Raw genomic sequence first — 230,686 nt, forward strand, 5'->3', positions numbered from 1 at the left:
CCGTAGAACTCCACCGGGTTGCGCCACAGCACCCGGTCCACGTCGTCCTCGCTGAACCCGGCCGCGAGCATCGCCTCCCCGGTCCGCACGGTGAGCAGCGGATCCGACTTCCCCCAGTCGGCCGCCGAGTTGACCAGCACCCGGTCCAGGCCGTGCTCGCGCAGGATCTCCACCATCCGCGGCGGCGACATCTTGGTGTCCGGGTAGATCGAGAACCCCATCCAGCAGCCCGACTCGTGCACCGCCGCGACGGTCACCTCGTTGAGGTGGTCGACGACCACCCGGCCCGGGTCGATGCCGCTCTCCCGCACCACGTCGAGGGTCCGTTTCACCCCGTGCGCCTTGTCCCGGTGCGGGGTGTGCACCAGCGCCGGCAGCTCGTGCTCGACGGCCAGGGCCAGCTGCCGGGTGAACGCGTCGTCCTCCTCCGGCGTCATCGAGTCGTAGCCGATCTCGCCGACCGCCACCACCGAGTCCTTGTCCAGATACCGCGGCACCAGGTCGAGCACCGGCCGGCAGCGCGGATCGTTCGCCTCCTTCGGGTTGAGCGCGATGGTGGCGTGGTGGCGGATGCCGAACTGGGCGGCCCGGAACGGCTCCCAGCCGACCAGCGAGTCGAAGTAGTCGGCGAACGAACCCGGATTGGTCCGCGGCTGCCCCAGCCAGAAGGCCGGTTCGACGACGGCGCGGACACCGGCCGCGGCCATCCGCTCGTAGTCGTCGGTGGTGCGTGAGGTCATGTGGATATGCGGGTCGAGGATGCGCACGGGACCTCCAGGGCGATCAGGGGATAGGGTCGAGCAGGCGGAGCGCGTCCGGGGGCAGCCGCCGCCCGGCCGCCTCGCGCTCCGCGCGGAGAGCGGCGAGCATCTCCGTCAACTCACGGTCGGCGCGGTCGTCCAGGTCGGCGACCTCGCTCAGGGGTACGGCCAGAAAGACGCACTTGAGCACGGCGTGCCGCCACGCGTGCTGGTCGAGGCGCCGGGCGTACGGGCCGAGCGCCGCCGCGAGCAGCCGGGTGTCGTTGGTGCGGATCGCGTCGTGCAGCAGCGGGACGGCCTCGTCGCCGATCGGCAGCTCGGGCAGCGCGGTGAGCACGGCCAGTTTCTCGCCCGCGTCGCCGTGCCGGTACAGGTCGTCGAGCCAGTGCGGCAGGACCTCGGCCGGCAGCGCGAGCAGCAGCTTCGTCCGGGCCGCGACCGGATCGTCGCAGTGCCGGCCGGCCGAGGCGAACGACCGCACGATGGTGGATGGGTCGGTGCCGGCTCGCCCGACGGCGTCGGTGAGCCACACGTTCTGTTCCATGACGCCTCCGGTTATTTCTGGGCGGCTCGCAGGAACTCCAGGGACTGCGCCGCCACGGCCGGGGCGGCGTGCGAGTGGCGGGGCAGCTCGACGGCGACGAGCCCGGTGTATCCGGCGGCGGACAGGGCGGCCAGCACCGGCGGGAAGTCGATCTCCCCGGTGCCGAACTCGAGGTGCTCGTGCGTACCCCGCCGCATGTCGTCGATCTGCACGTTGACCAGGTGCCCGGCGACCGCGGTGACGCAGTCGGGCACCGGATCGGGCTCCAGGCAGCGGCAGTGCCCGATGTCCAGGGTGATGCCGAACCCGGCCGGCGCGCCGAGGGCGGCGTGCAGTCTGCGCCAGGCGGCGATGTCGGGGACGAGCATGCCCGGCTCCGGCTCGAAGCCCAGCGTGACGCCCCTCTGCCCGGCCTTCTCCACGGTCCGGGCACAGCCGTCGACGAGCCGGTCCCAGGCGGTGGTGTCGTCGACGTCGGCGGGCCGGACGCCGGCCCAGAACGACACCGCCTCGGCGCCCAGGTCGGCGCCGATGTCGACGGCTCGCCGCAGGAAGTCGAGCCGCAGTTCACGGCCCTCCTCGAGGAGGGTCGGCGAGTGTTTGCGCCACGGGTCGAGCAGGTAGCGGGCCCCGGTCTCGATCACCACGCCGAGTCCCAGCCGCTGCAGCCGGTCCGCCACCGCGGCCACCCGGCGGGGCAGCTCCGGCGCGAACGGGTCGAGATGGTCGGTGTCGAGGGTGAGCGCCACCCCCTGGTAGCCGAGGTCGGCGATCACCGCGAGCGCGTCGTCGAGCCGATGGTTGGCGAACCCGTTGGTGCCGTAGCCGAACCGCAGCCCGGTGATCCCGGGCTCGACCGGGACCGGCTCGGGCGCCCGGTCCGGCTCTCCCACCGGGATCATGTCGGACTCACCACCCTGGCCAGACGTTTGGCGACGACCGCGGCCCCCGCCACCGCGACGCCCGCCGCGGGGGACCCGGCCCGGGCGGTCAGAGCGCCCTGCAGGGCCGGGAACGCGGTGATCCCGGCGGCCACCGCGTTCTGCAGCGCGGCCGCGTCCGGGCGCTCCCGGGCCAGGTGCTGGGCGGCGCCGAAGCGGGCGGCGTACCAGGCGGAGAGCAGCCCGGCCGCCGGAACCCGCCGGGACGCGGCGACACCGGCGACGACCGCGGTGCCGGCGAGGGTCACCGAGGGCAGCGCGGCATCGGCGCCGGTCGTCTCCCGGCGGGACAACACCGTGAGGAGGTACGTGTGAGCCGCCACCGTGAGAGCCGCGGGCACCGCCGCCCGATGCCGCCCGTGACCGACGCCGAGCAGCACGTCGAGGCCACGGCAGGCCGCCATCACGGCCGGTCCCGCCACGGTGTTCTTGGCTGCCAGGTCGTAGGCCCAGACCGCCCCGGCCAGTGGCGCCGCCACGGCGAGCGCCCGCCTGCCACCGGCCGCCGCCGCCAGGGCGAGCCCCGCGCCGGTCAGGCCCGCGGCGATGCCCAGGGCGGTGCCGGGCCGCACCCTCCCGGACGGGATGGGCCGTCCCGGGCGCTCGACGGCGTCGATGTGCCGGTCGGCCCAGTCGTTGGCGGCCATCCCGGCCCAGTAGAGGCAGACCGACGCCCCGGCCAGGCCCAGCGTCCGTGGCCGCAGCGTGCCGGCGGCCGCTGCCCCGGCGACGACGTCACCGGGGACGGACAGGGCGGCCGGCGCACGCACCAGCCGGGCGATGTCCCGCCAGCTCGTCATGCCGCGGCTTCCGGCTTCTCGGCCGACGTTTCCGGCTTCCCGGCCGCCGCCCCCGGACTCCCGGCCGCCGCCCCCGGACTCCCGGCCGCCGCCCCCGGACTCCCGGCCGCCGCCCCCGGACTCCCGGCCACCGCCCCCGGACTCCCGGCCACCGCCCCCGGACTCCCGGCCGCCGCCTCCGGAGCGAGGCCGGCGGCGAAGTCGACCAGCAACCGCCACTGGTCGGCGAGGCCGTGCGGGACGTCGCCGAGCGGGTCCTTGAAGAAGAACGCCAGCTCGGTCAGCGGCCCCGACCGTCCGGCGGCGTGCGCGGCGGCGGTCAGTCGCGCGAGGTCGAGCACGAGCGGCGCGGCGAGCGCGGAGTCGCAGCCGTGCCAGGTGAACTCCAGGCGCATCCGGGTGCCGAGGAACCCGGCGAACGTGACCAGGTCCCAGGCGGTCTTGAAGTTGCCGATGTCCTCGACGTACTCGATCCGTACCGTGCCCTGCGGCTGCCCGCCGAGGGTCTCCTGCAGCACCCGCTGTTTGCTGGCGCTCTTGGCGCTGTTGGCGGCCGGGTCGGCCAGGTTCGCGCCGTCGCCACCGCCGAGCAGGTTGAACCCGGACCAGGTGCGCACGTCCAGGTGCCGCTGGGCGAACATCGGCGCGAGCACCGACTTGAGCAGGGTCTCGCCGGTCTTGCCGTCACGTCCGGCATACGGCAGGCGCTGCCGTTCGGCGAGTTCGGCCAGGGCCGGCAGCCGGGCGCCGGTGGACGGGGTGAAGTCGACGTAGGGGCAGCCCGCGCGCAGGGCGGCGTAGGCGTGCAGGGCGCTGGACGGCAGCACCGGCCGGTCCTGCTGCAGGGCTGCCTCCAGCAGGGCGAGGCTCGCGTGGGCCGGATCGTCGCCGGGGACCGGCTCGGTGGAGGCGACGTTGATCACCACGACCCGGTCGAGGTGGTGGCGTTCCCGGAACTCCACCAGGTCGGCGACGATCAGCCCGGCGGTCGCCGCCTGGGTGGCGGCGTGCGGCAGCGGCCGGATGTCGGCGTCCACTGCGGCCAGCTCGGCGTGCACGGCGGCCACCAGCGACGCCGGGACCACCCCGGCGTCGGCGAGGGCCTCGGCCTTCTTGGCCAGCGGCACCGCCGACGGGTCGTGCCCGCCGAAGACGAGGTCGCCGAGCCCGGGCAGGGCGTCGTTGCGCAGCTCGGGCAGTTCGGTGACGCAGCCGGTCGGCGCGGCCAGACCGGCGCGCAGGGCGAGAGCTCCGACGATGCTGGTGACCGCGACACTGCCGCGGCCCCCGACCAGCCAGACACCCAGGGACATGACTCCTCCGATTCGTTGGCGGCACTGGCGGGCAGGCGGAGCCGGTGCGGCGTTCCGGCTCCGCCTGCCGGTCATCGGGCCACCCGGGCGGGGTACGGGAATCCCGTCCGCACCTCGCCGGGTGGCGGTCCCCTCCGCGCCGCCCGTCCGGACACGGGGCGCACCGTGGCCGGACCCTCGCGGGCGGCGGGGAGGTCATGCGGCAGTGGTCAGGCGGCCACCTCCGCGAGGATCGGCTCCACGTCGGTCCAGCCGGAGCCGTGCTCGGCGGAGCGGATGACCGCGTCGAGCACCAGCTGCACCTGCAGGGCGTCGGTGAACGACGGGGTCGGCGCGCCGCCGGTGGCAATCGCTTCGACGAGGTCGCGGGCCTGGTGGGTGAAGGCGTGCTCGTAGCCGATCCCGTGTCCCGGCGGCCACCACGCCGACAGGTACGGGTGGTCCGGCTCGGTCACCAGGATGCGGGTGAAACCCTGCTCGTCGGAGGGTTCGGTGGCGTCGTAGAACTCCAGCTCGTTCATCCGCTCGAAGTCGAACGCCACCGACCCGCGCGAGCCGTTGATCTCCACCCGCAGCCCGTTCTTGCGGCCGGTGGCGAACCGGGTGGCCTCGTAGGTGGCGATGGCCCCGCCGTCCAGCCGGGCCAGGAACAGCGCGGCGTCGTCGACGGTGACCGGGCCGGTGGGGGCGGTACCCCCGTTGTCGTCCCCCGCGGCGGCGCTGAGCCCGCTGGAGGTCTGCGGCAGCGGCCGTTCCTTGACGAACGTCTCGGTCAGCGCGGTCACCCCGGCGATGTGCTGGCCGGTGACGAACTGGGTGAGGTCGATGATGTGCGCGCCGATGTCGCCGAGCGCGCCGGAGCCCGCCTTGTCCTTCTGCAGGCGCCAGACCAGCGGGAACTGCGGATCGGTGATCCAGTCCTGCAGGTAGACGGCCCGGATGTGCCGGATCTCGCCGATCCGCCCGTCGGCGACCATCCGCCGCATCAGGGTGACCGCGGGAACCCGGCGGTAGTTGAACCCGCACATCGACCGGACCCCGTTCGCCTCGGCGCGGACGGCCGCGGCGGCCATCTCCCGGGCCTCGGCGATCGTGTTCGCCAGTGGCTTCTCGCAGAGGACGTGCTTGCCGGCTGCGAGAGCCGCGATCGCGATCTCGGCATGGCTGTCACCGGGGGTGCAGACGTCGATCAGGTCGATGTCGTCCCGGGTCACCAGTGATCGCCAGTCGGTGGTGTGCTCCTGCCAGCCGAGGCGGGCCGCCGCTGCGGCGACGTTCGCCTCGTCACGGCCGCAGACCGCCGTCATCCGGACGTGCAGCGGCAGGTCGAAGACGCGGTTCACGGTGCGCCACGCCTGGGAGTGCGCGGCGCCCATGAACGCGTAGCCGACCATGCCGACCCGCAGGTGTGATTGCGTGGACAAGTTGGGTCTCCCCCCGTACGCGGTCAGAACCCGAGCTGGATGTAGCTGCTCGCGTTCTCCTTGGTGATCGTCTCCGAGGCCAGCACGATCTCCTTGGGAACCTGGAGTTCCACCAGGTCGGCCAGGCCCTTCTTCTGGCCGATCAGGCGGGCCAGCGAGATCGCCGAGGAGGCCATCGACGGGCTGTAGGTGACCGTCGCCTTGAGCACCGAGTTGTCGGCCTGGATCGTCTCGATCGCCTGCTTCGAGCCGGCGCCGCCGACCATGATGAACTCCTTGCGGCTCGCCTGGTTGATCGCGGCGAGCACGCCGACGCCCTGGTCGTCGTCGTGGTTCCAGATGGCGTCGATCTTCGGCAGTGCCTGCAGCAGCTGGGACGCCTCCTGCTGGCCGGAGTCGACGGTGAACCGGGCGGCCCGCCGGTTGGCGACCTTGAACCCGGCCGCGGCCAGCGTGTCGGAGAAGCCCTTGGACCGGGTCTGGGTCAGCTCCAGCTCGTCCATGCCGGCGATCTCGCCGATCACCGGGCTGGCCACGCCCTTCGCCTTCATCTGGGCGATGATGTAGTCGGCGGCGGCCACGCCCATGCCGTAGTTGTCGCCCATGATCTGGGTGCGGTAGGCGCGGGCGTCCGGGAAGGCGCGGTCCAGGTTGACCACCGGGATCCCGGCGGCCATCGCCTCCAGGCCGAACGAGTTGAGCTCCTTGCCGTCGTGCGGCAGCAGCACGATGACGGTCGGCTTCTGGCCGATCAGCGTGGACAGGGCGGCCCGCTGGGCGGCGGCGTCCGCGCCGGCCTCGACCGACTTGAACTCCACGTCGCTGAAGGTGGCGGCCTGGGCCTTGGCGTTGTTGGTGATGGCGGCGATCCAGCCGTGGTCGGCGGCCGGCGCGGAGAACCCGATGGTCACCTTCGTGCCGGGGGCCGCGTTGCCGCCGCCGCTGGTGTCGGCGGCCTTGGTCTGCGCCGGGGTCGGCGCCGCCTCGTTGCTGGTGCAGGCGGTGAGCAGGGCTCCCGCGCCGACCGCCGCGCCGCCGAAGAGCAGCCGGCGTCGTGACAGGTCGGAATTGATCTTGGACATGACCATCTCCTATGTCTGATGAGAACGGGGCGAATCAGGGTGTACGGATCCCGGCGGCCGTCGACGCGGACGGCCACCTCGTGGAGACATGTCGCTCTAGGTGCGCGAGAACAATCGTGTGACGGACTGGAAACGGAACTGCTGGACCAGCACTGCGGCGACGATGATGCCGCCCTTCACCATGTTCTGGGCCTCGGTGGAGAGGCCGTTGATGGCGAACAGATTCGTGATCGTCGCAAAGATCAGGACGCCCAGGATGGAGCCGACGATCGTGCCCCGTCCGCCGCTGAGCAGGGTGCCCCCGATGATCGCGGCGGCGATGGCGTCCAGTTCGTACAGGTTGCCCATGGCCGCCTGGGCGGAGGTCGCCTGCGAGGTGAGCATGATCGCCGCGATGCCGCAGCAGAGACCGGACAGCCCGTACAGCAGCATGGTGTGCCGTTTGACGTCGATGCCGGCCAGCCGGGCGGCCTCCGGGTTGCCGCCGACCGCGACCGTGCGGCGGCCGAAGGTGGTGCGGTTGAGCAGGATCCAGCCGGCCACCGCCACCGCGGCGAGGATGTAGACCAGCACCGGGATGCCGAGGATCTTGGTGCTGGCGATGCCGTTGATGAAGGTGTTCGCCGAGATCTGCGTCTGCTTGCCGGAGATCGCCGCGGCCAGGCCCCGGGCCGCGACCAGCATCGCCAGGGTGGCGATGAAGGGCACGAGACGGCCGTACGAGATGAGCAGCCCGTTGACGAGCCCGACCGCCACACCGACCACGAGAGCGGTGAAGATCATGCCGCCGGCGCCGTACGACTGGGTGGCGAGCGTCGTGCACCACACCCCGGCCAGGGCCACGATCGCGCCGACCGACAGGTCGATGCCGCCACCGATGATGACGAAGGTCATCCCCACCGTGACGACGCCGACCACCGACGCCAGCTGCAGGATGGACAGGATGTTCGTCCACACCCAGGTCGAGTTGCCGTAGAGCTCCGGCTGGGTGATCGCGCCGATCACGATCAGCGCGACCAGCACACCGACCAGGACCAGGTTGCGGGTGACCGACTCGCCGGCCTCCCCCGCCCACGGGCGCTTACGACCGCCGGGCGGGGCCGGCTCCGGTCCGGGCTTCGCCGGCGTCTGCAGCCCGGTGCCTTCACTGAGGGTCACGCCGGCGCTCCTTCCATGAGCGACCCCGCCATGACGAGGTCGAGGACGGTGTCTTCGTCGAGTTCGGTGGAGGGCGCCTGGTGGACGACCCGGCCCTCGCGCATCACCAGCACGCGGTCGGACAGGCCGAGCACCTCGGGCACCTCACTGGAGACCAGCAGCACGCCGACACCCTCGGCGGCGAGCCTGCGGATCACCCGGTACAGCTCGGCGCGGGCGCCCACGTCGACGCCGCGGGTTGGCTCGTCGAGCAGCAGCAGCCGGGTGTCGCCGAGCAGCCACCGGCCGACGACGACCTTCTGCTGGTTGCCGCCGGACAGGGTGCCGACCGGGCGGCGTACGTCGAGCGGGCGCAGATCGAGCGAGCCGGCGATCCGGTCGGACTCGGCCCGTTCCCGGCGGGCGTTGGTGAACCCGAGCCGGGCCAGCCCGGTGAAGGTGGCCAGCGTCATGTTGCGGTAGATCGGCTCGCCCAGCAGCAGTGCCTGGCTCTTGCGCTCCTCCGGGGCCATGCCCATGCCGGCCCGGACCGCGGAGCCGACACTGCCCGGACGCAGGGCCTTTCCGGCCAGCTCGACGGTACCGGTGTCCGGGCGGCGGGCGCCGTAGATGGTCTCCAGCAGCTCGGAGCGGCCGGAGCCGACCAGGCCGGCGATGCCGACGATCTCCCCGGCGGCGACACTCAGCGACACGTCGCGGAACTCGCCGGCACGGCTCAGGTCCCGGACGCGCAGCAGCTCCTCGCGGGCGGGCGGCTCGTCGGGGCGGGGCGGGAAGACGTACTCGATGGTCCGCCCGGTCATCCGGCTGACCAGCTCGCTGGTCGGCGTCTGCGCGGCGGACAGGTTGGCCGCGGTGGTACGGCCGTCCTTGAGGACCGTGACCCGGTCGCCGATCTCGCGGATCTCCTCCAGGCGGTGCGAGATGTAGATGACCGCGATGCCCCGCGCCGTCAGCCGCCGGATGATCCGGAACAGGTTCTCCACCTCGTCGTGGGCGAGCACCGCGCTGGGCTCGTCCATGATCAGCAGGCGGGCCTCCTGGGACAGCGCCCGCGCCATGCTGACCACCTGTTTCCCGGCCGCCTGCAGGGCGTGCACCATGCGGCGGGCCGGGATCTCCTCGTGGCCGAGGGAGCCGAGGATGCCGCGGGTGCGCTCGGCCATCGCGCCGCGGCGCACGAAACCGAGGCGGCGCGGCTCGTGGCCGAGGAACACGTTCTCCGCCACGGACAGGTCGTCGACGAGGTCGAGTTCCTGGTAGATGGTGGCGATCCCGGCCTTCATGGCGGCCTGCGGGTTGCTGAACGACACCGGCTGGCCGAGCCACTCGACGGTGCCGGAGTCGGGGCGGTGCACCCCGGACAACACCTTGATCAGCGTCGACTTGCCGGCGCCATTCTGCCCGAGCAGGCAGTGCACCTCACCGGCCCGTACCTCCAGTTGCACGCCGTCGAGAGCACGTACCCCGGGAAAGGTCTTGACCAGATCGGTGAGCCGCAGCACCACCTCGTGATCGTTGTCGGCGGTCATGTCGCCTCCCCCCTGCTCGGCTCCGGTCATGACGCCTGCTCGAAGGCGACGTCGCTGGCCAGCACCGCCGCGCCGGTGACCCCGGCGCGCGAGCCCAGCTCGGAGAGGACGATCGGCAGGTTGCCGGTGGCCAGCGGCAGCGACCGGCGGTAGACGGCGCTGCGGATCTCGGCGAGCAGGATGTGGCCCAGCTGCGCGAGCCCTCCCCCGATCACGATCATCGACGGGTTGACGAAGCTGACCAGCGACGCCAGCACCGAGCCGATCCGGTGCCCGCCCTCGCGGATCAGCTTGATGCAGGCGACGTCGCCCTCGGCCGCGCTCACGGCGACGTCCCGGGCGGTGAGAGTGCCGTTGGCGGCGAGCCGGTCGGCGAGCGCCTGCGACGCGCCGGAGCGGGCCGCGACCAGCGCCTCCCGGGCCAGCGCGGTCCCGCTGAACAGGGCCTCCAGGCAGCCGACGTTGCCGCACGAACACATCGGGCCGTGCGGGTCGACCTGGATGTGGCCGATGTCGCCGGCGCATCCGTCGGTGCCGCGGTAGACCTCGTCGTTGAGGTAGATCCCGCACCCTATGCCGGTGCCGACCTTGACGAACAGGAAGTCCTGCACGCTGTGCGCTACCCCGCCGTGCTGCTCGCCGACGGCCATGATGTTGACGTCGTTGTCGACCACCGCGGGGCAGCCGTGCTCGCGGGTCAGCAGCTCCCGCACCCCGAACCGGTCCCAGCCCGGCATGATCGGCGGCGAGACCGGCACCCCGTCGCGGAAGCTGACCGGCCCCGGGACGCCGATGCCGATCGCGTCGAGCCGGTCGTAGGCGCCGTCGACGCGGGCCTTGGCGAGCAGCTCGTTGACCCGGTGCAGGGTGGCCTTCGGGCCGGAGCGGATGTCGGCCTCCTCGGTGTAGGCGGCGACCGGTTCCAGGCGGCCGTTGGTGACCTCCACGTCGATGGAGCTGGCCCCGAGATCGACGGCCGCGAACCGGAGCCGGGGGTGCAGCTCGACGAGGGTGGAACGCCGGCCGCCCCGGGAGGCGGCCATCCCGGCCTCGACGACGAAGCCCTGAGCGACCAGGCGCTCGACCTCGGCGAGCAGCCGGGGCCGGGGAAGTTGCAGGCGATCGGCCAGCTCAGCCCGCGAGATGGCGCCCTCGTTGCGCAGCAGGCGCAGCAGCTGCAGGTAGGGGGGATCGATCGTCATACGCACGGTTGACCTCATATCCGCACGCCGGGGCGTGCCCGAGCCCGTCGGGTGTGACATCTATGTTTCGTCGATGTGTTACATGCGCCACAGTAGAAGCCATTGCTGCCACTGTCCACAGCTTCTTCATGATCTACATCAAACTTTCGACAGATCATGCAAAAGCCTTTAGTCTCACGGCATGCCGGACTCCGCAGCTCTCCCGTACGACGCCGTGCTCTTCGACTGCGACGGGGTGCTCGTCGACTCCGAGGCCATCACCAACGCCGTGCTCCGGACGATGCTGCACGAGCTGGGCTGGCCGATCTCCGAGGCCGACTGCTTCCGCCTCTTCGTCGGGCGGGCGCTGCGCGACGAGGCACCGGTCATCGAGGCGCACACCGGTGTCACCGTGACCGAGCAGTGGCTGGGCGAGTTCCGCAAGCGCCGCAACGACGCCCTCACCCTCGACCTGCTGCCGATCCCCGGCGCGGTCGCGGCGGCCCGCGAGATCGACCGGATCTACCGTGGCAGCCTGGCCTGCGCCAGCGGCGCCGACCGGCACAAGGTCGAGCTGCAGCTCACCAAGGTCGGCCTGGACACGGTCTTCGCCGGCCGGATCTTCAGCGGGATGGAGACGCCACGCAGCAAGCCCGCGCCCGACGTCTACCTGGCCGCCGCGGCCGACCTCGGCGTCGACCCGGCCCGCGCCGCCGTCATCGAGGACACCCCGACCGGCGTCCGCGCCGGCGTGGCCGCCGGCGCCACCGTCTACGGCTACTGCCCGCCGGACAGCCCCTCCCACAACACCCCGGACACCCTGCTCGACGCCGGCGCGACCCACATCTTCACCGACATGTCCGCCCTGCCGGCCCTGCTCTCCTGAGCCGACTCGCCCTCCCCCGGCCCGCCTCGCCCTCCCGGCCCACCTCGCCCTCCCGGCCCGCCCCGGCCTTTCGTGGCCGGGCGGCCGCCATGTGCTGTCGAGCCGTGCGGCCGGCGTCGCCCCGCTGAGCCGCCGGCTCAGGAGGGTGAGGCGTCGCGGGACTGCTCGATCAGGGCCTCCACGTGCTCGGCCGGCATCGGCCGGCCCAGCAGGTCGCCCTGACCGAGACGGCAGCCGGTGGCGTAGACGGTCTCCAGGTCGTCGTCGGTGGACAGACCGTCGGCGATCACGTCCAGCCCGAGCCGGCGGCCCAGCATCACCGCCACGTCCATGACGGCCGCGGCCGGGGCGTCCTCCGGCCGGGTGAACACCGCCCGGTCCACCTTCAGCACGTCGACCGGGAGGACCCGTAGCCGGCTCAGCGAGGTGGGCCCGGCGCCGAAGTGGCCCACCGCGGTACGCACGTCGCTGCGCCGCAGCCGCCGCAGATGGTCGGCGAGCCGTTCACCGGCTTCCGGCCCGTGGTGCAGGTCGTCCTCGCTGATCTCCACGACCAGCGACGACCGGGGCAGCCGATGCGCCTCCAGAGCCTCGTCGAGCCCGGAGTGGAACAGCTCGTCCCCGAGCTCCGCGGGCCGTACGCCGAACGAGAACCAGAGCGGACGGTACCGCTGCCGCCACGCCGCGATCTGACGGCACGTGCGGCGCAGCGCCCACCGGCGCAGGTCGCCGAGCACGCCGAGGTCCTCGGCCAGCGCCAGCAGCTCGTCGGAGGGCAGCCGGCCCAGCACCGGATGCCGCCAGCTGAGCACCGCCTCGACACCGACCGGGTGCCGGCCGGAGAGTTCGAAGACCGGCTGGAAGAGCAGCTCCACCTCGTTGCGGTCGACGGCGGTCGGCAGATCCTGTTCGAGGGTCGACCGGCGCACCAGCCGTTCCTCGATCACCTCGTCGTACCACTCGACGCCACCGGGCGGCTGGGACCGGGCCACGCGCAGGCCCAGTTCGGCGCGGCGCAGCACCTCGTCGATGTCGGCGTCCGGGCACACGTCGGCGAGCCCGGCCCAGACCTGCAGGTGTGCGCTCGCGCCGTCCAGCTCGTACGCCGCGGTCAGCACCGTGACCAGCTGGTTGGCGAGCAGATGCGCCCGGATCGCGCCGTTGCGGGTGAGCACCGCGAGCCGAGCGTCACCGACCCGGGCGGCGACGTCGGTGTCACCGATCCGGGTACGGACCCGGCGGGCCGCCTCGACCAGGACCGCCTCCGAGCGTTCCGGGCCGTGCACGTCGGTGATCGCGGTGAGACCGCTGAGCTCCAGCAGGACGAGGGCACCGCCGTCGCCCTCGGGTGGCCCGGCCCGCCGCAGCCCGCGGGTGGTGGCCAGGCCGGTCAGCGGGTCCAGGTGCGACGCCTGCTGCAGCGCCTCCTCGAGCTCGCGCCGGTCGGTGACGTCGCGGATGTGCAGCACGAGGCTGCGGCCGGGCATCGCCGGGTCGGCGCCGCCGGCGGTCCACTCGGTGTCGCGCCAGCGGCCGAAGCCGTCGCGGAACCGCGCCGAGATCGAGCGCGCGTCGGCGAGGTCGGTCCGGTCCTGGTGGAGCCGTTCGGTGAGGAACGCGCCGACCGGGCCGGCCTGCTCGGCGAGCAGGTGCGAGGTGATCGGGCGGCCGAGCACGTCCTGGTCGGAGAGGCCGAAGAGCCGGGCCGCGGCCGGGGACTGCCAGCAGACGGCCAGGCCGGTGTCGAGGACCATGGCCACGTCGGACGAGCCGAACATCAGGCTGCGCAGCCGGTTGCCGTGGTGGGTCAGCAGGTCGGCGTGCCGCCGCAGGGCGATGGCCGAGACGAACTCGCGGGCGGCCACCGCCAGCAGGGCGATCGCCCCCAGGACGATCGCGGTGGAGTCGATGTCGCCGCCGTGCACGAGGCGGGCCACGACGGCCACGGCCGAACCCAGGACCGGCAGGGCGAACAGCGGGAACCCGGCCGCCGGCTCGCTTCCGGCGGGGACCGGCGGGCCGGAGTCGGGCTGCACCCGGACGCTGCCCCACCACATCGTCCAGGCCGCGAGGTTGACCGCGACGCCCGCCGCCATCGCGGCGAGCGGCGAGTCGCCGTTGGCGGGATTGGCCACCGCGATGATCAACGCGGTGTGGCAGATCAGAGCCAGGGCGACGCCGGGTCCGGTCCAGCGCAGGGCGGCCCGGTGACGGACCGCGTGGACTCCGGCGGCCGCGGCGATCGCCGTCGAGGTCGCCCCGAGGAAGACGGCGAGCGGGGTGGGTCCGGGCGGGAAGCCGTCACTCAACATCAGCAGCCAGCACGGCAGGATGAGGCACGCGGACACGCCGATGGCGTCCAGCCAGACACGCAGCCGGCCGATGGGGTCGCGATGCTGATGCGGGCGCAGCAGCGCGGGCAGCATCACCAGGACGACGAGCACGAGGACGACCAGGCAGAACCGCGCGGCGACGGGGACTCCCGCGTCGGTGGTGGCGTGCGGCGCGACGGTCGCGATGATCGCCCCGGCCAGCCAGGAGGCGCCGATGAGGAGCAGTCCGGCGCCGAGGGCCACGGCCCGGAAACGTGGACCGGCGGCGGTGCCCCGGCCTCCCGCGCGCACCATCATCGCGCCCGGGATCAGCACACCCGCGGCAAGCAACGGACCGGCCACGAGCAGCGGCAGCAGCAGTACCGCGACCGGCAGCGCGCAGACCGCGACGAGGACGGCGAACCCGGGCGCACGCACCGCCCGCAGGGCATTCATGGCGCACATCCTACGGATCCGAACCCGATCTATTAACCGCCCGTGACCGATCGATGACTCCATCGACCGATTCGCTCTCCGCGAATTGCCGGGAGCAGACAGTTAAGAACCTGCCCTGGGCGGCCGATTCTCGGTGCTGGGACCGGATCGGTCCGACCTCACGACCACGGGGAGAATCGGTGCTGGCACGACGGTGGGTGGCATGTACGGCTGTGGCGGCGGTGCTGATCACCACGAGCGGCTGTGACGACGGCGCCGAGCCGGCCGCGGCCCCGGCCACGGAACGGGGCACGGTCGGCCTGGCCCTGCCGACGACGACCTCGGAGCGCTGGATCGCCGACGGCGAGAACATGGTGCGCCAGTTCGAGCTGCTGGGCTACCGGACCGAGATGCAGTACGGCGAGGACGACGTGCAGAAGCAGATCGACCAGATCGAGCAGATGGTCGACCACAAGGTGCGCGCGCTCGTCATCGGCGCGATCGACGGAACCGCGCTCAAGGGTGTGCTGGCCAAGGCGGCCGCCGCGGACATCCCGGTGATCGCCTACGACCGGCTGATCCGCGACAGCGGCGACGTCGACTACTACGCCACCTTCGACAACTTCAAGGTGGGCGTCCAGCAGGCCGGGGCGATCGTGGACGCGCTGAAGCTCAGGAGCGGCGGTGGCTCGTACAACCTGGAGCTCTTCGCCGGCTCTCCGGACGACAACAACGCCACGTTCTTCTTCAACGGGGCGATGAGCGTGCTGAAGCCGTACATCTCCTCGGGTCGCCTGAAGGTTCGCAGCGGCGAGACCGGGTTCGAGCAGGTGGCCACGATGCGGTGGGACGGCGCCGTGGCGCAGAAGCGGATGGAGCGCCTGCTGAGCGGCACCTACGGGTCGGCCCGGGTGGACGCCGTCCTGTCGCCCTACGACGGCCTCAGCCGCGGCATCCTGACCGCGCTGGAAAACGCCGGGTACGGGTCGAAGAGCAAGCGGCTGCCGGTGATCACCGGTCAGGACGCCGAACTCGACTCGGTGAAGCTGATCTCCGCCGGCAAGCAGACCGAGACCGTCTACAAGGACACCCGTGAGCTGGCCAAGGTCGCGGTGCAGATGACCAACGCGCTGCTGGTCGACGAGAAGCCGATGGTCAACGACACCGAGCAGTACCACAACGGTGTCGAGGTCGTGCCGACCTTCCTGCTGCAGCCGGTGAACGTGGACCGGTCCAACCTCGAACGCGTCCTCGTCGACGGTGGTTACTACACCGCCGCCCAGGTCGCCTCCTGACGCCCGGCCGAGACGAAGAGGACCCCGACATGTCCTACCGCACCATGCTCAGCGACGCCTCGGTCAGCACCAAACTGACCGCCCTGGTCGCCTCCGGCCTGCTCGCCGTCGGCACCTGTGTCGGCGTGACGCTCTACAACAACCGGCTCGCCGACCGTACCGCCGACGAACTTGCCGTCCTGAACCTGGCCAGCGCCAAGGTGCTCCGGCTGGACCAGACGGCCAGCGCCCTCAAGGTGGACGGCCTGCAGTCGATCACCCGGGACACCCCGGCGGACCAGACGGCGCTGCTCAAGACCCGGCTGGGCGAGGCGCAGAAGCTGCTGAAGGAACTCGAGGGCATGGCGCTGCCCGGCGAGCTGACCGCCTCGGTGGGGCGGATCCGGGCCGTCTACGACGACTACGGCAAGGTGATCGAGCGATTCGTCGCCGGGGCGGTGGCCGAACAGGGCCAGGCCCGCCTGGCGTGGGAGCAGATCGACGTCGACAACTACCTGACCAGCGCGGTGCTGGAGAACGAGCGCACGCTGTTCGCCGCCACCATCACCAAGGCCAGCGCGGACGCGACGGCCAGCCGTGACCAGGCGCAGATGATCCTGCTCGCCACGGCGCTCGCCGCGATCATCGTGCTGTGCCTGCTGGCCCGGATCATCGTCACCTCGATCACCCGGCCGCTGCAGCGGGTGCGCACCGCGCTCAAGGCGATGGCCGAGGGCGACCTGACGGTCAGCACCGACGTCACCTCCCGCGACGAGATGGGCCAGATGGCGCGGGCCCTGGACGAGGCGCAGGGCAACATGCGTACGGTCGTCGCGCAGGCCGCGGCGTCGGCGAAGGCGCTGTCGACCGCCGCCGACGACATGACCGCCACCGCCGGCAGCATCGCCGACGCGGCGCTCGGCTCGTCGCAGCAGGCCCGGACCGTCTCCGGCACCGCCGAGTCGGTGTCCACGAACGTCAGCGCGGTGGCGGCCGGCGCGGCCGAGATGGCCGAGTCGATCCGGGAGATCGCGCACAGCACCGCCCGGGCCGCCGAGGTGGCCGGCCAGGCCGTCGAGGTCGCCCGCTCGACCAGCACGCACATCGACAAGCTGGGCACCTCGTCGGCCGAGATCGCCGCCGTGGTCGGCGCGATCACCAGCATCGCCGAGCAGACCAACCTGCTCGCCCTCAACGCCACCATCGAGGCCGCCCGCGCCGGCGAGTCCGGCAAGGGCTTCGCCGTCGTCGCCTCCGAGGTCAAGGACCTGGCCCAGGAGACCGCGCGGGCCACCGAGGACATCACCCGGCGGGTCGCGGCCATCCAGCAGGACACGGCCGGCGCGGTCGAGGCGATCAGCCAGATCACCTCGGTCATCGAGCAGATCAACGACTTCCAGGCGACGATCGCGACGGCCGTGGAGGAGCAGACCGCCACGACCGCCGAGATGAACCGGGGCATCACCGCGGTCGCCGGTGGCGCGGGCGACATCGCGGCCGGGGTCGCCGGGCTCGCCTCCTCGTCGGAGATCACCACGGCCGGCGCGGCCCAGTCGAAGCAGGCGATCACCGAACTCAGCTCGATGGCCCGCGAGCTCCAGGGCCTGGTGGCGCGCTTCCGGGCATAGCACGAGGGCCGTACCGCCGTACCACATACCGGGAAGTTCGAGGTCACCCGGCCGGCTCTACGCTGGCCGGGTGGAACTTCTCGACGTCATCGGATGGGTGGGCTCGGCCCTGCTCGTCTGGTCCCTGCTGCAGAGCCGGCTGCTGCGGCTGCGCGCCCTGAACCTGGTCGGCTGCCTGGTGCTGATCGGCTTCAACGCGGCGGTCGGCGTCTGGCCGATGGTGGGGCTCAACGTGGTCCTCGCCGTGATCAACGTCTGGTACCTGTGGCGGATGCTGGCGACCCGGCACGACGACAAGGTCTACCAGGTGGTCGAGGTCCGCACCGACGACGCGTTCCTGCTCCACGTGCTGCGCGCCCACCACGAGGACATCAGGCGATTCAACCCCGGATTCGGTACGGACCACCTGGCCCGCCCCGGCGCCGCGGCCTTCCTGATCGTCCACGTCGACGAGGTGGCCGGGGTGGTCGTGTTCCACACCGCCGGCGACGGGGTCGCGCAGGTCGACCTGGACTACGTGGTCGAGCGGTACCGGGACCTCACCCCCGGCGAGTTCGTGTTCCGGCGCAGCGGCTACTTCACCGACCGCGGCTGCCGGGTGGTGCTCACCCCGCCCGGCATGCGCGCCCCCTACTACGGGCGGCTCGGCTTCCACCGCAGCGGCGACTCGTACCGCCTCGAACTGGCCTGATCCAGCTTGTCGCCCCGCCGCGCGCTACGCCGCCGCCGGGGCGTGGCGGAAGGTACGCCGGTAGCTGTGCGGCCCGACCCCGGTGACCGTGCGCAGATGCATCCGGAACGAGGCGGCCGTGCCGAAGCCGGCCCGCTCGGCGACCCGCTCCACCGGCAGGTCGGTGGTCTCCAGCAGGTGCCGGGCCAGGTCGACGCGCTGGCTGATCAGCCACGACCCGGGCGTGACACCGGTCTCCTGCCGGAACCGCCGGGTGAACGTGCGGATGCTCATCCGGGCGTGCCCGGCCAGCGCCGCCAGGTTCAGCGGCTCGTCCAGCCGCTGCAGCGCCCACTCCCGGGTCGGCGCCGTCGACGTCTCGGTGTGCTCCGGGACCGGCTGCTCGATGTACTGCGCCTGCCCACCGTCACGCCACGGCGGCACCACGCAGCGCCGGGCGACCGCGTTGGCGATCTCGCTGCCGTGGTCGCGGCGCACGATGTGCAGGCACAGGTCGACGCCCGCGGCTGCGCCGGCCGAGGTCAGCACGTCGCCGTCGTCGACGAACAGCACCGTCGGGTCGACCGCGATCCGCGGGAACAGGCGCTGGAAGTGCTCGGCGCAATACCAGTGGTTGGTGGCCGGCCGGCCGTCGAGGAGCCCGGCCGCAGCCAGCACATACGCCCCCGTGCAGATCGACACCAGGCGGGTGCCCGGCCGGAGGTGCGCGAGCGCGGCCCGGAGCTCGTCGCTGACGGCGCCGTCGGTGAACATCGGCGCCAGCGGCTCCAGCGCGGGCACCACGACGGTGCCGGCGGTGGCCAGGATCTCCGGCCCGTGCTCGACGGTGACGGCGAAGTCGGCGGCGGTGGGCACCGGCCCGGCGCCGAGACCCGCGGTGACCACCTCGTAGAGCGGTGCGCCGGCGCTGTCCACCACGCTGCCGAAGACCCGCTTGGGGATCCCCATCTCGAACGGGTAGACGCCGGGCAGGGCGAGGACGACGACACGATGCATGGCCAGATCTTTGCACATCCCGTCATTCAGGCCACTGTTTCGGTACGCCCGTGCCCGCGACGCTGTTCCCCATGCGCGTCATCACTCAAGATCAGCTGGGCGGTCCCGAGGTTCTCCACGAGAGCACGGCGGACCGTCCGTCCCCCGGTCCCACCGAGATCCTCGTACGGGTCCACGCGGCCGGCCTCAACCCGGTCGACGCCAAGACCCGGGCGCACGGCGGGTTCCTCGGACAGCCGCCGTTCGTCCTCGGCTGGGACGTCTCCGGCGTCGTCGAGCAGGCCGGCGCCGGTGTGACACTGTTCGAACCCGGCGACGAGGTGTTCGGCATGCCGTGGTTCCCGCGTCCGGCCGGCGCCTACGCCGACTATGTCACCGGGCCGGCCCGCCACTTCGCCGCCAAACCCGCCGGCCTCGACCACGTGCGCGCGGCCGGGCTGCCGCTCACCGGCCTCACCGCCTGGCAGGCGCTGGTGGACCGGGCCGAGGTGCGGCCCGGTCAGCGGGTCCTGATCCATGCGGCGGCCGGCGGGGTCGGTCATCTCGCGGTGCAGATCGCCAAGGCCCGGGGAGCGTACGTGATCGGCACCGCCCGGGCGTCCAAGCACGACCTGCTGCGCGACCTCGGCGCGGACGAGGTGATCGACTACACGGCGGTCGACTTCACCGGCGCGATCGACCCGGTCGACGTGGTGATCGACCCGATCGGCGGCGCGGACGGCCCACGCTGCCTGCGGGTCCTGAAGCCCGGCGGCATCCTGGTGTCGCTGAACTCCCCCGCCGAACAGCACCTCGTGGCCCCCGCCGCGGAACTCGGCGTCCGCGCCGGCTTCCTGCTCGTCGAACCGGACCGGGCCGGCCTGCTCGCCCTGGCCGACCTGGTGCGGACCGGCCGGCTGCGGGTCCTCGTCGAGGCGTCGCTGCCGCTGGCGGAGGCCGCGAAGGCCCACGAGCTGAGCGAGACCGGCCGCGTAACCGGCAAGATCGTCCTCACCACCGACGCGGCCTGACCCCCTCCGCCGGGTTGCGGTCACCGCGCCGCTTCCGGCACCGGCCGGGATTCCGGCGACCATCGCGCTGCGGTCACCGCGCCGCTTCCGGCGCCGGCCGGGATTTCGGTGACCATCGCGCTGCGGTCAGCGCGTGGGTTCCGGCGCCGGCGGCCACGAAGACGCCGCCGAGCAGGAGCCAGCCCGGCAGGCCGAAGGCGACGGCGGTCGACGTGACCACCACCGGGGCGACGGCCCGGCCGATGGCGACACCGGCCTGGCTGACGCCCTGGTAGGCGCCGGACGCGGCCGGGTCGGCCCACTCGAACGCCAGCTCCCAGCCGCCGGTCTCGGTGACGATCTCGCCGAGGCTGTGCGCCACGACCGCCGCCACCAGCAGCGCCATCGCGAACCCGGCGCCGCCCGGATATCCGGCCGCCGCGTAGCCCAGGCAGGCCAGCAGGAGCAGGACCGTGCCGAGCAGGACCGCCCGGCCCGCCGACGGCACGCCGGTGACCAGCCGGGTCGACCAGACCTGCAGGGACGACACCAGCGCGGTGTTGAGCAACAGCAGCAGCGCCACTGTCACGTCCGGCGCCGGCGTATGACCGGTCACCCATAGCGGCATCCCCACGGTGAGCAGCAGGAACTGCATGCTCACCACGGCGTGCAGCGCGGTCGCCGTCAGATAGCGACGATCACCGAGCGGCGCCCGGCCGCCCCCCACCGGCCGGTCACCGCCCTCCCCGGCGAGCACGGGCAGAGCCCGCAGGGGCACCAGAGCGACCAGGATGAGTACGGCCGCGAACAGTACCGCTGTCACGTACGCGGGCCGGCTCCCCACCGCCAGCGCCACTGCCGCCACCCCGGAGCCGGCCGCGATGGACACGTTGTCCACCACGCGCAGCCACGCCCGTACGCCGACCCGGTCCGGCCCGGTGAACGCGCGGGCCAGCAGCGCGACGTGAGCGGTCCGCTGCACACTCTCGGCGCCGACCGCCACGCACGCGACCAGCACGAACGTGGCAGCGTCGCGGGTCAGGCAGTACGCCGCGAGCGCCGCGCCCTGTGCCGTGGCCGCGAGCAGCAGCACCCGCCGCGGCCCGAACCGGTCGCAGAGACGCCCGGCCGCGAACGCGGTCACCACTCCCCCGCCCCCGGCGATGGTCAGCCCCACCCCCACGGTCGCCGGACTGATCCCGGCCACGGTGGTGAAGAACAGCGCGCTGACGCTGAACATCACCCCCTTGGCCGTCGAGGTGGCCACGGTGGCCCAGGTCAGAACTCGTTTCACAGGCACGCGCACCAGTTGACCGGGGCGGGCCGTACCCCGCGATTGATGTAGCGTTCTGCTTCATGCCGGTGCGATACAGGCTGGTCGGCCCCGACCTGGCGAGCGTCCGGTTCGCCGTGTCGCCGCTCAACGAGCTGGTGCTGTCCCTGCGCAGCTGGCGTGACCCGGGCCGGTTCCCGGTCCACCTGCCGTGGATCCGCCGTATGCAGCAGGCCCGGCCGGCCCTCGACACCGAGATGCTGCTGGCGCTGATCGACGAGCGGCTGTCCACACCGGATTTCCTGACCCCGCCGCCGCGGTCCCCGCTGACCCGCCTCGACGACGAGCTGGCCGCGATCGCCGCCACCCCACCCGACGTCGTCCACCGCAACCTGCGGCTGCTCTACCACGCCGACGAGCGCATCCCGCCGCCGTGGCGCGAGCCCGGCGCGCTGCCCCGGATGGTCGCCGCCCTGGCCGGATACTGGGACCTCTGCTTCGCCGCCCACTGGCCGCGGATGCGTGCCCTGCTGGAGGCCGACGTCACCTTCCGCGGCCGGGAGATCGCCCAGCACGGCCTGGCCAGGATGTTCGCCGGCCTGTCCGAGCGGGTGACGATGACCGGCGACACCGTCGAGGTCCGCCTGCACTCGGACGTCCACTACACCCGCCCGACCCTGGGTGGCCTGACCCTGGTCCCGACGATGTGGACCCCCGCGGTGGCCGCCCCGATCTCCGCCGGCGAGCCCCCGATGATCATCTACCTGGCGCGTGGCTCGGCGACCCTGTGGGAGCCGGAGCCGCTGCCCGCCCCCGGCGCGCTGGCGGCCCTGCTCGGCGCCCACCGGGCGGGCCTGCTGACCCGCCTGGGCACCCCCGCCTCCTCGACCGAGCTGGCCACCCGTCTGGGCGTCACCACCACCGCGGTGAACCAGCACCTCCGCGCCCTCCGAGCGGCTGGCCTGCTGGTCTCGGCGAGACACGGCCGCTCGGTCCTCTACCGCCGCTCCGAGCTGGGCGACCGCCTCCTGGCCGGGTCCGCACCCGCCTGAGGTCCGGCCCGCCCGAGGTCCGGCCCGCCTGAAGTCCGGCCCGCCTGAAGTCCGGCCCGCCTGAAGTCCGGCCCGCCTGAAGTCCGGCCCGCCTGAAGTCCGGCCCGCCCGAGGTCCGGCCCGCCTGAAGTCCGGCCCGCCTGAAGTCCGGCCCGCCCGAGGTCAGGCCCGCACCGCCGGACAGGCTCCTGACCTGCCTGACGGACGGCCGGACACGGAACCGGCTTCGACCTGCCTGGCGTCCGGCCGGCCGGACGTCAGGCAGGTCACGACGCATCAGGATCCCGTCACGGCAGGGTCCAGCGCTGGTTGTCCCCGGCGAAGCAGTCCCAGATCTGCAGCTTCGTGCCGTCGGCCGAGGACGGCCCGGTGGCGTCCAGGCATTTGCCGAGGGAACGCAGCGTGCCGTCGGTACCCGAGGTCCACTGCTGGGCCGCGGTGCCGTTGCAGTCGTAGATCTGGACCTTCGTGCCGTTGACGCCGGCCGCGGCGTTGACGTCGAGGCACTTGCCGAGGGCGCGGATCGTGCCGTCCGAGCCGACGGTCCAGGTCTGGGCGGTCGAGCCGTTGCATGTCCAGAGCTGCACCTGGGTGCCGTTGGCCGAGGACGCCCCGGGCACGTCGACGCACTTGCCCCCGAAGCCGGTGATCGGGCCCGAGCGGGCCGGGCCGGCGCCCGCGTCGCCCGCGCCGGCCCACACGTAGGTGGCGGTGGTCTTGGCCGGCAGGGTGCTGGTGAACTGCCGGGCGCCGGCGCGCAGCGTGACGGCCTGGTTCGACGCGGTCTGGTTGACGACCACGGTGACCAGGGAGTTGTCGGGGTTCACGAAGGCAACGTTGGTGACCGTGCCGGCCGAGCCGTAACCGGTGGCGACGCGTTTCGCGCCGGCCTGCACGAACTTGGAGAACTGGGCGACCATGTTGAAGTCGGGGGTCTTCCAGAACGTGTCGGGGTTCGACGTGCTCTGCACCAGCATCGTCGGGTCGGGTGAGCCGCTCCAGCGTTCCGGGGAGCGGTTCTGGTCGAGCATCGAGACCCAGCCCTGGTAGAGGGTGGACTGGTTGCGGAAGTACTGGACGATCCGGTCGGCGCCCGCGGTGCCCCAGACGGAGCGTTCGGTCATCAGCACGTCCTTGTCGGGGTACTGCGCCTTGACGGCCGCCATCTCCGACGGGTCGCCGGCGTAGTCGTGGAAGGCGATCCCGTCGACCGAGGAGCGCGCGTCGGCGGTGAGGACCCCTTGGGCGTACGCGAGACCCTCGCTGAAGTTGTGGTCGAACGCCCAGATCTTCGTCGCGCCCAGCCCGTTGGCGGTGAGTTCGGCACGCAGCGCGATCGCGAGCCGCCGTTCCTGGTCGGCGGTGACCCGCATGCCCGGGTAGTCGGCGGGCTCGAACAGCGGCTCGTTCTGCAGGGTCAGGCCGTGGATCGGGATGCCCTGTGCGGCGTACGCCTGGATCGATCGGCGGTAGTAGGCGGCCAGGGTGGGGATGTGCTGGTCGAGCAGGCTGCCGGTGATGAGCGAGTTGCTGCTCTTCATCCAGGCCGGGGCCGACCACGCGCTCGCGAAGATCTTCAGGTTCGGGTTGATCGTCAACGCCTCGCGCAGCGTGGAGATGATCCGGTGGTCGATGTCGCGCTGGATGGAGAAGCGCGACAGCGACGGATCGGCGGCGCCGTCGTCGTAGGTGTAGAAGTCGTGCGAGGTGAAGTCGCTGGTGCCGAAGGTGATCCGGGCGACGTTGAAGCCGGCGCCGGCGCCCGGGTCGACGAGGGTGCGCAGCGCGCTGGTACGGCCGGCCGCGCTCATCCGGGCCAGGTTGAAGATCGTCGACTCCTCCAGGGAGGAGCCGACGCCGAGCACGGTCTGGAACCTCTGATCGGTGTCGACGGTGATGGTGGCGGCGCCGGCGGCAGCGGTGGTGGCGAGGTCGGCCTGCCGGCTGAGCTGGTACGGCGTGCCGGCCAGCCCGGTGGCGGGGCTGGTGTACCAGTTGGCGTTCTTCGGCTCGTAGCCCGCGGTGCGTGACTCGGAGCTGAACCACACCTGCACGCTCGCGGCGGGGGCGGCCTGCGCGGCCTGGGGGACGGCGAGCCCGGCGGTGGCGAGCAGGCCCGCTACCAGGGCGGTGAAACGGGGACGGGTCATGCGGCGGTGGCCTCTCCGCTCAGTCGAAATCGTAAAGAAACTGAACGGAAATCTTTCCCACGCCATCGGGACGAGTCAATGACGCGGGCTCCCCCGGCCGTTGCGGAACCACGGAAACCTGTGAAACACCGCATCGGCCGCGGGCGCCCGGAGCCGGCGGACGCTACACCGGGGCGGACAGGGCGGCGCGCAGGATCGGCTCGGCGCCGGGGGCGGCGTCCAGGGTGTCGAGGGCCAGCAGCGCGGCGCCGGTCACCGGCGGGGTGTCCAGCACGGTGACGTCGGCGAGCGGCGCCTGGGCGCGCAGCCCGCCGACGACCGCGTCGTGCAGTTGCGGGATGCGGGCCTGCAGGACCCCGCCGCCGAGCACCACGGCGTGCGGGGCGGCCAGCAGCCCCAGCCGGGTGGCGGCGGCCCGGTGCTGCGCCAGGATCTCCGACGCCTGACGGCCGACCAGCGCCGACGCCACCTCGTCACCGGCCGCGGCCGCCTCGAACAGCAGCGTGGTGAGTTCCGGGATCCGGTCGCGGGACAGGTCGCCCAGGTGCAGGGCGATGCTCACCTCCTCGACGGTGGGCAGCCCGAAGTGGGCGGCGACCGCTGCCGACAGGGTGGTGGGCCGGCCCCGGCCGTCCTCGCCGCGAGCGGCCTCGCGCAGCGCGTGCTCGGCCAGGTCGTGGCCGCCGCCCCAGTCACCGGAGATCGGGCCGAGGGCGACGAACCGGGCGGTACGGCCGTCGGCGGCCCGCCCCACGCAGTTGGTGCCCGCGCCGCAGACCACCGCGACCGCGTCCGGCGCCGGCGTGCCGGCCCGGAGCAGGGCGAAGCAGTCGTTGTCGACGAGCGCGCGGCGGGCCCAGCGCTGCGCGGTGACCGCCTCGTGCAGACGGGTCACCTCGATCGGCAGGTCGGCCCCGGCCAGGTAGACCGCGACGGCCTCGATCGGCGTGTCGGCGGCCGGCCCCGCCTGGGCCCGGGCCGCGGCGATCAGCCCCCCGAGCACCTCGATCGTGCCGTCCAGGCCGATGTTGTGCGGTGACGACGTGCCGCCGCGGACGGTGGCCAGCACCTTGCCGTCGGTGTCGCCGAGGACCACGTCGGTCTTCGAGTTGCCGCCGTCGACCGCCAGGTACAGGGCGGTCATCGGGCCCACGCGAGGTGGGTACGGCCGGCCGCGATGAGCTTGTCGGTGAGAGCGTCGGCCTGCTCGTGCTGCCCGATCAGCGGGTGGGCGAGCAGCGCCCGGTAGACCCGGTCACGTCCACCTCGCAGGGCCGCGTCGAGCGCCAGTTCCTCGTACCCCCAGGTGTGGGTGATCAACGCGGCCAGATCGGGCGGCAACGCGGTGACCGGAAGCGGCGCCGGCCCGTCGAGGCCCGCCCGGGCCGAGACCTCGATGACGGCGTCGGCCGGCAGGAACGGGAGGGTGCCGTTGTTGCGGATGTTGACCGAGTGCACCGAGGTGTCGTCGAGTCCGGCGAGGGAGGCGAGGAGCCCGACCGCGGCTTCGGAGTAGTAGGCGCCGCCGCGTTCGCCGAGCAGGGCGGGTTTCTCGGTGAGGGTGACGTCCCGGTACATGTCGAGCAGGGTCGCCTCGATCTCGGCGACACGCCGGCCGCGGGTCTTCGCGCCGCGCGATTCACGCACGTGCTTGTCGTGCTGGTAGAAGTAGGACAGGTAGTAGGACGGCACGGCGCCCAGCATCGCCACCACCGCGGCCGGGATGTCCACTTCATCAGCGATCTCGGGCAGGTGATCCGCGAGCAGGCCGGGCAGCCGGTCGACGCCGTCCACCAGCGCCGCCCGCTCCCAGGTCAGATGGTTCAGGCCGATGTGGTCGAGGACCACCGCGGACGGGTCGACGCCCAGGTGACCGGCGAAGCGCCGCTGGAACCCGATCGCCACGTTGCAGAGACCGACCGCCCGGTGCCCGGCGTCCAGCAGCGCCCTGGTGACGATGCCGACCGGGTTGGTGAAGTCGACGATCCACGCGCCCGGCCTGGCCCGGCGGCGGACGCGGTCGGCGACGTCGAGGATCACCGGGACGGTGCGCAGCGCCTTGGCCAGCCCGCCGGCCCCGGTGGTTTCCTGCCCGACGCAGCCGCAGTCGAGCGGGAACGTCTCGTCGGTGATGCGTGCCTGCTGGCCGCCGACGCGCAGCTGGATGACGACGGCGTCGGCGTCGGTGACCCCGGCGTCCAGATCGGACGTCCAGGTGACCCGGCCATGGTGCCCGTAGTGCCGGAGGATCCGGGCGGCGAACGCCCCGACGATCTCCAGCCGGTCGGCGGCCGGGTCGATCAGCACCAGTTCGGAGACGGTCGAGCCGAGCCGGGCGAACCCGTCGACCAGCTCGGGCGTGTAGGTCGATCCGCCTCCGACGACTGCGATTTTCACCCTTTGAATCCCGTCAGCGTGATGCCCTGCACGAACGAGCGCTGGGCGAAGAAGAAGATGATGATCAGTGGGGCCATGGCCAGCACGGTCGCCGCGGTGACCAGGTTCCAGTCGACGTGGTGGACGGTCCGGAACGACGCCAGGCCGAGCGAGAGCGTCCACGACTGTTCGTTCTCGCTGGTGTAGAGCAGCGGGCCGTAGTAGTCGTTCCAGCAGTAGAAGAACTGGAACAGCCCGGCCGCCGCGATGCCGGGGCGGGCCATCGGCAGCACCACCCGCAGCAGGGTCCGCCACTCGCCGCAGCCGTCGACCCGGGCCGCGTCGAGGTACTCGCCCGGGATGGTCAGCAGGAACTGCCGGAGCAGGAAGATGCAGAACGCGTCACCGAACAGCGCCGGGATGATCAGCGGGGCGAGCGAGCCGGTCAGGCCGTAGCGCGCCCACATCAGGTACAGCGGGACGGTCACCACCTGCGGCGGCAGCATCATCACGCAGATCACCACGAGGAACATCAGGTTGCGGCCACGGAACCGCAACTTCGCGAGGGCGTACGCCGCGGGCACGCTCGACACGAGGGTGAGGACGGTGGCGGTCACCGCGTACAGCACGGTGTTGAGCAGGTAGTGCGGCAGCGGGGTGGCCCGGAAGACCCGGAGGTAGTTCTCCGGGTGCCAGGTGTTGGGCCAGTAGTCGCTGGTGAGCGCCTGATCGCTGGTCATCAGCGAGAGCAGGACGAGATAGACGACCGGCGTGACGAACATGATCGCCAGCGCGATGGCGATGCTGTGCCGCGCGATCCAGGCGAGCCGGTTCTGCCGTTTGACGGCCCGGGTGGCGGGCGCCGACGCCACCGGCCGTTCGAGCGTGACCGTCACGATTCCTCCCCGGAGAAGGCCTTGGCACGGCGCAGCAGGATCACCGTGACCGCGAGCGCCACCACGAAGAGCACGATGGCGAGGGCGTTGGCGTAGCCGAGCGCGCTGTACCGGAAGCCGACCGTGTAGAGCCACAGCGGATACGTGAACGTGGAGCCCTCCGGGTAGCCGAAGGACTGGGAGATCCCGGCGCCGACGGTGGCCTGGCCGCCGGCGATCGAGCCGGCCACCGCGGCCTGGTCGAAGTACTGCAGCGTGTAGATGACGCCGGTGACCGCGGCGAAGAGGATCACCGGGCGGATCGTCGGCAGGGTGATCGACCGGAACCTGTGCCAGGCGTTCGCGCCGTCCAGCGACGCGGCCTCGTACAGGCTCTCCGGGACGCCGAGCACCGCCGCCAGGAAGATGATCATCAGGTCGCCGATCGCCCACAGCCCGAGCAGCACCAGCGACGGTTTGGCCCAGGCCGGCGAGTTGAACCAGAGCGGCCCGTCGATGCCGATCATCTCGAGGACGTGGTTGACCGGTCCGGTGCCCGGCTTGAGCAGGTAGACGAACGCGATGGTGGCGGCCACCGGCGGCACCAGGGCGGGCAGGTAGAAGATCGTCCGGAAGAACCCGGCGCCCCGCTTGAGCTGCACGAGCAGCATCGACAGGCCGATCGCGCCGAGGATGCGGACCGGCACGAAGACCACCACCATCCACAGCGTGTTGCGCACCGCCTGGAGCAGGAAGGGGTCCTCGGCCATCCGCCGATAATTCTCCGGACCCACCCATCGGGGTACGGAGAGCAGGTCGAACTCGGTGAACGAGAAGTAGATCGCCGAGATCAGTGGGTAGACGAAGAAGATCGCGATGCCGAGGAGCGCGGGCGCGACGAACGAGAACGTCGTCGCGCCCCGGCGCAGGGAGGTGCCGGTCACCTGGTCAGCCGCCCAGCGACATGACGCTGTTGATCTGCTTGTCCGCCTCGGCCAGCCCCTGGTTCAGGTCGGCCACCTTGCCCGACTGGTAGCCGGTCAGGAACTGCCCGAAGGTCTCCTGGTAGGCCGGACCGGACTTCGACGGCGGCGAGGTCATCGAGTTCGGGTTGTTGAAGATGTCGATGAAAGCCTTGAAGTTCTGGTCGGCGTTGAGCCCCGGGTCGGCGATCGCGGTGGTCGTGGTCGGCACGTTCTTCAGCAGGCCGGCCAGTTTGACGACCGCCTTGTCGTCGGTGGTCAGGTACTTGATCAGCTCCCAGGCGGCCTCGGGGTTCCTGGCGTTCTTGCTGATGCCGACGATGTTGCCGGTCACGTAGCCGCCGCCGTAGCGGGCCGGGTCGGTGGTCGGGATCGGCGCCACCCCGTACTTCAGATCGGGGCTCTGGTCGGAGAGGAACGCGAGACGGTACTCGGCGTCGATGTTGATCGCGACCTGGCCCTTCTGGAAGGCGTTGTCGGCGCTGAACTCGTCACCGAGACTCGCCTTGAACTTGGTCAGCGCGTCGTAGCCGTACCAGTCGACGAGGTTCTTCTGCCAGGTCAGCAGGGTCTTCCAGCCGGGGTCGGCGCCGACCGCGCTCTTTCCGTCGGCGGTCAGCCACTTGGCGCCGGTGGCCGGGGCGAGGTGGGCCGCCGCGTTCTCGTAGAAGTCGTAGAGCGGCAGGAACCCGACGGTCTTCAGCGAGCCGTCCGGGTTGCGGACGGTGAGCTTCTTGGCGTACTCGGTCAGCTCGTCGAGGGTCTTCGGCGGTGTGGTCAGGCCGGCTTTCGCGAACAGGTCCTTGTTGTAGTACATGCCGTACGCGTCGGCGAGGAACGGCATGGCGCACCGCTTGCCGCCGAACTCGGTGTACGACCGGGTGGTCGCGTTGAGCTTGTCGAGGTCCAGCTTGTCGCGGGCGATGTACGGGTTGAGGTCCACCCACGCGCCCGACGAACAGAACTTGCCGACGATGTCGGTCGAGTAGGACAGCCCGATGTCCGGCCCGTTCCCGGCCCCGATCGCCTGGGTGACCTTGGAGTCGTCCTGTCCCGGCTTGACGGTGACCTTGATGTTCGGGTGGCCGGCCGAGAAGTCCTTGAGCACGTCGTCGATGGCCGCGGCCTCGCGCTCGGTGAAGAAGTGCCAGAGTTCGACTGTTCCGGAGACGGCGGTCCCGGGGTCGGCGATCTTGTTCTCCTTCGGTGCGGGCGTGCAACCCGCGACCAGTAGACCAGCACTTACCAGGGCAAAAAGGGCACGGGGTATCCGTTTGTTCACTGTTCCGGCCTTTCACATGGGGACTAGCTGTCCCGAACGGCGGTGATCAAGGCTTGCCGGACCGCGGCGAGACCGGCGTCGAGAGCGCCGACCAGCACCGCGTCGTCTTCGATGGTGGTGACGGCGAACGAACTCTCCAGCGGGGCGGCCCGCCGGAACGCGTGGTTCACCGCGGTGAGCAGGGTGTCGCCGCCGGCCTGGGCGATCGGGCCGGCGAGCACCACGAGGTAGGGGTCGAGAATGGCGGTGACCGCGGCCAGGCCGACCACGATCCGGTCGGCGAGGGTGTCGACGAAGTCCTCGGCTCCGGACGCGGCAGCCGCGGCGACCACCTCGGCCGGGGTGCCTCCGGTGACGCCGTTGTCCCGGGCCAGCTCCATGATCGCGGCGCCGCCGAAGAGGTCCTGGAGGTCGAGCTTGCGGTGCGGGGAGTCGGGTGAGTAGAGCGGCACGTACCCGATCTCGCCGGCGCCCCCGCGGGTGCCGCGCAGCAGCGTGCCGTTGATGTCGATGGCCAGACCGAGGCCGTCCTGGCCGATCCAGAGCAGCGCGAAGTTCTCCGCGTCCCGGCCCGCGCCGCGCCGCCGCTCGGCCACCGCGGCCAGGTTCACGTCGTTGTCCACGCCGACCTCGGTGCCGAGCGCGGCGGCGATCGCGGACCGCAGGCCGGGCCGGTCGAAGCCGGGCACGTCGACCAGGCGGATCGTGTCGGTGCGCGGGTCGTAGGAGCCCGGCACTCCGAGCTGCACGTGCCGGATCAGCCCGGCCTCCACGCCGGCCTGCTCGCGCAGCCGGCCGGCCAGCTCGGCGATCACGGCCACCGGGTCGGCGCCGAGGAAGTCGACACGCGACTCGAACCGGGACCGGACCGCACCGGTGAGATCGCAGAGCGCGGCCACCACCGACGGGGTGCCGCTGGTCCCGACGTCACGCACCGAGACGGCGACGGCGTAGGCCGCGTCCGGGTTGGCCGCATAGATCTCGGCGTTCGGTCCCGGCCGGCCGCTGGCGTGCCCGACGACGTCGACCAGCCCGGCCTCGGTCAGGCGGCGCAGCACCTCGGAGATCGTCGGCGTGGACAGCGCGGTGAGCTTGCGGAGGTCGGCCCGGGTGAGGTTGCCCGGTTCGAGAAGCAGCTCCAGGGCCGCGCTCTCGTTCATGGCCCGCAGCAGTTTGGACGAGCCGGCCAGCCGCGCCATCGGACCTCCGGTAATAGGCAAAGTGTTTAACAGTTGCCTCATCCTGTGCCACGGCATTGTCTGCGTCAAGCCCCATCAGCAAACATTGATAAAGCTACTTAACAGTCGTAGAGTCCGTCCCCAACGCGCGCGCCACCCCTCGTTCCCCCTCTCACAGGAGCGCCATGATTCGCGTAAGGACAGTCGCCTACGCCGCATCGGGCCTGGTCATCGCCGGTACGGCGATCATCGTCGGGCTGCTTCCGGCCAGTGCCGCGACAGCCGGTCCGATCAAGGGCCTCGGCGGCAAGTGCATCGACGTCGCCGGTGCGGCGACCGCCAACGGCACCGCCGTCCAGCTCTACGACTGCAACAACAGCGCCGCACAGCAGTGGACCGTCGGCAACTCCGACCAAACACTGCGGGCGCTCGGCAAATGCCTCGACGTCACGGCCGCGTCGACCGCCGACGGCGCCAAGATCCAGCTGTACGACTGCAACGCCACCGGCGCCCAGAAGTGGACCGCCAGCAACGGCACCCTGGTGAACACCGGCTCCGGCAAGTGCCTCGACGCGACCGGCAACAGCAGCGCCAACGGCACCCGGCTGCAGATCTGGACCTGTTCCACCACGGCCAACCAGCAGTGGACCCTGCCCGGCGGCACGACCACCCCCACCACCACGCCCCCGGCCGGCGGCAAGAACCTCGACGATCCGGCGAAGAAGGACGTCGCCATGCAGATCGTCTCGGCGGCCGAGAACTCGTCGCTGAACTGGCGGGCCCAGTTCTCCTACATCGAGGACATCAACGACGGGCGCGGCTACACCGCCGGCATCATCGGGTTCTGCTCGGGCACCGGCGACATGCTGGAGCTGGTCGAGGCGTACACCGCCACCAAACCGTCGAACGTGCTGGCCAAGTACCTTCCGGCGCTACGCAGCGTCAACGGCACCTCCTCGCACTCCGGCCTCGACCCCAACTTCACCAAGGACTGGAAGACCGCGGCCGCCGACCCGGTGTTCCAGGCCGCGCAGGAGTCCGAGCGCGACCGGGTCTACTTCAACCCGTCGGTCCGCGACGGCAAATCCGACGGGGTACGGGCACTCGGGCAGTTCGCCTACTACGACGCGTCGGTGGTGCACGGCTACGAGGGCATGCGCTCCATCCGTACCCGGGCGCTGAAGAAGGCGAAGCCGCCCGCGCAGGGCGGTGACGAGCGCACCTGGCTCAACGCGTTCCTGGACGAGCGGGTCGTCGAGATGAAGAAGGAGGAGGCCCACTCCGACGTCACCCGGATCGACACGGCCCAGCGCGTCTTCCTCAACAACGGCAACTTCGATCTGAACACGCCGCTGGACTTCAGCGTCTACGGCGACCCGTTCCACATCGGCTGAGCCCGCGCCGGGGCCCTGACCCCCTCGGGGCCCCGGCGTGTCCCGTACCCCCTCCGTTCCTGAAAGGCCCCCATGCGTCGACTCGCCCGAGCCGGAACCGCCTCCGGTCTCGCCGTGCTGCTCCTCGCGGCCACGGCCGCCCCGGCCTTCGCCGACCCGCCCCACAACCTCCCGCAGAACGCCGGCGGGTACGAGCAGTCGTTCTCCCCCGCGTTCGACTACGACGGCGACGGCTGCTACGCCACGGCCGCCATCGGCCCGGACGGCACCCTCGCGCCCGGCCTGAAGACCACCGGCGCGGTCAACGGCAGTTGCCGGGACCAGTCCGATCTCGACAACTCCCAGACGTACGCCCGATCGAAGTGCAACAACGGCTGGTGCGCGATCGTCTACGCCGGCTACTTCGAGAAGGACCAGGCCGTCGCCGGCAGCGGGCTCGGCGGCCACCGGCACGACTGGGAACACGTCATCTCGTGGGTGAACCAGGCTGGCAACCAGGTCGAATACGTCAGCACCACCCAGCACAGCTCGCAGAAGACGTACCCCCGCTCGCAGGTCCGCTTCGACGGCAGCCACCCGAAGGTCGTCTACCACAAGGACGGCCTGTCCACGCACTTCTTCCGGCTCGCCAACGGCAACGACGAGCCGCCGGAGAACCACTACCACGACTGGCGCTACCCGCCGCTCGTCGACTGGAACGGCTGGCCCAGCACCGGCCTGCGCGACCGCCTGATGACAGCCGACTTCGGCGCGGCCACCATCAAGATCAAGGACGGGTCGTTCGAGTACCTGCTGAACGCCGCCAAGCCCGCCGGCATCCCGTTCGACCCGTACGCCTGACGCTTCTCAGCCGTGCCCACCGGGCGGGCCCGTCTCGGCGGAGCGCCGCCCGGTGTAGCGCCGGTAGATCCACTTCCCGAGCCGGAAGACGAGGTAGGCGGGCACGGCCACGACCGCCAGCGCCACGTCGAGCAGCTTCTTCAGGATCGGGTCGACGACCCGGTCCACGGCCCGGCTGATCCGGTCCTCGATCGCGCTGAAGAGCAGCACGAACGGCAGGAGGACCAGGTAGAGCCCGCAGGTCACCGCACCCGCGATGAGGTGGACGTAGAGGGGGACGCCGGCGATCTCCTGCTCGAGGAACGAGGGCTCCGGCTCACGCGGCTGAAAGGGATGCACAGCATCACGGTAAAGACCCCTGCCAATATCCGGGCTCACGTGCCGGAACGTAGAGCCGTGGCCAGCCAGCGAAGCTCCGCGGTGGCGTCCGGCGCGCTGCGCTGCCCGCGCACCCGCGCGACGAGCAGGCGATACCGCTCCGCGCCCGCGTCGATCCCGGCCTCCAGTGATCGCAGCACCGCCGCCCGGTCGGCGTCGCCGAACATCTCGGCGACCAGCGCGTGCGCGGCCGGGCTCCCGGGATCGACCCCGTCGCGCCGGGCGCCCGCCACGGTCCCGACGATCTGCCGGGCCCACCAGATGCGCGCGCCCGGCGGCACGGCACCTCCCGGTCCCGGCATGGTCCCTTCCAGGAAGACACGCATCCCGGTACGGAACTCCGGGTCCCGCACCAGCTCGGCCAGCTCCACCCAGGCGTCCACCTGGTCCGGCGACGGATCGTCGGGCAACTCGATGCGCAGCTCCCGCAGCCGCTCCCGCTGACTCTCCTCGATGTCGAGACCCCCGAACACCTCCGCCTTGAACTCGTCGATGATCTGCGCCCGCTCAGCGGCGGAGAGCCGCGCCAACCGGTTCATGAAAGCTGTCTCCTCCACGCTCGAACCCCGTTTCGCCACGGTGGACAACACGGCCCGGCTGACCTTGAGCGACCGGATCCGCGCGTCGAGCGCCACCACGTGCGCCGCGGCGACCTCGGCCACCGTCGCCGACCCGTCGAGCACCCGCCCCACGTCGCCGAGCGTCAGCCCCAGCTCCCGCAGCGTCCGAACCAGCTCGACCCGCGCCACCCCGGCCGCGTCGTAGAGCCGATACCCGCCCGCCGACCGTCCCGCCGCCGGCACCACCCCCTCGTCCGCCCAGAAACGCAGGGTGCGCACCGACATCCCGGTACGCCCCGCAAGCTGACCGATGGTGATCAGGTCGCTCTCGCCGTCCATGACAGAGATCCTCGACCTTCCAGCCACTGGAGGGTCAAGCCCGCCCGCGAGGGTGTTCCGGGCGAGGCCGATCCGGCGCCGGCAGGCTCGTCGACGACCAGCGCGAGCAACCGCCCGAGCCGGCCGCCTCGGTCGTCGGGTACCCGAGCTGGTCCAGCAGAATCGCCAGCCGCGCCCCGTCCGTACGCCGGATCGGCCGAAGTCGTAGATCCATGCGGGCAGTCTGCCAGCAGCGGGGTAGGTTGCCGGGCATGGAGAACGGCACGCTGGTCCGGTTGCGGCCCGCCACCCCGGAGGACGTCGCGGCACTGGCCGTGATCCGGTCGGCGCCCGAGGTGTACCGGCGGTGGGGCGGTGGTGACGACCTGGCCGCCGACGTCGCGGAGAGCCTCGCCGACCCGGACACCGAGGTGTACGTGATCGTCTACGAGGAACGGGTCGTCGGCGCCGTCCAGTGGAGTGAGGAGGCCGACCCCGGCTACCGGCACGCCGGGATCGACATCTACCTCTCCCCCACGGTGCACGGCCGCGGCCTGGGCGCCGACACGGTTCGCACGGTGGCCCGCCACCTGATCCACGACCTCGGCCACCACCGCCTGGTCATCGATCCGGCCGCCGACAACGAGGCCGCGATCCGCTGCTACGCCAAGGTCGGCTTCCGCCCGGTCGGCGTCATGCGCCGCTACGAGCGCGGCCCGGACGGCTCCTGGCACGACGGCCTGCTGATGGACCTGCTCGCCGAGGACCTGACGTGACTCCCCGGCGGGCTACCATGGAGAGTGGAGCTGACACCTGAGCAGATTTTCCAGCGGTATCTGTATGCCGGCGCGATCACCCGCGACCCTGATGCGATCGCCGCGATGTTCACCGAGGACGGCGTGCTCGAAGCGCCGCTGACTCCGGCCGGCCATCCCCTGCACCACCTCGCCGGGCGCGACGCCATCCGGGCCGGGACCGCGGCGTATCACCGGCTGCCGGGCCCCCCGGGCGCGGTCGACCTGGAACGCACCGGCTACCTCGTGCACGAGGCCACCGAGCCGGGCCTCTTCGTCGCCGAGATCGACGTCGTCCTGAATCAGCCCGACGGCAGCCGGACGACGATGTCCCTGGTCCAGATCTTCCGGGTCCGAGACGGCCGCATCGTCCGGCTGCGCGACTACTTCGCCGATCCCGCTTGACCGGCGGCCTATCCTTGACCGGACGCCTGTCACTCGTCGATGGCCCACGTGCGCCGCGAAGCACGTCTCGCATGACTCTCGATCTCTGGAGCGCCGCAGCTCCCGCACGATGAGGCCGGCCATCCGGGTCCGGACCCCGCAGGAGATCCGGACGGCCCGGCGACCCCGGCGGCACCGCTGCTGGGGTCACCTCGTCGCGGCGGCGCTGTGGCCGATGCACGACGCGAACCTGGGCACGCTCCTGCGTACCTGTGATGCCGTCGGCGCCTGTCTCGCGGTGCCACCGTTCCGCTGGGTCGACGACGCCCTGGCCCGCGGCAACACGCTGCGGCAGCCGGCCTGTGTGCACCGCGTCGGCAGCCCGCTCCCGTGGCTCGCCGACGAACGCCGGGCGGGGGCGGCGATCCTCGGCGTGGAGCTGGCCGACGAGGCGGTGCGGCTCGCCGATCTGCCCGCCGCCCGGCGCCGGACCGTGATGGTTCTCGGACACGAGGCCACCGGCATCCCACCGGAGGCGCTCGACCTGCTCGACGGCGCGGTGGAGATCCCGATGATCGGCACCGGGTCGAGCCTCAACGTCGCCGTCGCCGGATCGCTGGTGCTCTACCGGCTCGCCGGCCTGCTATAGCTCGATCTCCACCAGAGGGCTTCCGGTGATCCAGCTCTCCAGGTCGCCGCCCCGGCCCAGGGTGGGGACGATCTCGCCGAACACGCGGGCCCGCTCGTCCGGATCGGTCACCGGGCGTCCTCGTACCGCGAGATCCCGGTCTTCACTACCGCTCCAGCGCCCGCCGCGCCTCCTCGGAAACCGTCATGGAGCCATGCTGCGACCTGAAGCGGGCTTCAGGTCAAGCCGGTCACGGCTCGACGATGTCGCCGTCGACGACACGGTGGCCCGGTTGCGACAACTCCAAACCGGCGAGGTGATTCTTCAGCCTTCTGGCCATCGGCAGATAGGTCGCCAGGGTGAATCCGCCGGACACCACCGCGCCGATGATCGGGATCGCTTTGGAAACTGTCCGCGCGAATGTCTGTTTCGTCATGTGAACGCCGAGATATCCGGCGACCTTCTTCACCGCCGGATACACGACGCCTTTGGTGAGCGCCTGCTGCGGCAATTTCTTGACGGCCTGCTCCGAGAGCATGCCCGCGACCTTTCCGACAGCGGCGTTCGCCGATTGGGTGCCGACCATGACACCGACGAAGAGGGTGAGCACACCCTTGGTCGCGTCGTCCACGTCGTCACTGTCGTTGTCGAACAGATCGGGCCAACTGTAGAGGTAGGCCAGCTTCTGGGCGATACGCAGCATGTGCCCGAAATACTGGGCCACGTCGGCGGGGATCGTCGCCGGCAGGAAGAGCAGACCCGGGATCCCGGCCGCGGCGGAGAGGGCGCTCGCCTTCGCCGCCTCGTAGTTGATGGACTCGTTGGCCGCCTTGTCGAGGATCGCCAGAGGAATGCCCGCCGCCGCGGGACTCTCCGCGATCGCACGGCTGATCTCACCCTCGGAACAGTATTTCTTCAGAGCCGTCCGGAGATAGGCATTTCGTTCGATTCGCACACCCGGAAGCTTTGCCGCGCCCACCAGTAATGCGGTGAACGTCGAATCCGGGTTGTCCATGGCGTTGCTCGCGGTCACCACAGAAATGTACCGCCCCTCATCGCAGTGACGGATGGCGATAGGATCCGCCGCGAAGGGGGCCTCGTGAAACGCACGCTGTTACTTCTGCTGGTTCTCGTGGCCGGTGGCGCCTGGCTGATCGCCGGAGCCGACGGGGGTCTGCGCCGGGAGCACGTCACCGCCGCCGGGACACCGCTCGACGTGGTGCACCCGTCCGGGAGCGGCCGCCACCCCGGTGTGGTCGTCGCGCACGGCTTCTCCGGGTCCGCGAAGCTGATGGCCCCGTTCGGCGACACCCTGGCGGCCCGCGGCTATGTGGTCGTGCTGCTCGACTTCGCCGGCCACGGCGCCGAGACACGCCCGCTGCCGGACCAGACCGCGAGCACCGACAGCTCCACCGACGCACTGCAGGCCGGTCTCGCCACCGCGGTCGCCCACCTGCGGTCCCTGCCGGACGTCGACCCGGCCCGGATCGCGCTGGCCGGCCACTCGATGGGCGCGGGCGCCGTGACCCGCTATGCGGCCGCCCACCCCGACGTGACCGCCACCGTGGCGATCTCCCTGCCGAGCGCCGTCGTCGCCTCCGCCGAACGCCCCGCCCGCCTGCTCACCGTGGTCGGCGGCCTCGAGTTCCCCGGTTTCCGGGAGACCGCCGAAACCGTGGCCGCCCAGCGCGACGACCGTGCGATCCGCGTCGTCCCCGGCGTCGAGCACATCACCGTGCTCTATGCGCCGGACACCCACCGCGCCACCGCCGACTGGCTCGACCAGGCCTTCGGCAGCCCGAGCCCGGACGGCGCGATCCCCTTCCCGGGCCGCCGGGCGGCCGGCGGCGCCCTGCTCGGCCTGGCCGCCCTCCTCGGCCTCCACCCGCTGGCCGCCCGGCTCGGCGGGCGTCGCACCACACCCTCCCGGCCGGCGCCGCGCCTCACGATCACGGCGGTCGCGGCGGGAGCGGCGATCATCGGGGCCATCGCGGCCCGGCTCCTGCCGACCACGACCCTGCCCCTCGCGATAGGCGGTTACGTCGCCGCCTATGCGACCGTCACCGGGGCACTGCTCTGGGGGTACGCAGCCACGCGCACCCCGGCACACCTGAGGCACGAGGACCGTCCCGTGGTCCACCGGGCCGGCCGCTACCTGCTGGTCCCGGCCTACGCGGCGATCGCGATCGCCGTACCCGTGCATCTCGGAATGACCCACGCCCTCCCCGTCGGCGACCGCTGGTGGCTGCTCCCGATCATCTGGGCGGCGTTCGCCGTGCTCGCCTACGCCACCGAACGCGTCACCGGCGGCGACCCGGTCGCCGTCCTGGCCACGGCAGCGGTCTTCGTAGTGGTCCTGGCCGGCGCGGCGGTGTCCGGCCTGACCCACGGTTTCGTGATCCTGGTGCTGTTCCCCTTGATCGGCCTGCTGCTGTGGCAGGCGTTCTGGAGCTTCCTCCTGCACCGCTTCGCCGCCCCGGTCTGGGCGATCGCCCTGGCCGGTTCCCTGGTCGTCGCCTGGCCCCTGGCCGTAACCCTCCCACTGGTCGCCTGAACAACCCGCTGGCCCCTGGCCGTAACCCTCCCACCGGCCAGCTGAACAACCCGGTGGTCCCTCGCCGTAACCCTCCCACCGGCCAGCTGAACAACCCGGCCGAGCGCCGCTGCCCGGTCGCCGTGATCAGCCGAGGCGGCCACCCTCGCCGGCCCGGCAGCCTGCCGGACCGCACCCCCGCCGGATCCCGGCCCCGGCCCGGCGGCGACCACCACCAGTCCCCGTCTCACCGGCCGGCGCTACGGGCGGGCGGGGTGAAACCATTCAGCGCTATCGTCGTTCCATGATGGATCAACGGCCCACGCTCGCCGACGTGGCCCGGGCCGCCGGGGTGTCCCGGGCTGCCGCCTCCCGGGCGATGAACGGCGCCTACGGCGTCTCGGCGACCGTTCGTGATCGGGTTCGCGCGGTCGCCGCCGAGCTCGGTTTCGAGCCGCACGCGGTCGCCCGTGCCCTGGCGACCGGCCGGGCCAGCGCGGGCCGCCGGGACCGCATCGAGGTGCTGATCGTCGATCCGGATCCGGAGGCGATGAGCAACAAACCGTTCTACAGCCGGGTGCTGACCGGCGCGATGCGTGCCCTCGGCGATCACGACATCGCCCTCGAGGTGCGCCGGGTCGCCACCCTGCCTGCCGAGGACACCGATCCGCCGTTCGGCCGGTTGCTGATCAACGTGCCCGGCGCAGCCGGCGCCGCCTACGCCCGCCGGGGCCGCACGGTCGCGCTGGGGCGCTCGGCGCCGGGCGTCCGTTTCGTCGCCCCGGACAACGACGGCGGCGGCTATCAGGCGGCCGCCCATCTGGTGACCAGCGGACGCCGGCACATCGGCGCGGTCTTCGGCCCGCCCACCCCGTGCGCCGACGAGCGAAGGGCCGGCTTCATGCGGGTGCTGGCCGGCGCCGCCCGCCCCGCGACCACCGCCGACGGCGACTTCACGCGGTCTCGCGGCTACACCGCCACCAGGGAGTTGCTGGCCCGCGAACCACGTCTCGACGCCGTCTTCGCCTCCTGCGACGTCACCGCGATGGGGGTGCTCCAGGCGCTCCGCGAGGCGGGCCGCCGGGTGGCCGACGATGTCGCGGTGGTCGGTTTCGACGGCAGCACCCTGGCCGAGGCTGCCGACCTGTCCTCGGTCTACATGCCGGTCGAGGACGAGGCGACATCCGCGGTCCACCACCTGCTGGATCCGGCGCTGCCGTCCCCACCCCGCCTGCCCACCACACTGACCGTCCGAAGCTCCAGCTAGGAGGTTCGGGACCACCGCGCGGCTCGCAGCGCCGCGGCGACCTGCGCGACATCCCGATCGACGACGGCCTCCTCGCCGTCCACACACCGCGCTCCTTGTCGGCCACCCACGCCCCGAGGCTGCCGAGAGCCCGGGACCGGCGGGAGTCACCGGGGCGGCCGGCCGCGATGTGGTCCGCGAGACGTGGGGAGTCAGGGGGTGGACTCCTCGAAGAGCAGGAGTGTCCGGGTGCTCACCACGCCCGCCATGCCCTGGATCTCGTCGAGGACCAGGTGGCGCAACTCGGTGTTGTCGGCGACCCGGACCAGCAGGATCACGTCGAAGTCGCCGCCGACCAGGCCGATGTGCACCACTCCCGGGAGGGCGCGCAGCCGGCCGAGGACCTCGCGCCAGTTCGCCTGCTGCAGGTTGAGGGTCACGTACGCGGCGGTGGTCAGGCCGGCCGCGACCGGGTCGACGTCGGCGTGGAAGCCGCGGATCACGCCGGTCTGCTGCAGGCGGGCGACCCGGGCGTACGCGTTGGCGCGGGAGATGTGCAGCGTCTCGGCGAGGGTGCGCATGGACATCCGGCCGTCCCGGCCTAGTTCGGCGAGGATGCGCCGATCAGTCTCGTCGAGCACGTGACCACCTGTCTTCCCGGCCGGCCCCGCGACCGCCCGCCGAAAGACGATCGGCCCTCGAACCGGGGCCAAGACGAAACAATATCTCGTCTTTCTCCCACCTATGGTGATCGTTTGGCAAGCGTTCCAGAATCCGTGCATGACACGTGACGCAGCTCTCCTGCTGCCGTCCACGGAGCCGGTGACGCTCATCGACCCGGACGGCCACCCCGTTCCGCACGTCGGCCACGATCTGCCCGACCCTCAGGCACTGGTGGGCGCGTACGCTGCCCTGATCTCCGCCCGCCGTTTCAACGACCAGGCGAACGCTCTGGTCCGCCAGGGCAGGCTGGCCGTCTATCCCTCCTCGCACGGGCAGGAGGCCTGCCAGGTCACCTGCGTCCAGGTCCTCGACGACGGCGACTGGCTGTTCCCCACGTACCGCGACAGCGCGGCGATCGTGGCCCGCGGTGTGGACCCGGTGCAGGCGCTGACGCTGCTGCGCGGCGACTGGCACAGCGGCTACGACCCGCATGCCACCCGGGTCGCGCCGCAGGCGACGCCGCTGGCCACGCATCTGCTGCACGCGGTCGGGGTGGCGCACGCGGCCCGGTTGCGGGGCGAGCCGACGGTGGTGATGGCGCTCTGCGGGGACGGCGCGACCAGCGAGGGCGACTTCCACGAGGCGCTCAACTTCGCCGCTGTCTTCCGTACCCCCGTGATCTTCTTCATCCAGAACAACGAATACGCCATCTCGGTGCCGCTGGCTCGCCAGACGGCCGCGCCGTCGCTGGCGCACAAGGGCATCGGGTATGGCGTGCCCGGCGAACGCGTCGACGGCAACGACGTCGCCGCCCTGCTCACGGTGCTCGGCGCCGCCGTGGCCCGGGCGCGTGCCGGTGAGGGTCCGCAGCTGGTGGAGGCGCACACCTACCGGGTGCAGGCGCACACGAACGCCGACGATCCGGGCCGTTACCGCTCCGCCGACGAGGTCACCCCGTGGCTGGCCCGCGATCCGATCCTGCGGTTGGAGACCCATCTGCGGGGGCGCGGGCTTCTCGATGACCAGACCTCGAGCGGGTACGCCGAGCAGGCCGATCAGCTGGCCGCACGGATGCGCGCCGGACTGGGCGAGGACACGCCCTCCGACTACCGGGACCTGTTCGCCCACGTCTACGCCGAGCCCACCCCCCAACTGCGCGAACAGCAGGCTCTCGTCGCCGACGAGCTGTCCCGTGAGGAGGCCCGATGATGCCCGCCGAGAAACTCACCATGGCCGCCGCGCTCAACCGGGCGATGCGCGACGCCCTGCGCGCCGACCCGGCGGTGGTCGTCTTCGGGGAGGACGTCGGCCCGCTCGGCGGTGTCTTCCGGGTCACCGACGGTCTGACCGCCGAGTTCGGTGACCAGCGCTGCTTCGACACGCCGCTGGCCGAGTCGGGGATCCTCGGCATGGCCATCGGGATGGCGATGAACGGCATGCGCCCGGTCGTGGAGATGCAGTTCGACGCGTTCGCGTATCCGGCGTTCGAGCAGCTGGTCAGCCATGCGGCGAAGATGCGCAACCGGACCCGGGGCCGGCTGGAGGTGCCGCTGGTGATCCGGGTGCCGTACGCGGGCGGGATCGGCGGGGTCGAGCACCACTGCGACTCGTCGGAGGCCTACTACGCGCACACCCCGGGCCTGCACGTGGTGGCGCCCTCGGATCCGGCCGACGCGTACGGCCTGCTCCGCAAGGCCATCGAGTCCGCCGACCCGGTCGTCTTCCTGGAGCCGAAGAAGCTCTACTTCTCGAAGGCGGAGGCGGATCTGACCGCCCCGGTGCCGCCGATCGGCAAGGCGGTGATCCGCCGGCCGGGCACCGACGCCACGCTGATCGCCTACGGCCCGGCGGTGCCGATCGCCCTGGAGGCCGCCGAGGCCGCCGCCCAGGAGGGCCGCAGCCTGCAGGTGGTCGACCTGCGTTCGATCGTGCCGTTCGACGACGAGACCGTCTGCGCGGCGGTCCGCTCCACCGGGCGGGCCGTGGTGGTGGCCGAGGCCGCCGGGTTCGCGAGTGTGTCGTCCGAGGTGGTGGCCCGGGTGACCGAGCGCTGCTTCCACTCGCTGCACGCCCCGATCCGGCGGGTCACCGGGTTCGACATCCCCTACCCGCCGCCGAAACTGGAGCACGTCCACCTGCCGTCGGTCGACCGGATCCTGGACACCGTCGATGAGCTGCAATGGGAGTACGCGTGAGCGCCCCGGCCACCACCGCCCGCACCTTCGTGCTGCCCGACCTCGGCGAAGGGCTCACCGAGGCGGAGATCGTGCGCTGGTTCGTCGCCGAGGGTGACGTGATCGAGGTCGACCAGCCGGTGGCCGAGGTGGAGACCGCGAAGGCCGTGGTCGAGGTGCCGTCGCCCTATGCCGGCCGGGTCGCGACCCGGCACGCCGCCGAGGGCACGACCCTCGACGTCGGCTCGCCGCTGATCACGGTCGCGGCGCTGGAGCCGGCCGCCGAGACCTACCGTGCGGAGGAGCGGGCCGGATCGGGCAACGTCCTGATCGGGTACGGGACCAAACCCGGCCCGGCGACGACGGCCCGGCACCGCCGCCCGCGCAACCCACGACCGGCCGCCCCCGAGCCGCCGGCCCGTCCGTCCGCGCCGAAGGTGGCGTCACCGCTGGTCCGGCGGCTGGCCCGGGAGAACGGCGTCGACCTGGCCACCCTGCGCGGCACCGGCCCGGACGGCGTGATCACCCGCCAGGACGTGGAGTCGGCGGCCCGCCACGACGTGCCGCCCGCGCCGGCGGCTCCGCTGCCCGTGACCGGCGAGCGGCGGGTTCCGCTGAACGGTTTCCGGAAGCAGGTGGCGGCCGTCCTGAGCCGCAGCCGGGCGGAGATCCCCGAGGCCACGGTCTGGGTGGACGTCGACGCGACGGCCCTGTGGGAGCTGCGCGAACGGGGCCGCGGCCGGCCCGGGTCGCCGGGGCTGCTGGCCTACGTGGCGAGGTTCACGGTGGCGGCGCTGCGCGAGTATCCGGTGTTCAACGCGCGGCTCGACACCGAACGGCAGGAGGTCGTCGAACTCGACCGGATCAACCTGGGCATCGCCGTGCAGAGTCCCCGCGGGCTGGTGGTGCCGGCCGTGACCGACGCGCAGACGATGACGGCGACCACTCTGGACGTCGCCATCCGGGACGTGACGGCGCGGGCGCTGCGCGGCGAGTCGACACCGGCGGAGTTGTCGGCGGGGACGTTCACGCTGAACAACTACGGCGCGTTCCGGGTCGACGGCAGCGCGGCGATCATCAACCATCCGCAGGTGGCCATGCTCGGGCTCGGCCGGATCATCGACCGGCCCTGGGTGGTGGACGGCGCTCTGGCCGTACGAAAGATCGCGCAGTTGTCCTTTGTTTTTGATCATCGGGTGTGTGACGGCGGTGCGGCGGCCGGCTTTCTGCGCGCGGTGGCCGACGGAATGGAGGATCCGTCGTCGGCGCTGGCCCGCCTCTGATCCGGCGCAGATCCTCGTATCGGAGCGCGCGGCGCCGATGGTCCGGGAGACTTGATTCCTCCTCGGCGGTGTCGTACCCGCGCGAAAGGTTGTTCGGCCATGAGTTGGATGCACCGTGTCGCCCCACGGCTGGTTGCCGCGTTCGCCGTCCCGCTGGTGGTGCTGAGCGTCGTCGGTGCGGTGGCCTACCGGAACACCAGCACGCTGCAGATGAACAGTCGTCAGGTGGTCCACACCTACCAGGTGCTGGAGGGGCTGGAGAAGATCACCGGGGCGCTCAAGGACGCGGAGACCGGTCAGCGCGGCTACCTGATCACCGGCAGCGACGCGTACCTCGCGCCGTACACCGCCGCGTCCCAGGCGGTGACCGGGCTGATCGACGACGTCGCGGAGCTCACCGCCGACAACCCGGCGCAGCAGGACCGTATCGCCGAGCTCCGGCCGCTGGTGAAGGCCAAGTTCGACGAGCTGGGTCAGACGATCGAACTGCGCCACACCGACGGGTTCGAGGCGGCGCGGGCCGTGGTGCAGACCGACAAGGGCAAATCGGTCATGGACCAGATCCGGACGGTTCTGACCGACATGGGCGAGGCGGAGTCCGGCCTGCTCGCGACGCGTGCCGCCTCGACGAAGGACACCGCCGACAATTCCCGGACGGCCATCCTCGCCGGTGTCGCGCTGGCCGTGTTCCTCGTGGTGCTCCTCGCCTGGCTGCTGGCCCGCAGCATCGTACGGCCGCTCGCCGGGCTGACCTCGCGCCTGACGGAGATCGCCGACGGCGAGGGCGACCTCACGAACCGGGTCGACGAGACCCGGCGAGACGAGTTCGGCGCCCTCGGCACGGCGTTCAACCGGTTCGTGGCGAAGCTGGCCGGCATCATCGGGCAGATCGGCGAGCAGGCGACCTCTCTCGCCGCGGCCAGCGAACAGCTCTCGAGCGGAACCCGGCACATCGCCGGCTCCGCCGAGCAGACCTCCCGTGAGGTCGGCGGCGTCGCCGGGTCGACCGAGGCGATGAGCAACGCGCTGGCCACGGTGGCCGCCGGCGCCGAGGAGATGGGCGCCTCCATCCGCGAGATCGCCACCAGCACGTCCGACGCCAGCCAGGCCGGTGTCGAGGCGGTACGCGTCGCGGAGGAAGCGAGCCGCACCGTCACCACGCTGGGCCAGTCGTCGGCCGAGATCACCGACGTGGTCAACCTGATCACCGCCATCGCCGAGCAGACCAACCTGCTGGCGCTCAACGCGACCATCGAGGCGGCCCGCGCCGGGGAGTCCGGCAAGGGCTTCGCCGTGGTCGCCAGCGAGGTCAAGGATCTCGCCCAGGAGACCGCGCGGGCCACCGAGGACATCAGCAGGCGGGTCCAGGACATCCAGCGCAGCGCCTCCGCCACGAGCGAGGCGATCAGCCGGGTGACCGAGATCGTGGCCCGGGTCAACGACTACCAGACCACCATCGCCTCGGCGGTCGAGGAGCAGACCGCGACCACCTCCGAGATGTCCCGCAACGTCACCGAGGCGTCCTCCAGCAGCCGTGACGTCTCGAACAGCCTGGCCACCGTCTCCACAGCGGTGTCCGAGACCTCCACGGCCATCGTCGCCTCGGAACAGGCGGTCGCCGAGCTGGCCCGGATGAGCGGCACCCTGCACGGCCTGGTGGGGCAGTTCAAGTACTAGTCAGCTGACGCCCTCGGCGGCACGCAGCTGGTCCAGGACGAGCGGATCGATGGCGCCGGCCACGATCCGCTCCTCCAGGTTCTCGACTCCGGCCCAGCTCGCCAGCGCCTCGTCCAGGTCGGGACCGGTGTGGCCGGCCGCCGCCAGCCGGGCACGGACCTCGCCGGCGATCTCGCCGGTCAGCGGGATCAGGGTGGCCGGGTCGGGGCGTTCGAAGTAGAGGGTGTGCAGGTCGAGCAGGCGGACCAGCTCGGTGACCGGGTCCGGGTGGTCGTCGACCCGTAGGTCGGCCAGGACGTCGCTCGTGCCCCCATACCCCATCCCCTTGGCGACCACCAGCAACGCCGCGCTCTGCCGCCCCCGCCGGTCACCGCCGGCCAGGTCACCGGCGCGCAGCGCGCCGAGCAGCCGATACGGCAACCGGGGCTGGTCCGCCCCGGCCAGCCACGCGGCCTCCATGTCGGCGACCACCCGCGGGCCGGCCAGCATGTTGCCCTGGATCGCGTAGCCGTCGCCGGCCGCACCGCCCGCCCACGGATGGCACTCGTCGCCGGTGAACGTGGCGCCCGGGCCGGTCGCGCCCACCACGCCGACCTGCCGGTGCGCGACCGGGCCCGCGTCGCCCGCGATCAGCGCCCGCACGGTGCTCGCCGCGGTCGCCCCGGTGCCCAGCAGGGCGAGGCCCTGCGGACGGTAGGCGAGGTTCGCATACGACTGGGTGGCCACCGCGCCGACGTCGGCCAGGGCGGCCGGAACCGCCGCCCCGACACCGAGGAACTTGCTGGCCACCGCGACGCCGAGCACGGCGCCGTCGGCGGAGCGGGCAACGATCGAGAAGGTCATGGCGAGACGGTACGCCGTTCGTGGATCACCCGTACCGAGGGGAGGATCCGCCACTCGGCCGAATCACCGACCGCCGGGGGCGTACCCCGGAGCAATCCGATCTCGCCCGTCGTCCCCGGGTGGGACCGTCGGCGAAAGCCGGCGGATCGGAGGCCCGACGTGACAGTGGTGGACGATGCGCGCGGATCCGTCCGGCGCACGGTGGCGTTCGCCGTCGCCATGACGGTTCTGCTGGGGTCCGCCCGGGCGGGGGCCTCCGAGGTCACCGTGTGGGTGGTGTTCGGGGTGTTCATCAGCGTCTCGACGATCTGGATCCGCGGCCAGTACGTGGACAGCATGGACGGCCGGCAGTGGGTGATGCCCTGGCGGGTGGGCGCGGTGCTCGCCGTCGTCGCGGCCGTCCTGTTCGCGCTGCCCGGGGCGTCGTGGTTCGGCGCCGGGTTCTGCAGCGTCGGCGCGCTGGTCCTGCTCTACCTGCTCGCCGGCTCGGTGCTCACCCATCTGCGGCAGAGCCCGTCGGTCACGGTGGGGCGGTGGCGGGTGACGACCGGCCGGTTCGGTGTGTGGCTCACCGGCGTCGCTGTGCTGACCGTCCTGGCCGGCGCGCTGCTCCTGGGTTCCGGTCTGCCGATCCTCGTGGGCGCGGCCGTCCTCGGGCTGGGCGCGTTGCTGCTGCTTCCGGCCGGGCTGGCCCTCACGGCCGAGGGTGCGCTGCGCCGGTTGTGCCGGCGGGACCGGGCCACCGGGCTGCTGTGGGGACTCGGCGTGGGCGGGGTGGCGGTCTTCGCCGGGGCCACCCGTCTCGCCGTGATGGTGAGTGGCTCGCGGTGGCTGACCGTCGTGCTGGTGGTCCTCGGGCTGCTGGTGATCGTCCTGGTGTCGACGACCCGGGCCGACATCGTCGCCGCGCTCGCGCTGGTCGCGCTGATGGGGGTGACGCCGTCCCAGGAGCCTCAGCGGGAGACCCCGGATCCCGCCGGGCGCCGCAACGTGCTGGTGGCCATCGGCGACTCGTACATGTCCGGTGAGGGCGCGCGGGTCTACTACCACGGCACCGACAATGGCGGTGTCAACGAGTGCCGCCGGGCGCCGACCGCGTGGGCGGCGATGGCCGCTCAGGCCCACTTCTACGGCATCCAGTTCCTGGCCTGCTCCGGCGCCCGGACGCGGCACATCCTCACCGCGACCCCGCCGGACACCGGCTCGCCGGACACCGAGGCGTCCGAGGAGAAGGTCCGGGTCGGCATGGACCCCGGCCCGGAGCCGCAGTACCCGTCGGAGCGGTACACCCAGCTCGACGCGTACCTCGCGGCGAAGGCGGACCCGGCCGCCGACTTCCAGCCGTCGATGGTGGTGCTGAGCATCGGCGGCAACGACGCGGGCTTCTCGTCGATCGGGGAGATGTGTGTGGCGCCCGGCGACTGCACCGAACGGCGGGAGCTGTGGGAGCGGACGGTTCCGCAGTTGCGGGCACAGCTGCGGGTCGCCTACTACGAGGTGGACCGGATCTTCCGGAACATCCCGGTGGTGGTGGTCCCCTACCCGGACCCGATCGCGGTCCGCGGCGACGAGTGCACCGACGTCGCGCTCTCCGCCCGGGAGCAGGCCTTCATCCACGAGTACGTGACACAGACGCTGAACCCGGCGATCCGCGCCACCGCCCGGGAGTACGGGTTCCACTACCTCCAGGAGATGGAGGACGCGCTGGCGGTCGCGAACCTGCAGCTCTGCGACCGCAACAACGACAACCGGCCCGGCATCAACTTCATCGGCCTGCGCTCGGTGGACGGCTTCGCGCAGCATCGCTTCAACCCGGCCAAGTGGATGCACGGCAGTCTGCACCCCAACGAGCGCGGGCATGCCGCGATGCTGCGGGCCTTCGAGCGATGGCGGGAGAAGCAGGACCCGTACATCGCAGCCCGGGAGCGGATCAACTTCGCCGCCTCGGTACGCAGCCGCAGCGAACTGCACAAACTGGATCTGGCCAGCCCGAGCGAGGTGGAACGCACGGCGGAGGCGGGCCGGCCGCCGTGCGACCTGCTCGCCGCCGCCGAGGACGGATGCCGCCGGCAGGCACAGACCTGGGCCTACCGGAAGATCGGCCAGCGGCTCACCGAGGACGGGCTCTGCCTGTGGATCACCGCGGCCGTCGGCGGCGCCTGGTGCGTCGGCGTCGCGTTCTTCGGCCATCGCCGCCGGGTGTGGGCACGCCGCCGTCCGGTACGAAGGGACGGACCGCCGTCCGGACCTGGCGGCCGCCGAGGGCCCCAACCACGGCAGGGAACCGCGGACGGGCCGGCTGTCGATGCTGCGGGCGTGGCACGAGCGGGACCCGGTGGACGCCGGTGAACGAGGCCGCAACGAGATCATTTCGGGCGGACCAGCACAACCGGAGCCCGTTCATCGAGCACCCGGAGTGGGTCGACGAGGTCTTCCGAGCACAAACCCCCGGTGCGCGAACCGCTGCACCGGGGGTTTGGCGTAGGGCCGGGCCAGGGGACGGTCCGGGCCGGCCGAGGGGAGGTCAGGCGTTGTGCATGGCCGTGGTGTAGCGGCGGGCGGCGTCCTGGCGGCTGAGGATGGTGTCGATCTCGGCGGTCTCGGCGGCGGTGTGCCGGCCGAGCATGAGGTCGAGCTCGCTGCGTTCCGCGGCGGTGCGGAAGGCCGCGAGCTCGTCGCTCAGGCGGCGGTGGGCGCGGCGTTCGGCGAGACGGTGGGACAGGGTGGTGCGGGCGTTGCGGATGAACTTCACGGCGAGACTCCTCGACGGATAGTGACGGGGACTCTGACGTGTTCAACGATCTCCCAGTCCGGCGTCATCCCCAAATCCACCAGGTAAAACTCTCGTGCGGAAAGTGACCGCCACCACCGGATTCGGGTAACCCAGGTCACTGTGCGTTGTGGAGTGGCTGGTCAGGACGGGCTGGTGATCTCGCCCACCGGAAGGGCCGACAGCAGTTGCGTACGGGACCGGACGCCCAGTTTGCGGTAGACCCGGGTGAGCGTCGCCTCGACCGTCTTGACGCTCAGATACAGCCGGGTGGCGATCTCCCGGTTGCTCGCGCCGTCCCGGACCATCCCGGCGATCCGCAGCTCGGTGGAGGTCAGCCCCTGATCGGGAGTCCCCTCGGTGCGGGCCATCGCCCGTTCCGCCTCGAGCAGCCACGGCCGGGCCTCGGCAAGACGGAACAGCGCCGACGCCTCACCGATCGCCTGGCGCGCGGCGGCATACCGTCGCCGCCGCCGTTCCGCCCCGGCCACCACGAGCAGGGCGTGCGCCTGCTCGACCGGCTGGCGCAGCAGCTCGAAGTGCTTGGCGGCCGCGGTGGCCAGGTCGGCGGCGGTGTCGGCCTGTCCGGACTCCGAGTTGACGATCGCCGCGGCCCGGTGCAGGTATCCCCTGAGGGCGGGGGTGCTGCCGAGCCGTTCGGCGGCCGCCTTGGCCAGCGCCAGGGTGGTCGCCGCCTCACCGTGCTCGCCCAGCGACGCGAGCGCCGCGGCCAGGTCGGCGCGCCACCGCACGATCATCGGGTCCGAGCTGCCCGCCTCCGCCTCCTGGTCACGCAACATGCGCAGGGTGGCCACCCCGGCCCGGCCGTCGCCGGCGCGGACCTGCGCCTGCCCGAGAGCGTGCAGCAGCCGGCGCAGGTAGAGGCTGTCGCCCTCCTGCTGGGAGGAGCGGATGCCCCGCCGGGCGAAGCCGGCCGCCGCCTCCAGACTGCCGCCGGCCAGCTCCGCGACAGCGGCGGTGTACCAGGTGGGGCCGGGGCTCAGGCCCGCCTCCTGTGCGGCCCGGACGGCGCGGTGGGCGTACCGCAGAGCCTCCTGGCACCGGCCCGCCCTGGTGGCCACCTCGGAGAGGCTGCGCAGCACCTCGACCCGCGCCTCGCCGACCCGGTCGTGCTCGGCGACCGCGAGCAGCCGCAGCAGTTCGGCGCGGGCCTCGTCGAGCCGGTCGTCGAAGAGCGCGAACCGCGCCGCCATGTAGTGCGGGCCGTAGTGCAGCCAGTCCGGCGCGGGCGCGGCGGGCAGCGCCATCGCCCGCTCCAGGGTGTCCTGCCAGCGGTCCTCACCCTGCACCCGCTGAATCTGCGCCTGCATGGTCAGCGCCATCGCCTCGATGGTCAGGTCGCCGCTGAGCCGGGCCGCCTCCTCGGCGCGCCGGGCCTCGTCGGCGCCCGCGTCCAGGTCGCCGACCAGGAACGCCGCCCAGGTCAGCCGCAACCGCACCGGCGCGGCCAGCGCCGGGTCGTCACCGGCCTCGGCGAGGGCGGCGGCGAACGTCTCGCCCATCTCGGCGAGCGCCTGCCCGGCCAGGTCGAGCAGCACCAGCCGGGCCCGGACCCGGTGGCCGGCCGGGGCGTCGGCGGCCAGCACGGCCTCCGCGGCGCGGCCGGCCAGCGCGGGCGAGCCGCCGGTGATCGCCGTGCGGGCCGCGGTGACCAGCCAGTCGAGACGGTCGGCGGACCGGTCCGGGGTGCACCGCTCGGCGGCGAGAAGATACAGCTCGGCGGCGGTGCGCTCGGCGCCGCGCTGCGCGCATCGGCCGGCCGCGGCGGCCAGACCGGCGGCGACGGCGGCGTCCGGGCGGGCGGTGCGCAGCGCCTGCTGGCGAAGAGCCTCGACCGGGTCGTACGCCGCCGCGGCGAGCTCGGCGTGGACCTGGCTGCGCCGCGCTGCCGGAGTCTCCTCGGCGAGCACCTGGGCCAGCAGCGGCGGCGTGAACCGGATCCGCTCCCCGGACACCTCGATCACCCCGGCGGCGACCGCGGCCCGCAGCTCCCGGGCGGCGTCGTCACGGCCGGCGCGCAGCATCAGCCCGAGCGTCGGCTCGGTGGCCAGCGCGGCGGTGAGCAGGGTGTCGAGGGCCTCGGCCGGGAGCAGCGCGAGCCGCTCGCGGGCCATTTCCCGGACCGGCTCGGGCAGCGGGGCGGGCCGCCACGACGGGCCGCGGGCGACGGCGCCGCCGAGGGCGAGAGCGAGGAACGGGTTGCCGGCGCTGGCCCGGTGCAGCTGGCTCGCCGTACGGCAGGGAAGCCCGTGTGATTCGAGCAGGGCGGTCAGGTCGTCCGGGGACAGCGGCGGCACGGCCAGCTCGACGGCGGGCGCCGGGCAGAGCCGGACGGCACGCGACGGACCCGGCCGGCGTTCGGCGGCGAGCATCCGGACCCGGGCGCCGGGCCGGCGGCGCATCGCGAAGGAGATCAGCTCGGCCGACTCGGGGTCGAGCCACTGGGCGTCGTCGAGGACGATCAGGACCGGCCCGGTGCGGGCGCAGTGGGCCAGCAGCTCGGGCAGGACCAGGCGCCGGGCCAGGGCCGGGACGCCGGTGCGGGAGGGACGGCCCTGGCGCAGCGCGGCCAGCGAGTGCCGTGGCGCGGGCGCGAGGGCGGCGACCGCCTCGGCCGGCACCTGGCGCAGCAGGTCGGCGACCCCGGCGTAGGCCAGGACGCGCTCGCCGCGGGCCGGGCGCAGGCGGAGAACCGTCTCCCCCCGTGCCGCGGCCTGGTCGGCGACGGTGTCGAGCAGTGCGGTGCGGCCGATGCCGGGCGGGCCCTGCAGAGCGACCCCGCCCCCGGCGGCGAGCCGGGCGTCGATGGCCGCGAGCAGGGCCTCCCGGCCCAACAGAGAGGGCATTGAGCTCCCACCCCCCTAGGACTGAAGCCGTCAGCCTAGGAACACAGACGCACGCCCATCAATAAGTTCGCGGGTATGTCACATCGCGGTCATTTGGACGCGGTCACGGTCTTCGCTGTCACCGAGCCGTCGTCGCCGGTCGCGCCCTCGACGGTGATCGATTGACCGGCCTTGACGTCGCTGAGCTCGCCCCTGGTCGCGGTGTTGACGGTGGTCGATCCATCGGTCTTGACGGTGACGACCGTGCCGTCCTCGGTCTCCACGTAGATGGTCTTCCCGTTGACCAGCTTGACCTTCCCGGCGGTGCCGTTGCTCGCCGCGGTCGTGCCCGTGCCGGTGGCGGTGCCCGCGCCGGGAAAGGCGCCGCCCGGGGCGCCGCTGGCCCCGGTCCGGGGGAACCCGCCGCCCGCGCCGCGCGTGCCGCCGCCGGGGAACCCGCTGGTCGCGCTGGTGGCACTGGTCCCCCACTGCTTCTGCGCCTGCACCCCGCCGAGGAAACCGCCCATCAGCAACGCCGCCACCCCGAGGCCGACGGTGCCCTTGTTCCACCACTTCTTCGGCGCGGCGGCCGCCAGCTCGGCGGAGAGGCCGTCGCGGTCCGGTTCCTCGACCGTCGAGATGATCGCGGTCTCGTCGTTCATCGTTGTCACAGCAGGGTCCTCACTCGTAGCGCAGCGCGTCGATGGGACGCAGGCGGGCGGCGCGGGCGGCGGGCAGGCCGCCGAAGAACAGGCCGATCGCGATGGACACGCCGACGGCGTACCCGATCGAACTGGGCACGATCACCGGTTTCACCCCGACGATCTCGAACTGGCTCCCGATCAGGGCGGCGGCCACCCCGAGGGCGCCGCCCAGCACACTCAACAGGCTCGCCTCGATCAGGAACTGGGTCAGGATGACCCGGCGGGGCGCGCCGAGGGCCTTGCGGATGCCGATCTCGCGGGTCCGCTCGGTGACCGTGACGAGCATGATGTTGGTGATGCCGATGCCGCCGACGAGCAGGCTGATCGCGGCGACCGCGCCGAGCAGGGTGGTGAACGTGTCGGCGGTCTCGGTCTGGGTCTCCAGCAGCGACGACGCGTTCTGGATCCGGTACGGCGTGCTGGCCGACGACGCGGCGACGTCCAGTTTCTGGTTGAGGATCGTCGACACCTCGGACTGGGCGGCGTCGACCTTGTCCGGGTCGGCGGCCTCCACGATGATCGAGGTCAGGGCGCCGTATCCGGTGAGCACCTGCTGCACCGCGGTGAGCGGGGCGACCGCCGTGTCGTTGGCGTCGTTGAAGCCGGTGGAACTTTTCTCCTGCAGCACCCCGACGATGGTGAACAGCGCGCCGCCGACGGTGACCTGCTTGTCGATCGGGTCGACGCCGGGGAACAGCTCCTCGGCGACGGTCTGCCCGATCACCACGACCCGCCGGCCCTGGTCGACGTCGTCCGCGCTGAAGGCGGTGCCCTTGCCGACCGGGGTGGTGGAGGCCGCGAACCAGCTGGGTGTGGTGCCCACGAACGTGGCGACCGAGTGGTCGCTGCCCTCGTAGGTCATCGTCGCCGACGACGAGCTGACCACCGGCGACACCGACTTGACGTCCGGCGCCAGCTCGGCGTCGACCAGCGCGTCGGCCATCTCCTTGGTGAGGGCGGTGCTGCTGGAACCGCCACGGCCGGTGCTCATCACGGTGATCGTGTTGGTGCCGAGCGCCTCGATCCGGTCGCTGATCGCCTTGGCCGAGCCGTTGCCGACCGCGACGAGCAGGATGACCGCGGCGACACCGATGAGGATGCCGAGCATGGTCAGGGCGGAACGCAGCTTGTTGGCCGACAGGCCGCGCAACGAGAAGCGGACTACCTCGAAGAAATTCACAGTGTGTGACGTCCTCCCACAGTCGCCCGGCCCTGTGCCTTGTGCTGGGCCCCGACCGGGGGCAGGTGGATCGGCGACTGGCGTACGTCGGTGACGATCGAGCCGTCGACCAGGCGGATCAGCCGTTTGGCGCGGGCGCCGACCTCGTCCTCGTGCGTGATGATCACGATGGTGCGGCCGGCGGTGCTGAGGTCGTCGAAGACCTGCAGCACGTCGTCGGTGGACTTGGAGTCCAGGTTGCCGGTGGGTTCGTCGGCGAGCAGCAGGGCCGGCTCGGTGACCAGGGCCCGGGCCACCGCGACACGCTGCTGCTGGCCGCCGGAGAGCTGGTTGGGCTCGTGGTCGGCCCGGCCCGCGAGACCGACGACGTCCAGGGCCTCCATGGCGCGCCGGCGGCGCTCCTTCGGTTTGACCCCGGCGTACGCCAGCGGCAGCTCCACGTTGGCCAGTGCGGTCGTCCGTGGGATGAGGTTGAACGACTGGAAGATGAACCCGATGAGCCGGTTCCGGGCGAGCGCGAGCTGCCCGTCGGACAGCTTGCTGACGTCCACGCCGTCCAGCAGGTACCGCCCGGAGGTGGGGATGTCGAGCGCGCCGAGGATGTTCATCAGGGTCGACTTGCCGGAGCCGGACGAGCCCATGATCGCCACGTAGTCGCCGCGGTGCACGGTGGCGGACACCCCGCGCAGCGCGTGCACCGTGGCCTCGCCCTGACCGTAGATCTTCGTCAGGTCGGTGACCTGCAGGACGGGTTTGCTCACCGGGTCCTCCCGCCGCCGCCACCGGGCGCGCCGCCGCCACCGGTGAAGCCACCGCCACCGAACCCGGCGCCGCCGCCGGGGAACCCACCGCCCTGCTGGGTGCCGCTGCCCGTACTCGTCGAGGTGGTCTTGACGACGACCTGCTCGCCCGCGGTGAGCCCGGAGGTGATCTCGGTGGCGCTGTCGCCGGCCAGGCCGATCTCCACCGACCGGTTCTCCTGGACGCCGTTGGCGACGACGGTGACCGTGTGCCGGTTGCCTACGGTGGTGATCGCGGCCGCGTTGACCAGCACGACGTTCTCCTTGGAGCCGGTGGTGACCGACACCGAGACGGTCTGGCCGACCTTGGCGCCGGTCGGCACCTTGTCCAGGGTGAGGGTGACGCCGTAGGTGACCACGCTGTTGGAGGTGGTCGCGGACGGGTCGATGGCGGCGACCTTGGCGCTCTGCGAGGTGCCACTGAGCGCGTTCCAGGTGACCGTGGCGACCTGGCCGTCCTTGAGGCTGGTGGCGTCGGCCTCGGCGAAGCTCGCCGACACCTGCATCCTGGTCAGGTCGGCGATCTCGATGAAGCCGCTGCTGCTGCTGCTCGACGACGAGCTGGAGGAGCCGCCGCCCTGCGAGCCGCCGCCGGACGAGCCGGAGCTGGAGGAGCCGCTTCCGGAGGCCGAGCCGCCGAGGGTGCCGTTGACGGCGGTGACGGTGCCGGCCATCGGGGCGGTCAGCGTGGCGCCCTCGACCGCCGCCTCGGCCTCGTCGACGGCCAGGTTCGCCTCGGTGACCTGGTTCTCGGCGTCGGAGGTGTCCGAGCCGGCGTCCTCGGCGCGGTCCAGGGCGTCCTGGGCGGCGTCGAGATCGGCCTCGGCGGCGTCCAGCGAGCGCTGGGCGGCGGCCGGGTCGACCTTGGCCAGGACCTGGCCCTTCTTTACCTTGTCACCGACCTTGACGCTGATCGAGGTGACCGTGCCGCTGGTCTCGAAGGTCGCGCTGGCGGTGCTCGCACTCTCCAGGGTCCCGTCGGCGGTGGCGGTCTTGGTGACCGTGCCCTGCTGGACGGTGACCGTTCGCTCGGAGGCCGTCGCGGCCGTCGCCCCGTCGTCGGTTCCGGAAAATGTCTCGTACACCGTATAGGCCCCGGCGACGAGCACGGCGCCGATCACGGCGTTGACCACCAGAGACGGGTGGCGGCTCAGACGTACCTTCATGGCGCACACTCTGGGGCTACGGGCTATGAGGAGCTTCGGCGCAACCTGGGAGCCACCTCAAAACCTCACGCGGAGTCACCGACCGCAGGCAGCGCCACACGGAACGTGGCCCCGCCGCCCGGCGTCTCGCGCAACTCCACCCGGCCGCCGTGCTGCTGCACGATCGCCGCCACGATCGCCAGGCCGAGCCCGGAGCCGCCCCCGTGAGCCCGGGAACGGCTCGAATCGGCCCGGTAGAGCCGCTCGAAGACCCGGTCCGCGTGCTCGGGCGGCACACCCGGCCCGTCGTCACAGACCGCGAGCACCGCCTCGTCGCCGTCCAGGCCCACCCGCACCGTCACGGTCGTCCCCGGCGGGGTGTGGCTCAGCGCGTTGGCCACCAGGTTCGTCACCACCTGACGCAGCCCGTGGTCGTCGCCGAGCACGGTCGCCGGCTCGAAGGTGTCCTCGGCGTCGCTGAGCCCGGCGAGCAGCACCTGCCGGCCCGGCGCGCGGGCGTGCGCGTCCCGGATGGTGTCGGCCGCGATCTCCAGCAGGTCGATACGGCGCAGGTCGAGGGTACGGTGCTGATCCATCCGGGCCAGCCGCAGCAGGTCCTCGACGAGCACCGCCATCCGCGCCGACTCGGCCTCGATACGGCCCATCGTCTCGTCCAGTTGCGGGCCGGGCGGGGAGCCGCCACGCCGGTACAGCTCGGCCCAGCCGCGGATCGAGGTGAGCGGGGTGCGCAGCTCGTGCGAGGCGTCCGCGACGAACTGCCGCAGCCGCTGCTCCGACGCGGTCCGCGCGTCGACCTCGCCCTCGATCCGGGTGAGCATCGCGTTCAGCGCCAGGCCGAGACGGCCCGGCTCGGTGTGCGGGTCGGTGCCGGGCACCCGGCCGGACAGGTTGCCGCCGGAGATGTCCGCGGCCACCGCCTCCATCTCGGTGAGGGGCCGCAGCCCGATCCGCACCACGAACGCCGCCCCGAACGCCAGGGCGGTCAGCACCAGCAGGAGCACGCCGGAGTCGATGAGGATCAGCTGCTGGGTGGTCTGCTCGACCTCGTCCAGCGACGTCCCGACCACCGCGTACGCGCCGCTGTCACCGCGCTCGACGGCGATCATCCGCCAGTCCGCGCCGTCGACGGTGGCGACCGTGTACGGCGTACGGGTGACGGCACGCGCGGCGATCTCCTCCAGCGACGGCACCGGCGGGCGCACCGCGCCGGCCGTGTCGCTGCGGGTGGTGTCCAGCGCCCCGTCCGCGCCGATGAAATACATGACCTGGTCCGGGCCGATGCCACGGCCGCGACCGCCGCGCGGGACGAAACCGTTGGGGTTCGGCGCGAACTCCGCCAGTGGCCGGCTGATGCCGATCAGCTGCTCGTCGATGCGGTCTTCCAGGTAGCGCTGGATCAGCAGCACGCCGACGACGTTCGCCACGATCAGCGCGACGCCCGAGAGCACACCCACGACCAGGGCGAGCCGGGACTTGAGAGTCCAGTACCGCCAGGGAACCACGCCCATCCGACCGCCCCGCCCCGCGCCCGACGACGGAAGCGAACTCAGTCTTCCCGGGGCAGCCGCAGAGCGTACCCCACCCCGCGCACCGTGTGGATCAGCGGCGGATCGGTCCGGTCGATCTTGCGACGCAGGTAGTAGACGTAGGACTCCACGATGCGCCCGTCGCCGCCGAAGTCGTACTTCCACACCCGGTCCAGGATCTGCGCCTTGCTGACCACCCGGCCCGCGTTGATCATCAGGTACCGCAGCAGGTTGAACTCGGTCGGGGACAGCTCGATCAGCCGGCCCGCCCGCCGTACCTCGTGGGCGTCCTCGTCCAACTCCAGGTCCGCGTACCGCAGCACGCCGGTGTCCTCTTGCGGCTCCTCCGGCTGGCTGCGGCGCAGGATCGCGCGTATCCGTAGCACGACCTCCTCGAGACTGAACGGCTTGGTGACGTAGTCGTCCGCGCCGGCTGACAGCCCCAGGATGCGATCCTCCACCGCGTCGCGGGCGGTCAGGAACAGGACCGGGACCCGGTGGCCGGCGGCTCGCAACCGCCGGGCCACCTCGATCCCGTCGACGTCCGGGAGCATCACGTCCAGGACGATCAGATCCGGCTCGAACTCCTGCACCGCCACGAGCGCGCCGTGCCCCGTCTCCGCCACCCGCACGTCGAAGGCGACCAGCCGCAACGTCGCGCTGAGCAGCGCGGAGATGTTCGGCTCGTCGTCGACGACCAGCACCCGGAAGGGCCGGGACGCGGCGTCACTGAGGGTCACGGGACCTCGGGTTTCGGAAAGCACCGTAAAGAACTATCAGCGTTTTCTTTGAATGACCTATGAACGGGTGGGGAGGACGCTGCCCGCCTACCAGGACTTCGCCACCGGGTCGCCCTCGGCGATCCCGGAGACGATCTCGGTGTACCGGTCGCCCCGCAGCCCCAGCTTGACCGGGACCTCGGCGCCGTCCCGCAGGACGGTTCCGCTGTCCCCGGACACATCGTGCACCGCCGTGCTCGGCACCCGCAGCACCTCCTTCTTGCTGCCGGTGGTCACCCGGACGTTGGCGCTCTGCCCGACGAGCAGTTCGTCGGGCGCGTCGGTGAAGGACAGCACCACACCGAACCGGGTGAGCGTGCCGTCGCTGGTGCCGACCGGGTCGACCTGCACCACCGTCGCGTCGAAGGTCTCGCCGGGCCGGTCGGCGAGGGTGATCACCGCCTTCTGGGTGACCTCCAGGTGATCGGCGTCCGCCTCCGGGAAGTCGGCGCTGATCTGCATGTCGTAGATGTCGGCGAGGGTGATGAACGCCGACCCGGACTTGGCGGTGCTGCCCACCTTGCCGCCCACCGAGATGATCTTCCCGGCGATCGGCGCCTTGATCGTGGCGCCGGCCAGGTTCTCCTCGGCCTCCTCCAGCGCCACCTCGGCCGCGTTGACCCGCTGCTGGGCGCTGAGGATCGCGTCCCCGCCGGAACCGCCACCCCGGGTGGAGGAACCACCGCCGGTGGAAGCGGCACAGGTCTTCGTGGCGGTGGCGCGCGGTTTGCCGGTCTTCGTGACCGTGGGCGAGGCGGTGGCCGACGCCCGCGCCGAGGGGGACGGCGACGGCGACACCGACGGGGACGCCGAGGCCGGCTCGGTGTAGGCGGCGGCCACGTCGCAGCCCGGCGTAGTGGTGGTGGCCGGCGCCGACTGTGCCGTCTCCAGCGCGTCATAGGCGTCCGACAGGGTCGCGGTGGCGTCGTCGACCTTCTCCGCGGCGTCGGTGTCGTCGACGGTGGCGAGCACCTGGCCCGCGGTCACCGTGTTGCCGGCCCGGACCTTCACCGACTCGACCTCGGCCGACACCGCGAACGACAGGCTGCGGGTCTGCGCCGGCTGCAGCGTGCCGGTGGTGGCGACCTCGGTGGTGACCGCCCCCTTGTCGGCCTTGACGATCTCGGCCGCCTTCGACTCCTCCTGCGCCGCGCCGGCCGTCAGCGCACGCACCACGCCGAAGGCGATCAACGCGAGCACGACGACCGCCACGGCGAGCCAGATCAAACGCCGGCGACCGGCCAGTGCAACACCCATGGTCGCCGAGTGTGCCGAGCGGTCCTCGCCGCGGGCTCGGTCCTACCTGGGAGTTCGCTCGGAGCGCCGCGGGGCGTTCTTAGGTAACTCCTAGGGTCGTCCGACCTTGTGCACAGGTGCGGCCGCTTTCCTTCACACGTCCCGCACCAGTGCCGACTTAAGGAGAATCCCCGTGCCGGTGATCAGTTGGAAGGCGCCGCGCCGCGCCGTAGCCGTCGCCGCGGTCTCGGTCGCCATGCTCTTCACTGCGGCGTGCGGCGGCTCGGACGACGCTGCCACGGACACCAGCGGCACCAACGGCCAGAACGGCGGCGGCAACAACGCGTTCGCGGCGTACATCAGCTGTCTCAACCAGAACGGCGTCACCATCACCATGCCGTCCGGCGGTCCCGGTGGCGGCGGATTCGGCAACGGCGGCGCCCGCCCGTCCGGCGCTCCCGACGGCGTCCGGCCCTCCGGTGGCGCCCGCCCGTCCGGCCAGCCCCGCCCGGAGGGCAGCGCCGGCCAGCGCGGGGGTGGCGGCTTCCCCGGAGGCGGCGGGTTCGGCAAGCCCGAGGGCGTCGACGACGCGACCTGGCAGAAGGCCCAGGAGGCGTGCGCCTCGGTACGCCCGAGCATGGGCGCCGGCCGCGGCGGCAACGGCAACGGTGGTGGTGGCCGCGGCGCGAACGCCGCCTACCAGAACTGCCTGAAGGAGAACGGCGTCACCGACACCGCCAACCCGGACACCTCCGACGCGACGGTGAAGAAGGCCGTCGAGACCTGCGCGGTCCTCAAGCCCACCGCCTCCGCGGCGTCCTGAGGCTCCGCCACCCACAGACCCCGTGCCGGCATCGCCGTCCCCCCGTCGATGCGATGCCGGCACGGCGTCCGGCACAGCCCGTGTCTCTCTCCGCCGAGAGACGCGGGCTGTTGTCTTTCGCTCAATGCGCGTGGTGTGCAGAAACGGACAACGAAGCGTCGCCCGTCCGATGTGGACACGGCCTTAACATTGGGCATCCAACGGGGAAGGCATGTAAATGCTCAGATCGCTTCTAGCTGCCCTGTCCACCGTCACCGTTCTCGCTGTCGTCGCCGTGCAGACCCCGGCCTACGCCACTCACGAAGTCGACAGCATGGTTCCCACGACGACCTACCACCCGATCTGCCTGGGCACCACCGACCTGCTCAGCGGGATGGTCTGCCAGACCGACAACGCCAACGTCTACTGGTACGCCGACAGCAACGATCCCGGTGAGCTGGAGGACAACGACGTCGCGTCGCTGGAGAACATGCTCTCCACCCAGTACGCGCCGACCGACCTGGCCATCTACTACGACGGCAGCCCGGTCTTCTCCGGCACGGCGCAGACCGACATCGTCTACCAGGAGTCCGAGGACGCGCTCCCGCTGCCCTCCGGCTACCGCGGCTGGACCTGGTGCAACGACGACGTCTCCACCGAGGCCTACGCGTGCGACCAGCAATACGTGCGGATTCAGTCGCCGGACGGGTATCGCATCTTCGGCGGCGGCCTCGCCTGCCACGAGACCGGGCACGCCGTCGGCCTGCTGCACGGCGCCCAGGCCTACCCGGTGCTCCCGTCCACCGACGGACGGTTCGGCTGCATGATGAACGAGATCTACGAACTTCCCTATTACCTGGGATCCGACCAGGTCCACCAGATCAACAACACCTACTGACGGAGGCGCAGGATGAAGCTTTCCCGAATGGGGACCCTGATGCTGGTGGCCGGCGGGGCGCTGACCGTCACCGCCGCCTGCTCGGCCCAGGACCCGCAACCGACGCAGCCGGACGCGCCGCGGGCCGCCCAGCAGGCCGCCGCCCAGCAGGGACCGGCCGTGCAGCGGGTGGTCCTGAGCGAGGGCTCGGACCGTACCGCCAGCCGGTCGGCCGGCAACTGGGCCACCTACGCTGACCACGTCCTCGTCGTCACCGTCGTCGGCGAGACCCGGCACCCCGTGCTCAAGAAGGAGGCCGAACGCGGTGAGGGGCTGATCGCCCGGACCGTGAGCCTGCGCGTCGACAACGTGCTCTGGTCCGCCCCCGACGCGCCGCAACCCGCTCCCACCGAGGTCAAGCTGGCGGCCGCCGGGTGGCTCTTCAACAACCACAGCGGCCCCGTCGAGACCAAGATCGCCATCCGTGACTCGGCCCGGCTGGAGGTCGGCCACACCTACATCAAGGCCCTGGAGTGGATCGACGACCCGTGCTCCGGCGATCCGGAGAAGGGATCGTGGGAGGGCCTCGGATCCGGTGACACCATCCCGTACGACACGGGTGTCCCGGGTGCGGGCGAGTTCGAGGGGCAGGTGCGGACCGCCGATCAGTCCAAGGCCCGCACCAGGCTCGACACCGACGAGGCGCGTACCCTGCGGGGCCAGGTGATCTCCGGGACGCCGGTGTCCGCACTGGTGTCCGGGCTGCGGGTGGCCCGGCCGGCCGCCGAGGGCTACCTGCCCCAGGAGTGCGACCCGGCCGACAACTGACCGCACCCGGCGAACGACCCCCGCCCGGTCCTCCCGGAGCGGGGGCCGTTCGCCGTCAGCGCGGCGCCGGTGGCCGGGCCGTGCCGAGCAGGTCCTCGACCAGGTCGCGATCGGGGCCGATGGCGTACACCGCGAGGTCGCCCGCGAACACGTACCCCGCCCAGTCGCCGTTCCTGTTCTGCCGCACGCCGGGCCCGTGCGCCGGGTCGAACGTCGCCGCCCCGTAGAACACCACGCCGGTCGTCATCGTGCACCGCGGCGAGCCGGCCGGCGCCCATTTCTCGTACTCCACCTCACAGCCGCCGGTGTCGGGGTGCACCCAGTCGGCGGGGATGTCGACCCGCACGTCCCGGTGCTCGATGGTCTTCCAGCCGGCCCGCGGCTGGGCCGACCCGGAGACGGCGGGCTTCGGGGAGCCGGCGGAGGCACTCGCGGGGGCGGCGGCGGGGGTCGCGGCCACATCGGACCGGTCCTTTCCCGCCGACGTGCACCCGGCGACGGCGGCAACGAACACAGCGACGGAAGCGGCCGACGAGACGAGCCGGGCACGACGCGAACCGGTCATGGCAGTCATGGTCCTCTGACGACGGCCGGGGCTGCCGCGTTCCGCTCAGCCGGCCGTGGGCGGCGCCCCGGTCGTGGACCGGACCACCAGCCGGGGCGGGATGACGACGGCACGCGGGCCGGACGGGGCGCCCTCGATGCGCTCGACCGCCCGCTCGATGGCCCGCGCCGCCAGCGCGTCGATGTCCTGACCGATGGTGGTCAGATCGATGTGGGCCAGGCGGCTGAGGCTGGTGTCGTCGTAACCGACGACGCTGATGTCGCCGGGCACCCGCAGCCCGTGGTGGCGCAGCACGTCGAGCAGGCCGGTCGCGCTCAGGTCGTTGAAGACGGTCACCGCGGTCGGCGGGTCGGCCAGCAGACGCTCCGCGGCCCGGGCGCCGTCCTCCTCGCCGGCGCCGCCCGGCACCACCCGGATGTGCTCGCCCAGGCCGTGGCGGCGCATCGCCTCCTGGTAACCGGCGCGCCGCTCGGCCGAGCCGTGCACGGTCCCGCCGTCGACGTGCGCGATCCGCCGGTGCCCCAGCGACACCAGGTGGTCGACGGCCTGGTGGGAGCCGAGCGCGTCGTCGTTGTGCACCACGTCGACGTCGCGGCGGCGGGCGCTGCGCATCATCGCCACCACGGGCAGGCGCGACGCGATCGACGCCAGCTCGGCCGAGCGCATCGTGCCGCCGAACAGGACGATCGCCTCGCAGCGGTCCTGCAGCAGGTCGCCGACGGCGGTCCGCTCGCCGCGCCGCGGTGTCACCGCGCTGAGCGTGAGCTGGTAACCGGCCGCGCCGGCCGCGTCGTACAGTCCGGTGAGCAGATCGTGGTGGAACGGGTGCCGCACGTCGAAGACCACGCCGAGCAGCCGGCTGCGGCCACTGCGCAGCAGCCGGGCCCGGCTGTCGGGCTGATAGCCGAGCTCCGTCGCGACCTTGAGCACCCGCTCGCGGGTGGCCTCCCCGGCGCCCGGCGCGCCCCGCATCACGATCGACACACACGCCACCGACACCCCGGCCTCGGCCGCGACGTCGGCGAGCGTGATCCGCCGCTCCCCTGCACGCATGCCGCGATGGTACGGGGTGTGACAACTAGAACGTTCTACCGACACAGCAACTAGAACGTTCTAGGATGCCAGGAGTGGACACCCTGACCCGCGGCCGCCGATGGGCCGCCCTGCTCGCGCTCTCCCTCGGCGGTTTCGGGCTCGGCCTCACCGAGTTCTCCGCCATGGGCCTGCTGCCCGAGATGGCCCGCGACATGCTCCCCGTCGAGTACGCCGCCTCCCCGCCCGACGCCGTCGCCCGGGCCGGCTGGATGATCACGATCTACGCCCTCGGCGTGGTCGCGGGCGCGCCGACCATCGCCGCCCTCACCGCCCGGCTCCCCCGCAAGCGCCTGGTCCTCGGGCTGCTCGGGCTCTTCCTGACCGGCACGGTGCTGTCCGTCGTGGCGCCCACGTTCGAGCTGGTGCTGGCCGCACGGTTCGTCGGAGCGCTGGCCCACGGCGCCTACTTCGGCGCGGCGGCGATCCTGGCCGGGCGCATCCTCGGCCCCGGCAACCAGGGCAAGGGCTTCGCGATCGTGCTCGGCGGGCTGACCGCGTCCAACCTGCTCGGGGTGCCACTGGTCACCGGCCTCGGGCAGAGCCACGGATGGCGTACGGCGTACCTCCTCGTGGGTTTGATCTTCGCTCTCAGCTTCCTGGCCGTGCTCGCGACGGTGCCTGCCGTCGCGGCCGCACCGGGCGGCTCGCCCCGCGCCGAGCTGCGTGCCTTCCGCTCGCCGCGGGTGTGGCTGGCCTCCGCCGTGGTCGCCGTCGGCACCGCCGGGTTCTTCGCTGTCAACAGCTACATCGCGCCGCTCACCACCCAGGTCGCCGGCCTGCCGGACAGCGCCGTGCCCTACGTGATGGCGCTCATGGGCCTCGGCATGACGGTCGGCATCGCCGCGGGCGGGGCCGCCGCCGACCGCGACATCGGCAACACCCTCCGGTACGGGTTCGCCGCCGTGGTCGCCGCGGTCGTCGTCTTCGGTGTCGCGGCCGGGCATCCGGTGGCGCTGTTCCCGGCCGCCTTCCTGGTCGGGGCGGCGAGCGCGTTCATCGGCCCGGCCCTGCAGTCGCACCTGATCGGGAGCGCGCCGGGCACCCAGCTGATGGGCGCGGCGGTCAACCAGTCCGCGGCCAACGTCGCGAACGGACTGGGCGCCGCGCTCGGCGGGGCCGCGATCGCCGCCGGCTGGGGCTACCTGTCGTCGGTGTGGATCGGCGCCGTGCTCGCCGCGGCCGGGCTGCTGCTCGCGCTGCGCAGCCTGCGGCCCGCACCGGCGCCGGCCGTCGACCACGAGCCGGTGGCCGCGCTGTGATTACTAGAACGTTCTATTCCCACCGCCACTAGAACGTTCTAGGGTCGCCGGGTGGACACACTGAACCCGGGGCGGCGCCTCGCGGCCCTCATCGCGCTGGCGCTCGGCGGCTTCGGACTCGGGCTCACCGAGTTCGTCGCCATGGGGCTGCTCCCGGAGATCGCCCGCGATCTGCTGCCCGGGGCGTATGCGGCGTCGGTCCCGGACGCTCTGGCCACGGCCGGCTGGATGATCACCGTCTACGCGCTCGGCGTGGTCGTGGGCGCACCGACCATCGCGGTGCTGACCACCCGGGCGCCCCGGCGGCGGCTCGTCGTCGGGCTGCTCCTGCTCTTCGTCGCCGGCACCGCCGCGTCGGCGATCGCGCCCACCTTCGAGCTGGTGCTGGCCGCGCGGTTCGTCGCCGCCCTCGGCCACGGGGCGTATTTCGGGGCGGCCGGGATCCTCGCGGCCACCATCCTCGGGCCGGGCAACCACGGCAAAGGCGTGTCGATCGTCATCGGCGGGCTGACCGCGGCGAACCTGGCCGGGGTTCCGCTGATCACGGTGCTCGGGCAGGCGCACGGGTGGGAGGTGGCCTACCTGGCGGTGGCGGGCGTCTTCGCGCTCAGCCTGATCGCGGTGCTCACGACCGTACCGTCGATCGCCGCCCCGGCCACCGGATCACCTCGCGCCGAACTACGGGCCTTCCGCTCGCCGCAGGTCTGGCTCGTCGCCCTGGCCGTCGCCGTCGGCACCAGCGGGTTCTTCGCGGTGAACAGCTACGTCGCGCCGATCACCACCGAGGTGGCCGGGCTCGACGAGTCGACGATCCCGTGGGTCCTCGCGTCGATGGGCCTCGGCATGACCGTCGGGATCGCCCTCGGTGGCATCGCCGCCGACCGTGACCTGCGACGCAGTGTGCTCGGCGGGTTCGGTGGCCTGATCGGGTCGGTCGCGTTCTTCGCGCTGGCCGCCGGGCATCCGGCCGGGCTGGTGGTCGGCGCGTTCCTGGTCGGGGCGGCCAGCCTGTTCATCGTGCCGGCCCTGCAGTCGCGTCTGATCGCGGTGGCCCCTGGCGCGCAGCTGATGGGCGCGGCCGTCAACCAGTCGTCGCTGAACATCGCCAACAGCATCGGCGCGGCCCTCGGCGGAGCGGTCATCGCGGCGGGCTGGGGATACCTCGCGTCCGCGTGGCTCGGCATCGGCCTGTCCGTCGCCGGGCTGCTGGTGGCGCTGCTCAGTTTCCGCCTCCCAGTTGAGCCCAATCCTGTCAATTCTGAGGAGAAGTTGCTGGTCAACAGCGCGTGACTTGCACTCGGCAGGCTAGAGTGCTAACACAGAAGGAGCTACCGAGGCTTTGGTGAGGGAGCACCGAAGGAGGAGATCACCATGCTTCTGCGCACCGACCCGTTCCGTGACCTCGACCGCCTGTTCGAGCAGTTCACCGGCACCAGCAGCCGCCCGGCGGTGATGCACGTCGACGCCGAGCGTGACGGCGACACCTTCTATGTGTATTTCGATCTTCCCGGCGTCGACCCGGACTCCATCGACGTGACCGTCGAGCGCAACGTCCTGCAGGTCCGCGCCGAGCGGCGACGCCGGCCGAAGGACAGCGCCGAGACAGTGATCAGCGAGCGGCCGATGGGCGTGTTCAGCCGGCAGCTGTTCCTCGGTGACACGCTCGACACCGACAGCCTGCAGGCCACCTACGACAACGGGGTGCTGACCCTGCAGATCCCGGTGTCCGAGCGGGCCAAGCCGCGCCGGATCACCATCGGGTCCGGCGGCTCCGGCCGGCGGCAGATCAAGGGCTGACCCCGCGCGGAGGAGATCCGCGCTCCGGCCGGCGGCAGATCAAGGGCGGACCCACCCCGGGGCCGCCGGCTCAGGCCGGCGGCAGGGCAACGGTCGACCCGCGCGGGGAGCTCCGGGCTCCCGCGGTGAACCCCGCCAGCCGGGAACGGTCGGCGACGACGACCCCGCCGGGCGTCAGACGAACGGCCGCCGCGCGGCTCAGCCTGTTCAGCGCACGGTTGACGGTCACCCGGCTCAGGCCGAGCGCGCGGGCCAGCTCGTCCTGCGAGCCCGGCCAGGCCGTCCGGCGGGGGTCCTCGTCGAGCAGGCGGGCCGCGACCCGGGCCACGGCGGGCAGCGTCACCGAGTGGACCAGGTCCCGTCGGCCGGCCACCGCGTCCCGGGCGAGAGCCGCGAGCACGTGGTCACGGACCGCCGGCTCGTCGTGCAGCAGGCAGCGGAAATCGGCGGCCGGCAGGAGCCGCGTGGTCGACACCGTGGTCGCGCGCAGCCCGGTCGGGGACGGCTCACCGCTCAGGACGGCCGGCTTGTCGGCGATCGCGGGGCCGGTCCACCGGGCGGGCCACACCTCGGCGCCACCCGCGCTGTCGTGGGTGGCGACGACCGTACCGCTGAGGAGGAAGACCACGTCGGACGCGCACGTGCCGGCCGGGCGCAGCAGGTCGCCGGCCGCGAAGCGCGTGGCCCGTGACCGCCGGTCGAGGTCGGCGAGACGGTCCGGCGGAAGGTCGCGCAGCGCCGGTACGGCACTCAGAGAAGTCACGTATCAACTGATACATCGCCGGCCCCGGTGGCCGCCGTAGCGTCGGGCGCATGTGGATCGTCGAACTCGCCTTCACCGCGGCGCCGGAACGTCTCGCCGCCCGGCCCGCCCATCGGGAGCGGCTGACCGAACTGCACGCCGCCGGCATCGTCCGGACGGCGGGTCCGCTCGCCGACGACAGCGGCGCCGTGATCGTCCTGGACGTGCCCGGCCGGGCGGCGGTGGACGAGTTCCTGGCCGCCGACCCCTACTTCCGGGTGCCCGGCGTCGAGGTGTGCGGCGTCCGGGAGTGGCGGCCGTTCCTGGGCTGAGCCCGGTCAGCGGCGGCGGGTGGCGACGGTGAGCCCGGTGCCGGCCGGGAGGCGGACGGTGTGCAGGCGCGGGTCGGTGGCCAGGGTGTCCTCGACGCGCTGGACCGCCTCGCGATGCTCCGGCTCGGTGTAGCGGGACAGGTCCATGTCGTCGACGATCAGGACGCCGCCCGGGGCCAGGGCGTCCAGGGTCAGGTCGAGGCCGGTCCATTTGCCCGCCACCGCGTCGGCGAAGATCAGGGCGAAGTGGCCGAGGGACGGGAGCAGGGCGGCGGCGTCGCCTTCGAGGATCTCCACCCAGGCCGGCCAGTCGCTCTCGCGGACGGCGGCGGCCAGGCCCGGGTCGAGTTCCACGGTGGTGAGCGTGGCGTCGTCCCGGCCGGCCAGGCCGGTGGCCAGCCAGGCCGTCCCCGTGCCGGCGCCGGTGCCCAGCTCCAGGACCCGGCCACCGGGCGGGACGGCCGCGGCCAGGACCGCGAGCAGCGGGCCCACCGGGTCCTCGCAGGACATGCCGAAACCCCGGAGCTCGGCCCGCTGCTGCGCCTGTCTCACCGACTCGGGAACGCTCATCGGCCGATGGTTGCCGGATCGCTACCGGCGGGCAACCGATTTGAGCGCGGCCCGGGCGAAGAACCGGCCGATCATGCGGGCCGCCGTCCGGGTCGGCAGGAGGCGGCTGAAGACGAACACCTGCGCCCGGTAGAGACGCCCGTCGACCACCGCCGGAGCGCCCCCGCGCAGCGCCGCGGCCACGGTGTCGGCCACCTGCCCGGGGTGGCGTTTGCCGCGGAAGTGGCCGGGGTTCATCGGGGTCTCGACGGCTCCGGGGCTGACCGCGACCACCCGTACGCCGGTGCCCTCGGTCTCGATCGCGAGCGCCCGGGTGTAGGAGAGCACGAAGGCCTTCGAGGCCGCGTACACGGCATTCCAGGGCGCCGGGGTGTACGCGGCGGTGCTGGCGATGTTCACCACGGCGCCCCGGCCGCGGGCGAGCATGGCGGGCAGGAACCGGGCGGTGATCTCGGCGACGGCGCCCGCGTTCAGGTCGACGGTCGCGCGGATCCGGTCCGGTCCGACGTCGGCGACCGTGCCGACGTGGGCGACGGCGGCGTTGTTGATCAACACGTCGATGTCCGTCCCGGCGAGTTGTCTCTCCAGGTCGGCGGGCCCGTCCGGGAGGGACAGATCCAGGGGTACGGTACGCACCTCGACCCCGTGGGCGGCGCGCAGCCGCCGGGCCGTGTCGTCGAGGCGGGCGCCGTCGCGGGCGACCAGGATCAGGTTCGTGCCGTCGGCGGCCAGGCGGTCGGCGATCGCCGCTCCGATGCCGGTGCCCGCGCCGGTGATCAAGCCGTGGTTCGTCATGCCGGGAACGCTAAACTTTCACGTTGACGTCAATGTCAAGCCGACGACGGGCGGGGTGCGATGCGGATCGGGGAGCTGGCGAGAGCGGCCGGGGTCAGCACCAGGGCGTTGCGCTACTACGAGGAGCAGGGTCTGCTCGTCTCGCAGCGGCGCGGCAACGGCTATCGGGAGTATGGCGAGCACGCGGTCCGGCAGGTCGCGTTCATCCAGGATCTGTACAGCGCGGGCCTGCCGTCGGAGGTGATCCGGGAGATCCTGCCGTGCACCGGGCCGGCCGGGGTCACCGGTGACTGCTCGGCGCTGCAGGCGAAGGTGCAGGAGGTGCGGGACCGGCTGGCCCGCCAGGAGCGGCAGATCGCGGGCCGCCGGGAGATGCTGGAGCGCTATCTCTCCGGCGCCGACGCGCCGGCCGAGTTCACCGGACTCCCTGGGCTCTCAGCAGGCGGGTGATCACCGGCGCGGGTAGGGCCGGGTTGGCGGCGGCCGCCTCCGCGGTTCGCTCGTCGGCGAGCAGTTCGAGCAGGCGGGGCCGCGGCAGGCGCGGGTCGGCGGCCATCGCGGACCGGACCCGGCCGGACGGGTCGTGGCTGAGCCGCTCGATCAGCGCGGGCGAGGCGTCCGGGTCGAGCGCGACCAGAGCGCGCGGCGGCGGCGCCGGATCGTCGGCGAGGCGGGCCAGACCGGTGCGCGGGAAGGCCGGATGCCGCAGCAGGTCCTCGTCGCCGGTCGCGAGATACGACTCCAGCACCAGCTCGCCGGGGGCGTGCGCCTGGTGGGCGCAGAGCAGCGCCCGGACCGCGGGATCGGGGTCGGCGGTGAGCACGGCGAGCAGGTCGGCGGGCAGGTCCGGATGGCAGGCGGCGCTGCGCCGCAACAGGGGATGCGCCGAGCGTACGCACCGGTCCAGCTCGGCCGGACCGGAGGCGAGCACCCACTCCAGGGGCGGCACGGCGTCGGCCGGGGTGACCGGGTGGTCGATGGCGGCTCGCTGCGCCTCGGTCAGCTCGGGGCGGGCCGAGACGGCCAGGCGGACCCGGGGCGACGGGTCGGCGGCGAGCACGGCGATCCACTCGGTGGGGAGCGCGGGGTCGGCGGCGGCCCGTTCCCGGTTCCAGTCGGCGGGGTCGGCGGCGAACCGGACGGCCTCGTCACGGCCGAGGGTGGGCGGCTCGTACGACTTGCGGTCGAGCAGTGCCCGGGCCGCGTCGGCGATGCCGGGCTGCTCGTCGCGGGCGAGCCGGGCCACCACGTCGCGGGGTGTGCCGGGCAGAAAGGTGAGCAGGTCCCGGACCAGCGGCTCGGGATGCCCGGCGAGACGGTGGTACACCCAGTCGGGAAGCGGCCCGGCCCAGCGCGTCGGCGGGCCCTCGAGAACGGCCTGCACGACCCGGATGCTGAGATCGTCGGCCAGCCGGGCGCGCTGGTCACCGGTGGCGCCGGGACTCTGGGCCAGCGCTTCCCGTACCTCCGGATCGGGGTGTGCCGCGAGAGCGTCGAAGGCCTCGTCGGTCCATGCGCGCCGGGCGGCGAGGTCCCACCGGCTGACCCGGTCGTCGCCGGCGAGCCGCAGCAGGGCGGCCGGCGGGAGGGCCGGGTTGCGAGCCAGGCCGCGCAGGGGGTTGGACACGAGGTGGAACATTACGGCCCTTCGCACCGCGTATCCACGTGCTGTCCGGGTGGTGACCGAAATCGATGAGGCCGGGCCGGTCCGACCGGCCCGGCCTCGCCGTCGCGGGGTCAGCTCAGCGGGCAGCTGCTGCGGTAGTCCGAGATCGCGAGCCCGCCCGGTCCGGGGCAGATGAACTGGTCGTAGCGGGTGTCGTTGTCGACGAACCGCTTCAGCCAGGACACCGCCTGCACCGCGGTCGGCGTGTTGACGCTCTGCGGGAAGAAGTGGCTGGCGTTGTTCAACTCCAGGTACGCCTTCTCCGCCGACGCCGGAATGGTGTTGTAGAACGGGATCGAGTGCGAGGAGACGGGCGCGATGCTGTCGCTCTCGCCGCCGACGATCAGGGTCGGCACCCGCAGCTCGGTCCACGACTTGTCGGTGTTCCACGGGGCCAGCGGGACGGCGGCCTGCAGGGACGGCCGGTCGCTGGCGGCTTCGAGGCTGCCGCCGCCACCCATCGAGTGGCCGGCGACCGCGAGCCGGGTGGCGTCGATCCGGGTCCGCACCGAGCTGCGCTGGGTGAGGTAATCGAGAGCGGCCAGCAACTGGTCGCCGCGGGAGCCGGGCTGGTCGGCGGTGGTCAGGGTCTCGATGCCGATGACGACGAAACCGTGCGAGGCCAGCCGCGGGCCGAGCCAGTCGATGCTCGACCAGTAGGCGGTGAAGCCGGGCGAGATCGCGATCGCGCCGAACGTGCCGTCACTGGTGGTGGTCGGGTAGTAGATCTCGCCGCCGCCGAAACCGACGGCGGCCAGGCGGGACACCGAGGTGGTGCTCACGGCGTAGGGTCCGCGGGAGGCCTGCAGGGCGGCGAGGGTCGGTGCGGGGCCTCGCTCGTACGGGTTGGCGGCGGCCGCCGCCGGGGTGACGCCGGCGCCGGTGACGAGGGTGATCGCGGTGGCCGCGACGACCAGCCAGCGGCGGGCCCGGGTGGGAACGGAGGTCACGTCGATGTCTCCTAACCGTGGGGGAACCGATCGACGGACGTCAGTTTTGGCGGTGTGACAACAGGCGCGCATCGGCGAAATCGCCTGCGTCATGTCATCAGGCGGCAACATCCCGGAAATTTCATTTGCCGCAACGGTGTTCCGTTCCGGCCGGGCACACGGCACACTCGCCGCATGATTGATGCACCGGCAGTGCATAAACTTGGGCCGGTCGGGCGCGCGGACGCCCTGGTCGACATCAGCCGTCTGACCTCGGCGGCCACGGCCGGACACGGCGGCCTCCTGGTGATCTCCGCGGGGCCCGGCGAGGGCCGGACCGCACTGCTGCACGCCGTCGCCCAGCACGCCGTCGCCCAGCACGCCGGCGGCTTCACGGTGCTCACCGTCTCCGGCTTCGCCGACGAGCGCGATCTGCCGTACGCCGGCTTGCGCACCCTGCTCGCTCCCCTCGCCACGCCGTCCGGCCTCGACGCCGGCGATCCCCTCGCGGCCGGCATCGCCGCTCTGTCCCTCCTGGGTACGGCCGCCCGCACCCGCCCGGTGCTGTGCCTGATCGACGACGCCCACCTGCTGGACGACCACTCGTGGCGCGCCGTCGCGTTCGCCGCCCGCCGCATCGGCGCGTCCCGCGTCGCGATCGTCGTCTCCGTCCCGGCCGGCGCCGAACCGCCCGGCTTCCCGGTGCACCGGCTCGCCCCGCTCGGCCCGGCCGCCGCCCGCCGGCTGCTCGCCGCGCACGCCCCCGACCTGGCCGACGACGTCGCCGGCACCCTCACCGAGATCGCCGCCGGGCACCCGGGCGCCCTGATCGACCTGGTCCGCGGCCTCAGCCCGGAACAGCGCCGCGGCTACGCCCCCGCCCCGGAGACACTGCCGCCGGACAGTCCGCTGCGCCGCCGCCTCGCCGCCGAGCTGCACACCCTGCCGCCCCGCACCCGGCAGTTGCTGCTGCTCGCGGCCGCCGCCCCGGACGCCTCCCCCGACACCCTGCTCAGCGCGGCCACCCTGATCGAATCCGGCGCCACGACCCACGACAGCGGGTCGGCGCAGCAGGGACGCGCGGCCCGGGACGGGGGAATGACCTCAGACAGCGAGCCGACGACGACCGGCGGGGCCGCGGAGCCGTTCGGGCTCGGGGACTTCACGGCGGCCGAGCGGCGGGGCCTGGTCACGGTCACGGCCGCGGGGGTGCGCTTTCGCGGGCCACTGATGCGCGGGGTCGCGTACCACGAGATGCCTGTCGCTCGCCGGCGGAGTGCCCACGCCGCGCTCGCCGCCGTGCTGGCGGAACGCGGCGCCCGCCTGCCCGCGCTGCTGCAGCGCGCCGCCGCGACCACCGGCCCCGACGCGGCCCTCGCGGATGATCTGGCGGCGGCCGCGCGGGAGGCGGATCCGGTGGTCGCCGCCGAGGCCGGACGGTACGCCGCCGCCCTGTGCCCGTCACCCACGGAGAAGGCGGGCCTGCTGCTGGCGGCGGCCCGGTCGGCCTGGCTGGCGGGCCGGCCGCACCGGGCCGGCCAGCTGATCCGCCGGATTCCCGCCGCGGGTGGCGCCGCCCGGGTCCGGGCCCGCGCGCTGACCGCCGAGATGAGCCTGCCGGAGGGCCGTCCCGGCGCCCGTGACGTGCTCCTCGACGTGGCCGCCGAACTCGCCGAATCCGACCCGGGCACGGCGTTGGAGGCGCTGGCGCTGGCCGGCGAGTCGGCGTGCCGGTCCGGGGAGCAGACCCGGTACGCGGCCCTCGCCCGCCGGGTCGCGGCCGCGCAACGCGGTGACGAGGCGCCCGCGGTGACGCTGACGTTCCACCATGTCGCCGGGCTGGCGTGTATCGCCGACGGTGACGAACCGGCGTCGTTCGCCCGGTTGCGGCAGGCGGTGGCACTGGCCGACCGGGTCGCCGAACCGGGCCCCCTGCTGCGCGCCGCGACCGCCGGCATCCTGATCGGCGACGGCCGCCGGTCCGCCGCGCTGGCCGGGCGAGCCGCGGTCCTGGCCCGGGAGGCGGGGGCGTCGGTGCTGGTCCCGCAGGCTCTGGAGCTGGCCGCGCTGGCCGGGATGGCGTCCGGTGACTATCCGGCCGCGAACGAGGCCGCGATGGACGGCGCCGCGATCGCCGGCGGCAGCGGGCAGCCGATCCTGGCCGGCGCCCATCTGGCGGTGCTCGCGGTGCTGGCCGCCCTGGTCGGCGACCGGGACACCGCGCTGACCCGGATCGCGTCGGTTCCGGACGGCCCGTCCCGGCCGATGTGCGAATGGGCGCTGGCACTGCTCGACATGGTCGACGGCCGTTGCCCGGCCGCCGCCGAACGCCTGCTCGCGGTGGTGTCCGCGCCGCCGGGCCCGGGGTCGGCGCTGCTGCGGGTGGCCGTCGTGCCGCACCTGCTGGAGACGGCCGCGCAGGCCGGCATGCGGGAGGCTCTGGAGCCGGTGGCGGCGGCGTTCGACAGATGGGCGGGACACACCGGGCAGCCCGGCTGGCTGGCGTTGCGGGACCGCTGCCGGGCGCTGCGCGCCGGCGACGGAGAGGCCGCGGCCGATCATTTCGAGACGGCGCTGGGGCACGAGGGCGAGGCGGGATTCCCGCGGGCACACACCGAGCTGTTGTACGGCCGATCGCTGCGCCGCCGTCGCCGGAACCTGGAGGCCCGCACCCACCTGCGGCGGGCGGCCGAGACGTTCCAGCTGCTGGACGCCGCCCCGTGGGCCGAGCAGAGCATCCGGGAACTCCGCGCCGCCGGCGAGCGGGTGGAGACACCACCACCGTCCGGCCCGGCGCTGACCGCCCAGCAGGAACGCATCGCCGCCCTGGTGGCCGGCGGCGCGACCAACCGTGAGGTGGCGCAGGAGCTGCACCTGAGCCCGCGAACTGTCGACCATCACCTGCGCAACGTCTTCGCCCGGCTCGGGGTGCGCTCACGGACCGAGATGGCCCGTCAGCTGACCACCCGGTGATTCCCCGCTGATCGCCGGCCGGGTCCGGCGCCGGGTCAGGCCTCGGTCAGGTGGACGTTCGACCAGCGGTCGGCGAGCTGGCGGCGGCGGCAGGCGACCAGGTGGCCGGCCAGCACGCCGGGGTGGCCGCCGCGCACGCAGACGTCGGCGCCGGCGGTCAGCACGCCGGACACCAGTTCGGCGGGTGCCCAGTCGTCGATCAGGGCGATCACCCGGGTGTCCGGCGGGAGGACGGCCCGGGCCAGCCGCACGTCGTGGACGGTGGCGCCGCTGAGCACCACGAGTTCCCCGGGGTGCACCGCGTCGAGGCCGCCGGCCATCCGCATCCGCCAGCCGTGCGGCAGGTGCTGCGGGAGGGCCGCGACCCGGCTGGGCTGCCCGACGACCGCGACGGCCGGCTGCGGGGCGGGGGCGGGGGCGATGTCGTGATCGGTCTGCACAAGCATGGTGTCTCTCCTGGCCGGGTTCCCTCGTGTGCCCTCCACGATTCGCCTCGTGCCTGTGCGTCACCATGTGCGGATCCTGTGTGTTGACTGTCCACCACGGCCGCCCTGACCTGGCCTTTTCAGCCGGACACGCCGCCGTCCCGGCTCAGGCCGGGGCGTTCCAGGTGAGCAGCACCGGATCGGTCTCGTGCTCGAAGCCGAGCGCCGAATAGGTCGCCGTGTCCAGCCGCAGCAGCGCGCCACCGGCCGGGGGCAGGCCGATCCAGCGCGCGCCGGTCACCCGCAGGCAGTGTCCGTGCCCGATCAGCGCCACGTCACCGCCGGAGGTCAGCTCCCGGGCGCGGGCCAGCACCCGGTCGAGGCGCTCGCCGACCTGCTCCGGCGACTCCCCGCCGGGACAGCCGTCGGTCCACAGCGACCAGCCCGGCCGACCGGCACGGATGTCGTGGGTGGTGATCCCCTCGTACTCGCCGTAGTTCCACTCGGCCAGGTCCTCGGTCACCTCGGTCACGGTGAGCCCGGCCAGCTCGGCGGTGTGCAACGCCCGCCGCCGCGGGCTGGCGATCACGGCGGCGAAGGCACGCCCGGCGATCCGCTCACCGGCGGCGCGCGCCTGGCGTTCCCCCTCGGAGGTCAACGGCAGGTCGGTGTACGACGTATGCCGCCCGTTGGCACTCCACTCCGTCTGCCCGTGCCGGATCAGCACGATCTCCGCCATCGACGCCTCCTCATCCCGCCCTTCATCCTGCCAGCACCGGACGGACGGCCGGTCCGGGCGGTCCGGGCCGGCGGTCAGGGGTGGGCCGGCGGTCAGGGATGAGCGTCGCGGGGCACGGCCATCGGGTGGCGCTCCTCGTCGCGGGCCGCGATCTTCTCCTGGGCGCGCACGTACTGCGACCGGGTGATCTCCCCGGCGATCAGCTGGGCGGTGAGGACGCCCTCCAGGCTGCTCGGCGCGGCCGGTTCGGGGTGCCCGGACTCCGCTGCCACGGCCGCGTCCGTCTCGGCCGGCTCGTCGCGGGACGGCCAGAAGGCCAGCGCGGCAGCGGCGATCAGGCCCAGCGTCGCCACCAGCAGGACCACCATCCGGCACCACCACCCTTCCTGTGACATCTTCGTCACTCCCCGCAATGATCGGCAGGCAAAGCGCGAAAGATCCCGTTCGACACACCCGGCCGGGCGCTCGGGAAATGACTACCGGCCCCGGCTGTGCCGTGGCTGTCGATTCACCGTGGATATCGGAGGCGCCTGATGACCCGGCCGGCCCGGCGTGACCTGACTCCGGGGCGGCGGAAAGCGATCGCGTGGCTCGTACCACTGAAGATCGTCCGCACCGCGATGGCCGCCACCGGCCTCGCCCGGCGTCCGTGGCTGTGCGGCGGCCTGGTGGCCGGCCCGGGTGGTGCAGCCGGCAGGGCCGATCGCCCGCCTGGTGCGGGGCCGGTCGGGGTGACGTCGGTCCCGGCGTGAGGGGACCAAGCGCTCTGCCCGCGTCGCATCGAAAGGCGTGGAATCGAGGTGACAGCGGACCGAGGAGGAGCCATGCGGACCGGAACCATCGTCGTCGCCACCGACGGCACCGAATCGAGCAGGGCGGCCGTCCGGTGGGCGGCCCGGGAAGCGGACCGGCGCGGGGCCGCGCTGCGGGTCACCCACGTCCTGGACTGGGAGTGGGCCGAGACCCGGTACGAGTTCGGCACCGGCCGTTTCAGCGAGGCCCGCAAGGCCGCCGAGGGGGTCGCACGGGGCGGGGTGGCGCTGGCCCACGAGACCGTTCCGGGCCTGCCGGCCGAGATCGACGTGCTGGTCGGGAACCCGGCGGCCCGCCTGCTGGCCGAAGCCGACGACGCGGGCCTGCTGGTGCTCGGCAGCCGGGGGCGGGGCGGGTTCGCCAGCCTGCTGCTCGGCTCGGTCAGCCAGCGTGTCGCCGTGCACGCCACGTCCCCGGTCGTGGTGGTCCGTGGCCGCGGGGACGTCACCGAGGGTCCGGTCGCCGTCGGGTTCGACGAGTCACCCACCGCCGAACGGGTGCTGCAGACCGCGTTCGAGCAGGCCGCCGCCCGGCGGACCGGGCTCGCCGTGATCCGCACCTACCTGCCGGCGATCCCGGTGTACGTGGCCGGGTTCACCGCCGTCGACGTCACCACCCCGGAACAGGACGCCGCCGAGCGCCGGCGGCTGGAGGAGCAGCTCGCCCCGTGGCGCGAGAAGTACCCGGACGTGGCCGTCGACGCCCTGCTCTCACACGACAGCGCGGCGGCCGTGCTCTCCGGCGTCTCACACGGCGCGCAGCTGGTCGTGGTCGGCAGTCACGGCCACTCCACACTGGCCGGCACCCTGCTCGGCTCGACCGGACTGCAGCTGCTGCACCACGCCGACTGCCCGGTCCTGCTGGACCGCTGATCCCGGCCCGCCGCCCCTCGGGCCTGCCGCTCCCTCCGCAGGCCCGCCCCTCTGGCCTGCCGCCCTTCCGCGGGCTCGCCCCCTCGGGCCTGCCGCCTCTCCGCAAGCCTGCCGGCCCCTCCGCAGGCCCACCCCTCGGGCCTGCCGCCCCTCCGCAAGCCTGCCGCCCGCCCTTCGGCCCGCCCGGGGTCCCGGGGCGTCAGTCGATCCCCAGACCGCCGCCTGCCGCGTCCGCTCCCCCGGCCCGGCAGGCGGCGAATCGGCATATAATTCACAAAAGACACATGATCCTGAGGAGGCAGTGATGAGCACCGGTCATCTGATCGTGGTGGGCGTCGACGGCTCCGAAGGCGGCCGCCGCGCCTTGGACTGGGCGGCCACCGAGGCCACCGCCCGTGGAGGCGCGGTCCGGGCGGTCATCGCCTGGTCGTGGAACGGGCTCGACTACGGCCCGGTCGCGGCGGTCACCCCGACCGAGGAGGATGCGCTGGCCGCCCAGGTGGTGGCGGCCGAGGTCGACGCGCTGGCCCAGCGGCACGGTTCACGCCTCGCGGTCACCGGCGAGGCGATCGAGGGCAGCCCCGCCGACGTCCTCACCGCCGTGGCCCACGACGCGGATCTGCTGGTCCTGGGCAGTCACGGCCACAGTCGGGTCCGGCACACCGTGCTCGGCTCGGTCAGCGAGTCCTGCATCCGCAAGGCCACCTGCCCGGTCGTGGTCATCCCGGCCCCGGTCCGCGAGCCGGCCGCCGTCTGACCGGGACATGCCGATGGGGCGCGCTCGATCGGGCGCGCCCCATCCGCCGTACCCATGCGGGCTCCCGGCGGGCCGTTCGGGGGCATCGGGCCGCTCGAAGACACCGGGCCGCTCGAAGGCACCGGGCTTTTCGGGGGCATCAGGCCGCTCGAAGGCACCGGGCCTTTCGGGGGCATCAGGCCGCTGGAAGACACCGGGCCTTTCGAGGGCATCAGGCCGCTCGAAGACACCGGGCCTTTCGAGGGCATCGGGCCGGTGGAGTCCGACGATCGTCATGGACCGGCGGGCGACGGCCGGGGGACGACCCGGCGGCCGCGTGGTCACCGGCGGGCGGGCCCGTGCGGGCGACGGCCGGCCGGCCAGAACCGGTCGAGGATGCTCTCCAGCACCGGCCCGGCCACGATGAGCAGCAGGAACAGCAGCAGGACAAGTGTCAGGACGACGGCCATGGCGGCACCTCCGGGGGACGGTTCGTCCGTTCCATCGTCATCCGGGGCAAGCGCAGCCCGTCACGGCCATTGGTCCCGGATCGGCCACCCGGGGCCACCGGGGGCCGTTGGTCCCGAACCGGGCGGGACCTTGGCGGGCCGAGGACGGGGTTTTCGGCACCGGCGTCGATGCGGCCACCGGCGGAGAGTCATAGGTGAAAGACATCGCCTGGAGGAGGACCAGATGGCCACCACCGCTCGTCACCACGTCGCTCAACTGGAACAGGTCGAGGCTCCCGGCTCGATGATCACCCACGCCGCCGCCCGGGTGCTCGCGGTGCTGCGGATCGCCACCGGGTTCGTCTTTCTCTGGGCGTTTCTCGACAAGACCTTCGGATTCGGGTACGCCACTCCCGCGGCCAAGGCCTGGATCAACGGCGGATCGCCGACCAAGGGATTCCTCTCGGGTGTCGCGGTCGGACCGTTCGAGGACGTCTTCCACAGCATCGCCGGAGCCGCCTGGGCCGACTGGCTGTTCATGCTGGGCATGCTCGGCATCGGCGTCGCGCTGATCCTCGGCATCGGCCTGCGGATCGCCGCGGTCGCCGCCGGCCTGATGATGGCCTTCATGTGGGCCGCCGAGTGGCCGCTCGCCCAGCAGGACAGCGCCGGCGAGGCCACCCGCTCGAGCAACCCGCTCGTCGACTACCACGTCGTCTACGGCATCACCGCCGCCGTCCTGGCGCTGACCTACGCCGGACACACCTGGGGCCTCGGCCGCTGGTGGGCGAAGCTGCCGCTGGTGCAGAAGAACCGCTGGCTCATCTGATCGTCGCCACCCTCATCGGTGGCGCCCACCAAGCCCGGCCGGGGTGTCCCGGCCGGGCTTTCGCGCGACCGGCCGACGCCGGCATCGCCCCGGGCCGCGGTGACCTCGCCGGTGACGGCGGCAGCCCCATCCGAGCGTCCCGTTCGTGGCAGCATGGCGCGAATGACACCGGAGGATCTGGTCGCCCTGGCCCTGGAGGCCGCCGAGGAGGGCCTGCGGGCCGGTGAGATGCCGATCGGCGCGGTCGTGGCGCTCGGCGACGAGGTGATCGGGCGGGGCTTCACCTCGGAGCGGACCCGGGGCCGCCGCCTGGTCCACGCCGATCTACTCGCCATGATCGAGGCCGACGAGCGTCTCGGCTGGTCACGCCGGGAGCAGCCGCTGCGTCTCGGCATCACGACGGAGCCGTGCCTGATGTGTTTCGGCACCGCCCTGACCCTGGGTGTCGGAGATCTACTACGGCCTGGCGGCCCCCGACGACGGCGCCGCGGGCGTCCCCGCCGTGTGGCGGCCGGGCGCCACCGACGGCATCTTCTTCCCGTTGCCCGCCCTGACCGGCGGCTTCCTGCTGCCCGAGTGCCGTGACCAGTTCCGCCGCTACGCCGCCATGACCACCAAGCCGCACCTGCGCCGCTACGCCGAGGCGATGGCCGGTCTGACGCCGGATAGCCGCGTCGAACCGGGCGGGGGTGGCGGGTGTACATCGGGGCATGTCCGGTGATGGTGTGCATCTGCGCGGCAGCGGTCACTTCGACGGTGGGAGCTGGGACGCCGAGCGTCTCGACCCGTGGGCCGGGGACCGGCCGCGGGTGCCGAGGCGGGCGATTCCCGGTCTCGTCCTGATCGGCCTGTTCACGCCGCTGTTCCTGGTCGGCGCCGTGCTCGCGGCGGTTCGTGGGGAGTGGACCATGGTGGCCGGGTTCGCCGCGTGGGGTGGGCTCTTCGGGCACGTCGCGGGGGTCTTCGTCTTCCTCCGGTGGCGTCCGCGCCGGCCGGGGGTGCTGCCGGCGACGGCGGTCACGCCGGACGGGGCACCGGGGCTCTGTTTCCGCTACTCGGGCTGGGCGTATTTCTGGCTGCTCGGGATGCTCTGCTGGGGCGCCCTGGTGCCGCTGGCGATCGCGGCCGTCTGGTTCGTGACCGGCGGGGTGGCGGTGATCGGGGCGATCGCCCTCGTCGGTGTCGCGCTGCTGGTGTGCGGCCAGATCGCCGCGACGCTGAGCCTGGCGCCGGGGCGGCTGATCCTCACCCCGGACGGGCTCTACCACCGCGGTCAGCTGATCACCCAGTATTCGCCGTGGTCCGGGGTGACCGCGGTGGACGCGGGGCGGGCCGGGCAGGTGCGAATCATCCGGGTGTGGGTGGCGCCGTCGAGCGGCGACCGGCTGCGGATCCGGTTGCGGCCGTGGTTCCTGCCGGCGGAGGAACGGGTGGCGCTGCCCGGCATCGTGCTGCGCGACCCGTGGCTGGCCGTCGACCCGCGAACCGTTCACCGGGCGCTGCGCCACTATCTGCTCAACCCCTCGCACCGTGGGGAGCTCGGCGGGCCGGCCGCGGTCGAACGGATCGAGCAGGGCCGCCTCTTCCTCTACTGACAGTCGTGAACAAATTTCGGTGCGTGGTTGAACCCGTCCCGTTCCGCACGTGTACACCCGGGCGTCCGTCCTGGGAGGAGTGAGCAGCAATGACCGATCGACTGCACGTCGACCCGCTGTCGCTGGAAGGGATCGCCGATCAGCTGCGGCGCTCCGGCGACACTCTGCGGGCCGCCGCCGGTGGCGGGCCCGGCACGCCGGACGCCGGCACCGACACACCGATCTTCGAGGATCTGATCACCCGGCTGGTGCAGGACGCCACCGCGCTGGCCGGCGGGCTCGACGAGGCCGCGTCGCGGGTCCTTCAGGCTTCCCGGACGTACGCCGACGAGGATCTCGCCAACGCCCGCGACATCTCCGGGAGCCGATGATGCCGATCGACACCCGTCTCGACGGCAGTCCCGCCACCCTGTACGCCGGCTCCCGGTACCTGCGCGACCGGCTCGGATTCGAGGTGGACGCCGCCGCCACCACACTGCGTACCGCCGCCGACGAGGCCCGGCACGGGTGGGTGGGCTCGGCCGGCGCCACCTTCAGCGACCGGATGACCGGCGCCGCGGGCCGGTCCGACGCGCTACGGGCCGAGGTGGACGCGACAGCGCAGACCATGTCGCAGTACGCCGACGTGCTCACCAGCGCGCAGGGCACGATGCTGATGGCCCGGCAGATGGCGTCGGCCCAGGGCCTGATCGTGGCCGGCACGATGATCCTCGACCCGTACTCCCCCGATCCGGTCGTCCATCAGCAGCAGCAGGTGGCGTACGCGACGGCGTTGCAGCAGGTCTTCCAGGCCCGCGGGCTGATGACCACCGCCCGGATGATCGCGCAGGGCCGCCAGTCGGTGGCCCGCTCCCAGCCGCCGATCCGGCCGGGCGACGTGGTCGGCGGCACGGCGGGCGGCGGCACGGCGGGCGGCGGCACGGCGGGCGGTGCGGCGAAACCGGCGGATCCCGGCCGGGAGGCGACCCGCGGCGAGGCACAGAAGCCACCGGCCGAGCCCAAGAACGAGAACAACGACGTACAGAGGCCGCCGGCCGAGCCCAGGAACGAGGACAACGGCGTGCAGAAGCCGCCGGCCGAGTCCGGCAAGACAGCGCCGGAGGACACTGTCGCGCACGAGCAGGCCCATGTGGCGCAGCAGCGCAGCGCGCCGCCCACCCCCGCGGTGACGGAGTAGCCCGGCTCAGAGACCGAGGTTGTCGGCGATCCATTCGCGGACGCCGTCGCCGGGGCGCCGCGACTTCACCTCGACACTGCTGAACCAGGCGTTCACCCGTACCCGCACGATGGGTGTGCCCGGAAGGCGCGGGACCGCGGCGAGCCGCAGCTCCTCGGAGCTGAGCGCGCTGGTGCCGGAGAGCTCGACCTCGACGCCCTCCGGCACGATGACCTTGAGCTCGCCGAAGAGGCAGGTGCCCTCGATCTCGATCTCGTCCTCGCCGGTGATCACCTCACGCAGGTCGAGGTGGGTGCCACCGAGGAGGGTGAAGGTGCTCAGCCGGCCCGACCGCAGCCGCCATCGGCCACGGCGTTTGCGCTGGCTGAGGACGGTAACAACCTTCTCGACGGTACGCGCGGAGCCGACCACCGGGGTGGGCGCGAGCCCCTCGGTGACCCGGGCCAGCTCGACATCGGTGGAGGCGGCCCAGACGGCGCCGACGCGGACGCTGAACTCCTCGAGGGTGATCCGCCCGTCGCCGCACGCCTGCTGCAGCAGCTCGGCCACCCGTTCACGGTCGCCGTCGGAGATCGGCGCCGGCACTGGAAGCACCACCCCGGTGACGCTACAACCCGGCGGCAACCGTCCTCGCAACCGTGACCGGGCAGAGTGCGCCTCATGCGAAAATTGGGAGCAACAGTCGCCGTGGTCGCGTCGATCCTGGGTGTGGCCGGGAGTATCGCCGGTCCCCTGTACGCCGCGTTCGGGGCGAGCTGACACACTTGACCGATCATGACGCTGACCGATCGCCTCCCCGGCACCAACGAGCCTGACGCAGTCTTCGACGCCTTTCAATCGTGGGTGCAGGAGCAGGGACTGACCCTGTATCCGCATCAGGAGGAGGCGCTGATCGAGATCGCGACCGGGGCGAACGTCATCCTCAACACCCCCACCGGCTCGGGCAAGAGCCTGGTCGCGACCGGCGCGCACTTCGCGGCGCTGGCCGACGACCGCACCACCTTCTACACCGCCCCGATCAAGGCGCTGGTGAGTGAGAAGTTCTTCGCCCTGTGCGCGATCTTCGGCGCGCAGAACGTGGGCATGCTGACCGGTGACGCGAGTGTGAACGCGGACGCCCCGATCATCTGCTGCACCGCGGAGATCCTGGCGAACCTGGCGTTGCGTGAGGGCGCGGACGCCGACGTCGGCCAGGTGGTGATGGACGAGTTCCACTTCTACGCCGAGCCGGACCGGGGCTGGGCGTGGCAGGTGCCGCTGATCGAGCTGCCGCAGGCCCAGTTCATCCTGATGTCGGCGACGCTCGGCGACACGACCCGGTTCAAGGACGATCTGACCCGCCGGACCGGGCGCGAGACGGCCGTCGTGGCGAACGCGGAGCGGCCGGTGCCGCTGATCTTCGAGTATGCGATGACGCCGCTGCACGAGACGATCGAGGAGCTGCTGTCGACGAAGCAGTCACCGGTCTACATCGTGCACTTCACCCAGATGGCGGCGCTGGAGCGGGCGCAGTCGCTGATGAGCATCAACATGTGCACCCGCGAGGAGAAGGACCGGATCGCCGCGGCGATCGGCAACTTCCGGTTCACGGCCGGCTTCGGGCGGACGTTGTCGCGGCTGGTCCGGCACGGCATCGGGGTGCACCACGCGGGCATGCTGCCGAAGTACCGCCGCCTGGTGGAGACGCTCGCCCAGGCCGGGCTTCTCAAGGTCATCTGCGGTACGGACACGCTGGGTGTCGGCATCAACGTGCCGATCCGCACGGTGCTGTTCACCGGCCTGTCGAAGTACGACGGGGTGAAGACCCGGCTGCTCAAGGCGCGTGAGTTCCACCAGATCGCGGGCCGCGCGGGCCGGGCCGGCTACGACACCATCGGCACCGTGATCATCCAGGCGCCGGAGCACGTGATCGACAACGAGCGGGCCCTGGCGAAAGCCGGTGACGACCCGAAGAAACGGCGCAAGGTGGTGCGCAAGAAGCCGCCGGAGGGGCAGATCGGCTGGGGCCGGCCGACGTTCGACCGGCTGGTCGAGGCCGAGCCGGAGCCGTTGACGTCGTCGTTCCAGGTGTCGCACGCGATGCTGCTCAACGTGATGAACCGGGGCGGTGACCCGTACCCCGCCTTGAAGCACCTGCTGACCGAGAACCACGAGGACCGGCCCGCTCAGCGCCGGCACATCCGCCGGGCGGTCGGGATCGCGCGGGCGCTCATCGCGGGTGGCGTCATCGAGCGTACCGATGACGGGGTCTACAAGCTCGTCGAGGATCTGCAGCTGGACTTCGCGCTCAACCAGGCGCTGTCACCGTTCGCCCTGGCCTGCCTGGAGCTGCTCGACAAGGAGTCGCCGGAGTATCCGCTGGACGTCGTCTCGGTGATCGAGTCGACCCTGGAGGACCCCCGGCAGATCGTCTCCGAGCAGCGCAAGAAGGCCCGCGGCGAGGCGGTCAACGCGATGAAGGCCGAGGGCATCGAGTACGAGGAGCGCATGCAGCTCCTGGAGGACGTGACCTGGCCGCAGCCGTTGAAGGAACTGCTCGAGGCGGCGTACGAGACGTACCGTCGCGGGCATCCGTGGGTCGCCGACTACGAGCTGAAACCCAAGTCGGTGGTCCGCGACATGTACGAGCGGGCCATGACCTTCACCGAGTACGTGTCGTTCTACGGCCTGTCCCGCTCGGAGGGCCTGGTGCTGCGGTATCTCGCCGACGCGTACCGGGCGCTGCGCCAGACGGTGCCGGAGGACGCGCGTACCGAGGAGCTGACCGACCTGATCGAGTGGCTCGGCGAACTGGTCCGGCAGGTCGACTCCAGCCTGCTCGACGAGTGGTCGCGCCTGCAGAACCCGGGCGCCGAGGTCGACGAGGTCCGCATCGACGACAAGCCGCCCGCGGTCACCCGTAACGCGCGGGCGTTCCGGGTGCTGGTTCGCAACGCCATGTTCCGGCGGGTGGAGCTGGCCGCGCTGCGCCGCTGGGACCTGCTCGGTGAGATGGACGCCGAGTCCGGCTGGACCTCCGAGCGCTGGCAGAAAGCGATCCAGGACTACTTCGAGGAGTACGACACGCTGGGCACCGGCCCGGCCGCGCGCGGTCCGGCGTTCCTGCACATCGAGCAGGGCGCCACCCAGTGGATCGTCCGGCAGGTCTTCGAGGACCCGGAGGGCGACCATGACTGGGGCATCGACGCCACCGTCGACCTGGCCGCGTCCGACGAAGCCGGCACCGCCGCGATCACGGTCACCGCCGTTGGCCCTCACTGAGAGCACCGTCCTCGCCGTCCTGGCCGAGCTGGCGCCGACCGGCGCCGACCGGATCCTGGACGTCACCCACGGGTCACAGCCACTGGTGTGGCTGACCGACCCGGAACGCGCCACCCGCCGGGAGGGCGATCGGCTCGCCGCGGTCGACGCCCTGCACCGGGAGGAACGGATCCTGCACCGCGGCTGGGGTTTCCTGGCCGGCCGCGCCGACGTCGACGGGAAACCGCGCAAGGTCCGGGTGCCGCTGCTCAGCCAGCCGGTGCGGCTGGAACGCTCGCTCACCGGCTACCGGGTGACGGTCGCCGGCGACACCGAGGTGACGCCGCTGATCGCCGACCGGGAGCTGGCCGCGTCCCTGGAGAACGCGCCCGGCCTCGGCCTGCCCGGCTGGCTGGACGTGACCGGCGCCCGCGCCTGGCTGACCGCGGCGGCCGAGGCCACCGGCCTGGATTTCGACGCGATCACCGAGCCGGGCCGCCGGTTGCCCGGCGACCGTCTGGTGGTGGTCGCGGGCGCCGCGCTGTATGTGGCCCGCGACGTGTTCGGCGCCGCCCCCCGCGACAGTCTGCGCAGCTGGGCGGGCCGCGACCTGTCCGGCACGGCGCTGGCCGCCGTCTACGGCACCGCCGCTGCCTCACCCGAGCCGGATTCGCCCCAGGATCCGGTCGTCTCGCCGCTGCCGTTGAGCGAGGCGCAGGCCAGGGTGGTGGCGCGGGCCCGGACCGCGCCGGTCACGGTGGTCTCCGGCCCGCCCGGCAACGGCAAGAGCCACACCGTCGTCGCGGCCGCGCTCGAGGTCGTGCACCGTGGCGGTTCGGTGCTGATCGCCACCCAGTCGCCGCACGCGGCGGAGGTGCTGGCGGCCCTGCTGACCCGCTATCCGGGCCCGGCGCCGGTGCTGTTCGGCGACACCACGAGCCGCGACGAGCTGGCCACCTGGCTGACGGCGGGCGCCGACGAGGGCGTCGACTCGCGGCAGCTGCGCGCCGACCGGCAGGCGGTCGATAAAACCCACGATATGGTACGAACAACGCGAACCGAACTGTGCGGGATCCTGCGGGCCGAACAGGCTGCCGCCACGCTGCCCGCGTTCGAACCGTCCCTGGCCGCCCTCACCGCCGACGTCCCGGGCGCCTTCGACGACACCGTCGACCTCCCCACCGCCATCCGCCTCCTCGGCCGTCCCCCGTCCACGGCCCACCACCCCCGGCCCCCTTTCCCCGACGCCTCACCGGCGCACGGCAGCCCCCATCCCACGCGCCCTCTCCCCGGCGCCCCACCGGCCCACGGCAGCCCCCATCCCACGCACCCTCTCCCCGGCGCCCCACCGGCCCACGGCAGCCCCCATCCCACGCACCCTCTCCCCGACGCCCCACCGGCCCACGGCAGCACCCATCCCCCGCGCCCTTTCCCCGGCGGCGTCGTTCCCCGAGGGGAGCCCGCCGGGCACGGTGGGTGGTGGGGGCGGTGGCGGGCCGGCTCGGCGATGAGACGGGGCCGGCGGATGGTGAGGGCTCGTCCGGGCGTACCGCTGGATCGGGTCTGGGAAGCCGTTGCCGCGGCGAGCGCGCAGCGGGCCGCCGCACGTCTCGCCGTGACCGGCGGGGGTGATCTCGCGCGGTGGTGGGAGGCGCTGCACGAGGCCGAGGCGGCACTGCGGACGGCGGCCGGGACCGCGATGCGGCACGCGAGCCGCAGCGCGAAACGCTGGGATGCCGACGGACGGCGGGCCGCGTCGGCACTGGCCACCGCGTTGCGGGCGGGTCGGGGCAAGCGCCGGGAGATGCTCGCGCGGATGGATGCGGCGCCGCTGGTGCGGGCGCTGCCACTGTGGATAGGCACGGTCACCGACGTGGAGGACCTGCTGCCCGCCGCGCCCGGGCTGTTCGATCTGGTGGTGATCGACGAGGCGTCGCACGTCGACCAGATCCGGGCCGCTCCGGTGCTGGCGCGGGCCCGGCGGGCGCTGATCGTCGGGGATCCGCGGCAGTTGCGGTTCGTGTCGTTCGTCAGTGATGCCGGGGTGAGCGAGGTCCTGAACCGGCACGGCGCCGACGACCGGCTCGACGTGCGGCGGGTCAGCACGTTCGACCTGGCCGCCGCGGCCGCGCCGACGACCTGGCTGACCGAACATTTCCGCAGCGTCCCGCACCTGATCGGGTTTTCGGCGCGGCGGTTCTACGGCGGCCGGATCGCGACGATGACCCGTACCCCCGCCGCCGACGCCACCGACGCCATCGACGTCGTCCCGGTGACCGGCGCGCGGGTCACCGACGGTGTCAACAGCGCCGAGGTGGCCGCCGCGATCGCCGAGGTGGAGAGGCTGGCGAGTGCCGGGTTCCGCAGCATCGGGGTGATCACGCCGTTCCGCGCACAGGCCGAAGCCCTCGAATCCGCCCTGGTCACCGCCTTCCCGGTGGACCGCATCGAGGAACTGGGCCTGCGCGTCGGCACGGTCCACTCCTTCCAGGGCAGCGAGGCCGACGCGGTCGTGGTCTCCCTGGGCCTGGTCGACGGCGACGCGGCCGGCCGGCGGCGGTTCGTCACCGATCCGCAGCTGTTCAACGTGATGATCACCCGAGCCCGGCGCCGTCTGGTCCTGCTCACCTCCCTGACCGCCCCGCATGCCACCGCTCCGCCTGCCACCGCCCCGCCTACCGCCGCCCCGCCTACCACCGCCCCACCTGCCACCGCCCCACCTACCACCGCCCCACCTACCACCGCCCCACCTACCACCGCCCCGCCTACCGCCGCCCCGCCTACCGCCGCCTCCCATGCCGCCGCCCGGCATGCCACCGCTCCGCGTGCCGCTGCGGAGGACCTGGTCAGCGCGTACCTGGCCTACGCTGACGCGCCGGACCGGGCGCTCCCGGCCGATGTCGCGCCCATCGGCTAGGCGGCACGGCTCGCGACCGAACTCGAACGCCTGGACGTCCCGGTTCGCCCCGGCTATGCCGTCGGCTCGTGGCGGCTCGACCTGTGCGCGGGCCCGGCCGACAACGCGATCGGTGTCCTGTGCGGCGTCCACCCGGACGGCCCCGAGGCGCACCTGGCCCGCCAGTCGGCCCTGCACCGTGCCGGTTGGCGGCTGGTCGACGCCTTCCCGAGCCGCTGGGGCGGCGACCCTCGCCGGGCCGCCCTGGAGATCGCCGCGCTGGTCACCCCGAAACCAGCCGCCTGACCCGGCACCGGCCCCAGGCGCCTGACCCGGCCCGGCGCCGGCTCCGGCCCCAAGCGCCTGACCCTGCACCGACACCGACACGCCCGCACGAAACCGGCCTGCCCGTTCCCGCATCAACCATGCGAAGCGAACCAAACCGTCTCTTGCGCACGTCGGCTGCCCGAAGCCTTGCCCACCAGCCATTCGAAGGCCGGACCATCCGGCGCACGAGAGCAGCAAGGGGAAGTGCCAGCCAAGACGGCGGCACAGAAAAATCCGGCAGGGCGAGCAGAGCGGAACGCCGGACCGGACGGCAGGCGAAGTTCCGCATGTGACGCCCTAACCTGCATGCACCGCCGGGCGCAGCGGCAGCACAGAGCGTTAGGCGAGGCGGCGGCCACAAGGGCAGCCGCCGTAAAGGGCGCGGGAGTGGGCCGCGGCGGTAGGCGGGTGCGCGGCGCGGCGCGGCGCTTAAGCGGGTGCGCGGCGCGGCGCGGCGAGGCGCGGCGACGGATGGTCACGGTGAAGGCGCGGGAGGGGACCGCGGCGGGACGGCCGGTCCGCGGCCGCGACGGCGCGGCGGCGGGTGGTCAGCGCGGGGATGGTCGGTGGTTGAGGATGCTGGCGATGTCGGTGACGGCCGGCAGGCGGACGGTGAACATGGTGCCGAGGCCCGGCGTGCTGGTGGCGGTGACGTCGCCGCCCTGGTCGGCGACGATGCGGCGGACGATGGTCAGGCCCAGGCCGGAGCCGCCGGTGGCGCGCTGGCGGGCCGGATCGGCTCGCCAGAACCTGTCGAAGACGCGGGCCACCTCGTCGGCGTTCATGCCGACGCCGGTGTCGCGGACGGTGAGGACCGCGTCCGGGCCGTCGCGGCTGACCTGCAGTTCGACGCGGCCGCCCGCGTCGGTGTAGCGGATCGCGTTGCTCATCAGGTTGCCGACGACCTGCCGCATCCGGTCGGGGTCGGCGCACACCTCGACCGGGTCGGGCGCGTCCACCACCACCTCGATGCCGGCGTGCCCGGCGACCACGCGGTGTGCGGTGGCGGCCATCTCGGTCAGCTCGGACAGGTCGAACGGCACCGGGTCGTACCCCAGCTCGCCGGCCTCGGCCAGGGCCAGAACCTGCAGGTCGTCGAGGATGCGCCGCTGGAGCAGGGTCTCCTCGTGCAGGGACGCGAACAGCTCCGGCGACGGCTCGATCACCCCGTCGGCCAGGCCCTCCAGGTAGCCGCGCAGGTTCGACAACGGCGTACGCAATTCGTGGGCGACGTCGGCGATCAGCCTGCGCTGACGTTCCTCGCTGCGCTGCAGGGCCTCGGCCATCGCGTTGAACGCCCCGGACAGGCGGGCCAGCTCGTCCTGGCCGTGGGCCGGCACGCGCACGTCGAGCCGGCCGGCGGCCAGTTGCAGCGACGCGCCGGTGAGCAGCCGCACCGGGCGGCTCACCCGCCGGGCGATGCCGGCGGTGCCGAGGGCGGCGAGCAGGAGCAGCGCGACGGCGCCGAGCAGCGCGGGTTGCTGGAGCACATCCAGGTCCTGGTCCTGCCGGGCGCCGAAGAAGATCTCCACGGGTACGACCGAAGGGCTCGCCACCGCCTGCTGGAATCCGAGGATCAGGCACTTGTCCCACCCGGAGCCGGTCAGCTCGCAGTCGCCCATCCGGGCCCATGCCTCGTCGCGCCAGGTCGTGTCCTGGCGGACCGCGGCGATGCCGTCGGAGACACATCGTGGCTCGGCTTTGAGGCGCTCGTCGTCGAGATACGGTGGCCGGTCCGTGGTGAGCGCCGGCGACCAGTCACCGACCTCGGCCATGCAGCGGACCGAGATCAGCGCCGCACGATACTGCGCGGCCTGGATCATGGCCCGCATCGACGGGTCGCCGCCGGCCGGCACCGTGGTGAACAGGTCGGCCGGCAGGTCGGGGCGGCGCAGCACGGCGATCGGGCGGGTCGCGCGCGGGTCCGCGCCGGGGGCGGCCAGTTTCGCCTCGATCGCCTTCCCGGCTTTCTGCGCGGCGATCTGGATGGTCTCGTCCAGCGCCGGGACCGGGTCGACGTTGCTGGGCAGCAGCTGCACCGGGCCGGCCGACTGTTGCTCCAGGTTGTCGGAGTCGGTGAGCACGTCGCCGTCGCGGGTCTCCACCCGGATGTGCAGGCCGGTCTGCTCGGACAGTCCGGCGACCACGTCGTCGATGCCGAGCCACCGGCCGTGGAGCACGCCGTACAGCCGGATCGCGTCGACGATCTCGGCCTCGTGACGGTCGCGGGCCTCGGCCACCCGGGTCGCCTCGCGGGACGCCAGGCTCAGCGTCAGCCAGGCCGTCGCGCCGATCGCCGAGCCGGCGACGACCAGCACGAGCAGGAAGATCCGCAGGCGGAAACTCACGGCTCGGCCATCCGGTAGCCACGCCCGTAGACGGTCTGCACGTACCGCGGCTCGGCGGGGTTGACCTCGATCTTGCGGCGTAGGTTGACGACGTGGGCGTCGACGGTGCGCTCGGACACCTCGTTCTCGAAGCCGAACGTCTTGTCGAGGATCTGGCCGCGGGTGAACACCCGGCCGGGCTCGCGGGCCAGCAGTTCCAGGATGCCGAACTCCTTGGCCGTCAGGCGCACGGGGGCGCCGTTCACCCGTACCTCGAATCGGGGTGCGTCGACCTCGAGCTCGCCCACCCGGAGGATCTCGGAGGCCTCGTTGCCGCGCGTGCGGCGCAGCAGCGCGCGGATCCGCGCGGTGAGCTCGCGCGGGCTGACCGGTTTGCTCAGGTAGTCGTCGGCGCCGATGTCGAGGCCGAGGAGCATGTCATTTTCCGCGGACCGGGCCGTGACCAGCAGGATCGCGATGTTGGCGAGGGTGGCGTCGGAGTCGGCGCGCAGGATCCGGCAGACGTCGAGGCCGTCGACCTCCGGCATCATCCAGTCCAGGACGACCAGGTCCGGGCGGCGGGCCCGGGTCTGCTCCAGAGCCGCCCGGCCGTCACCCACCGTCAGCACCTGATGCCCCTCCCGCTCCAGGTAGAGGCGGATCAGCTGGGCGTGCTTGGGGTCGTCGTCGGCTACGAGGATGCGGGCGGTCACGGCACGAATTCTGACCCAGCCTGTCCAGGCCGACCAACAATGCGAGAAACCTATGAAGATCAGGTCCCGGATTCGTGCCGCGCATATTCTCCTTAGCTTCCGCACAGGTTCTTCACAGGTCGCGGCCTACGGTCGCTTCCTTGAATCGTTGAGGAGGATCTTTCGATGTGTGGCCTGAGCGCTTTTGTCAGCAGCCGCCCCGACCCGGGGCCGCTGGACGCCACGTTCCGCGAGGCCTTCGCCGCCGCTCTGGCGACTCTGCACCACCGTGGGCCGGATGACACCCAGATCGAGTTCGGTGACGGTTTCGCGTTCGGCTTCAAGCGCCTCGCGATCATCGACCGGGAGCACTCGGTTCAGCCGCTGCACTACGCCGACCGGTGGACCGTCGTCTTCAACGGTGAGATCTACAACTACCGGGAGCTGCGTACCGAGCTGATCCAGCAGCACAACGCGGTGTTCGCCACCGAGGGCGACAGCGAGGTGCTGGCCGCGGCGTTCCACTACTGGGGCACCCTGCACGCGGCCCGTGACGCCTTCGGCATCAAGCCGCTCTACATGCTGGAGACCGCCGACGGGCTGTATCTGGGCAGCGAGCGCAAGGCTCTCGACCCGTTCGCGGCGCCGGCCGGGGCGGCGCTGGAGACCGAGTCGCTGGCCCACTACCTGACGTTCCAGTTCGTGCCCGACCCGATGAGCCTGCACCGGCACATCCGCCGGCTGCCGCCGGGCCACCGGATCATCTGGACGCCGGGTGGCGGCATCCGCATGCACCGCTGGTTCCGGCCGTCGCTGCGTCCGCTGCGGGTCGAGCCCGAGGACGCGTTCTCGAAGATCCGGGAGGCGCTGACCGACAGTGTCCGCGCCCACATGCACGCCCACGTGCCGGTCGGGACGTTCCTGTCCAGCGGCGTCGACTCGTCGGCGATCGCGGCGCTGGCCGTCCGGGAGAAGCCGGACATCCACGCCTTCACCGCCGGGTTCTCCGCCCAGGGCTACTCGGAGATCGAGATCGCCCAGGACACCGCCAACCAGCTCGGCATCCGGCTGACCCCGACGGTCGTCTCCGACGAGGACGTGCTGACCCACCTGCCGCGGATCATCCAGCTGCTCGACGACCCGATCGCCGACCCGTCGCTGATCCCGCTGTTCTTCCTGGCCCGCACCGCGTCGCAGTTCGTCACCGTGGTGCTCTCCGGTGAGGGCTCCGACGAGCTGTTCGGCGGCTACACCATCTACCGCGAGCCGCTGTCGCTGGGCCGCGTCGACCGGCTGCCGCCCGGCATGAAGCGGGGCCTGAAGCACCTGGCCGAGGTGCTGCCCGAGGGGGTGCGGGGCCGCTCGTTCCTGGAGCGCGGCACCACCCCGATCGAGCAGCGCTACTACGGCAACGCGCGGATCTTCGACCCGGAGGAGAAGGCCCGGGTCATGCGGTTCACGTCGCAACCGCACACGGCGATCACCGCACCTCTGTACGCCGAGACCGCCGACGTCGACGACGTGGCCTCCATGCAGTATGTGGACCTGCACACCTGGCTGCCCGGCGACATCCTGGTCAAGGCCGACCGCATGTCGATGGCGCACAGCCTGGAGCTGCGGGTGCCGTTCCTGGACCAGCGGGTGTATGCGGCCGCCGCCGGCCTGCCCACCGACCTGAAGCTGCCGCCCGGCGTCACCACCACCAAGTACGCGCTGCGCGAGGCGATGAAGGGCATCGTGCCCGAGTCGGTGCGTGAGGCCAAGAAGCTGGGCTTCCCGACGCCGACCCGGCTGTGGCTGCGCGGCCAGATCGGCGACTGGGTGGACCACCTGCTCTCCACCTCGCAGGCCGGCGACCTGATCGACCTGGAGTATGTGCGGGGCCTGCTCGCCGAGCACCGCGCCGGCGGCCCCGACCGGTCCCGCAAGGTGTGGACCGTGGCGATGTTCTGCCTGTGGCACGCCATCGCGGTGGAGAAGTCGATCGTCGTCGACAACCCGCTGCTGCCGGCCCGGGTGCCCGCGCCGCGGCAGGAGCCGGGTCTGTCGCACATCTACAACTGACCGCCGCAACGAGTCCCGCGCCGGGACACGGCCCGGTGCGGCACCATCCGTCCGGGCCGCCACCCGGCGGTGTCGCACCGGGCTGAGGCGCGGTGCGAGGTCCGGCCATGGGACGGGCCACCGTGGGGATGGGCCATCGGGGGGGTCCGGCATCCGTGGGGGGATCGGCCATCGTGGGGATGGGCCGATGCACGGACCGCCCGGCAGTGGGGAATTTCAGGCCGCGCAGCCTCCCCCTGCCGGGCCGCCGTCTTTGCCGGGCCGCCGTCTTTGCCGGGCCGCGGCCCTCATTGGTCCGCCGTCTTCGCCGGGCCGTGGTCCTTGCCGGGCCGCGGTCTTTGCCGGCCGGTGCTCGGCCGGGCGCAGTCTTTGCTGGGCCGGTTGCAGCCGGGTCGCGGTCTTCGCCGAGCCGGGGTGCACTGCCCGGCTGATGTCTTTGCTGGGCCGCCGTCGGTGCCGGGCCTTCGCTGCCCGGGCGCCTGCGGTGCCGGGTCCGCCGCCGCTACCTCGGCACTCCCCCGTCACGGGTGGTGGCGGCGGATCCGGGATGATCGCGGGGTGACCGTTCTTGAACAGGCTCTGGTCGAGGCGGCCGCTGATGCGCGGTCGGCCGCCTGGGACATCGTCTGGCACGAGTCGATCGATCAGGGCAGCGCGGTCGCGGGCAGTGAGGCGTTGCTGCCGTGGCTGGCGTCGGTCTGTGGCCGGTTCGCTGCCGGTGAGCGGGAGAAAGCGCTCGTGCTGGCCGGGCTCATCGCTGTCGACACCGTCGACGGAGAGCGAGAGCGGCATGCGGGTGCGATCGCCGCGCTGCGGGCGCTGACCCTGGAGAACCTGGCGGCCGGGGCTTCCGACGAGCGGATCTTCGTCTATCTGCAGCAGGCTGTTCTCGGGTTCGACGGGGACGACCTCTGGGGGCGGCGGCTCGACCTGATCAACGACGGTGAAGCCGACGTGGAGTGCCCGTCGTGTGAGGCTGATCTGGTGGTTTCGCTGGACCCCGACGACTCCGAGATCGAACCGGACCTGTCGGCGGAGCTTGCCGGCCGTCTGCACGCGGAAGCGGTGAAGGCCGGGTTTCCCGAGGTGGCGGCCGCTGTCGGGCTGCTGTTCGGACGTGGCGTCTGCCCGGAGTGCGGCACCTCGTTCTCGGTCGCCGAACAGCTTGCCGCATGAACGGCGCCGACCACGCCGGACCGAGCGCCCGCAGCAACGACGGCGACCACGCCGAAGGCTCGACCGTGCCGGTGGGTCCGGAGTCCGCGTTGAGACCGACGGCGGCGGAACCAGCGGCGGAGGGAACGACAACGGTGGGACCGGCGCCGGAGAGCCCGCCGGCTGTTACGACGGCAGCAACTGCGGCGGGAACGACGGCGGTAAGGGCAGCGGCAGCGACGGCGGGACCGTCAGTGGCGGAGACGGGAACGGCGGGACAGTGGTGGCAGGGGCTGCGGCGGTCGAGGTCGGCGCGGAAGCCGACACACTCCTGGCTTCGGCCGCGATCGGCGCTCGGGTGGGAGGCCGTCGAGGGGCCGGTCAGGGAGCCGGTGGCGAAGCTCGGCGGGCAGCCGTACTGGTTGGATGAGCCGTTCTGGCCGGTGTCGGCGACGTTCCGGAGGCCGATGGTGTTCGTCGGGCAGTTTCCGCTTCCGGGGCCTCCGGTGCGGATGGGGTATCTGTTCATCGCCGACGATCCGAACGGGCGCGGGCTGACGATGGAACCCGAGGAAGGCGACAACGCGCTGCTCGTGCAGCCGGGTGGCCGGGTGCCGGGGTTCGTGCGAGGGCTGCCGCGGGCGACCGGGCCGTCGCTGTGGCGGCGGGGCGCGCGGCGGACGGATCGGGTGCCGGTCGAGTTGCGGGTCACGGCGGCGGGACCGGTGGGTTCGGGTGCCGGTCGAGTTGCGGTCACGGCGGCCGGACCGGTGGGTGCGGACCGGTTCGGCTGGGTCGGTGGGCGGCCCCGCGGGTGGCGGTCGGATTTCGTCGAGTTGCTCGACGACTCGTGGCGATTCTTCTTCCAGATCGACGGCGCCGAGGGGATCGACGGGGACGCCTATGCCCTGAACTTCGGGGGCGGCACCGGGTATGCGTTTCTCAGTCGTGACGAGCGCGAAGGCCGTTTCTTCTGGGATTGCGCCTGACCGGAAAGGATCGGGGCCGTGGGGCGACGGTGAGCGTGATAGAACGGGGACGGCCGGGCAGGATCCGTGACGGGCCTCGTGGTCCGCCGCTGGGTGGACTGTCCTGGTCTCCGCCCCGGTGCAACACCGACGTCGTGATGGGTGACATCCCGCCGGATCTGCGGAGTCCTGCCCGGCCGGCCGGTCGCCCTGGGAGCGATGAGTTCGGCGGCCGGCGGCGGTCCTCATCAGCATGGGGGATTCTGCGGTTCGGTTCGTGGTCGGCGCGGCGATCACACGCACCGACATCCCGGCGCTCTGTACGCGTCTGGCTGATCTTCTGCGCGGGCGGGCCGGTGAACTGGTGGAATGTGACGTCGCCGGGCTGACCGAGCCGGATGTGGTGGTGGTCGAGGCGGTGGCCCGGCTGCGGTTGACCGCACGTCGTCACGGCTGGCGTCTGATCGTCACGGGGGCCGGCCCCGATCTGCTGTCCCTGTTCGGCCTTCTCGGCCTCGCCGAACTCCTGGCCCCGACGAGCCCTGAACGCGACCCGAGGCCTCCCGCACGGAACGAACGTCCCGGCCCTGCCACGCCCTGAGCCCGGCACCAGCGATTCGGGACAAACGTGATCGGCCCCACCGGTCAGGGCGGAGCCGGTCACGGCAGCCGAGCCAGGAGACCGCAGTCGGGGCACGCCGCTCAGGGCAACGCGCGGCTCAGCGGAGGCCGGGGCGAACGCGCAGAGAAGAGCAGCGCTCAGGAAAGGCCGGGACGGGGCTAAGAAGGGTCGGGCGCAAGAAGGGTCGGGCGGGGCCAAGAAGGGTCGGGCGCAAGAAGGGTCGGGCGGGGCCAAGGAGGGTCGGGCGGGGCTGAGGAGGGTCGGGGCGGCGATCAGGGGAGGTCGAGCGGGGGCAGGTGGGGTGGGAGGCCGAACAGCGGGAACAGGCGGGCGGTGTCGAGGAAGTTGTTGACGGCGACGATGCGGCCGCCGGCGATCTCCAGGACGATCAGGGCCCACGGGTCGTGGCCGGCGCCGGTGGGGCTCGCACGGTACTGGCCGAAGGCGGGCAGCCCGTTGGCGACGACAGGGACGAGGCGGGAGCCCTCGCAGCCGCTGCCGGTGCCGGACATCCACGCGCTGATGTCGTCGTGGCCGCGGAGCCACAGCGCCAGCGGCGGCATCGACAGGGTGGCGTCCTCGTGCAGGAGGGTGGTGAGCGCCTGCAGGTCGTACGCCTCGAAGGCTTTGACGTAGCGGGCCAGAAGCTCGCGCTGCTCGGCATCGAGGGGCCGGTAGGTGTCGCCCGCCGAAGGCGTGGCGGCGGCGAGGGTGGCCCGGGCGCGCTGCAGGGCGCTGTTGACGCTGGCGACCGACGTGTCGAGCAGGTCGGCGACCTCTTGCGCCGACCAGGCGAGGACCTCGCGCAGGATCAGCACGGCGCGCTGCCGGGACGGCAGGTGTTGCAGGGCGGCGACGAACGCGAGGCGGATCGATTCGCGTTCGGCGATGAGGTTGGCCGGGTCGGAGCCTTCGGGCAGGATCCGCTCGTCGGGGACCGGGCCGACCCAGATCTTCTCGGGGTGGATGGCGCCGGGGTCGGTGGCGTGGCCGGAGCCGGCCGGGCCGAGGTCCATCGGCCGGACCCGCCGCTGGGCGCTGTCGACCATGGTGAGGCACACGTTCGTGGCGATCCGGTAGATCCAGGAACGCAGGGACGAGCGGCCCTCGAAACCGTCGTGGGCACGCCACGCCCGGATCATGGTCTCCTGCACGGCGTCCTCGGCTTCGAACGCCGAGCCGAGCATCCGGTAGCAGTAGCCGGTCAGCTCGGGCCGGAAGCGTTCCAGCTGTGCCTCGATGGGCGTGTCTGTCACCGCGTCACTCACGCGCCCGAACCTACCCCGGATTTTTTCGCACGGCAGCGATGAGTTCGCGGTACGGGCGGGGTCTACCCGAGGTAAGCAACGATGAGGACCATCTGAGGGAGTGACGATGAGCTACGCCGAGGTCAACGGGGTCAACCTGTACTTCGAGACGCACGGGACCGGCCGCCCGCTGATTCTGCTGCACGGCGGTCTCGGCTCGGGTGAGATGTTCGGCGCGTCACTGGCCGCGTTCGCCGAGGGCCACCAGGTCATCCTGCCGGACCTGCAGGGCCACGGCCGGACCGCGGACGTGGACCGGCCGGTGGACTACGCCCTGATGGCCGACGACATCGCGGCGCTGATCGACCACCTGGGCCTGGACCGGCCGGATGTCGTCGGGTTCTCCCTCGGCGGCGGGGTCGGCCTGCAACTGGCGATCCGTCACCCGGAGAAGGTCGGCAAGCTGGTGGCGGCGTCGGCGGGGATCCGGCGGGACGCCTTCTTCCCGGACCTGCTGGAGCAGCAGGCCCAGGTGAACGCGGCAGCCGCCGCGTTCATGAAGGACACCCCGATGTACGAGTTGTACGCGCGGGTGGCGCCGCGCCCGGAGGACTTCCCGCGCCTGCTCGACAAGATCGGCGAGACGATGCGGCGCGACTTCGACCACACCGAGCAGGTCCGGGGTCTGCGCGTGCCGACGCTGATCATGGGCGCCGACGCGGACATGGTGCCGCCGAGCCACTTCGTGGAGATCTTCGCCCTGCTCGACGGCGGCCGGCGTGACGGCGGCTGGATGGGCGACGGCCGGCCCAAGGGTGGTCACGCGCTCGCGATCCTGCCCGGCACCACCCACTACAACATCATCGACTCGCCGCTGTTCGCCACGACGGCCCTGGCCTTCCTGGATCAGAAGGCCTGACCCTCGATCAGCCGGACGACGGCCCGCGCGAACACGGCGGGCCGGTCCGGATGCAGGGCGAAGAACTTGACCGGCGCCACCGCCTCGACCTCCAGCAGCAGGAACCCCGGGTCGGAGGCCGGGTCGACCAGGAAGTCGAGACGCACCGAGTACGGCGGGGCGTCGCCCTCCCGCAGCGCCAGGAACGCCCGGTGGGCCCGTTGCACGGCGTCGATCTGGGCGGCGGTGAGCGTGACCGGCCGCGGGTCGGGATGAAACGCCCGCTGGTCGCTGCCGGGCCGCAGGATCGCCGCCTTGGTGATCGCGTGGGAGACCTCGTCGCCGAGGGTGACCACCCCGTACTCGCGGTGCGTGTCGATCGTCTCCATATAGGGCTGGACCAGCGCCGCACCGCCCGTGGCGATCAGTTCCGCGGCGTGGGCCCGGGCCGCCTCGACCGCCTCCGGCCCGAACTCGCGGATGCCGAGGGCCCCGCCGGAGGCGACCGGTTTGACGACGATGCTGCGCCGGGCCGCGGACCGGCGGGGGTAGGCCGCCCGCAGCCGGTCCTCCAGGTCGTCGTCACCGTCCAGCAGGCTGGTCGCGACGGTCGGCACACCGGCCGCCGCCAGCCTCGGCAGATACCGTTTGTCGGCGGCCAGGCGCACGATGTCGGCCGGGTTGAGCAGGCGCAGCCCGTCGGCGACGCGGGCGTCCAGCCACCGGTGGAAGGCGGCGCGTCGCGGCCACATGCTCCACGGTGACTGGAGGATCACGCCGTCGAATCCGGTCCATCGGGTGTCGCCCGGCCCGTCCCACGGCACGAGCTCGGCGGTGACGCCGGCGCGGGCCAGCTCGGCGGCGAGCGGCGCCGCGTCGCTGTCGTGCCAGTGGGCCTCGGGCAGGGTGTGCGAGGTGACCAGCGCGATTCTCATGCCGGAATCATGCCGCAGAGGTACGTCAGGACAGGTACTCCCGCAGGTGCCGGGCGGTCAGGGTGGCCGGCTCGGCGACCAGCTCGCCGGGGGTGCCGGTGAAGACGACGCGGCCGCCGTCGTGGCCGGCGCCCGGGCCGAGGTCGATGATCCAGTCGGCATGGGCCATGACGGCCAGGTGGTGCTCGATGACGATCACCGTGTTGCCGGCGTCGACAAGCCGGTCCAGCAGGGCCAGCAGCTGGTCGACGTCGGCCAGGTGCAGGCCGCTGGTCGGCTCGTCGAGCAGGTAGGTGGCGACGCCGCTGCCCATGTGGACGGCCAGTTTGAGGCGCTGCCGCTCACCGCCGGACAGGGTGTTGAGGGGCTGGCCGAGGGTGATGTAGCCGAGGCCGACCGCGTTGAGGCGTTCCAGTATGGCCCGGGCCGCCTTCTCGGTGACGAAGTCGAGAGCCTCGCTGACCGGCATGGCCAGCACCTCGCTGATGTCGCGGCCGCGCAGCTTGTACTCCAGCACCTGGGCGGTGAAGCGTTTGCCCTCGCACTCCTCGCAGACCCCGGCGACACCGGCCATCATCGCCAGGTCGACGTAGACCAGGCCGATGCCTTTGCAGTTCGGGCAGGCGCCCTCGGAGTTCGCGCTGAACAGGGCGGCCTTGACGCCGTTGGCCTTGGCGAAGGCGGTACGGACCGCGTCGAGCAGCCCCGTGTAGGTGGCCGGGTTGCTGCGCCGGGACCCGCGGATGGCCGACTGGTCGACGACGATGACGCCGTCACGCTGTGGCAGCGACCCGTAGATCAGCGAACTCTTGCCGGACCCGGCGACCCCGGTGACCACGGTCAGCACCCCGGTCGGGATGTCCACCGACACGTCCCGCAGGTTGTGGGTGGACGCGTCGCGGATCGCGATCTGCCCGGTGTGCGGCCTCGTCGACGCCTTCAGCGCCACCCGGTGCCCCAGGTAGCGGCCGGTCAGCGTGGCCGACGCCCGCAGTTGGGGCACGCTGCCCTCGAACTGGATGCGGCCGCCGGCCGGACCCGCGCCGGGCCCGATGTCCACCACGTGGTCGGCGATCGCGATCGTCTCCGGTTTGTGCTCGACGACCAGGACCGTGTTGCCCTTGTCACGCAGCCGCAGCAGCAGCCCGTTCATCCGCTGGATGTCGTGCGGGTGCAGCCCGACGGTGGGCTCGTCGAACACGTACGTGATGTCGGTGAGGCTGGACCCGAGGTGCCGGACCATCTTGACCCGCTGCGCCTCCCCACCGGACAGTGTGGCCGACTCCCGGTCCAGCGACAGGTATCCCAGCCCGATCTCCACCAGCGAGTCCAGCGTCTGCCGCAGGTTCGCCACGACCGGCCCGACCTGCGGCGCGGTGACTCCGGCCAGGAACTCGGCCAGGTCGCTGACCTGCATGGCCGAGCAGTCCGCGATGTTACGGCCGTCGATCCGCGACGCGAGCACCGACGGTTTCAGGCGGGCGCCGTGACAGTCCGGGCAGGCCGCGAAGGTGGCCGCCCGGTCGATGAACGCGCGGATGTGGGGCTGCACCGACTCACGTTCCTTCGTCAGGTACATCCGCTGCACCTTGACCACGAGTCCCTCGTACGTCGTGTTGATGCCGTTGACCTTGATCTTCATCGACGGTCTGTGGAGGAAGTCGTCGAGCTCCGCCGCGGTGAAGTCCTTGACCGGCTTGTCCGGGTCGAACAGGCCCGACTCGGCGAACCCGCGCACATACCAGCCGTCGACGCTGAAGTTCGGGACGGTGATCGCACCCTCGTTGATCGACTTCGACCTGTCGACGAGCTGATCCAGGTCGAGGCTCGACACCTTGCCGAGGCCCTCGCAGTTCGGGCACATCCCCTCGGCGTTGAACGAGTACGCCAGCGCGCTGCCGGCGCCCGGCGACCCGAGACGGCTGAAGATGATCCGGAGCATGGTGTACGCGTCGGTGGCCGTCCCGAGGGTGGACCGGGCATTCGCCCCCATCCGCTCCTGGTCGACGACGATCGCCGCACTCAGATTGTGCAGCGCGTCCACATCCGGGCGCGCCGGACTTCCCATGAACGACTGCAGGAACGCCGAATATGTCTCGTTGATCATCCGCTGCGACTCGGCGGCGATCGTCCCGAACACCAGCGACGACTTGCCGGAGCCGGAGACCCCGGTGAAAACGGTCAGGCGCCGCTTCGGGATGTCGAGCGAGACGTCACGGAGATTGTTCTCCCGCGCCCCGCGGACCTGAATGACATCGTGGCTGTCTGCGATGTGGGTCACGCAGAGACAGTAGCCACGAATCCGGTCAGTAGCTGTCCGTTATCCCGCACGGCGCCGGGCCCGGCGCGCCGCCAACTCGTCGTTCTCATCCGGGGCAGCGGCGGCGCCGACCGGCTGCGGACCCGACACGGGCTCCGCCGGCAGGTGCGACAGCGAACCCTGGATCTCCTTGAACGCCCCGCCGATCGCGATGCCGAACACACCCTGGCCGCCCTGCAACAGGTCGACGACCTCCTCCGGGGAACGGCACTCGTACACCGTCGTCCCGTCCGAGATCAGCGTGATCTCGGCCAGATCGTCCACCCCGCGCGAGCGCAGCGTGTCGATCGCCCGGCGAATGTTCTGCAACGACACCCCGGCGTCCAGCAGACGCTTGACCACCTTGAGAACGACCAGGTCGCGGAACGAGTAGAGCCGCTGGGTGCCGGAGCCGGAAGCGTCCCGCACACTCGGGACCACCAGCGTGGTCCGCGCCCAGTAGTCGAGCTGCCGATAGCTGATCCCGACCGCCTGACAGGCGGTCACCCCGCGATATCCGACCTCGCCGTCCTCGCCGACGAGTGGGCCTTCAAGAGGTTGCTCGTGCACGCGACTACCTCCCCGCGCCCATGATCAAAATCTAGGCGGTGTGCCGGTTCACCTGGACTTCACGAGCGTATATCTCAATCACAGCCGAAACATGGAGGTAACCGCTCGACACGCCGCGCACGGACGAACGGTGCCCGTCGATGTCACCCTGCGAAATCCTCGGGCCTCACCTGGTCGAGGAACTCGCGGAATTTCTCCACCTCGTCCTCCTGCTCGTCAGGGATCACGATCCCCGCCTCGGTGAGCACCTGATCGGCACACCGGATCGGCGCGCCCACCCGCAACGCCAGCGCGATCGAGTCACTCGGCCGCGCCGACACCCGCAGATTGTCACCGATCAGCAGATCGGCGTAGAAGACATTGTCCTTCAACTCGGTGATCTCGACCGCCTTCAACGGCGCCTTCAACGCCGCCAGGATGTCCCGCAGGAGATCATGGGTCAACGGCCGGGCCGGCTTGACACCCTGCTGCTCATAGGCGATCGCGGTGGCCTCCACCGCACCGATCCAGATGGGGAGGTAACGGTCACCGTCGACCTCCCGCAGCAACACGATCGGCTGGTTGCTGGGCAGCTCCACCCGGACCCCGACCACGCTCAGCTCACGCACCGCCGCCTCCGTGTCGTTATTGTCTCGGCTGCAGCGCAGCCGCCCTAACCTGCACGGTACACGCACAACACGGGTACCTGATCCGCACGGCGGCGGGTTCAGCGGCCCAACTCACCCCGGAGACCCGACCGGACCAGAGCCGCATGCAACCGCTGCGAGAGCGCCTGCAGCTCACGCGCGGTCTCGGCCGCCCGAGCCCGCGCCGCCGGGTCCTGCTGACGCGCCATCGGCGCCAGCAACTGTGTGAACAGGCCCACCTCACGGTCCGCGGCATTGCGGAACGCACGCAGGTGCCGAACCTCCAGCCCGTAATGGGTGAGACCCACCACGGCCTCCACGATGATCACCTGATCGGCGTCATACCAGCCCGGCGGACGCGCCGTCACCAGGCCGATCTGCTCCAGCTCCGCCAGCAGCGCCTCATCGACGCCGGTCCGCTCGACCAGATCCGCCTTCGGCACACGGGAATCCGCCGGATCCTTGGCCTGCTGCGTCCCCACCGCCACCAGCGTGGGCCGCTGCGGAACCACCGGCTCCTTCTCCATCCGGTCCAGCTGCTCCCGGATCACCCGCAAGGGAAGATACTGGTCACGCTGCGCGGTCAGCACGAACCGCAGCCGCGCCACATCGTTCCACGAATACTTCCGGTACCCGGAGGCGGTGCGTTGCGGGTCGACCAGACCCTCCGCCTCCAGGAACCGCAACTTCGAGATCGTGGTGTCGGGGAACTCGGTGCGCAGATGGGCCAGCACCTCCCCGATGCTCATCAGCGCACCCTCACGCCCGTCCTGAGGGCGCGAGGCCCCCGGATCACGCGCAGCCGCCCCCGACGCCGTCACGCCCGGCCCTCGCCCTCCGGCCGCGGACCGGCGATGAACACCAGACGGAACTTGCCGATCTGGACCTCGTCGCCATTGCTCAGCGTCGCGGCCTCAACCCTCTCCCGGTTCACATACGTACCGTTCAGGGAGCCGACGTCACGAACCGTGAAGGTCCCGCCGTCACGGTGGAACTCGGCGTGGCGACGCGACACCGTCACGTCGTCGAGGAAGATGTCACTGTCCGGGTGTCGGCCGCTGGTCGTCACATCGTGATCGAGGAGGAAGCGGGCGCCGGCGTTGGGCCCACGGCGCACCACCAGCAGAGCCATCCCCGGGGGGAGCGAGCCGGCCATCCGGCTCGGAACCACGTCCGTCTCGGGTCCCTCCAGCACCTCGTCAAGGGCGCCAAGGTTCAGCGTGGACGTGACGTCGAGCGGGGGGAACTCGTCGTCTGGGCGCGTCATCGGACCACCTCACGGATCAGTTGGTCGTCGCCTCCCAGCGAAGCCAGCGACGTTGCGGCCCCGCCGGGGCCATTTCGGCCCGACGCACGACTATCGGTTTCAAAGGAATAACAGTTATCGGTGTGCTCCGCGAGCCTAGTCAGCACCAATATCGCGGGCAACCGGACTCGCGGAAGAACGAATGGACGGGCATGAAATGCCCGCGGCGTCAGCTTTCGGTGAGAGCCCGGTACGCCGCGGCATCCAGCAGCGCCGCCACCGACCCCGGATCGTCCGGCGCGATCTCCACCAGCCAACCCGCCGCATACGGCTCGCCGTTGATGATCTCCGGCTCATCGGTGAGCGTCGCGTTCTTCGCCACCACCGTGCCCGAGATCGGCGCGTAGATCTCCGAGACGCTCTTGGTCGACTCGATCTCACCGAGCGAGTCGCCCGCCTGCACCACCGTGCCCTCATCGGGCAACTGCACATACACGATGTCACCCAGCGCGTCCTGCGCGAAATGGGTGATACCCACCCGCACGGGCCCACTGCCGTCACCGGCGACCCACTCGTGCTCCGCGGTATACCGCAGATCCTCAGGAATCAACGCTTCCTCCGTTAATCACGACACCGGACGCGCGTATCGCAAGGCTGCCGCCTTCCGCACCGCGGTCACCTCGACCAGCGAACGCGAGTCCATGGTCACGCTACCGCCGTCACTCTTCGCCGACGCCACCACCCCGCCCGGGATCTGCAGCGCCGTACTCATCGTGCTCGCCGGCCCGATCACCAGAAGATGGAACGGACCGACCAGCTCCTCACCGTCGGCGATGATGCCACCACCCGAGGCGTCCACGAAGAAACTCGACGCTACCAACCGCACCGACGTCCCGTTCGCCCCGTTGAGCTGCATCACCTCACCACCGGCGCCCCGCAGCTCCTGCACCGTGTTCAGCACGTCCGACGCCCGCACATCACTCAACGTGATGTCCAGACCCGGCCCGCGACCCGCCACCGTGCCGGCCAGCAACCCCAGGTCCTGACTGCGCCGCTGCGCCTCCGCGACCGCCGCCTCACGGCCTCCGACCTCGGAGTTCAGCTGCTGTTTACTCTGCTCCAGCCCCGCGATCTGAGCCAGCAGACGGCTGTCCTCCGACTCCAGATCACTCAGGATCCGAACCAGGTCCTCCTGCCGCGTCGCGGCCAGCCCGTCATCCGCGTCGTTGCTGCGCAACTGCACCACGAGCGTGAACCCGAGCAACGCCAGCAGCACCCAGATCAACGTCCCGGCCGGCGCCGGCCGCCGGATCCGCGGGCGATCAAGATCACCTTCGGCGGCCCCGGAAATCGACGGATCGGGTGACGTGTCCGACGTCTCCCCCGGCTCACCCGTCCGAGGCTCCGCCACCGACTCCCCGAGATCAAGATCACCAGGGGGTACGGCCGAAGCACTCCCCTTCCCCCCGGCTCCCTCCGGACCGCCGGCCGGCACACGATCAGCCCCCGCAGCCGTCAGCCCCTCCGCGGCTCCGGCGCCGTCCCGCTCGGCCACCACCGGGTCATCCGCCGGACCACGGCCGGTCAGCGACACCGTCCGCTCGTCCCCCGCCGCGGATCCGTCCGCACCTGCCAGGGCATGACCGGCGGGTGGGGCCGTCCGCCCATGCCCCGCCGCGGATTCGTCCGGACCTGCCAGGACACGGCCGGCGGGTGGCGCCGTCCGCCCCTCGTCTGCCATGGGCCCGTCCGGGGCTGCCAGAGCACGGCCGGTCAGGTTCACCGTCGGGCCGTCCGGGTCCGGGAACACGGGCAGCACACGGCCGGCCGCCAGCGGGACGGTCGGCTCCTCCTCCACATACGGCGCGACGCCTGCTGGCGTACCACCCGGAAGATCGTCGTCATGGGGCCGGGAGGCGCCCGGTGTGCCGTCAGGATCGGTCATCTCGCGTCCTATGCCCGGAAGAGGTGCCGTCGGATCGCCGCGACGTTACCGAAGATCCGCACGCCGAGCACCACCACGACACCCGTCGACAACTGGCCACCCACACCCAGCTGGTCACCGACGTAGACGATCAGACCCGACACCAGCACGTTCGAGATGAACGACACCACGAACTGCTTGTCGTCGAAAATGCCGTCCAACTTGGCCCGCACCCCGCCGAACACCGCGTCCAGCGCCGCCACCACCGCGATCGGCAGATACGGCACCAGCTCCGGCGGAACCGACGGTTCGAACAGGATGCCCAGCAGGACACCGACGAGCAGGGCGAGTACGGCGATCATCGGCCGCCTTCCGTCACTGACGAACCCGGCACGGGCGACCCCGCACCGGACGACACCTTCGCGGAACCCGACGGAGCGGGCGCGATGCTGGGCTCGGCCGAACGCAACTTCAACTCGGTCGCCGCCTCCAGCGTCACGTCGTCGGCCTCGGCCGTCTCGAACGAGATCCCGAACCGCGCCGACAACGTCTCGAAGAACTGGCCCGCATACCCCTTGCGGAAATCGTCGGCCAGATCGTCCGGCCCGATCGCCACGATCTCGTACGGCGAACCCACCGGCCGGATGTCCACCAGAATCGCCTCACCGGCCTGCCGGATCCGCGACGTCGCCGTCAGCCGCTGCCCGTTGATCATGATGGCCTCGGCCCCGGCCTCCCACAACGCGTTCGCCGCCAGCTGCAGATCGGTGTCCTTGACCTGCGCCTCGGTCCGCCGCTCCCCGGTCACCGCGTCCACCGACGTCGGACCGTCCACCACCGTCACCCGCGCCCCGGAACCACGCACCCGCGCCATCCCGGTGACCGCCTCCAGATCCCGCAGCCGCGCCGCCGTCTCACCGCTCAGCTCCCGGTCGCGCAGCGCCGCCACCTCATCGGCCAACGCGTCCGCCCGGCGCTGCAACCGCTCGGTCTCCGCACGCCGGTTCTGCACCTGGCCGATCAGGTCGGCCCGCGCCTGCGTCCGCGCCGGCTCCTCCGCCATCGTCTGCCGATAGGCCACCACCAGCAGGAACCCGATCACCGCCAGGGTCAGCGCCGCCGACACCGCCGCCACACGACGACGAGCCCCCGTCCGGGGGCCCTCCTTCGCCCGCCGCGCCGCCGCGTCCGCGTAACCCGGGTCCAGGGGGTTCTGGAACAACTCGGTCAAGAAGTCCGGGCCCCACCGCCGCTTGCCCGAACCACCGTCCGGATCCGGCGGCCCGCCGATGCTGCCGAGCCCCTCCCAGGCGCCACTCGGCTCCCGCAGCGCGGCCCTGGCCGGCGAGGCGTCGCCGAGCGGACGGCTCACGAGGAACCCTCACGGTCGGCGCGCAGCACACGCACCGCCTGAACCACGTAGAGGGCCGCCGCACACCAGTACAGCCCGAGCGCCCACCAGGACAGGCCCCAGCCCACCGGCCCGACCCACCACTCGATCGACGGCACCGCCTTCGCCAGCAGGATCAGCGGGAACGACGCCAGCAGCAGGAACGTCCCGGTCTTGCCGACGTAGTGCACCGGCGGCGGACCATACCCGTGCCGGCGCAGGATCAGCAGCACCACGCCGAGGACCGCCTCACGCAGCAGCAACGCCCCGGTCAGCCACAGCGGGATCACCTCGCGCACGGTGAAGCCGATCAGCGTCGCCACGATGTAGAGCCGGTCCGCGAACGGGTCCAGCAGCTCACCCAGACGACTCACCGAATTCATCCGGCGGGCGATGTAGCCGTCCACCCAGTCGGTCGAGCCGCCAATCATCAGCACGATCACAGCGGCGACATCGTTCTCGACGCCGAGCAGCAGATACAGGAAGAGCGGCACGCCCAGCAGCCGGATGAAGCTGATCGCGTTGGGCAGGGTCCAGATCCGATCGGAGGACTCGATGGACGGCGCAGGTTGCTGCGACATCGCGACTTCCTCTCCCCCTCGGCCGAGGCCCCCGCCCGGCTCAATGCGCGAGCCCGGGCCGCTCACCGCCGACCTGCCTGGCGACGGTGTGTACGTGCTCCGGTCGCTCGCCGAGCAACTATAACCAGCCGCGTCCTACAGCCTGACGCGCAGTCACACGGGCCACACCCGCCAGAGCATCCTAGGAGGCTAGCCTCCCGACTGGATCGATGTCTCCTCCTGGACCGCAGCCGCCCCGGCGACGAATCGTCAGCGGCACGCGCTGAGGCCGGCGGGACGGCTGGCGACGCCGGGATCAGTGGGTGTTGCGGCCCCGGCGGGCGCGGACGTAGTCGTCGATCACGTAGCGCCCCAGGTCTGCCGGGTCGGGACTGAAGACCCGGCCGCCGTTGCGGTGCGCCACGGCGGAGACGAAACGCCGCAGGCCGGGGTCCTCGCCGAGCATGAAGACGTTCAGGGTGGCGCCGAAGCGGGTCAGCAGGTCCACCTCGTGAATCGTGGCCTGGACCGTCTCCGGCAGCGGTGGCCACCAGAAGACCGCCTCACCGTCCGGTTCGAGGTGGGAGGTGGGCTCGCCGTCGGTCACGACCAGGATCACCGGCTCCGCTCCGGGATGGCGGCGCACGTGCCGGGCGGCGAGCTTGAGGGCGTGCTGGAGGTTCGTGCCCTTCTCGATGGTCGGCTCGATGGCGGCCAGCTCCCCCTGCGACAGCGTCTGCGCATACCGGCCGAAACCGATGATCTGCAGGGCGTCCTGTGGGTACTTGGTCGCCACCAGGTGCGACAGGGCCAGGGCGGTCTGTTTCATCGGGCCCCAGCGGCCGTCGGCATACATCGAATAGGACAGGTCCACACACAGCGCCACCGCCGCCGACACGCGACGCTCGGTTTCGGCCACCTCGAAGTCGTCGGGCTCCAGGCGTACCGGAAGAGTGGCGGCGCCACCCGCGGCCCGGCGGCGGACCGCGTTGCCGATCGTGCGGACCACGTCCAGCGGTTGATCGTCGCCGAACTCCCATCGGCGCGACGAGCCGATCAGGTCGCCGGCGGCCCCGGCGTCACGCATGTCGTGCTGGCCGCGTTTGCCGGCGACGTCGCGGAAGATCGCCGACAGGGCGGTCCGGCCGAGGCGGCGCAGCGCCTTCGGTGACAGGGTGAGGCCGTCGGCGTCGCGTTGCACCCAGCCCTGGCGGCGCAGCTCACGCTCGAGCTCGCGGAGGCGGCGCAGGTCGTCGGCGGCGGATCGGCCGAGCTGGCGTTCGACGGCCTCGACGTCGACGTCGTCGAGGGTCGCGCCGGGATGCTCCTGACCGAGCTGGTCGATCAGCTCGTCGAGATCGGCGATCTCCCCGAGCGCGGCGGTGGCGTCGCCGTAGCCGAGGTCGGCGGGGCCGCGCATGCGTTCGCCGCGGCCCCAGTTCAGGCCGGGGCGCAGGGCTCGCAGGTTGTCGGTCAGCTCGGCCATCCGGTCGCGGAGCGGGCCGTCGCCGAGAGCCTGGGCCATCAGCTGTTCCAGCTCCTCGCGCTGCTGTGGGCTCAGCGAGCGCATCAGGCGTTCCGCGGCGGCGGCCTGGCGGGCCAGGGAGTCGATCAGCTCGTCGACGTTCTGCGGGTTGTCGGGGAAGAATCGGCCGTGCCGGTCCATGAAGTCGCGGAAGGCGTCGCCGGTGTCCTCGCCGCGGGCGTGGCGGGCCAGGAGGTCGTTCAGATCCTGGAGCATGTCCGATACCTCGGTCATGTCGCCCTGCTGGAGGGCCTGTTTCATGCCGGCGAAGCGCTGGGAGATCACCTCCTCACGGAGGCCGGCCAGGATCTGCTGGTAGATCTCCCGCGCCTCCGCGGAGGACCAGTCGTAATCCGACAGGTCGGAGACCGCCTGGGAAACCGATCGTGGGAGGTTGTCGAGGACCGCCTCGTTGAACCGGGCCCCGTCGTCGTCCCGGGCGGCCAGCGAGTCACGCTCGGTCGCCAGCGCCTGGTCGAGCATCTGCCGCGCCCGGGTCACCGCCCCGTCCAGGTTGCCGCGGCGCAGCGCGTCACGCCGCAGCCGACGGGCCCGCTCACGCAGCGAGTCGAGGCCACGACCGTCCCGCGGACCGCGCCGGATCAGGTCACGCAGCGCGTCCCGGAGGCTGTCACCCGCGAGGACCCGCTCCCCCATCTCGTCGACGGCGGCCCGGACGTCGTAGGGCGGAGCGAGCGGATCGGGTCCGTCCCGCCAGGCCCCGTACCGAAAGACATTGCCGCTCACCGCGAAACCCCAGACGCGAGAGAAGGGAGGGAGGGGGTGGCCGGAACGGCGCCGGCCGAGGCCGGGGTGGCCCCGGCCCGCCAAACGCCGGTCCCGGCCCGCCAAACGGCGGGGAATGCGGGCTCGGCACCGGCCCGGAAAGCGGCCGAGGCCGCCACCGGTGTGGCCGGCCGAGGGGGAACCACGGTGGGCATCAGCGGATCAGCTCCCGTAGATGGTGCGGCCGTCGTCGGTCAGCTCCTTTGCCAAGCGCCGCGTCAGATGCAACCCCTCCAGCGCGAACTCGATGCCCGAGGCCGCCTGCCCCGCGCTGGGGGCGTCGCCGAGGCCGAGCCGGTCGAGGACCTTGGCCAGGCCGGGGACCGTGCCGATCTGGGCGAGCAGCTCGTCGGCGCTGACCAGGTCGCCGGTCTGGATGATGGCGCCCTCGGCGACCAGGTCGGTGAAGCCGGACAGGTCGAGGCCGGCGAGGCGGGCCCGGAACGTCTCGGCGGTCGCGACGCGCAGCAGGTGGCCGAGGATCTCGGTCTCCCGCCCCTCCTCGCCGCTCTCGAACTCGACCTTGCCGCGCAGCGTGGAGGTCACCGAGACGGTGTCGCAGATCCGGGCGACGGCCTCACGCTCGCCGCGCAGACCGGCCCGGCGCAGCGCGGACGCGGCGACGGTCTCGGCGGCGGCGATCGCGAACCGGGCGGACACGCCGGAGCGGGCGTCGACCGACGGCGACTCGCGGACGCCTCGCGTATACCGCGCCAGCACCTCCACCAGGAAGTCCGGCAGCTGCGCGACGAGCGCCGCCTCCTGCTGGATGAGCGCGGTCTCCAGGGACAGGTCGATCGGGTAGTGGGTGCGGATCTCGGCGCCGAACCGGTCTTTCAACGGCGTGATGATCCGGCCGCGGTTCGTGTAGTCCTCCGGGTTGGCGGACGCGACGAGCAGCAGGTCGAGCGGCAGCCGCAGCTGGTAGCCGCGGACCTGGATGTCACGCTCCTCCAGCACGTTGAGCAGCGACACCTGGATGCGCTCGGCGAGGTCGGGCAGCTCGTTGACGGCGAAGATGCCCCGGTTGGTGCGCGGCACGAGGCCGAAGTGGATGGTCTCCGGGTCGCCGAGCGCGCGGCCCTCGGCCACCTTGATCGGGTCGACGTCGCCGATCAGGTCGCCGACGCTGGTGTCGGGGGTGGCGAGCTTCTCGCCATACCGCTCGGAGCGGTGCAGCCAGGCGATCGGCAGCAGGTCACCGGCCTCGGCGGCACGGCGGCGGGCGGCCGGGGTGAGCGGATGATACGGATGCTCGTGCAGCTCGGAGCCCTCGATGTAGGGCGTCCACTCGTCGAGCAGGCCGACGAGCGCGCGGATGAGCCGGGTCTTGCCCTGGCCGCGCTCGCCGAGCAGCACCATGTCGTGGCCGGCGAGCAGCGCGCGCTCGACCTCGGGCAGCACGGTGTCGTCATAACCGACGATGCCGGGGAAGCGTGGGCCGCCGGAGCCGAGCCGGGCCAGCAGGTTGTCGCGCAGCTCCTGCTTGACCGTGCGGAACTCGTGGCCGGTGGCACGCAGCTCACCCAGCGTGCGGGGCAGGTCGGCGGGCGGAACGGGTGTGATCGCGATGGGCGCCTCTGTCACCGCACGAACGCTACCCCTCCCCTGTGACAAACAACGACTGTGCGGGCGGACACATCCAGGGCCGCGGGATTGGCTCTGGTTGCGGTCGGCGGCCGCGCGGCACGCTTCCCGGCATGACGACCGACATTCAGAGGTACGCCGCATTCGCCCACGATCCGGAAGGAGGTAATCCGGCCGGTGTGGTGCTCGACGCGAGCGCCCTGGACGACGCGGCCATGCAGGCGATCGCGGCCGACATCGGCTATTCCGAGACGGCGTTCGTGACAGCCCGTGACGGCGACCGTTTCCGGGTGCGTTACTTCAGCCCGCTCGCCGAGGTGCCGTTCTGCGGGCACGCGACGGTGGCGACGGCGGTGGCGCTGGGGCCGGGCGAGCACCTGTTCGAGACCAACGCCGGTGACGTGCCGGTGGTCGTCGGCGAGGACGGGACGGCGACGCTGACCAGCGTGGACCCGCACGTCGCCGACCTGGCGGCGGACGATCTGACGGCCCTGCTGGCGGCGCTCGGGTGGGACGCCGGTGACCTTGACCCGCTTCTTGCGCCGAAGGTGGGGTTCGGTGGGGCGTACCATCCGATTCTCGCCGTGCGCAGCCGTGCGAGGCTCGCCGGCCTGGACTACGACGTGCCCGCCCTGAAGGCGCTGATGACCGAGCGCGGCTGGACCACGGTGCAGCTGGTGTTCCGGGCCGGGGCGGACGAGTTCGACGTGCGCAACCCGTTCCCGGTCGGCGGCGTCTACGAGGATCCGGCGACCGGCGCGGCCGCGGCGGCGTTCGGCGGCTACCTGCGGGAGCTGGGCCTCGCCGCCGACGATGCGACGATCACGCTGCGTCAGGGTGACGACATGGGGCGGCCGAGCCGCATCACCGTCCGTCTCGATCCGGAGATCAAGGGGGTACGGGTCAGCGGCGCGGCCGTCCCGATCGTCAGCTGAGACGCGCCGTCAGGTACGACGAGCCGGGCCGGACGCCGACCACCGTGCCGGCCGGGTACCGCAGCGTGTGGTCACGGTCGGTGGAGATCAGCACCACGCCGATCCGGTGCCCGGCCGCGAACACGTGGTCGGTGCTCTGCAACGGGAACCGGAACGTGTACGCCTTGCCGGCGGTGATCGGCGTGGTCCGCGCCGGTGACAGCCGGTTGCGCACGTCGATCCAGCCGCGGGTGACGATCTCGTAGCCGGACGGCTCCGTCACGTACTCGCGCCGGGCGAAACAGCCGGGGTCGCCGTCGATGCCGGGCCCGACGCAGTCCTGCTCGGCGAGGGTACGCACCCGGACGAACCGGTCGGCCGTCCCGTAGTCGACGAGCAGCGCCGTCAGATACGGCGAGTCACCGGTGAGGTCGGCACGGACGGTGACCTCCGGTGTCCCGGAGAGCCGGACGTCCCTGCTCAGCGGCGTGGTCAGGTGCACGAACCGGTTCGGGTCGGCGGCGTCCGGGGCGGCGGCCAGCGACTCGGCGGTGCGGGCGGTGTCGTCGACGAAGGCCTGCCGCGGCCCGGACCCGAGGCGCAGGCTGGTCTGCCGGCCCGGGAGCGGCCAGGACCGCGAGGTCACCCACCGGTGCGGCGCGACCTCGACGTCGGCGACCGGCTCGCGCATGATGCCGGTGTCGATCCGGTACAGCCACTGGTCGAACCACCGGTGCAGGGTGTCCAGCCACTCGGCGCGGCGGACGTTGAACGGGTCGGTGTGCCCGGCCTGGTGCAGCCAGATCTTGCGGGGCACGTGGTTGCGGCCGAGGGCGTCCCACCACTGCCCGGCGTGCAGGGTGCGCACGTTGAAGTCGTGCAGCCCGTGCACCAGCAGCACGCTGGCCCGCACCTTGTCCGCGTCGCGCAGGTAGTTGCGCTCGTCCCAGTAGCGGCTGTAGTCGCCGGTCGCCCGGTCCTGGTCCCGTTCGAGCGCTTCCATGACCGGCGCGCAGACCGACGGGTCCGCGCGGGTGAGGACGGCCTTGGCCAGGATGTCGGTGTCCTCGCCCTGGAAGCCGCCGGGCGCCACCACCCCGCCGTTGGCGCGGTAGTAGTCGTACCAGCTGGAGATCGCGGCGATCGGCACGATCGTCTCCAGGCCGCGCACCCCGGTCGCGGCGACCGCGTTGGGCAGGGTGCCGTTGTAGGAGACGCCGATCATGCCGGTCCGCCCGGTCGTCCAGCCGGCCCGCACCGGAGCGCCGCCGGCGTCGAAGCCGGGCGCGCGCCCGTTCAGCCAGTCGATCACGGCCTTCATGCCGAGGGTCTCGTTGCGCCCACCGGAGGTGGGGCAGCCGTCCGAGCCGCCGCTGCCGAGGCTGTCGGCGAAGATCACCGCGTACCCGCGGGGCACGAAGTAGTTGTCCAGATAGCCGGCGAAGGTGATGGTCTCGGCCCGGTCGGCGGTCGCGGCGGCGGTGAGGCCGGCGGCGCCGCGGTCGATGTCGTCGTGGTTCGGGACGTCGTTGAGGCCCGCGTAGTACGGGCTGGCCTGGAAGATCACCGGCACCTTGGCCGTGGTGTCGGGCCGGATGATCCGGACGGCGACCCGGTCGGGCCGGCCGTCGGCGTCGCTGTCCACCGGGGTCTGCACCCAGACCCGCTCCCGGATGGCGGCGGCGTAGTCGTGGACCGGCTGGGTCCCGGTCGCGGCGTGGGCCGGGGTCGCGGCGGTGACCGCCGACCCGGCGAGGACCATGAGGACACAGAGGCCTCTGGCGAGCAGTCGCATCGCCACACCATATCGTCATGTATGAATGTCAGAGGATGGGCGGATGAGCGCCACACTGATCGCCCGGCAACTCGCCGCGGGACACGGGGACCGCACCCTCTTCACCGGACTCGACCTGGTCGTGGCTCCCGGCGACGTGATCGGGCTGGTCGGGGTGAACGGCGCGGGCAAGACGACGCTGCTGCGTACCCTCGCCGGGTCGATCCCCCTGGAGAGCGGGAGCGTCGCGCTGAGCCCGCCCACCGCCAACGTCGGATATCTCCCGCAGGAGCGGGAGCGCCGCCCCGGCGAGAGCGTGCGCGGCTTCCTGGGCCGGCGCACCGGCGTCACCGCCGCCCAGGAGGCGATGGACGCGGCGGCCCTCGCCCTCGCCGACGGCGAGCCCGGCGCCGACGACCGGTATGCGGCCGCGCTGGACCGCTGGCTCGACCTGGGCGGCGCCGACCTGGAGGAACGGATCGCCGAGTCCGACCTCGGCTTCGATCTGGAGCTGCCGATGACCGCGCTCTCCGGTGGCCAGGCGGCCCGCGCCGGGATGGCGTCGCTGCTGCTCAGCCGCTACGACATCTACCTGCTCGACGAGCCGACGAACGACCTGGACCTGGACGGGCTGGCCCGGCTGGAGGCGTTCGTGTCCGGGCTGCGCGCGGGCGCGGTGCTGGTCAGCCACGACCGCGAGTTCCTCACCCGGACCGTGACCAAGGTGCTCGAGCTCGACCTGGCCCAGAGCCAGGTCAACCTGTTCGGCGGCGGCTACGCCTCCTATCTGGAGGAACGCGACCGGGCACGCCGGCACGCCCGCGAGGAGTACGAGGAGTACGCCGACAAGAAGGAGGACCTGCTCGAACGCGCCCGCATGCAGCGCGCCTGGATGGACAAGGGCGTCCGCAACGCCCGCCGCAAGGCCCCCGACAACGACAAGATCGCCAAGGCGATGCGCGGGGAGAGCAGCGAGAAGCAGGCGGCCAAGGCCCGGCAGACCGAGCGGATGATCGAGCGCCTGGAGGTGGTCGAGGAGCCGCGCAAGGAGTGGGAGCTGCGGATGGAGATCGCCGCGGCGCCCCGGGCCGGCGCGGTGGTGGCCACCCTGCGCGACGCCGTGGTCCACCGTGGCGACTTCACCCTCGGCCCGGTGACGCTGCAGATCGACTGGGCCGACCGGGTGGCGATCACCGGCGCCAACGGGTCCGGCAAGTCCACCCTGCTGGCCGCGCTGCTCGGCCGGCTGCCCCTCGACGCGGGCGCCCAGCACCTCGGGCCCGGCGTCGTGGTCGGCGAGGTCGACCAGGCCCGCGGCCTGTTCCTCGGCGGCGAGCCGCTGGCCCGGGCGTTCGGCGCCGCGGTGCCCGACTGGCCGGACGCCGACGTGCGCACGCTGCTGGCGAAATTCGGCCTGCGGTCGGCGCACGTGCTGCGCCCGGCCGTCACCCTCTCCCCCGGCGAACGGACCCGGGCGGCGCTCGCCCTGCTCCAGGCTCGCGGGGTGAACCTGCTGGTCCTCGACGAGCCGACCAACCACCTGGACCTGCCGGCCATCGAGCAGCTGGAGTCGGCGCTGGCCTCCTACACCGGCACGCTGCTGCTGGTCACCCACGACCGGCGGATGCTGGAGGCGGTCGCCACCGACCGCCGCCTCGAGGTCGCCGGAGGGCGGGTGACCGGCTAGGGTCCGTTTCGGAATGCGGCCGAGTGCGAGGCGAGGTCGCATGCCGACACGGACCCTAGGCCACCTTGGCGACCGCGGCGCGGGCGGCGGCCTCCAGGTCGGCGACCTTCGGGTCGGCCTCGGACATCAGCATGACGGTGACGTAGGTCTTCCCGGCGGCGGCCGCCAGGAGGCGGCCCTTCACCGTCAGTTTCAGCGTGGGCACGGTCATCACGAAACTCACGGCCGCCGAGGCGTCACCGATCGCCGGAGCCAGGGGGTACGCACTGAGCGCGAACCCCATGTCCGCCGGCACCTCGCCCGCGGCCCTGGTGAACGACGTGCAGGCGGGCAGCACCCCGGCGAGCTTCGTCACCGCCGCCCGCGCCGCGTCGGCCCCCGGCTCGGCCAGGGTCTCGACCAGCAGCTCCTCCTCACCGGCGCCACGCACGTACTCCCGGTACACCGTCCCGGCGGGCACCCGGGCGCCGGTGCCGCACGCCGCGATCTCGGCCGGGATCCGCGCGAACAGGTCGTCGACGGCGTCCGTCTGCGGCGTGAACCCGGCCGGCGCCTCCCCGGCCGCCAGCAGCGCGGCGGTGAGGCGCTCGGCGACCGGGTCGTCCGGCGGCGGCACACTCGCGGCCGTCGCCGAGCTGACCCCGGCGGCAGCGGGAGCCGTTCGCACGCCGGCCGGGGCGGCCTGCACACCGGCCGAGGCGGTACTCACGCGGGCCGGGGCGGCATTCACGCCGGCCGGGGCGGCCTGCACACCGGCCGAGGCGGTACTCACGCGGGCCGGGGCGGCATTCACGCCGGCCGGGGCGGCATTCACGCCGGCCGGGGCGGCATTCACGCCGGCCGGGGCGACGGGCGCGGTGATCGGGGCGAAGGTTCCGCTGTCCGGTTCGCCGGGCGGGCCCGCGTGGGCGGCCGACGGGGTGACGGCGGTGGCCAGCGCGGCGGCGGTCATGAGCGCGATGATTCGGGGCACAAAATCACGCTAAAGCCGCAAACAGGGCGCTACGGAACGAAATGCTGGATTTACGCCACCGGTGCCGTGTGACCGTCAGCCGGCGATCGTGAACGGGCTGCTCAGCGGCCCCTCGTTGGCGGAACGGTCGAGGCCGCTGACGCAGTAGGTGGCGGGGCCGGCCGGTGGCTTCGGGTCGGCCACGGGGCTGCCGGCCCGGCCTGTTGCGACGAGGGCGGCCGCGCCTTTCTGCGTACGATAAAGGGCCCAGCTCGTGCCACCGCCGCCGGCGACCGTCAGGGTGACCGCGCCCCCGTCGGACCTGTTCGCCGCGGTGATCCGGGGCGCCGCCGGCGGCGCTGCCGGAAGCCGCGCGATCCGCGGGACGAACGCCGGCGTCGCGTAGTGTTTCGCCCGGTAGCGGCTGGCCGCGCCGAGCTTGTCGCCGCGGACCGACGCGGCGCTGTAGTGGATCTGGCCCTGCACGCCGAACTTGTCGTTGAGGACCATCTGCCGGTCGAGCTCGGCCGGGTCGCTCCAGTCCCCCTTCTCACCGACCCGGTAGTCGGCCATCCCGATGTAGAGCTGCACGCCGGTGCCCTTGACCGTTTTCGCCCACCAGGGCAGCACCTTGGCGTAGTCGGCCTTGTCGAACCCGATGGTCCAGTAGAGCTGCGGGACGATGTAGTCGAGCCAGCCCTCGCGCACCCAGGTGCGGGTGTCGGCGTAGATGGCGCTGTAGCTCTCCAGACCGCTGGTGTCCGAGCCCTCGCCGCCGTTGCGCCAGATCCCGAACGGGCTGATCCCGAACTTGACCCACGGCTTGACCTCGGCGATCCGCTGTTTCATCTCGCGGACCAGGGTGTTCACGTTGTCCCGGCGCCAGTCGGCCCGGCTCTTCCCGCCGCCGTACTTCGCGAACGACGCGTCGTCGGGAAAGTCCTGACCCTTGCCGTCGCCGGGGTAGGGGTAGAAGAAGTCGTCGAAGTGGACGCCGTCGACGTCGTATCTCGCGACCGCCTCCAGCATCGCGTCCTCGACGAACTTGCGGGCCTCCGGGTTGCCCGGGTCGTAGTAGTAGCGGCCCTTCGGCCCGGACGGGTGCGCGATCCGCCACTCCGGGTGCACCACCAGCGGATGGTTCGCGGGGAGCTTGGTGAGGTCGGTGCCGGCGCCGTCCGGCGCGAACTGGGTGCCCCGGTACGGGTTGAACCAGGCGTGGAACTCCAGGTTGCGCTGGTGGGCCTCGTCGACCATGAACGCCATCGGGTCCCAGCCCGGATCGGCGCCGTCCAGCCGGCCGGTCAGCCAGTTCGACCACGGGGCGTAGTCGGATTTCCAGAACGCGTCGCCGCTCGGGCGCACGTGCACGAAGATCGCGTTGTGGTTCTGCGCGACGGCCAGGTCCAGCCACCGGAGATACTCGGCGCGGACCTGCTCCGGCGGCAGCCCCGGCCTGCTGGGCCAGTCGATGTTGTAGACCGTGGTGAGCCACATGCCACGCAGCTCCCGCGGCGCCGACACCGGCACGGTGCCGCACAGCCCGGTCACGGTCGGGGTGGGTGCGTCGGCCACCGCCACGGTGTCGGCGGTCCGGGCCGGCGGCTCGTAGAAGGCGGCCCGCAACAGGCCGATCCCGAGCACCGCCACCGCGAACAGGACCGCCGACAGCAGCATCGCCACCCGTACCGGTGGCCGGCGCAACAGACTCACAGCACCGACCGGTAGATCTCGAGGGTGTCCTCGGCGATCCGCGACCAGCTGAACTTCTCCACGGCGCGGCGACGGCCGGCCCGGCCCATCCGCTCGGCCAGCTGCGGGTCGTTGAGGACCCGGGTCAGGGTGGCGGCCAGGTCGGCGACGAAACGCTCCGGGTCGACGGGCGTTCCCGTACCGTCCTGAAGCTGCTCGATGCCGACGAGCAGGCCGGTCTCGCCGTCGGCGACCACCTCGGGGATGCCGCCGGTCGCGGTGGCGACCACCGCGGTCTCGCAGGCCATCGCCTCCAGGTTGACGATGCCCATCGGCTCGTAGATCGACGGGCAGACGAAGACCGTGGCGTGCGTGAGGACCTGGATGACCTCCTGCTTCGGCAGCATCTCCTGCACCCAGATCACGCCCTGCGGGTCACGCTTGGCCCGCAGCTCGGCGGCGAGCGCCTCGACCTCGGCGGCGATCTCCGGGGTGTCGGGCGCGCCGGCCAGCAGGATGATCTGCGCCTCGGCGGGCAGCTCCTGGCAGGCCCGCATCAGGTAGGGCAGGCCTTTCTGCCGGGTGATCCGGCCGACGAAGACGACGCTCGGCCGGTTGCGGTCGATGCCGAGCCGGTCGACCACCTCGGTGCCGCGGTCCGGCTGGTAGAGCTCGGTGTCGATGCCGTTGTAGACGACGTGGATCCGGTCCGGGTCGACCGACGGGTACGCCCGGAGCACGTCACGCCGCATCCCGCCGGACACCGCGATGATCGCGTCCGCGTTCTCGATGGCGGTCCGCTCGCAGAACGACGAGAGCGCGTAGCCGCCGCCGAGCTGTTCCGCCTTCCACGGGCGCAGCGGCTCGAGGCTGTGCGTGGTCACCACGTGCGGGACGCCGTGCAGCAGTTTCGCCGTGTGGCCGGCGAAGTTCGCATACCAGGTGTGGCTGTGCACCACGTCGGCGCCGGCGCAGCCCTCGGCGATCGCCAGGTTGACACCCATGGTGCGCAGCGCGGCGTTGGCCCGCGCCAGCTCGGCGGGTTCGGGGTACGCCGTGACGCCGGCCTCGTCCCGCGGGGCGCCGAAGCAGTGCACCCGCACGTCGGCGAGCCCGCGCAGGTCACGGGCCAGATACTCGAGGTGGACCCCGGCGCCGCCGTAGACCTCCGGCGGGTACTCACGGGTGATCAGGTCGGCGCGCAGTCGGGAGTCCGTCACGACTCGCAGCTTAGCCGCCGTTCCTGCAGCCGCCGCCCGGGTGCACACTCCGGAAAGCAACCGCCGCCGCAACCCGGCCGCAACCGGGGTCGGATGACATGGCCACGTGCCCATCCACCGCATCCCGGCCTGGCAGCTCGCCCTCGCGGGTGGCGTCGCCGCCGTGCTCGCCCTGCACGCGCTGGGGAGCCCGTACGCCTGGCCGATCCTCCAGGCGGCCGGCACCGCGGTGTTGTTGCGGGCGGCCCGGTCGCACCGGTGCGGCTGGTGGCTGTTCTCCGCTGCGGGCGCGGCCGGCACCGCGGCGTCGCTCTGGTGGGCGCTGCACCCCGGCGAGCCGCCGAACACGCCGATGGGACTGTCGCTGGCCGTCCAGTACGCCCTGCACGCGGCCGCCGCCGTCCAGTTCAGCCGCCGCCGCAAGCCGGGCGGCGCGGTGGAGGCCGCGGCCGTGGTCCTGACCGTGGCCATGCTGGCCTGGTCGTTCGTCGTCCTGCCGTACCTGGGGCGCCCCGGCTACGGGATGGTCGACGACGCTCTGGCCGGTCTCTACGCGCTGCTCGACCTGGCGATCCTGGGCACCGTGCTGCGGACCGCGGCCGACGCCCGCCGGACGCCCGGCGTCCTGGTCGCCGCGAGCGGGACGATGCTGCTCGCCGCGCACCTGTACTACGCCGGGACCGCCGCCGAGGGCGCCCGCCCGTTCCTGCCCGGCGGCGGCCCGCACCTGCTCATGCAGCTGTGGTGGGTGCTGATCGTGGCGGCCGCCCTGCACCCGCGGGCCGCCCAGCCGGCCGCCGCCGACGTGGCGCCGAGCCGGACCACCCTGGCCGTCATGTACGTCGCCGCGGTGGCCAGCCCGCTGCTGCCGGCGATCGCCCGGCCGTCCGTGACCGTGGTCGTCCCGGCGCTGCTCACCGCCGGGCTGTGCGGGCTCCTGCTGCTGCGGATCGTGGTCCTGGCCCGGCTCGCCGAGCGCCGGGCACGCCAGGCCCGCGAGGCGCTGCAGGAGCAGCAGGTGCTCCAGCAACAGCTGGCCCATCGGGCCGGGCACGACGCGCTGACCGGGCTGGCCAACCGGGACCTGCTGCTGGAGCACCTGGGCCGGGCCGTCGCCGGGGACCGGCCGTACGCGCTGATCCTGTGCGCGCTCGACGGGTTCAAGGAGATCAACGACACGTACGGCCACCACGTCGGCGACACCGTGCTGCGCCAGGTGGCCGAACGCCTGCTGCGCTACGAGCGCGAGGTGGAGCTGGTGGCGCGGCTGGGCGGGGACGAGTTCGGGTTCCTGATCACCTCCCGCGCCGACGCCGCCGACCTGGCGGAACGCGTGGTGACGGCGGTGTCGGCCGCCCCGTACGCCGCCGACGAGCGCCGCATCCACCTGACCGCCCGGGCCGGGCTCGCCGACGGCGTCCCCGGCAACGACGCCGTCCTCGGCGACGCCGACCTGGCCCTGCGCGCGGCCAAGCAGGCCGGTGGCGCCCGGACCGCCCGGTTCGACGAGTCGCTGCGCGCCGAGCAGTCGGAGCGGGCCCGGACCGCCGCGGGGCTGCGGCAGGCGCTCACCGACGGCAGCCTGTTCATGCACTACCAGCCGGTCGTCGACACGGCCTCCGGCCGGGCCACCGGGGTGGAGGCGCTGATGCGCTGGCGCCGTGGCGGCGAACTGGTGCCGCCCGGGGTGTTCATCCCGATCGCCGAGCAGACCGGGCTGATCGGGGCGCTCGGCACCCGCGCGCTGCGGCTGGCGTGCGCGCAGGCCGCCACCTGGCACCGGGAGCACGGGCTCTACCTGACCGTGAACGTCTCCACCCACCAGCTGCGCGATCCCGGTTTCACCGCGGCGGTGCTGGAGATCCTCGCCGACACCGGGCTGCCCGCCGCGGCCCTGGTGCTGGAGATCACCGAATCGGTGCTCATCGACGCCGCGGACACGCCGGTGCTGGGCTCGCTGCGGGCGCACGGCATCCGGATCGCGATCGACGACTTCGGCACCGGCTACTCGTCGCTGGCGTACCTGCACGCCCTGCCGGTCGACATCCTGAAGATCGACCAGTCGTTCATCCGCCGGCACGAGGACCCGCCAAGGCCCCAGGACGTCAGCCTGACCAGGGCGATCCTGGAGCTGGCCCGTAGCCAGGACCTGCTGGCGGTGGCCGAGGGTGTGGAGACCGCCGGTCAGGCCGAGCTGCTGCGCGACCTGGGGTGCCCGCTGGTGCAGGGTTACCACTACGGGCGTCCGGTCGATGCCGCGGCGATCGACACGCTGATGCGCGAGGATGCTTTCCAGCCCGCCGCCTGACCGGTAAGAAGACGGCAGCGTCAGCAAGATATTTCGAACCGCCCTTTCGGGTGGCGCGGGGGCGGCGGGAATATTAGCGTCCTCCCCATGGCAGTCAAGGTGCTTGCGATCGTTCTGGCTGGTGGAGAAGGCAAGCGCCTGATGCCCTTGACGGCTGACCGGGCCAAACCCGGTGTGCCGTTCGGCGGCATCTATCGCATGATCGACTTCGTGCTGTCGAACCTCGCGAACGCGGGGTATCTCAAGATCGTCGTGCTGACGCAGTACAAGTCGCACTCCCTCGACCGGCACATCTCCAAGACGTGGCGGATGTCGACGCTGCTCGGCAACTACGTCACGCCGGTCCCCGCCCAGCAGCGGCTCGGGCCCCGCTGGTTCGCCGGCTCCGCCGACGCGATCTACCAGAGCCTCAACCTGATCAACGACGAGTCGCCCGACTACGTGATCGTCTTCGGCGCCGACCACATCTACCGCATGGACCCGAAGCAGATGGTCAACGACCACATCGCGTCGGGCGCGGCGGTCACCGTCGCCGGCATCCGCCAGCCGCTGTCGCTGGCCGACCAGTTCGGGGTCATCGACGTCGCCGAGGACGGCAAGAAGATCAAGGCGTTCCGGGAGAAGCCGAAGGACGCGGTCGGCCTGCCCGACTCCCCCGACGAGGTGTATGCGTCGATGGGCAACTACGTCTTCACCACGCGGGCCCTGTGCGAGGCGGTCTCGGCCGACGCGCAAAATCCGGACAGCAAGCACGACATGGGCGGCAACATCATCCCGATGCTGGTGGAGAAGGGCGAGGCGAACGTCTACGACTTCCGCGACAACGACGTGCCCGGCGCCACCGACCGGGACCGCGGCTACTGGCGCGACGTGGGCACGCTCGACTCCTTCTACGAGGCCCACCTCGACCTGATCGCCACCCTGCCGATCTTCAACCTCTACAACCACGACTGGCCCATCTTCACCAACTACGGCTCGTGGCCGCCCGCGAAATTCGTGCACGGCTACGACGACCGGCAGGGCCGCGCCATCGACTCGATGATCTCCCCCGGCGTGGTCGTCTCCGGCGCCCTGGTGGAACGCTCGGTCATCTCGCCGAACGTACGGGTCAACTCGTGGGCGCACGTCGACGGCGCGGTCATCATGGAGGGCGTCTCGGTCGGCCGGCGCGCGGTCATCCGCAACGCCATCATCGACAAGAACGTGGTGATCCCCGAGGGCGCCCAGATCGGCGTCGACCTCGATCGCGACCGCAAGCTCTACACGGTCAGCGACAACGGCGTGGTCGTGATCGGCAAGGGCCAGCGCGTCGAACTGTGACCTGCCGCCCGGCGTTCCGGGACGGCCCTCTGCCGGGCGACGGTCCCGCACGGCGGAGGTCTTTCCTCAGAGCAGCGTCACGGTACGCAGAATCGCCGGCTCGCTCCACATGACACGAAGACGCACGTCCGGGGCCGAGCAGGTGCAGCCGGTCTCCGGCGCGGGCGGCCCGGCCCCGGGGCGCATGCCAGCACGTGCGACCGATCTCAGACGCGTGCAGCGGCCCCCGGCGCGTGCCAAGCATGCGCGACCGACAACCAGTTCGGGCAGCCAGCCCCGGCGCGTGCCAAGCATGGGCAGCCGACAACGGCGCGGGCCGAGCATGCGCAGCCGACAACCGGCGCGTGCAACCGGCCCCAGCGCATGCCAAGCATGCGCAGCCGACAACGGCGCGGGCCGAGCATGCGCGGCCGACAACTGACGCGGGCAGCCGGCCCCGGCGCCTGCCAAGCAGGCGCGGCCGACAACCGGCGCGTTCAACCGGCCCCAGCGCGTGCCAGCACGTGCAGCGGACCCCGGCGCTTTCCAGCAGGTTGCCTTCGGCGTTCGGCCGGATTTGCACCAGCGCACCGCCGACCTCTTGAGGCAGCTCCAGAGCGCGGTCGGCTTTGGTGTCGACGACGCGGTAGCCGGCACGAACCCGGCCGAGATCGCCGATCCGCAGCATCCCGTCCCCGCCCGGAACGCCACAAAAGAATGCGTCCCGCGCACGAGAACGGGAATCGGACTCGGTGTCGCCGACCCGCTGCCCTCGTCGGGTAGTGAGCTTCTCGAAAGCGCGGTAGCGCCCTCCGAATCCCGAGTACGTCGATGGTCCTGAAATATTTCGCTCATGAGAACGCAAAAGGCACCAGCAGCCCACAGCGTCGCACCCAAGACGCAAACCAGGCCGCAGATGACTGCCCCTCAAAAGGCACAAACCACGTGGGCACCTCACCCACCTCAGGGCAAGAACAGAACTAGAAATCCGCAACAAGACAAAAAAGAACCGAGCCCTGACAACCAGTACCCGAACAACAAACCCCATAGAGCAGCAATAAACGCCGACCAGAGCCGGGCGACCCAAACGAACCTGCCCCACCACGGAAACAATGAGTGAAACCTCAGCCCCCACCCTGCAAGGACCACACAAATTCATGAAAATCCCACGCCGCGCCGAAAAGCCTCCCCGCACACACGGCGATCGAGCGAATGCAACACACGCCGACCGCACCCGCGACGACGAACGCCCCGAGGTAATCTCCGGTGTCTGATCAACGGCCGCTTCCGCCGGGCCTGTAACGCGAACGGTGACAGCCGACACCGAAGAAGACAATTCGAGCGCAGACTGCGGTGACGCCGAGAGCGCTCGGCACGATGCAGCCACGGGACCAGGCGATGACGCAACTGGTGGTGCGCCCAACGGAGCAACTGATGGCCCATGCGATGACGCACTCAACGGAGCAACTGACGGCCCATGCGATGACGCACTCAACGGAGCAACTGACGGCCCATGCGATAGCGCACTCAACGGAGCAGACGAGGGCGTAGTCGGCGGCGCACTCAACGGGGCGTGTGATGACGTAGCCGATGGTGCGCTCAACAGAGCCGGTAATGACGCACGTAATGGTGCACTCTGCGGGGGAGGCGATGACGCCGTCGATGGTGCGCTCAACAGAGCCGGCAATGACGCACGTGATGGTGGGCTCAGCGGAGCCGGCAATGACGCACGTGATGGTGGGCTCAGCGGAGAAGGCGACGGCCCTTTCTGTGTTTCCGCAGCTTCGGGCGCGGCTCTGCTCTGGCGCAGGCGCCGGAGCTTCTCACCGTGACGCTGCCGCAAGCCCCACTCACGATGGCGCTCGTGCTCACGGCGGAATTCGTCACGCGCGGCCGAGTAATTGCGCGACCTGGTCCGGTCGCGCATCGCAGAAATCTCAGACCGACTGAACAACGACGCCTGCCCCATGAATAAATTCTCCCCCTCCCCCGTCTCCAATTGTCAGCAGTCGATCATGCCAATTTCCGACTTTTCTCCATGAGCGGGAGAAGGGAGGGAGGCACGCGAAGAGGGGAAGACGAAAGAGAGGAGCGCTGCATATCGCCAAGCGACCGCGCTCGGTACCGGGGACGGTTGGCGTGGACTTCAGAGGGCTGGCGAGAGGACAGCGGCAACACCGGAGACAACAACGAGCCCGCGGCGACGAGCGGCGACGGCGCGGCAGGTCTCAGCGAAGCAGGCGGCGACGGAGAGGCGACGGCGCAGCAGGCGCACAGAGCAGCAGGCGCACAGAGCAGCAGGCGGCGACGGAGAGGCAGGGTGACGTTCAGATGGGCGAGCACGATGACGGTTACGTGATCGCCGGCGAGGCGGCGGCTCGGTCAAGGTGCTGCATGACCCGCGGGAGGCGGCCGACGGCGGACGGCGCGACACACGGCGAGGAACTGGACGCGGCACGCATGAGGCCAATGGCGGTGAGCCAGAGTAGGGCGGGCGGCGAGGGCGAAGGTCGAGCAGACGGTGGAAGCCACCTTGAGGTAGGCGCCCGTGCCCAGGGTGAGGTAGGCGGGCGCGTCGAGGGTCAGGTGGCCGGGGCGGGGCCTCGCTGAGCAGCGGAGACGAGGCTCAGGTAGGACGGCGGTGAAGTCGGCGCGGTGGGGGCCGACACAACGAGAGCCGGCGCGACGAGAACCAGCACGACGAGGACCAACACGGCAGGACCGACACGACGTGGACCAGCGCGGCGAGGGCCAACACGGCAGGACCAGCGCGACGAGAACCAACACGACGAGGACCGACACGACGAGGACCAGCGCGGCGAGGACCGGCGCGGCGAGGGTGGGGAGGGCTTTGGCCGTACCAGAGAAGGGGTTTCAGGCTCTGTCTCGGAGAGTCTCGGAAGGGGAGACGCCGAAGCGAGCGCGATAAGCGCCCGCGAATCGGCCCAGGTGGGTGAAACCCCAGCGGTAGGCGACCTCGGTGACGCTGGCCTGGCCCGGGTCGGCGCGGGTGAGTTCGGCGTGGGCGCCGTCCAGGCGCAGGCGGCGCAGGTAGGTGAGGGGTGGCTGGCCGACGTGCTGGCGGAACGACTCCTGGAGGACGCGGACGCCGACGCCGGTGAGGGCGGCCAGGTCGTGGATGGTCCAGGGGCGCCACGGTTCGGTGTGCATGGCGTCGAGGGCGCGTTTCACGGTTCGGGGGCGGTGGGGGCCCTGCAGGCCGGCCGGTTCCTCGCCGTAGGGGTGTTCGACGGTCAGGGCCAGGCCGCTGACCACCATGTCGCGCCAGCGGGCGGCCATCCGGGGGCGGCTGGCGAGGGCGTCGGGGCACCGTAGCTCGTGCAGGAGCAGGCGGGCGAGGGCGGCCCAGGTGCGGCCGGGGCCGTCGACGAGGTCGAAGGTGGCGCCGAGCGGCAGCGGGGAGACGACGCGGTGGTCGAGGGCGGCGTCGACCTCGCGTTCGAGGGCGGCGCGGTCGACCTTGACGCTGAGGAGGCGGCAGCTGCCGGGCCAGTCGAGCTCGATGTCGCCGGTGGGACGGTAGACGACGGCGCGGGTGGCGTCGGCGAGGGTGACGGCGCCGCGGTGCCGGGAGCGGACCGCGCCGCTGAGCGGGACGAGCACGTGGTACGCCGTTTCGAGCGCCTCGATGGTGATGCGGATGTCGGTGCCGTACCGCACTTCGCCGAGGGTGATCGGGCCGATGGTGACCACGTCGGCGGCGAACCGCATCCGGCCGGGGTCACCGACCGGATCGATCCGCAGTGGTCCGTAGTACAGCTTGCGGCAGAACTCCCGGGCCTCGTCCATGTCGGAGGTGCGCAGGCCGACATGGACCGGGACGTCCGCGCCCGGCGATGCCGGGCCCGGGAGCCGACCGCCTGCCATGGTGTCCAGACTAGACCGCCACGGGCGTCTTTCCGGGGACCAGATGGGCGGGCCAGGTGACCTCGGCGACCGCACCGCCACGCACTTCGACCTGCGTGAGCGGGGTGTCGTCGTCCTGCCAGACCACGTAGGCGCCTTCGGCGAGGCTGTCGATGACCACGCAGAAGGTGACACCCGATCGGACGTATCGGGCGCGAACCGCCGCGTGGGTCCGGTGGCCGGTGTCGCCGACCGGGGACACCTCGATCTCGTGGCCGTGCAGGGTGGCCGGCGTGTGGATGATCAGCGCGCCGATGGTGCCGCCGATGTTCAGCATCACCGTGCCCTGCCCGGAGGGGGCGTAGGTGTGGTGGTGATGGTGGTGGTCGCCGTGTCCGAGGCTCATGGCCGTGCTCCCTGGGGGTGGTCTCGTCAGGACGGGTTGTTGAAGCCGTCGAACGGGGTGGGCAGGAAGGGGAACTTCTTGAGCAGCGAGGCGCTGACGTTCTTGATGCTCAGGCCCTGCTCGACCAGGCCGGCGGCGGCGTCGGCCTTGAAGTCCTTCTTGACCAGCGGCAGGGTGGCGCCGGCGACGGCCTTGATGGAGATGGAGACGACGTCGTCGGCGATCCGGCGGCCGTTGGGGAAGCCGGCGAGGTCGCCGCCGACGACGCCGAGGGCGTTCTCCTTCGCGGCCGGTGGGATGGCGGTGTTGAGCCGCAGCATGTCGGCCTGGAGGGCACCGGTGTTGTTCTGGAAGCCCTCGATGATGCCGTCCGGGATGCCGGTCAGCAGGATCGCCAGGAGGTCGGCGCGGGCTTCCTTGGTCTTGTTGAACTTCGCCAGGTTGTCGAAGAGGCCGGGGTAGAGCACCGGTAGGAGCGCTCCCAGCTCGGGCGTGGCGACGAACTCGGCGAACCGCTTGTCCTCGCTCGGCGGGAGGCTGTTCCACTTGTCCTTCTGCGCCATCGGCACGATGACCTCGTTGAACAGCGGGTTGCCGAGACGCGACACCTGCACCTGCGGGCCGACCACCACGTCGTTGCCGCCCTTGTCGCCGCGCACCTCGACCTGGCGGCGGCTGGCGGAGGTCCACACGCCGATGACGGCGCCGGCGTCCTTGGCGCGGACGCGCTTCTTGCCGTCGCGGCGGACCATGTCCAGCGGGATCTGGATGGCGATGCTGTGCACGTTGGTCTTGTCGGTGGCGTTGACGGCCTTGCCGGCGTAGTTGAACAGCTGCTGGCCGACCAGGTGCTTGTCCTGGAAGGGGCGCAGGGTGCCGAGGTCGAAGATCGAGCCGAGGTCGACGAAGAAGGCGTCGGCGCGCTGGCCGGCGAAGACCTTCTCACGGCTCTTCAGCTTGTGGACGGCGTCCTCGGCGAGCTTGGCGTAGTTCGGGATGGAGATCTTGCCGACGTTGCACGGCGGGCACGGCAGCTTGCTGGCCAGGACGGTGCTCTTGCCGTGGCTGTCGACCTTGGTCACCGAGTAGAACTGCCGCCGGTTCCAGTTCTCGTCGTCGAGCGACTTGATCTGGCCGGTGTTGTACAGGAACGTCTTGTCGTTGCGCAGCTCGGTGCGGAACCGGAACTGGTAGGTGACGTCCGGGCGGGCGTCGCCGTTGGCGTCGATGTGGATCTCGTAGAGCACGTCGTCGCCGAACTCGAAGAAGTTCGGGCCGCTGGACGGCAGCTGCAGCGGCACGTAGTTGGCGATGATGGTGACCGTGTCCGGGTCGTCGGGGCTGACGAACGCGTACAGGTCGGAGCTGTCGGCGACCGGGTCCTTGCTGATCTCCGGCGCTTCGCGGTGGGAAGACATGTTCGGGGGGTTCTCCTGTCGGGAACGTTAGGTCGAAACGTCGGAAGTCAGCGGCCGGCGGCTTTGAGCAGGCTGGCCACGAGCTTCTTGTCGGTGATCGTCTTGACCTTCTCACCGGAGAAGACGTCGATCGTGCCCTTCTTCACATCGCGCAGCGAGATCACGAGCGGCGCACCGTCGTCCTTGCTCTCGGAAGTGCCGGCGAGGCTCAGCCCGGCGACACCGGCGGCGGAGACGCCCACACCTGTCGCGGCGAGGGCCAGCACGCGGCGGCGGGACAGCCACGAGGTGCGGCCCGGTGCGCGGTAACGAACACGACTCATGCTTGGCCTTTCGTCGTTGGGGGGCCTGACAGGCAATGCATCGTCGACGCCGATCAGTACGAGATCGAGAAGCCGGCGGTTCAACAAAAAATTCAGGGAACTCTCAACGAGTTTCGCGGCGGCGTAGCCGGGAGAGGCCCGCACCGGCCGCCACCAGCGCGGCGACGCCCAGCGCGCCTCCGATGAGCCAGTGACCGAGACCGATCATTCCGTCGTCCGCGGTCGTCACACCGGCGGCGAGTTCCGGATCGATCGACGGGTCGGGCGTCTCGCCGGGCGCGGGCGGCTCCACGGGGGCCGCGGTGGTCTTCTTGACCGCCGGCGCGGTGCTCTTCACGGTCGACGGCGACGGCGGCGGTGGGGCGACGGTGGCGGCGGCCGGGAAGACCAGATCGGAGCAGGAGTAGTAGGTGTCCGGGGTGCTGGACGTCTCCCACACCGTGTAGAGGATGTGCCGTCCGGTCCGTTTCGGGAGCTTCACCGACATCCGGTACGCCCCGTCGGTCAGCGGCGGGTCCTTGATCTCGGTGAGCGGGTCGCCGAGGTCGTCCCAGGCCAGCTTCTTCGCGGGGTCGTAGCCCGTACCGGTGATGAAGATCCGGAAGGAGCCCTGGTGCGGGATCGTCCCGCGATAGATGATCTTGAGGTTCTGACCGGATTTCACCGCCGTCGACGGGAAGTCGTCGCGCGCCAGGTCGAGCCCGCGGTAGAGGTCGATGCCGGCGCTGCACAGCTTCCCGTCGGGCACCCGCGTGCGATCGTCCTTCACGTCGGCGAGGCGCAGGTTGTCGTAGGCGCCGAGGAACCCGTCGGTCGCCTTGAGGGCGGCTTTGCAGGCGGCGGCGCCACGCTGGACGCCGTTGCCGGCGCAGGCGGCGCTGCGGCTGATCGGCGTCATCGGCGCCCCGTGCGCCTGCGCGGGCGACGGCGCGACGGGAACGGCGGCCGCGGTGACCAGGGCGGCGGCGGCTATGCGACGGACAAACATGAGATCTCCCGGGTACGGCAGTGCGAAGCCACCCGGGGGTACGGACTTCAGGCACCGCTCGTTCACCGGCCATCGCGCTGTGATTGCATGGCCGAGTCAGGTAAGAAACCAGGAGGATTCATGCACAAGCCCGATGTCGGCCCCATTCCCGATGCTCCGGCCAGCGAGCTGCTGATCGAGGACATCGTCCAGGGCGAGGGTCAGGAGGCGAAGGCGGGCGACTTCGTCAGCGTCCACTACGTGGGTGTCGCCCAGTCCACGGGCAAGGAGTTCGACGCCTCCTACAACCGCGGCGAGCCGTTCGGGTTCCGGGTGGCCGGCCAGCAGGTCATCGCCGGCTGGGACCAGGGCGTCGCCGGGATGAAGGTGGGCGGCCGCCGCAAGCTGGTCATCCCGCCGCACCTGGGTTACGGCTCGCGCGGCGCGGCCGGCGCGATCAAGCCGAACGAGACCCTCGTCTTCGTGGTGGACCTGCTCCAGGTCCACTGAGCCACCGCCGGTTCTCAGGGCTGCCGCAGTGATGCCGGGACAGCCCTGAGAACCAGCCGGGTCAGCCCAGCGGGGCCGCGCCCCGGTCCTCACCGGCGGGCCGTGGCCGGGCCGCGGGGCCCGGCCAGGTCACGTCAGCGGGGTCGTCACTCCGGTCCTGCCCCGGATCGGCGTCGTCGCGCCGGTGTGCCCGCTGCGCGCCGGCGTGGTGCACGCTCTCCTCGAGGGGTTCGCCGATCGGGTTCACGCCTGCCTCCGCAGGTCCGCGCACTGCTTCTCGTCCGGCAGCAGCGGGCGGAACCGGATCTGCCACTTCTTGCCGGCCGACTCCCACGGCGTACGCTCGCTGGCCTGTTTCGCCAGGGCCAGCACCTTGTCCTTCGCGGCGCCCTCGACCGTCAGGCAGTTGATCCGCAGGTCCTGGTTGAGGAAGGCGCCGGGCAGCTCGGCGGCCGGCCACGTGACCGGGTCGCCGCCCGCGCCGTCACCGGTGTCCTGGTAGGGCGAGGCCAGCACGGCGACCTTCTCCGCCTGGTACGGCTGGGCCGCCGGGCTCGCCGCGTCGGCGAACAGGTCGTGCAGCGACTTCACGAACTCGCTGAGCTTCTTGCGCGCGGCCTGCTGCGCCGGGCTGAGCGAGGCGTCGTCGGGGCGTGCCTCGCTGAGGGCCATCACCTCGACGGACTGCTCGCCGCCGGCGGTGACGACGCTGATCCTCGTGCTGGGGATGTCGGCGACTCCGGGCGTACCGAAATCGGATCCGGATCGGACGCCCGCCGCGACCGCCGCGTCGGTCAGCTCCCGGACCTGGGCCGCGCTGAGTTTGATCTCCTGCAGGTTGGGCAGGGCCGGACCGGGATAGATCAGCGTGACCGGGCCCTCGGTGATCGCGCGGCCGTCGGTGTAGACGGTGAACAGCGGGATCCGGGAGGGGATGGTCTCGGCCGGGACGAATCCCCCGCGGTATTCGACACGCAGGGCGATCGTGGGTGTGGTGGTGGTGCTCTCGGTGACCGGAGCGGCGGAGCCCGGCGAGCCGGCCTCACCGGCGACGCCGGGCCGGGCGCAGGCGCCCAGCAGCAGCAGGGGGACGGCGACGGCGGTCATCAGACCGCGGTTGGTGGTCATGCCCGGTACGACGAGACGGGCCCCGCCGAGGTTCCGGCCGCCGTCAGGAAACCACCCTCGCCCGGCGGCCGAGCACCTCGACCACGTCGCCGGGGTGCAGCTGCCGGCCGCGGCGCACGTCGACCTCGCCGTTGACGGTCACATCCCCGGAGGCGATGAGGATCTTGCCCTCGCCGCCGGTGTCGATGAGATCGGCCAGCTTGAGGAACTGGCCGAGCCGGATCATGTCGCCGTCGATGGGCACGTCACGCATGGGCTCATCATCCGTCACGAGATCTCCTCGAAATCTTCCGGGTTCGCCTTTGAACCATCGGGGCCGGTGATCCGAACTACATGTCGTGAGGCATCTCGGGCTGGCCCGCCGTGCGGGCGCGATGACCGCTGTGACCGCCGTCGGCGTGCTGTTCGCCGCCGGCCCCGCCATGGCGGACGTGACGGTGAATCCGGCGACCGCGCCGCAGGGCAGTGGAGCGAATCTGAGCTTCCACGTGACCAACGACTGCGCGTCGCCGATCAACGAGGTGACACTGCGGATCCCGGCGGACACGCCGGTGGCCGAGGTGTACCCGCTGTCGGTGGACCAGTGGGCGCCGAAGATCACCTATCAGAAGCTGCAGGAGCCGCTGAACACCATCCACGGTGGCACCCCGGCGACCGAGGCGGCGTCGGCGATCACCTGGATCGCGGTGGGCACCACCATCGCGCCGGGCGGCGCGGCCGACCTGACCGTGGCGATCGGCCCCATGCCGACGCTGAGCACGATGCGTTTCATGCTCGAGCCGAAGACCGTCGACGGGAAGACCTGCCCGGCCATGCCCGCGACGATGGCGCTGACCCCGTCCAACGGCGGCATCCCGGTGTCGCACCACGGCGGCGGCGTCACCACCGCCTCGGACACCAGCGCGGCCGAGGAGGCGCTGTTCGCCGAGCTCGTGTCCGACGTCGACGAGGGCCCGTCCTGGCTGTCGATCTCCGGCTGGATCGTGGCGGCGCTGGCGCTGCTCGGCGCCGGCTGGACGATGCTGCGCGGCCGGCACCGGGCCGTCGAGGACGAGAAGGAGCCGGTGGAGGACGAGAAGGAGCAGCCGGGCGAGGACGAGAAGGAGCCCGTCGGCGCCGGCAAGTGGAGCTACAAGGGCTGAGACTCCCCATGCAGGCCGGGCCTGCAGATTGTGGGAAAACCTCACGCGGGTGGGCGTGAGGGAACCGTCGTGGCGAGCGCGTGGGGCGCGGAACCACGACCGGCGGGTGGGGCCCGGGCAAGGCCCGTGATCCGCGCGCCGTGCGGGCGGGACCCTGGTGGTCCCGCCCGCACGGTCATACGGTGACCACGCGTTCCGTGCGCAGCGCGTCGATGATCTCGCGTTCCACCCGGTCGGACTCGTCGTGCGGGACCTGGCAGGTGCCGGCCGCGAGGTGCCCGCCGCCGCCGTAGCGCAGCATCACCTCGCCGACATCCACCGGCGAGGTGCGGTCCAGGATCGACTTGCCGCAGGCGAAGACCGTGTTGAGCTTCTGCCGGCCCCAGATGATGTGCACCGACACCCGCGACTCGGGGAACAGCGCGTACACCATGAACCGGTTGCCCGCCTCGATCACCTCCTCGTCACGGAGGTCGACCACCACCACGTCGCCCTCCATGTGGCACACCCGGTGCAACTGGTCGACGAACCGCTGCGTGCACTCGTGGAACAGCTCGGACCGCTCCACCACGTCCGGCAGGGCGAGGATCTCGTTGACGTCGTTGTGCTCGATGCAGGCGTCGATGAGCTGCATCATCAGCTGGTAGTTGGAGATCCGGAAGTTGCGGAAGCGGCCCAGGCCGGTGCGGCTGTCCATCAGGAAGTTCAGCAGCGTCCAGCCGGTCGGGCTGAGGATGTCGGTGAGCGTGTAGTCGGCCGAGTCGGCCTGGTCCACGGCCCGCATCAGGTCGTCGGTGACCTTCGGGAACCGCTCCTTGCCGCCGAAGTGCTCGTAGATGACCCGGGCCGCGGACGGCGCCTCCGCGTCGATCACGTGGTTGCCCAGCCCGCCGGTGTTGCGCAGGGTCTCCGAGTGGTGGTGGTCGAAGACCATGTTGGCGCGCGCGTCGTACGGCAGGTTCGTCAGGATGTCCCGGTCGGAGATGTCCACGACGCCGTCCTGCACGTCCTTGGGGTGCACGAAGAGGATGTCGTCGATCATGTCGAGATGGCGCAGCAGTACGGCACACACGAGACCGTCGAAGTCGCTACGGGTCACGAGCCGGTACTTCACAGGGTCCCCCTCGGTTGCCAGACCTTTGACCCCAGTTTGCCACTTTTTTCGCTATGGTCCGGCCCGCATCGACGTACCGACGTGTTCACCGACACGTTGTCCCGCTTTGCAGGAAGCGGATGAACCCTCGGAGGGTCACCGGCCGTAAGGTTCAAACGGACGGTTACGACCCGGTCGGAGGACTCGCAGACCATGGACCACGCACCTCAGCTCATCCAGGAGCGCAGCGCCCCGCCAGCCACGCTGGTGATCTTCGGCGCGTCCGGCGACCTGACCCGCCGCAAGCTGCTGCCCGCGGTGGAGAACCTCGCCCGCCACGGCCGCCTGCCCGACCAGTTCGCGCTGGTGGGCGTCGCGCGTACACCGATGAGCGACGACCAGTTCGCCGAGAGCGCGCTCGGCGGCCGCAGCCTCGCCGAGAAACGGCAGCTGAGCGGTGGCATCCGCTACGTGGCCGGCGGCTACGACGACCCGGAGACCTACAAGCGCCTCGCCGAGACCCTCGACGAGCTGGACGCGGTCCGCGGCACCTCCGGCAACCGGCTCTTCTACCTGTCCACCCCGGCCGGCGCGTTCGAGCCGGTGATCAACGGGCTGGCCGGCGCGGGGCTCAACCAGGCGCGGGAGGGCTCCTTCTCCCGGCTGGTCATCGAGAAGCCGTACGGGCGGGATCTGGCCACCGCCCGCGAGCTCGACGGGATCGTGCACGGCGCGTTCGAGGAGCACCAGGTCTTCCGGATCGACCACTACCTGGGCAAGGACACCGTGCAGAACGTGTTGGCGCTGCGTTTCGCCAACTCGATCTTCCAGCCCATCTGGGACCGGTCGTGGGTCGACCACGTGCAGATCACGGTGGCCGAGACCCTGGGCGTCGGCACCCGCGGCGGCTTCTACGAGAACGCCGGCGCGATGCGTGACATCGTACAGAACCACGTGCTCCAGGTCCTCGCGCTCGCCCTCATGGAGCCGCCCGCGTCGTTCGAGGCCGAGGGCCTGCGCAACGAGAAGGTGAAACTGCTCCAGGCGATCCGGCTGCCCACCGACCGGGACGTCTCCGAGGCCGCGGTCCGCGGGCAGTACACCCGGGGCGGCACCCGCGAGGAGCTGATGGCCGGTTACCGCGAGGAGGTCGGCGTCGACCCGCTCTCGCGTACCGAGACGTATGCGGCAATGCGGCTCAACGTCGACAACTGGCGCTGGGCGGGCGTGCCGTTCTACGTGCGGACCGGCAAGCGCCTCCCGGCCCGGCTCACCGAGGTGGCGCTGCAGTTCCAGCGGCCGCCGCACCTGCCGATCCCGACCGACCAGCTCACCGGCCTGGAGGCCGACGCGCTGATCCTGCGGATCCAGCCCAACGAGGGCATCTCGCTGCGCTTCGGCGCCAAGGTGCCCGGTCACTCGTTCCGGGTGCGGACGGCGAGCATGGACTTCTCGTACGATCAGACGTTCGTCGAGGAGTCCCCGGAGGCGTACGAGCGGCTCCTGCTGGACGCGCTGATCGGTGACGCGTCGCTCTTCATCCGCAGCGACGAGGTGCAGCAGTGCTGGCGCATCGTCGACCCGATCATCGAGAACTGGGAGAAGGACAACTCCCCCATCCCCACCTACGAGGCCGCGTCCTGGGGTCCGACCGACGCCGACCGGCTCATCGGCCGTAACGGCCGCAAGTGGCGCAACGCGTCCTGAGTGGCGCAACCTGCGTGTGGTGACGGGCTCGCATAGGGTATTCATCGATCCCCGGCGAGCCCGTTCCACGCAAAGGACACACCGACATGCAGGTCTCGGTCGCGCACCATCCACCGAACACGGCAGTGCTGGTCCTGCGCGGGTCACTCGACATCGACACCGCCCCGGCCCTGAAGGCGAATCTGACGAGGCTCGTCGAGCGGCCCGCCCCGCGCGTGGTCGTGGACGTCTCCGGCCTCGACTTCTGCGACTCGATGGGTGTCGGTGTGCTGGTCACCGCGCACGGCCGGGCCGCCGAGCGGGGCGGCTGGGTCCGTCTCGCCGCCCCGTCGGGCTTCCTGCGCCGGCTCTTCGACACGCTGGGGCTCAGCGACTACCTGCCGATGTTCCCCGACGTCGCGGCGGCCCTCAAAGAGGAGTGACCGGCGCTCTCACAGCGGGGTGACCGACGCGAGAGCGGCCACCGCCGCACCGCGGGCCCCGGCCATGTCCCGGTCGGGCACCAGGGCGAAGGTGGCGACCGCCTTCTGCTCGTCACGCAGGTCGGTGTTCTCCCGGACGGTGTTGAGGAACCACTGCCGGAAGTGCGGCGCCGCCTCGACCACGCCGCCGCCCAGGAAGTACGCCGACGGGTCGGTGAAGTTCGCCGCGATGGTGAAGAGTTTGCCGATCGCCTTGGCCTGCTGGCCGAAGACGGCGAGCGCGAGCGGATCCTCCTTCTCCCCGTAACCGCGCAGCGCCTTGGCGGCCGTCGCGATCGGCTCCGAGGCGAGCGGGTGATCCGGGAAGCGGGTCAGCCAGTACGGCAGCAGGTTGTTCTTGATGCCGGTCAGCGAGGCGATGCTCTCCACGTCGCCGGAGAACCCGCAGTTGCAGCGCGGCACGGGCTGGCCGTCCTCGAGGACGCCGTGCAGCGGGATCTGCACGTGGCCCAGCTCGCCGGCCATCCCGGCCGCGCCGCGGACCACCTGGCCGGCCTCGACGACACCGCCGCCCAGGCCGGTGCCGACGATCGCGGAGACCGACGAGTGCGCCGCCGCGTCGGCGCCGAAGTGCTGGTGGTGCGCGTAGAGGGCGGCCGCGTTGCCGTCGTTGTTGTAGACCACCGGCATGGCCAGCCGGGCCTCCAGGGCGCCGCGGATGTCGAACCCGTGCCAGGAGACCTGGTTGAAGTTGGTCGCGCCCTTCGACGAGATCACCCCGTGCGCGCTGGCCGGGCCGGGCGTGTCCAGGCCGACCGCACGGACCAGGGACAGCGGTGTCCTGGTCAGCTCCAGAATGTTGGTGAAGGCCTCGGCGAGGGCCTCGACGGCGGACTCCGGCCCGTCGAGCACCCGGCTCGGGTTCTCCACGAGGTTGTTGACGAGGAACTGTCCCGTCGCGTCGAGAACGGTGGCGTTGTTGCAGGTGCCGCCGTTGTCGAGCCCGACGACGACCCAGGAGGACGGGGTGCGTACGGTTTCAGCCTGATCCACGGTCTTGAGACTAGGTCAGTACCTGGTGCCCGGTCACGGGTGCGTCCGGATTGCGGGTGCGTTAGTCACGGTTGCAGCGGCGACTCGACACCGGATCCGGGCCGAACCGTCTGGCATGACAAAGCCGACCCGCCGTACCGTGCTCGCCGGTTCCGTCGCCACCGCCGCTCTCACCGTCACCGGCCTGGCCGTCGAGACTCCCGCCGCCGCTCTGGCCGCGCCCGTCTCCGACCTGGCCCGGGCGATGGGCGACGACCCGATCGCCCACCTGCTGCGCCGCGCCACCTTCGGCGCCACGCCCGAGTCGCTGGCCGAGGGCCGGCGGCTGGGAGTGAACGGCTGGCTGGACCGGCAGCTCGACCCGGCGCGGATCAGCGACACCCGGTGCGACGGTGTCCTCAAGCGGCTGCCGATGGCCGGCGCCGACCCGGTCACCGTGCGGGCCACGCTGCCGAAGGACTCGTACGACGCGTTCAAGCAGCTGGGCCGGGCCGCGATCGCCCGCGCCGCGTGGAGCGAGCGGCAGCTGTTCGAGCAGGCCGTCGCGTTCTGGGCGAACCACCTGCACGTGGCGGCCCCGTCCAGCGGCGTCTGGGACACCCGTGCCGACTACGACACCACGGTCATCCGCAAGCACGCGTTCGGGAAGTTCGCCGACATGCTCAGGGCCAGCGCCCGGCACCCGGCCATGCTGACCTACCTGGACCAGCGGTCGTCGACGAAGGCGCACCCCAACGAGAACTACGCCCGCGAGCTGATGGAGCTGCACACCGTCGGCGTCGGCCACTACTCCGAGGCGGACGTGCTGGCCGCGGCCCGGCTGCTCACCGGCATGACGGTCGGCAAGTCGTCGCGGGCGTACGTCTACGACGCCTCGCTGCACGCCACCGGCGCCGTCGACGTCCAGGGCTTCCGGCACGCCAACACCGCGGCGGACGGTGAGGCCGCCGCGTTCGCCTTCATCGACCACCTGGCCCGCCGCCCGGAGACCGCCGAGCGGATCGCCCGCAAGCTGTGTGTCCGGTTCGTCGCCGACAGCGCCCCCGAGTCGCTGGTCGCCAAGCTCAAGAAGATCTACCTCGACAACGACACCGCGATCGTGCCGCTGCTGCGGGCGCTGTTCCTGTCGCCCGAGTTCGCCGGGTCGGCGGGGCAGAAGGCGCGCACCCCGTTCGAGGACGCGGTCGCCACCATCCGGGCGCTCGGCCTGGGACCGGACGCCTCCGGCGTGAAGTCGCTCGATGCCCTCTACAACCACCTGGTGCAGGCCGGGAACGCCCCGTTCCGCTGGAGCCCGCCGAACGGCTACCCGGACGTGGCCGCCGCGTGGGCGTCGCCGTCGGCGTTCCTGCTGCGCTGCAACCTGCACCTGAACCTGGCCGCCGGCTGGTACCCCAAGCAGCTGGCCCGCCCGGCGGATCTGCTGAAGTCGCTGGTTCCGGTGCTGCCGGGGACGTACGGGGCGCTCGTCGACGCGCTCGCCGTACGCCTGATCGGGGTGAAGCTCCCGGCCGCGCACACCGCCGCCGTGCTCAGTGTCGCCGGGAAGCTGCCGACCAGTCCTCTGACCGCCAAGGACAAGTCGCTGGCCGGCGCCGCGCCGTACCTCATCGCTCTTGTTCTTGACTCGCCGTCCTTCCAGCTGAGGTGACCGATGACCGCACCACTGCTCTGCTGTGACGAGAACGAGAAACTGCAGCTCACCCGCCGGGGAGTGCTCGGCCGCGGGCTGGCCGTCGGCGCCGGGGCCGCGCTGACCGGCCTGGCCGGGGAGGCGCTGAGCACCAACCTGGCGTTCGCCGCCGGGGCGTACACCGGGGACACCCTGGTCGTGGTGTCGCTGCGCGGCGGATTCGACGGACTGTCGGCGTTCGCGCCGATCGGGGACGCCGACTACTACCGGGCGCGACCCGGGATCGCGGTGCCGAAGGCGAAGGTGATCGGCGGCGACGGCGGCATGTTCGGCCTGCACCCGGCGCTGGCGCCGCTGCTGCCGCAGTGGACCGCCGGGAAGTTGGCCGCGGTGCACGCGATCGGCCAGCCCGACCCGACCCGCTCGCACTTCGCCGCCATGGAGGCGATGGAGAACGCCGCGCCCGGCACCTCGATCCGCAGCGGCTGGCTCGACCGGATGCTCGGTGTGACCGGCGCGTCCGGGCCGCTGGCCGCGGTGTCGCTGGGTGACGCCATGCCGGCCCGGCTGCTGGCCGGACCGGCGGCGGACGTGTCGATGAAGGGCCTGGACGACTTCACGCTCTCCGCCGACGGCAAGAAGCCGATGGCGGCGGCGTTGCGGGCGATGTACGCCGACGCGCCGCCCGTCCTGGCCGGGCCCGCCCTGGCGGCTGACCGGGCGCTGGCCGCCACCACGACGGCCAAGGCCGCCTACACCCCGGCCAACGGCGCGGTCTACCCCGACTCCGACCTCGGTGGCGCTCTGCGCGACGTGGCCCGGCTGATCAAGGCGAAGGCCGGGCTGGTCACGGCCGCGGTCGACTGCGGCGACTGGGACATGCACCAGGGGCTCGGCCCGGCCGTCGCCGGCCAGCGGATGTACGACAACCTGCACGACCTCTCCACCGCGCTGGCCGCCTTCGTCACCGACCTCGGCGAGCAGGCCATGAAGAGCGTGACCGTGCTGACGATCAGCGAGTTCGGCCGCCGGGTCGCCGAGAACGGCTCCCGCGGCGTCGACCACGGCCACGGCAACGCGATGATGCTGCTGGGCGGCGGGATCCGCGGCGGCCGGGTGTACGGCGACTGGCCCGGCCTGGCCCCGCAGGCGCTCGTGGCGGGCGACCTGGCGGCGACCACCGACTACCGGTCGGTGATCGGCGAGGTGCTGCAGAAGCGGTGCGGCGTCGGCGCCCTGGACAGTGTCTTCCCGGCGGTGAAACCGTCGTCGTTCGGGCTGGCCGCCGCCCGCTGACGGGATGATCGACAATTGACCCCCGCTGATCGGCGGGCCGGAAGCCGCCATTCCCGCCGATCAGCGGGGGTGGCGGCGGCATATCGATATTGTCCGTGCGAATGATCCCCGTTAGCCTCGATGATCATCAAGGTCACGGGGAGGAAACCACCTTGCAGAATCGCAAGAATCGAATACTGCGCACCGCTGGCGCCGCTACCGCGTCGATGACGCTGGCCGCCGCCGGCCTCTGCCTCGCGACGGCGTCGCCGGCCCAGGCCAAGGCCCGCTGCAACGGAGCCAAGCCGGCCATCGACGGGACCACGTTCCGCAACGACACCGACCAGACCATCATGGTCAAGGGCGACAAGTATGTCGGCAAGGACTCCGCCGGCAAGGCCAAGTACAAGACCGTCGAGGTCGCGGTCGGCCGTAACGGCGGCACGGCCCTGGGCGCCGGCGTCTGCGACGCGGACTTCATCAAGACCTCGTGGGACTGGCTGTACAACGGCGTCGAGCTCGTCGACGGCGACTCCTGGCGCAAGATCGCGGGATCGTGGTCGTGCTGGAACACTCCGCGCACCGGATATCGCATCAGTTGCGGCTGACACCCGCCACGGGCATGTGACGACTCGATCCCGTCGATATCAGGAATAGGAAGGAAAAGGGGTCGGCGTCCCTTTCGGGAAGCCGACCCCTTTTCTTTTCCGGTTACCGAATCCGGTTGGATCCGCCGAACCGGTTCGTCACTTGGCGCCGGCCGCCCGGCGCTTCGAGTAGACGTCGAAGGCGACCGCGGCGAGCAGCACCAGACCCTTGACGAGCATGACCTGCTGCGGCTTGGTGGCGCCCATCAGGCCCATGCCGTTGTTGATCACACCCATGATGAGGCCACCGGTGATCGCTCCGATCACCCGGCCGACACCGCCCTGGACCGCGGCGCCGCCGATGAAGGCGGCCGCGATGGCGTCCAGCTCGAAGCTGTTGCCCGCCGTCGGCCCGGCCAGGTTCAGCCGGCCCGCGAAGATCAGGCCGGCGACCGCCGACAGCACGCCCATGTTGACGAAGAGCCAGAACACCACGGACTTGACCTTGACACCGGACAACGTGGCGGCCTGCAGGTTGCCACCGACGGCGTAGATCTGACGGCCGAACACCGCCCGGTTGGTGACCATGGTGTACGCGACGACCAGCAGCGCCAGCAGCACGAGCACCCACGGCAGGTTGCGGAACCGGGCGAGCTGCACGACCAGGAACATCACGATGACCGCCGGGAGGACCACCTTGAGCAGGAACATCCACATCGGGTCGACCGCCTGGCTGTAGCGGATGCGGCCGACCCGCGTCCGGTACTGCAGGAAGCCCATGACCACGACGACCACGACGCCGACGATGATGCTGAACAGGTCGGCGCCACCCAGCTCGGCGCCCAGGCCGACGTTGCCGAGGAAACCGGGAATGAACCCGTTGGCCAGCGTCCGGATCTCGTCGGGGAACGGGCCGATGCCCTGGTTGCCGAGGATGGCGTAGGTGACCGCGCGGAACAGCAGCATGCCGGCCAGCGTGACGATGAAGGCCGGGATGCCGAAGTAGGCGACCCAGTAGCCCTGCCAGGCCCCGACCAGAGCGCCGAAGATCAGGGTGGCGATGACGGCGACCGGCCAGGGCAGGTCCATGTCGACCATCATGACCGCGGCCAGCGCGCCGGCGGCCGCGACCACCGAGCCCACCGAGAGATCGATGTGACCGGCGATGATGATGAGCACCATGCCGATCGCGAGGATCAGGATGTAGGACTGCTGCACGATGATGTTGCTGAGGTTCTGGGGCGACAGCAGCACACCGTCGGTCAGGACGGCGAAGATCACGATCGTCAGCGCGAACGCGATGTAGATGCCACTCTGCTTGAGGTCGAAGTCGACCTTGCGAGGGGCGGCGTCTGCGGGGGGCACGGCCGGCGCTTTGCCGGCACGGGCGGGGGCGGCCGTCACGGCGCGACCTCCTGTACTTCCTTCGTCATCAGGGTCATCAGGCTCTCCTGCGTGGCTTCGGCGCGCGGCACCTCGCCGGTGATCCGGCCGGCCGAGAGGGTGTAGATGCGGTCACAGATCCCGAGGAGCTCGGGCAGCTCGGACGAGATGACCAGCACGGCCTTCCCCTCGTCGGCGAGCCGGTTGATGATCGTGTAGATCTCGTACTTCGCGCCGACGTCGATGCCGCGGGTCGGTTCGTCGAGGATCAGCACGTCCGGGTCAGTGAAGATCCACTTGGAGAGTACGACCTTCTGCTGGTTGCCGCCGGACAGCTTGCCGACGACGGCGTCGACGCTCGGCGACTTGATGTTCATGCTGGCCCGGAACTCGTCCGCGACCTTGAACTCCTCGTTGCCGTCGACCCAGCCGCCCCGGGCCAGCTTGCTGAGCCCGGCCGCCGAGACATTGCGCTTGATGTCCTCGATCAGATTCAGGCCGTACCGCTTGCGGTCCTCGGTCGCGTAGGCGATGCCGTGGTCGATCGCCGCGCGCACGTTCCGTGCCTCGATCTCCTTGCCGTCCTTGATCAGCTTGCCGGAGATGTTGACGCCGTAGGAGCGGCCGAAGACGCTCATCGCCAACTCGGTGCGCCCGGCGCCCATCAGGCCGGCCAGCCCGACGATCTCACCGCGGCGCAGGCTCAGATTGGCTTTGCGGACCACCGCCCGATCGGGCTGGGACGGACTGTAAACCGTCCAGTCGACGATCCGCAGCGCCTCCTCGCCGATCTTGGGCGTGTGGTCGGGGTACCGGTGCTCCATGTCGCGGCCGACCATGCCCGCGATGATCTTCTCCTCGGTGAGGTTCGCGGTGTCGTCGGTCCAGATGGTGCGCCCGTCCCGCAGGATGGTCACCCGGTCCGAGATTCCCATGACCTCGTTGAGCTTGTGCGAGATGATCACGCAGGTGATGCCCTCGTCGCGCAGGCCGCGGAGCAGGTTCAGCAGGTGGGCCGAGTCCTCGTCGTTGAGCGCCGCGGTCGGCTCGTCGAGGATCAGCAGGCGGACCTCCTTGGAGAGGGCCTTGGCGATCTCCACGAGCTGCTGCTTGCCGACGCCGAGGTCGATGACCGGCGTGACAGCGCTCTCGGCGAGGCCCACCCGGCGCAGCAGCTGGTCCGCGGCGGCGTTGGTCCGGTTCCAGTCGATCCAGCCGCGCGTGGCCTGCTCGTTGCCGAGAAAGATGTTCTCGGCGATGGAAAGGTTGGACGCGAGTGCCAGTTCCTGGTGGATGATGACGATGCCGCGATGCTCACTGTCGCGGATGCCGGAGAAATGGCAGAGGTCGCCGTCATACTCGATGTCGCCCTCGTAGGTGCCGTGCGGGTAGACACCCGAGAGCACCTTCATCAGGGTCGACTTGCCGGCCCCGTTCTCGCCGCAGATGGAGTGGATCTCTCCTCTGCGGACTTCGAGGTTGACGTCCTGCAGCGCCTTGACGCCCGGGAACGTCTTGGTGATGCCGCTCATCCGCAGGATCGTGTCGGTCATGGAGCCCTCCTATGGGCTGGGCCGATGAGGCCGTGCCCCCGCCCGCCGGGGGACGGGCGGGGGCACGGAACCTACATCACTTCAGCTGGTCGGCCGTGAAGTAGCCGGTTGCGACCAGTTCCTTCTCGTAGTTGTCCTTGGTGACGATGAGGGACTCGAGCAGCTGCGACGGGACGACCTTGACACCGTTGTTGTAGTCGGTGGTGTTGTTGGTCTTCGGGGTCTGGCCCTTGAGGATCGCGTCGGCCATCTCGCCGGTGGCCTTCGCCAGGTTGCGGGTGTCCTTGAAGATGGTGGAGTACTGCTCACCCTTCATGATCGACTTGACCGAGGCGAGCTCGGCGTCCTGGCCGGTCACGATCGGGTAGGCCTGCGAACCGGTGCCGTAACCGCCGGACTTGAGGGCCGACAGGATACCGATCGAGATGCCGTCGTAGGGCGACAGAACGCCCTGGACCTTCGAGCCGTCCTTGTAGGTCGAGGTCAGGATGTTCTCCATGCGCTTCTGCGCGGTCTCCGGGTCCCACCGCAGCGTGGCGACGGTCTCGAAGTCCTTCTGGCCGCTCTTGACGACGAGGGTGCCGTCGGCGATGTACGGGTCCAGGATGCTCTTGGCGCCGTTGAAGAAGAAGGTGGCGTTGTTGTCGTCCGGCGAGCCGGCGAAGAGCTCGACGTTGAACGGGCCCTTCTTGTCGGCGACCTTGTTGCCGGTCGCGTCGAGCACGCCCAGGCCGGTCAGCAGCGAGGTGGCCTGCTGGACACCGACCTTGAAGTTGTCGAAGGTGGCGTAGTAGTCCACGTTCGGGCTCTTGCGGATGAGCCGGTCGTACGCGATGACCTTGATGCCGGCCGTCTTGGCGTTCTCCAGCTGGGTGGTGATCGCCTCGCCGTCGATCGACGCGATGATCAGCACCTTGGCGCCCTTGGTGATCTGGCTGTCCAGCTGCTGGGTCTGGGTCGGGATGTCGTTCTCCGCGTACTGCAGGTCGACCTTGTAGCCCAGGCCCTCGAGCTGCGACTTGAGGTTGTCGCCGTCGTGGATCCAGCGCTCCGAGGACCGCGTCGGCATGGTGATGCCGATCAGGGCGCCTGCGGTGTCGCCGCCGCCGGCGGACTCCTTCTCGGAGGTCTTCTCGGCGTTGCCGCAGGCAGCCATCGTGGCGACCATGGTGGCAGCGGTCAGAACGGCCGCGAGCCGGGGATATTTCACGGTGGATCTCCTCTTTGAGAACGGGTGTTACAGGGGGCGGGCCAGACGGAAATACGCCTGGTTCCAGCGCACCCGGTCGGAGAAATCCGCCGGGGTGGTGCGCTCATCGATCAACAGAAGCTCGGTCTGTGCCATCTCGGCGAAGTCACGAAGTGTCTCCGCGCCGACCGCCTGGGTGAGCACCGTGTGGTGCGGCCCGCCCGCCGTGATCCAGCACTCGGCGGAGGTGGACAGCGACGGTGCGGGTTTCCACACCGCGCGTGCCACGGGCAGGTTCGGCAGCGGCTCGTCCGGCGGGATCACCTCGATCTCATTCGCGACCAGGCGGAACCGGTCACCCATGTCAGCCATGCCCATGACCACCGCCGGGCCGGGGGCCGCGTCGAAGACCAGACGCACGGGGTCCTCCCGGCCACCGATCCCCAGCGGGTGGATCTCGGCACGCGGCTTCGCTGACGCGATGGACGGGCAGACCTCGAGCATGTGCGCGCCGAGGATCTTAGGCTCACCCGGACCGAAGTGGTAGGTGTAATCCTCCATGAATGAGGTGCCACGTCCGGTTCCGGAACCCATCGCTTTCACGGTCGCCACCAGAACCGACGTCTTCCAGTCGCCCTCGCCGCCGAAGCCGTAACCGTCCGCCATCAGACGCTGCACGGCGAGTCCCGGCAGCTGCCGCAGGCCGCCGAGATCCTCGAAGTTGGTCGTGAACGCGCCGAAGCCGCCCTCGGTCAGGAACCGCCGCAGGCCGGCCTCGATGCGCGCCGCGTAGCGGAACGAGTCGAGGCGGTCGCCGAGCAGCTCCGGGGCGATCTCGAAGATGTCGGAGTACTCGGCGATCAGCTTGTCGATCTCGGCGTCGGACACCTGGTCCACGACCGCCACGAGGTCGTTCACCCCGTACGTGTTGACCGAGACGCCGAACCGCAGCTCGGCCTCGACCTTGTCGCCCTCGGTGACCGCGACGTCGCGCATGTTGTCACCGAAGCGCGCCAGCCGGAGGCTGCGCAGGTGCTGCAGGCCGGTCGCGGCCCGGGCCCAGGCGTCGATCCGCTTCACCACGGCCGGGTCGGCGACGTGCCCGGCGACCACCTTGCGCGGCACACCGAGCCGGGCCTGGATGAACCCGAACTCCCGGTCGCCGTGGGCGGCCTGGTTGAGGTTCATGAAGTCCATGTCGATGGTCGACCACGGCAGCGACCGGTTGTGCTGGGTGTGCAGGTGCAGCAGCGGCTTGCGCAGCGCGTCGAGCCCGCCGATCCACATCTTGGCCGGCGAGAACGTGTGCATCCAGGCGATCACGCCGATGCAGTCACGGTCGGCGTTGGCGTCCAGCATCACCTGCTTGATCGCGCCGGAGTCGGTGAGCACCGGCTTGCCGACGATCTCGGCGGTCAGGCCACCGGCGGCCAGGGTCCGCTGGATCTCGGCGGACTGGTCGGCGACCTGCTGGAGGGTCTCCGGGCCGTAGAGATGCTGGCTACCGGTCAGGAACCAGATCTGCGGGTTCATCGGTTGTTCCTTTGGTCGAAGAAGTTCAGGCGCCCGCGGCAGCACGGCGCAGCATCGCCGGAACCGGCAGGCACGTCTTCATCCGGTCGCCGGACTCCAGGGACGCCGGCAACCCAATGATCTTACGTCCGGAAACGGGGCCGCCGTCACCAAACGTCACGCCATACCCGGCCATGGGATGCACCTCCGAGGGGTGGCCGGGAGGGTGGCCGTGGCCACAACCCGGCGGGAGAACCTCAGTGTTATCGCTAACAAATAGCCTGTCAACGGCAGTTGGCAACAACGAGGTAACGGCCCCTTAACGTGGGCGCAGAGTAATCGCTCAGATGCGCCGGGGGGCGCTTTCCCGGACGATCAGCTGCGGCGGCACCACGATCTGGTCAGCCATGCCGGAGTCGTCCCGCATCTGGCCCAGGAGCAGGCTCAACGCGGCCCGCGCCACGTCACCGAAGGCCTGCCGGACGGTGGTCAGCGGAGGGATGAAGTAGGCCGCCTCCGGGACGTCGTCGAAACCGACCACGCTCACGTCGTGCGGCACCCGCCGGCCGCGCTCGTGCAGCGCCCGCAGGATGCCGAGCGCCAGATGGTCGTTCGCGGTGAAGATGGCGGTCACCTCGGGCATCCGGGCCAGCATCTGACCGGTCCGGTAGCCCTCCGCGGCCGACCAGTCGGCCGACAGCAGCGGCGGCACCTCGGCGCCCGCCTCCTCCAGGGTCTGCCGCCAGCCCTGGATCCGCCCGGCCGAGTCGAACCAGTCGGTCGGGCCGGACACGTGCCAGACCGTCTCGTGGCCGGCGTCGAGCAGGTGCCTCGTCGCCGCCCGGGCGCCGGCCACCTGATCCACCGTCACCAGCGGGCGCCCGCTGGCCGGATCGCCGTCGATGAACACGACCGGCAGGTCCTCGGGGATCTCGGCCAGCGCCTCGGTGGCCGACGCGGTGTTGGCGATCACGACCAGGCCGGCGACCCGCTGGTCCAGGTGGCGGTCGACGACCGCCGAGATGGAGGAGCGGTCCAGCTCGCGGACGCTGCCCACGCTCACCGCGAAACCGGCGTCCGCGGCGGCCTGCTCGAACTCGCTGAGCATGGTGGCCGGGCCGAAGAGGGTGCTGTTACGGGCGACCACGCCGATCAGCTGGGAACGGCCGGTGACCAGGGCACGAGCAGCGCGGTTGGGCCGGTAGCCGAGCTCGGCGATGGCGGCCCGGACCCGGATGCGGGTCTGCTCCTTGACATTCGGATGATCGTTGAGGACGCGCGAGACGGTCTGGTGGGACACCCCGGCCAACCGGGCCACATCCGTCATCGCTGGGCTACGTGATCCCTTGTCCACTTGCGCACCTCGTCCGATCCAGTTCTGATGGAGCGTAGCGGGGACCCGCACCCGCTCACAGATTTCAGAAATGTTATCGATCACATCGGCTTTTCACGAGCCCTGCGCGGACGATCTTTGGCGACACGTACCCTCGGCAGCAATGGAACCATCAGAAAAAGCCGGGGCACCATCGGGAAACACCGGGCCGGGTGTGCTCGGCAGCTTAGCGGACGAGGGCTTCACCTCGTTACGCCGGGCCGCCGCACCGCGCGCCGAGCGCTACGAGATCGGCCGGTCGCTGCGGGAGCGCTCGCCCCGCTCCGAGATGGCGCACTGGACGGCCCCCGACCGCCGGCCCGACCCGGTCGCCCAGGTCGTCGCCACGCACGAGGGCCGGCTCGGACGTCTCGTCCCGGTCCGGATCGGCCGGATGATGGCCTCGCCGTACACGTTCCTGCGCGGCACCGCGGGCCTGATGGCCGACGACTTCGCCGGCCTTCCCTGCACCGGCATCACCCCGGTCATCTGCGGCGACGCCCACCTCGGCAACTTCGGCTTCTACGCCTCCCCCGAGCGGGAGCTGGTCTTCGACCTCAACGACTTCGACGAGGCCCACCCCGGGCCGTGGGAGTGGGACCTGCGCCGCCTCGCGGTGAGCGTGCACGTCGCCGGCCGGGTCAACGGCTTCCGGGAGAGTTCCTGCTCCGACGCCGTCCAGCACTGCGTCGAGTCGTACCGGGACCAGATCGCCCACCTCGCCGAGCAGCCGCTGCTGGCCCGCTCGTTCGACCAGCTCGACGTCGAGGGCATGCGCTCGGCGGCCAGCAAGGCGAGCTTCCGCGACGAGATCGAGCGCGCCGCCCGCCGTGCCCGCCGGCGCACCAGCGACCGCGCGCTCCCCCGGTTCACCGAGCGTAACGACGGCGCCATGCGGCTCGTCGAGGAGCCGCCGCTGATCACCCGGCTGCCGGCACACGAGCGGGAGCAGCTCGCCGAGGCCCTCGACGGGTACCTCAGCACACTCAAACCGCACTGGGCGCGGATCCTCGGCGGGTACCGGATCGTCGACATCGCCCACAAGGTCGTCGGCGTCGGCTCGGTGGGGCTGCGCGCCTACGTCGCCCTGTGCGAGGGCAGCAGCCCCGACGACGTGCTTTTCCTGCAACTCAAACAGGCCCGCCGCTCGGTCGTGGCGAGACATCAGCACGGGGCGCTCGCCTGGCACCGGCACCAGGGGCAGCGCGTCGTGGAGTACCAGCAGGCCCTGCAGACCGTCAGCGACCCGCTGCTCGGCTGGACCACGGTCGGCGACCACCAGTACTACGTGCGCCAGTTCCGCGACATGAAGGGCGCCATCGTCGTCGACGACATCAACGCCGGCGCGCTCGCCGACTACGCCGCCATCTGCGGCTTCCTGCTCGCCAAGTCACACGCCCGGACCAGCGGCGCGTCCATGATCGCCGGCTACGTGGGCAGCGGCGACAAGCTCGACGAGTCGCTCGCCCGCTTCGCCCGGGCGTACGCCGACCAGGTCGAGAACGACCATGAAGCCCTGGTCGCCGCGGTCCGCCGCGGCGATCTGCCGGCCGAGCCGGCCTGATCCACCCCGATGACCCCGACCCCTGATGAGGTACGCCCGTGAGCGGCACCGTTCCACTCGACTCCCCCGCGCTCGCCACCTTCTGGACCGAACGCCACCTGTGCACGCTGACCACCCTGCGCGCCGACGGGTCCCCGCATGTGGTCGCGGTCGGCGCCACCCTCGACCCGGTCGCCGGCCTGGCCCGGGTGATCGCCTCCGGCACCTCCACGAAGGTCCGCAACGTGCTGCGCGGCCGGCAGCGGGTGGCGATCTGCCAGGTCGACGGCGGGCGCTGGAGCACCATCGAAGGGCTGGCCGTGATCCGCGACGACCCGTCCTCGGTCGCCGACGCCGAACAGCGCTACGCCGCCCGCTACCGGCAGCCGCGCCCCAACCCGGCCCGCGTCGTGATCGAGGTCGAGATCACCCGGGTGCTGGGCTCCGCTTCGCTGTCGGCCGGATAGCCCTTCGCCGCCGGTCTCGTAGGCTGCTGTGCATGAGCACTCCGCCGGAGATCGCCGACAGCGTGCTGCTGCCGGGTCATGACGTTCCGCTCGGCCGGTACACGACGGTCCGGCGGCTGCTGCCGCACCGGGAACGGCGCATGATCGGCGCCTGGTGCTTCGTCGACCACTTCGGTCCCGACGACGTCAGCGGCCGCCCCGGCATGCAGGTGCCGCCACACCCGCACTGCGGCCTGCAGACGGTGACGTGGCTGGTCGACGGGATCATCGAGCACCGCGACAGCCTCGGCAGCCACCAGCTCATCACCCCCGGCCGGCTCAACCTGATGACGTCCGGGCACGGCATCGCCCACTCCGAGCACACCCCGCCCGAGCACCCGGACGGCATGCACGGCCTCCAGCTGTGGATCGCCCTGCCCGAGGACGCCCGGCACGGGCCGGCCCGCTTCGAACACCACGCCCGCCTGCCGTCGCGACAGGACGGTGACGTCACGGTCACCGTGGTCGTCGGACGGCTCGGCGACCTGCGATCCCCGGCCGGCGTGCACTCGCCGCTGGCCGGGGCCGAGATCGTCCACGACGCGGCGACCTCGCACACCCTCGATCTGGACCCCGCCTTCGAGTACGGGATGCTCGTCATGTCCGGGCAGGCCACCGTCGCCGGGACGCCGCTGGCACCAGGCTCCCTGCTGTACCTCGGCGACGGCCGCGACAGCGTCGACCTGGCCACCGAGGGGCCGGCCCGGCTGTTCCTGCTCGGTGGCGAGCCGTTCGACGAGCCGCTGGTCATGTGGTGGAACTTCGTCGGCCGCAGCCACGACGACATCGTCCGGGCCCGGGCACAGTGGATGGCCGGGGAGCCCTACGGCTCCGAGAGGTTCGGGATCGTCGACGGTTGCCCGGCCGATCCGCTCCCGGCTCCCGAGCTTCCGACGGTACGGCTGAGGGCGCGCGACCGGCACGGGAACATGGACTGACCCTGCGCCGCTCCGCACCCGCGCCCCGGCCGTCCTCCTACATTCGCGGCCGGCCGTCCTTCACATTTCCGGGCGCGGCCGTCATGATCGTCCGATGACGCCCGCCCGACTTCTCGCGGTCCTGGCCGGCGTACCCGGCCTGCACCCGCACACCGACCAGCGGGTGCCCCCGACCATCACCTGGGACGACGGCCCGTCCGGACGTACCGCCGCGGCTGCCGTGGCCGCCGCCGGCTTCACGGTGACCGAGCCGTTCTGGGCCGGGGCGCTCGTCGACGTGGGTGTCGAGCCGTGCGTCTTCCAGCGGGTCCTGCGCCCCGAGACGGCCGCCCTGCTGTGGCTGCACAGCACCGAACCGGACACCCCTGGCGGCGACGCCGCCCTCGCCCAGCGGGTCTTCGCGGCCGACCTGCCCGCCGAGGGCCACCGGCCCGCCACCCACACCGACGAACTCGCCGTCCACCTGCTGATCGGCGAACTGTCCGGCACCGACTTCGGCGGCGACGACCTGTTCACCCGGATGGGCGCGACCGTCCGGCGCATCTTCGGCGGCCGGCCCGGCCTCGTCGAACTCGCCGGCCGCGCCGTCATCTGACCCGTGGACGGCGCGCACACCGCCTACATCCGGGCCGTCGCCGCCGCGCTCGAAGCCGCCGGGGTGCCGGTCGCCGACTGGCGGGCCGACAGCGGCCCGGTCCGCGACGGATGGATCCCGTTCGACCTGACCCGGCAGATGCGCCTGCACGGGCGGCCGGTGTGGGACCACGACGAAGCCGGGGCCGGATGGTCCGAGGAGCGGGGCTGGTATCTGCTCACCGTCGACGACCGGGCGGGGCGCTCGATCCGTACCACCGAGGCTCTCGCCGTGCCGACACTCGCCGCGCCGGGCACCGTGGCCCGGGCCGTCGCCTGCCTCGCCGGTCTTCCGGTCCCTCCGCGGCCCGCCACCGCGCCGCCCACGGACGCCCTTCCCGGGCCGCCGTCCGCGAGCCCGCCGGCGCCGCCCGCCGCCGCCGGCACTCCGGACACCACGCCCTCCCGCACGCCGGAGGCGTCGGCCGCCGCCATCGCTCCGGGCGCCACGCCTTCCCGAGGACCGGACGCGCCGACGTCCGCCGCCGCGCTGTCGTCCGGCGGCCTTGCGGCAGGTGACGAGGGGGACGCCGACTTTCCCGGGCATCGGGCCGGGGTGGACGATCCCGCGTTCGAGGCGGTGCTGCGGCGTTATCGGGCGCGTCGCACAAAGTCCGTTGACGGGTGGCGGGAGGCGGCGGAAGGTCGAGGGTAGACCTACCGAGACACCGGCGGAGGAAGCCCGTGACCCTCCTCGACGCCAGCCGAATCGCCCTGATCCTCGCCGCGCCGGGGGTGGTGGCGGCCGGATGCCGTTACGTTCCGCGATGGTGCGCCGCTCTGGCCGAGCGCCGGCGGCCGCCCGTCCCGCTGCCCTACGGACCGCCGATCGAACGGCTCGCGGCCGACCTGCGCCGGCTGCTTCGCCTGCACGGTGAACTTGCCGCGTCGGCGCACTCGGCGTTCTGCGCTCATCGGGTCTGGGCGGTCGAGGCGGCCATCGGCATGCGGGCCATCGAGGCGGCCGTCGCCTTGGAGGTGCCGCACCCGCATCCCGATGCCGCGGCCACGCTGACCCGGACGCAGTTGTCCGCGCTGCTCACCGCTCTCGCGGCGGCCGGCCTCGTCCTGCCGGCCGGGGTCAGCGGGTTCACCATCGACGGCCGCCTCTGAGCACCGCTCACTCTCGGCCCGTTGCGCCGCCCGCAACGGCGGATCGAGCGACTCCCCCATCGACCCTTCGGCTCTGGGTGGACACGACAAAGGTCCGTGCGGATGGGGCGAGGTGGGTGGGAGGACGGCGGCGGAATGACAGGATCCCGCCGCCGCCTCCGGGCCCGGCCCGCGAACCCGGGTGACGCTCGCCGCGGGGATTCGGAGGGGGCGTCCTCCCCGCGGGGTCTTCCGGGCACGACGCGGCCACCCTGCTGGGGGTGGATGACCGCTGGGCCGGGGGGCTCTCGGAGAAACGGAAAGGACAGCGGCGGGAGATGGGCTCCCGCCGCTGCCTCCGTCCCGGCGACGCGCCAAGAACCGCTCACCGCGAGAAGACGAGGGGGCGCCGTCTCAGCGGAACGTCTCGGGCGCGACACGGCCGCCGTGAAACTGGGGGGGCGGCAGCCGTGGGCCGGGAAGTCAGGGCCGCGATGAACCCGCCGGGACATCATTGGCCGCGGCGGGTGCTCCTCCACCGTGACAGATCACCCATCCATGATCCGCGACCACGGAGCGTGTCCTTCGCCACCCGCCGGTCACGCGGGAGACACCGTTCGTTCACGGGTGGTCCGATACCGGCGGTCACCTGTTCAGGGTCACCCGCAAGTCCTTGGTTCTCCTGAAGGGAGACTTAAAAAGTCCTTAAGTCGACACCGGACCCGTCACCTCGGGGCAGTGAACTGCGTTGATCAGGGCAGCGTCCGGGCCCGCACCGAAACGGCCGCCGAAACGCCGTCATAGTCACTGCTCAACCCGTTGAACCGGGGCAGCCCACCGAACGTATACCCCGTTGATCGCGCACCATCGGCGGGCTGCGGCGCCGATGCGATCAACGCTCGCGGGCCGGCCGCGAGGCCGATGACGGGGACCCGCAGGGCGGTGGCGCACTGCGCAAATCCGTGGTTAACCTTCCACATCCACCACGTGGCAGGTATTGATCGCGGGACGCAGGGGGCGGCACCGGGGTGCGGAGGTGGTACAGGGTGAGGACGGTGGCACGGATGCGGCTTCGGGGCGTTGGGTCCTTCCCCAGCCGATTCGGGGCCGCGTCATGAGCTTCGAAGACGACGAGTACTGGGCGGACGAGTACGACGAGTACTCGTTCATGCCGAGTTCCGCGGTCAAGCAGGAGAAGCACTACACCAAACGCACCGTCCCGGACCCGGTCATGCCGACCCGCCGGCGCTCCGGCGGAGCCGACGACGGCAACCTCCGCCAGAAGCAGGCCGCCTTCGACAAGGAACGGCCCAGCTGGCTCGACGACCCCGACTTCGAGCCCATCGACACCTCCGTCGACAACCTCGTCGGCGACGACTTCGACGACATCGACTTCAACCGGCCCGAGCTCGGCGTCGACTTCGACAAGCCCGACTTCCCGATCGTCGACCCCGCGGCGCGCCCGGAGCTGCGGCGAGGCGGAGCGGACCGGCGCCGCGGCGGAGACAACCGCTATGAGCGTACGGCCGACACGAGCCGTGACGACGACCGCGGATACGGGCCGTCGGCGCGCTACCACGAGGAGGCGCCGCCCCGCCGTGACGACCGCCGTGAGCGCCTCGGCGGGCGCGCGGACGACGGCGCCGGACGTCCCGGCGACAGTGCCGGCCGGCCGGGCGCCGGACGCCGTGACCGTGGGTGGGACGAGCGCGGCGACGGGGGGCCGGGTCGGCGCGACGAGCGGGACGGCCGGTGGGACGATCGCGATCACCGGTCCGCCGGCTGGGACCCGCGCGATCCGCGTGACGGCCGGGATCCGCGTGACCTGCGCGATCGCCGCGACTTCGGCGATGGCCGCGATCCGCGTGATTCCCGTGGACCCGCCGATGGCCTCTCCTCGCGCGCTCCGGGTGGCACCCGCTCCTCGCGCGACATGGGCGACGCCCCTGGCTCCCGCGATCTTCGCGACGCGCGTGACCCCCGGGATCTTGGCGACCCGCGCGATTCCCGCGATCTTCGCGACCCGCGCGACTCCCGCGATCTTGGCGACTCCCGGGATCTTCGCGACCCGCGTGACTCCCGCGATCTTGGCGATGCCCGTGATCTTCGCGAACCGCGCGACTCCCGCGACGCCCGTGGTGACCTGCGCGATGGTCGTGGCCCGCGGGACACGCGCGACTCCCGCAGCTCGCGGGACCTGCGCGACTCGCGGGGCCTGAGGGGTGAGCAGCGCGGCTCCGGTGACATCCGCGACCCGCGGGGCTCGGGGGGCGACATCCGCGACGCGCTCGACCCGCAGGACCGGCGCGGTGACCAGGCCGACCGCGGCGCCACGCGGGACGGGCTCCGTACGCCGCAGAGTGATCGTCGCGATGATCTCCGTGATCCGATGGATGCCCGTGAGGTCCGCAATGACCCGCGTGAGGACCGCCGGGGACGAGGCCCGCGCGCCATGGAGATCCGTCCCGACGAGATGTGGGACGACGAGGGCCACATCGAGCGGGACGGCGAGCGGCCCGGCACCGGACGGACCATCGAGCTGGGCGCGGACGAGTACTGGGAGGAGCCCAGCCGTTCCCGGGACGACCGGCGGCGGACCGCTCGGCCCGGCGAGGCGTCCCGTCCGGCCGGATCCGGCGAGGCGTGGGGGGACGAGGACTTCGGCCCGATCCGCCCGGTCGGCGGACGCCGCACGCGACGCGACGAGGACACGCGGCGGTCCGGCCCGACTCGCCGCGACGACTACGCGGTCACCGGACGTGCGCAGGTTCCGGCCGCCGGGCCGGAGCGCGGCGACGGCTTCGGTACGGCCGACGCGCCCTACGACGGCTACCGCCCGGAACGCGACCCGCTGAGAGAGACGGCAGCGCCCGCGGCGGCGGACACCCGTGCCGTCCAGGGCGATCGTCGTCCCGCCACGGCCGACGACCCCCGCGCCCCCGGTGGCGACACCTCCCGTCCCGAACGCGGAACCGGCAGCGACGTCCCGAACCCGCTCACCGGGCGTGCGGAGGTCCGCGACGGATCCGGTCGTACCCCGGACGGCCAGACCGAACCGGGCGACCGCCGGGAGACGACCGCGGACCGCGCGACCGGGCGGGGCAGCGCCGGAACCCATCGTGGCCCATCGCCCTCCGGAACCGGGCACGGCGACACCGGCGGCCACCGCGGAACGCCGGCCTCCGGAACCGAGCACGGCGCCGCCGGCAACGACCGCGGCGCACCGACATCTGGTGCGAGAGGCGCGGCGGGCGGGAACGAAATCGGACACGGCAATGCCGACGAACGCCGCGGCACACCGGCTCCGGGCGCCGGGGCCGCGGGCGGCCGGAACGAGACCGGATTCGGCAGCGCCGGCGACCGCCGGACCACACCTGCCCCGGACGCCGGGACCGCAGGGGTCTGGAACGAGACCGGATTCGGCAGCGCCGACCAGCGCCACGGCACACCGGACACGAGCCCCGAGGCCGGCCACGACCGTGGCGCTCCGGCCCGGGACGCCGAAATCGCGGGCGGCCGGAGCGGCACCGGATTCGGCAGCGCCGGCGACCGCCGGACCGCACCAGCCGCGGACGCCGGAAGCGCCGGAAGCCGGAACGAGACCGGATTCGGCAGCGCCGACCAGCAGCGTGGCGCACCGGCGCCGGACGGCAGGGGCGAGGCCGGGCGCGTCGACAACGGTCACGGCCGTGCCACTCCGGCACCCGATGCCGCGGCCAACGGCGGCCTGATCGACAACGGACAAGGCGGTGTCGGCAACCACCGCGGCGGGCCTGGTCCGCAGGCCGCGGGGACACCTGCCGCGGACGGCGCGCCGCGGACGGCAGACGGCCGGCCCGGGCCGACCGGTGCGGCGGGCACGGAGGCGAACGGCGGTCCGGCGCAGCAGGCGGATGCGGACGACGCCGGGCGGGACAAGTCCGGCAAGGACGAGCGGAAGGGGTCCGAGCGGCGCGGAGGGTGGCGTTCGGCCGTGGCGCGGCTCGTGCCGGGGCAGCGGGGCGGGTCCGACAAGCCCGCGGACCTCGGCGGCCACGACGGGGGCCCCGCGAACCCGGGAAGTGGAAACGGCGGCACCGACGGCGGGCCTCGTGTGGTGCGGAGGGCTGAGCCGCCCGTACCGCCGAAGGTCGTGAGCACCGCCCCGCAGCCGCCCGCGCCTCGCGTGATCAAGGCCGACCCGCCGGTGATGCCGCGTGTCGTCGCCGCTCCGGATCCGGTTCCGCCGGCCCGGGTCATCGGCCCGAACGGACCGCAGCCCGGCCCCGAATCGGTACGTCCGGACGCGGGGGCCGCCCGTGGTCCGGTGACCGGCCGCAACGGTGCCGCACCCGGGCCGGGAGCTGTCGGACAGGGACCTGCCGGATCGACGCCGTCACCGGGCGGGCCCGCGACCGTGCCCGCACAGGGCGCCCCGGGGACGGTGGCCGGCGCCGGCTCACCTACCGGTTCCGCGGACGCGCGCTGGAACGGCCCGGGCGGACGTCCTGACGTCACCGGAGGCTTCGAACGACCCGGCGACAACCAATGGGGCGGCACGGGCGGACGCCCCGACGTCACCGGAGGCTTCGAACGACCCAGCGACCCCCGCTGGAGCGGCACGGGCGGACGCCCCGACGTCACCGGAGGCTTCGAACGACCCGGCGACCCCCGCTGGAGCGGCACGGGCGGACGCCCGGACGTCACCGGAGGCTTCGAACGACCCGGCGATCCCCGCTGGGGCGGCGCGGGCGGACGCCCGGACGTCACTGGAGGCTTTGAACGACCCGGCGACAACCAATGGGGCGGTACGGGCGGGCGCCCGGACGTCACCGGTGGATTTGAACGACCCGGTGGGCCCGGCGACGGCCGGTCGCGGCGGTCTCCGCGGACAGCGCATGTGTTCCTTCCCGAAGGGGACGGGCCATGGGCCATGGTTCCGGACGAGGCTCAGCCGGCTGCCGGGGCTCGGCCGGTCTCGCCGTCCGGCGCCACCGGGCATCCGGCGCCGGGTGCGGCCTGGCCGCCGGCGGCACGACCGCAGACGCCGGCCGGTGATGTCGGTCAGGGTGCGAACGCCGTTCCGGGTCAGGATCCGGCCGGTCGTCCCTCGGCGGCCACGGCTTGGCCGCCCGCCAATCGGGCCGCGCCCGGAGCGCAGGGCACGGGTGAGACGACCGCGGGGTCGCCGCAGCCGATCGCCGGTGGACCGCAGTTCGCTCCGGGTGGCCAGCCGTCGGCTCCGGCGATGCCCCAGTCCGCACAGGGCCGTCGGCAGGCCGTGCCGGGTGGGCCGCAGGGCGGTCCGGGCGTTCCCTCGGTGATTCCTGGAGGGCCGCAGGGCGGTCCCGGCGTTCCCCCAGTGATTCCTGGTGGGTTGCAGGCGGAGCCGGGGGTTCCGCCGATGGTTCCTGGTGGGCCGCAGGCCGGCTCCGGGGTGCCTCCGATGGTTACCGGTGCGCCGCAGGTCGCTCCCGGGACTTCCCCGATGGTGGCCGGCGGGTCGCAGGCCGGTCCGCACGGTGCGCCGCCTTCGCCGGATCCCAGTGGTCTGGGCTCGTCGTGGAACGGCTTCGGGTCGCACGGAGCACCCGGGAACGGTGCGCCCTCCGGGCCGGCGACCGGTGCCAACGTGCCTCGGCCGGCGCCCCCGGCGGATGGCGGCGGGTCCCGGAACGGTTTCGGTGCGCCGGGCGCGCCCCAGGCCGGTGGGGGACCGAACAGCACCGCGCCTCGGTCGGCTCCGCCCGCGTCGAGTGGTGTGCCGTTCGGGGCGGCGAACGGTTTCGGACACGGACCGGGAACGGCGTCCCCCACGAGCGCCGCCTGGGACGGTCCCACGGGAGATCAGGCCGCTGTGGGCAATGTGCCGGGTTCGGCGCCGGCCTCGGGTGGTCCGCGGGCCGGCACGCACGCTGCCGGCGCACAGTCCGGCAGCGGGGTCGCACCGCAGTCCGGTTCGGGTGCGGAATCCCGTGGGCCCGGATCGGCCGGAGCCGCGACACCCACCTCGGGTGCGCAGGCTGGTCAGCCCGGATGGAACGGGACCACACCGGCATCCCCGGCGTCCGGCACCGGACCGCACGCCGGACGGAACGGGACCACACCGGCATCCCCAGCGTCCGGCACCGGACCGCGGGCCGGATGGAACGGGACCACACCGGTGTCTCCGGCTGCGCCGATCGGGGCAGACGGACGGCGGAACGGGGCAACGCCGGTTTCTCCGGCGGCTGGCGCCGGGGCGGACGGACGGGAAACCGGATGGAACGCGGCCACTCCGGTGTCCCCCGCGCCCATTGCGAACTCCGCTGCTCTCGGCTACCCGCTGGAGGGAAGGCGGAACGGGACGGCACCGGTTTCCCCGGGTGCTCCCGCGGGAACGGACGGGCGGCAGGGCGGACGTAGCGGGGTCAACCCGGTGTCTTCCGCGCCCACCGCGAACTCTGCTCCTCCCGGCTACGCGCTGGGCGGGCGGCAGACCGGCCGGAACGGAGCGGCTCCGGTCTCTCCGGCGGCGGGCGCGGGAGCGGACGGGCTGCAGGACGGCTGGAGCCGGGTCACTCCGGTGTCACCGGCACCCGCGTCTGCGAGCGAGAACGGCCAGGCCGGACGGGGCGAGAACGGGCAGACCGGACGGGGCGAGAACGGCCAGGCCGGACAGGTCGAGAACTCGTGGGCCGCGGGCGGCGGGAACGGGCGGGGTGGCGCCTCGCCGGTCTCTGGTGCGCCGGCCGGGGGCGGGCGGTCGGGGGCGGATGCCGGCGGCACGGCTGAGCGGCCCACGGTGGCGCTGCCCAAGCCCGGCTCGCCGGCCGACGCCGGCGTGGGCGGGCCGAGTGCGGCCGGGCGGGAGAAGATCGGGTTCCCGTTGACGCGGCCGGGGTCGGGTGAGTCGGATCAGCCGTACATGGATGCGGATGGGACGCTGCACAACCTGCGGCCGATCGGGCGGCTGGAGACGTCCGGGCCGGACACCGAGCCGCGGCGGTATGCGGATACGGCGTTCGGTGGTGGCTGGTTCGTCAGCAAGGCCGGTGCGAAGACCGCCGAGGACGGCACGGCTGGCGCGGGCACGAACGGGGCCGCCGCTAGTGCCGGCGGCCCGGGCGGGCGGCACGCCTCCGCAGATCCGGCGAACCAGACGAGCGGCAACGCGGATCAGGCGGATGGCAGTGCGGGCCAGGCAGGCGCCGGCCAGGCAAGCGCGGGCCAGGCAGGCGCCGGCCAGGCAAGCGCGGGCCAGGCAGGCACGGGCCGGGCAGGCGCCGGCCAGGCAGGCGCGGACCGGGCAGGCGCTGGCCAGGCAGGCGCGGACCAGGCGGGCGGCGACGCCGGCCGGACGAGCGGAGACGGCGACGGCGGCGGCCGGAGCGGTGATGTGGCCGGCGAGGGTTCGGCAGCGCTGGCCGACGGGGCCGCGTCCACCGGGCTCGGAGCCTCGGGGGCGGAAGCGTCCGCCGGATCGCGGCCCGGGAGTACTGCGGGTGACGATCAGGTCGGCGGCACCGCCCGGCCGGAGGGCAACGGCCGGCAGGGCGCCGGCCAGGACGGCAACGGCGCGCAGAGCGGCAACGGCCGGCAGGCGGCGGCGCGTGACGTGCCTCGCGGGCCCGAGCTGGCGCCGCATCTGCCGCTGACGGCGGCGGAGCTGTCCGCGATCCGGTGGCGGCTGGACGGGGCGACGCTTCGTGAGGTCGTCGACAACCGGGACGCTCTGCGGGCGCTCGGGGAACGGCTCGACGGGCCGCTCACCGACGAGGCGGACAACATCGTCAAGGCGGGGCTGCTGAGCGTACGCGCGGAGGTGTACCGGCTGCTCGGCGAGCTGGGCATGGCCGCGGCCGCGAGCCGGCTGGCTCTGGCGCACGCCGAGTCGGCGCAGGATCTGCAGTCGATGGTGATCGCTCAGGCGGAGCTGGCGCACGTGTTGCGGCTGCGGGGCGACTACATGGAGGCGGACCGGCTGTTCGAGCGGGCGCTGGAGGCGGAGGTGTCGCCGGCGGTGCGCAGTGTGGTGCACGAGAACGCCGGGCGCAGCTGCTTCGACCAGGGGCGGCACATGGAGGCGCTGGATCATTTCGCGCGGGCGATCCGGCTGGGCGCCCCGGAGGACACCGATCTGGTGGAGCGTATCGGGGTGTGCCTGGAGGCCGTCTACATCCATGTGCTGCGGGACGGCTGGGGTCCGTACCCCCGCAGGTCTCCGGAGATCCTGGCCCCGCTGGGCGGCCGGCCGGACGCGGACGGTGACCAGGCGGCGCAGCCGGGGCAGTGAGTCAGGCGGTGGCGGCGAGCGGGTGTGGCGGCACGGCCATCATGCTGCGCCCGCGGCCGCCCTCCTTGGCCCGGTAGAGCGCGGCGTCGGCGGCTTTCTGCAGGTCGTCGCCGTTGTCGGCGTGGTCGGGGAGGACGGCGATGCCGATGCTGAGGCTGGGTGGGCCGGACGGCAGGCCGGTGGCGGCGGCGACGCGGGCGCGGGCGAGTTCGGTGAAGCGGACGGCGCCGTAGGGTGCGGCCCGCAGCAGCACGGCGAACTCGTCGCCGCCGAGACGGGCGACCATGTGGCGGCGGTCCTCGGCGGCTTCGCGGAGGGCGTCGGCGACGGTACGCAGGGCGAGGTCCCCGACCGCATGCCCCCAGGTGTCGTTGATCGTCTTGAAGTGGTCGACGTCGATCATGATGAGGGCGACCGGCTCGTGGTGGCCGGCGGTGGCGACGGCGGCGTCCAGCTCGGCGTCGAAGGCGCGCCGGTTCGCGGCTCCGGTGAGCGAGTCGGAGGTGGCCTGGGTCTCCAGGACGCCGCGGAGCCGGTCGTTGCGTTCGCGGAGGCCGGCGACGACGACGGCGGTCATCGACATGGCCACGGTGATGGCGATCCAGTCGAGGAGCGCCTGCCCGCTCTCCTGGAACTGGAAGGCGGTGAGCGCGTGGCCGGCGGAGATCTGCGCCACGGTGAGGGCGACGAGGCGGCGGTTGAGGAACATCGCGGCGTAGAGCAGCGGCCACAGGTAGAACAGTTGCGGGCCCATGGTGGCGTCCGCGGTGCCGACGTTGAGGGCGGTGATGACGCCCGCGCCGAGGAGGGGTACGAGCAGCCAGAACGGCCGCGGCATGCGCTCGGGGCGGCGCAGGCAGATCAGGCCGACGACGGTCAGCGCGCACGACGTGATGGCCAGGGCGACGACCTCGGGCAGGGGGTCGCCGAGCTTCATCAGGACACCGGTGACGAAGTTGTAGGGCCCGGCGGCCAGCATCAGGTAGGCGACGGCACGGGCGGCGCCGTGCATGTCGCGCAACTGATGGGCCAAGGCGTGCTCCTCCGGGTCCGGTCGAAACCTTCATTCGGTTGCGGAAGGCGGCACCTGAGGTTCCGGGAGGCGGCACCTGAGGGTTCCGGCAGGCGGCGCCTGCGACGTTGCCGGAGGGCGGGGCAGGGTCTCATTCGGTACGCAGGGCGACCACCGGGTCGAGCCGGCCGGCCCGCTGTGCCGGGACCACGCCGAAGATGATGCCGACGGCCGCGGACACCCCGAACGCGAGCGCCATCGACCACCAGGTGAGCGCCGCCGGGACGGGGCTGAGCCGGTCGACGAGCAGGGCCGTGCCGCCGCCGAGGAGCATGCCGAGGATGCCACCGGTGGTGGTGAGCAGCACCGCTTCGAGCAGGAACTGCAGGCCGATGTCGCGGGGCCGGGCGCCGACGGCCTTGCGCAAGCCGATCTCCTTCGTCCGTTCGCGGACCGAGACGAGCATGATGTTGGAGACGCCGACCCCGCCGACGAGCAGGCTGATCCCGGCGATCGCGGCGAGGACGCCGGTGAGCACGCCGAGGATGTCGCCGAGCACGCCGAGGATCTGCTCCTGGGTGACGGCGGAGAAGTCGGTGTCGGGGTGGCGGTCGGTGAGGGCCGCGACGACGGCGGTGGAGAGGTCGCCGATCCGGTCACGGTCGGGGGCGCGGATGGCGATGCCGTCGATGCGCTCGGTGCCGAGCAGGCGCTGGGCGGCGGTGACCGGCACGTGCACCTCGCCGTCGCGGTCGACGCCGAGGCTCTGCCCGAGCGGTTCGAAGACGCCGATCACCCGGAACCGGACCCCGCCGATGGTGATCTGCCGGCCGATCGGGTCCCGGTCGGCGAACAGGGTGCGGGCCAGGCCGGCGCCGAGGACCGCGACCCGGCGGCCGGTGCTGACGTCGGTCCGGGTCAGGTAGCTGCCGCGGTCGAGGTTGCGGACGAAGACGGTCGGGGTGGTCTCCAGGACGCCCTGCATGCTGGCGAAACCGGTCCGCGACCCGGCGCGGACCGTCTCACCGGAGGCGATGGTGACCGCCACCCGGCTGCGGTCGCCGACCACCCGGTTGATCGCGTCGATGTCGTCCAGGGTGAGCGGCGACGAGGTGGGCGCCGAACCGGCCTGGATGCGGCCCGGGACGACCAGCAGCAGGTTCGAGCCGAGGCCCTCGACCTGGTTCTCGATCTGCTGCTTGGTGCCGGTGCCGATGGCGACCAGGGCGACGACCGCGGCCACCCCGATGATCACGCCGAGCATGGTGAGCATGCTGCGCAGCCGGTTGGCGCGCAGCGCGTCGAGAGCGACCCGCCAGGCCTCAGCGAGTCTCACTGATCAGCCCGTCCTTCATCACGATCTGCCGGCGGGCGCGGGCCGCGACGTCGCGGTCGTGGGTGACCAGGACGACCGCGACGCCGTCGTCGACGAGCGATTCGAGCAGCGCCAGGACGGACTGGCCGGTGGCCGAGTCGAGGTTGCCGGTGGGCTCGTCGGCGAGCAGCACGGACGGGCCGGTGACCAGGGCGCGGGCGATGGCGACGCGCTGCTGCTCGCCACCGGACATCTGGTTGGGGCGGTGGGTGATGCGGTGGGCGAGGCCGACCCGTTCGAGCATGGTGGCGGCGCGCTCCCGGCGCTCGCGGCGGCCGACGCCCCGGTAGACCAGGGGCAGGCCGACGTTGTCCTGCGCGGTGGTACGGGCGAGCAGGTGGAACGACTGGAAGACGAACCCGATGGTGGTGTTGCGCAGCGCGGCCATCTCGTCGGGGCTGAGCGTGCTGACGTCCCGGCCGCCGATCAGCAGGGTGCCGCCGGTGGGCCGGTCGAGGCCGCCGAGCAGGTGCATGAGGGTGGACTTGCCGGAGCCGGACGTGCCGACGATGGCCACGTAGTCGCCCGGGTCGACGGTCAGCGACACGCCGCGCAGCGCCGGCACGGAGACGCCGTCCAGCTGGTAGGTACGGCTCACGTCGTCGGCGACGATCGCGGCGGTCACGGGGCCTTCCCGCCGGCGTCGACCTGGTCGGCCCCGGCGACGACGACCCGCTCCCCCGCGCTGACCCCGGAGACGATCTGCACGGTGTCCTCGCCCTGCACGCCGAGCCGCACCGGGACGGCGGTGTAGCGGCCGTCCCGGACGGTCCAGACGGTGTCGCGGCCGTCGGCGCTGACGACCGCGGAGGCCGGGACGGTGACCGCGCCGGCGGCCTGCCGGACCTTGAGGCGGATGACCGCGCTCATGCCCGGCCGGGGGCTCGGGGCGGGCTCGCCGCTGTCCGGGAACGAGCCCTCGCCGAGCTCGAGCCGCACCCGGTAGGAGACGCCGCCGCGGGCCGAGGTGGTGGGCAGCAGGTCGACGGCACGGACGGTGGCCGGGTACGCGGCGCCGGGCGCGGCGTCCAGCTCGGCCTCCGCCGCGACGCCCTCGGCCACCAGCAGCACGTCGGTCTCGTCGACCTCGGCGGAGAGCCCGAGACGGCCGGTGTCGACGACGGTCACCACCGGGGTGCCGGCGGCGACCCAGCCGCCCTCGGGGATCGCGGCGTCCACCCCGGACATGCCGCCGGACGTGCCGGCCGGGGCCTGCCCGGTCTCCAGGAGCCCGGCCAGCGAGCCGCCGCCGGTCGGCGCCGGGCCGCCGAGCTGCACCACGCCGGCCACCGGGGCGCGCAGGGTGAGGGCGTCGACGGCGGCGTCGGCCAACTCGTACGCCTGCTCGGCCTGCAACCGCTGAGCGGCGGAGAGGGCGCCCATGGCGCGGTTGAGGGAGGCGACGCCGCGTTGCACCGACCGCAGGGCGGTCGCCGAGGCCAGCGAGGCGGTCTCGTAGTTCTTCTCGGCGGCGTCGACCTGGTGCAGCAGGGTCTTCTTGACCTGGGGGTCGGCGATCTGCGCGGCGGCGGCCCGGGCCTGCTCGAAGGCGTCGGCGGCCTGCTCGTCGGTGCGTTTGCGGACGGCCGCGAACTCGGCCGTGCCGCCGGCGCTCAGGCCCCCGCCGGAGGGGGCGCGCTCGACGGCCTCGGCGGCGGCGTCCCGGCGGCGGGTCAGCTCGGGCGAGTCGATGACGGCGAGCACGTCGCCCTCGCGCACCCGCTGCCCGGGCTCGGCGTGCAGCTCGCGGAGGGTGCCGGAGGCCGGCGCGGTCAGGGTCGCCGCGGTGCGCGCGGTCACGGTGCCCGGGGCCTCGACGATCTCGTCGACCGTGCCGACCTCGGCGTTGCCCAGCCGGACCGGGTCGGGCGCGTCGTCGCAGGACGCCGCGGTCATCGGCAGCAGCACCAGGGCGCCGGCGGCGAGGATCACTGCACGGGAGCGATACACGACCGCCACTCTATGCCGGGAACGACACGGCGGGCCGCCCTCGAGGGGACGGCCCGCCGTGGATGTCACCGGACGGTCAGGTGCCGGGGCGACGGCCGAAGACCTTGACGGTCATGCCGATCTTGCCGATGCTCCAGTACTTCTGCGCGTCCTGCTGCAGGAGGTTCACACAGCCGTGCGACCCGCGCCACTTGTCGTGGATGTAGGTCGTGGTCTGGTGGAAGCCCCGCCCGCCGATGAAGCGCTGCCAGTACGGCAGCCACACCTCGTACGGGTCGGACCACTCCTTCTTCGTCCGCTTGTTGATCGTGAAGGTGCCGGCCGGGGTGCGGTAGCCCTTGTACCCGGTACGGGTGATGGTGGGCTTGACGTACACCGCGCCGTTCTTCATCACCCAGGTCGTCTGGTTGGTCAGATCGACACAGAAGGTGATGCCCTTCTTCTTGGCCTTGCAGGCCGACGTCTTCGTCGCCGCCAGTCGCTTGGCGACGTCGAAGGTGGTCGGGCCGGCCAGGCCCTGGGCCGGCTGGATGCCGAAGCGCTTCTGGAACTTGGTGATCGCGGCACAGTCGGCGGGCGACTGCTTGCCGTCGACCGTGACCGTCCCGTATCCGCCCAGCTGCTTCAGATAGCCCTCGACCTGCTTCTGGTACTTGCCGGTCGCGCACGACGCGGCGGCCGCCTTGGTGACCACCGTGGTGGTCACGGCCGCGGTCACCGGCGCGGACGCACCGGCGCTCGCCGGCGTCAGCGCGAAAGCGCCGAGACCGCTGCCGACCAGTGCCGCCATGGCGGCGCCGGCGAGGCGAGCGGAAACCCGTCCCCTTGCCAAAACGTTCCTCCCCAGGACTGTTGTCCGCACATAGAAGCACAGCCGGCCCAGCGTGTGGAGAACGGGAAGGCCGGTGACACGAAACCGGTATGCCATCGGCATCCGGCGCCACCGGGTTGAGATGATTCAGCTACCGGGAGTGGCGAAGTCCTGGACCCAGTAGGGCGTGTCGTCGGCGGCCACGGCCAGCCCGACACCCATCTGGTCGAGGCGGCAGTCCAGGATGTTCTCCCGATGGCCGGGGCTCTTCATCCAGTCGGCCATCACCCGGTGGGCGCTGCCCTGGCCCTTGGCGATGTTCTCGCCGTAGCGGCTCCACGTGTACCCGGCGTCGGTGACCCGCCGGCCGGCCCTCTCCCCGGACGGGGACTCGTGGTCGAAATAGCCGCGCCGGGCCATGTCGGCGGCGTGCCGGCCGGCGGCCTCGCTCAGCCGGTGGTCCAGCGTGACCGGGTCGCAGCCGGCCGCCTTGCGCTTCTCGTTGACCAGCGCGAGGATCTGCTGCTGCGCCGCCGACGGGGAGCCGGGGACGGCCGGGGCGGCAGCCCGGCCCCGGGGACGCTCCGATTCGGACCGGCCGGGCGGGTTCACCCGGCGGGGCGCGTCGCCCCATCCCGCCACCGGGGGCCGTCCCCCGGCCGTCACCGGCGGCCGGGCGCTCGCGGTGACGTCCGGTGCGACCGGTGGGCCGTACGCCAGCGCCGGGGTGGCGCATCCGCCGGCCGCCAGCGCCGCCACCGCCAGACCGAGCCCCACCGAAGGTTTGCGCATCTCGCCGTCGATCCCTTGTTCGCCGCGCCCCGGCCGCTCCGGGGCGCTCCAGAGATGACCAACGGCCCGGCCAGCGGAAACGGAACGGAACTCCGATCACACGAGTCGCACAGCCGCACAGGTTTCCGGCTTTCCTCCGCCTATCGGGGTAATCCACTCAGTCCGATCTCCCGGTCCGGCCGGTGGTCCCGGCCGTGGGTTCGCCGTCGCTACGGTTTCGCGGTGCGCAACCGCTACCTGGACACGCTCCGTGCCGCGGCGATCGTCCGGGTCGTCGTCTATCACCACTTCGGATGGGCGTGGCTGTCGCTCGCCCTGCCGGCGATGGGCGTCATGTTCGCGGTCGCCGGCTCGCTGACCGCGGCCTCCCTGGACCGGCGGCCGGCCGGAGCGGTCGTGGCGTCCCGGCTGCGCCGGCTGCTGCCGCCGCTGTGGCTGCTCGGCGCGGTCGTCGTCCCGGCCATGCTCACCACCGGCTGGGCCCGGGAGTCCGGCGGCGCGCACCCGTACAGCCCGGCCGGTCTTCTGCTCTGGATCCTGCCGCTGGCCGACCCGCCCGGCAGCGACGCCGCGGTCGACGCGTGGGAGCCGCTCTGGTACATCCGCGCCTACCTGTGGTTCGTGCTGCTCACCCCCCTGCTGTACGCGCTGTGGAAGAGGGTGGGCTGGGTGCTGGTCGCGGCGCCGATCGCCGGTCTGGCCCTGCTCGACAAGACCGGCCTGACCCTGCCGGACGCCGCCGACGCGGCCCTGTGGGACCTGGTCACCTACGGCGCCTGCTGGATCACCGGGTTCGCGCACCGTGACGGCCGGCTGGCCCGGCTGCACCCCGCCGTCGTGTTCTGGGGCGCGATCGGGCTCGGCGCGGCCGCCCTCTACTGGCAGAGCGGGCACCAGGGCGAGGACGTGTGGGACCTGAACGACGTGTCCGAGTCGCAGGCGCTGTGGTCGCTGGCGTTCGTGCTGCTCGTGCTGCGCTGGCAGCCGGACATGACGCGGCTGTCCCGGATCCGGCCGCTGGACCGGCTGGTCGGCCTGCTCAACGGGCGGGCCGTCACGATCTACCTGTGGCACAACATCGCCATCGCCGGGATCTGGCCGGTGCTGGAACTCGCCGGGCACGACGACCTCGGCCGGTGGGAGAAGCCGGTCACCCTGGCGATGACGGTGCTGCTCACCGGGGTGGCGGTGCTGACGTTCGGCTGGGTCGAGGACCTGGCGGCGGGCCGCGCTCCACGGGTGTGGCCCGCCTATCTGCCACCCGCGCCGGCCGTCCCGCCCGCGGAGGCGCCCGCCCGGGAGCGGGACGAGCCGCCGCGCCCGCCGGAGCAGGAACGCCGGCACGTCGCCGACGAGCCGGTCACCGAACGGATCGCCCACGACATGCCGGTGGCCGGGCGGCAACCCGGCCGGGCCGGCGCGCACGGTGGAGTGCCGTGGGCCGGGAACACCGTGCCGCTGCCCCGCGGTCCGCGGCCGCCGCTGCGGTTCACCGGCCGCGACGGCGCCCCCTGAGCAGGCCGGTCCCGGTGTGCGGAGGGCGGCCACGCACCGGGACCGGCCGACCCGTTCAGCCCGGGAGGGCCACTGTCGGCGGGCGGCGTACGGCGTACCCCCGGAATGCTTTGAAAGCCGAGCGGAGCTCGGGAAACGCTGGCTAGCCTGAGGCCGTGGGGGGGCTGCCGGGCGGTGTGCTGACTCCGGCGCCGGCCGCCGGAGTGTCCGCGCTGGTGTTCCGGGCCGGGCCGCTCTACTGCGCGCTGCCGCTCGCCGACGTCATCGAGACCATGCGCCCGCTGCGGACCCGGCCGCTCGCCGGCACCCCGCCCTACGTGCGCGGGCTGACCATCCTGCGTGGCGCGCCGGCCCCGGTGATCGACATGACCCGTCTGCTGACCGGCGTGGAGGCGCCGATCGACAGGTATGTGGCGGTGCGGGCCGGCCGCGGCCCGGTCGCCTGCGCCACCGGCCCGGTGCTCGGCGTGCAGGATGTCCAGGTGGCGCCGCCGGAGGGGCCGGCCGCGCTGTTCACCGGAGTCTCCAAGGCCCTGATCGCGGCCGTCGGCACGGTCGGGACGGAGCCGCTGCTGCTGCTGCGCAGCATCGCCGCCGTGCCCGACGAGGTGTGGGAGGCCGCCGGTGGCACGCCACCTGAGGTCCCGTCATGATCGCCGCGGCGTCGCTGACCCGGTTCCGGGAGCTGCTGCAGAGACGCCTCGGCTGGACGTTCGTCGACAACGACCTGGGGCACACCGCCGACGTGCTGGCCGCCCGCGCCCAGGCGCACGGGCTCACCGAGCGGGAGTACCTGGACCGGCTGGCCGGGCGCCGGTGGACCGCCGAGACCGCCGAGCTGGCGAGCGCGCTGAGCATCACCGAGACCTACTTCTTCCGGCACACCGAGCAGTTCCGGGTGCTGTCCGAACGGGTGCTGCCGGAGCTGATCGACACCCGGTCCGGGCAGCGGGTGCTGCGGCTGCTGTCGGTCGGCTGTTCGTCCGGCGAGGAGGCGTACTCGCTGGCCATCGCGGCGATCCGGGCCCGGCCGGGACCGGACTGGATCGTGACGGTGACCGGTGTCGACGCCAACCGGGAGATGCTGCGCCGGGCCCGGGAGGCCGTCTACTCGGCGTGGTCGCTGCGGGACACCCCGGACGACGTGCGCCGGCGCTGGTTCCGGCCGGTCGAGGACGGTTTCCGGGTGGCCGACGAGGTGACGGCGACGGTCCGGTTCGTCGAGCACAACGTGGCCGGCGACGACCCGCAGCTGTGGCATCCGGCCCGCTACGACGTGATCTTCTGCCGCAACCTGCTGATGTACCTGACCGCGGACGTCGCCGCCGAGCTGATCCGCCGGATGACCCGGACCCTGACCGACGGCGGGTTCCTCTTCCTCGGGCACACCGACTCGCTCGGCAGCCACCCCGACGGGCTGGACGTGTGCCACGTCGACGGCACCGTCTACTACCAGCGGCGGGTGGTCGCGGCGCCCCGCGAGCCGGTGCCCGCTCCGCCACCGCGCCGGGTCACGCCCGCTCCCCCGCCACCGCCGCGCCCACCGGACCGGCAGCGGGTGCTCGGGCTGATGCGCGACGACCGGTTCGCCGAGGCCCTGGACGCCGCCGGGACCGGCGACTCGCTCACCCGTGGTGTGCTGCTGGCCCAGCTCGGCCGGGTCGACGAGGCCCGGGACACCGCCAACCGGCTGCTGCACGCCGGTGGGCCGCAGGCCGACGCCCACCATCTGCTCGGCGTCTGTCACGAGCTGGACTGCGCGGACCGGGCGGCCGGGCAGTATCGTCTCGCCGCCTACCTGGACCCCCGGTTCGCGATGCCCCGGCTCCGGATGGGCCTGCTCGCCCGGCGGCGCGGCGACGACCGGGGCGCCGCCGACCATCTGTCCGGCGCGCTGGAGCTGCTCCCCACCGAGAGCGACGAGCGGATCGTGCACTTCGGCGGCGGGTTCGGCCGGCTCGCCCTGACCACGCTGTGCCGCACCGAGCTGGAAGCATGCGGGGTCCGCCGATGACCCGGGCGACAGTGGCCGAGCGGGTGGCCCGCCTGCGCGACGACTTCGACAGGTCCTTCGCCGACCCGGCCCGCGTCTTCGACGACGAGAACATCGAGCTTCTGGCGGTACGGGCGGGCGAGCGGCCGTACGCGATCCGGCTGGACCAGTCCTCCGGCGTCCATCCCGACCGGCCGGTGACGGCCCTGCCCACCACGGTCCGGGCGCTGCTCGGGGTGGCCGGCTACGCGGGCACCGTGGTTCCCGTCTACGACCTGGCCGGGCTGCTCGGCCACCCGGTCCCGCAGCGGCCCCGCTGGCTGCTGCTCACCACCGGCGCCCCGCCGCTGGCGCTCGCCTTCCACGAGCTGGACCGGCACCTGCGGGTCCCGGCTGCCGACGTCATCGACGGGACGGCCGACGGGGCCGGGCAGCGCGGCTGCCTGCGCGGCATGGTACGGCTCGCCGACGGCGACCGGCCGATCGTGGACGTGCCGGCCGCGCGGGAGCTCGTACATCAGCTGGCCGGACACCGGCCCGTCCCCGAGGAGATCCGATGATGGCCGGGCGCACCTACGGCGGGAAACTGGCGATCGGTGTCGGGATAACCGTCACGCTGACCCTGCTCACCATCGTGACGTCGGTAGTCGGGCTGGTGTTCGTGGTCAAGGCGAAGGACGCCACCATCGCGTCGGCGACCGAGTGTCTCTCCGGTGCGGAGAACCTGAGCCGGCTGATGGAGAAGCGGATCGCCGACTACCGGGCGTACCTGCTCAACAAGTCACCGGAGAGCGCCCGGCTGACCGAGGAGAGCCACCGGTCGTTCCGTCAGCTGCTCGGCGAGATGGGCTGCGCGAGTGGCGACGCGGAATCCAAGGCGAAGCTCACCGACATAACGGCCCTCGACGACAAGCACGCCGCGGCGACCACCGAGATGATGACCACCCGGACACAGACCGACGACATCGAGGAGATCAACCGGCTGAACGACACCAGGGTGGTGCCGATCCGGGACGCGCTGCAGAAGGCGCTCACCGACCTGACCGAACTGGTCAGGATCGACGTGGCGGAGAGCCGCCAGGCGTCGTCGGACCGGGCCACCCAGGCGATGGTGCTGGTCGTCAGCCTCGGTGTGCTCACCACGATCAGCGCGGTCCTGGTCGCGCTGCGGCTGAGCCGGGACCTCAAGCGCGAGGTCGGTACCGCGGTCGGGCACATCCAGAGCTCGTCGGCCCAGTTGGAGGCGGCGGCCGCGCAGCAGGTCAGCGGCGGCCGGGACCAGGCCAGCGCGATGAGCGAGATCACCACGACGATCAGCGAGCTGCTGATCACCTCCCGGCAGATCGCGGACAGCGCCCAGCGGGTGTCGAAGATCGCCGAGGAGACCGAGGCCGCCGCCCGCGCCGGGGACGCCACCATCGACCAGACCCGCACGTCGATCGGCACGATCCGCTCCCAGGTCGACCAGATCGTCCAGCACATGCTCGCGCTGGGCGAGAAGTCGCAGCAGATCGGCCAGGTGGTGGATCTCGTGTCGGAGCTGGCCGAGCAGACCAACATCCTGGCCATCAACGCGACCATCGAGGCCAGCGGGGCCGGCGAGTGGGGGCGGCGGTTCGCGGTGGTGGCCGAGGAGATCCGCAAGCTCGCCGACCGTACCGCGGGGTCGGCCAAGGAGATCCGGGCGCTGATCGAGGACGTCCGGGGCGCGGTCAACACCACCGTGATGGCCACCGAGATCGGGGCGAAGGCGGTCGACGCGGGGGCCCGGCAGTTCGACGACGCCACCAACTCGTTCCGGGAGATCGTGCAGCTGGTCGCCACCACCAACGACGCCACCCGGGAGATCGAGCTGTCCACCAAGCAGCAGACCACCGCCGTCGAGCAGGTCAACGTGGCCGCCTCGGACACCGCCCGGGTGTCCCGGGAGACCGAGGCCAGCGCGGTGCAGACCAAACAGACCGCCGCCCACCTGAGTACCCTCTCCAGTGACCTGCTGGAAATGGTCGGTACCGGGCGTCACTGATGGCCGACGGCAAGGACCCTCTCCGGTACTTCCGGATCGAGGCACGCGAGCTGATCGACCAGATCAGCGCGGGCGTGCTCGATCTGGACCAGCGGGCCGGGCCGGAGCCGGTGGCGAAGCTGCTCCGCTTCGCGCACACGCTCAAGGGCGCGGCCCGGGTCGTCAAGCAGAAGGACATCGCCGACCGGGCGCACGCGTTCGAGGAGATCCTGGTCCCGCACCGGGCCGACGCCGGGCCGCTGGCCGCCGAGGAGATGCGCGAGCTGCTCCGCCTCAACGACGAGATCGCGGCCCACGTCGCCGCCATGGAGAAGCCACCGCCGCCCGCGGAGACGGCGCCGGAGCCGGCCGCGGCCCACGAGCCGGAGCCGGAGCCGGCCGAGCCGATCACCCATCGGGCCGCCACCCAGGACCTCGACGAACTGCTCGACGCGATCGGCGAGACCAACACCCGGATGGCGCCGCTGCGGGCCGGCTGCGCCACCGTCGAGCGTCTGCAACGGTCCGCCGCGAACCTCGCCGACCAGCTGCGCCTCGACCGGGGCACGGCCGGCGGGCCGGCGCGGGCCGCGGCGGTCCGGCTCGCCGGGGAGCTGGGCTCGGCCGGCCGCCGGTTCACCGACGCCGTGGACCAGATCGAACGCGAGCTCGACGACGTACGGGCCAAGGCCGAGGGGCTGCGGCTGGTGCCGGTCAGCTCGGTCTTCACCGCGCTGCGCCGGGCCGTCCGGGACGCCGCCGACGCCGAGGGCCGGCGGGTCCGGTTCGCCGCCCGGGGCGCCGGGATCCGGATGGGCGCGCACCTGCTCGGCCCGGTCAGCGGCGCGTTCCTGCACGTGGTCCGCAACGCGGTGGCGCACGGGATCGAGCCGGAGGACGTACGGCTCGCGGCCGGCAAGCCCGCCGAGGGTACGGTCACCGTCGAGGTCGAGCGGCGCGGGCGGTTCGCGGTGTTCCGGTGCGTCGACGACGGGCGCGGCTTCGATCTGGACGCGTTGCGGCGTACCGCCGAGGACCGTGGCCTGCTGCCGCCCGGCGGCCCGCCGCCGGACATCGACGACCTGCTGCGCCTGGTCCTGCAGGGCGGCATCAGCACGTCGCCGTCGGTCACCGAGGTGGCCGGCCGCGGCATCGGCATGGACGCCGTCCGGGACGTCGCCGACCAGCTGCACGGCGAGGTGACGGTACGCAGCAGGCCCGGCCACGGCGCCACGGTGGAGCTGATGTTCCCGCTGGCGCTGCTGGCGATGACCGGGCTGATCGTCGAGGCCGGCGGCACCGTGGCCACGCTGCCGCTGGACACCGTCCGGGCGTGCGTACGGCTCGGCGCCGGCGAGGCTACCGCCGCCGTCGCGAGCGGACGGCTGGTCCACGAGGACACCGCCGCCCCGTTCCTGCCGCTGGCCGAAGCCCTCTACGCCGGGTCGACGGTGCCCGACTCGCCCGGCATCGGCGCCGCCGTCGTGGTGAACGGCCCGTCCGGTGTCTTCGCCATCGGTGTGGACCGGCTCGCCGGCACGTCCGCCCTGGTGGCCCGCCCGCTGCCGGACCTCGCCCCGGCGTCGCCGGTGATCGGCAGCGTCGCCGTCGACGCCGACGGCAACCCGCGGCTGGTGCTGGACCCGGCCGGGCTGGCCGACGAGGTGCTGCGCAGACATCGGAGCGACCGGCCGGCGGCCGCCGCGCAGGCCGAGCCGCTGCCGATCCTGGTGGTCGACGACTCGCTGACCACCCGGATGCTGGAGCGCAGCATCCTGGAGTCGGCCGGGTACGAGGTGGACCTGGCCGCCTCCGGCGAGGAGGGGCTGGAGAAGGCCCGATCCCGGTCGTACGGCCTGTTCCTCACCGACATCGACATGCCCGGCATCGACGGGTTCACCTTCGTCGAGCGGACCCGCGCCGACCCGCAGCTCGCCGTCGTCCCGGCGATCCTGGTCAGCTCGCGGGCCAGCGCCGCCGACCGGGACCGCGGGCGGGCGGCGGGGGCCAGCGCCTACGTGGTGAAGGGCGAGTTCGACCAGGAGCAGTTGCTGGAGCACATCCGGCGTCTGGTGGTCCGCACATGACGCGGGTGCTGATCGTCGAGGACTCCGCGACCATGCGGCACCACCTGCGGGAGGCGCTGCAGCCCGACCCGCAGCTGGAGATCGTCGGCGAGGCCGCGAACGGGGAACAGGCGGTGCAGATGGTCGCGCGGCTGCGGCCGGACGTGATCACCATGGACATGATGCTGCCGGGGATCAGCGGGCTGGCCGCCACCGAGCAGATCATGGCGGAGCACCCGACCCCGATCCTGGTGGTGTCGTCGGCCGACCGCGAGGAGCTGTTCAGCACGTACAACGCGCTGGCCGCCGGGGCGGTCGACGTGATGGAGAAGCCACGCGGCGACGACTCGGACGCCGACTGGGCGGTGCGTCTGCGGACGTCGCTGCGGATGGTCGCCCGGATCCGGGTGATCACCCATCCCCGGGCCCGGCTGGGCCGGCGTGACACCCCGGTGCCGCCGGCCGGCCCGGTCCCGGCACCGGTGACGCCGCCCGGCGGGCTGGCCGTGGTGGCGGTGGGCGCCTCCACCGGCGGTCCGGCCGCTCTCACCGAGCTGATCCGCGGGCTCCCGCCGGCCTTTCCCACCCCGGTGCTGGCGGTGCAGCACATCGCGGCCAGCGAGCAGTTCGCCGTCGCGTTCTCCGACTGGCTGGCCGGGCAGACCGGCCGGGACGTGCGCTACGCCCGCGACGGCGCCCCGGTCGAGCACGGCGCCGGGCGGATCCTGCTGGCGCCGCCGGACCGGCACCTGTTCGTCCGGGACGGTCTGCTGCGGCTGAGCGCCGGGCCGCCCCGGCACTCCTGCCGGCCGTCGGTGGACGTGCTGTTCGAGTCGGTGGCCGACGAGTACGGCCCGAACGCGGCCGGCTGCCTGCTCACCGGGATGGGCCGGGACGGGGCGAGCGGGCTGCTGCAGATGCGCAACCGGGGGGCCGTCACGTTCGCCCAGGACGAGCACAGCAGCATCGTCTACGGCATGCCGCGGGAGGCGGCGCTGCTCGGGGCGGCCGCGCAGGTGCTGCCGCCGGGCCGGATCGCCGCCCGGCTGGGCGAGCTCACGGCGGTCCGCCGATGACACCGACCGTGCTGATCGTCGACGACAGCCTGACCGTACGGATGGACCTGCACGAGGCGTTCTCCGACGACGGGTTCGCGACGATCCTGTGCGCCACCGGGGAGGAGGCGCGCACCGCGTTCACCGGGGCCAGTTTCCAGGCGGCCGTGCTGGACGTGCTGCTGCCCGACGCCGACGGCCTGGAGCTGCTCACCGAGCTGCGGCGCACCCCCGGCCGGGACGGGGTGGTGACGATGCTGCTGTCCAGCGAGAGCGAGGTCACCGACCGGCTGGCCGGGCTGCGGATCGGCGCCGACGAGTACGTGGGCAAACCCTACGACGCGGGGTACGTGGTGGCGCGTACCCGCCAACTGCTCGGGGAGACGCCGGACCGGGCCGCCGACCGCCCCACCGTCCTGGTGATCGACGACAGCATGACGTTCCGGGAGCGGCTGCGTGACCTGCTCGAACCGGAGGGCTACACGGTCCTGGCCGCGGCCGGCGGGGAGGAGGGCCTGCGGATGGCCGCCGACCGCCGCCCCAACGCGGTGATCGTCGACGGGGTGATGCCGGGCATCGACGGCGCCACCGTGATCCGCCGGATCCGGCTCGACCCGGCGCTGCGCGACACCCCGTGCCTGCTGATGACGGCCGCCGACGACTACGCCACCGAGATGCAGATGCTCGACGCGGGCGCTGACGCGTTCGTCCGCAAGCAGCAGGATCTCGCGGTGGTGCTGGCGAAGCTGGCGGCGGTGCTGCGGCAGAGCGCCGAACAGCTGCCGATCGAGGCGCTCGGCGGCCTGCACGGGCCGGGCAAGGTGCTGACCGTCGGGCCGGACCGTGACGAGCTGGACCGCTGGGCCGAGGTGCTGCGCGCCGACGGGTACGACGTGGTGCACGCCGCAGGCATCGACGACGCCCTCGACCTGCTCGCCGCCCAGCCGGTCGACTGCATCGTGATCGGCCTCGACGACGACGTGGACCGGGCCCGGGAGGACTGCCGCCGGCTGCGGGCGGTGCCGCAGGTCGGTGATCTGCCGGTGGTGATGACCGGCGCCGAGGAGCGCATGCTGGACTGCCTGGCGGCCGGCGCCGACGACTACGTGCGCGACACCGACGTGCCGGAGGGGCTGCGGGTGCACGTACGCGCGCAGATCCGCCGCAAGCAGTCGCACGACGAGGCCCGCCGCATCCGGGAGGAGCTGATGCGCCGCGAGCTGGACGCCGCCGAGGAGCGGGCCGCCCGGCAGCTCGCCGAGACCCGGGCGGCGCTGGTCGAGGAGCTGGAGTGGCGCAACCGGGAGCTGGAGGCGTTCTCCGGGTCGGTGTCGCACGACCTGCGCGGCCCGCTCCAGGTGATCAGCAGTTTCGCCGAGCACATGCTGGAGGAGGAAGAGGAGCCGCTCGGCGAGAAGACCCGGTACCGGCTGACCCGGATGCACGCGGCCGCGATGCGGATGGCCGACCTCGTCGAGTCGCTGCTGATCCTGGCCCGGGCCAGCCGCGGCGAGTTGCGGCGGGAGCGTTTCGACATGACGGCGACGGCCCGCCAGGTGATCGGCGACGTCGCGGCCCGCGACCCGGAACGGCAGGTGACCTTCACGGTACGGGAGGAGATGACTGCCGACGCCGACGAGGGCCTGGTCCGGGTGATCCTGGAGAACCTGATCAACAACGCGGTGAAGTTCACCCGCAAGGTGGACGCCCCGGTCGTCGAGGTGGGCGCCGACGCGGGGCGGTTCTACGTGCGGGACAACGGCGCCGGGTTCCCGGCCGAGCAGGCGGGGCAGCTGTTCCGGCCGTTCGCCCGGCTGCACGACGCCCGCGACTTCCCCGGCACCGGCATCGGGCTGACCACCGTGCACCGGGCGGTCGAGCGGCACGGCGGGGAGATCTGGGCGGAGAGCGAGGAGGGCCGCGGCGCGACCTTCTGGTTCACGCTCCCCCCGGCCGACCACCCCGGGCCCGAGCGGCGCGGCACGGCACGCCGCTCGGGATAGCACGATCTCGGGGCTCGCCGGGACGGTCCGCCGGCCGGGAGCGGCCGGCGGACCGGACGGCCGGTCAGTCGGTGCCGAGTGCGGTCACCGGGCTCACCCGGGCGGCCCGGCGGGCCGGCAGGACACCGGCCAGCGCGGTCAGCGCGACCAGCACGGCGAACACCCCGGCGAGCTGCCACACCGGGAAGGTGAGCGGCGCGTCGTTGGCGAGGGCCGAGATGGCGAGCCAGGCGTACGGGACTCCCAGCGCCAGCCCGAGCACCGCGCCGATCACCCCGTACAGGGCGGACTCGGTGGTGAGCATGGCGTGCAGGCCACCGCGGGACATGCCGACCGCACGGAGCAGGCCGGACTCGCGGACCCGTTCGACGACCGACAGCGCGGTGGTGGCGCCGACGCCGACGATCGCGATGAGGACGGTCAGCCCGATCAGGGCCAGCGCGATCACCATCAGGGTCGCCAGGGCGCTGTTGATCTGGTCGCGCTGGTCGGCGAGGACCTCGACGCTGAGATCCGGCTGGGCGCCGGCGGCGGCCCGGAGCGCCTGCAGGCCGGCGGAGCGGCCCTCCTCCCCGGAGCCGGCGGCGTCGGCGAGGACCCCGGTCGGTGCTGCGGGCACCCCGAGCCGGGTCAGGTCGGACGGGTCGAGCAGGGCCTCGGTGTGCAGCGGGGTCTGCCCGCCGAGCACGGCCGCGACGGTGAGGCGTACCTCCTTGCCCTCGCGTTTGAGGGTGATCTGGCCGCCGGTGCCGACCCCGGCGATGTCGGCGAGGTATCCGGCGATGATCGCCTTGCCGGGGGCGAGGTCGGTGACGTCGCCGGAGGTGGTGTCCAGCCCGGCGAGGCGGGGCAGCGCGGTCATCGACAGGTCGGTGGCCCCGGCGTCCTGGTAGTCGCCGATGGTGATCTTGCCGGCCCACCGGTAGGGGGTGACCCGGGTCAGCTCGGTGCTCTGCTTCGCCCGGTCGGTGACGGCGGCGGTGAGGACGGTTCCGACGTCGCCCTTGAGCTCGAAGTCGGCGGGCGCGGCCGCGATGGTCTCCCGTTCGGCGAGGATCCGGACCGAGTCCCCGCAGACCAGCACCCCGGTGAGCAGGGTGACGCCGAGCGCGACCACCACCGACACGGCGGCGGCGCGGCGGGCGCTGCCGCCGACCCCGCCGACGGCGAGCCGGCCGACCGGGCCGAACTTGCGCAGCGGCCATCCGGCGAGCACCAGGACCGGGCGGACCAGCACCGGCCCGAGCGCGATCAGCGCCACGAACGCCAGGCCGCCGGACGCGACGATGCCGAGCAGCAGGCGCTGCGCGTCGACATCGTCGTCGGGGGTCTTCGGCAGGCCGGTCCAGACCGCGTAGGCGACCCCGGCGGCGGCGATCACGAGCAGCACACCGGTGATCGCCCGGAGCCGGCCGACACCCTGCTTCGCGCCGGTGGTGGCAGCCGACCGCAGCGCCTCCAGCGGGGCGACACGCGCCGCGGACAGCGCCGGGGCGAGGACGGCGACGACCGTGATCAGCACGGCCAGGCCGACGGTTCCGGCCGCCTCGGCGACCGGGAAGCCGGGGCTCGCCACCTCGAAGCCGAACGCGGACAGCGCCGGCGGGATCAGGTGGCCGACGGCGAGGGCCGCGATCACGCCGGTGACGCCGACGACCAGGCCGGTCAGCGCGCCCTCGGCGGCCAGCGCGCGGGTCAGCGCGCCCCGGCCGGCGCCGACCGCACGCAGCAGGGCCAGCTGGCGCATCCGCTGGGCGAAGACGATCCGGAACGTGGAGGCGGCGATCAGGCCGGCCGCGAGCACGGCGACCGCGACGAACACCTTGACCACGATGAACACCTGGTCGACCTGGTCGGCGGCCTGGCGGGCCTCGGCGAGGCGGGTGTCGGCGCCGGTCGCGACCTCGGGCGGGCTCTCACCCCTGACCTGGGCGGCGATCTTCTCCGATACGGCCGACGCGTCCGCGCCGGCGTCGAGACGGATGTCGACCCGATCGAGCCAGTCGTAACCGGCGACACTGGCGGTGGGCAGCAGCCCGTACGCCAGGAAACCGAAGTCCTCACGCGCCTGTACCACCCCGACCACGGTGAGGGTGACCGGTTTGGCGTCGCCGCCGGGCGACACGGTGTGTTTCGAGCCGACGGTCAGCGCCATCCGCTCGACGGTGCGCGGGGTGACCGCGATCTCGCCGGCCGCCGTCGGGTAGCGGCCCTCGGTGACCGTGACGGTGCTCAGCGGCCCGCTGCCCGGGTCGGTGGCGATGACCAGGTTGCCGGCCGGCATCCGGACCCCGATCGAGGTACGGGGCACCGCCTCGGCCACGCCCGGGATCCGGCTGATCGTGTCGAGGTCGGCCGTCTTGATCTGGCCGTTCTGGACGACCAGGTCGACGGCCTCCGGGGTGCCGCTGAGCCCGTTGAGGACGCTGCGTTCGGTGATCTGCTGGGCCAGGACGGTGGCGTAGACGACGAACGAGGCGACGAGCACGGCCAGGCCGGTGAGCATCAGCCGGGCGGGGCGTTTGCCGACGCCGGCGAGCTGGGTGCGCAGGACGGGATTCACCGGCCGGCCGCCAGGCTCTGCAGGGCGTCGGTGACGGCGGCGATGTCCGGGTCGTGGATCTCCCCGGCGAGCCGGCCGTCGGCGAGCATGACGACCCGGTCGGCGTACGCCGCGGCGCCCGGGTCGTGGGTGACCATGACGATCGTCTGGCCCAGGTTGCGGGCCGAGTCGCGGAGCAGGGCGAGCACCTCGGCGCCGGACCGGGAGTCGAGGTTGCCGGTCGGCTCGTCGGCGAAGACCACCTCGGGCCGGGAGACCAGGGCGCGGGCCAGGGCGACGCGCTGCTGCTGGCCGCCGGAGAGTTCGGCGGGCCGGTGGCCGAGGCGCCCGGCCAGGCCGAGCGTGGTGATCAGCCGGTCCTGGAACTCGGTGTCGACCTTGCGGCCGGCCAGGTCGAGCGGAAGCGTGATGTTGGCGGCCGCGGTGAGCTGCGGCAGCAGGTTGAACGACTGGAAGACGAAACCGATCCGCTCACGCCGGGCCTTGGTGAGCACCTTGTCCGGCTGCTTGGTCAGGTCGGTGCCGCCGAGCAGCACCTGACCGGAGGTGGCGGTGTCCAGTCCGGCGAGGCAGTGCATGAGCGTGGACTTGCCGGACCCGGACGGGCCCATGATCGCGGTGAACCGGCCGCGTTCGAAGCCCACGGTGACGCCGTCGAGCGCGCGGACCGCGGTGTCGCCCGAGCCGTACACCTTCACCAGGTCGACGGCCGCGACCGCCGCCAGGCCGTCGCGTTCCGTCACGGGTGAGGACTGCCTCTGCATGTGAGCTCCAAGCTCGTCGAAGAATCGGACAGGAGGGATACTGGCCGATCGATGGGATGGGCCACATCCGCCCGCTGTCGGGGAGCCGGGTCTTACTTTCGGCCGATGATGACCGTCACCGGGCCGCCTACGCTGGGTCACGATGATGAACCTCGCCCTGCTCCGGATGGGTCAGCTCGCCGCTCTCGGGGCGCTGGCCCTGCTCGGCATCCTCGATCTGCACGGCGGCCTGGCGTCGGGCAGTCTCGAGGTGACGGTGTGGCGGGTGGGCGCCGCGATCGCCGCGGCCGCGGTGTGGCTGCCGGCGCACCGGCAGGGCTCGGCCCGCCTGCCTCGGGCCGCGCTCGTGCTGGGCACGCACTCGCTGCTGTTGACCGCCCTGCTGTTCCTCTACGGCGGCACGTCGTACAACTCGCTGTGGGGTCTGGCCGAGTCGGCGGCCCTGCTCGGCGTGCTGATGGTGGTGTCGCGCCGGGGCCGCTCCGACTGGGCGCTCCCGGCGGTGGCGGTGGTGCTGCTGGCGGTCGGCATGCTGCCGTTGCGGGCCGGGTCGGAGAGCATCGTCATCACGTTCGGGCTGATCCAGGCGCTGGCCGGGGCGGCCGCCATCGGGGTCGGCATCTATCTGCGCACGCTGGAGGGCAACCGGCAGCGGGCGGTCGACGCCATCCGCGCCGAGCAGCGCACCGAGTTCGCCCGTGACCTGCACGACTTCATCGCCCACCACGTGACCGGGATCGTGGTGCAGGCGCAGGGCGCCCGGTTCATCGCCGAGCAGGACCCGCAGCGGGTGCTGCTCGCGCTGGAGCAGATCGAGCAGGCCGGGGCGGAGACGATGGCGTCGATGCGGCGGATGGTCGGCGTGCTGCGCGACCCGGATTCGCGACCGGACGCGCCGCTCGCCCCGGTGTCCGGGGTGTCCGACCTGGAGACGCTGGTCGGGCAGTTCGACGCGGCCGGCGGCCCGTCGGCCCGGCTGCACGTGGACGGGGAGCTGGCCGGGCTGCCCGTGGAGGTGTCGACGTCGGCCTACCGGGTGGTGATGGAGGCGCTCACCAACATCCGGCAGCACGCGGTGGAGGCGTCGTCGGTGGACGTGCTGATCACCCGTACCCCCTTGCAGTTGATGGTGCGGGTGCGCAACGACGGGCCCGGGCCCCGTACGCCCACGGTGCGGGAACGTCCGGGGTACGGTCTCGTCGGTCTCGCCGAACGGGTCCGCGCCGTGGGCGGCCGGATCACGGCGGGCCCGGGCGTCGGCGGCGGATGGATCGTCGACGCGGTGCTGCCGCTGGAATGGAGCAATTCTTGATCCGGGTTCTGATCGCCGACGACCAGGCGATGGTCCGCACCGGCTTCGGCATGATCATCGGCGCTCAGCCGGACATGGAGGTGGTCGGTGAGGCCGCCGACGGGGTGGACGCGGTCGCCGAGGCGCGCCGGTTGAAGCCGGACGTGGCGCTGATGGACATCCGGATGCCGCGGATGGACGGCCTGCAGGCGCTGCGGCTGCTCGCCGGCCCGGACGTGCCCGATCCGGTGAAGGTGGTCGTGGTGACCACCTTCGACCTCGACGAGTACGTGCATCAGGCGCTGCTCGGTGGCGCGGCCGGCTTCCTGCTGAAGGACTCCGGCCCGGCGCTGCTGGTGGAGGCGGTCCGGGCGGCGGCCTCCGGGGACGCGCTGATCAGCCCGTCGATCACGGTCCGGCTGCTGCAGCACCTGTCGGCGCCCGCGCCCGCCGGTGGTGACGGCGGCCTGTCCCCGCGGGAGCTGGAGGTGGTCCGTCTGACCGCCCGCGGCCAGACCAACGCGGAGATCGCCGGTGAGCTGTTCATCTCGGTCGGCACGGTGAAGACCCACCTCGGCAGCATCCACGCCAAGCTGGGCACCCGGAACCGGGTGGAGATCGCCGCGTGGGCCTGGGAGCGCCGGCTGGTCAGCTGACGGCGTGGCGCTGGCCCGCGGTGAGCAGCGCGGCGACCGGCGGTTCGGCGCCCTCGGACGAGCGGACCCGGGTCCACAGGCTCCGGGCCGCCTGCCGGGCCGGGCCGAGCCGGTGGCGGGCGATCAGCCGGGCCTCCGAGCGCATCCGGGCGCTGCGGCCGACCGGCGCCGACGGCTGGTAACCGAACTTCGTCAGCCGGTGCCCGAAGGCCGCCTCGCACCGGCGCAGCTCGTCCTCGGTGAGCCGGGTACGCCAGCTCTGGATCCGCTCGGTGGTGGGCGCCTGATGGGTGAGCGTGTGCCACGTCTTGTACTCCGGGACGGCGACCGACGCGAGCCTGTCCGGCGCGCTCATCGCCGGGTCGTACGCCTCGCCGAGGAACCCGCAGATCCGGCGCAGGTGGGGTTCCGGGTCGGCGACCAGGTCCTCGTAGCGGACCTGGTGGTAGACGTCCGCCGGGTAGCGCCGGGCGGCCAGCAGCGACGCGTCGGCCGACTGCGCCCAGTAGTCGACGAGCGTGCCGAAGTCGGACGGCTTCCACGGCGTCTCCTTGAGCGACGCCACGCAGTCCCGGCCGTCCCGCATGATGTTGATGATCTGCGCGTCCGGGAACAGCCGCAGGATGGTCGGCAGGTGCCGCAGGTAGAGCGGCCGTTTGTCGCCCCAGCGCGGCTTGCCGAACCGGTGCGCGTAGCTCCGGAAGACGATGCCGAACGCGGAGCCCAGCGTCGGCGGGCCGGCCACGATCGCCTCGGCCGTCTCGTCCGGGTCCAGGCCGAGGTCCGCGAACTGTGACGACGCGACGACGAACCCGGCCAGCTCGCGCCGCCGCGCCGGATCGGTGAGATCGCCGAACCGGGCGCGCCTCTGGTAGGCGGCCAGCAGGAACCGGGTCTCCGGGGGCAGCGCGATCCGGGGGTGGGCGTGCAGCATCAGTTGCAGCATCGTGGTGCCGGACCGGGGGCAGCCGACGACGAAGATCGGGCGGTCCGAATGACCCAGCGCAGTCATGTCGCTCCTCTTCCAGGTCATCCCTTCGATCGTGATGACCCGGTAGAGGTTTCGTAACGAGCCTGTGCGGCCGGAAGGGAGACGCTGTCGGCCGCCTGTGAGCCGGCCGGCCGGGTGCTGAACCAGCAGCCCGCCACCACCAGCGCGAACCCGCCGATCGTGCCCGCCCCGATCGGCTCGTCGAGCAGCGCCACGCCCAGCAGGACCGCGACCACCGGGTTGAAGTAGGTGATCAGGCCCGCCCGGTTGGGCCCGGCGAGCGCGATCAGGCGGTAGAAGGCGAGCAGGGCGACCGCCGTGCAGAGCACCCCGAGGATCGCGAGCGCGCCCCACGAACGGGCGCTGACCGGCCCGGCGGGCAGGTTGAGCAGGGCGGCCGGCGCCAGCACGACGGTGGTGATCACGGTGGTGCCGACGGTCAGCGCCTCCGGCGGCACGTCGGCGACCCGCCGCTGGACCAGCATCGTGGCGACCGCGTAACTGACCGCCGCGGTCAGCACCATGGCGGCGCCGAGCAGGCCGTACCGGTCGCCGCCCAGGTCGAGGCCGACCAGCACGACCACCCCGGCGAAGCCGAGCACCAGGCCGAGGACGCGTCCCGGGGTCAGCGGCTCGGCGCGGGCCATCAGCAGCGCGATGACCACCGGCTCGACCGCGATCAGGATGCCGGTCAGCGACGACGTGATGTGCTGCTCGCCGTAGGTGATCAGCAGGAACGGGCCGATGATGTGCACCGCCGAGATCAGGGCGACCGCACGGATCCGGCCGCGCAGGGCCGTGAGGGTGCCGCGGATCAGGGCGAACGGGATCAGCACGGCGGCGGCGACGGCGGTCCGGCCGGCCACCACGAGCACCGGCGACAGGTCCTCGATCGCGACCTTGATGAGCAGGTACGGGATGCCCCAGAGGAACGAGACCAGCACGAACAACGACCAGGCGAGACGATTCACCCCCTCAGCCTGACCGCGTACGGTAGTAAGCGGAAGCGGTCACTTACTGATGCCGTGTTAAGGAAAACTGATGATCGATCCGCGTCGCCTGCAGGTGCTCACCGAGGTCGCCCGGCAGGGCAGCTTCAACCGCGCCGCCGCCGAGCTGCGGCTCACCCCGTCCGCGGTGTCCCAGCAGATCAGCGCGCTGGAGCGGACCGTCGGCACCCCGGTCGTCCGGCGCAGCACCCGCGGCGTCGAGCTGACCGACGCCGGCCGGGTGCTCACCGAGACCGCCGCCACCATCGCCGCCGAGCTGCTCACCGCCGAGCGTGAGATCGCCCGGCTGGCCACGGTCGGCGCCGAGCGGCTCACCGTGGCCACCTTCACCAGCGGCGGCCAGCGGATCCTGCCGCACGCGCTGACCCGGTTCACCCGGGACCGGCCCGATGTCGAGCTGACCGTCATCGAGAGCGAGCCCGAGGACAGCCTGGCGCTGGTCCGCTCCGGCGCGGCCGACCTGGCGCTCGTCTACCACTTCGACGGCCCGCCGCAGATCCCGGCAGGGCTCGACTTCACGCCGCTGCTCGAGGACCCGATGTGGATCGTGATGCCGGCCGGGCACCGGCACGCCGGCCGCGCCGAGCTGGCCATCGCCCAGCTCGCCGGCGAGCGCTGGGTGCACGGCTGCCTGTGGGTGGGCGAGATCCTGGAGCACTACGCGGCGATGGCCGGGTTCGAGGTGATCACCGCGTGCCGGGGCACCGACTACCAGTTCGCGCAGTCGCTGGTCCGGGCCGGGGTGGGCATCGCGCTGATCCCCGAGGTGGCGCTCACCACCGACGCGGCCGGCCTCACCGCGGCCCGGCTGCTGCCGCCCGGCCCGTGCCGGTACGTCGGGGCCGCCACCTCCCGGCGGCGGCGCACCGACCCGCTGGTCGCCGGGCTGCTCGGCGAGCTGCGCGACACGGTGGCCGCACTGCCCGCCACCCCGCTGGCTACAGCGTGATCCAGTAACGGCGGATCCGGCCGATCTCGGTGTCCCGCACGTCCTCCAGGACACCGCCGTTGCGCTCGATCGTGCGCGCCGAGGCGCCGTTGTCCACATTGCAGGTGATCAGCACCCGCTCCAGGCCCCGGGCACGGGCCTCCGGCAGGATGCGGGCCAGGGCCCAGCTCGCCAGGCCGTTGCCGCGGGCCGACGGGCGCAGGCCGTAACCGATGTGGCCGCCGGCCTCCAGCAGGAAGTCGTTCAGCTCGTGGCGCAGCGCGATCGCGCCCAGGTAACGGTCACCCTCGACGATCCAGCGGAACGTGCACGGCACCCAGCCGTCCGGCGCCTGCTTCTCCGCGTCGGTCAGCCGGGCCACCCAGTCGGCGAAACCCTCCGGCGAGTCGACGTCGTCGGTCTCACGCACGCCCGCGCCGTCCTGGTGGACGCCACGGCCCCACTCGTCACGGGACTCGATCCAGGAAGCGTGCAGGGCGGCGGTCGGCGCTGTCAGTTCGGGCATGCGCCGACCGTACCCATGCTGTCCAAGGCTTTTCCGGCGGGCCTCAGCCCGCCGCCAGCGCGAGAAGCCGCTGGATCTGCCCCTGCCGCGCCTCCGTCATGCGTTCGGCCAGATCAACCGCCGCGGGGTACGACCCACCGCCGGCCTCCATCCGGATGGTCTCCATCGCGTTGTGCAGGTTGCCGAGCAGCAGCGCCACCGCAGCCCTGTCGAACTCGGCGCCCGCCAGCGCGCGCAGGCCCTCGAAGTCCTCCTCGCGCAGCGAGTGCAGGTCGCCGTGCCCGGCGTGCAGCCCCACCGACGGGTCCGCCGCCAGCGGCCGGCCCCACTGCTCGAGCCAGCCCCGCATCGTGTCGTGCTCGGTGCGCCACTGGCCGCGCAGCTCCCCGGCGACCGCGCGGATCCGCGGGTCGGCCGCCCGGGCCTCGGCCAGCTCCGCGACCCGGTCGCCCTCGGTGATCTGCGCCAGCCCCATCTGCAGGAACATCACGTCGGTGTCGTTGCCCGCGGGCGCCGCCGGCTCGTCCGCGCCGCACGCCGCCAGCAGGCACACCAGCAGCAGGGTGAGGGCGGCCCGGCAGGCCCGGCCGCCCGTTCCGGCTAGACGGCGGCCCACAGCGCCGCGACGTACGGGGGCTCCCAGCCGGTCAGCGCGGTGTGCGCCTGCCGGCACTGGTAGGTGGCGCCGTTGTAGGTCACCCGGTCGCCCGCCCGGTACGCGGTGCCGGCCTTCCACGAGGTCGCCCCGGGGTTGGTCGTCTGCGTCGGGGTCGGCGTCGGTGTCGGCGTGGTCGGCGTCGGGGTGGGGGTGGTCGGCGTAGGCGTCGGGGTGGTGACGCCGCCGAAGTTCAGGTCCACGCACGAGTAGAACGCGTTGATCGTGTCGGCCACGTTCCACCGGGCCAGCACGGTCTGCCGTCCGGTGTAGCCGGCGAAGTTCACCGTGTGCGACTTGGTGGCCCCCGGCTGCGCCCCGTTGTCGTTGAACGACGCGACCAGCCTGTTGCCGATGAAGTACTCCCACGTCGAGGTGGCGTGGCGGGCGGTCAGCACCCAGTTGAAGGTGACGCTGGTGCCGGCGTTCGCCGCCGGCCAGCTCTTGGCGCCGTCGTTCAGGACGGTGAACCGGCTGGTGCCGCCGTTGCACTGCATCGAACCCTTGGGCGCCTCGACGCTCTGCGGCTCGTAGACGATGTCGCCGCAGCCGGAGACCGCGCCGCTCGCGCAGTTCGCCTGACGGCTGGGCGGGGAGGAGATGTAGCCGTGCGCGGACGCCGGGGAGACGGCCACGAAGAGGGATCCGCCGACCGCGGCGACGGTCAGCGCGGGAAGGGTGAACCTGCGTCGCATGCTTGCTCCTTGTCAAGTGTTGCGTGTTCACCAACGTAAATTAAAGACTCCTTACAGTAAACAGTGTTAAGGAATTTTTAGGGCTCGTTACGCTCGTACGATGTCCGTTGACCTGTTCGCCGGAATCTCCGTGAGCGACTATCCGGCCGCCCTCAGCTGGTATCGGAAGCTGTTCGGCGGGCCGCCCGCGTTCTCACCCAACGACGTCGAGTCGGTGTGGGAGATCGCCGAGCACCGGTACGTCTACGTCGAGCACCGGCCCGCCCACGCCGGGCACGGCCTGATCACCCTCTTCACCGGGGACCTCGACGACCGGGTCGCCGGGATCGCGGAGCGCGGGCTGACGCCGGATCGGGAGGAGACGTACGAGAACGGCGTCCGCAAGATCACTTACCGCGATCCGGACGGCAACGAGATCGGCTTCGGCGGCGGGCCGGGCTGAATGTCGTACCCGGGTGGCATGCTGCGGGCGTGAAGGTGGAGTTCGAGAGCGAGTTGTGGGTGTGGGACGCGCGGCGCGACGAGACCTGGACGTTCGTCAGCCTGCCGGTGGAGGCGTCCGAGGAGATCCGTGACGTGGCCGGCGGGTTCCGGCGCGGGTTCGGGTCGCTGCGGGTGCGGGCCACGGTCGGGCGCACCTCCTGGACGACCTCGATCTTCCCGGACAGCGGCCGCAACGCCTACGTGCTGCCGGTGAAACGGGCGATCCGCACCGCCGAGTCACTGACCGCCGGCGACATCGCCACCGTGACCGTCGAGCTGCTCGACCTCTGACCGGCGACGCCCGGCCTCACGGGGCGGCAGCCCGCAACCGGCGGCCATCGACCTGACGGGGCGACCGCCCACGACCGGTGAGCCCCGGCCTCACGGCGCGGCTGCCCGCGACCCGGCGACGTCCGGCCTCAACCGGGGCGACAGCCCGTGACCCGGCGGCGTCCGGCCTCACCCGGGGCGACAGCCCGCGACCCGCGACGCCCCGCCTCACCCGGAGCGACAGCCCGCGACCCGCGACGCCCCGCCTCACCCGGAGCGACAGCCCGCGACCGGTGACGACCGGCCTTACTGGGTGAAGGCCTCGGCGATCGATGCCTGGGCTCGGGCCGGGTCGTCGCCGGCGCCGACGGCGAAGCCGGTCAGGTGGGCGCGGAAGTCGGCGTCGCCGGCCGCCGGGTCGCCGAGGAAACCGGCCAGCTCCAGGCTCACCAGGCCGTGCGCGAGGCACCAGGACCGGCGGGTCAGCACCCACGGCTCGGCCGGGTGGAAGCGGCCGGCCTCGATGCAGCGGGCGACGGCGTCCCGGGCGACCCGCAGGGTGTAGGCGCCGATCCCCCGGTTCTCGTCGGTGAGTTCGAAGCCGGTGGCGCCGAACATCACCCGGTACAGATGCGGGGCCCGATGGGCGGCCCGGCGGTAGGCGAGGGCCAGGGCGGCGCAGTCGGTGACCGGATCGGCGGTCGGCGGCACCCCGGCCAGCTCCGCCGCGAGCCGGGCGAACCCCTCGTGGATGATCGCCCGGACCACCGCGGGCATGCCGCCGAAGTGGGTGTAGACGGCCATCGTCGACGTCCCGGCCGCGCGGGCCAGCGACCGCGCCGACAGCGCGCCCGGCCCCTGCTCGGCCAGCACCCGCGCGCCCGCCTCGACGAGCTCTGCCCGGGGGTCTCGACCTGGCTTCACCACGGGCCTAGGATAACGACTGTTATAGGTATAACACCTGTTATGGAGGTGGACCATGGCGAAGGTGTTCCCGGCGGGCGGGCCGCGACACGGCGAGACCCCGGGGCCCGGTCCCGCCCTGCGGCTGGCGCTGCTCGGTGACTCGTCGGCCGCCGGGTTCGGCGCGCCCGACCACGCCACCGCCCTGGCCGGCCAGCTCGCCACGGCCCTCGGCGCGAGCCTGGGCCGGGCCGTCGCCTGGCGGGTCGCGGCCCGCGGCGGGGCCACCGCCCGCACCGTCACCGCGCTGCTGCCCCACCTCACCGACCCGGACACCGGCCGGCGCCCCGACGTGGTGGTCATCGCCGTCGGCGTCAACGACACCACCCGGCTGCGCCGCCCCGCCGCCTTCCAGCGCGACGTGGCCCGCCTGATCACCGCACTCCGCCAGGTCACCGGGACGGCCGGCGACGATCCTGTCCCGGTGCTGCTGTCCGGTCTGCCCCCGGTCCACCGCTTCCCGGTTCTGCCCGCGCCGGCACGGCTCCTGTTCGGCTCGCACGCCCGTCGCCTCGACCGCCGTCTGGCCGCGGTCGCCGCCGAGCTCCCGGCCACCCACCATCTTCCGGTCGGCGACATCCCGGTCGACGAGCCCGGCCTGTTCGCCGCCGACGGCTTCCACCCGGCTCCCCCCGCCTACCGCATCTGGGGCCGCCTGCTCGCCACCCGGGCCGCCCCGCTGCTGGCGTGACGGCTTGCACCCGACGCCGGCGATCCAGCAGACCCCGGACCGCGGGCGCCCCACTCTCAGGGTGACGGCTTGCATCCAGCTCCAGCGGCCCACCGCAGACGGGACCGGATGCGCGCGGGACCGGATGCGCGCGGGACCGGTTGGCGGGTTTCGGCGGTGACCACCGCATTCAGCCCGGCGGCCGCGCTGCGGTCCGGAACCGCTGCCGCGTCGCGGGGTGATCGCGGGACGGTCCCGGTTCGGCGGGGCGGGGCGGTCCGTACCGGATGAAGTGCTCTGACCTCAGCCCGGACCGCCTGCCGGAAGCCCGGGGAGGGCGGCGGCGCCGGACAGCGGTTTCGCCATCTCGGGGCGCCCGAAGTGGTATCCCTGGGCCCGGCGGTAGCCGAGGCGGTACAGCTCGGCGGCCTGTTCGGCGGTCTCGACGCCCTCGGCGACGGCGACCAGCCCGAGGCCGTTGGCGACCTGGATGAGGGAGGTGGCGATGACGGCGTGGCGGCCGGCCATCGTGACGTTCTCGACGAAGGACTTGTCGACCTTGAGGATGCGGACCGGGAGCGTCTGCAGCAGGCCGAGCGACGAGTGCCCGGTGCCGAAGTCGTCGAGGGCGATCTCGACGCCCAGCTCGGTCAGCTCGTGCACGGCCCGGACCGCGGCGCCGCCGCCGAAGACGGCGGTCTCGGTCACCTCGACGATCAGGCGGGCCGGGTGGACGCCGGTCTCGGCGAGGACGGCGGCGACCAGCGAGACGAAGCCGGGTTCGGCCAGCTGGCGGGCGGAGACGTTGACGCCGAAGCGGTACGGGGCGACGCCGTGCCGCCACCAGTCGGCGAACTGCAGGCAGGCGGTCCGGAGGATCCACTCGCCGAGCTCGACGATGAGGCCGGTGCGCTCGGCGACCGGGATGAACACGTCCGGCCGCACGTAGCCGCGATCCGGGTGCCACCAGCGGACCAGGCTCTCCACGGCCAGCACGGCGCCGGTCGGCAGCTCGACGATCGGCTGGTAGACGAGGTGGAACTCGCCACGGTCCAGGGCGGTCCGCAGCTCGGCGCCGAGGCGGGCCTCCTCGTCGGTGCTGGTGTCCAGGTCGGCGGTGTAGCGGCGGTGCCGGCCGCCGTCGGCTTTCGCGGCGTACATGGCGACGTCGGCCCGGCGCAGCACCTCGACCGGGTCGGTGACGTCCCCGGCGATGCCGATGCTCGCGCCGACGAGCAGGTCCTGGCCGCCGGCGCGGACCGGCTGGTGGATCGCGGCCCGCAGCCGGACCGCCAGATCCTCGCCGGCGTCGGCGGGCAGCAGCACGGCGAACTCGTCCCCGCCCATCCGGGCCGCGACCGCGCCGGCCGGGATCTCGCCGCTGATCCGGGCCGCGACGGCGGCCAGCAGCTCGTCGCCGACGGCGTGCCCGAACCGGTCGTTGACCGCCTTGAACCCGTTCAGGTCGAGCAGCAGCACGGTCGGTGTGCCGGTGGCGACCGCGGCCCCGAGCTGCTCCTCGAACGCGCGCCGGTTGGCGAGCCCGGTCAGCGGATCGTGCATGGCCAGGTCACCGAGGCGGGACGCCTGTACCTTGACCTGCTGCACCAGCCCCCACATCCGCATCACCACGAGCAGGCACAACACGACCGCGCCGGCGCCGAGGGAGGCCCAGGCGATGCCGGCCGGGTCGCCCGCGCCCTGGAAGAACAGCAGGCCGGGCGGGATCAGCACGAAGGCGGTGAGCAGGACCAGCCGGAACCGGCCGATCCGGTGCACATCGAGGACGGTGTCGGGGCGGCGGCGCATGCTCGGGTGCAGGGCGGCGGCGCCCCAGGACGCGTACGCCATCAGGAACCCGGAATCGACGAACCCGCCGGTGTACTCGGCCGTGCTCGACATCGTGGTGTAGATCAGGTCGCAGCTCAGCATGATGACCGCCCCGGCCACCATCAGCCGCATGCTGGGGGTGCGGTTGCCGGCGCGGGTGAGCATCCGGGCGACGGCGGTGGTGAGCAGCACATCGGCGAGCGGATAGCCGATGGTGACGAGCCGTTCCAGCAGCGGCGCCCCGGCGTCCTGCAGGGTGGGGCCGACCACCCACACCCAGAAGATCAGTCCGATGCCGGTGGAGATGATCGCGGCGTCGATGAGGGCGCCGCGCTCCCGGTCGCCGCGGGAGCTGCCGAGCCTCGACAGCGAGGCCCAGAGCAGCGGGTACGCCGACAGGTACAGCAGGTCCGCCCAGTACGGGTACGGGTACTCGCCGAGCCGCAGCTCGGTCACGTCGTACGTGATGTCACCGGAGACGAAGGTCAGCACCCCGGCGGCGAACAGCGCCCACGCCCGCCAGTGCTCGGGCCGGTTGCGCACGATGCCGACGACCATGGCCGCCACCGAGGAGAGCCCCACCGTGTTGACGTAGATCTTGGCAGGCAGGGTGTCGTCGGGCACGAGCGGGAAGCACAGCGCGGCGATGAGCGCCGCCACCAGCCATCCCGCCCACAAGGGGACCCGCTTCACCACGTCCTGCGCAATCGTCCGGGCCGACGGCCGGTTGAGCGATCCGGCCTCAGCGGCCGCCCGGAAGAGGCGAGGATGGTGGTGTGGGGCGATTCCGGCCGGCCGCGGCCTTGCGCCGGGGTGAGCTGCTGCCGGTCCTGGGCCTGGTGGCGGCGATGCTGGTCATCCTGGGCGTGCCGGTCTACCTGGTGACGGTGTCGGCGTTCGACCGGGTGGAGCGCTCGCAGGTGGGCCGGGAGGCGGAGGAGCTGCGGGTCGCGATCAGCGCCCACGCGCAGCGGCTGCGGGATTTCGGGGTGACCAACTCGATCTGGACCTCCCTCTACGACGACCTGGCGAACCGGGACGCCCGGCAGTTCGCGATCGACCTGCCGCCGGACGTGCTGACCGGCCAGTACGGCTTCACCGCGGCGATGGTCACCGACCGGCAGGGTGGCATCCGGGCCGGTGGGCGCATCACCGGCTCGGCGTACCGGCCCGCCCCGGCGCCACTGGACGACCCGGCGACCCTGGCCGGGTATCTGCGCGACGGGCCGGCCGGCTCCCACTACTGCGGGCTGACCAGCGTGACCGGCACACCGACCGAGTTCTGCTCGTTCCCCGTCTACCGTGACGAGGGCGTCGGCGCCTCGAACGGGCACCTGCTGGTGATGCGCGAGCTGGACCGCGCGGGGCTGGCGTCGCTGACCGGGCAGACCGACGACGAGATCACCCTGCGCGCCGCCCCTCGGCAGGGCGCCGAGACGCTGCGGGAGCTGTCCAGCGAGTTCGGCCCGATCACGGTCACCACGGCGGTGGCCGGCGGGGACATCGCGGTGGCGTGCACGCTCACCGGGGCGGACGGTGTGCCGATCACCTTCGAAGGGCTCAGCGACCGGCCGATCCTCGCCCAGGCGCGGGTCACCCTGGCCCGGCTGGGCGTGGTGGTGCTGCTGGCGGTGGCGCTCGCCGGGCTGGCGATCAGCATGGCGATGCGCCGGGCGGTCCGGCATCACGTCAAGCCGCTGCGCCGGACCACCGAGAAGATCATGAGCTCGCACGATCTGGCGCTGCGGGTGCCGCCGTCCGACGACGCCGACATCAACGTGGTGGCGGGCGCGATCAACGACATGCTCGCGGCGATCGAGGCGAACACCGCCGAGCTCGCCGAGATGCGCGCCCGCGAGGAGCACGAGCGGCAGCGGGAGGCCCGGGAGCGGGAGGCCCAGCGGGCGGAGATGCTGCGCCGGGTGGAGGCCGAGTCCGAGCAGATCATCGGGGGTGTCGCCTACCAGCTGGGCGACACGGTGCGCGGGGTCGACGCGGTGAAGGCGTCGGTGCAGGACATCAACGACGGGGCCGCGACGGCGCACGCCGCGATCGAGCAGATGGCCGACCACGCGGAACGGGCCGACCAGGCGGCCGAGGCGCTGACGGTCAGCCTGCCGGCGACCCGGGAGATGGTGGCGATGATCGCGGCGATCGCCGGGCAGACCCGGATGCTGGCCCTCAACGCGACGATCGAGGCGGCCCGGGCCGGTCATGCCGGGCTCGGTTTCGCGGTCGTCGCCGACGAGGTGCGCAAGCTCGCCGACGACACGGCCGAGTCGACCGAGCGGATCACCGCGACGCTGAACACACTGACCAGCACGGCCACCGACGTCTCGGGGGCGGTCGCCACGATGACGGACACGATCGAGAGTGTACGGGCGGCGATCGGCCGGGTCCGGGCGGTAGCCGACGACCAGCAGGTCAACATCAGCGGCCTGGTCGACCAGGTGCAGAACGCGATCGGCCAGATCAACGACTTCTCCACCGACCGGGCCCGGCTCACCGGCGGGCCGGACGGCGACCGGCGGATGGAGATGTTCTGACAGGAGCTTCGCAGGTGGGGTGTGGGGTAATGGTCGGCTATGCGGTCTGAGCCTCCTGTCGTACGCGCCGGTCTGGCGGTCCTGCCGCTGGTGCCGGCCGCTGTGCTCGCGGCGTTCGTGAGCGCCGGCTGGGCGCCGCTGCGCGCGCTGGACCGGGTGGTCGCCGACCGGCTGCACGAGGTCGCGCACGCGGTCCCGGCCCTCACCACGGCGATGGTCTGGGTGACGAACGTGTTCCAGCCCACCGTGTTCCGGGTGGCCGTGCTGGCCCTGGTGATCTGGCTGGCCCGGCGCGGGCAGCGCCGGGCGGCGATCTGGGCGGCGGTCACGATGATCGCCGGCGGCGTCCTGGGCGGCCTGCTGAAACTGCTGTTCGGCCGGGCCCGCCCCGACTTCCTGGACCCGGTGGCGGCAGCGGTCGGCTACGCGTTCCCGTCCGGCCACGCGCTGAACAGCGCCCTCGCCGTGACGATCGTGGTGATGCTCTTCGGCAACCGGTGGCTGTGGTGGTCGATCCCGCTGCTGACCGCGCTCAGCCGGGTCTATCTGGGCGTCCACTGGACCAGCGACGTCGTCGCCGGCCTGCTGCTCGGCGTGGCGGTGCCGCTGCTCACCGCCCGGGCCTTCACCAGGACCCGGGCGGCCGAGCCGGCCGGTCAGCGATGACGCGGCAGCGGCGCGCCGAGCCCCTTCCCACGGGCCCGCAGCCCGGCGGACACCGAGGTTGCCGGGATGACGGACACTCGATGCCGTGCCCCGCTCGGCGCCGGCAGCCGGCTCGAGGGTCGCCTGGGCTGGCTGCCCTCCGTCCGTGCCTTCGTCCTCGTCATGGCCCTGTTGTGGCTCGTGCCCCTCGGCATGGCGGCCCGCGCCCACGTTCTCGGACTGCCGGTCGCCCCGCACCTCGCCGGCATACCCGCGGTCGCCGTCCTCCTGTCGCTCATGGCCGGCCTGATCGCCGTCGCCGACCGCATGGCCCGCCCCGAGGCCGACCACCTGCGCACCTGGGTGGCCGGCCGTCTGGAAACGACCGAGCCGAAACCCGCACAACCCCGATGAGGTACGGCCACGCCGGGTCCCGTGGCCGTCCCCGCGAGCCAGGCAACCCAAGACGCCTCCACCGCGACCGCCGGGCTGGAGCGCGGGGAGACGCGAGCCCGGGAGCCGGCCCCTACCCGGCGGCGCCGAACCGGCCGAGCAGGCCGTCGCGCGGGCTCGACTCGACCACGTCGAGAGTGATCGGGTCGATGCTCCACGCTCCCGCCACCCGCATGACGTCGTCCTCGTCGGCCCACACGGCACCCGGATCCGTCGCCGAGAAACCGATCTCGATCTCCACCGGCGTGGGCACGCCCACCTCCTCGGCGTGCACGCCAGGTTCGAGGCCCTCGCCGCACAGCACGTGCCGGACCAGCCGCCCGTCGACGGCGCGCGCCCATTCGGCGTAGTCGGAGACGCGGTGGTTGCCGAAATACTGCACCTCGGCGCCGAGCCGCGCGCTGAGCTGCGCCACCGACTCCGCGCCGTGGACGTGCACGGTGTTGACCACGAGGATCCAGCCGGCGATCGGTGGCGTGACGAAGACCTGCTCGTCGTCGGCGGCGGCGACGCCCTCGTCCCAACCGGCCGGGCGGGCGCCGGTCAGTCCGACAGCGGCCGCGACCTCCTCGACGGAGGTGCCACGAACCGCCAGCCAGGTGCATTTGATGCCGAAACTCGTGCCGGACGGGGTGCCGGGCGGCAGGTGCTCCACCGGAAGTTCGGCGAGCATCCGCCCCGCCTCGGCACATGCCGCGGCGAGGTCGTCGGCACGGCCGGTCCAGGTGCGTTCGCCGACGGGCCGGTTGGCCGCGCTGCCCTCCCCGACCAGCCGTACCGAGCCGTCGGCCAGCTCGTCGAACATCACCTGGGCGCCACCGCGGAGCAGGTGCGGGTCGATGCCCGCCGCTGCGAGGCTGTCCGCCCACGACATGGTCGCCCCGCCGGAGTCGGCGAGCGCCGCCCGGACGGCCGTGAGCAGCGGCCCGGCTCCGGCGTCGACGGCATGGGCCGGACCGGAGACGGTTCCACGGTCGTGGGGCACGACGACCCACCGGCCGGTGGCCGTGGTCATGATCACCGCGCTGCGGACACGGGGCCAGTTCGGCGCCAGGGCCGCCAGCTCACGGCGCACCACCGCGCCGAGGCGCTGCGGAAAGTCGACGGCCGGCTCCGCCGGAACGGGAACCCGGTCACTGAAGTGCCCCGCGACGACACACCACGTCCCGCTGTCGCCGGTCTCCCGGAACACCCGTGCCGTCTTCTCCGGCCAGTATCGCCCGGCCGGGGCGCCCGCGACCTCCGTGCAGAACATCCGCCACGCCTCCCCGCGATCCGCCTCGGCGATGCCGGGCCGGCCGTAGAACTCGAGGATCGCCGCCCCCAGCTCCGCGTCGGACAGCTCCTCCCCCACGTGCACGCCCGTGGTCTGCGCCCCCCGCGTCACGAACATGCGCCCCTGGAAGACGTGCACTTCGCCCCACATCATGCCCCCGCCCGTCGAAGGCCGAACCTTATGCGCCGCCTAGGAACGGCACGCTTCCAGGGCGGTGATCGTGGCCCGGATCCGGTCGCGGGTCGCCTCGTCGGCCCAGGAGCCATCGCCCCGGACACCGGCCGGGAACCGCTCGTCGCGGTCGGCGAGCCCGGCCAGGACCGGGATCGCGGTGACCGCGCCGATCCGGGCCAGGGTGTCGAGGGCCTTCCCGGCCGTCGGGCCGCCGGCCGGCACCATCGCGACCAGCGGGCCGGCCAGTTCCTCCGCAGGCACGCCCAGCCGGTGGAGGGCCAGGGCCGCCCCGGCTCGGGCGTCGGGGACGGTGCCGACGAGTTTGCGCAGTTCCGGCTGGAGGTCTTCGCCGGCGCCGAGTTCCGCCAGGAGTTCGGCGGCCTCGCCGGCCGGTGCGGAGCCGCGCCGGACGACCTCCCGCAGCGCGGGCAGGACCAGCTCGGCGTCGCCGGTGGCCCGCCAGATCGCGCGGGCCGCCGCCACCCGGACCCGCCGCCGAAACGGCTGGTCGTCCGGCGCCCCGTCGAGCAGCCGGATCAGCGCCGACACCAGCACGGCGGCATCGGTGCCCGCGTCGGCGATCAGCCCCAGCCATCGCAGGAGCCGATAGGAGTCGGCCTCCTCAGAACCGGGCGCGCGAGAAGCAGAACCGGACGCGAGCGAAGCCGGACCGGACGCGAGCGAAGCCGGACCGGACGCGAGCGAAGCCGGACCGGACGCGAGCGAAGCCGGACCGGACGCGAGCGAAGCAGACCCGGAAGCGGCAGCGTGAACGGACGCGACAGAACCCGAACCGGACGCGGGCGCGGGGACGGACGCGCGACAAGCAGGATCGGAGACGGGAGGGGCGGTGGGCAGGACGGCGGTGGCCGCGGTGATGAGAGGTGCAGGGTCGCCGGTCAGGCGCAGGATCGCGTGGCCGGCCGGGACGTCGCCGGTCAGGGCGGATGCGGTGAGCGCCGGGACCGCCGGCAGCGCGGCCGGGCCGATCGCGCCGAGGGCGCGTGCGGCGTGTGCCGGATGGCTCCTCAGCAGGGCGACGATCTCGGGGACCGCGGGCGCGGCGGCCGGGCCCCACGACTCCAGCACGGCGAGCAGGCCGGCGATGTCCGAGAAGGACGCGGCGACGAAATACGGTGACGCGGGGGCGCCGGGACGGGGGCCGGTGATCGCCGTGCGGATGACGCCGAGAGCGTCCGGATCGAACGGCGGTTCGGCCCCGCTGAGCACGTCGTGGATCTTTCCGGCGGCCCAGGCCGCGGCCAGCGCTTCCGGATATCCGGGATGACCGAGCCGGATGAGGGCGAGCAACGCGCAGCGGCTTCCGCCCCGGGCCACGTCGAGCAGCCCGTCGGCGGCGGGCGCGGCGGCGGGGCCGGCGGCGAGGGCGGCCACCGCGGCGTCCGAGCGGACCTCCGGGTCCGGGTCGGCGAGCAGGGGCGCGACCAGGGGGAACAGCGCGGCGACCGAGGAGCGGGAGTGGAGGAGGCGGGCGTTCACCGAGTGCAGGAGACGGCTGCGGACGTCCGGATCGGCGGATCGGGCCAGCGGGGCGGCGAGGACCGCGGCCGCCGCCGGCTCGGTGGCGGCGAAGACGACGTCCCAGGCGGATCGGTGGCCGGCCCACGGGGTGTCCTCCGCACCGGCCGCGGCGAGCGCCGCGCCGACCGGCTCCAGGGTGTCCGGCGGGAGTGAACCGCCGGACCTGACGAGGGCCGTGGCGGCGGTGGCCCGCAGTTTCGGGGACGGGTCGTGCAGTGCGGCCGACAGCAGCGGGACGGTGACGGCCGGTTCGAGGTGGGCCAGGGCGGCGAGGACGGCGGCCCGTACCGCTGGATGGTCCTCCACCGCCCAGCGCTCCCGCAGCGTGTCGAGGGTGTGCGGGCCACTGTGGGCGGCCGCGTAGGCGGCGTGCGCCCGGATCCGGGGATCGGCGTCGGTGAGCAGCGGCAGCAGCGGGCCGCTGTGCACCGCGACGGCGGCCCGGACCAGCGGCTGGTCGCGGCCGCCGGTGAGCGTCGGATCGCACACGTCGCCGAGGATGCGCAGCAGGTCGGCGCGGCGGTGGACACCGTCGGTGGTGGCGAGTTCGATCAGGTACGGGATCGCCTCGACGGTCGCGGGGTAGACGGTGCCCTGGTGCCAGAGGCTGGAGCCGAGCTCGTACATCGCCTCGCCGGCCTCGTCCGGATCGGGCGAGGCGAGGCCGCGCAGGATGTCCGGGGCCTCGGTGCAGGGGCCGTACGCGCCGTCGAGCGCGGACCAGTCGATGTCGTCGATTCCGTGCAGCACCGGATCACGGTACGTGGTGCGAGCATGGGGTCATGACGAAGCTGACCGGTCAGGAGATCACCGCGCGGGCGCCGGGTGGGTGGGTGTATCTGCGGAACGCGTTGCGTACCCGGCTGCGGACCGGGGACTTCGCGACCGGTCTGGCGCTGGTGAACGCGATCGGCGCGGCGGCCGAGGCGGTCGATCACCATCCGGACCTGGATCTGCGGTACACGCATGTCGACGTGCGGCTGTACAGCCACGACGTGGGCCGGGTGACCGGGCGGGACCTGCGGCTCGCGGCGACGATCGGTGAGCTGGCGGCGGCGGCCGGGGTGGGTGCAGGCGCGGACGGGCTGACCGTGCTGGAGCTGGCGCTGGACAGTCCGGGCTTTCCGGAGCAGCTGGGGTTCTGGGAGGCGGTGCTGGGCTATCCGCGCGACGCCGAGGGTGACCTGCTCGACCCGTACGGCAAGGTGCCGTTGATCTGGTTTCAGCGCTCCGGTGACGAGGAGCCGCGGCAGCGCTGGCACCCGGATCTGTGGGTCGCGCCGGCCGAGGTGGCGCCGCGGATCGCGGCGGCGCTGGAGGCCGGTGGGACGCTGGTCAGTGATGCCGACGCCCCGCGTTTCTGGGTGCTGGCCGACCCGGAGGGCAATCGCCTGTGCCTGTGCACGTGGGAGGGCCGCGAGTGACGACCGGCCGGGGTGACGGCGAGCGGGGCGGCGTGGACCGAGACCACGCCGCCCCGCCCTCATCCGATCAGGCCGCGACAGGAGCCTGATCGGTGACCGGAGCCGCCACCCCACCGGACAGGTGCCGTAGGTAGGCCGGCAGGGTGAGGAACTCCGGGCAGGTCCGTTCCGACAGCAGGACGGTGAGCAGGGTCCGCGCCTGGCCGAAGCAGCGGGCGGCCTCCTCGTCCAGCGCGCCGGTCTCGCTGAGCACGTCCAGTTCCTCGCGCAGCATCCGGGCGACCAGGCCGGCCGTGACCGGCACGCCGTAGTCGGTCGGGGTGCCCGAGGAGATCCACTGCCAGAGCTGGGCCCGGCAGATCTCGGCGGTCGCCGCGTCCTCCATCAGGCCGCCGAGCGCCACCGCGCCCCGGCCGCCCAGCCACGCGGCGATGTAGCGCAGCGCCACGCTGACGTTGGTACGCAGCGCGACCTCGGTGACGGTGACGTCGCCGGCCTTGATGTCGAGGAGGTCGGCGGCGGTGACCCGGACGTCGTCGCGCTTGCGGACGATCTGGTGGGGCTCGTCGCCGAGCCACTGGTCGAACACCTCGCGGCAGGTCTCGACGAGGCCGGGGTGGGCGACCCAGGATCCGTCGAACCCGTCGCCGACCTCGCGCCGCTTGTCCTGACGGACCTGGTTGAGGGCCCGTTTCGCGGCGACCGGGTCACGGCTGGGCACGACCGCGGCCATCCCGCCGATCGCGTGGGCGCCGCGTTTGTGGCAGGTCCTGACCAGCAGCTCGGTGTAGGCCCGCATGAACGGCGCGGTCATGGTGACCTGCGAACGCTCGGGCAGGACCACGTCCGGCCGGTTCTTGATCATGCTGAACAGGTAGTCCCAGCGGCCCGCGTTCAGGCCGGCCGAGTGCTCGCGCAGCTCGTAGAGGATCTCCTCCATCTCGAACGCGGCGTTGATCGTCTCGATCAGGACGGTGGCCCGGATCGTCCCGCGCGGGATGCCGAGGTACTCCTGGGCGAAGACGAAGACGTCGTTCCAGAGGCGGGCCTCCAGGTGCGACTCCATCTTCGGCAGGTAGAAGTAGGGGCCGCTGCCCCGGTCGATCTGCCGCTGCCCGCAGTGGAACAGGTAGAGACCGAAATCGAACAGTGACGCCGACACCGCCCGGCCGCCGATGCGCAGGTGACACTCCGGCAGGTGCCAGCCCCGCGGCCGCACCATGATCGTCGGGACCTGCGCGCCGACCTCGTACCGCTTGCCGTCCGGCGCGGTGAAGTCGAGTGTGCCGTCCAGCGCGTCGCGCAGGTTGAGCTGGCCGAGGATCACGTTGTCCCAGGTGGGCGACGTGGCGTCCTCGAAGTCGGCCATCCAGACCTTGGCGCCCGAGTTGAGGGCGTTGATGGTCATCTTGCGTTCCGGCGGGCCGGTGATCTCGACCCGCCGGTCGGTGAGGTCGGCGGCGGCCGGGGCGACCTGCCAGGACAGGTCGTCCCGGATGTGCTGCGTCGAGGTGAGGAAGTTCAGGTCGGTGGTACGGGTGGCCCGGCGGCGACGGCGGCGCTCCAGGAGCTGGACCCGGCGGGCGCCGAACTCGCGGTCGAGCGCCACGATGAACTCGACGGCCTCAGGGGTCAGGATCTCGGAGTGACGGCCTGCTGTCGTACCGGTGATGGTGATCTCTTCGGCGCCCATGGTCTCTGTCCCGTCCTGGTCAGAACTGCTCGGCTTCGGTGGAACCGGACAGCGCCGTGGTGGAGCTGTCCGGGTTCAGGGCGGTGGAGACGGCGTCGAAGTAACCGGTGCCGACCTCGGCCTGGTGCTTGGTGGCGGTGTAGCCGTCGGCCTCGGCCGCGAACTCGGCCTCCTGCAGCTTCACGTAGGCGCTCATGCCGGTCTGGGCGTAACCCTTGGCCAGCTCGAACATGGAGTGGTTGAGGGCGTGGAAGCCGGCCAGCGTGACGAACTGGAACTTGTAGCCCATCGCGCCGAGCTCCTTCTGGAAGCGCGCGATCGTGTCGTCGTCGAGGTTCTTCTTCCAGTTGAACGACGGCGAGCAGTTGTACGACAGCAGCTTGCCCGGGTGCTTGGCGTGCACGGCCTCGGCGAACTTGCGGGCGAAGTCGAGGTCCGGCTTGCCGGTCTCCACCCAGAGCATGTCGGCGTAGTCGGCGTAGGCGATGCCCCGGGCGATCGCCGCGTCGTCGCCCGGCCGCACCCGGAAGAAGCCCTCGGAGGTGCGCTCGCCGGTGACGAACGGCTGGTCACGGGGGTCGACGTCGGTGGTGAGCAGGTCGGCCGCGAGGGCGTCGGTACGGGCGATGACCAGCGTCGGCACACCGGCGACGTCGGCCGCGAGGCGCGCCGCGTTCAGCGTGCGGATGTGCTGCTGGGTGGGGATGAGCACCTTGCCGCCGAGGTGGCCGCACTTCTTCTCGCTGGCGAGCTGGTCCTCCCAGTGCACACCGGCGGCGCCGGCCGCGATCATGCCCTTCATCAGCTCGAACGCGTTGAGCGGGCCACCGAAGCCGGCTTCCGCGTCGGCGACGATCGGGGCGAACCAGTCGCGCTCGTACCGGCCGTTGGAGGTGTCGATCTGGTCGGCGCGCAGCAGCGCGTTGTTGATCCGGCGGACCACGGCGGGCACCGAGTTCGCCGGGTAGAGCGACTGGTCGGGGTAGGTGTGGCCGGAGAGGTTCGCGTCGGCCGCGACCTGCCAGCCGGACAGGTAGATGGCCTTGAGGCCGGCGCGCACCATCTGGGTCGCCTGCCCACCGGTCAGCGAGCCGAGGGCGTTGATGTAGTCCTCGGTGTGCAGCAGCTCCCACAGCTTCGCGGCGCCGCGCTCGGCCAGGGTGTGCCGCTCCTGCAGGGTGCCCCGCAGCCGCACGACATCCTGCGCGGTGTAGTCACGCTTGATGCCGGCCCAGCGGGGGTTGTCAGCCCATTCCCGAGTGAGGTCCTCAGCGGTACCGCCACGGTTCTGGTTCTCAGTCATCAGAAGAATCCTTTCCTGCCCTGTCGCGTTCTTCCGTGTGGAAGAACTTCACTCTCAGGGATCCCACCAGCCCCGCTGAAGGCCCTTCTTGAGGAAAGAAACGCAGAAATTCTGTTAGGGTCAAACCCGTGACCGCTTCACCTTCCCCAGAGCCCTCGGTCGATCTCGTCACCCTGGGGCAGCGCCTCCGGCACCTGCGGCGCACCCGCGGCCTGACCCTCGACCAGCTCAGCGACGCGGTCGGACGGGCGCCGTCGCAGCTGTCGCTCATCGAGAACGGCAAGCGGGAGCCGAAACTGTCGGTGCTCCAGGCGATCGCGGGCGCGCTGGGCGTACCCCTGCAGGATCTTCTCCGCCCGGAGGCGCCGAGCCGACGCGCCGGCCTGGAGATCGAGCTGGCCCACTTCCAGCAGAATCCCGCCTACCAGGCGCTCGGCCTGCCGGTCGTCAAAGCCGGGCGGCGGCTGCCCGCCGACGCCCTCGAGTCGCTGATCGGCATGCACCGCGAGCTCAACCGGGTGCTCACCGAGCAGACCGCGACCCCCGAGGTGGCGCGGCGCGCCAACGCGCAACTGCGCGCCGACATGCGGCGGCGCGACAACTACTTCGCCGAGATCGAGGCGGCCGCCGCCAAGGTCCTTCAGTCGGTACGGCACACGACCGGCCCGCTGTCCCAGCGCGGGATCCTCGACATCGCGGCACAGATCGGGTTCAGCCTGCACTACGTCAACGACCTGCCCGCCTCCACCCGCTCGGTGACCGACCTGAAAAATCGCCGGATCTTCCTCCCCCAGGTGGCCAGCGGCAAGGGGCACGACCCGCGGGCGGTGGTGCTGCAGACGCTCGGGCACTTCGTCCTCGGGCACAACGACCCGTCCGACTACGGCGACTTCCTGCGGCAGCGGGTCGAGGTCAACTACTTCGCGGCGGCGCTGCTCATGCCGGAGAAGTTCGCCGTCGGCTTCCTGGCCGAGGCGAAAGCCGACCGGGCGCTGGCCATCGACGACTTCCGGGACGCGTTCGGGGTGTCCTACGAGACGGCCGCCCACCGGTTCACCAACCTGGCCACGCACCACTTCGGGATCCCGGTGCACTTCGCGCGCGTCCACGAGACCGGGATCGTCTACAAGGCGTACGAGAACGACAACGTCCGTTTCCCGTCTGACGTGACCGGCGCGATCGAGGGCCAGCCGGTGTGCCGCAAGTGGGCGTCGCGCACGGTCTTCGAGGCCGAGGACCCGTATTCGTCGTTCTACCAGTTCACCGACACGACAGCGGGCACGTACTGGTGCACCGTCCACGTCGAGTCGACCAGCTCCGGGCTGTTCTCGGTGACCGTCGGCACGCCGTACGAGCATGCCCGCTGGTTCCGCGGCGGCGACGTCCCGGGACGGACCGTCTCGCACTGCCCCGACCCGGACTGCTGCCGGCGCCCACCGGCCGTGCTCGTCGACCGGTGGGCGGGCAACGCCTGGCCGAGTGCCCGTGTCCACTCGCACCTGCTGGCGGCGCTGCCCCCGGGCACGTTCCCCGGTGTCGACAACCGGGACGTCTACGACTTCCTGGAGCGCCGCGCATAGCAGCCATACCGGCTTTCAGAGGTAGGTGTCCAGCCTGCGCCGGGCCGCCGACTCGAACGGCTGGACGGCCGACGACAGCCGGGCGAACAGATCGTCGCAGGTGGCGCGGGCCTCGGCGATCACCTCCGGCGGGTAGCCGTACCGGATCTGGTGCTCGGCGAACTCGTCCTCGTCGAGCACCGCCACCGAGCCGTCCCATCGCCGGATCACGTCCAGGTCCAGGTCGACGGCGCGCACCACGCCGTCGACGACCCGCGGCCGGTCGGTGATGTCGATGTAGACGGCGATCGACGACGCCGCCGACGGGGCGTTGACCGAGGCGATCCAGTTGCCGGACACCGGCACCAGCATCACGAAGTCGTGCAGCTGCGGGAACATCTCGCCGTCACCGCGGCGCATGCTGATCCCGGCGCGCCCGCCCAGCCACAGGCCGTGCTCGTCCGCACCGAGCGGCTCCAGATCGCACTCCCAGTGCCGCAGCCCACCCCACTTGGTGAACCGGACCTCACCGGTCGGAGCGGACGCCGGGTCGATGATCGCCATCCGTCCACCCTAGGATCCGCCGCGGAGCGCCCGGACGGCGGTCAGCAGGTCCTCCTGGGAGATCGGGGTGACGGCGGCGCCGCGGGCGTCCTGCATGGCCTTGGCCAGCTGGACCCGCCGCAGCACCTCCTTGATGTCGGCGCCGGTCATGCCGGTGCTGGCCACCCCGAGGGCGGTCAGGTCGAGGTCGTCGGCGAACATCCGGAAACCGGGCGTCTCGTGAGCGCTGATCAGGCCGCGGATCATCTTGCGGAAGATCTCGGCGCGGGACGTCTCGTCCGGCTTCGGGACACTGATCTTGACGTCGAAGCGACCGGAACGGATCAGCGACTCGTCGACCCGGTGCGGGAAGTTGGTGGTGGCCACCACGATGACGTTCGGGTTCTCCTCGATCAGGTCGTTCATCTCCTGCTTGAAGATCCCGGCGACCGCGTTGAGGGCCTGGCTCGCCGCGTCCCCGCCCGCCCCGGCGTAGCTGACGATCGAGTCGAACTCGTCGAACAGCATCAGCGTCGGCGTCCGGTACCGGCGGGCGTCCCGGAAGATCTGCTTGATGTTGCGTTCCGAGCCGCCCAGGTACTTGTCGAGGATCTCCGGGGTGCGGATCTCCCGGAAGTCGGCGCCGATCTCGTTGGCGAGCGCGCGGGACAGCATGGTCTTGCCGGTGCCGGGTGGCCCGTACATCAGCAGGCCCTGCGGGCGACGGGCCCCCCACCGTGCCATCGCCTCGGGATGCCGGAAGGAGACGGCTATCTGGCGCAGCTCGGCGACGACGCCGGCGAGGCCGCCGACCATGTCGAGGGTGACCGACCCGGTGGTGGCGGGCGTGCCGGCCCGGCGCCCGACCACGTAGCGGCGGCCGGTCAGCGACCCGGGCCCGGCGATGTCGGCGACGGCCTGCAGGGTGAGGGTGACGAAGGCGCGCAGGTGGGCGACGCCGACGGCGTCGCGCGGGATCCGCGACTTCAGGCGGGCGACACCGGCGTCGTAGGTCACCGTCGCCTCGATGCCGGCGTCGGTGTCGGCGAGCAGTCCCGGTTCGCGGTCCACCGGCTTTTCCAGACCCAGGCTGCGGTACGCGACAGCCGCGGCCATCCCCACGCCGTCGACGATGCGGGTCACCACCTGGTCCCCGGCGGCGATCCGGCGGGCCAGGAGACGACCGAGCGGGTCGATGTCGAGCACGATGCCGCGCATCCGCTGCCGGGTGGCGGCCGGTGAGTCGAGGGTGACGATGCGGGCGGTGAAGACGTGCTCGGCGCCGCCGGTGCCGTCGACGGTCACCTCGACCCGGTGCACCGGCTCCGGCCACGCGGCCTGGTGCAGCAGATCGACCGGGTTGACCCGGGCGGCGGCGAGCAGCGTGCCAGCGTCGACCAGCTCGACGGTCGCCCCGGCGTGCTCGAAGGTCTCGCTGTGCGGCCGGGTGGAGCCGGAGTCGGTCATCTGTCGTCTCCCGCCGATGTCGGGTGCCGGACGTACTCCCCCAGCGTGACACGCGATCGCATGTCCGGCAGTTTGCCCGGGTCGTGAGCGGGAAAACGGCCTGGCATGAGTGATTTCCTGAGCAAGGCCAAGGACTTCGCCGACCAGCACGACGAGCAGGTCGACCAGGCGCTGGAGAAGGGCGGCGACCAGATCGACGAGCGCACCGGCAACAAGTACTCCGAGCACATCGACCGGGGCGTCGACGAGGCGCAGAAGCGCACCGGCCAGGGCGACACCCTGCCGGGCTGAGAAAACCGCTGGTCCGGCCGGGCGAGGACCGGCGACGATTCCACGATGGACCAGACCACGGGCGAGATAGTCGACTTCTACACCGGCTACGACGAGGCGGGGCGCCTGGACCGGCGGGCGTCGTTCCAGCTGGAGCGGATCCGCACCCGGGAGCTGCTGGAGCAGCACCTGCCGCCGGCGCCGGCCTCGATCCTGGACGTCGGCGGCGGGCCGGGGACGTATGCCCGCCCGCTGCTCGCCGCCGGCTACCGGGTCCGGCTCGTCGACCTGGTGCCGGCCCACGTCGCGCAGGCGCGGGCCGGGCAGCCGCCGGTCGACGCGGTCGTCGGCGACGCCCGGGCGCTGCCCGCCGACGACCACTCCTGGGACGCGACGCTGCTGCTCGGGCCGCTCTACCACCTGCTGGACCGGGCGGACCGGCTGCGGGCCCTGCGCGAGGCCGCCCGGGTGACACGGCCCGGCGGGGTGGTGCTGGCGGCGGCGATCTCCCGGTTCGCGGGGCCGCTGGATTTCGCGGCGACCGGCCGGTTCACCTCCGACCGGCTGTATGCGGAGGCCGAGCAGATCCTCGCGACCGGGCACAACCATCCGGGGCTCGGGTTCACGCACGCGTACTTCCATCGGGTGTCCGAACTGGCCGGCGAGTTCCGGGAGGCCGGGTTGCCCGGGGTCACCGTGCACGGCATCGAGGGTCCCGCGTGGCCGGCGGCGGACGCCGCGGCCGGCACCCCGAACGAGCGGGTGGTCCTCGACGGCGCGCTGGCCCTGGCCCGGCTCTACAGCACCGAGGCGGACGTGCTCGCGGCGAGCGCCCACCTGATGGCCGTGGCGATCACCCCGGGCGGACGATGACATCGCCGTGAACACGGTGGCAGGATGTGCGCATGCTGGTCGTGTTCGCACACAGCACCACCGGTTCCACGGTCGCCACGATGCACCGCGGCGACGGTGTGGTGCTCCAGCTGCCCGGCTACGACCGGAAGTACCGGGTGCCCCACGATCTGGCGCACTACGCCACCGAGCGGACCTTCGAGATGTCCGGCGGGGTGTTCGGCTCGATCGCGGCGGGCGCCGTCTTCAGCAACATGCGGGTGCTCGGCGGGCGGCCGCGCCACGACGCGGCGGCCCGCAGCAAACGGGTGCTGGACGGCTGCAAGCAGAGCCTGGGGCTGGCCGAGCTACTGGCCGGGATGGTGCACCACGCCGTCGAGACGGGCATCCCGGAGCAGGCGCCGGCGCTGGTCCGCCGGGCGTGGGGCGCGCTGGAGACCGGCGAGCCGCCCTGGCCGGACGCGCGGATCGCCGAGGCCGCACAGCTGCTGACCGAGCTGGCCGCCGACTTCGAGGCGGCCGGCACGGTGCGGGTGACCTGGCCGGATCACCTGGTCCCGGCCACCCCCACGCCGAGAGGCGTCCGGCGTGGCCGCCGGGGCCGCACCTGAATCCCCGGCCGGCCCCGGCGCCGTCCCGGGGCGTGTCCGACAGCTCCGAGAACCAGCCGGAGCCGGGATTTTCTGCGACGATGCCGGAGTGACTTCGGCATCGCGCTACCTCAGCGAGCACATCGACGTTCCGGCCGGTGACGTGTACGCGTTCGCCGCCGACCCGGCGAACCTGCCCGCCTGGGCGCCCGGCCTGGCCACGTCGGTGACGCGGGAGGACGGCGGCTGGCGGATCGGTGACGACGGCGCCGAGCTGGTCTTCACCCCGCACAACGAGCTGGGCGTGCTCGACCACTGGGTGCGACCGCCGGACGGCGGCGAGGTCTACGCGCCGATGCGGGTCATCCCGGACGGCGACGGCGCCGAGATCATGTTCACGCTGCGGCGGCAGCCGGGGATGAGCGACGAGGACTTCGAGCAGGACGCCGAGGCGGTCCAGGCCGATCTGACCCGGCTCAAAGAGGTGCTGGAGTCGGCCCGCTGACATCAGGCCACGCGGGTCCACGGCCGGGCCGCGGCGCTGTCCTGAGCGCGTCCGGCACCGGCCTCGTCCACATCGGTGGGCACGCCGTATAACAGTCGGCCAACGACTGCTTTCGATCACCACCTCCGCATGGAAAAGTGCAGGGCAACCCCCGTCTGCGGCGGAAGGGCCGAATTCGCCCCGAGGTCTCCTTCCGTACGCCTGTCCTCCACCCGGCACTCCCATGATCCACCAGCGCGCACCGGTCGCCGGTGCCGCAGAAGGAGGAACACAGTGCGCACCACCCTTGCCCGATCCACGGTCGCCACCCTCGCGGCCGCCGCGATAGTCGCCTTCGCCGGCGCGTGTTCGCCCCCGGAGAAGAAGTCCGAGGCGGCCACGAGCAAGGCCGGGACCGCCACCAGCGCCGCCGACCTGGGCGGCCTGGACGCCCTGATCGCCGAGGCCAAGAAGGAGGGGCAGCTCAACGTCATCGCGCTGCCACCGGACTGGGCCAACTACGGCGAGATCATCAAGGCCTTCGGCGCCAAGTACGGCATCAAGGTCAACTCGGCCCAGCCGGACGGCTCCAGCCAGGACGAGATCAACGCCGCCACCCAGCTCAAGGGCCAGGACACCGCGCCCGACGTGTTCGACCTGGGCGTCTCGGTGGCGACCGCGAACACCGCGCTGTTCGCGCCGTACAAGGTGGAGAAGTTCGCCGAGATCCCGGACACCCTCAAGGACGCGAACGGCACCTGGGTCAACGACTACGGCGGCTACATGTCGATCGGCTACGACAGCGCCAAGGTGCCCGCCCCGACCAGCGTCGCCGACCTGCTGAAGGCCGACTACAAGGGCAAGGTCGCGCTCAACGGCGACCCGACCCAGGCCGGCGCGGCGTTCGGTGGCGTGCAGATGGCGTCGCTGGCCAACGGCGGCACCGTCGACGACATCACCAAGGGCGTCGAGTTCTTCGGCAACCTGAAGAAGGCCGGCAACTTCCTGCCCGTCGACCCGACCTCGGCCACCATCGAGTCCGGTCAGACCCCGGTGGTCTTCGACTGGGACTACCTGAACGCCGCCCAGTCGAAGAAGCTGGCCACGTGGAAGGTGTTCGTGCCGTCCGGGGCCGTGCTCGGCTCGTACTACGTGCAGGCCGTGAACAAGGACGCCCCGCACCCGGCCGCCGCCCGCCTCTGGCAGGAGTTCCTCTACTCCGACGAGGGCCAGAACCTGTGGCTCAAGGGTGGCGCCCGCCCGGTCCGCGCCGACGCCATGCAGAAGGCCGGCACCATCGACGCGACCGCGTTCGCCGCGCTGCCGGCCGTCGAGGGCACCGCCGTCATCCCGACCGAGGCGCAGAGCGCCAAGGCCAAGGAGTACCTGACCGCGAACTGGGCCAAGGCCATTGGCTGAGATCGCCGCGGACGCTCCGCAGCGCGTGGCGCCACGGCCACGCCTGCGGGGCGCCGCCCTGCTCGGCACGGTCCCGTTCTTCGCCTTCGTGACGATCTTCCTGGTCATCCCCACGCTGACCGTGGTGATCGGCGCGTTCACCGGCGACGGCGGCCGCGGTTTCACACTGGCCAACGTCCGTGCCCTCACCGACGACTACATCCTCGACGCGTTCGGCCGCAGCATCACGCTCTCCGCGTCCAGTGCGCTGATCGGCGCGGTGCTCGGGGCGCTGCTGGCGTACGCGCTGGTCACCGCGAAACCGGACGGGCTGCTGCGCCGGCTGGTCACCGCGGCCGCCGGGGTGCTGGCCCAGTTCGGCGGGGTCACGCTCGCCTTCGCGTTCCTGGCGACGATCGGGTTGTCCGGCTTCGTGACGCTGTGGCTGCAGGAGCACGGGCTCGACCCGTACGCGAACGGGGTCTGGCTCTTCGAGCTGCCCGGGCTGACGCTGGTCTACACGTACTTCCAGATCCCCCTCATGGTGATCGTCTTCCTGCCCGCGCTGGACGGCATCCGCCCGCAGTGGCGCGAGGCGCACGTCAGCCTCGGCGGCAACACCTGGCAGTACTGGACCCGGGTGGCCGGCCCCCTGCTCGCCCCCGCGTTCCTCGGTTCGACGCTGCTGCTGTTCGCCAACGCCTTCTCCGCGTACGCGACCGCCGCCGCCCTGGTCAGCCAGGGCGGCCCGATCGTCCCGCTGCAGATCCGCGGCGCCCTGACCAGCGAGGTCGTGCTCGGCCAGGCCAACCTGGGCAAGGCCATGGCGCTCGGCATGGTGGTCGTGGTGGCCGTGGTGATGGCCCTCTACTCGCTGCTGCAGAAGAGGACCGCCAAATGGCTCGGGTGATCTTCCGCTGGACCGTCCTGTCGGTGATGGGCGTGTTCTTCCTGCTGCCGCTGGTCGCCATGGTCGAGTTCAGCACCCGCGACCCGAAGACCTGGCCGCTGCTGCTGGACTGGCCGCGGCTCAGCTCGGAGTACCCGGCCCTGACCGAGGGCATCGTGGCCTCGCTGGCCCAGGCGGCGCTCACCTCGCTGCTGATGCTGGCGCTGCTGGTGCCGACCGCGGTCTGGGTCCGGCTGCGGCTGCCCCGGCTGCGGCGGCTCGTCGAGTTCCTCTGCCTGCTGCCGCTGACCATCCCGGCGATCGTGCTGGTGGTCGGCCTGGCCCCGGTGTACGCCTGGGTCAACTACCTCATCGGCGGCTCGTCGCTGACGCTGGTGTTCGCCTACACGATCCTGGTGCTGCCGTACGCGTACCGCGCGATCGACGCCGGCCTGTCCGCGATCGACGTGAAGACCCTCGCCGAGGCCGCCCGCAGTCTGGGGGCCGGCTGGTTCACCGTGATCGTGCGGGTGGTGCTGCCGAACATCCGCTCGGCGGTGCTGTCCGCCGCGTTCCTGACCGTGGCGCTGGTGCTCGGCGAGTTCACCATCGCGTCGCTGCTGCACCGCACCAACCTGCAGGTCGCCATCGAGTTCCTGGGCAAGAGCAGCGCCGGGGTGTCGGTGGCGGTGTCGCTGGCCGCGCTCCTGCTCGCCTTCGTGCTCCTGCTCGTGCTCTCCCTGGCGGGCAACTCCCGGAAAGGAAAGGCGTCATGACCGGCGTCGCCGTACATCTCGACGGGCTGCGCCGCACGTTCGGCAGCGTGCACGCCCTCGACGACCTGGACCTGTCGATCGAGCCGGGCGAGCTGATCGCGCTGCTCGGGCCGTCCGGCTGCGGCAAGACCACCGCGCTGCGGATCCTGGCCGGGCTGGAGGAGGCCACCGCGGGCCGGGTCCTGGTCGGTGGCAAGGACATCACCCGGGTGCCGGCCAACCGTCGCGGCATGGGCATGGTGTTCCAGGCGTACAGCCTCTTCCCGCACCTCGACGCGCTGCAGAACGTCGAGTTCGGCCTGCGCCTGCGCCGCGGTGCGGTGACGAGGGCCACCGAGATGCTGGACCTGGTGGGCCTGGCCGATTTCGCGAAACGGTACCCGCACCAGCTCTCCGGGGGCCAGCAGCAGCGGGTCGCCCTGGCCCGCGCGCTCGCGATCGAGCCGCAGGTGCTGCTGCTCGACGAGCCGCTGTCGGCGCTGGACGCCAAGGTCCGGGTGCAGTTGCGCGACGAGATCCGGCGGATCCAGACCGAGGTCGGCACCACCACCCTCTTCGTCACCCACGACCAGGAGGAGGCGCTCGCGATCGCCGACCGGGTCGGGGTGATGCGGGCCGGGCGGCTGGAGCAGCTGGCCACCCCGTCGGAGGTGTACCTGCGGCCGGCGACCGCGTTCGTCGCCGATTTCGTCGGGACCAGCAACCGGCTGCCGGGAACGGTGTCCGGCGATGTGGTCGAGGTGCTCGGCAACCGGCTGCCGTTGGTGAGCCCGCACTCCGGCGGCGCGGTGACCGCGCTGGTCCGGCCCGAGACGGTCGAGGTGACGCCCGACCCGGAGTCTGCCGCGAAGGTGCTGACCAGCAGTTTCCTCGGCCCGACGAGCCGGGTCACGGTGGCCGTCGGGGACCACCTGGTGATCGCCCAGGTGCCGAGCGGACGGCTGGCGGAACTCACCCCGGGGACCGGGGTCCGGGTAACGATCCAGCCGATGGCGGTCGCTCTGGAATAGACGCCGATTAACGCAGGCGTTACAGTCGGGGTTCCTGGGAGCGCTCCCAGGGCGGGTTCCCCCACTGCCGGCCCCCACGGCAGCCCGCACCCATCCCCGAGGTGATGCTTTCGTGAAACGCCGGACAGCAACGGTCCTGACCACGGTACTCGCCGTGGCCGCGGCATCGACCGCCGCCTTCTTCGCGCTCCCCGCCAGCGCGGAGACGGCGGCGTTCGCCGTGCAGAGCACGTGGAACAACGGCTACCAGGCCCAGGTCACCGTCAACAACAACACGTCGTCGCCGATCTCCACGTGGAAGGTCGAGCTGACCTTCCCGGCCGGCACGACGGTGAGCCAGTCGTGGAACGCGACGCAGGCCGGCAGCGGCAGCACCTGGACGTTCACGCCGGCCGGCTGGAACGCGACGATCGCGGCCGGGGCCTCCACCAGCTTCGGCCTCATCGTCAACGGGACCGGCCGCCCGACGGGTTGCCTGGTCAACGGGCAGGCATGCACCGGAACGACGAACCCGTCGCCCTCCGTTTCCACTCCCCCGGCAGGCGGCGGCACACCGGTCCAGGTGAACGGGCAGCTGCGCGTCTGCGGCACCAAGCTCTGCAACGAGAGCGGCCAGGCGGTCCAGCTCAAGGGCATGAGCACACACGGCCTGCAGTGGTTCCCGAACTGCTACACCGACGCCTCGCTCGACGTGCTCGCCAAGGAGTGGAGCGCGGACCTGCTGCGGATCTCGATGTACGTGCAGGAGCAGGGTTACGAGACCGACCCGGCCGGGTTCACCAACCGGGTGAACAACCTGGTCGAGGAGGCCACCGAGCGCGGGATGTACGCGCTGATCGACTTCCACATCCTCACGCCGGGCGATCCCGCGTACAACCTGGAGCGGGCCAAGACCTTCTTCGCCCAGGTGTCGGCCCGGCACGCGAACAAGAAGAACGTCATCTACGAGATCGCCAACGAGCCGAACGGCGTGAGCTGGGCGCAGATCAAGAACTACGCCGACCAGGTCATCCCGGTGATCCGGGGGAACGACCCGGACGGCGTCGTGATCGTCGGCACCCGCGGCTGGTCGTCGCTGGGCGTCTCGGAGGGCTCGAACTCCTCGGAGATCGTGAACAACCCGGTCAGCGCCTCCAACGTGATGTACGCCTTCCACTACTACGCGGCCTCGCACAAGGACAACTACCGCGCCGAGGTGGAGCGGGCCGCGGCTTCGCTGCCGCTGTTCGTGACCGAGTTCGGCACGGTGACCTACACCGGCGACGGCGCTGTCGACGTGGCCGGCAGCAACGCCTGGTTCGACCTGCTCGACCGGCTCAAGATCGGGTATGCCAACTGGACGTACTCGGACGCGAGCGAGGGCAGCGCCGCCTTCAAGCCGGGCACCTGCAACGCCGGGAGCTTCTCCGGCACCGGCTCGCTCACCGAGTCCGGCGCTCTGGTGCGCAACCGCATCCGCGCCTGACCCCGCGAACTCCGCCGGGCCCGCCTCCCTTCCACCGGGCGGGCCCGGCGGTCTATTTCAAAACAGCACACTTATATAAGCTGCTTCTGATAGGGTTCCGCTCGTGCATGCGTTCGACGTACTCGGTGATCCGGTCCGGCGCCGGATCCTCGAGCTGCTCGCCGAGGGCGAGCAGACCTCCGGCGCCGTCACCGCGGTCATCCGCGCGGAGTTCGGCATCACCCAGCCGGCCGTGTCCCAGCACCTGCGCGTGCTGCGTGACAACGGCTTCGCCACCGTGCGGCCCGACGGCGCCCGCCGTCTCTACGCGGTCGACCACACCGCGCTGCGGCAGGTCGACGAGTGGCTGGCGCCCTTCCGGAGGTTCTGGACGCCGCACCTGTCCGCGATGGCCACCGAGGTGGCCCGCGGCAAACGCCTTCGGCGACTCGGCGAGGGCGTCGGGACCAGCGATGCGAGGAGCGCACGGTGATCGAGGTCAAAGAGCAGATCAGTGGGGTACGGCGGACCATCGGCACACGGGTGCTGGAGGCCGGTGAGGCCCGGGTGATGACGATCAGCCAGGTCTACGACACCGGCCAGGACGACCTGTGGGAAGTGGTCACCGACCCGGAGCGGATCCCCCGGTGGTTCCTGCCGATCTCCGGTGACCTGCGGGTCGGCGGGAGATACCAGTTCCAGGGCAACGCCGGCGGCACGATCACGAAGTGCGAGAAGCCGCACGCGGTCGGCGCCACCTGGGAGTTCGGCGACCAGGTGAGCTGGGTCGAGGTGCGGCTGACCCCGGAGGGCGACGGGCGGACCCGGTTCACGCTGGAGCACGTGGCGCACGTCGACGACGAGCACTGGGAGCAGTACGGTCCGGGAGCCGTCGGGCTGGGCTGGGAGGGCGCGTTCTGGGGCCTGGCCAACCACCTGGACGACCCGGCGGCCACGATCACCCCCGAGGCCGCGACGGAGTGGGCGATGTCGCCGGACGGCATCACGTTCATGCGGCTCAGCGCCGACGCGTGGACCGAGGCGGACATCGCGTTCGGCACCGATCCCGAGACGGCCCGGCGGCAGGCGGCGAACACGCTGAAGGCGTACACCGGCCAGGAATGATCCTCGGGCGATCCGGCCGCCGGGCGCCCTTCGCGGGGCGCCCGGCGTCTCGTCAGGCGAGCTTCTTGGACTTGGTGATGGCGGCGGTCAGGGCCTCCAGCAGCGGGGCCGAGCCGGCCCAGGAGTAGATCGGGACGGCCTGCCACGGGAAGACCTGGTTGGCCTTGACGGCGGGCAGCGCGCTCCAGCCCGGCTTCGACGCCAGGTCGTTGGGCTGCAGGGTGCCGGTGCGGGCGTCCAGGAAGATGATGTCGGCGTGGTACTTGTCGGCGTTCTCCCAGCTCAGCGACTCGTAGTAGTCGCCGCCGTCGGTCTTCTCGGGGACGATGATGTCGACGCCGAGCTCCTTGAAATACATCAGGTCGGAGGAGACCTTCGGGTTCGACACGTAGAAGATGTCGGCGGCGCCGGAGCCGGCCAGCACCTTGATGCCACCGCTGGCCTTGGCGGCGGCGGACAGGTCGGCGGCGGCCTTCTCGAAGCGGGCCTTGTCGGCCACCACCTTCGGCGCGTTCAGGTCGGCGCCCAGCGACTTGGCCAGCTCGGCGTAACGCTCGATCGGCTTGGTCAGCGGCACCCGGCCGACGGTGATGGTGGCGACCGGCGCGAGCTTGAGGATCTGGTCCTTGCTCTCGTCCGGGATGTACCAGTAGGCGCCCGGGTCGAACATGTGCGTGATCAGCAGCTCGGGCGCGAGGGCGGCGTACTTCTCCACCGAGAACTCGCCCCACGCGTTGCCGATGATCTGCACCTTGTTGATGTCCAGCGAGCCGGCCTGCGGCTCGGCGGTGCCGTCGGTCTTCTTGGTCTCGCCGAAGACGCCGGCGATGGAGTCCTGCAGGCCCAGGTCGACGAGCGCGGCGGCGGTGCCGGTGAACGCGACGACCTTCTTCGGGGTCTTGTCGGCCTTGAGGTCCTTGGGCTGGTCGTCGGTGAACGCCCACGGGCCGGCGGCGGGGGCCGATGCGGAGCCGGCCGGGGACCCGGTCTCGCCCTTGTCGCCTCCGCAGGCGGCGAGCAGCGCGCCGACACCGGCGGCGCCACCGGCGGCCAGCAGGCCACGACGGGACAAGGAAAGCTGCGAATACTTCATCTTCACGTCTTTCTGGGGTACGACCGGCCCTTCGGCCGCGTGCGATGGTTAGGCTAACCTAACGAACCGATCGCGCGTCAACAGGATCCACGACACCGGGACGGGAGAGTCGCACTGTCCACCATCGACACCCTTGCTGATCAGGGGGTACGCGAGACCGTGCCGCCACGGGCGGGACGGCGGTCGTCCGTACGCCTGCTCGGCCTGGTCCTCGCCCTCGGCGTCCTCGTCGCGGTCGTCGTGCTGAGCATCGGGTTCGGCGCGCGGTTCCTCTCCCCCGGCGAGGTCTGGGCCGGGCTGTGGGACCCGGCGTCGCCCTCCTACCGGATCGTCCACGACATGCGGCTCCCGCGGACGCTGCTGGGCCTGATGGTCGGCATGGCGCTCGGCCTGGCCGGCGCGATCATGCAGGCGCTGACCCGCAACCCGCTGGCCGACCCGGGCCTGCTCGGCATCAACGCGGGTGCCTCCGCCGCGGTCGCCACGGCCGCCGTCTTCTTCGGCGTCGGGACCTTCTTCGGGTACGTGTGGTTCGCCCTCGCGGGCGCGGCGATCGTCACCGCGATGGTGTACGCGGTCGGCGGCGGGCGCTCGGCCACCCCGGCCCGGCTCGCGCTGGCCGGGGCCGCCCTGAACGCCACACTGCTCTCCTATGTGTCCGCGGTGCTGCTCGCCGACACGCAGGCCATCGACCGGATGAAGTTCTGGACGGCGGGCTCGCTGGCCAGCGCCGACTTCGCCACCGTCGAGCGGCTGCTGCCGTTCTTCGCCGCCGGCCTGCTCACCGGGCTGCTGGTGGCCCGGCCGCTGAACGCGCTGTCGCTCGGCGACGACGCGGCCCGCGCGCTCGGCGCCCGCCCGGCGGTGATCCGGGCCGCGGTCATCGTGGCGGTCACCCTGCTCTGCGGCAGCGCCACCGCGGCGTGCGGGCCGATCGTGTTCGTCGGGCTGCTCATCCCGCACATGGTCCGCCCGTTCACCGGGCCTGATCTGCGCTGGCTGCTGCCGTACACGGCGATCCTCGCGCCGGTGCTGCTGCTCGGCGCCGACGTGCTCGGCCGGATCCTGGGCAGCCCCGGCGAGCTGCAGGTCGGCACGGTCACCGCGGTGCTCGGCGGTCCCCTGTTCCTCTATCTCGTGCGAGCCGCCCGATGACCACCGTCCTGGACAAGCCCGCGGCCCGGCCGCGGTCGATCGGCAGCCGCGTCGGCGTGCGGCCCCGGGCCGTCGTGGTCGGCGCCGCCGCCGCGCTCGGTGCGTTCGTGATCAGCGTGTTCAGCCTCGGCACCGGCGATTTCGAGATCGCCCCGGCCGACGTGGTGACCACCCTGTTCGGGGAGGGCAACCCGGCGCACGAGTTCATCATCGGCGAGCTGCGGCTGCCCCGGCTGATCACCGCGCTGCTGGTCGGCGCGGCGCTGGCGGCCGGCGGCGCGGTCTTCCAGTCGCTGGTACGCAACCCGCTCGGCAGCCCCGACATGCTCGGCGTCACCAACGGCGCCAGCACCGCGGCGCTGACCGTGGTGATCCTCGGCGGCACCAGCACCCAGCTGTCGGTGGCCGCGGTCGCCGGCGGCCTGGTCGCCACCCTGCTGATCCAGCTGATCGCCGGGCGGGCGCTGCACGGGTTCCGGTTCATCCTGGTCGGCATCGGCCTCGCGGCGATCCTCACCGGCATCAGCGGATATCTGCTGACCCGCGGCGTCCAGATGGAGAACGCGCGGGCGCTGCTGTGGCTCACCGGCAGCCTCGACGGGCGCGACTGGGGCCAGGCCGTGCCGATGATCGTCGTGCTCGGCGTCACCCTGCCGTTCCTGCTGCTGGCCTGCGGCCCGGGCCTGCGGATGCTGGAGATGGGCGACGACGCGGCGTCCGCGCTGGGGGTGCCGGTGCCGCTGCTGCGCAACGCGTCGCTGCTGGCGGCCGCGCTGCTGGTGTCGTTCGCCGCGGCCAGCGCCGGCCCGGTCAACTTCGTCGCGCTGATCGCCCCGCACCTGGCGAAACGCCTGACCCGAGCACCCGGCCCCAACCTGCTGCCGTCGATCTTCGTCGGCGCGCTGCTGCTGACCGGCGCCGACTTCATCGCCCAGCACCTGCTGGAGGACCGGGCACTGCCGGTCGGCGTGGTCACCGGCCTGGTCGGCGGCGCCTACCTGGTCTGGCTGCTGACCACCGAACGCCGCGCGGGACGGATCTGATGGCCGTTTCCCGGGTTCCCATCGACACCGCACGAGGAGACACGATGACGGGTCACACGCCCCGGCTCAGCGGCGCCGGGCTGACGCTCGCCTACGACAAGCGGGTCATCGCCGAGGATCTCAGCGTCGAGATCCCGGTCGGCTCGTTCACCGTCATCATCGGGCCGAACGCGTGCGGCAAGTCGACACTGCTGCGGGCGCTGTCCCGGCTGCTCAAGCCGGCCGCCGGGACGGTGCTGCTGGACGGCAGGGACGTGCACTCGCAGCCGACCCGTACGGTGGCCAGGACGCTCGGCCTGCTGCCGCAGTCGTCGACCGCCCCGGACGGCATCACCGTGGCCGAGCTGGTGGCCCGCGGCCGCTACCCGCACCAGAGCATCCTGCGCCGCTGGTCGGCCGAGGACGAGCAGGTCGTGCAGGAGTCGATGCTGTCGACCGGGGTGGCCGACCTGGCCGACCGGCAGGTCGACGAGCTCTCCGGCGGCCAGCGCCAGCGGGTGTGGCTGGCCATGGCGCTCGCCCAGCAGACGCCGCTGCTGCTGCTCGACGAGCCGACCACCTATCTGGACATCGCGCACCAGATCGAGGTGCTCGACCTCTGCGCCGAGCTGCACGAGCGGCAGGGCCGTACCCTCGTCGCGGTCCTGCACGACCTCAACCACGCGGCCCGTTACGCCACCCACCTGATCGCCATGCGGGCCGGCCGGGTGGCCCGGTCGGGACAGCCCTCCGATGTGCTCACCGCCGAGCTGGTGGAGGAGGTCTTCGGGCTGCCGTGCCGGGTGATCGACGACCCGGAGACCGGCACGCCGCTGGTGATTCCCGCCGCACGCCGCTCAACCAGCGCATCGGTCTGACGATAGGGGAGGTCGACACCCCTCATCGTTCCTGGAGCTGCACCGATGCCGTCGCCTCTCGCCCGCTGGTTCAGCAACCGGCGGGTCCGTACCAAGATCCTCACGTCGGTCCTGGTGATCGCCGTGGTCATGACGATCGCCTGCGGCCTGGCCGTGTGGCGGATGGCCGGCATGAACGACCGCATGGACACCCTGCGCAACGTCAACGTGCTCAGCCTGACGATCCTCGGCGAGATCCAGGGCGCCCAGTCGGCGATCAACCACTACTCCACCGCCCTGGTCGCGGCCGACACCCCGCCGGCCGAGCGGGCCGCCGCCGCCCAGGGACAGGCCGCCGCCATCGAGCAGCTCACCCAGAACCTCGCCGCCTACGTGAAGCAGCCCAAGAGCGCCGCCGCCACCCGGGCCCTCAAGGACTTCACCGCCGGCTGGGACGACTTCAACACCGCCCTCGAGGCGGCCCGCGCCGGCAGGGACCCCGGCATCGACTTCAACGCCGTCATCCTGGGCATGGCCAAGAGCATGGACACCCTGGTCGACGAGGAGAGCCGCAGCGCCGCGGCCGCGTCGGCGGCCGCCGACGACGCCTACGCGACCGCCCGGCATGAGGTGCTGATCACGCTCGGCGTCGCACTGACGCTCGGCATCGGCTTCGCGCTGATGGTCGGCGGCACCATCACCCGCCGGCTGCAGCCGGTAGCCGACGCCATGGAGGCGGTGGCCACCGGCGACCTCACCCGGACCGTGCCCGCCGACGGCCGCGACGAGATCGGCGCGATGGCCCGCTCGGTGAACAAGGCCACCGGCTCGGTCCGCGAGACGGTGTCGGCGCTGGCCGAGAGTGCGCAGCTGCTGGCGCAGAACTCGCGGGAGCTGTCCCGGGTCAACGACCAGACGGTCGGCAGCTCGCAGGCCGTGTCGGCGCGCGCCGGGTCGGCGAACAGCTCGGCCGGCGAGGTCTCGGTCAACCTGCAGACCGTGGCGACCGGCGCCGACGAGATGGCGCACGCCATCCAGGAGATCTCGCAGAGCGCGGTGGCCAGCGCGAGCGTGACGGCGCAGGCGGTGTCCGTGGTGGCCGAGACCACCGCGACGGTCAGCAAGCTGGGCGCCAGCTCCCAGGAGATCGGCGCGGTGGTGAAGACGATCACCGCGATCGCCGAGCAGACCAACCTGCTGGCACTGAACGCGACCATCGAGGCGGCCCGGGCCGGCGAGTCGGGCAAGGGCTTCGCGGTGGTGGCGAGCGAGGTCAAGGACCTGGCCCAGGAGACCGCGAAGGCGACCGAGGACATCTCCCAGCGGGTGCAGGCGATCCAGGCCGACACCGAGAACGCGGTCGCCGCGATCACCCGGATCGGCGAGGTGATCGAGAAGATCAACGAGTTCCAGACCACCATCGCGTCGGCGGTCGAGGAGCAGACCGCCACCACCGCGGCGATGAGCCGCACCGTGGCCACGGCCGCCGGCGGCGCCGCCACCATCGCCGCCGACATCGGCCACGTCTCCGCCGCCGCCGAGCAGTCGCGGTCGGCCGTCGCCGCCGGGCAGCAGGCCGCCACCGAGCTGGCGTCGCTCGCCGACGACCTGCACCACCTGGTCGGCCGTTTCTCCTACCGCTGACCTCCGGCCCACGACCCGTCCGGTCGTGCGGGCGGTCCGCGGCACGCCGCAGGCAGCCCGCACGACCGGGCGTCAGCCGAAGACCTCGGCCACCACGTGCTCGGCGATCGCCAGCGACGAGGTCGCCGCGGGTGAGGGCGCGTTGCGGACGGCGGTGACCGGGCCCAGGCGGTGGATCCGGAAGTCGTCGACGAGGCTGCCGTCGCGGTCCAGCGCCTGGGCGCGCACCCCGGCGCCGGCCCGGACCACGTCGGCCGCGCCGATCTCCGGGACGTAGCGCATCGCCTCGGCCATGTAGCGGGTCTTCGACAGCGAGCCGCGGACCTCCTTGATCCCGGTCCGCCAGTGCTTGCGGGCCATGTGCCAGGTGCCGGGCCAGGCCGCGATGCCGGCCAGGTCGGGGATCGAGACCCGGGTACGGGTGTAGCCCTCGCGGGCGGTGGCGAGCACCGCGTTCGGGCCGACCTCGACGATCCCGGTGACCCGGCGGGTGAAGTGCACGCCCAGGAACGGGTAGCGCGGGTCCGGAACGGGGTAGATCATGCCGCGGACCAGGCCGGCCTTCTCATCGCTGACCCGCATGTACTCGCCGCGGAACGGGATGATCCGCGGCTCGGCGGCGTCACCGGCCAGCCCGGCCACCGTGTCCGAGTGGATGCCGGCGCAGACGATCACCTGGTCGACGGTGACGCTCCGCTCGCCCGACTCGATCCGGATCGACCCGACGTTCTTCCTGATGCCGGTCACCGGGAAACCGAGTCGGACCTCCCCGCCGGAGGAGCGGATGTCCTCGGCGAACGCTTTCGCGACGCCCGGGAAGTCGGTGATCGCCGTCTCCGGCGAGTGGAGCGCGGCGAGGCCGGCGGCATGTGGTTCGATCTCGCGGATCCCGCTCGGATCGACCCTTCGCAGGCCGGGCACGCCGTTCTCGCGCGCCCTCTTCTCCAGGTCGTCCAGGCGTCCCAGCTCGTCCTCCCGGACCGCGACGACGAGTTTCCCGCACTCGTCGTACGCGATGTCGCGTTCCGCGCAGTACTCGCGCAGCAGCAGCCGCCCGCGGGTGCAGAGCTCAGCTTTCAGGCTCCCCGGCGGGTAGTAGATGCCGGCGTGCACGACCCCGGAGTTGTGGCCGGTCTGGTGCTGCCCGACCTCGGATTCCTTCTCGACGACCACGACCCGGGTGCCCGGCCGGCGCAGGCTGATCTCCCGCCCGATGGCCAGGCCGACGATGCCGGCTCCGATGATCCCGATGATCTCGTCCGCCACAGGTGTTGCCTCTCTGGTCCGGCCATCCCGGCCTGTCCCGGAGCCGATGGCGCAGTGTCCCACCACCGTAGGCAACCGCGTCGCCACCCGACCGGGCGGCACCGTCTCAGCGGGCGAAGACCCGGCCGTCGAGGACCAGGCGGGCGGTGCTGACCGCGGCCGGGCCGGGCACCACGTCGAGGAAGCCGGTGGGGTGCTCCAGGCGCAGCACGTCCGGCGGCACCACGGCCCGGTCGGCGGGCCGCAGCAGCCGGGCGGCCACACTGCCCGGCAGGGTCGCGGCCGCGCCGACACCGATCGCGGCGCGGAAACCGATCGCGGCGTGCACCCGGTGCGGCCGGAACGTCCGGGTGGCCAGGCTGCCGCCGCCGGCCGGCGGGGCCAGCAGGCACATCCCCGGCACGGCGCCGGTCAGGTCGGTGGCCAGCCGGCGCAGGCGGTCGACCCGGTGGCGCAGGCGCTCGTCGTACTCCAGCCGGGCCGGGGTCTCGTGCCCGGTGACGCCGAACGCGGCCGCCTCGGCGAGCACGATCGGGACGCCGTCGCCGACCACGGTCACCGGCACGCCGTCGAGGTCGTCGGCGACCCGTCCGGTGGGCAGCGTCGCGGCGTCGCCGAACTCGATCAGCACCCGGGCCGCGGTGCCCGGCACACCGCTGACCGCGGTGTCCCCGGTGTAGGCGGGCCGGCCGCCCGGGGTGGTGACGTGCACGCTCGCGCGGGCGCCGGTGGCGGGCATGCGGACCCGTACCGCTGTGGTGTCGCCGGTGACCGGGACCAGGCCGCGCTCGACAGCGAACGGGCCGACGCCGGCCAGCAGGTCGCCGCACGGCCGTGGCTCGGTCACCGTCTCGCCCGTCACGAGCAGGAACCGGTAGTCGACGTCGGCCGTGCCGTCGGCGCACGGGCCGACCACGGCGATCCGGGCGGCCGGAGGGCCCGGCCAGTCGGCCAGCCGGGACAGCAGCCGGTCCCGTTCGGCCGGGTCGGCGGGCAGGTCACCGGCCAAGAAATACGCGCCCCTGGACCGGCCGCCACGCAGCACCTGCACCGGGATTCCCTGCGCCATGACACCTCCCGCGCTTTGTCGACAATAATGTAGCTGCTCGACCTCGCAGCCGAACTGTGCAAACCATAGGCTCACCAGCACGTGCGAGCAATTGTTGACAATCCTGAGAGTTGCCTCAGGGCGGAAGGTTCCGATGCCGGCCGAACCCGACACCCTCGGCGAGGCGAGCACCCGCCGGCGACCGGCTACCTCGGCGCCTGAGCACCCGGCAGACGGACCGTCACGACCGTCCCGCACGGGTGGTTGGGCCCCGCGGTGACACCGCCGCCGTGCTGGGTGGCGGTCTGCGCGACGATCGCCAGGCCCAGGCCGGAGCCGGGCATCGAGCGGGCGGCCGTCGCCCGGTAGAAGCGGTCGAAGACGTGCGGCAGATCCTCGTCGGCGATCCCCGGGCCGTTGTCGGCGACGGTCAGCACCCCGGCGGACAGGCGGGTGGTGACGGTGCCGCCGGGCGGGCTCCACTTGGCCGCGTTGTCCAGCACGTTCACCACCATCCGCTCCAGCTCGCCGGGACGGCCCAGCACGGTCACCGGCGTCAGGTCGGTGTCGAAGGTCAGCCCGGGAGCCCGGATCCGCACCCGGTTGATCGCCGCCGTCACCACCTCCGCATACTCCACCTGCTCGATCGTCTCCCGGCTGCCCTCCTCGCGGGACAGCTCGACCAGCTCGGTGGTGAGCGTGGCCAGCTCCCGCACCTGCGCGTCCAGATCGTCGAGGAGCTTGACCCGCTCCTCGGGCGGCAGACGGTACGCCAGATCGGGCTGACGCTCCACCGCGATCAGCAGCTCCACATTGGTCCGGATGCTGGTCAGCGGGGTCCGCAGCTCGTGACCGGCATCCTCGACCAGGGCACGCTGCGCCTGCCGGGCGGCGTGGATGGCGGTGAGCATCGCGTTCACCGAGCGGCCCAGCCGGGCGATCTCGTCGTTGCCGGACACCTCGATCGGCCGGGTCAGGTCCATCGACACGGCCACGTCCTCGACCGCGTCGGTGAGACGGTCGACCGGGGCCAGGCCGGCGCGGGCCACGGTCCGCCCGAGCACCGCCGCCCCGGCGATCCCGGCCGCGCAGCCGACCGCCAGCAGCACCGCGAACACCGTCAGCACCCGCTCGTCCGGGCTCGGGTCGAGGCCGACCTGGACCGCTCCGCCGCCCTCGATCGGGACGGTGAGCATCAGATACTCCCCCGGCCCGATGGTGACCTGCTCCCGGGTCTCCGGCAGGCCGGCGGTGGCGATGGCGACCGCGGTCGCGGTGACCGGCAGCCGGACCGCGCTCCCGCCGACCACCACCCCGGACCGGTCGAGGACCTGCCAGCAGGGGCCGATCTCCTTGTCGCCCGGGTCCGGCCGGGCGCCCTGCGCCTCCAGCCACTGCCAGGGATTCTCGGCGATGGTACGGGCGTCGGCGAGCAGCTCCGCGGAGATCTTGTTCTGCTGGACGGCCCGCACGCTCACCCACGCGCCCGCCGACACGAGCAGCACGGCGGTCGCCACCGCGCCGGTGACCAGCAGCGACAGCCGGTCGTGCAGGGGACGGGACCGCAACCACGCTCTCACCAGGGCTCCTCCCGCAGCACGAACCCGACACCGCGGACGGTGTGCAGCAGACGCGCCTCGCCCTCGGCCTCCAGCTTGCGCCGAAGATAGCCCAGATAGACGTGCAGACTGTTCGACCCCTCGCCGAAGTCGTAGCCCCAGACCTGCTCGAACAGCGCGGTCCGGGTCAGCACCTGCCGCGGGTGGCGCAGGAACGCCTCCAGGATGCCGAACTCGGTACGCGTCAGCTTCAGGGCACGCTCCCCGCGCCACACCTCACGGGTCGCCGGGTTCATCCGTACATCCGCGAAGGTCAGAAGCTCCTCGGCGGTCTCCTCGGCGGGCGCCGCGGAGAGGGCGGAGCGGCGCAGCAGCGCCCGGATCCGGGCCAGCAGCTCCTGCAGGGCGAACGGTTTGACCAGGTAGTCGTCGGCGCCCGCGTCGAGACCGGCGACCCGGTCGCCGACGCTGTCCCGGGCGGTGAGCATCAGCACCGGCACCACCACACCACCGGCCCGCAGCTGCCGGCACGTCTCCAGCCCGTCCATCCGCGGCATGCTCACGTCGAGGACCATCGCGTCCGGCTCGCCGGCCCGCACCACGTCCAGCGCGGCCAGGCCGTCGCCCGCGGTGTCCACCTGGTAGCCCTGGAACCGCAGCGTCCGGGCCAGCGAGTCGCGCACGGCCGCGTCGTCCTCCACCACCAGGATCCGCATGGGGTTCATTAAAGCCCGGCGGAATCGATCGCCGACTGCAGGGACTCCTTGTAGCCGCCGCTGGTGTAGGTGGCGCCGGAGACCGAGTCGATGTCCGCGCTCTGTGCCGCCAGGGTGGCCCGGACCAGCTCCGGGAGGGCCCGCGCGCTGATCTCGTCGTGTTTCCGGCTGCCGGTCGGGTGGACCGGCACGGCGACCGAGGTGATCTTCCCGTCGGCGACGGTGATCACCACCTGGACGTCGCCCTCCTGGGTCTGCGCGGTGTTCCCGGTGAAGGCCTGCCCCTCGCCGGCAGCGGTGGCGGGCGCCACGGCCGCGGTGTCGGTGATGGCGGTCCCGGTGCTGGTGCGGTAGCTGAACAGCAGCACCAGCGCGGCCACCGTGGAGAGCGTCCACAGGCTGATACGTCGCATCGGATCTCCCCTCACCAGGCGAAGAGTTCGGTGTGGACACGGTCGGGCCGGGCGCCGGCGGCGAGCGCGGCGGCCTTCGCGGCGGCGGCCCACTCCTCCGGGCCGCAGATGTAGACGCGGGCGGCCGCGATCCGCGGCGCCACCTGCCGCAGCGCCTCGGCGTCACCGGCGCCGGCCAGGCTGCCGGGCAGCCAGGACGCGCCGCGGGCACGCGGCCCGGTCAGCGGCACGACGCGTACGCCGCGCCGGTCGGCGAACCACTCCAGTTCGTCGCGGAAGGCCAGGTCGGCGTCGGTGCGGGCGCGGTACACCAGGGTGGCCTCGCCGTCGCGGCAGGGCAGTTCGCCGAGCAGCGACAGCAGCGGGGTGATGCCGATGCCGCAGGCCATCAGCACGATCGGCTCCCCCGCCCAGGACTCGCCGGTCAGTTTGCCGTAGGGCCCCTCGAACAGCACCCGGGTCCCGGGTTTCAGGCTCGCCACCCGGGAACTGCCGTCGCCGGCGGCCTTCACGGTGATCCGCAACGCGTCGCCGTGCGGTGTCGCCGACAGCGAGAACGGATTCGCGCGGGTCCAGCCGGGCCCGTCGAGGAACCGCCAGTGGAAGAACTGGCCGGCCCGGACCGGCAGGTCGGCGAGCCGCTCCCCGGTCAGGTACACCGAGGTCAGGCCCGGCCCCTCGGCGACCACGCGGCTGACCGTCAGGCGGTGCCTGCGGTTACGGATCAGGGGCAGGGCGATGCGGTACGCGAGAACGGCGCCCGCCGCGGCCAGGTACAGCGTCCACCAGTAGGCCCGCGCCCAGGCCGTGCCGGTGAAGTCGCCACCGGTCCAGATCTGGTGCGGCAGGGCCAGGCCCACGCCCAGGTACGCGTACAGGTGCAGCAGGTGCCACGACTCGTAGCGCAGCCGGCGCCGGGCCGCCCGCATCGACGTGACCACGACCATCACCAGCGCGAGGGTGCCGGCCGCGGCGAGCAGCATGCCCGGATAGGTCAGCACCAGGTCCCACAGCGTGGTGAACGGGTTCGCGCCGGCGGCGTACCCGACGGTGATCGTGACGATGTGCAGCACCATCAGCCAGAACGAGGTGAACCCGGTCCACCGGTGCCAGCGGGCCAGCCGGTCCTGGCCGAACGCCCGCTCGGCCAGCGGGATCCGGGCCATCAGCAGCACCTGGAGCAGCAGCAGGTCGGAGGCGTACAGACCGGTCAGCCGGCCGATCGCGGTGATCGCGTCGCCACCGGTCACCTCGGACACGCCGCCGTTGCCCGCCCAGAGCACGGTGACGATCAGCAGGCTCAGCGCGGCGGCGGTCGCGCCGGCGCCGGACCACCACGCGGGCGTGCCGGGGAGCCGTCGCCGGACAGCGGCGGGAGCAGTGGTTGCGGTCATGAGCGCCAACCCTGACCGGATCTTCTAAGACGCCCGCCGGGTGTTTCTAAGGGTTGACTAAGAGGCCCCGGCGTGTGACGGCGAACTCACGAGCACGGCACAGAGGCCCCACAGGATGCGGACAGCAAGGTCCGGCGAAATGGAAACACCTGATGAACGCCACCTGAAGGAAGCCTCTAGTGACCACGTTGCTCGCCGTCGCCGCGGATCTCGTCGCGATCATCGTCCTGACGTTCGGTGTCTACTTCCCCCGCCACCGGCGGCGGGATCTGGTCGCCGCCTTCCTCGGAGTGAACATCGGCGTCCTCGCCGTCGCCACCGTCCTCGGCTCCTCGACCGTCGGGGCGGGCCTCGGACTCGGCCTCTTCGGCGTCCTGTCGATCATCCGGCTCCGCTCCGACGAGATCAGTCAGCACGAGATCGCGTACTACTTCGCCGCTCTCGCCCTGGGCCTGATCGCCGGCCTCGGCAACGTCATGGACGTCCTGCACCTGAGCCTGATGGCGCTCGTCGTGGCCGCGCTCGTCGTCGGCGACCACCCGGCCCTGTTCCGCCGGCACCGCAACCAGCTGATCCGGCTCGACGTCGCCCTCACCGACGAGACGGCGCTGCGGGCGCACCTCGAACAGGTGCTCGGCGGCCAGGTGACCGCCGTCGCCGTCAAGCAGATCGACATGGTCAACGACAGCACCCTGGTCGAGGTCCGCTGGATCGCCGGTCCCGGCCACGGCCGCGCCGCCGGTCAGCTGGGCCCGCAGAGGGAGCGGGTGAACGCCCGATGAGCGTCACCACCGAGGTTCCGCTCTTCCACCGGTTCGCCCCGATCGGCCTGGACGAGCTGGTCGGCGAGGCCGCCCTGCTGACCCGCCTGGACCGCAAGTACGTGCTGCCCGCCCAGGCCCTGCCCGAATTCCTGGACCGGATGCCGTACGAGGTGCGCGCCCTGCAGATCGACCACCAGCGTACCTTCGGCTACCGGTCGGTCTACTTCGACACCGCCGCCCTGGACAGCTTCCTGGCCGCAGCGCACCAGCGGCGCCGGCGCTTCAAGGTCCGGGTGCGCACCTATCTGGACAGTGGGCTGAATTTCGTCGAGGTGAAGACGCGCGGCTGCCGCGGGGTCACCGTGAAGGAGCGCATCCCGTACACCGGAGACGGCGCCGACCTGGGCGCTGAGGGGCGGGCGTACGCGGCCGCCGTCCTCGCCGGGGCCGGGCTCCACCCCGACGTGCGCCGGCTGCGCCCGGTGATGGCCACCCACTACCGCCGCAACACGCTCTACGTGCCGTCCACCGGCAGCCGGGTCACCATCGACACCGGCCTGGCCTGGCAGCTGCCGGACGGCTCGACCGTCCACATGCCGCGGTCGGTGATCGTCGAGACGAAGTCCGGCCGGGCCGCCTCCGACGTCGACCGGCTGCTCTGGTCGCTCGGCCACCGGCCCGCCGCCATCTCCAAGTACGCGACCGGGCTCGCCGCCCTCCGCCCCGAACTCCCCGCCAACCGCTGGCGCCCCGTCCTGCGCCGCCACTTCACCACCACCGCGAAGGGAATCTGATGAGACTCCGCAAGAAGGTCGTCGCCGCCGTCAGCTCCCTGGTCCTGGCCACCGCCGTGCTGGCCGGATGCTCCTCGGGCGACACGGCCACCGCGACCACCGAGGTCGCCGCCACCAGCACCGTCGACGCCGCGACCGTCGACGGCACCCAGGACGCGGCCGCCGTCCTGGCCGCGGACAAGAAGGCGCACAGCGCCGCCGACACGTCCTCCGGCGCGGTCGAGATCGCGCTGACCGGCAGTTCGGCCACCGTGTCCGGCGACGGCGTCACCGTCGACGGGAACACGGTCACCGTCACCGCGGCCGGCACCTACCGGATCAGCGGGCAGCTCGACGGGCAGATCGTGGTGAACGCGCCGGACGCCACGGTCACCCTGATCCTCGACGGCGCCGAGATCAGCAGCACCACCACCGCGGCGATCGCCGCCACCGAGGCCGGGCAGCTCGTCGTCCGGCTCGCCGACGGCACCACCAGCACGCTGTCCGACGCCTCCTCCTACGCCGAGGACGCGGACGTCAACGCCGCCCTGTTCAGCGCCGGCGACCTGACGATCACCGGCGACGGGAAGCTGACCGTCACCGGCAACGGCAACGACGGGATCGCCGGCAAGGACGGTGTGCTCGTGGAGTCCGGCACGATCACCGTGACGGCGAAGGACGACGGGCTGCGCGGCAAGGACTACGTGG

206 protein-coding genes and 1 pseudogene (2 of these 207 cut by a window edge) are annotated in these 230,686 nt (G+C 72.3%); 97 read left to right on the top strand and 110 right to left on the bottom strand.

Features of this window, described 5'->3' with window-relative positions; translation table 11 throughout:
• From BM290_RS07690 to BM290_RS07735, 10 genes are all read right to left on the bottom strand, one after another.
• A protein-coding gene (locus BM290_RS07690; RefSeq protein WP_093611497.1) for a TatD family hydrolase crosses the window boundary here: on the bottom strand, positions 1-767 show its 5' portion. 85 nt of this gene lie to the left of the window's left edge; 767 of the gene's 852 nt are visible here — the first part of the coding sequence; the start codon lies at positions 765-767; its stop codon lies off the left edge, out of view.
• Positions 768-783: 16 nt separating this feature from the next.
• Positions 784-1,305, bottom strand: a complete 522-nt coding sequence (locus BM290_RS07695; RefSeq protein ID WP_093611499.1) for an EboA domain-containing protein — start codon at positions 1,303-1,305, stop codon at positions 784-786.
• An 11-nt stretch (positions 1,306-1,316) separates the two neighbouring features.
• The gene (locus BM290_RS07700; protein ID WP_093611501.1) at positions 1,317-2,207 is read right to left on the bottom strand and encodes a sugar phosphate isomerase/epimerase family protein; all 891 of its coding nucleotides are present in this window, start codon (positions 2,205-2,207) and stop codon (positions 1,317-1,319) included.
• Positions 2,204-3,046: an SCO3242 family prenyltransferase gene (locus BM290_RS07705; RefSeq protein WP_093611503.1), complete on the bottom strand. Its 843-nt coding sequence runs from the start codon at positions 3,044-3,046 to the stop codon at positions 2,204-2,206. Before BM290_RS07705 ends, BM290_RS07700 begins: the two co-directional genes overlap by 4 nt.
• Positions 3,043-4,359, bottom strand: a complete 1,317-nt coding sequence (locus tag BM290_RS07710; protein WP_093611505.1) for an inositol-3-phosphate synthase — start codon at positions 4,357-4,359, stop codon at positions 3,043-3,045. Before BM290_RS07710 ends, BM290_RS07705 begins: the two co-directional genes overlap by 4 nt.
• 209 nt (positions 4,360-4,568) lie before the next feature.
• A complete protein-coding gene (locus BM290_RS07715; RefSeq protein ID WP_093611507.1) occupies positions 4,569-5,753 on the bottom strand; it encodes a Gfo/Idh/MocA family protein in 1,185 nt (394 codons plus the stop codon).
• A gap of 53 nt (positions 5,754-5,806) precedes the next feature.
• On the bottom strand, positions 5,807-6,865 hold the full coding sequence (locus BM290_RS07720) for a substrate-binding domain-containing protein (RefSeq protein WP_093612393.1): 1,059 nt from the start codon (positions 6,863-6,865) through the stop codon (positions 5,807-5,809).
• A 96-nt stretch (positions 6,866-6,961) separates the two neighbouring features.
• A complete protein-coding gene (locus tag BM290_RS07725; protein ID WP_239143249.1) occupies positions 6,962-7,999 on the bottom strand; it encodes an ABC transporter permease in 1,038 nt (345 codons plus the stop codon).
• Between the two features lie 20 nt (positions 8,000-8,019).
• A complete protein-coding gene (locus tag BM290_RS07730) occupies positions 8,020-9,555 on the bottom strand; it encodes a sugar ABC transporter ATP-binding protein (protein WP_093611511.1) in 1,536 nt (511 codons plus the stop codon).
• Between the two features lie 26 nt (positions 9,556-9,581).
• Positions 9,582-10,757 carry an ROK family transcriptional regulator gene (locus BM290_RS07735; RefSeq protein ID WP_093611513.1) on the bottom strand — a complete coding sequence of 392 codons (1,176 nt, stop codon included), beginning with the start codon at positions 10,755-10,757 and terminating at the stop codon, positions 9,582-9,584.
• Between the two features lie 181 nt (positions 10,758-10,938).
• Here BM290_RS07735 and BM290_RS07740 point away from each other — a divergent pair, with 181 nt between their 5' ends.
• Positions 10,939-11,622 carry an HAD family hydrolase gene (locus tag BM290_RS07740; protein WP_093611515.1) on the top strand — a complete coding sequence of 228 codons (684 nt, stop codon included), beginning with the start codon at positions 10,939-10,941 and terminating at the stop codon, positions 11,620-11,622.
• A 137-nt stretch (positions 11,623-11,759) separates the two neighbouring features.
• Here the strand turns inward: BM290_RS07740 and BM290_RS07745 are convergent, their stop codons facing one another.
• Positions 11,760-14,390 carry a GGDEF domain-containing phosphodiesterase gene (locus BM290_RS07745; RefSeq protein WP_143133656.1) on the bottom strand — a complete coding sequence of 877 codons (2,631 nt, stop codon included), beginning with the start codon at positions 14,388-14,390 and terminating at the stop codon, positions 11,760-11,762.
• Positions 14,391-14,569: 179 nt separating this feature from the next.
• On the opposite strand from BM290_RS07745, the gene chvE (BM290_RS07750) reads away from it, so the two are divergent.
• The 3 genes from chvE (BM290_RS07750) to BM290_RS07760 all read left to right on the top strand — a co-directional run bounded on the left by chvE (BM290_RS07750) (position 14,570) and on the right by BM290_RS07760 (position 17,962).
• Positions 14,570-15,664, top strand: coding sequence for a multiple monosaccharide ABC transporter substrate-binding protein (chvE, locus tag BM290_RS07750; protein WP_275413083.1), 1,095 nt, complete (start codon positions 14,570-14,572; stop codon positions 15,662-15,664).
• Between the two features lie 29 nt (positions 15,665-15,693).
• The gene (locus tag BM290_RS07755) at positions 15,694-17,271 is read left to right on the top strand and encodes a methyl-accepting chemotaxis protein (protein WP_239143245.1); all 1,578 of its coding nucleotides are present in this window, start codon (positions 15,694-15,696) and stop codon (positions 17,269-17,271) included.
• Positions 17,272-17,341: 70 nt separating this feature from the next.
• Positions 17,342-17,962: a hypothetical protein gene (locus BM290_RS07760; protein WP_093611521.1), complete on the top strand. Its 621-nt coding sequence runs from the start codon at positions 17,342-17,344 to the stop codon at positions 17,960-17,962.
• Positions 17,963-17,986: 24 nt separating this feature from the next.
• Here the strand turns inward: BM290_RS07760 and BM290_RS07765 are convergent, their stop codons facing one another.
• Entirely contained in the window at positions 17,987-18,958 is a 972-nt protein-coding gene (locus BM290_RS07765) for a GlxA family transcriptional regulator (RefSeq protein WP_093612397.1), read from the bottom strand.
• Between the two features lie 71 nt (positions 18,959-19,029).
• On the opposite strand from BM290_RS07765, the gene BM290_RS07770 reads away from it, so the two are divergent.
• Positions 19,030-19,968 carry an NADP-dependent oxidoreductase gene (locus BM290_RS07770; RefSeq protein ID WP_093611523.1) on the top strand — a complete coding sequence of 313 codons (939 nt, stop codon included), beginning with the start codon at positions 19,030-19,032 and terminating at the stop codon, positions 19,966-19,968.
• A gap of 73 nt (positions 19,969-20,041) precedes the next feature.
• Here BM290_RS07770 and BM290_RS07775 read toward each other — a convergent pair whose 3' ends face one another.
• Entirely contained in the window at positions 20,042-21,241 is a 1,200-nt protein-coding gene (locus BM290_RS07775) for an MFS transporter (protein ID WP_244903889.1), read from the bottom strand.
• A 62-nt stretch (positions 21,242-21,303) separates the two neighbouring features.
• Here BM290_RS07775 and BM290_RS07780 point away from each other — a divergent pair, with 62 nt between their 5' ends.
• Positions 21,304-22,272, top strand: coding sequence for an ArsR/SmtB family transcription factor (locus BM290_RS07780; protein WP_093611525.1), 969 nt, complete (start codon positions 21,304-21,306; stop codon positions 22,270-22,272).
• A gap of 287 nt (positions 22,273-22,559) precedes the next feature.
• Here BM290_RS07780 and BM290_RS07785 read toward each other — a convergent pair whose 3' ends face one another.
• The 7 genes from BM290_RS07785 to BM290_RS07815 all read right to left on the bottom strand — a co-directional run bounded on the left by BM290_RS07785 (position 22,560) and on the right by BM290_RS07815 (position 31,137).
• Positions 22,560-24,422, bottom strand: a complete 1,863-nt coding sequence (locus tag BM290_RS07785; protein ID WP_093611527.1) for a ricin-type beta-trefoil lectin domain protein — start codon at positions 24,420-24,422, stop codon at positions 22,560-22,562.
• 163 nt (positions 24,423-24,585) lie between these two features.
• A complete protein-coding gene (locus BM290_RS07790) occupies positions 24,586-25,566 on the bottom strand; it encodes an N-acetylglucosamine kinase (RefSeq protein ID WP_093612401.1) in 981 nt (326 codons plus the stop codon).
• Entirely contained in the window at positions 25,563-26,819 is a 1,257-nt protein-coding gene (locus BM290_RS07795) for a family 4 glycosyl hydrolase (RefSeq protein ID WP_093611529.1), read from the bottom strand. The genes BM290_RS07790 and BM290_RS07795 overlap by 4 nt, the downstream gene beginning before the upstream one ends.
• Positions 26,816-27,694 (bottom strand): carbohydrate ABC transporter permease, encoded by an 879-nt coding sequence (locus BM290_RS07800; RefSeq protein WP_093611531.1) that lies wholly within the window; start codon positions 27,692-27,694, stop codon positions 26,816-26,818. The genes BM290_RS07795 and BM290_RS07800 overlap by 4 nt, the downstream gene beginning before the upstream one ends.
• Positions 27,691-28,617 carry a carbohydrate ABC transporter permease gene (locus BM290_RS07805; protein ID WP_093611533.1) on the bottom strand — a complete coding sequence of 309 codons (927 nt, stop codon included), beginning with the start codon at positions 28,615-28,617 and terminating at the stop codon, positions 27,691-27,693. Before BM290_RS07805 ends, BM290_RS07800 begins: the two co-directional genes overlap by 4 nt.
• Before the next feature lie 4 nt (positions 28,618-28,621).
• Positions 28,622-29,938, bottom strand: a complete 1,317-nt coding sequence (locus BM290_RS07810) for an ABC transporter substrate-binding protein (protein WP_093611535.1) — start codon at positions 29,936-29,938, stop codon at positions 28,622-28,624.
• 23 nt (positions 29,939-29,961) lie between these two features.
• Positions 29,962-31,137: an ROK family transcriptional regulator gene (locus BM290_RS07815; RefSeq protein WP_093611537.1), complete on the bottom strand. Its 1,176-nt coding sequence runs from the start codon at positions 31,135-31,137 to the stop codon at positions 29,962-29,964.
• 164 nt (positions 31,138-31,301) lie between these two features.
• Between BM290_RS07815 and BM290_RS50580 the strand changes: the two genes are divergently transcribed.
• A complete protein-coding gene (locus BM290_RS50580) occupies positions 31,302-32,510 on the top strand; it encodes a chitosanase (RefSeq protein WP_093611539.1) in 1,209 nt (402 codons plus the stop codon).
• A gap of 72 nt (positions 32,511-32,582) precedes the next feature.
• A complete protein-coding gene (locus BM290_RS07825) occupies positions 32,583-33,350 on the top strand; it encodes an NPP1 family protein (protein ID WP_093611541.1) in 768 nt (255 codons plus the stop codon).
• A 6-nt stretch (positions 33,351-33,356) separates the two neighbouring features.
• Here BM290_RS07825 and BM290_RS07830 read toward each other — a convergent pair whose 3' ends face one another.
• Both BM290_RS07830 and BM290_RS07835 read right to left on the bottom strand, forming a co-directional pair.
• The gene (locus BM290_RS07830) at positions 33,357-33,689 is read right to left on the bottom strand and encodes a hypothetical protein (protein WP_093611543.1); all 333 of its coding nucleotides are present in this window, start codon (positions 33,687-33,689) and stop codon (positions 33,357-33,359) included.
• A gap of 35 nt (positions 33,690-33,724) precedes the next feature.
• A complete protein-coding gene (locus BM290_RS07835) occupies positions 33,725-34,627 on the bottom strand; it encodes a helix-turn-helix domain-containing protein (protein WP_093611545.1) in 903 nt (300 codons plus the stop codon).
• A gap of 251 nt (positions 34,628-34,878) precedes the next feature.
• Between BM290_RS07835 and BM290_RS07840 the strand changes: the two genes are divergently transcribed.
• From BM290_RS07840 to BM290_RS07850, 3 genes are all read left to right on the top strand, one after another.
• Positions 34,879-35,382 carry a GNAT family N-acetyltransferase gene (locus tag BM290_RS07840; protein ID WP_093611547.1) on the top strand — a complete coding sequence of 168 codons (504 nt, stop codon included), beginning with the start codon at positions 34,879-34,881 and terminating at the stop codon, positions 35,380-35,382.
• 24 nt (positions 35,383-35,406) lie between these two features.
• On the top strand, positions 35,407-35,805 hold the full coding sequence (locus tag BM290_RS07845) for a nuclear transport factor 2 family protein (protein WP_093611549.1): 399 nt from the start codon (positions 35,407-35,409) through the stop codon (positions 35,803-35,805).
• 109 nt (positions 35,806-35,914) lie between these two features.
• Positions 35,915-36,433, top strand: a complete 519-nt coding sequence (locus BM290_RS07850; protein ID WP_093611551.1) for a TrmH family RNA methyltransferase — start codon at positions 35,915-35,917, stop codon at positions 36,431-36,433.
• 229 nt (positions 36,434-36,662) lie between these two features.
• Here the strand turns inward: BM290_RS07850 and BM290_RS07860 are convergent, their stop codons facing one another.
• Positions 36,663-37,445, bottom strand: coding sequence for a hypothetical protein (locus BM290_RS07860; RefSeq protein ID WP_203779048.1), 783 nt, complete (start codon positions 37,443-37,445; stop codon positions 36,663-36,665).
• A gap of 66 nt (positions 37,446-37,511) precedes the next feature.
• On the opposite strand from BM290_RS07860, the gene BM290_RS07865 reads away from it, so the two are divergent.
• Together BM290_RS07865 and BM290_RS07870 are read left to right on the top strand one after the other, a co-directional pair.
• A complete protein-coding gene (locus BM290_RS07865; RefSeq protein WP_143133657.1) occupies positions 37,512-38,966 on the top strand; it encodes a dienelactone hydrolase family protein in 1,455 nt (484 codons plus the stop codon).
• Positions 38,967-39,249: 283 nt separating this feature from the next.
• Positions 39,250-40,212, top strand: coding sequence for a LacI family DNA-binding transcriptional regulator (locus BM290_RS07870; RefSeq protein WP_093611555.1), 963 nt, complete (start codon positions 39,250-39,252; stop codon positions 40,210-40,212).
• Between the two features lie 191 nt (positions 40,213-40,403).
• Here the strand turns inward: BM290_RS07870 and BM290_RS07875 are convergent, their stop codons facing one another.
• Positions 40,404-40,832, bottom strand: a complete 429-nt coding sequence (locus BM290_RS07875) for an Lrp/AsnC family transcriptional regulator (protein ID WP_239143243.1) — start codon at positions 40,830-40,832, stop codon at positions 40,404-40,406.
• Positions 40,833-40,971: 139 nt separating this feature from the next.
• On the opposite strand from BM290_RS07875, the gene BM290_RS07880 reads away from it, so the two are divergent.
• The 4 genes from BM290_RS07880 (at position 40,972) to BM290_RS07895 (ending at position 45,988) form a co-directional block, all read left to right on the top strand.
• Positions 40,972-42,063 carry a thiamine pyrophosphate-dependent enzyme gene (locus BM290_RS07880; protein ID WP_093611557.1) on the top strand — a complete coding sequence of 364 codons (1,092 nt, stop codon included), beginning with the start codon at positions 40,972-40,974 and terminating at the stop codon, positions 42,061-42,063.
• Positions 42,063-43,049, top strand: coding sequence for an alpha-ketoacid dehydrogenase subunit beta (locus tag BM290_RS07885; protein WP_093612407.1), 987 nt, complete (start codon positions 42,063-42,065; stop codon positions 43,047-43,049). Before BM290_RS07880 ends, BM290_RS07885 begins: the two co-directional genes overlap by 1 nt.
• Positions 43,046-44,311: a dihydrolipoamide acetyltransferase family protein gene (locus tag BM290_RS07890; protein ID WP_373871009.1), complete on the top strand. Its 1,266-nt coding sequence runs from the start codon at positions 43,046-43,048 to the stop codon at positions 44,309-44,311. The genes BM290_RS07885 and BM290_RS07890 overlap by 4 nt, the downstream gene beginning before the upstream one ends.
• Before the next feature lie 99 nt (positions 44,312-44,410).
• Positions 44,411-45,988 (top strand): methyl-accepting chemotaxis protein, encoded by a 1,578-nt coding sequence (locus tag BM290_RS07895; RefSeq protein ID WP_093611561.1) that lies wholly within the window; start codon positions 44,411-44,413, stop codon positions 45,986-45,988.
• Here BM290_RS07895 and BM290_RS07900 read toward each other — a convergent pair whose 3' ends face one another.
• Positions 45,989-46,831: a DUF1028 domain-containing protein gene (locus tag BM290_RS07900; protein WP_093611563.1), complete on the bottom strand. Its 843-nt coding sequence runs from the start codon at positions 46,829-46,831 to the stop codon at positions 45,989-45,991.
• A 159-nt stretch (positions 46,832-46,990) separates the two neighbouring features.
• Between BM290_RS07900 and BM290_RS07905 the strand changes: the two genes are divergently transcribed.
• Positions 46,991-49,180, top strand: coding sequence for a GDSL-type esterase/lipase family protein (locus BM290_RS07905; RefSeq protein WP_218163284.1), 2,190 nt, complete (start codon positions 46,991-46,993; stop codon positions 49,178-49,180).
• 175 nt (positions 49,181-49,355) lie between these two features.
• Here BM290_RS07905 and BM290_RS07910 read toward each other — a convergent pair whose 3' ends face one another.
• The 9 genes from BM290_RS07910 to BM290_RS07950 all read right to left on the bottom strand — a co-directional run bounded on the left by BM290_RS07910 (position 49,356) and on the right by BM290_RS07950 (position 59,859).
• Positions 49,356-49,583, bottom strand: coding sequence for a hypothetical protein (locus BM290_RS07910; protein ID WP_093611564.1), 228 nt, complete (start codon positions 49,581-49,583; stop codon positions 49,356-49,358).
• A 161-nt stretch (positions 49,584-49,744) separates the two neighbouring features.
• A complete protein-coding gene (locus tag BM290_RS07915) occupies positions 49,745-52,468 on the bottom strand; it encodes a helix-turn-helix transcriptional regulator (RefSeq protein WP_093611565.1) in 2,724 nt (907 codons plus the stop codon).
• Positions 52,469-52,557: 89 nt separating this feature from the next.
• Positions 52,558-53,109, bottom strand: a complete 552-nt coding sequence (locus BM290_RS07920) for a hypothetical protein (RefSeq protein ID WP_093611566.1) — start codon at positions 53,107-53,109, stop codon at positions 52,558-52,560.
• 19 nt (positions 53,110-53,128) lie between these two features.
• The gene (locus BM290_RS07925; RefSeq protein WP_093611568.1) at positions 53,129-54,331 is read right to left on the bottom strand and encodes an ABC transporter permease; all 1,203 of its coding nucleotides are present in this window, start codon (positions 54,329-54,331) and stop codon (positions 53,129-53,131) included.
• Positions 54,328-55,092, bottom strand: coding sequence for an ABC transporter ATP-binding protein (locus BM290_RS07930; RefSeq protein ID WP_093611569.1), 765 nt, complete (start codon positions 55,090-55,092; stop codon positions 54,328-54,330). Before BM290_RS07930 ends, BM290_RS07925 begins: the two co-directional genes overlap by 4 nt.
• Entirely contained in the window at positions 55,089-56,297 is a 1,209-nt protein-coding gene (locus BM290_RS07935; RefSeq protein WP_093611571.1) for an efflux RND transporter periplasmic adaptor subunit, read from the bottom strand. The genes BM290_RS07930 and BM290_RS07935 overlap by 4 nt, the downstream gene beginning before the upstream one ends.
• A 65-nt stretch (positions 56,298-56,362) precedes the next feature.
• Positions 56,363-57,805, bottom strand: coding sequence for a sensor histidine kinase (locus tag BM290_RS07940; RefSeq protein ID WP_177319635.1), 1,443 nt, complete (start codon positions 57,803-57,805; stop codon positions 56,363-56,365).
• A gap of 38 nt (positions 57,806-57,843) precedes the next feature.
• Entirely contained in the window at positions 57,844-58,563 is a 720-nt protein-coding gene (locus BM290_RS07945; protein ID WP_093611573.1) for a response regulator transcription factor, read from the bottom strand.
• Positions 58,564-58,650: 87 nt separating this feature from the next.
• The gene (locus tag BM290_RS07950; RefSeq protein ID WP_093611575.1) at positions 58,651-59,859 is read right to left on the bottom strand and encodes an efflux RND transporter periplasmic adaptor subunit; all 1,209 of its coding nucleotides are present in this window, start codon (positions 59,857-59,859) and stop codon (positions 58,651-58,653) included.
• A gap of 172 nt (positions 59,860-60,031) precedes the next feature.
• Here BM290_RS07950 and BM290_RS07955 point away from each other — a divergent pair, with 172 nt between their 5' ends.
• The 3 genes from BM290_RS07955 (at position 60,032) to BM290_RS07965 (ending at position 62,345) form a co-directional block, all read left to right on the top strand.
• Positions 60,032-60,661: a hypothetical protein gene (locus BM290_RS07955; RefSeq protein WP_093611577.1), complete on the top strand. Its 630-nt coding sequence runs from the start codon at positions 60,032-60,034 to the stop codon at positions 60,659-60,661.
• 217 nt (positions 60,662-60,878) lie between these two features.
• Positions 60,879-61,538, top strand: coding sequence for a hypothetical protein (locus tag BM290_RS07960; RefSeq protein WP_143133659.1), 660 nt, complete (start codon positions 60,879-60,881; stop codon positions 61,536-61,538).
• A 12-nt stretch (positions 61,539-61,550) separates the two neighbouring features.
• Complete coding sequence (locus tag BM290_RS07965) at positions 61,551-62,345, top strand: hypothetical protein (RefSeq protein WP_143133660.1); 795 nt, start codon at positions 61,551-61,553, stop codon at positions 62,343-62,345.
• Positions 62,346-62,400: 55 nt separating this feature from the next.
• On the opposite strand, the gene BM290_RS48185 is transcribed toward BM290_RS07965, so the two are convergent.
• Together BM290_RS48185 and BM290_RS07975 are read right to left on the bottom strand one after the other, a co-directional pair.
• Entirely contained in the window at positions 62,401-62,910 is a 510-nt protein-coding gene (locus BM290_RS48185) for a hypothetical protein (RefSeq protein WP_177319636.1), read from the bottom strand.
• A 45-nt stretch (positions 62,911-62,955) separates the two neighbouring features.
• A complete protein-coding gene (locus BM290_RS07975) occupies positions 62,956-63,963 on the bottom strand; it encodes a LacI family DNA-binding transcriptional regulator (RefSeq protein WP_093611585.1) in 1,008 nt (335 codons plus the stop codon).
• 65 nt (positions 63,964-64,028) lie between these two features.
• On the opposite strand from BM290_RS07975, the gene BM290_RS07980 reads away from it, so the two are divergent.
• The 3 genes from BM290_RS07980 to BM290_RS07990 all read left to right on the top strand — a co-directional run bounded on the left by BM290_RS07980 (position 64,029) and on the right by BM290_RS07990 (position 67,061).
• Positions 64,029-65,264 carry an MFS transporter gene (locus BM290_RS07980; protein ID WP_307837923.1) on the top strand — a complete coding sequence of 412 codons (1,236 nt, stop codon included), beginning with the start codon at positions 64,029-64,031 and terminating at the stop codon, positions 65,262-65,264.
• A gap of 51 nt (positions 65,265-65,315) precedes the next feature.
• The gene (locus BM290_RS07985; protein ID WP_093611589.1) at positions 65,316-66,554 is read left to right on the top strand and encodes an MFS transporter; all 1,239 of its coding nucleotides are present in this window, start codon (positions 65,316-65,318) and stop codon (positions 66,552-66,554) included.
• Positions 66,555-66,635: 81 nt separating this feature from the next.
• Positions 66,636-67,061, top strand: coding sequence for an Hsp20/alpha crystallin family protein (locus BM290_RS07990; RefSeq protein WP_093611591.1), 426 nt, complete (start codon positions 66,636-66,638; stop codon positions 67,059-67,061).
• A 70-nt stretch (positions 67,062-67,131) separates the two neighbouring features.
• On the opposite strand, the gene BM290_RS07995 is transcribed toward BM290_RS07990, so the two are convergent.
• Complete coding sequence (locus BM290_RS07995) at positions 67,132-67,824, bottom strand: Crp/Fnr family transcriptional regulator (RefSeq protein ID WP_093611593.1); 693 nt, start codon at positions 67,822-67,824, stop codon at positions 67,132-67,134.
• 50 nt (positions 67,825-67,874) lie between these two features.
• On the opposite strand from BM290_RS07995, the gene BM290_RS08000 reads away from it, so the two are divergent.
• Complete coding sequence (locus tag BM290_RS08000) at positions 67,875-68,135, top strand: YciI family protein (RefSeq protein ID WP_093611595.1); 261 nt, start codon at positions 67,875-67,877, stop codon at positions 68,133-68,135.
• A gap of 6 nt (positions 68,136-68,141) precedes the next feature.
• On the opposite strand, the gene BM290_RS08005 is transcribed toward BM290_RS08000, so the two are convergent.
• Complete coding sequence (locus BM290_RS08005) at positions 68,142-68,705, bottom strand: O-methyltransferase (RefSeq protein WP_093611597.1); 564 nt, start codon at positions 68,703-68,705, stop codon at positions 68,142-68,144.
• Between the two features lie 21 nt (positions 68,706-68,726).
• On the bottom strand, positions 68,727-69,500 hold the full coding sequence (locus BM290_RS08010) for an SDR family NAD(P)-dependent oxidoreductase (RefSeq protein ID WP_093611599.1): 774 nt from the start codon (positions 69,498-69,500) through the stop codon (positions 68,727-68,729).
• Between the two features lie 60 nt (positions 69,501-69,560).
• On the opposite strand from BM290_RS08010, the gene BM290_RS08015 reads away from it, so the two are divergent.
• Positions 69,561-69,950, top strand: a complete 390-nt coding sequence (locus tag BM290_RS08015) for a MerR family transcriptional regulator (protein WP_093611601.1) — start codon at positions 69,561-69,563, stop codon at positions 69,948-69,950.
• On the opposite strand, the gene BM290_RS08020 is transcribed toward BM290_RS08015, so the two are convergent.
• Positions 69,916-71,127, bottom strand: a complete 1,212-nt coding sequence (locus BM290_RS08020) for a hypothetical protein (RefSeq protein WP_203779045.1) — start codon at positions 71,125-71,127, stop codon at positions 69,916-69,918. The two genes, BM290_RS08015 and BM290_RS08020, sit on opposite strands and share 35 nt — an antisense overlap.
• Positions 71,128-71,237: 110 nt before the next feature.
• Entirely contained in the window at positions 71,238-72,116 is an 879-nt protein-coding gene (locus BM290_RS08025; RefSeq protein ID WP_203779043.1) for an alpha/beta hydrolase family protein, read from the bottom strand.
• A gap of 192 nt (positions 72,117-72,308) precedes the next feature.
• Between BM290_RS08025 and BM290_RS08030 the strand changes: the two genes are divergently transcribed.
• Positions 72,309-75,068, top strand: a complete 2,760-nt coding sequence (locus BM290_RS08030; protein WP_143133661.1) for a LuxR family transcriptional regulator — start codon at positions 72,309-72,311, stop codon at positions 75,066-75,068.
• Between the two features lie 35 nt (positions 75,069-75,103).
• On the opposite strand, the gene BM290_RS08035 is transcribed toward BM290_RS08030, so the two are convergent.
• The 3 genes from BM290_RS08035 to BM290_RS08045 all read right to left on the bottom strand — a co-directional run bounded on the left by BM290_RS08035 (position 75,104) and on the right by BM290_RS08045 (position 76,627).
• Complete coding sequence (locus BM290_RS08035; RefSeq protein ID WP_093611607.1) at positions 75,104-75,514, bottom strand: hypothetical protein; 411 nt, start codon at positions 75,512-75,514, stop codon at positions 75,104-75,106.
• 145 nt (positions 75,515-75,659) lie between these two features.
• Positions 75,660-76,232 carry a histidine phosphatase family protein gene (locus BM290_RS08040; protein ID WP_093611609.1) on the bottom strand — a complete coding sequence of 191 codons (573 nt, stop codon included), beginning with the start codon at positions 76,230-76,232 and terminating at the stop codon, positions 75,660-75,662.
• A gap of 92 nt (positions 76,233-76,324) precedes the next feature.
• Positions 76,325-76,627, bottom strand: a complete 303-nt coding sequence (locus tag BM290_RS08045) for a hypothetical protein (RefSeq protein WP_143133662.1) — start codon at positions 76,625-76,627, stop codon at positions 76,325-76,327.
• Between the two features lie 429 nt (positions 76,628-77,056).
• Here BM290_RS08045 and BM290_RS08055 point away from each other — a divergent pair, with 429 nt between their 5' ends.
• Positions 77,057-77,917, top strand: a complete 861-nt coding sequence (locus BM290_RS08055; protein ID WP_093611615.1) for a universal stress protein — start codon at positions 77,057-77,059, stop codon at positions 77,915-77,917.
• 304 nt (positions 77,918-78,221) lie between these two features.
• Complete coding sequence (locus tag BM290_RS08060) at positions 78,222-78,674, top strand: universal stress protein (protein WP_093611617.1); 453 nt, start codon at positions 78,222-78,224, stop codon at positions 78,672-78,674.
• 320 nt (positions 78,675-78,994) lie between these two features.
• On the opposite strand, the gene BM290_RS50585 is transcribed toward BM290_RS08060, so the two are convergent.
• Complete coding sequence (locus BM290_RS50585; protein WP_275413078.1) at positions 78,995-79,123, bottom strand: hypothetical protein; 129 nt, start codon at positions 79,121-79,123, stop codon at positions 78,995-78,997.
• A 223-nt stretch (positions 79,124-79,346) separates the two neighbouring features.
• On the opposite strand from BM290_RS50585, the gene BM290_RS08070 reads away from it, so the two are divergent.
• The 6 genes and pseudogenes from BM290_RS08070 (at position 79,347) to BM290_RS08090 (ending at position 82,703) form a co-directional block, all read left to right on the top strand.
• Entirely contained in the window at positions 79,347-79,931 is a 585-nt protein-coding gene (locus BM290_RS08070; protein WP_093611619.1) for a DoxX family membrane protein, read from the top strand.
• Between the two features lie 228 nt (positions 79,932-80,159).
• Positions 80,160-80,336, top strand: a pseudogene (locus tag BM290_RS51030) (hypothetical protein); the annotation flags it as partial.
• A 37-nt stretch (positions 80,337-80,373) separates the two neighbouring features.
• Positions 80,374-80,652 (top strand): hypothetical protein, encoded by a 279-nt coding sequence (locus BM290_RS49585; RefSeq protein ID WP_239143242.1) that lies wholly within the window; start codon positions 80,374-80,376, stop codon positions 80,650-80,652.
• Positions 80,642-81,526, top strand: a complete 885-nt coding sequence (locus BM290_RS08080; protein ID WP_093611623.1) for a hypothetical protein — start codon at positions 80,642-80,644, stop codon at positions 81,524-81,526. The genes BM290_RS49585 and BM290_RS08080 overlap by 11 nt, the downstream gene beginning before the upstream one ends.
• 89 nt (positions 81,527-81,615) lie before the next feature.
• Entirely contained in the window at positions 81,616-81,897 is a 282-nt protein-coding gene (locus BM290_RS08085; protein WP_093611625.1) for a WXG100 family type VII secretion target, read from the top strand.
• Positions 81,897-82,703: a hypothetical protein gene (locus BM290_RS08090; protein ID WP_093611627.1), complete on the top strand. Its 807-nt coding sequence runs from the start codon at positions 81,897-81,899 to the stop codon at positions 82,701-82,703. Before BM290_RS08085 ends, BM290_RS08090 begins: the two co-directional genes overlap by 1 nt.
• Positions 82,704-82,709: 6 nt before the next feature.
• Here BM290_RS08090 and BM290_RS08095 read toward each other — a convergent pair whose 3' ends face one another.
• Complete coding sequence (locus BM290_RS08095) at positions 82,710-83,300, bottom strand: DUF1707 SHOCT-like domain-containing protein (protein ID WP_239143241.1); 591 nt, start codon at positions 83,298-83,300, stop codon at positions 82,710-82,712.
• 177 nt (positions 83,301-83,477) lie between these two features.
• Between BM290_RS08095 and BM290_RS08100 the strand changes: the two genes are divergently transcribed.
• Both BM290_RS08100 and BM290_RS08105 read left to right on the top strand, forming a co-directional pair.
• Complete coding sequence (locus tag BM290_RS08100; RefSeq protein ID WP_093611631.1) at positions 83,478-85,964, top strand: DEAD/DEAH box helicase; 2,487 nt, start codon at positions 83,478-83,480, stop codon at positions 85,962-85,964.
• Complete coding sequence (locus BM290_RS08105; RefSeq protein ID WP_244903891.1) at positions 85,951-88,860, top strand: DEAD/DEAH box helicase; 2,910 nt, start codon at positions 85,951-85,953, stop codon at positions 88,858-88,860. Before BM290_RS08100 ends, BM290_RS08105 begins: the two co-directional genes overlap by 14 nt.
• 854 nt (positions 88,861-89,714) lie before the next feature.
• Here BM290_RS08105 and BM290_RS08110 read toward each other — a convergent pair.
• Both BM290_RS08110 and BM290_RS08115 read right to left on the bottom strand, forming a co-directional pair.
• Positions 89,715-91,514, bottom strand: a complete 1,800-nt coding sequence (locus BM290_RS08110; protein ID WP_093611635.1) for a sensor histidine kinase — start codon at positions 91,512-91,514, stop codon at positions 89,715-89,717.
• Positions 91,511-92,215 carry a response regulator transcription factor gene (locus BM290_RS08115; RefSeq protein ID WP_203779051.1) on the bottom strand — a complete coding sequence of 235 codons (705 nt, stop codon included), beginning with the start codon at positions 92,213-92,215 and terminating at the stop codon, positions 91,511-91,513. The genes BM290_RS08110 and BM290_RS08115 overlap by 4 nt, the downstream gene beginning before the upstream one ends.
• Before the next feature lie 156 nt (positions 92,216-92,371).
• On the opposite strand from BM290_RS08115, the gene asnB reads away from it, so the two are divergent.
• From asnB to BM290_RS08135, 4 genes are all read left to right on the top strand, one after another.
• Positions 92,372-94,249: an asparagine synthase (glutamine-hydrolyzing) gene (gene asnB / locus BM290_RS08120; protein ID WP_093611639.1), complete on the top strand. Its 1,878-nt coding sequence runs from the start codon at positions 92,372-92,374 to the stop codon at positions 94,247-94,249.
• Positions 94,250-94,807: 558 nt separating this feature from the next.
• Positions 94,808-95,425, top strand: coding sequence for a hypothetical protein (locus tag BM290_RS08125; RefSeq protein WP_093611641.1), 618 nt, complete (start codon positions 94,808-94,810; stop codon positions 95,423-95,425).
• Positions 95,426-95,796: 371 nt separating this feature from the next.
• Positions 95,797-96,393, top strand: coding sequence for a hypothetical protein (locus BM290_RS08130; RefSeq protein ID WP_093611643.1), 597 nt, complete (start codon positions 95,797-95,799; stop codon positions 96,391-96,393).
• Positions 96,394-96,649: 256 nt separating this feature from the next.
• Positions 96,650-96,973: an STAS domain-containing protein gene (locus tag BM290_RS08135; RefSeq protein ID WP_203779041.1), complete on the top strand. Its 324-nt coding sequence runs from the start codon at positions 96,650-96,652 to the stop codon at positions 96,971-96,973.
• A 293-nt stretch (positions 96,974-97,266) separates the two neighbouring features.
• Here the strand turns inward: BM290_RS08135 and BM290_RS08140 are convergent, their stop codons facing one another.
• The gene (locus tag BM290_RS08140) at positions 97,267-98,262 is read right to left on the bottom strand and encodes a sigma-70 family RNA polymerase sigma factor (RefSeq protein WP_239143239.1); all 996 of its coding nucleotides are present in this window, start codon (positions 98,260-98,262) and stop codon (positions 97,267-97,269) included.
• Positions 98,263-98,368: 106 nt separating this feature from the next.
• On the opposite strand from BM290_RS08140, the gene BM290_RS08145 reads away from it, so the two are divergent.
• The gene (locus tag BM290_RS08145) at positions 98,369-99,160 is read left to right on the top strand and encodes an alpha/beta fold hydrolase (RefSeq protein WP_093612415.1); all 792 of its coding nucleotides are present in this window, start codon (positions 98,369-98,371) and stop codon (positions 99,158-99,160) included.
• On the opposite strand, the gene BM290_RS08150 is transcribed toward BM290_RS08145, so the two are convergent.
• From BM290_RS08150 to BM290_RS08210, 13 genes are all read right to left on the bottom strand, one after another.
• On the bottom strand, positions 99,148-100,074 hold the full coding sequence (locus BM290_RS08150) for an ATP-grasp domain-containing protein (RefSeq protein ID WP_093611649.1): 927 nt from the start codon (positions 100,072-100,074) through the stop codon (positions 99,148-99,150). The genes BM290_RS08145 and BM290_RS08150 overlap by 13 nt on opposite strands.
• Before the next feature lie 25 nt (positions 100,075-100,099).
• Positions 100,100-102,355, bottom strand: a complete 2,256-nt coding sequence (locus tag BM290_RS08155) for an ATP-binding cassette domain-containing protein (protein WP_093611651.1) — start codon at positions 102,353-102,355, stop codon at positions 100,100-100,102.
• A 39-nt stretch (positions 102,356-102,394) separates the two neighbouring features.
• Entirely contained in the window at positions 102,395-102,943 is a 549-nt protein-coding gene (locus tag BM290_RS08160; protein WP_093611653.1) for a MerR family transcriptional regulator, read from the bottom strand.
• Positions 102,944-103,086: 143 nt separating this feature from the next.
• The gene (locus BM290_RS08165; RefSeq protein ID WP_092540989.1) at positions 103,087-103,551 is read right to left on the bottom strand and encodes a bifunctional nuclease family protein; all 465 of its coding nucleotides are present in this window, start codon (positions 103,549-103,551) and stop codon (positions 103,087-103,089) included.
• Between the two features lie 98 nt (positions 103,552-103,649).
• Complete coding sequence (ftsR, locus tag BM290_RS08170; RefSeq protein WP_093611655.1) at positions 103,650-104,318, bottom strand: transcriptional regulator FtsR; 669 nt, start codon at positions 104,316-104,318, stop codon at positions 103,650-103,652.
• Positions 104,319-104,386: 68 nt separating this feature from the next.
• Positions 104,387-104,836, bottom strand: coding sequence for an oxoglutarate dehydrogenase inhibitor Odhl (gene odhI, locus BM290_RS08175; RefSeq protein ID WP_093611657.1), 450 nt, complete (start codon positions 104,834-104,836; stop codon positions 104,387-104,389).
• Between the two features lie 208 nt (positions 104,837-105,044).
• Positions 105,045-105,425: a glycine cleavage system protein GcvH gene (gene gcvH, locus BM290_RS08180; RefSeq protein WP_093611659.1), complete on the bottom strand. Its 381-nt coding sequence runs from the start codon at positions 105,423-105,425 to the stop codon at positions 105,045-105,047.
• A gap of 15 nt (positions 105,426-105,440) precedes the next feature.
• On the bottom strand, positions 105,441-106,760 hold the full coding sequence (locus BM290_RS08185) for a DUF881 domain-containing protein (protein WP_239143238.1): 1,320 nt from the start codon (positions 106,758-106,760) through the stop codon (positions 105,441-105,443).
• A gap of 8 nt (positions 106,761-106,768) precedes the next feature.
• Positions 106,769-107,101 (bottom strand): small basic family protein, encoded by a 333-nt coding sequence (locus tag BM290_RS08190; protein ID WP_093611661.1) that lies wholly within the window; start codon positions 107,099-107,101, stop codon positions 106,769-106,771.
• The gene (locus BM290_RS08195; RefSeq protein ID WP_093612419.1) at positions 107,098-108,030 is read right to left on the bottom strand and encodes a DUF881 domain-containing protein; all 933 of its coding nucleotides are present in this window, start codon (positions 108,028-108,030) and stop codon (positions 107,098-107,100) included. The genes BM290_RS08190 and BM290_RS08195 overlap by 4 nt, the downstream gene beginning before the upstream one ends.
• 77 nt (positions 108,031-108,107) lie before the next feature.
• Positions 108,108-108,710, bottom strand: coding sequence for a cardiolipin synthase ClsA (gene clsA / locus BM290_RS08200; protein WP_093611663.1), 603 nt, complete (start codon positions 108,708-108,710; stop codon positions 108,108-108,110).
• Between the two features lie 295 nt (positions 108,711-109,005).
• On the bottom strand, positions 109,006-110,961 hold the full coding sequence (locus BM290_RS08205; protein WP_093611665.1) for a vWA domain-containing protein: 1,956 nt from the start codon (positions 110,959-110,961) through the stop codon (positions 109,006-109,008).
• 201 nt (positions 110,962-111,162) lie between these two features.
• A complete protein-coding gene (locus tag BM290_RS08210; protein WP_093611667.1) occupies positions 111,163-112,587 on the bottom strand; it encodes a sigma 54-interacting transcriptional regulator in 1,425 nt (474 codons plus the stop codon).
• 113 nt (positions 112,588-112,700) lie between these two features.
• Here BM290_RS08210 and BM290_RS08215 point away from each other — a divergent pair, with 113 nt between their 5' ends.
• Positions 112,701-113,522: a PhzF family phenazine biosynthesis protein gene (locus BM290_RS08215; RefSeq protein ID WP_093611669.1), complete on the top strand. Its 822-nt coding sequence runs from the start codon at positions 112,701-112,703 to the stop codon at positions 113,520-113,522.
• Here the strand turns inward: BM290_RS08215 and BM290_RS08220 are convergent.
• Positions 113,515-115,296 (bottom strand): Xaa-Pro dipeptidyl-peptidase, encoded by a 1,782-nt coding sequence (locus BM290_RS08220; protein WP_093611671.1) that lies wholly within the window; start codon positions 115,294-115,296, stop codon positions 113,515-113,517. The genes BM290_RS08215 and BM290_RS08220 overlap by 8 nt on opposite strands.
• 43 nt (positions 115,297-115,339) lie before the next feature.
• Between BM290_RS08220 and BM290_RS08225 the strand changes: the two genes are divergently transcribed.
• A complete protein-coding gene (locus BM290_RS08225; protein ID WP_093611673.1) occupies positions 115,340-116,962 on the top strand; it encodes an ABC-F family ATP-binding cassette domain-containing protein in 1,623 nt (540 codons plus the stop codon).
• 55 nt (positions 116,963-117,017) lie between these two features.
• Here the strand turns inward: BM290_RS08225 and BM290_RS08230 are convergent, their stop codons facing one another.
• The 3 genes from BM290_RS08230 to glgA form a co-directional block, all read right to left on the bottom strand.
• Positions 117,018-117,935 carry a ribosomal eL19 family protein gene (locus BM290_RS08230; RefSeq protein WP_143133664.1) on the bottom strand — a complete coding sequence of 306 codons (918 nt, stop codon included), beginning with the start codon at positions 117,933-117,935 and terminating at the stop codon, positions 117,018-117,020.
• Between the two features lie 75 nt (positions 117,936-118,010).
• Entirely contained in the window at positions 118,011-119,627 is a 1,617-nt protein-coding gene (locus BM290_RS08235; RefSeq protein ID WP_239143237.1) for a glycoside hydrolase family 10-like protein, read from the bottom strand.
• On the bottom strand, positions 119,624-120,826 hold the full coding sequence (gene glgA / locus BM290_RS08240; RefSeq protein ID WP_093611677.1) for a glycogen synthase: 1,203 nt from the start codon (positions 120,824-120,826) through the stop codon (positions 119,624-119,626). Before glgA ends, BM290_RS08235 begins: the two co-directional genes overlap by 4 nt.
• Before the next feature lie 106 nt (positions 120,827-120,932).
• Here glgA and BM290_RS08245 point away from each other — a divergent pair, with 106 nt between their 5' ends.
• Entirely contained in the window at positions 120,933-123,134 is a 2,202-nt protein-coding gene (locus BM290_RS08245; RefSeq protein WP_093611679.1) for a putative bifunctional diguanylate cyclase/phosphodiesterase, read from the top strand.
• An 87-nt stretch (positions 123,135-123,221) separates the two neighbouring features.
• Positions 123,222-124,454, top strand: a complete 1,233-nt coding sequence (gene glgC / locus BM290_RS08250; protein WP_093611681.1) for a glucose-1-phosphate adenylyltransferase — start codon at positions 123,222-123,224, stop codon at positions 124,452-124,454.
• Between the two features lie 2,853 nt (positions 124,455-127,307).
• Here glgC and BM290_RS08260 read toward each other — a convergent pair.
• From BM290_RS08260 to BM290_RS08280, 5 genes are read right to left on the bottom strand one after another with little or no spacing between them, the layout of a single operon-like run.
• The gene (locus BM290_RS08260; RefSeq protein WP_239143236.1) at positions 127,308-128,321 is read right to left on the bottom strand and encodes an AraC family transcriptional regulator; all 1,014 of its coding nucleotides are present in this window, start codon (positions 128,319-128,321) and stop codon (positions 127,308-127,310) included.
• A gap of 10 nt (positions 128,322-128,331) precedes the next feature.
• The gene (locus tag BM290_RS08265) at positions 128,332-128,706 is read right to left on the bottom strand and encodes a phospholipase (protein WP_093611687.1); all 375 of its coding nucleotides are present in this window, start codon (positions 128,704-128,706) and stop codon (positions 128,332-128,334) included.
• 26 nt (positions 128,707-128,732) lie between these two features.
• Entirely contained in the window at positions 128,733-130,124 is a 1,392-nt protein-coding gene (locus BM290_RS08270) for a DUF4331 domain-containing protein (protein ID WP_093611689.1), read from the bottom strand.
• 47 nt (positions 130,125-130,171) lie between these two features.
• Positions 130,172-130,591: a hypothetical protein gene (locus tag BM290_RS08275; protein ID WP_244903899.1), complete on the bottom strand. Its 420-nt coding sequence runs from the start codon at positions 130,589-130,591 to the stop codon at positions 130,172-130,174.
• A complete protein-coding gene (locus BM290_RS08280; RefSeq protein WP_093611693.1) occupies positions 130,551-131,435 on the bottom strand; it encodes a lytic polysaccharide monooxygenase in 885 nt (294 codons plus the stop codon). Before BM290_RS08280 ends, BM290_RS08275 begins: the two co-directional genes overlap by 41 nt.
• 120 nt (positions 131,436-131,555) lie before the next feature.
• Between BM290_RS08280 and BM290_RS08285 the strand changes: the two genes are divergently transcribed.
• The gene (locus tag BM290_RS08285) at positions 131,556-131,924 is read left to right on the top strand and encodes an FKBP-type peptidyl-prolyl cis-trans isomerase (RefSeq protein WP_093611695.1); all 369 of its coding nucleotides are present in this window, start codon (positions 131,556-131,558) and stop codon (positions 131,922-131,924) included.
• Between the two features lie 61 nt (positions 131,925-131,985).
• Here the strand turns inward: BM290_RS08285 and BM290_RS08290 are convergent, their stop codons facing one another.
• From BM290_RS08290 to BM290_RS08300, 3 genes are read right to left on the bottom strand one after another with little or no spacing between them, the layout of a single operon-like run.
• Positions 131,986-132,171, bottom strand: a complete 186-nt coding sequence (locus tag BM290_RS08290; protein ID WP_093611697.1) for a hypothetical protein — start codon at positions 132,169-132,171, stop codon at positions 131,986-131,988.
• Positions 132,168-133,052: a hypothetical protein gene (locus tag BM290_RS08295; RefSeq protein ID WP_093611699.1), complete on the bottom strand. Its 885-nt coding sequence runs from the start codon at positions 133,050-133,052 to the stop codon at positions 132,168-132,170. Before BM290_RS08295 ends, BM290_RS08290 begins: the two co-directional genes overlap by 4 nt.
• 43 nt (positions 133,053-133,095) lie before the next feature.
• A complete protein-coding gene (locus BM290_RS08300) occupies positions 133,096-133,305 on the bottom strand; it encodes an RNA-binding S4 domain-containing protein (protein WP_093611701.1) in 210 nt (69 codons plus the stop codon).
• Positions 133,306-133,390: 85 nt separating this feature from the next.
• Here BM290_RS08300 and BM290_RS08305 point away from each other — a divergent pair, with 85 nt between their 5' ends.
• Entirely contained in the window at positions 133,391-134,194 is an 804-nt protein-coding gene (locus tag BM290_RS08305; RefSeq protein WP_093611703.1) for a DUF1775 domain-containing protein, read from the top strand.
• A gap of 175 nt (positions 134,195-134,369) precedes the next feature.
• Here BM290_RS08305 and BM290_RS08310 read toward each other — a convergent pair whose 3' ends face one another.
• Entirely contained in the window at positions 134,370-135,308 is a 939-nt protein-coding gene (locus tag BM290_RS08310; RefSeq protein WP_093611705.1) for a DHH family phosphoesterase, read from the bottom strand.
• A gap of 192 nt (positions 135,309-135,500) precedes the next feature.
• Here BM290_RS08310 and zwf point away from each other — a divergent pair, with 192 nt between their 5' ends.
• Together zwf and BM290_RS08320 are read left to right on the top strand one after the other, a co-directional pair.
• Positions 135,501-136,994: a glucose-6-phosphate dehydrogenase gene (gene zwf, locus BM290_RS08315; protein WP_093611707.1), complete on the top strand. Its 1,494-nt coding sequence runs from the start codon at positions 135,501-135,503 to the stop codon at positions 136,992-136,994.
• 86 nt (positions 136,995-137,080) lie between these two features.
• Positions 137,081-137,416 carry an STAS domain-containing protein gene (locus BM290_RS08320; protein ID WP_093611709.1) on the top strand — a complete coding sequence of 112 codons (336 nt, stop codon included), beginning with the start codon at positions 137,081-137,083 and terminating at the stop codon, positions 137,414-137,416.
• A gap of 9 nt (positions 137,417-137,425) precedes the next feature.
• Here BM290_RS08320 and BM290_RS08325 read toward each other — a convergent pair whose 3' ends face one another.
• Positions 137,426-138,469, bottom strand: a complete 1,044-nt coding sequence (locus tag BM290_RS08325; RefSeq protein ID WP_093611711.1) for an ROK family protein — start codon at positions 138,467-138,469, stop codon at positions 137,426-137,428.
• A gap of 115 nt (positions 138,470-138,584) precedes the next feature.
• Between BM290_RS08325 and BM290_RS08330 the strand changes: the two genes are divergently transcribed.
• The 3 genes from BM290_RS08330 to BM290_RS08340 all read left to right on the top strand — a co-directional run bounded on the left by BM290_RS08330 (position 138,585) and on the right by BM290_RS08340 (position 141,985).
• Positions 138,585-140,120: a DUF1800 domain-containing protein gene (locus BM290_RS08330; RefSeq protein WP_093611713.1), complete on the top strand. Its 1,536-nt coding sequence runs from the start codon at positions 138,585-138,587 to the stop codon at positions 140,118-140,120.
• A 3-nt stretch (positions 140,121-140,123) separates the two neighbouring features.
• Entirely contained in the window at positions 140,124-141,398 is a 1,275-nt protein-coding gene (locus BM290_RS08335) for a DUF1501 domain-containing protein (RefSeq protein ID WP_093611715.1), read from the top strand.
• A 152-nt stretch (positions 141,399-141,550) separates the two neighbouring features.
• Positions 141,551-141,985 (top strand): hypothetical protein, encoded by a 435-nt coding sequence (locus tag BM290_RS08340; protein ID WP_143133665.1) that lies wholly within the window; start codon positions 141,551-141,553, stop codon positions 141,983-141,985.
• Positions 141,986-142,123: 138 nt separating this feature from the next.
• On the opposite strand, the gene mmsB is transcribed toward BM290_RS08340, so the two are convergent.
• The 5 genes from mmsB to BM290_RS08365 all read right to left on the bottom strand — a co-directional run bounded on the left by mmsB (position 142,124) and on the right by BM290_RS08365 (position 148,928).
• Positions 142,124-143,368: a multiple monosaccharide ABC transporter permease gene (gene mmsB, locus BM290_RS08345; RefSeq protein WP_093611719.1), complete on the bottom strand. Its 1,245-nt coding sequence runs from the start codon at positions 143,366-143,368 to the stop codon at positions 142,124-142,126.
• On the bottom strand, positions 143,365-144,900 hold the full coding sequence (gene mmsA / locus BM290_RS08350) for a multiple monosaccharide ABC transporter ATP-binding protein (RefSeq protein WP_093611721.1): 1,536 nt from the start codon (positions 144,898-144,900) through the stop codon (positions 143,365-143,367). The genes mmsB and mmsA overlap by 4 nt, the downstream gene beginning before the upstream one ends.
• 76 nt (positions 144,901-144,976) lie before the next feature.
• Positions 144,977-146,110, bottom strand: coding sequence for a multiple monosaccharide ABC transporter substrate-binding protein (chvE, locus tag BM290_RS08355; protein ID WP_093611723.1), 1,134 nt, complete (start codon positions 146,108-146,110; stop codon positions 144,977-144,979).
• Positions 146,111-146,137: 27 nt separating this feature from the next.
• Positions 146,138-147,622, bottom strand: coding sequence for an L-arabinose isomerase (gene araA / locus BM290_RS08360; RefSeq protein ID WP_093611725.1), 1,485 nt, complete (start codon positions 147,620-147,622; stop codon positions 146,138-146,140).
• Positions 147,623-147,944: 322 nt separating this feature from the next.
• Positions 147,945-148,928, bottom strand: a complete 984-nt coding sequence (locus BM290_RS08365; RefSeq protein ID WP_093611727.1) for a LacI family DNA-binding transcriptional regulator — start codon at positions 148,926-148,928, stop codon at positions 147,945-147,947.
• Positions 148,929-149,148: 220 nt separating this feature from the next.
• Between BM290_RS08365 and BM290_RS08370 the strand changes: the two genes are divergently transcribed.
• The 6 genes from BM290_RS08370 to BM290_RS08395 all read left to right on the top strand — a co-directional run bounded on the left by BM290_RS08370 (position 149,149) and on the right by BM290_RS08395 (position 153,706).
• A complete protein-coding gene (locus tag BM290_RS08370; protein ID WP_239143235.1) occupies positions 149,149-150,537 on the top strand; it encodes a DUF2252 domain-containing protein in 1,389 nt (462 codons plus the stop codon).
• A gap of 38 nt (positions 150,538-150,575) precedes the next feature.
• The gene (locus BM290_RS08375; protein WP_093611731.1) at positions 150,576-150,983 is read left to right on the top strand and encodes a TIGR03618 family F420-dependent PPOX class oxidoreductase; all 408 of its coding nucleotides are present in this window, start codon (positions 150,576-150,578) and stop codon (positions 150,981-150,983) included.
• A gap of 32 nt (positions 150,984-151,015) precedes the next feature.
• Positions 151,016-151,960: a pirin family protein gene (locus BM290_RS08380; protein ID WP_093611733.1), complete on the top strand. Its 945-nt coding sequence runs from the start codon at positions 151,016-151,018 to the stop codon at positions 151,958-151,960.
• A 94-nt stretch (positions 151,961-152,054) separates the two neighbouring features.
• Positions 152,055-152,555 (top strand): hypothetical protein, encoded by a 501-nt coding sequence (locus tag BM290_RS08385; protein ID WP_093611735.1) that lies wholly within the window; start codon positions 152,055-152,057, stop codon positions 152,553-152,555.
• A 3-nt stretch (positions 152,556-152,558) separates the two neighbouring features.
• Positions 152,559-153,248, top strand: a complete 690-nt coding sequence (locus tag BM290_RS08390) for a DUF6292 family protein (protein WP_093611737.1) — start codon at positions 152,559-152,561, stop codon at positions 153,246-153,248.
• A 29-nt stretch (positions 153,249-153,277) separates the two neighbouring features.
• Positions 153,278-153,706: a hypothetical protein gene (locus BM290_RS08395; RefSeq protein ID WP_239143234.1), complete on the top strand. Its 429-nt coding sequence runs from the start codon at positions 153,278-153,280 to the stop codon at positions 153,704-153,706.
• A gap of 871 nt (positions 153,707-154,577) precedes the next feature.
• Here the strand turns inward: BM290_RS08395 and BM290_RS47175 are convergent.
• Positions 154,578-156,179: a hypothetical protein gene (locus BM290_RS47175; RefSeq protein ID WP_143133666.1), complete on the bottom strand. Its 1,602-nt coding sequence runs from the start codon at positions 156,177-156,179 to the stop codon at positions 154,578-154,580.
• A gap of 3,903 nt (positions 156,180-160,082) precedes the next feature.
• Between BM290_RS47175 and BM290_RS47180 the strand changes: the two genes are divergently transcribed.
• A complete protein-coding gene (locus BM290_RS47180) occupies positions 160,083-161,939 on the top strand; it encodes a tetratricopeptide repeat protein (RefSeq protein WP_143133667.1) in 1,857 nt (618 codons plus the stop codon).
• Position 161,940: 1 nt separating this feature from the next.
• Here the strand turns inward: BM290_RS47180 and BM290_RS08405 are convergent, their stop codons facing one another.
• The 6 genes from BM290_RS08405 to BM290_RS08430 all read right to left on the bottom strand — a co-directional run bounded on the left by BM290_RS08405 (position 161,941) and on the right by BM290_RS08430 (position 167,879).
• Entirely contained in the window at positions 161,941-162,972 is a 1,032-nt protein-coding gene (locus BM290_RS08405; protein ID WP_093611741.1) for a GGDEF domain-containing protein, read from the bottom strand.
• A 130-nt stretch (positions 162,973-163,102) separates the two neighbouring features.
• Positions 163,103-164,287, bottom strand: a complete 1,185-nt coding sequence (locus BM290_RS08410) for an ABC transporter permease (RefSeq protein WP_093611743.1) — start codon at positions 164,285-164,287, stop codon at positions 163,103-163,105.
• A complete protein-coding gene (locus BM290_RS08415) occupies positions 164,274-164,951 on the bottom strand; it encodes an ABC transporter ATP-binding protein (protein ID WP_093611745.1) in 678 nt (225 codons plus the stop codon). Before BM290_RS08415 ends, BM290_RS08410 begins: the two co-directional genes overlap by 14 nt.
• Positions 164,948-166,276: an efflux RND transporter periplasmic adaptor subunit gene (locus BM290_RS08420; protein WP_373871006.1), complete on the bottom strand. Its 1,329-nt coding sequence runs from the start codon at positions 166,274-166,276 to the stop codon at positions 164,948-164,950. Before BM290_RS08420 ends, BM290_RS08415 begins: the two co-directional genes overlap by 4 nt.
• Positions 166,277-166,352: 76 nt before the next feature.
• The gene (locus tag BM290_RS08425; protein WP_093611747.1) at positions 166,353-167,066 is read right to left on the bottom strand and encodes a L,D-transpeptidase family protein; all 714 of its coding nucleotides are present in this window, start codon (positions 167,064-167,066) and stop codon (positions 166,353-166,355) included.
• Between the two features lie 168 nt (positions 167,067-167,234).
• A complete protein-coding gene (locus BM290_RS08430; RefSeq protein ID WP_093611749.1) occupies positions 167,235-167,879 on the bottom strand; it encodes a CAP domain-containing protein in 645 nt (214 codons plus the stop codon).
• 222 nt (positions 167,880-168,101) lie between these two features.
• On the opposite strand from BM290_RS08430, the gene BM290_RS08435 reads away from it, so the two are divergent.
• The 8 genes from BM290_RS08435 to BM290_RS08470 all read left to right on the top strand — a co-directional run bounded on the left by BM290_RS08435 (position 168,102) and on the right by BM290_RS08470 (position 178,516).
• Positions 168,102-169,394, top strand: coding sequence for an acyltransferase family protein (locus BM290_RS08435; protein ID WP_093611751.1), 1,293 nt, complete (start codon positions 168,102-168,104; stop codon positions 169,392-169,394).
• 155 nt (positions 169,395-169,549) lie between these two features.
• Complete coding sequence (locus BM290_RS08440) at positions 169,550-170,047, top strand: chemotaxis protein CheW (protein ID WP_239143233.1); 498 nt, start codon at positions 169,550-169,552, stop codon at positions 170,045-170,047.
• Positions 170,044-171,408 carry a CheR family methyltransferase gene (locus BM290_RS08445; protein WP_093611753.1) on the top strand — a complete coding sequence of 455 codons (1,365 nt, stop codon included), beginning with the start codon at positions 170,044-170,046 and terminating at the stop codon, positions 171,406-171,408. Before BM290_RS08440 ends, BM290_RS08445 begins: the two co-directional genes overlap by 4 nt.
• The gene (locus BM290_RS08450; protein ID WP_093612429.1) at positions 171,405-171,947 is read left to right on the top strand and encodes a chemotaxis protein CheW; all 543 of its coding nucleotides are present in this window, start codon (positions 171,405-171,407) and stop codon (positions 171,945-171,947) included. Before BM290_RS08445 ends, BM290_RS08450 begins: the two co-directional genes overlap by 4 nt.
• The gene (locus BM290_RS08455; RefSeq protein WP_093611755.1) at positions 171,944-173,413 is read left to right on the top strand and encodes a methyl-accepting chemotaxis protein; all 1,470 of its coding nucleotides are present in this window, start codon (positions 171,944-171,946) and stop codon (positions 173,411-173,413) included. Before BM290_RS08450 ends, BM290_RS08455 begins: the two co-directional genes overlap by 4 nt.
• Positions 173,413-175,479, top strand: coding sequence for a hybrid sensor histidine kinase/response regulator (locus BM290_RS08460; RefSeq protein WP_093611757.1), 2,067 nt, complete (start codon positions 173,413-173,415; stop codon positions 175,477-175,479). Before BM290_RS08455 ends, BM290_RS08460 begins: the two co-directional genes overlap by 1 nt.
• Positions 175,476-176,534, top strand: a complete 1,059-nt coding sequence (gene cheB, locus BM290_RS08465; RefSeq protein ID WP_093611759.1) for a chemotaxis-specific protein-glutamate methyltransferase CheB — start codon at positions 175,476-175,478, stop codon at positions 176,532-176,534. Before BM290_RS08460 ends, cheB begins: the two co-directional genes overlap by 4 nt.
• A complete protein-coding gene (locus BM290_RS08470) occupies positions 176,531-178,516 on the top strand; it encodes a response regulator (protein ID WP_093611761.1) in 1,986 nt (661 codons plus the stop codon). Before cheB ends, BM290_RS08470 begins: the two co-directional genes overlap by 4 nt.
• A 64-nt stretch (positions 178,517-178,580) precedes the next feature.
• On the opposite strand, the gene BM290_RS08475 is transcribed toward BM290_RS08470, so the two are convergent.
• Positions 178,581-181,079 (bottom strand): FtsX-like permease family protein, encoded by a 2,499-nt coding sequence (locus tag BM290_RS08475; RefSeq protein WP_093611763.1) that lies wholly within the window; start codon positions 181,077-181,079, stop codon positions 178,581-178,583.
• Complete coding sequence (locus BM290_RS08480) at positions 181,076-181,843, bottom strand: ABC transporter ATP-binding protein (RefSeq protein WP_093611765.1); 768 nt, start codon at positions 181,841-181,843, stop codon at positions 181,076-181,078. The genes BM290_RS08475 and BM290_RS08480 overlap by 4 nt, the downstream gene beginning before the upstream one ends.
• Positions 181,844-181,985: 142 nt before the next feature.
• Between BM290_RS08480 and BM290_RS08485 the strand changes: the two genes are divergently transcribed.
• Both BM290_RS08485 and BM290_RS08490 read left to right on the top strand, forming a co-directional pair.
• The gene (locus BM290_RS08485) at positions 181,986-183,155 is read left to right on the top strand and encodes a sensor histidine kinase (protein ID WP_093611767.1); all 1,170 of its coding nucleotides are present in this window, start codon (positions 181,986-181,988) and stop codon (positions 183,153-183,155) included.
• Positions 183,152-183,790, top strand: a complete 639-nt coding sequence (locus BM290_RS08490; protein WP_093611769.1) for a response regulator — start codon at positions 183,152-183,154, stop codon at positions 183,788-183,790. Before BM290_RS08485 ends, BM290_RS08490 begins: the two co-directional genes overlap by 4 nt.
• On the opposite strand, the gene BM290_RS08495 is transcribed toward BM290_RS08490, so the two are convergent.
• Positions 183,783-184,802, bottom strand: coding sequence for a sulfotransferase family protein (locus BM290_RS08495; RefSeq protein ID WP_093611771.1), 1,020 nt, complete (start codon positions 184,800-184,802; stop codon positions 183,783-183,785). The genes BM290_RS08490 and BM290_RS08495 overlap by 8 nt on opposite strands.
• 17 nt (positions 184,803-184,819) lie before the next feature.
• Entirely contained in the window at positions 184,820-185,752 is a 933-nt protein-coding gene (locus BM290_RS08500; RefSeq protein WP_093611773.1) for a DMT family transporter, read from the bottom strand.
• Between the two features lie 70 nt (positions 185,753-185,822).
• On the opposite strand from BM290_RS08500, the gene BM290_RS08505 reads away from it, so the two are divergent.
• Positions 185,823-186,740, top strand: a complete 918-nt coding sequence (locus BM290_RS08505) for a LysR family transcriptional regulator (RefSeq protein ID WP_093611775.1) — start codon at positions 185,823-185,825, stop codon at positions 186,738-186,740.
• Here the strand turns inward: BM290_RS08505 and BM290_RS08510 are convergent.
• Genes BM290_RS08510 through BM290_RS08520 form a run of 3 tightly spaced genes read right to left on the bottom strand, consistent with a single transcriptional unit; the run spans position 186,730 to position 188,595 of the window.
• Complete coding sequence (locus tag BM290_RS08510) at positions 186,730-187,245, bottom strand: GNAT family N-acetyltransferase (protein WP_093611777.1); 516 nt, start codon at positions 187,243-187,245, stop codon at positions 186,730-186,732. The genes BM290_RS08505 and BM290_RS08510 overlap by 11 nt on opposite strands.
• A 43-nt stretch (positions 187,246-187,288) precedes the next feature.
• Positions 187,289-187,861 carry a DUF305 domain-containing protein gene (locus BM290_RS08515; RefSeq protein WP_275413073.1) on the bottom strand — a complete coding sequence of 191 codons (573 nt, stop codon included), beginning with the start codon at positions 187,859-187,861 and terminating at the stop codon, positions 187,289-187,291.
• Positions 187,846-188,595, bottom strand: a complete 750-nt coding sequence (locus BM290_RS08520) for a lytic polysaccharide monooxygenase (protein WP_093611779.1) — start codon at positions 188,593-188,595, stop codon at positions 187,846-187,848. The genes BM290_RS08515 and BM290_RS08520 overlap by 16 nt, the downstream gene beginning before the upstream one ends.
• A gap of 100 nt (positions 188,596-188,695) precedes the next feature.
• On the opposite strand from BM290_RS08520, the gene BM290_RS08525 reads away from it, so the two are divergent.
• Together BM290_RS08525 and BM290_RS08530 are read left to right on the top strand one after the other, a co-directional pair.
• Positions 188,696-189,037: a VOC family protein gene (locus BM290_RS08525; protein ID WP_093611781.1), complete on the top strand. Its 342-nt coding sequence runs from the start codon at positions 188,696-188,698 to the stop codon at positions 189,035-189,037.
• 29 nt (positions 189,038-189,066) lie between these two features.
• Positions 189,067-189,369: a DUF1905 domain-containing protein gene (locus BM290_RS08530; protein WP_093611783.1), complete on the top strand. Its 303-nt coding sequence runs from the start codon at positions 189,067-189,069 to the stop codon at positions 189,367-189,369.
• 285 nt (positions 189,370-189,654) lie between these two features.
• Here the strand turns inward: BM290_RS08530 and BM290_RS08535 are convergent, their stop codons facing one another.
• Positions 189,655-190,275, bottom strand: a complete 621-nt coding sequence (locus BM290_RS08535; protein WP_203779038.1) for a TetR/AcrR family transcriptional regulator — start codon at positions 190,273-190,275, stop codon at positions 189,655-189,657.
• 52 nt (positions 190,276-190,327) lie between these two features.
• Here BM290_RS08535 and BM290_RS08540 point away from each other — a divergent pair, with 52 nt between their 5' ends.
• Positions 190,328-191,002 (top strand): SGNH/GDSL hydrolase family protein, encoded by a 675-nt coding sequence (locus BM290_RS08540; RefSeq protein ID WP_093611787.1) that lies wholly within the window; start codon positions 190,328-190,330, stop codon positions 191,000-191,002.
• A gap of 282 nt (positions 191,003-191,284) precedes the next feature.
• On the opposite strand, the gene BM290_RS08545 is transcribed toward BM290_RS08540, so the two are convergent.
• Positions 191,285-193,504: a putative bifunctional diguanylate cyclase/phosphodiesterase gene (locus BM290_RS08545; RefSeq protein ID WP_093612433.1), complete on the bottom strand. Its 2,220-nt coding sequence runs from the start codon at positions 193,502-193,504 to the stop codon at positions 191,285-191,287.
• Positions 193,505-193,587: 83 nt separating this feature from the next.
• On the opposite strand from BM290_RS08545, the gene BM290_RS08550 reads away from it, so the two are divergent.
• The 3 genes from BM290_RS08550 to BM290_RS08560 all read left to right on the top strand — a co-directional run bounded on the left by BM290_RS08550 (position 193,588) and on the right by BM290_RS08560 (position 196,416).
• Positions 193,588-195,357: a methyl-accepting chemotaxis protein gene (locus tag BM290_RS08550; protein WP_093611789.1), complete on the top strand. Its 1,770-nt coding sequence runs from the start codon at positions 193,588-193,590 to the stop codon at positions 195,355-195,357.
• 39 nt (positions 195,358-195,396) lie between these two features.
• Positions 195,397-196,023, top strand: a complete 627-nt coding sequence (locus BM290_RS08555) for a phosphatase PAP2 family protein (RefSeq protein ID WP_093611791.1) — start codon at positions 195,397-195,399, stop codon at positions 196,021-196,023.
• A 66-nt stretch (positions 196,024-196,089) separates the two neighbouring features.
• Complete coding sequence (locus BM290_RS08560) at positions 196,090-196,416, top strand: hypothetical protein (RefSeq protein WP_093611793.1); 327 nt, start codon at positions 196,090-196,092, stop codon at positions 196,414-196,416.
• A gap of 112 nt (positions 196,417-196,528) precedes the next feature.
• Here BM290_RS08560 and BM290_RS08565 read toward each other — a convergent pair whose 3' ends face one another.
• Both BM290_RS08565 and BM290_RS08570 read right to left on the bottom strand, forming a co-directional pair.
• Positions 196,529-197,848, bottom strand: a complete 1,320-nt coding sequence (locus BM290_RS08565) for a hypothetical protein (protein ID WP_143133668.1) — start codon at positions 197,846-197,848, stop codon at positions 196,529-196,531.
• Between the two features lie 72 nt (positions 197,849-197,920).
• The gene (locus tag BM290_RS08570; protein WP_093611797.1) at positions 197,921-200,197 is read right to left on the bottom strand and encodes a HEAT repeat domain-containing protein; all 2,277 of its coding nucleotides are present in this window, start codon (positions 200,195-200,197) and stop codon (positions 197,921-197,923) included.
• A 32-nt stretch (positions 200,198-200,229) separates the two neighbouring features.
• Between BM290_RS08570 and BM290_RS08575 the strand changes: the two genes are divergently transcribed.
• The gene (locus BM290_RS08575; protein WP_093611799.1) at positions 200,230-200,871 is read left to right on the top strand and encodes a VOC family protein; all 642 of its coding nucleotides are present in this window, start codon (positions 200,230-200,232) and stop codon (positions 200,869-200,871) included.
• A 67-nt stretch (positions 200,872-200,938) separates the two neighbouring features.
• Here BM290_RS08575 and aceB read toward each other — a convergent pair whose 3' ends face one another.
• Both aceB and aceA read right to left on the bottom strand, forming a co-directional pair.
• Positions 200,939-202,564 carry a malate synthase A gene (gene aceB / locus BM290_RS08580; RefSeq protein ID WP_093611801.1) on the bottom strand — a complete coding sequence of 542 codons (1,626 nt, stop codon included), beginning with the start codon at positions 202,562-202,564 and terminating at the stop codon, positions 200,939-200,941.
• Between the two features lie 19 nt (positions 202,565-202,583).
• The gene (gene aceA, locus BM290_RS08585) at positions 202,584-203,867 is read right to left on the bottom strand and encodes an isocitrate lyase (protein WP_093611803.1); all 1,284 of its coding nucleotides are present in this window, start codon (positions 203,865-203,867) and stop codon (positions 202,584-202,586) included.
• Between the two features lie 128 nt (positions 203,868-203,995).
• On the opposite strand from aceA, the gene BM290_RS08590 reads away from it, so the two are divergent.
• Positions 203,996-205,447, top strand: coding sequence for an XRE family transcriptional regulator (locus BM290_RS08590; protein ID WP_093611805.1), 1,452 nt, complete (start codon positions 203,996-203,998; stop codon positions 205,445-205,447).
• Between the two features lie 15 nt (positions 205,448-205,462).
• On the opposite strand, the gene BM290_RS08595 is transcribed toward BM290_RS08590, so the two are convergent.
• Both BM290_RS08595 and BM290_RS08600 read right to left on the bottom strand, forming a co-directional pair.
• A complete protein-coding gene (locus BM290_RS08595; protein ID WP_093611807.1) occupies positions 205,463-205,990 on the bottom strand; it encodes a DUF402 domain-containing protein in 528 nt (175 codons plus the stop codon).
• A 9-nt stretch (positions 205,991-205,999) separates the two neighbouring features.
• Positions 206,000-207,436, bottom strand: a complete 1,437-nt coding sequence (locus tag BM290_RS08600) for an ATP-binding protein (RefSeq protein ID WP_093611809.1) — start codon at positions 207,434-207,436, stop codon at positions 206,000-206,002.
• A 105-nt stretch (positions 207,437-207,541) separates the two neighbouring features.
• Between BM290_RS08600 and BM290_RS08605 the strand changes: the two genes are divergently transcribed.
• From BM290_RS08605 to BM290_RS08655, 11 genes are all read left to right on the top strand, one after another.
• On the top strand, positions 207,542-207,727 hold the full coding sequence (locus BM290_RS08605; protein ID WP_093611811.1) for an antitoxin: 186 nt from the start codon (positions 207,542-207,544) through the stop codon (positions 207,725-207,727).
• A 45-nt stretch (positions 207,728-207,772) separates the two neighbouring features.
• Complete coding sequence (locus tag BM290_RS08610; RefSeq protein ID WP_093611813.1) at positions 207,773-208,579, top strand: class I SAM-dependent methyltransferase; 807 nt, start codon at positions 207,773-207,775, stop codon at positions 208,577-208,579.
• A gap of 32 nt (positions 208,580-208,611) precedes the next feature.
• Complete coding sequence (locus BM290_RS08615) at positions 208,612-209,169, top strand: hypothetical protein (RefSeq protein WP_093611815.1); 558 nt, start codon at positions 208,612-208,614, stop codon at positions 209,167-209,169.
• 88 nt (positions 209,170-209,257) lie between these two features.
• On the top strand, positions 209,258-209,653 hold the full coding sequence (locus tag BM290_RS08620; RefSeq protein WP_093611817.1) for an SRPBCC family protein: 396 nt from the start codon (positions 209,258-209,260) through the stop codon (positions 209,651-209,653).
• A 273-nt stretch (positions 209,654-209,926) separates the two neighbouring features.
• Positions 209,927-211,051: an ABC transporter substrate-binding protein gene (locus tag BM290_RS08625; RefSeq protein ID WP_093611819.1), complete on the top strand. Its 1,125-nt coding sequence runs from the start codon at positions 209,927-209,929 to the stop codon at positions 211,049-211,051.
• Positions 211,044-211,940, top strand: a complete 897-nt coding sequence (locus BM290_RS08630) for an ABC transporter permease (protein ID WP_143133669.1) — start codon at positions 211,044-211,046, stop codon at positions 211,938-211,940. Before BM290_RS08625 ends, BM290_RS08630 begins: the two co-directional genes overlap by 8 nt.
• Positions 211,928-212,695: an ABC transporter permease gene (locus BM290_RS08635; RefSeq protein WP_093611821.1), complete on the top strand. Its 768-nt coding sequence runs from the start codon at positions 211,928-211,930 to the stop codon at positions 212,693-212,695. The genes BM290_RS08630 and BM290_RS08635 overlap by 13 nt, the downstream gene beginning before the upstream one ends.
• Complete coding sequence (locus BM290_RS08640) at positions 212,692-213,705, top strand: ABC transporter ATP-binding protein (RefSeq protein ID WP_093611823.1); 1,014 nt, start codon at positions 212,692-212,694, stop codon at positions 213,703-213,705. The genes BM290_RS08635 and BM290_RS08640 overlap by 4 nt, the downstream gene beginning before the upstream one ends.
• Positions 213,706-213,817: 112 nt before the next feature.
• Complete coding sequence (locus tag BM290_RS08645; protein ID WP_093611825.1) at positions 213,818-215,170, top strand: cellulase family glycosylhydrolase; 1,353 nt, start codon at positions 213,818-213,820, stop codon at positions 215,168-215,170.
• Positions 215,171-215,273: 103 nt separating this feature from the next.
• Positions 215,274-215,642, top strand: a complete 369-nt coding sequence (locus BM290_RS08650; protein WP_093611827.1) for an ArsR/SmtB family transcription factor — start codon at positions 215,274-215,276, stop codon at positions 215,640-215,642.
• Positions 215,639-216,274, top strand: a complete 636-nt coding sequence (locus tag BM290_RS08655; RefSeq protein WP_093611829.1) for an SRPBCC family protein — start codon at positions 215,639-215,641, stop codon at positions 216,272-216,274. Before BM290_RS08650 ends, BM290_RS08655 begins: the two co-directional genes overlap by 4 nt.
• A 52-nt stretch (positions 216,275-216,326) precedes the next feature.
• On the opposite strand, the gene BM290_RS08660 is transcribed toward BM290_RS08655, so the two are convergent.
• Positions 216,327-217,367, bottom strand: coding sequence for an ABC transporter substrate-binding protein (locus BM290_RS08660; protein WP_093612437.1), 1,041 nt, complete (start codon positions 217,365-217,367; stop codon positions 216,327-216,329).
• 195 nt (positions 217,368-217,562) lie between these two features.
• Between BM290_RS08660 and BM290_RS08665 the strand changes: the two genes are divergently transcribed.
• The 4 genes from BM290_RS08665 to BM290_RS08680 are packed head-to-tail and all read left to right on the top strand — an operon-like array spanning position 217,563 to position 222,045.
• Positions 217,563-218,522 (top strand): FecCD family ABC transporter permease, encoded by a 960-nt coding sequence (locus BM290_RS08665; RefSeq protein WP_373871005.1) that lies wholly within the window; start codon positions 217,563-217,565, stop codon positions 218,520-218,522.
• Complete coding sequence (locus BM290_RS08670) at positions 218,519-219,565, top strand: FecCD family ABC transporter permease (protein ID WP_093611833.1); 1,047 nt, start codon at positions 218,519-218,521, stop codon at positions 219,563-219,565. The genes BM290_RS08665 and BM290_RS08670 overlap by 4 nt, the downstream gene beginning before the upstream one ends.
• A gap of 44 nt (positions 219,566-219,609) precedes the next feature.
• Positions 219,610-220,422 (top strand): ABC transporter ATP-binding protein, encoded by an 813-nt coding sequence (locus BM290_RS08675; RefSeq protein ID WP_093611835.1) that lies wholly within the window; start codon positions 219,610-219,612, stop codon positions 220,420-220,422.
• Positions 220,423-220,467: 45 nt separating this feature from the next.
• Entirely contained in the window at positions 220,468-222,045 is a 1,578-nt protein-coding gene (locus BM290_RS08680) for a methyl-accepting chemotaxis protein (protein ID WP_093611837.1), read from the top strand.
• Between the two features lie 72 nt (positions 222,046-222,117).
• On the opposite strand, the gene lhgO is transcribed toward BM290_RS08680, so the two are convergent.
• The 6 genes from lhgO to BM290_RS08710 all read right to left on the bottom strand — a co-directional run bounded on the left by lhgO (position 222,118) and on the right by BM290_RS08710 (position 228,441).
• Complete coding sequence (gene lhgO, locus BM290_RS08685) at positions 222,118-223,311, bottom strand: L-2-hydroxyglutarate oxidase (RefSeq protein ID WP_093611839.1); 1,194 nt, start codon at positions 223,309-223,311, stop codon at positions 222,118-222,120.
• A 106-nt stretch (positions 223,312-223,417) separates the two neighbouring features.
• A complete protein-coding gene (locus BM290_RS08690; protein ID WP_093611841.1) occupies positions 223,418-224,380 on the bottom strand; it encodes a PrpF domain-containing protein in 963 nt (320 codons plus the stop codon).
• 185 nt (positions 224,381-224,565) lie between these two features.
• On the bottom strand, positions 224,566-225,939 hold the full coding sequence (locus tag BM290_RS08695) for a HAMP domain-containing sensor histidine kinase (protein WP_093611843.1): 1,374 nt from the start codon (positions 225,937-225,939) through the stop codon (positions 224,566-224,568).
• Positions 225,936-226,634 (bottom strand): response regulator transcription factor, encoded by a 699-nt coding sequence (locus BM290_RS08700; protein WP_093612439.1) that lies wholly within the window; start codon positions 226,632-226,634, stop codon positions 225,936-225,938. The genes BM290_RS08695 and BM290_RS08700 overlap by 4 nt, the downstream gene beginning before the upstream one ends.
• An 8-nt stretch (positions 226,635-226,642) precedes the next feature.
• Positions 226,643-227,047, bottom strand: a complete 405-nt coding sequence (locus BM290_RS08705; RefSeq protein ID WP_093611845.1) for an FMN-binding protein — start codon at positions 227,045-227,047, stop codon at positions 226,643-226,645.
• Between the two features lie 11 nt (positions 227,048-227,058).
• The gene (locus BM290_RS08710) at positions 227,059-228,441 is read right to left on the bottom strand and encodes a ferredoxin reductase family protein (RefSeq protein ID WP_093611846.1); all 1,383 of its coding nucleotides are present in this window, start codon (positions 228,439-228,441) and stop codon (positions 227,059-227,061) included.
• A 179-nt stretch (positions 228,442-228,620) separates the two neighbouring features.
• On the opposite strand from BM290_RS08710, the gene BM290_RS08715 reads away from it, so the two are divergent.
• The 3 genes in view from BM290_RS08715 to BM290_RS08725 are tightly spaced (each overlapping or abutting the next) and all read left to right on the top strand, a layout consistent with a single transcriptional unit that may run on beyond the window.
• Positions 228,621-229,223 carry a DUF4956 domain-containing protein gene (locus tag BM290_RS08715; protein ID WP_093611848.1) on the top strand — a complete coding sequence of 201 codons (603 nt, stop codon included), beginning with the start codon at positions 228,621-228,623 and terminating at the stop codon, positions 229,221-229,223.
• The gene (locus BM290_RS08720) at positions 229,220-229,999 is read left to right on the top strand and encodes a polyphosphate polymerase domain-containing protein (protein ID WP_093611850.1); all 780 of its coding nucleotides are present in this window, start codon (positions 229,220-229,222) and stop codon (positions 229,997-229,999) included. The genes BM290_RS08715 and BM290_RS08720 overlap by 4 nt, the downstream gene beginning before the upstream one ends.
• Positions 229,999-230,686: the 5' portion of a carbohydrate-binding domain-containing protein gene (locus tag BM290_RS08725; RefSeq protein WP_093611852.1), read on the top strand. It continues 1,154 nt past the right edge of the window; 688 of the gene's 1,842 nt are visible here — the first part of the coding sequence; it begins with the start codon at positions 229,999-230,001; its stop codon lies beyond the right edge, outside the window. Before BM290_RS08720 ends, BM290_RS08725 begins: the two co-directional genes overlap by 1 nt.

Origin of the sequence: Actinoplanes philippinensis (genome assembly GCF_900113015.1) — a bacterium.
Classification (GTDB): Bacteria; Actinomycetota; Actinomycetes; order Mycobacteriales; family Micromonosporaceae; genus Actinoplanes; species Actinoplanes philippinensis.

Excerpts from the sequence above, each read along its gene's own strand:
- BM290_RS07695 (WP_093611499.1), bottom strand. The coding sequence starts at position 1,305 with ATGGAACAGAACGTGTGGCTCACCGACGCCGTCGGGCGAGCCGGCACC.
- BM290_RS07700 (WP_093611501.1), bottom strand. The coding sequence starts at position 2,207 with ATGATCCCGGTGGGAGAGCCGGACCGGGCGCCCGAGCCGGTCCCGGTC.
- BM290_RS07705 (WP_093611503.1), bottom strand. The coding sequence starts at position 3,046 with ATGACGAGCTGGCGGGACATCGCCCGGCTGGTGCGTGCGCCGGCCGCC.
- BM290_RS07710 (WP_093611505.1), bottom strand. The coding sequence starts at position 4,359 with ATGTCCCTGGGTGTCTGGCTGGTCGGGGGCCGCGGCAGTGTCGCGGTC.
- BM290_RS07715 (WP_093611507.1), bottom strand. The coding sequence starts at position 5,753 with ATGGTCGGCTACGCGTTCATGGGCGCCGCGCACTCCCAGGCGTGGCGC.
- BM290_RS07720 (WP_093612393.1), bottom strand. The coding sequence starts at position 6,865 with ATGTCCAAGATCAATTCCGACCTGTCACGACGCCGGCTGCTCTTCGGC.
- BM290_RS07730 (WP_093611511.1), bottom strand. The coding sequence starts at position 9,555 with ATGACCGCCGACAACGATCACGAGGTGGTGCTGCGGCTCACCGATCTG.
- BM290_RS07735 (WP_093611513.1), bottom strand. The coding sequence starts at position 10,757 with ATGACGATCGATCCCCCCTACCTGCAGCTGCTGCGCCTGCTGCGCAAC.
- BM290_RS07740 (WP_093611515.1), top strand. The coding sequence starts at position 10,939 with ATGCCGGACTCCGCAGCTCTCCCGTACGACGCCGTGCTCTTCGACTGC.
- BM290_RS07745 (WP_143133656.1), bottom strand. The coding sequence starts at position 14,390 with ATGAATGCCCTGCGGGCGGTGCGTGCGCCCGGGTTCGCCGTCCTCGTC.
- BM290_RS07755 (WP_239143245.1), top strand. The coding sequence starts at position 15,694 with ATGTCCTACCGCACCATGCTCAGCGACGCCTCGGTCAGCACCAAACTG.
- BM290_RS07765 (WP_093612397.1), bottom strand. The coding sequence starts at position 18,958 with ATGCATCGTGTCGTCGTCCTCGCCCTGCCCGGCGTCTACCCGTTCGAG.
- BM290_RS07770 (WP_093611523.1), top strand. The coding sequence starts at position 19,030 with ATGCGCGTCATCACTCAAGATCAGCTGGGCGGTCCCGAGGTTCTCCAC.
- BM290_RS07780 (WP_093611525.1), top strand. The coding sequence starts at position 21,304 with ATGCCGGTGCGATACAGGCTGGTCGGCCCCGACCTGGCGAGCGTCCGG.
- BM290_RS07785 (WP_093611527.1), bottom strand. The coding sequence starts at position 24,422 with ATGACCCGTCCCCGTTTCACCGCCCTGGTAGCGGGCCTGCTCGCCACC.
- BM290_RS07790 (WP_093612401.1), bottom strand. The coding sequence starts at position 25,566 with ATGACCGCCCTGTACCTGGCGGTCGACGGCGGCAACTCGAAGACCGAC.
- BM290_RS07815 (WP_093611537.1), bottom strand. The coding sequence starts at position 31,137 with ATGGCGCGGCTGGCCGGCTCGTCCAAACTGCTGCGGGCCATGAACGAG.
- BM290_RS50580 (WP_093611539.1), top strand. The coding sequence starts at position 31,302 with ATGATTCGCGTAAGGACAGTCGCCTACGCCGCATCGGGCCTGGTCATC.
- BM290_RS07825 (WP_093611541.1), top strand. The coding sequence starts at position 32,583 with ATGCGTCGACTCGCCCGAGCCGGAACCGCCTCCGGTCTCGCCGTGCTG.
- BM290_RS07835 (WP_093611545.1), bottom strand. The coding sequence starts at position 34,627 with ATGGACGGCGAGAGCGACCTGATCACCATCGGTCAGCTTGCGGGGCGT.
- BM290_RS07840 (WP_093611547.1), top strand. The coding sequence starts at position 34,879 with ATGGAGAACGGCACGCTGGTCCGGTTGCGGCCCGCCACCCCGGAGGAC.
- BM290_RS07850 (WP_093611551.1), top strand. The coding sequence starts at position 35,915 with ATGAGGCCGGCCATCCGGGTCCGGACCCCGCAGGAGATCCGGACGGCC.
- BM290_RS07870 (WP_093611555.1), top strand. The coding sequence starts at position 39,250 with ATGATGGATCAACGGCCCACGCTCGCCGACGTGGCCCGGGCCGCCGGG.
- BM290_RS07880 (WP_093611557.1), top strand. The coding sequence starts at position 40,972 with ATGACACGTGACGCAGCTCTCCTGCTGCCGTCCACGGAGCCGGTGACG.
- BM290_RS07885 (WP_093612407.1), top strand. The coding sequence starts at position 42,063 with ATGCCCGCCGAGAAACTCACCATGGCCGCCGCGCTCAACCGGGCGATG.
- BM290_RS07895 (WP_093611561.1), top strand. The coding sequence starts at position 44,411 with ATGAGTTGGATGCACCGTGTCGCCCCACGGCTGGTTGCCGCGTTCGCC.
- BM290_RS07900 (WP_093611563.1), bottom strand. The coding sequence starts at position 46,831 with ATGACCTTCTCGATCGTTGCCCGCTCCGCCGACGGCGCCGTGCTCGGC.
- BM290_RS07915 (WP_093611565.1), bottom strand. The coding sequence starts at position 52,468 with ATGCCCTCTCTGTTGGGCCGGGAGGCCCTGCTCGCGGCCATCGACGCC.
- BM290_RS07920 (WP_093611566.1), bottom strand. The coding sequence starts at position 53,109 with ATGAACGACGAGACCGCGATCATCTCGACGGTCGAGGAACCGGACCGC.
- BM290_RS07935 (WP_093611571.1), bottom strand. The coding sequence starts at position 56,297 with ATGAAGGTACGTCTGAGCCGCCACCCGTCTCTGGTGGTCAACGCCGTG.
- BM290_RS07940 (WP_177319635.1), bottom strand. The coding sequence starts at position 57,805 with ATGGGCGTGGTTCCCTGGCGGTACTGGACTCTCAAGTCCCGGCTCGCC.
- BM290_RS07950 (WP_093611575.1), bottom strand. The coding sequence starts at position 59,859 with ATGGGTGTTGCACTGGCCGGTCGCCGGCGTTTGATCTGGCTCGCCGTG.
- BM290_RS07960 (WP_143133659.1), top strand. The coding sequence starts at position 60,879 with ATGCTCAGATCGCTTCTAGCTGCCCTGTCCACCGTCACCGTTCTCGCT.
- BM290_RS07965 (WP_143133660.1), top strand. The coding sequence starts at position 61,551 with ATGAAGCTTTCCCGAATGGGGACCCTGATGCTGGTGGCCGGCGGGGCG.
- BM290_RS48185 (WP_177319636.1), bottom strand. The coding sequence starts at position 62,910 with ATGACCGGTTCGCGTCGTGCCCGGCTCGTCTCGTCGGCCGCTTCCGTC.
- BM290_RS07975 (WP_093611585.1), bottom strand. The coding sequence starts at position 63,963 with ATGCGTGCAGGGGAGCGGCGGATCACGCTCGCCGACGTCGCGGCCGAG.
- BM290_RS07980 (WP_307837923.1), top strand. The coding sequence starts at position 64,029 with ATGCCAGGAGTGGACACCCTGACCCGCGGCCGCCGATGGGCCGCCCTG.
- BM290_RS07990 (WP_093611591.1), top strand. The coding sequence starts at position 66,636 with ATGCTTCTGCGCACCGACCCGTTCCGTGACCTCGACCGCCTGTTCGAG.
- BM290_RS08000 (WP_093611595.1), top strand. The coding sequence starts at position 67,875 with ATGTGGATCGTCGAACTCGCCTTCACCGCGGCGCCGGAACGTCTCGCC.
- BM290_RS08005 (WP_093611597.1), bottom strand. The coding sequence starts at position 68,705 with ATGAGCGTTCCCGAGTCGGTGAGACAGGCGCAGCAGCGGGCCGAGCTC.
- BM290_RS08010 (WP_093611599.1), bottom strand. The coding sequence starts at position 69,500 with ATGACGAACCACGGCTTGATCACCGGCGCGGGCACCGGCATCGGAGCG.
- BM290_RS08015 (WP_093611601.1), top strand. The coding sequence starts at position 69,561 with ATGCGGATCGGGGAGCTGGCGAGAGCGGCCGGGGTCAGCACCAGGGCG.
- BM290_RS08035 (WP_093611607.1), bottom strand. The coding sequence starts at position 75,514 with ATGCTTGTGCAGACCGATCACGACATCGCCCCCGCCCCCGCCCCGCAG.
- BM290_RS08040 (WP_093611609.1), bottom strand. The coding sequence starts at position 76,232 with ATGGCGGAGATCGTGCTGATCCGGCACGGGCAGACGGAGTGGAGTGCC.
- BM290_RS08045 (WP_143133662.1), bottom strand. The coding sequence starts at position 76,627 with ATGTCACAGGAAGGGTGGTGGTGCCGGATGGTGGTCCTGCTGGTGGCG.
- BM290_RS08055 (WP_093611615.1), top strand. The coding sequence starts at position 77,057 with ATGCGGACCGGAACCATCGTCGTCGCCACCGACGGCACCGAATCGAGC.
- BM290_RS08060 (WP_093611617.1), top strand. The coding sequence starts at position 78,222 with ATGAGCACCGGTCATCTGATCGTGGTGGGCGTCGACGGCTCCGAAGGC.
- BM290_RS50585 (WP_275413078.1), bottom strand. The coding sequence starts at position 79,123 with ATGGCCGTCGTCCTGACACTTGTCCTGCTGCTGTTCCTGCTGCTCATC.
- BM290_RS08070 (WP_093611619.1), top strand. The coding sequence starts at position 79,347 with ATGGCCACCACCGCTCGTCACCACGTCGCTCAACTGGAACAGGTCGAG.
- BM290_RS08080 (WP_093611623.1), top strand. The coding sequence starts at position 80,642 with ATGTCCGGTGATGGTGTGCATCTGCGCGGCAGCGGTCACTTCGACGGT.
- BM290_RS08085 (WP_093611625.1), top strand. The coding sequence starts at position 81,616 with ATGACCGATCGACTGCACGTCGACCCGCTGTCGCTGGAAGGGATCGCC.
- BM290_RS08090 (WP_093611627.1), top strand. The coding sequence starts at position 81,897 with ATGCCGATCGACACCCGTCTCGACGGCAGTCCCGCCACCCTGTACGCC.
- BM290_RS08100 (WP_093611631.1), top strand. The coding sequence starts at position 83,478 with ATGACGCTGACCGATCGCCTCCCCGGCACCAACGAGCCTGACGCAGTC.
- asnB (WP_093611639.1), top strand. The coding sequence starts at position 92,372 with ATGTGTGGCCTGAGCGCTTTTGTCAGCAGCCGCCCCGACCCGGGGCCG.
- BM290_RS08145 (WP_093612415.1), top strand. The coding sequence starts at position 98,369 with ATGAGCTACGCCGAGGTCAACGGGGTCAACCTGTACTTCGAGACGCAC.
- BM290_RS08150 (WP_093611649.1), bottom strand. The coding sequence starts at position 100,074 with ATGAGAATCGCGCTGGTCACCTCGCACACCCTGCCCGAGGCCCACTGG.
- ftsR (WP_093611655.1), bottom strand. The coding sequence starts at position 104,318 with ATGAGCATCGGGGAGGTGCTGGCCCATCTGCGCACCGAGTTCCCCGAC.
- odhI (WP_093611657.1), bottom strand. The coding sequence starts at position 104,836 with ATGACGCGCCCAGACGACGAGTTCCCCCCGCTCGACGTCACGTCCACG.
- BM290_RS08185 (WP_239143238.1), bottom strand. The coding sequence starts at position 106,760 with ATGACCGATCCTGACGGCACACCGGGCGCCTCCCGGCCCCATGACGAC.
- BM290_RS08190 (WP_093611661.1), bottom strand. The coding sequence starts at position 107,101 with ATGATCGCCGTACTCGCCCTGCTCGTCGGTGTCCTGCTGGGCATCCTG.
- clsA (WP_093611663.1), bottom strand. The coding sequence starts at position 108,710 with ATGTCGCAGCAACCTGCGCCGTCCATCGAGTCCTCCGATCGGATCTGG.
- BM290_RS08215 (WP_093611669.1), top strand. The coding sequence starts at position 112,701 with ATGACGACCGACATTCAGAGGTACGCCGCATTCGCCCACGATCCGGAA.
- BM290_RS08220 (WP_093611671.1), bottom strand. The coding sequence starts at position 115,296 with ATGCGACTGCTCGCCAGAGGCCTCTGTGTCCTCATGGTCCTCGCCGGG.
- BM290_RS08225 (WP_093611673.1), top strand. The coding sequence starts at position 115,340 with ATGAGCGCCACACTGATCGCCCGGCAACTCGCCGCGGGACACGGGGAC.
- glgC (WP_093611681.1), top strand. The coding sequence starts at position 123,222 with ATGGCAGTCAAGGTGCTTGCGATCGTTCTGGCTGGTGGAGAAGGCAAG.
- BM290_RS08260 (WP_239143236.1), bottom strand. The coding sequence starts at position 128,321 with ATGGCAGGCGGTCGGCTCCCGGGCCCGGCATCGCCGGGCGCGGACGTC.
- BM290_RS08265 (WP_093611687.1), bottom strand. The coding sequence starts at position 128,706 with ATGAGCCTCGGACACGGCGACCACCACCATCACCACCACACCTACGCC.
- BM290_RS08270 (WP_093611689.1), bottom strand. The coding sequence starts at position 130,124 with ATGTCTTCCCACCGCGAAGCGCCGGAGATCAGCAAGGACCCGGTCGCC.
- BM290_RS08280 (WP_093611693.1), bottom strand. The coding sequence starts at position 131,435 with ATGTTTGTCCGTCGCATAGCCGCCGCCGCCCTGGTCACCGCGGCCGCC.
- BM290_RS08285 (WP_093611695.1), top strand. The coding sequence starts at position 131,556 with ATGCACAAGCCCGATGTCGGCCCCATTCCCGATGCTCCGGCCAGCGAG.
- BM290_RS08295 (WP_093611699.1), bottom strand. The coding sequence starts at position 133,052 with ATGACCACCAACCGCGGTCTGATGACCGCCGTCGCCGTCCCCCTGCTG.
- BM290_RS08300 (WP_093611701.1), bottom strand. The coding sequence starts at position 133,305 with ATGCGTGACGTGCCCATCGACGGCGACATGATCCGGCTCGGCCAGTTC.
- zwf (WP_093611707.1), top strand. The coding sequence starts at position 135,501 with ATGGACCACGCACCTCAGCTCATCCAGGAGCGCAGCGCCCCGCCAGCC.
- BM290_RS08320 (WP_093611709.1), top strand. The coding sequence starts at position 137,081 with ATGCAGGTCTCGGTCGCGCACCATCCACCGAACACGGCAGTGCTGGTC.
- BM290_RS08330 (WP_093611713.1), top strand. The coding sequence starts at position 138,585 with ATGACAAAGCCGACCCGCCGTACCGTGCTCGCCGGTTCCGTCGCCACC.
- BM290_RS08335 (WP_093611715.1), top strand. The coding sequence starts at position 140,124 with ATGACCGCACCACTGCTCTGCTGTGACGAGAACGAGAAACTGCAGCTC.
- mmsA (WP_093611721.1), bottom strand. The coding sequence starts at position 144,900 with ATGACCGACACGATCCTGCGGATGAGCGGCATCACCAAGACGTTCCCG.
- araA (WP_093611725.1), bottom strand. The coding sequence starts at position 147,622 with ATGAACCCGCAGATCTGGTTCCTGACCGGTAGCCAGCATCTCTACGGC.
- BM290_RS08365 (WP_093611727.1), bottom strand. The coding sequence starts at position 148,928 with ATGACGGATGTGGCCCGGTTGGCCGGGGTGTCCCACCAGACCGTCTCG.
- BM290_RS08380 (WP_093611733.1), top strand. The coding sequence starts at position 151,016 with ATGAGCACTCCGCCGGAGATCGCCGACAGCGTGCTGCTGCCGGGTCAT.
- BM290_RS08385 (WP_093611735.1), top strand. The coding sequence starts at position 152,055 with ATGACGCCCGCCCGACTTCTCGCGGTCCTGGCCGGCGTACCCGGCCTG.
- BM290_RS08425 (WP_093611747.1), bottom strand. The coding sequence starts at position 167,066 with ATGGCGGCACTGGTCGGCAGCGGTCTCGGCGCTTTCGCGCTGACGCCG.
- BM290_RS08430 (WP_093611749.1), bottom strand. The coding sequence starts at position 167,879 with ATGCGCAAACCTTCGGTGGGGCTCGGTCTGGCGGTGGCGGCGCTGGCG.
- BM290_RS08445 (WP_093611753.1), top strand. The coding sequence starts at position 170,044 with ATGATCGCCGCGGCGTCGCTGACCCGGTTCCGGGAGCTGCTGCAGAGA.
- BM290_RS08450 (WP_093612429.1), top strand. The coding sequence starts at position 171,405 with ATGACCCGGGCGACAGTGGCCGAGCGGGTGGCCCGCCTGCGCGACGAC.
- BM290_RS08455 (WP_093611755.1), top strand. The coding sequence starts at position 171,944 with ATGATGGCCGGGCGCACCTACGGCGGGAAACTGGCGATCGGTGTCGGG.
- BM290_RS08460 (WP_093611757.1), top strand. The coding sequence starts at position 173,413 with ATGGCCGACGGCAAGGACCCTCTCCGGTACTTCCGGATCGAGGCACGC.
- cheB (WP_093611759.1), top strand. The coding sequence starts at position 175,476 with ATGACGCGGGTGCTGATCGTCGAGGACTCCGCGACCATGCGGCACCAC.
- BM290_RS08470 (WP_093611761.1), top strand. The coding sequence starts at position 176,531 with ATGACACCGACCGTGCTGATCGTCGACGACAGCCTGACCGTACGGATG.
- BM290_RS08480 (WP_093611765.1), bottom strand. The coding sequence starts at position 181,843 with ATGCAGAGGCAGTCCTCACCCGTGACGGAACGCGACGGCCTGGCGGCG.
- BM290_RS08485 (WP_093611767.1), top strand. The coding sequence starts at position 181,986 with ATGATGAACCTCGCCCTGCTCCGGATGGGTCAGCTCGCCGCTCTCGGG.
- BM290_RS08495 (WP_093611771.1), bottom strand. The coding sequence starts at position 184,802 with ATGACTGCGCTGGGTCATTCGGACCGCCCGATCTTCGTCGTCGGCTGC.
- BM290_RS08505 (WP_093611775.1), top strand. The coding sequence starts at position 185,823 with ATGATCGATCCGCGTCGCCTGCAGGTGCTCACCGAGGTCGCCCGGCAG.
- BM290_RS08510 (WP_093611777.1), bottom strand. The coding sequence starts at position 187,245 with ATGCCCGAACTGACAGCGCCGACCGCCGCCCTGCACGCTTCCTGGATC.
- BM290_RS08520 (WP_093611779.1), bottom strand. The coding sequence starts at position 188,595 with ATGCGACGCAGGTTCACCCTTCCCGCGCTGACCGTCGCCGCGGTCGGC.
- BM290_RS08525 (WP_093611781.1), top strand. The coding sequence starts at position 188,696 with ATGTCCGTTGACCTGTTCGCCGGAATCTCCGTGAGCGACTATCCGGCC.
- BM290_RS08540 (WP_093611787.1), top strand. The coding sequence starts at position 190,328 with ATGGCGAAGGTGTTCCCGGCGGGCGGGCCGCGACACGGCGAGACCCCG.
- BM290_RS08555 (WP_093611791.1), top strand. The coding sequence starts at position 195,397 with ATGCGGTCTGAGCCTCCTGTCGTACGCGCCGGTCTGGCGGTCCTGCCG.
- BM290_RS08560 (WP_093611793.1), top strand. The coding sequence starts at position 196,090 with ATGACGGACACTCGATGCCGTGCCCCGCTCGGCGCCGGCAGCCGGCTC.
- BM290_RS08565 (WP_143133668.1), bottom strand. The coding sequence starts at position 197,848 with ATGTTCGTGACGCGGGGGGCGCAGACCACGGGCGTGCACGTGGGGGAG.
- BM290_RS08575 (WP_093611799.1), top strand. The coding sequence starts at position 200,230 with ATGACGAAGCTGACCGGTCAGGAGATCACCGCGCGGGCGCCGGGTGGG.
- aceB (WP_093611801.1), bottom strand. The coding sequence starts at position 202,564 with ATGGGCGCCGAAGAGATCACCATCACCGGTACGACAGCAGGCCGTCAC.
- aceA (WP_093611803.1), bottom strand. The coding sequence starts at position 203,867 with ATGACTGAGAACCAGAACCGTGGCGGTACCGCTGAGGACCTCACTCGG.
- BM290_RS08595 (WP_093611807.1), bottom strand. The coding sequence starts at position 205,990 with ATGGCGATCATCGACCCGGCGTCCGCTCCGACCGGTGAGGTCCGGTTC.
- BM290_RS08600 (WP_093611809.1), bottom strand. The coding sequence starts at position 207,436 with ATGACCGACTCCGGCTCCACCCGGCCGCACAGCGAGACCTTCGAGCAC.
- BM290_RS08605 (WP_093611811.1), top strand. The coding sequence starts at position 207,542 with ATGAGTGATTTCCTGAGCAAGGCCAAGGACTTCGCCGACCAGCACGAC.
- BM290_RS08610 (WP_093611813.1), top strand. The coding sequence starts at position 207,773 with ATGGACCAGACCACGGGCGAGATAGTCGACTTCTACACCGGCTACGAC.
- BM290_RS08615 (WP_093611815.1), top strand. The coding sequence starts at position 208,612 with ATGCTGGTCGTGTTCGCACACAGCACCACCGGTTCCACGGTCGCCACG.
- BM290_RS08635 (WP_093611821.1), top strand. The coding sequence starts at position 211,928 with ATGGCTCGGGTGATCTTCCGCTGGACCGTCCTGTCGGTGATGGGCGTG.
- BM290_RS08640 (WP_093611823.1), top strand. The coding sequence starts at position 212,692 with ATGACCGGCGTCGCCGTACATCTCGACGGGCTGCGCCGCACGTTCGGC.
- BM290_RS08660 (WP_093612437.1), bottom strand. The coding sequence starts at position 217,367 with ATGAAGTATTCGCAGCTTTCCTTGTCCCGTCGTGGCCTGCTGGCCGCC.
- BM290_RS08670 (WP_093611833.1), top strand. The coding sequence starts at position 218,519 with ATGACCACCGTCCTGGACAAGCCCGCGGCCCGGCCGCGGTCGATCGGC.
- BM290_RS08675 (WP_093611835.1), top strand. The coding sequence starts at position 219,610 with ATGACGGGTCACACGCCCCGGCTCAGCGGCGCCGGGCTGACGCTCGCC.
- BM290_RS08680 (WP_093611837.1), top strand. The coding sequence starts at position 220,468 with ATGCCGTCGCCTCTCGCCCGCTGGTTCAGCAACCGGCGGGTCCGTACC.
- BM290_RS08690 (WP_093611841.1), bottom strand. The coding sequence starts at position 224,380 with ATGGCGCAGGGAATCCCGGTGCAGGTGCTGCGTGGCGGCCGGTCCAGG.
- BM290_RS08700 (WP_093612439.1), bottom strand. The coding sequence starts at position 226,634 with ATGCGGATCCTGGTGGTGGAGGACGACGCGGCCGTGCGCGACTCGCTG.
- BM290_RS08705 (WP_093611845.1), bottom strand. The coding sequence starts at position 227,047 with ATGCGACGTATCAGCCTGTGGACGCTCTCCACGGTGGCCGCGCTGGTG.
- BM290_RS08710 (WP_093611846.1), bottom strand. The coding sequence starts at position 228,441 with ATGACCGCAACCACTGCTCCCGCCGCTGTCCGGCGACGGCTCCCCGGC.
- BM290_RS08720 (WP_093611850.1), top strand. The coding sequence starts at position 229,220 with ATGAGCGTCACCACCGAGGTTCCGCTCTTCCACCGGTTCGCCCCGATC.